Genomic DNA, 230,686 nt, shown 5'->3' with positions numbered 1-230,686 from the left:
ATTTTCTATTCCATAATCAGCAGCCATTTTTTAATCCTCCACTTTTCAGCATTATTTATACAAGTACCCCTGCCCTTGAACTCTGATGTTTGCAGTAGGGAAATAAGTTTTTTGTCCATCACTATATGCAATATTATTTCCCTGAGTATTAATACGAGCGCGAGCATTACCACGTATAAATACTTCTGACGTTGTATTAAGTATATCAATGCAAGCATAAAAACCAGTCATGCTCGTTGGTGCTACTTTTGACCAGGTGATGTCAGCACTTGCCGAGTTAGCACAATTTGCAGCAGGCGCACCAGTTGTGGTTTGATCAATATAGTCTACAAGTACTAAAGTATCAGCAGTATAAGTAGTTGAGACTTTTTTTGTCCACGCATTCATACTTTCGGTAATGGTTCCTTGTTGACTGAGATCAAAGGATTCAAAACCTGTACTAGGACAATATTTATTAGTGTTGCCAGTGGGTCCTTTAACATACCTAGAAGTATATCCAGTACAAAGTATGCTATCACTATCACTTGTACTAGTAGTGACTACACCATCCCTAATTTGCCATCTACCAATACGAGCGGCTTTAGACCAAGTTGTGTCATTATTTTTAATCAAGTAGTAGGCAACTAATGAATAAACAAAAGTATCATCTTTGTCAGTGCTTCCTGAATTAGCGATTACATCTTCGATTAATTCTCGTTTCCAAAAGACAAGAACAGGAGTTCTATCAGTTGCTACAGGTATTTGCGGTCCGCTATTTGCTGTGCTAGTAAGAGCATCAATACCATCTGCATCATAGATATAGATGGCTTGCTTTAAGTCACGACCAATGTAATCTAGTCCGGCTTGAATTTCTTGCTCAGAATTGGTTTTGGCTTGCTCCTGTTGATCTGTGTTCATAACACTGATCATAAATCCTATTAAGGGCGTGATGATCAGAAATGCCATTACCATACCGATCAACAATTCAATCAGGGTAAAACCACTAGCTTGCTGAATGACTTTTGAGGATTTTAGCTGGTTCCTGAGTAGAAATTTTAGTGTATTCATCATCATGTGGTCTTTCCTTTACTGAATAGATGCACGCCTTACACGCTTTATCTTGTTCTAATCTTTTATTGACAGGTTCTGCCAGGTGCAGCACCTAGACGCTGACATAAAGCCTGAAAGGAAGTAAAACGAGTGCTAACATCAGTAGTCATTTCTACTAATGGGGCTTGTTTGTTACCTAGTCCACCTGTCACTGTTGAGGCTTGATTTTTAGTATTGCCTTGGCTGACTAATACAGGGTTGCTAGAATTTCCAAACTCCACATCTCCCCTATACACCCGGATTGCCAACCGATAACCGTCATTTAGTCCAGTAGATTGAACAATTCGTCCAGCTTGGACAAAAAAGTTGATGTTGTTAATATCCAAACAATCTGTTGATATGTTACTGATCACATTGATCACATTATCTTTCCTCAAGCAATAGAGACCAGTTGCTGAGGTGGGAGCAGGCATTTTTGTCGTGTTAACTAAGTAGTCACCTGGCGTGGCAGTAATATTTCTGGGTGAGCCTGTTGTAGGAGTAGAGAGGGTAGAAACTACGACTGGAGTTGTAATTGAGCCGGTTCTGACACCATCAATAAATGTTTTGGCAGCGTGAGATGCTAATTCTATCCGTCGCGCTTGAACACGAGTAGCGGTTGATAGAACAATAACTGGTGCGATCGCAGCTAGTAGGATGCTAACTACAACTATCGCTACCAACGACTCAATAATGGTAAAACCAGAATTGCGATCAGGATGACTTGTTTGCTGTTGTTTACGTTTAATCATTGTTTATCACCAGCTTCTAAGTTTTAGGGGCAAGTACCACGTTGATCGTCATCTATAGCATTAGGTGTATTCGTTTCGGTTGTTTTAGCACACAACAAAGTTTGCACCCAGATGTCATCTCGACCAACTTCTCGGACATACTCATCTGGCTTATCAGGTGGTATAGTCACCAATTTTTGGGCAAATAAATCAGGTGATTGAGACAGCAGCCCTACATCATAACCCCACTGCCTCTCAGGAGGAAGATAGAAGGAACCTCTACCACCGTTAATCCCGATTTGATACAGAAGACTATTATCTGCACCTTCTAGAGAAGTAGTAAATGATGCAGTGGCATAAGCACTTTTTTTAAGCTGCATGAAAGAACCATTAATTCTTGCTTTAACGTTACTTGCCGCTGGGTTCCAGTGTTCTAAAAAGCGGGTAAAGTTATGCAGCCCACCATTATCTTCAGTAGGACGAGCAGGAGTATCTCCAGCAGCCATAATGACATTAAAAGTAGTTTCTGTAGCTACTTGCAACCAATTACTGTTACTGTTAGTACCCACATCAGCTGTACTTGCACTTGCAGGAGTATCAAAAGGGTCATTTACTTGTAAAACTGGCAGCAATCGGGGATGGCTGTCCTTAGTTGCAGTCAGAGTTTCGTTAGCCAGTAACAACTTAGTGTTAACTGGGTCGCTGTTGTTGTTATTATCTGCCTTTTGGGTAGTGCTTGTGGTTGTCTTAAACCATAAAGCATTAGGATTAGTCTGAGGATAAGTAGTACGGGTATAGGGAAACTCTTCTACATTATCTGAAATGATACCCAAGGGTGTAGGACGGTTACTGCCATCAAGAACTAAATCTCCATTGAATGAGTCTGTACTACTAACACGTTTGAAAGCGACTCGACGGGGATAGCGTTTAAGTGGATCAGTAGGAGCAAAAACAGTCGCAGTCGTACCAGCATTTAGTGAGGATTCAGGTACAGTACCATTAGTTAGAAGTACATTAGAAGTTGTATCTCCAGTTGGTTTCCATAAGCGAATATTATTAGCTGAGTTTGGTGCATCGTAGTTAACATACCAATCTTCAGGTCCACATTTTGAAACAGGCAATTTCGGACATATTTCCATCAAATACTCATTGAAGGTTGCCCGTCGTTGAATTGGTGTGACAAAGTTGTTGACGTAAGTACTACCTTGAAACGCGTTTGGAGTAGTAACCGTAGATTCCAAGTCTTTGGGATACCCCCTTAGAGTTGCGCCAGTGTTATACCAACTAGCATTTGTGGCGAAGGTGTTAGCAAAAAAGCCAACTTTTTTCAATGCTGTGATAGATTCGCTATCTCCCAAGTTATTGTTTAAGTCATAGTCTCCCTCATCGCGGAAACCCAACCTAAAGTTATTAGAAAGTGCAGTAATAGCATCTGCCAAAATAGAAGCAGGTCGCCACTTGTCACCAGTTGTACAATTCGGTAGCCTTAAATCATTGGGACGACAGGCAAAATTAGGATTACGGGTACTTTTAGCGCGAGTATAGAAATTGCCCCAATCATCAGTTAGGTCAGTGGTAAATTCTTGTTCGTCGTGTAGATTAAAATCACCCTTGAGATATACAGGCAAATCTGTAGTTAAAATTAACCCTTTCTCTTCATCTCGATAATCCTCTTCACGCCAAATTTCTGAACCATTTAAAAGCATAATCCCATTAGGACGGCGAGTAGGGTCAAGCTTATAGTCCACCGTACTTTCGGATTTTTTCGCCGTTGCATCTGGTAAATCTGAACTTGCATCTATGAGGGCATCATTGCGAGCAGCATATATAATACCGCTATTTGGCAATAAGTATTCCTGTGATGGAGTTGTACCACCGATTGCAGTTGTGCGAAGCTGACCTATATTTAAAACAGTGGCGCGAATTTCCAGGGGTTGTCTGTCTCTGATGGGCAGATCATAATCTGCTGCATCTGGTACTGCTGCTACAACATTAGCTGGTACTCCTAGAGGACAATCACCAGTCGCTAGAGGACAAAAACCATCCGCATTAGTGAAAGTTTCTACACCGAGAGTTACATCATTATGAACTGCCTTAACCTGTCTCGCATCTAGAAATGCTACTTCTTGAATTGCACCGTGAGGAATTGGTAAGGGCGTAGAACGGTGCTGGAATACTACCATCGAAAATCTGTAGGGCGCAAATTTCTGCATCTATAGCAGATTGCTCGGCAATGGTGCGATTTGCAGCTGTTTTTGCTAGAGCAGTTTGGAGTGGTTCATTCACCCAACGGCCATTTGGATATTTTAATTGGGCTTGGTAATCGAGTACGTCCTGATAGTCGCTTACGGCTTTATTAGGCGCACCATAAACTATGCCGTTGTGGGAATTACCGTTATTTGTATTAATGGTAGTATTGTAAGGCTGAGTGGTAAGGCGGTCAACAGGAGATACATCAGCTAAACCCGATTTATTTCTGGCTAAATTTTCGCTAGTTGGATCATAATAGCTACTGACACAAGCTATGGGGATTGGAGTATCCTCATTGTAACCAGTGGATTTGTAATGATAAACCGCTGTAGCCCGCATTCGCAGATATGGTGTCAGTGCGTTTGGTAGTATAATGTTTGGATCGACTGTACTACTTGGTGATGTCGCTGTGCTAGAAGCGACTGGCATCATATCAGACCAGATATTTATAGTCCCAGTTTTAGCTACTGCATAAGTGGTGTCAGTCCCGTCATTTTTGCCTGTTGTAGTGTAACCTTCAGGCAAATAAATTCCTGCACCTGTGATGACTCTCAAACCACCAATAGGATCTTGTGGGTTATCTGGTACTGTAGCGGCGGCTTGCTCCCAAATTCCATCTCTATCTGTAGATCCTACATCAGCGAGTGTTTCTACAAGAGAGCGACGAGTTCTAGGTACTGTAGGAGTAGTAGGATTATCCCAGTTAATACCAGAAATTGATTGAGTATCAGCGGCATTTGGTCCCACAAATACTCCTCCTTTAATCCAGAGTTGAGGCAAATTATTACCAACAGCAATTCTATCGCCTAAGAATTGTTCTTTTCCACCATAGGTTGTTTGTAACCGCGTTGGTTCAGTTGCACTAGGATAAAGCTTGGTAGAAGTATTCGGTCTGAGTGTCAGTCCCGTGTAGCCAGTACCTACTTTACCATTAACAGGATTGTTAGGAAAGCTCCAAGTATTTATTGGGCGTAGTGTATCACCACTACCTGTAAGTGGAGTTGTTGTGGCATATGTACCTAGAGCATTGCCACCAAAAGCCACTTCTCTGTAAGGAACACGGCGGGTACGTTTTTGAAAGTACAACTGTAATTGTTCTGTACGAAATCTTGCTTCTTCCTCTGTGGTGTAACTATCTAACCCAAGATCATCCTTTGTCTTTTGAATACCTTCTTTAACCTCTGTTGGATCAGTATTTTCATTGTTAGCTATCTGAGCCTCTACTAAGCGGTTGATACGCTGCACATAGGCTAGACTGTTGTAAGTTATGAGTGATGGGTTGTCTGTGACTGTTTTGTGGTCTTTGATTTGAGAGGTAGAGACATCACCAGTGCCGTTAAATAAATGAACTACGGCTCCATTATTTAAATCACTTGTACTTATAAATCTACCAATACCTATATTGCCCCCAACTATGACCTTGGCGTTGTCAGGCTCGTAGAAACAGGAATCTTTGCTACTAATTTGATACAATGTAATAGTTGCACCATCGGAACCCACCAGTAAGTTGCTATTAGTAAAAACCCGTCCATTCAACTTGAAGTCTGCACCTGGAGTCAGTTCTAAATCATCTTCATAAAGAACAGCATTATTAATTACAGGGAGCTGCACCCTGTCTTGTTGATACTCTACGGCAGAAAAGCCTTTATTACCTTTGAAAACCTCATAATTGGTTGAAGTAGCAGTTGGGATAGTAGTTGTAGTGGTAATAGGGACTGTGGCAGTGTATACAAAAAAAGCTTTTTTCAACCTGCTACCGAACTTAAACCAACCATTAATACCTACTAAAGTTGCACTTGTCCCAAAGGTATCTTCGCAGCCTGCACCCCCATTATTAGAAGCCATAGGTTGAGTTCTCGATTCCAATGGATTTCTGGAACGAGTGTATTGATTGCCGCTTAAAGGGGGATTTCTAAGGTAAATACCATATAGAGTGTAACTGTCGAATCTCCCGTTATTATCGGTATCAACGGGAAATCTCCATGCTGTAAGTGACTCATTTGCACCAGAAACTAGCCTCAGTTTGGTTTCATCGCCAAACGTGTATTCATTTATATTATTCGCCAATGTTTCGTATAATACAGAATCTGCTGGCGTAGCTCTTGGTAGTCGTTTATCTTCAAATAGCTTGTTGATTTTAGCTCTGGCTCGATCAATTGCCGGTGTAGCAGCATTAATTACAGCCTCATTCACGCGGACATTGCTAGCATTTTTAGCTCGGTCAAATGACCGAAACATAATAGCAACGGTCAGTAAAACAACTACTATAGACACCATTGCCACTGTGGGCAATATAAAACCAGCATTGGACGTTTCTCGGTTTCTGGTAGTTCTAAAAGTAGTCCGAAGTAAGTGAATTAATTGCTTTTTTGCCGCTCTTAAAAACTTCCGGCTATTTTTTTTTGATATTCTTAGCATTGCCTGGACTGAATGACGTTTCTGAGACATAGCTGCTTTCCCTGCTAAGTAATTTGGTACTTATCTTTAATGTTTTTTGGATATTGAGAAAATTGGGCTAAAACTCTATTTTGTAGTCAAGATTTAAACTTTATATTCATCTAATAAATACTGCATTTTGGCGGTGCTAATTGCAAATCAAGCAACTATGCAACTAAATACAATTTACGCAAGAAGGTATAACTTGGTTATAACACTGTTGTAATCTTTGCTTTCATCTGGAAAATACTGAAATTATTAACATTAATTTAGTTATGGTATGCTAGGTCATAGCATATTGTTAAGTGATTTCACTTAGAATCATGGAATTGTAGTCAAACTTTATGAAGTTTCTATTAACAGTGCAAGTTTATACTACCCAGCTTTTATAAAAAAAATATCACTTATGTGCAAAAATATGCAAAGTAATTAAAAACCTCCCCAGAGAGGAGGTGATTGAGCGAAAATTTTCCCACTCTGGTAAATACCCAGCAGGGATGCAGGTTTAGTAGTGGTTCAGGTTGATACCAGCTTCTTTAGCCATTACTTCTATACCTTTTTGGTCTAAAGTTTTGATGGCTTTGGTAGACATTTTTAGTTTTACCCAGCGATTACCACCAGCCCACCAAACGCGCTTGCTTTGTAGGTTAGCTTGTTGCAGACGCTTGGTGCGACGGTGAGAGTGGGAAACGGCCATCGCATTATTAGCCTTTTTTCCAGTTAGTTGACAACGACGGGACATGACAAATATCTCCAGATTACGTATTTGAGTACAGCCTTTCTATTTTAGGCGCTTTACAGCAAAAATTTGGGTTTGGGATTTGCTATTGCAAAAAGGCAGAAGGAAAGAAGGCTTATTCTCTAAGATTTTGAACTTTTTTTAAATTTTGGCAGAGCTTAGGTTATATTCTTGCTTAAACTTAAACAAAAGTATAGAAGCGGCATGATTAGCGAGGGAATATCTAGGGAAGTGCGATCGCTCAATTAATATCCCCGTCACAAGATACAATTATTGGTTAATCTACTAATTCTTTCATCAACTGTTTAGCAGTCTGCACAGATACTTGCCAGTTTAATCGAGATTGATATTGCTCAAAAGATGAATACGCTAGTTGTTGGTACTCACTATAATTTGTCATCAATCTAATTATATAGTCGGAGTATTCGGAAATATCGGCGTTAAGAGAAAATGTTTTACCATTGAAGTTATCTCTAACCACAGTTGGAATACCACCAATATTACTTGCTAAAGAGGGTAAACCAAAAGAACTTGCTTCACAAAATACATGACCAAATGCTTCTGCTCTAGAAGGCAAAATTAAAAAATGTGATTCAGCTAATAATCTATTAATTGTTTCTGTACCTTCTGTTTTATATTTATCGACAAACCCGATAACTTTCACAAATTCTGGTAGAGGTTCATTGATTTCTGGTTGACATCCCACTACAATTAATTCAGTCTTTAATCCTGCTTCATTTAACTCTTTCGCTACTTGAAAAGCTGTATTTCCGCCTTTCCTTAACCAGTCAATACCCATGAAAAGTAATTTGCATTTATTCTCTTCTCTAGATCCTACAATTACTCGGATATCTTCCCAGGTTCTATCACATTCTAAATTAGCTCCATAGGGAACTACTTTGATTTTAGATGCAGGAATATCATAAGTCTGCATAGCATCTTCAGCAGCCCATTTTGAAGTGTATATAATTAACTGACATCGGTTAAGAGCTTCTGCCTCCATAGTATAGATATTTTTAATATTCTCATCACATAAATTTTCCATATGTCGATAGAAATTTATGAGAGAACTCAGAGTTGCATCAGTCCACAAAACCAGTGGTTGATGACAATTAAGATAAGCAATTGGGACTATATTTTCTGGACATAAAACTATATTTGTATCTAACAATTTTAATTTTTTTTCAATTTGATGGGCATAATTTTTAACAACTATTGGTTCTGCCCAACGATAATATTTTTTGTGGAATATATAATTATATAAGCTCCATTTTGCTCTGGTTAATAGGGAAAATTTTTTACTAAGTGGGCTAATATAATCTATGTAAGTAGATTCATCTGTAAGATTTTTAGCTATGTAATATTCAGCCGCACAACGCCCTTGCAGATGTTTTGTCCAAGAGCTTTTATTTAAAAAATCATCTACCGCCACATACGCTATTTTCATATTCATAATTTACTTATTTTTATTAACTATCTCATGCAACAAAATTTAATGCCAGATTGTAATCCCTTAGTTGTGATTTCCATTTAACTTGAAGACTCTGTGGCTGGGACATTAGTTTTTATATAACCAAAAAATGTACTAATATTAGAGAGTTTAGGAAATTTATTCAGTAATAACATTGCTTGTTGAGGAGGTAGTAGAGTCATGATCATTAGTTTTAATAAAGCTTTATAGATAATTGGTTTCTGTAAGAGAGTAGTGTCATTTATAAGGGTTAGCCATAAAATTCGAGTTGCTTGAATGCTGTTTTGTTTTCCTGGTGAAACTGTCAGGGCTTTGTAGCTGAGGTATTTATATAGATTAGCAATTCTGTAAGGCTTTAGATATTGTAAAGATAGAGGAGCAGTTGCAAACTCTTTTTCAATAATTCGTAAGTTAGATATTTCTAGTCCTAAAATATTAGAAGATTTTGAGTTGCTAGATATACGATAAAAAATCTGTACTTGAGGAACAAAAATAAAATGATATTGTGCGGCTAACCGTAACCACATATCCGTATCTTCAGCATTAGTAAGTGTTTCATCAAAACCACCTACTTTGTCGAAAGCAAAAGAGCGAATCATTGCATTAGAACCACTACCAATAAAATCATCTAATAATAGCTTTGCATAAACATCACCTTGCCAAGTAGAATGACTGCATGGACGTAGTAATTTACCTAGTTCGTCAATCGCATCAGTCCAACTGTACACAACAGTTGCTTGGGAATTTTCTTGTAGCACCCTATATTGTGCTTCAAGTTTATCTGATGTCCAAATATCATCTGCATCTAAAAAAGTAATTAACTCACCACAAGCGTGTTTTAAACCACGATTTCGATTAACTGCTGCATTTGCTTTTGGATAGTTATATATTTTTATTCTTTGATCTTGGATACTGGAAACTATCTCCAATGTGCTATCAATGGAATCTGAATTAATAACAATAATTTCAAAGTTATAATGTGCTTGTTTTAAAACAGATTCTATAGTTGGTTTGATAGTTTTTCCCCCATTATAAACAGGGATGATTACAGAAATTAGTTCCATAGTAATTAATTACTGAATTTTTGAAAGAATCTTCTAACTTTTAAAGTCTCTAAATAAAAAGGACTAATCATAGTGCTTCTTAATCGCTCCATTTCGCAAGCAGTAAGAATATCACTATTGATCAGGTTATGGTAACGAATATAATATAATATAAATTTAAATAAATCATTAGTAAAATAAGCAAAAAACGCAAGAGGTCTTTGCCAACTTGGTAAGATTAACATTCGTAAATGATGACGAGCTAAACCAACTGCTTGCAAAAGAGAAATTAGATAATTTCGTTCTAACCGTGATGCTGGAATCAGATGCTCTATTTGCATTGCTGGATTATACCAAATTTCCCAACCAGCTTTTTGGATATAACATAATGCTTCAGCATCTTCACTACCTAACATTGATGAGCCAACTCTACCAATAAAAAAAGGTTTTTTGGGAACGTTATCTTGCCATGCTTGACGACGAACGACTAACCCCGCACTTGGGGGAAATCCCTGTTTTCGAGGTTGAAATATATGTGGTTTTTCACCTCTTTCTGTAATTGCTAAATAGAATATTATTGACTGAATATTTTCTGGTGGATTCACTTCAAAATTACCACTAATTCTGCTGGCTATAGCTCCAGCTTGCGGATTATTTACAGTAAATTTGTAAGCTTCTATAATCCAATTTGGTGCAGGTAAATTATCATCATCTAAGAAACAAATAATTTCACTTTGTGCTTCTTGAATAGCTTTAGCTCTAGCAAAGGCAGCACCTTGTTGAATTTCCGATAAATACTTTAACACATATGGATGATTCCAGTTGGCTTGGTATTCCTGAATCAGCTTTGCTGTACCATCTGTACTATTATTATCAACGATGATAACTTCCCATTTGAGGTTTTCTAATCCCTGTTGGCTTTGCAAATGATCTATAACTTTGGGTAAACGGCTTTCCCCGTTATAGGTTGGTATGGCAACAGTTAAATCAAGAGACATTATTAAAAACTGAGTTTTTTTGTAAAATTAAGAAATAATGATATGGATTGCTAGGGTCGATAAATTCGCGTTTTACAGTTAGACCAGCTTTGGCAACAGAATTTAAAAACCGCTGTTTGGGATATCCTTTTAGCCCAATTTCCCAATAGTGTTGGTTACATAAAGGTATTTTAGTCCAAAACTTAGGCACATTAATGAATAAATGTCTTGGCCTGTTTAAAAAAGAAGGTTTTACCTGTAGTGCTAGATATTCAGTATTATAAGGAATAGAGATCAGCAAGAATTTTTTGGTCGCCACTGCGAGTTTTTGCAATGCCAATTCTGATTGCTCATAGGGAAGATGTTCTAGAACCTGAAACAGGATAATTACATCAAATGTATCTTGCGGTAGTGTAAAGTCTTGCGTAAGATCCAAAATAATGTCTGGGTTGAGGCGAGGATCAACATCAGCGGTAGTGACGTTATAGTCATTCCTCTTCAGAATGTCTGTGAACAGAGAGTTAAAAATTCCAATCTCTAGGACATTTTTTACCTGCTTGCCGAGTGAGAATAATAAACGTAACTGGTTGTAGTAACTAATAAATCTATTTTTAGAAAAGTATTCTGAATTTTTAAGATTTAAAGAGGTGATTAATTCCATAGTGTCTACTTGCCTCAAATAATAAAATTTTTCTACTCCTAGTGAGCTATGTACAGCGGACTATTTGCTATGATTTACACTTCTAATGACACTTCCAACAATTTTATAGTAAGAGTACAGATACGGGTACTTAATACGGTTGAAAAATTCGGGGCGAAGTGACTTCTTAAACCTTCCATAACTCTATTACGCATCATATCATATTTGGAATCATCACCAGATACATCCATAAGATAGGAGTTACGTACTAGACAAATTTCATATATAGCAATTTCCAAGCTCATGAAATACACCCCACCCGCGCTGTCGCGCACCCTCCCCTTAGCAAGGGGAGGGTTGGGGAGGGGTAATTTTGTATCTTACTAGAGTGGGAAAGGCTATATTATGAAGGAAATCGCCTAGTTGTCGGCTTTTGGAATCGCATATTAGTACGGTATGCGCCAGATAGAGAAAATCTGTTAGATGCTCAATTATCGGGTCTGACGCACCCTACCAGAGATAAAATCATGAGCATATTTTACACTTAGATATGGATCAGCGACTCAAAAAACTGCTAATTGGTGATTTTACCTGGAAACGGATGCTCAAATCTTTAATTTTGATCTACGTTTTGTTTGCCGTCTATGTATATTTTCGGGCAGATAATATGATTTTTCTGCCTCAACCGTCTAGCTATGAAGATACAAAAGACATTATCAAGCTGAAGACGAGGGAAAAACAGCAAATTTCAGCAGTATATTTACCAAATAATCAAGCTAAATACACAATTCTTTACGCTCATGGGAATGCGGAAGATTTGGGAGATATCAAAGGAACATTAAAAAAATTACGCGATTTAGGTTTCAACATCTTTGCTTATGATTATCGCGGTTATGGTACGAGTGAAGGAACACCTACAGAAAATCATGCTTATCAAGATATTGAAACTGCTTACAATTATTTAATTGAGGATTTAAAGATTAAACCAGAGAAAATTATTGTTTTTGGGCGTTCAGTTGGGGGTGGTTCAGCAGTAGATTTAGCAGTACGAAAACCTGTAGCGGGTTTAATTCTTGAAAGTGCTTTTACTTCTGCTTTTCGGTTTGTTGTGCCTTTCCCAGTTTTACCTTTTGATAAGTTTACCAATTTGGATAAAATCAAAAAAGTAAAATCTCCTGTGTTGGTGATACATGGTAAATCAGATGAAATTATTCCTTTTACTCATGGTGAAAAATTATTTGCTGCTGTCAATTCACCTAAACTTTATTTGTGGGTAGAAACAGCAAATCATAATAATGTGATTTCGGTAGCAGGAGAGAATTATGGGAAGAGTTTGCGCGAGTTTACTGATTTGATTTTGAAAAATTAGACATTATTTTCAATTACATAGCTAAAGCCAGGAAATTCCCATTTTAAAAAATAATTACTCCCCCTAATTCTTGCATCATCTCTTCTAGCAATTTTTCCATCATATCCTCTCTTGATGAGCGTAAACTTGGGGGACCTGCAAGAAATTCTTTAATGGTAATTTTCTGCTCTCTAAAGTCTTTAATAAAATCACGAATATCCACAATAATATTAATTTGAGAGTCTAAAGTTTCTAACATTAAATCAACAGAATTAATTCCTTGTTTTGCAGCTTTGCGAGAATCAGAAACCATTGATCCTTCCGGTGTATTTTTAGCTAAACGTAGTTCTTGTTTTAATTTCTCATATTGAGTTTTAAGAATTTCATTCTGTTGTTCTAAATTTTTACATCTGCGAGTTAAGTCATCTTCACTATTGCTATCAATAGATTCTCCTAATTGATGCTGACGTTCAATTTCTAAAAGTCTGGCTAAGTCTCCTTCTTGGTAGGCTTTATTGATTTCTTTCATAATTTCTGTATGAGACTTATGGGTTTCACTGTCTTGTACTTTATCTGGATGAAAGATTTCTGCTAATTTCAAAAATGTCTGCCGAACTTTTCTTGATTCTTCTGTTCTGCTTGCAGAAGTAGACTCTGATTCATTTCGTGATTCCCAATATTGATGACGATTTTGATTATGTTCATCATCATTTTCTGAATTTTCAAACAATTCATCTAGTTCTGTATCATTATCTTCTTCTTGGGCAGATTTGGTGCTGATTATCCCGGACATCTGAAGATTTAAATAAAGTCCTTCTATATTTTTTTGGGTTTGTTTACCAAATTTTCTAGTAGTAAAAATTTCCTTGAAAAGGGCATGAATTTCCTGGTCGAGGTCTGCCATTTTTTTGAAGCATGGGGTGGCTTGATGAAATACCTCGGTGGCTAAAGAACGCATTTGTTCAACAAAGTTATTTAGTTCTGTTCGCTTTCTCTTAATCTGTTTGAGTAGTGATTGATGTTCTTTTTCTAATCCTTCTAAATGGATATGTAGTTCAGACAATGCAAGTAGGGGTACTTGGTTGGTAGGAGATGCAGACTTGGTTTTTCTAGCCATGAGAGATGTCAGTAAGTTGAAAGTTTACAAGATTACGGCGAGTGGACAGGATAAATTATGATTATTAGTGAATTGATATTTTTACTTTACTGTTTTTGGAATGGGCAATTGTGTTAATTGAATTTAATTTATACTAATGGTTTATTTTATCTCTTGGGATGCTATTTTAGCAAAGGAAGGCAGAGCCTTCTAGAATTCATTCCCATACAGAGTATGGGAACGATAAAGGATGAATTAGAGTAAGTATTCAGGATAGAGAATACAAATGTCAGGAGAATAAAGCTTTTTTAGTCAACTTTGATGATTTTGATAAAATCTCTCTTCTCCCTCTTCTTCATTTCATAAGCATTCTGACTCCTGACTCCTGACTCCTGACTCCTGACTCCTGACTCCTGACTCCTAACTCCTGAATTCTTACGAATTAGATAGAATTGCTCAACTGTGATTCTGATATCCAAGCACCGTGGAAACCATAGGGTACTCGTTGGGGAATAATGACTCTTGTAACAGGTTCGCTGGTGACATCTTGAGCATTTATTACTATTAATTCGGAAGTTTCTGAATTTTGATCATAAACAAAGGTTATAAGCCAGCCATCATCTTCTGTAGTGGCATGAAGACGGGGCGCAAATACTGCTTCACCGCCATAGCGTCCTTGTCCAAATTCATGGGTTTGAGATTTGCCATTACTGAAATTGTATTTAATTACCCCTTCAAATAAAGGTACAGGACTGTTGGCCATTTTTCCAGCGTAGCCATATTGGGTTTTTCTTCCTAAAGCATTTTCGTTAATGCGAGGAAATTCGGCTGGTACATCGTCTAGCATTTCTTCTTTGACCGTGCCTGTGCTGAGGTTAAAGCGCCAACTGTGTAGTAGGGGTATGTCTGCTGTGGGATCTGTTGGTTGACTTATTAAGACGTTTGTGGAACTCATACGACAAGCGATAAGTACTACTTCTTCACCATCTTCGTAGGCGTTGAGGGTGTGAAAGATGAAGCAGGAGGGAGTTTCAAACCAGCGGATGTTGCTGTTATTTCCGTGACGTGGGACAATGCCAAAACGACTGGGGCGATCGCTCTCAAACATCATCATCGGTTCTCCCTTTTGCATTCGTTCTGGGCTGAATGTCAAAGGTAAATCCATGAAGATAGTGTAATTTTCAGTTATGGCAAAATCATGCATCATGACTCCCATTGGTATGTCAATGGGGACGGTTCGCAATAACTCTCCTTCGGCTGAAACTACTCCATATTGTAAGTATGGTGGAGCAAATGAGTAACCAAAGAACATCATTTCCCCTGTCACTGGGTCTACTTTAGGGTGAGCAGTAAAAGGAGAAACGAGTTGATTATTGTAAGTGTATTCACTAATGGTTTCTAGTTTAGGAAGTTGGATATTATGCGGCGCACCTCCTTCCCACACTGCTAAAAATTGTCCGGCGTGCCATACTAACGCAGTATTAGCTGTATTTTTCCCTGGCCCGTGGGGGTTATCCATTTGAGGTGGTTCTAACATTCCACTCCAGACAGCTTTACCCGCTTCATGTTCAATATTCCAGCCTCTGGTGCGGACGTAGCGATTGCAATAAATGGCTTTACCATTGCTGATTTGCACGCCATGTAACATTCCATCACCGTCAAACCAGTGATACTGTCCTATGGGTGAATGTTGGGGGTTAGGGCCATTGCGGACAAACATCCCGGAGAGGTCGGAGGGTAATTCACCGATAACTTTTAGGCTGTCTGTGGTAATTTCTTGGCGAACTGGGGCAAAATTGCCATCAAGATAAGGATTTACTGCGGTTACTACCATTGTTAATATTGAGTTTTATAACGGTACTTTCTTTAATATACATTGAGCAAAGTAGGCAATGCTTACGGGGTGCTGGATGCTACCCCAAAGGCATCGCTCTTTTTACTGGACATTAATACAGTTATCCTCTGAATATTGAGACTGCTACATTTAACCTCAGTGAGAATATACCGTGAGCCTAACTCTTTATCTACTCCGTCATGGACAAACAGAATCTAGTCGCATGAATGCCTATTGCGGTGCAATAGACTCAGAACTAACTGCTGACGGCATAGAAATGGCAAATGCTTTTGCAGCTGCTTACAGTTCTACACACTGGAAGGCAGTTTTTTCTAGTCCCATGCGACGAACCATAGCGACAGCAAAACCTTTATGTACAGCTATAGGAGTGCAACCAGAACTGCGAGATGGTTTGAAGGAAATTAACTATGGTCAATGGGAAGGTAAAACCCCAGAAATCATCAGCCGTGAATATCATGATGATTATATCCGTTGGTCGGCCGACCCGGCTTGGTATGCTCCCACTGGTGGCGAGTTAGCGGTAACAATTGCTTCTCGCGCTATGCAAGTAATTGAAGAAATTAAGCATCTTTACAACGATGGTAATGTTTTAGTTGTTGCTCATAAGGCAACTATCAGAATCATTCTCTGTAGTTTATTAGGAATTGATGTGGGTCGCTTTCGTTATCGTTGGGGGTGTCCAGTCGGGTCTTTAAGTATTGTCCAGTTTACGGATCATGGGCCAATGTTACAGGCTTTGGCTGACCGGACTCATTTAGATGATAGATTGCGGAATTTACCAGGAAGTTAACAGTTATAGTCATTCTTGCTTGAATGCAATACAATCGGGGGTTGGGAAACCCATTGGTGTCAACTTAACCTCAAAGCCTTGTAAAAACTGGGTGTCATTCCTCTTATCTTCTCGTTCCCATACTCTGTATGGGAATGAATTTTAGAAGGCTCTGCCTTCATGAAAGTAGAGGCAGAGCCTCTCTTGATAGCATTCCCAGTCAAAGACTGGGAACGAGATAAATGAGATAAAACTTAAAAGTTCAGTAGTTGAACAAAATTTCTCGTTCCCATACTCTGTATGGGAATGAATTTTAGAAGGCTCTGCCTTCCATGAAAGCAGAGGCAGAGCCTCTCTTGATATCATTCCCAATTAAAAACTGGGAACGAGATAAATTATTTAAATTAATTTCTGTCTAGGGAAATATTATCTGTTTCTCTAGCTTTTTATCTACTCAGAAAGATTTAAAAATTAACTTTTGCAAAAATGCTTGTGGTTTGATGTGATAAGTAGGGGTTGAGAATTTATTTGTATCCATAAGACATAATTTAGATTATTTCATAATCTTGTAAAAGTTTTCATCTCAACCAAAAGGGGTATATTTAAGGTGAGTTAGTTTTGAAAATCTGGAAGTAGTGAAACAATAATTATTTGCTTTTTGGTTTTTGATGTTTGAAAAAGTATATTATTTATGTAGTAGTGTAAATTTAAGATCAGAAAATATCTGGAACTGCCAGGTGATTTTATGTTTATTTTCGATTACAGCAAGAAACCCATTTATCTAAACAGTAAAATATGAAGCTGGAGTCTAATGTGAGTAGTATTGATAATTATACATTCTCTTTTGCAGGAGAAGTGACAATTCCCCAAGCTCCTCCTGAATTTAAATCGGGTTTTATTGGCATTATTGGTCGTCCTAATGTCGGTAAATCTACTTTAATGAATCATTTGGTCGGTCAAAAAATTGCGATTACATCACCAATATCTCAAACTACACGGAATCGGTTACGCGGTATTTTAACTACAGAAGCAGCACAGTTAATTTTTGTAGATACTCCAGGAATTCATAAACCCCATCATCAATTAGGGGAAGTATTGGTAAAAAATGCCAAGCTGGCAATTGAATCTGTAGATGTGGTGCTGTTTGTAGTTGATGGAACGGTGGCTTGTGGCGGAGGAGATCGCTATATTGCTGAATTACTCAGTCGTAGTCAAACCCCTGTGATTTTGGGGATAAATAAAATCGACGAACAACCGTCAGATTTCCAAAAGCTAGATGATAGTTACACTCAGTTAGCTGCTGAACATCAATGGCAAATGGTCAAATTTTCCGCCAAGACTGGGGCAGGATTACCAGAACTGCAAGAATTATTAATTGGTAATTTAGAAACTGGCCCGTTCTACTATCCTCCTGATTTGGTTACAGACCAACCCGAACGGTTTATTATGGGAGAATTAATTAGGGAACAGATTTTGCTGTTGACCCGTGAGGAAGTACCTCATTCAGTAGCGATCGCCATTGATCTAGTCGAAGAAACCCCAGCTATTACCCGTGTACTCGCTACTATCAATGTTGAAAGAGATTCCCAAAAAGGAATCCTAATTGGTAAAGGTGGCACAATGCTGAAAGCGATCGGCAGTGAAGCTCGTCAACAAATCCAAAAGCTAATTACTGGTAAAGTTTATCTAGAATTATTTGTCAAAGTCCAACCAAAATGGCGGCAGTCAAGAATCAGGTTGGCAGAATTAGGTTATCGCGTGGAAGAGTAATAGATTAGGGATATGGGGAGGCAGGGAGCAGGGGGAGAATAATTACGAATTACGAATTACGAATTAATGCTGATGTACTCGCTCTAGCAAGAAGATAGAACCCACAGTTCCCACAAAATGAGCCGCAATAGCATTGACATTCGCCACTGCTACAAACACATCCATGGCGCGAATAATTCTGTAAGGGTCTGTAATTGCCACTCCTGGGGGCTGGGATACAGACTTGGCTACCAGCACACTCACGGTAGCTCCCGCGCCAAAGATGCTTAACAACATCCCTATTAAACCGACCATGACCCCCAGTCGGATAGCTCTAACTGTTTCTGCCTTACTAGGATGCAAGGTGGGATTAGGATTTGCTAGGCGTTTACCGAAGCGTGTATAACGAAAATTCCAAAAAATACTGAAAAATAGCACTACAATTCCCCAACCACACCAAAATATCCCAACTCCTAGACCAGTATTTTGTTGTTGAGCAAAATCACGACCAGTAACAGTAAATAACAAAGCCAAGCCACAAACCATAGACAAAGCCAATTGTATCCAGAAAGTTATCCAACCGGTGAGACGGATAGTTTTGGCAATATCTTGTACTTTCGGTTTGAGTTCCAGCGATGCTTGATCCTGGTTGTGCGATCGCACTTCTGGTTCTACTTCGTGCGATCGCTTTTCGGTTTCATCAGTGTGCATATTTATTACTGGTTGCACGGGATATCTTCTATTTGTAAAGCTTAGTTCCATTAGCTAACTCTCTACCCCCATCTCCAGACATATAGCCTTTCCCACTCTAGTTAGATACAAAATTACCCCTCCCTAACCCTCCCCTTGGTAAGCTACCGTGTACACACAAGTGGTTGCCTCATAGGTTTCAGGTTTTTTAGCCCCTGAAATGCCTGATATTTTGCGAAACTCAAACCTCCATCTCTCTAATAAAATTGGGATTTAGAGTGGCAAAACCAAGCGTTAGGTATGATTTCAAGACTTGTGTGTACACCGTAGCCTTGGTAAGAGGAGGGTGCGCGACAGCGCGGGTGGAGTGTATTTCATGAGTTTGGGAATTGCTATAAATTACCGCCAAATATTCAAGCAGAAGGTAGGAAGAAGATAAATATTCCTTCATCTTCCCCAATATGTACAATTAACCACATCATTGACTGATAATATTACTGTATCAATCCTCTTGAACATCAACGCCAAGGATCGGAAGCTATGATTAAATCTTGGATAGTAATCGGGGGTGTGGCTTTTTTAGTAGCTTTAGGGGCTAACCAGATTACACCTAGCGATCGCCAGTGGTTCAGGCACTTAAAAAGACCCAGATGGCTTACTTTTGAGGCCGCAATTCCATTGATTTGGACAGTAATATTTATTTGTGGCGCTTGGTCAGCTTATATTATCTGGGAACACAACCCAGATACTGGTGCAACTTGGTTAATGATGATTTTATACCTACTTTTGGAAATATTTACAATTGCTTACACACCTGTAATGTTTCGATTTCGCAGTTTAAAGGCGGGTACAATTCTTGGTGGTACAGGTTTTATTATCTGTCTTTTAGTCACCATAGCAGTATTACCTGTTTCGGTTTGGGCTGCATTATTACTAATTCCTTATTTACTGTGGAGTCCTATTGGCACATATACAACTTGGGAAATGATTCATCTCAATCAACAAGATGTGTAAGGATTCAGGATACAGAATGTTTGATATAGCAAGAAACAGCGAACAGAAGAGAAAAATATTATTCTTCCTCCTTCTTGCTTCTGACAATAATTCTAGAGATAAAAATGGTGTAATTGAAAGTTTACCGTCGTTATAGAAGCATGAACAATCTACTAACTATTCAGATATTAAACTGGGAGAAGTAAGTACGAACACATCCCTAGTTCCTGGTTCTGGATTGTGAGATTTAATAGGAGTTGTAAAGTGGAAAAAATCATGATCATTGACTACAACTAGTTCTCCTGGTTGCAAAATTTTGTTAAAAACTGGCTTCTCTTTTTTAGCAGTATATAAATGTGTTTCTCCACCTTGAATGTTTTCTCTAGCGACAGAAAATATGCCAATAAAATCACTTCCATCTTGATGAATGCCTTCAGGTGCAGGATTGCCTAAATGACCTGGTGAACAGGTGGTTCTGATTTGATGAATACCAATTTCGGCTTCTGGGTGCAGTTTACAAGCATCGCTAAAAGCTAAAACCAGGTTCTTAAAAATATCTAGTTCGACAAGTGCATCTTCTAATTCTGCAAAATCTCTTTTGATATCACCCAATAAAGAATTATAATCTCGGCTCTGAAATAGGTATCCATGTGGAAGTTTAATCAACTTATTTTCAGAAATTATGACCCGTGATAACCTTCTTGAGCGATATTTACCCTTAATATAAGGATCAACAGGTAAGTTCTGAAAAAATGTCTGAAAATCTTCAGTATTAATCGAATTTACTTTTCTCAGGGTAAACAGAAAAGTATATTCTAATTCCGTAGCATATGAGACTTTTTGCATAGGACTTTTTTCCTTGCATTTTAAAATCCTTCCCAATTTTTTAATGTGGAAGGTCTGTAATATCTATTATATGCAACTATTATTTAACCGTCGTAAATTTGACTACAAAAATTGTTAAATTACTGAAACATTGCTATCAAATACACCTACTTAGCTGTATCTGAGCAATTATCGTTTATGTATTGAGGGTTTTCAGATTGTGCTAATTTTGTTTGATGGATATTAAGATGAGCTAATGCAATCAGGTCATCTAGTGAAATAGTCTGACTGGAATCATAGGGATAGACACCAATAGTTATAGATAGCGGAAACGGTAACTGTTGAGTCTGATTAAATTGGTGGATATTAGCTTCCATTCGCTGCTCTATCACTTCGCACACAAGCTGGTATCCCTGTACGAGGACAACAAATTGATCTTCTTCTATCCGTCCTAATGTATCAGAATTGCGTAAACTTTGTTTGAGCAAATTTGCAGTGAGAACAATAGCGTCTTCAGCGAACTCATGACCAAAAGTTTCATGAATGTAAGTAAGTGTACTCAGTTCAATAAACATGATACTAGTGTACATTTGCGATCGCTTGGCTAATCGTAGATGCTGCTCGGCCATCAGGTAAAAGCCGCGCCGATTATGCAGTCCAGTCAATTCATCAGTGTGTGAGATGCGGCGAATTTCAGCTTCAATAGCTTTACGTTCTTGGGTTTCTTGTAGTAAAGTGATTTGAGCAATTTCCAGGGCTGTAGTGCGATCGCTCAACTTTTTCTGGAGTTCTACATACATGGCGACATTATCCATTGCGATCGCTGTACTATCTGCAAGTAATTGCAGCAACTTAACCTCTTCATGAGTCGGTTGATAGTGTTGTCCCCAATAAGTACCAATAGCACCAACAGCATCAATACCTCCTTTCGGACAAATGGCAACCATAGCCATACTTTTAATAAATGTGTTTTCATAAAAATAATGGGAACTCCTGTGGTCAACAGATACATCTTCAATAATCCCTAGTTGACAATTCCTCATTACCCAGCCACTAATGGTTGTATCCATTGGAAATCGCTGACCTTTCCACATCGGACTTATAGCATCTTCATCTACGTAGTAGGAAAATCCATTGTCTGATAGCACAAAAGTAGCACCATCAGAACCCGTCAGTTTTCTTACTGCTATTAGTACAATTTTTGTAATCTCTTCTAAAGTATGTACTGAACAAAGTTCTTGAACTACTTTCAGTAAATACTCTATTGAATGCACATAGTACTCAGTAGTAGCTAGTTCGGTAGCAGCAGGTGCGGAATTGTATTCGTTGTTCATAACATTTTTGTAATGCGTATTTTTTATAGTTACCTAATGTGAGTCACCATATCAAAATATTCTATAAAATTATGATGATATTTATTTTGAGTTTAATCGTATTATTACTAATACCTTAAATAAATAAGTTACATATTTCTATGATTGATTGGCTTTATAACTATCCAGTACTCTACCCTGGTGTATTGCTCAAACGCTACAAGCGGTTTTTTGCTGATGTTCAAATTACTTCTGGGGAAATAGTGACAGCCCACTGTCCCAATACAGGGCCAATGACTGGAGTATCTACTGTTGGTAGTCCAGTACAAATTTCTAAAAGCGATAATCCTAACCGTAAATTAGCTTACACCTTAGAGTTAATTCAAGTACAAGAGCCAGAACCGACTTGGGTAGGTGTGAATACAGCTTTACCTAATAGAGTAATAAAACTAGCTTTAGAAAAATATCTATTTCCAGAATTAAGTGAATATACACAAGTTAAGGGCGAAGTGGTTTATGGAAAAGATAAAAAAAGCCGTGTGGATTTTTACTTAACCGGAATTGATCAACAACGTCCGATTTATTTAGAAGTTAAAAATACTACTTGGACACAAGGGAATTTAGCATTATTTCCCGACACAGAAACCACAAGAGGACAAAAACATTTACGTGAATTAATGGAGGTGTTACCCCAAAATCGTGCAGTAATGTTGTATTTTATCAATCGGGGTGATTGTCCAGAATTTGCTCCCGGTGATAGCACAGATCCTATCTATAGTCAATTGTTACGACAAGCCATAACCCTCGGTTTAGAAGTTTTACCTTGTCGTTTTGATATTTCTCCAGAAGGTATCCGTTATTTAGGTTTAGCAAAATTGAAAATTTAATGTAAGAAGATGTTGGAAAAGTATGTTCCCTTCCCTCACTGATAAGTTCTCAACTCAAATAGAATTGCTATTAGGACTTACGCACTCAGCCAAATTGAGAACGCTAGAATAGGCGTTTCAACTTCTGGAGAGATTCTTCGCTGCGCTCAGAATGACAGTTTTCCGTTTCAGTGCGTGAGTCCTGGTTATATACAGCAGTTTGCGTAGTTATGAGGTACAAAATCTAAATTGAAACCTATACATAAAGCCAGTTTTACTCCTGACTCCTGACTCCTGACTCCTGACTCCTTCTTCCTGACTCCTGACTCCTGACTCCTGACTTCTGACTCCTTCTTCCTGACTTCTGACTTCTGACTTCTGACTCCTGACTCCTGACTCCTGACTCCTTCTTCCTGACTCCTGACTCCTGAATTCTGCTGTAGTTTGGGTAAAGGTTAACAGTTCTTTCTTTAATTTGATGATTATTATTTTAATGGGTGTTTCTGGATCTGGTAAAACTACTATTGGTAAACTTTTAGCAGAATCACTAAACTGGGAATTTTATGATGGTGACGCTTTCCACTCACCAGAAAACCTTGAAAACATGCTGCTTGGTATTCCCCTCAATGATGTCGATAGAATGCCTTGGTTACAAGATTTACAGACTAATATTAAAATTTGGTTGCAAGAAAATAAAAATGTAGTTTTAGCTTGTTCTGCTCTTAAAGCTAGTTATCGCCAAATTCTCTTATGTGATAGTCGCATCCAGTTAGTCTATTGCAAAGGATCTTTCGATATCATTCAAGAACGGCTGAGACAGCGGCAGAATCACTTTATGAATGAAAAACTCCTCAAAAGTCAGTTTGATGACCTTGAAGAGCCAGATAATGCTATTTATGTTGATATTTCCCAGCCGAATGAAGTGAGTGTAAATAAGATTAGAAAGGCTTTAGGGATTGAGGCGAGTTAATGGGATGATTACTATAGTATGTGTTTGCCGTCATGATAAATCATGTCAGATCTGTTTCCAATCATTGAAGTTCCGCTAGATGCCTCTCAGGAGATTGAGGATTTGGGAACACGAATAAAGTTCTGGTTCTATGACGATAACCTTAGTCGTTGTCTCTTTAAAAAAGCTAGACCAAATACTGGAGAAGATTGGGCGGAGAAAATTGCTACTGAATTGTGCAAATTATTGGGACTACCCCATGCTGAACAGGAATTAGCTATATACAGGGGAGAAAAAGGTACTGTTTCACCCTCATTTTTACGAGGAGAATGGAAAAACGGCACTCTGATTACTGGTAGGGAAATTCTCGCTCAAAAATTACCTGACTATCCACAACATCCAAAAGATCATTCCTAACACACAATTGATAATGTGTTCAGTACCATTGAAGCTACTTTGCTTAACTTACCAATAGAATGGATACCACCAGAAGGAATTAATACTGCAATTGATACTTTTGTCGGATACTTACTGTTAGATGCGTGGATAGGTAATACTGATCGACACCATGAAAACTGGGCATTTATCAGTGTTAAAGATAGAATTTACTTATCACCAACTTATGATCATGGTTCTAGTCTTGGTAGAAACGAACCTGACTCCAAACGGGAAGAAAGATTAACCACAAAAGATCAGGGTTTTTCGGTTAAAGCCTATGCCCAAAAATGCTATTCTGTTTTTTATTCTCCCATTGGTAATACACACCGCCTCAGAAATTTGGATGTTTTTTGTGAAGTAAAAAAACGTTATCCAAATGCTGCAAAAATTTGGCTTGATAGATTGGCAGAAATTAGCAGTAATGATACTTTAAAAAGTATTATGCGTATTCCCAAAAACCGTATATCCATACCAGCAATAGAATTTGCTCATAAAATACTAGAATTAAATCAAAAAGAACTGCTAAATTTACAGTGAATTTTTTATCTATGAAAACTCTTTTTTTGGCTTGGCAAGATCCGACAACTCGTGCTTGGTTTCCTGTAGGGAGATTAACATTTGATGGAACACAATATACTTTCGTATATACTCAAGGAGCTAAACAAGCACAAGATAAATGTGAGTTCAACCTAGTATATTCGTTCCCAGATTTGCACAGGATTTATACATCAACTGAATTATTCCCATTATTTTATAACCGAGTGATGCAAACTTCTCGACCAGACTATAAAGATTGTATTCAATGGCTGAATATACCTGAAAACGAAGATGATCCAATGGCTATTCTTTCTCGTTCTGGAGGACGTAAAGTAACAGATCATTATGAAGTTTTCCCTTGTCCAGAACCTGATGAAAATGGTTTATACAAAATTCATTTTTTTGCTCATGGTTTGCGGCATTTTCCCCCATCTACAATCGAAAGAATTAATCAATTACAAACCCAAGAAGTTTTGTATTTAGCTCACGAATTTCAAAATCCCTATGACTCGCGTGCATTGCTTTTATGTACGAAGGATCATCATATTGTTGGTTATTGTCCCCGCTATATAGTAGATGATGTTTTTAAACTAAACAACAAAAATTCAGAACTTCTAACAGTATACGTTGAGCGCATCAATCCAGTACCAGCACCACTTCAGCTACGTTTATTATGTAGTTTGACCGCAGAATGGCGTGATGATTTTCGTCCATTTTCCAGCCAGGAATATCAACCAATAGTAGCTGACATCCCGGCTGAATATGTAACGACCTAAAGTTGATGGGTAGCTAGAAAAGCATCAACTTCAGCAGGGGTAGGTTGGGATGCGATCGCACCTGGTTTAATAGTAGTTAGCGCCCCCACAGCACTGGCATAGGTGATAACTCGTTTTGCAGTTTCTCCATCCCTCAAACTTTGAATCCCAGATTGATATAATTGATGGATAAACCCAGCCAAAAAGCTATCTCCCGCACCAGTTGTATCAACGACAGGTACAGAAAATGCAGGTAATTTGCCCTCGTTTTCACCTAAACAATAAGCACAACCATTTTCACCATCTGTGACTAAAACACCTTCCAATGAATTTAGTCGATAAGTAATAGCTCCTGGATCTGTGGTATCAAATAACCATTGGGCTTCTTCCTTAGTCAATTTGAGAAAATCAAATCTCTTCAATAACGCCTGAATTTTGGACTTGGCTGTATTTTCATCTTGCCAAAATACTGGTCGCCAATTTACATCCAGAATAATCTTCAGGTCATATTGTTCTGCTAACTCTAAGGCTCGCAAAACAGCTTGCTCACTTTCAGGATAGGCCAATTCTAAAGTTCCTACTACCAAAAATTCTGCTTCATCAAACAGCGAAAGTGACAGTTGTTTAGCTTGAAGACGGGTATCGGCAAATTCTGAAGTATCATATTTACCAAATCCGGCAAAAGTGCGATCGCCCCCCGAATCCCTAATCACATAAACTTGTCGCGTTGGTGCTGTAGGATGACGTTGCACACCCGTCGTATCCACGCCTACATCTTGTAACAGCTTCACCAGAGTGCTACCAGGTTCATCTTCTCCCACCGCACCAATAAATCCTGCTGGCGTTCCCAACTTTACTAAAGCACAGGCCACATTAGCAGGCGCTCCACCTGGATAGGGAGTCCAAGACTGCACTTCTGGCAACTTTAGCCCCAATTGATCAGCTAAACAATCAAACAAAACTTCGCCAAGGCACAAAACACGGGGATTACTCATCTCATTTTTGATTCACGACTTGGGATTAAGAATATGTTTGACTTCTCTCTGGGCTAAAGCCGTAGAGATTTTCAAGCAGTTCAAAACTCTTAAAGGTGTAGTCAATTCACCTCTAGACATTCACAAGAATATTACCTGTTCACATCCCGAAGGGCTGGTCATAGAATACAATAGCAATTTTTATGCCTAAATAGAGTGTATATGCTTTTAAATTCCCAAATTTATTACCTCTGTAGACAAGAGAATTTTCATGCTAAAACGTACCCATTAATACAAAATATTTAATGGGTTAGATAAAACTCCAGATCAAATCCAAAGAAAATATGGACTTTGGTATTACTCGGAACATTTGTAATGTCTGCCTCTGAGAGAATCTTTTAGAATTAGAAAGAGCGATTGAGTACATATACCAAGGGAGAAATAAATAAGTCATGGCTGCTAATGAGTCTCAGACCCCTGTTAGTCTGTCAGACAGAGAACTGCAAATTATCGACTTAGTGGCCGCAGGCTTAACTAACCAAGAAATTGCAGGAAAACTGGAGATTAGCAAACGTACAGTAGATAACCATATCAGCAACATTCTCACCAAAACTAAAACAGACAACCGAGTCGCTTTGGTTCGCTGGGCTTTACAATGGGGTAAAGTTTGCTTAAATGATGTTAATTGCTGTACCCTCCCCATCCATAACGATGAAACCATTGGTTAGTCGATTGCTATTACTCCCATCTGGTATGCTGAAAAGTCAATTTTGAGGTTTACTGATTGTTCTCCTCCTCACTCCTATTTTTCAGTGTGAACCTCTACCACAAGTTCTGCAACTTTCACTTAAGCGAAAGTTGACGCTAAGGAATCAACTTTCTTTCCACTCTCGGAACTTGTATATCAGAATTCCTCCTAGAATTCAGCACAACAGATAACCGAGGAAAAGCTCAAAGAATCAATATAGCAATTCCCAAGCTCATGAAATACACCCCACCCGCGCTGTCGCGCACCCTCCCCTTGGTAAGGGGAGGGTTGGGGAGGGGTAATTTTGTATCTAACTAGATTGGAAAAGGCTATAGACTTTATTCAGAAGTCAGGGAAAGCATAAGGGGAAAAGGGTATAGTTTTTATTTACTCTTTTCCCCTTGCCTTCATCTTGTTCAAAAAATTATCCACAAAAATTAGCAATAAGACAGCGATGCAAGCGCTACATTGGAAAGAAATCTATGTTGATTTATCAGCTGGGGGAAAATGAATACTCCTACTTCTTTTCCAGATACCTCATCTCCCTTTAACTTTTTTAACCTTGACTTTACAGCACCACATTGCCAACAAGATGCTGAATTACTCAAACAGCTATCTTTTTTACCGGGGTTACAAGAAATTCTGATGCTGCGTCAGGTTCACGCCCTAGAACACGCTACTGTTTGGGTTCTCAGTGAAACTAAAAGCGCTTATTCTCATCCAGGAAAACCCACTAATGTGCAATTGGATAATGAATTATTGGGCGGTTTGTCCACAGAACATGGATTTTATCTCTATGGTGACGTGAATATAAGTCATTTGCGACGTGCGGTAACACTAGCCCAACATCGTCTCACCAGTGGAGAATGGGATTTAGCCGTTCATCCCCGTTGCGGTACAAATTTATCTGTAGCAATGCTTTTAACTGCTGGACTGGCTATAGGTGTGCATTTATTGTTACCATTCCGACCAGTTGAACAACTCATAGGCTTAGGTTTAGCCGCTACAACAGCATCTGAACTTGCACCCGATTTAGGTTTTATAGCCCAACGTTATCTAACAACAGCTATCCCATTTAACCTAGAAACTGAAAATATTACCCGCACCCGCGATTCCTGGGGACGTGAAGCGCATTTTATTAAAGTAAAATGGTGTGGATAAATACTATGGCAAAATTCAGGAGTAGTAGGGGCGAAGCATTCGGGCGATCAATTATTAGTTTTTGGCAAAGGCTATTTTCCGAATGCTTCGCCCGTACAGGAATAAAAATCTTTTTCTGTGTGGTTTTTACCGTAAATTTTGTATCTTCTTCAAGTGAATACTGCTTATATTAATTTTCTGATGAGAAAACTTTATTTTTTAGTTCCTGGTACAGATAAAAAATTTTCCTGTGGTGGTCTTTGGGCAGAGTTGAAAACAGTTAGTTTAGCTCAACAGGTCTGTCATGCTGATGTTGTTACTTATCGACAGAGAGAAAAAGATAAACTATTTCTTGATGATCTACTCAAAGAAAACAACTTGAATGATGTGATATTTATCATTAGTTGGGGATTTGATATCGCTAAACTAGCGCCCAAACTGCAAAAATATAATGTGGTTTATCATGCTCACACTGCTGGTTATAAATTCAAGCTACCGTCAGATATTCCCATCATGACAGTCAGCCGTAACACGATGGGATATTGGGGGCAAAAATCACCTAATTCTTTAATTTATTATTTACCTAATCAAATCGCTGATGAATTTATAAATTTGCATCTTGAGCGAGATATTGATATTTTAGTTCAAACTCGAAAATCTTCGGAATATTTAATCAAAGAATTAATTCCCGCATTGCAGAAAAAATGTAATGTTTTTGTCGTTGATTCTTATATCGAAGATTTACCAGGATTATTCAACCGAGCTAAAATTTATCTTTATGATTCTGCTGAATATTGGGCGCAACAAGGCGTTAGTGAAGGTTTTGGCTTACAACCAATGGAAGCCCTTGCCTGTGGGTGTCAGGTTTTTTCTAGTATTAATGGCGGACTTTCTGATTATTTAGATCCTGGCTTTAATTGTTATAAAATTGCTGGATACTCTCTAGAATATGATGTACAACGTATTCTTAAATCTCTAGCATCTCCAGTTTATTTAACTTTATCACCAGAAATTTTGTCAGAGTACCGTGGTGAAAATATCATTAATAGATTTACATTAATTTTAACGGAGATCAATGATTTTTTTGATTACAAAATTCATTCCTCTTTCAAGATTCCAGATTTAACAAAATTGCGTTTAACAAAACTATTTATAAAAAGAGTATATGGTAAAATAAAACAAAAATATTTTTCGTAATTCAAACAGGACTGACGCAACTGGCTTGCTTTGTAGGGTGCGTCAGATATTAAATATCTGTTTATTTGCAGCATTTATGAAGTCTGACACACCATAGTTGTCAGTAAAACCCTGACAGCACAAGAATTTTCCACTAAATTTTGTCTGAGTAACCAGATCCCCGATTTCTTAAATTAGTCGGGGATTTGAGCTTTTGGATATCAATGTCATGAAATCTTGATAAATGTTTCCCCAAAAACTATTTATGTCATTGTTTCCTGACATAATGATCCCCAAAGGGCTGATAAATACGTCAAACAGGCGAAAAACCGTCTTCAGACCCCTTGCTCACTAGGCATGATTACCGGTTAATATCTATTTAACGAAAGCACGCCGCTGATCCCGAAGAAATGCTAATGACGGCAAGACTAGGAATTAAGCAAGTCGTGTATCTCCATTTAAAAACAAACTAAAACACTTATAAACTGGGCAAAACCAGGAGTCAGGAATAAGAAATTCATCTGGGATAGATGACATTTTATAACCCAGGGATATCATTTACCTTTACCACTACTGGAGGCCAAATAAATGGCAAAAGAACGCCCCCCGCTAGAGGAGATGACATTACGGCAACTTCGTAAAGTTGCTAGTGAATACAGCATTTCTCGCTATAGCCGAATGCGTAAATCTCAACTGCTGGCATCAATTCAAGAAGTCCAGCGCAACAAAGTTTCGCTTAGTCCATCTCGTTCACTGGAGGCACAGGAGACCGTGGAAGCAGCAAAGTTTGAATTAGGTCAGGAAGATCGTACTGGTGGTTCTCTCGCTGATGTGGATGAGGCACTTGCCGATTTACCAGCGGGTTACGGTGATAGCCGTATAGTTCTATTACCTCGTGATCCTCAATGGGCTTATACATACTGGGATATTCCCAATGATCACAGAGAAGAACTACGCCGTCAAGGCGGACAGCAACTAGCATTGCGGATTTATGATGTTACTGACATTAATATCGAACATCAAAGCCCCCACAGTATCCAGGAATATCCTGCTGATGAACTAGCAAGAGAATGGTATTTACCCATTCCGGTAAGCGATCGCGATTACGTCATTGATATCGGTTATCGTACCGCAGATGGTAGTTGGTTGGTATTAGCTCGTTCTGCAAGAGTCCACATTCCTCCCGTCTATCCTTCCGACTGGATTGAAGATGTCTTCATCACCGTAGACTTTGAAGAAGAATTGCGCGGTACGACTAAGTACGAACTAGTTCCCCCAGCTAAGAAAATTGCTACCACAGCAGCAGCAGCTGGAACTGCAAATGGCAACCCCATTTATGACCAAATCTTTGGTTTAGCAGAATCTGCTGAAGCTCAACGAGTTGCAGGTTCTCTATTTGGTTCGATGCAACAAGTACCCGGTTCGGCACGTCCAGAACAAGCTATCAGTTCCTACGTTTTCCCATCTGGTGTGGGTATGTGGGCAGTTCCTACCGTATCTGGTTTAACTATGTCCGGTGTGGGTATGTCTGGTGTTGGCTTCTCTGCTTCCGCAGTACCTGTACGTCCTCGTCAGTTCTGGTTAATTGCTGACGCTGAATTGATTGTATATGGTGCAACTGAACCAGATGCAACTGTAACTATTGGTGGCCGTCCCATTCAACTCAATTCAGATGGTACATTCCGTTTCCAAATGTCTTTCCAAGATGGTGTAATTGATTACCCAATTTTGGCTGTTGCTGCTGATGGTGAACAAAGCCGTTCTATTCACATGAAGTTTGAGCGGGAAACACCATCTCGCAATACCAACACTAAAGAAGAAGCCGTTCTGGAATGGCTTGCGTAAATTTTGAATTTACCCATTGAATTTTACATTACGCCATAACTGCAATTTTTAATCATCCCCGCTATAGTCATTCTGTAGCGGATTTTTTTATGATATGTACTTAAAAACCTGCTTTGCGAGCCGCAACATCTGTTGATACCAATATTTATGAGGGGATTAGTAAGCGATCGCTGACAGATACTTGTCTGATTGGCTTATCTATCGTTATATTATCTATAGCTTCTGAAGTTATCTATAAATTCTACTAGCTTCTAAAATATTTGGTTTTTGACTGAGCGAGAATGTAACCTTAAGGTATCTATAGTTTCTGAAGTTATGGGTCAAACTAAAAAGGCAAAAATTACATTTACTTGCTCACATGAACTACGGGAAGAACTAGAAAGTATTGCAAATGTTGAAGACCGTACATTATCCAATCTTGTAGAACGGATAATTACACGAGCAGTTAAGAGCTACAAACCTCAAGACCAGAAAGCAAGTTAGCCGCACGTACAGCCAGCAACAATCGGCATGACCAACCCACAGCCAGTAGACACCAACACCCGTCTAACCAATATCGACTCACACCTACAGCAGTTAGATGATGAGTTTGAGACTGCCAAACAGCTTTTGATATCAGCCGCTTCCTATGCTGAATTAGCTAATAATCGCATTGACAGGCTATCAGAAAGACAAGATATCACCCAAAGACAGCTTAACGGGTTATCCGTAACAGTTCAAGTCATGGGCGAAAAAGTTGACAACTTTATTGTCAAAGTAGATGAGCAGTTTGACCGCTTAAGCTACAAAATTGACGATTTTGTGGATACAGGCAAAGCGCGTAATGCTGTAGTAAATAATGTAGTTCTCGAATTAAGAGATAGCCAACAATCAACAAATGCTGCTATAGAGAGACTGGAGAGAATTTTAGAGCAATTGCTGAGGCCAAAAGATTAAAGAAGACGGTGAATTCATTTACTGTCATTTTTTGGTATCGGACAGTTAGCAGGTAAGATATTACAGAGGATGATATAGCCTTTCCCACTCTAATTAGATACAAAATTACCTCTCCCCAACCCTCCCCTTGGTAAGGGGAGGGTGCGCGACAGCGCGGGTGGGGTGTATTTATGAGCTTGGGAATTGCTATAAGGCAAGAAATTCAATGATTGATTTGTTATGTCCAGTAATAATCCCCGCTATAGTAATTCTGTAGCGTTTTTTTATGTGATCATAACCGTAGATAAACACAGATGAACACAAATAAATTATTTTTGATATCTATTCCCATAATTAGCGCTGGTTTATTATTAGGTTGTCAGGATATGGTAGCTAATTCAGCACCAAAACCATCCACTAATTGTCCTGGTAATAATTCTCAGTTTAGTATTGAATTTTTTAAGACTAATAATAAAGGTGAAAGATATTCTAGAGGGATCAATCATGTGATTATTTTTAATCCTAAATCAGCAGAACTAGATTTTAAAGTTAATGTTGGTTTGGCTCATAAAATATACGCTAAAGATGGCAGAGGAAACTTTCGCAAAGAATATATACCCAAATATTTTAGTCAATTAATATCAGATGGAAATTCTAAATTAAATGGTAAATCACCAATTGCAGCCATTAATGCTGACTATATAGATACTGTTAATAAACCCCAAGGTTTAAATATATCTCGTGGGATAGAGTATTCTGGTGCATTTAAAAACAAACGTTCTTCCTTTGGGATATCAGGGGGAAACCCCAGGGAACGTAGAGCTACTATTGATACTGGCAGAAGAGGAGCGAATATTCTTAATTACAATTTAGTGGGAGGTAATGGTAGATTCTACCGTCAAGGTAAGTTTAAAGATATTTGTCAAGCCTTAGGAGAATTTGCTTGTAAAGGTGCAACTAATCGCTCTATGGTAGCAGTTACTAGTAAAGGTTATGTGATTTTGTTAGTTAATGATGTGAAAGCTAATTCTAGTATTCAAACTTCTGCAATTAATAAAGAGTTACTACCAAGTCAGTTTGATGATGTCTTAGAAGGAATTGCTAAAAACAATTGTTTAGGAAGAATTCAAGAGGGGATGTTATTTGATGGAGGTATGTCTCCGGGATTGTTTTATAACAATAAAATCTATTTGGAAAACTTTGGGCCAATTGGTTCGGTGTTTTTGATTTATAAGAAGTGAAAGAGATAATGGGGAAACTCAAAGTTTACTAATAATCTTTTTTTGCCTCTTTTCTTTACAATCTTTTTGTACTATAATGTAATTATTATATAAATAAGCATCTTAACGATGAGTAACATACTAAATATTAAGAAAAAATTGAAAGTTGTCGTTCCTAAGACATGGACTAATAATAAAAAAGGAAAGTTTTGGGAAAAGATAGTAGAACCTTTATTCAGTGAACTTCGTTGGCAAGTAATAGGTGATATTGAATTTGAAGGTATGCAAACTGATATATATGTTAAAGACTTAATAACGGAAAAAAGAGGATTGGTAGAATGTAAATTTGAGGAAAAGAATATTTCTCCTAGTATAATACACCAGTTAATGGGTCAGGCAGAAGATGAAGAAGTAGAATATGCTTACTTAATCTCAACTTCGGAGCTAACTCCAAAAGCAAAGGCAGTAATAGAAAAACATAAAAACAAAGATACAAAAAACAAAAAATATTATTTGGAATTTTTGGGGACAGATAAGTTAGTTGAGTTATTTATCAAAATCTATAACATTCAATCACCTGATTTTGGAAAATTTAATATAGATAAATCCAAAATTGAAAAACTGACCTTATTATTAACTCACTCTAGAGATTTTGTCTGGATAGCTGATGAAATTGGTCAAGACGGTGATGTCTATAGGATTATTATTTTCTCAACTACAAATAACAACTGGTCTATAGATGAATGGAAACAATATTTTTCCCAACACGAGCTTTATTGGGCTAGTCTTGATATTGCTGTTGTTAATGATGGTAAAAATATATTACAAAACAACGCACCTGTAGAAAATATTGACATAACAATTTCAGAAATTAATGAAGCAGATAGTTTTGATGATTACCATCGTCCTTGTCGTCCAGAGGATTTCTTTGGCATGATTAACTCTCAGGATAAGTTTTGGGATTTTATCAAAAAAGTCAGAGATAAAAAAACAAAACTGAGAGTTGTTTGTTTTCCAGGAATAACAGGTATTGGCAAATCGTCTTTATTGTTGAAATTAGCGTCAGATTGTTTCTCTATCCCAGAATATCAAAATAGTTTCTACATATATCATGTAGATGTTACAAGTGTTGATCCTTCTCAGTCAACGCTTTTTATTCCTAGAGTTATTACCAAAGCATTACAGACAGCTATTAATGATAAATTTATTGACCTACCAAATCATAAAATATCTACTATCCTTGAACCTCCCTTTTTTTCTACTGAATCAATTCAATTAGCTCTTGATAATCTCAAAAATAATAATCGAGTATTAATTATATTTTTTGATCAATTTGAGGAAATAATAATTAAAGAAAATTTATCATCTCTATTTAATATATTTAAGAGATTAGGCTATGAAATTGATAGCTTAAAAGAAAATATAATTTTAGGATTTTGCTGGAGAACTGATATTAATATTCCAATGGAAGATCCTAGATATCACATTTGGCAAGAATTAGGAAAAATCAGAAAAGATATTGAATTCGATAATTTCTCATATCAGGATTCATTGAAACTACTTGATAGATTTTCAGAATATTTAAGCCAAAATGGTAAACGCTTAGATCCAAAAATAAAAAAATGGTTATCTGAAAATTGTCATAATTTACCTTGGTTAATCAAGAAATTATGTGGTGATATTTACAATCAAAATATTGATCAAAGACAAATATCTTCAGGAAACAAAAAGTTAATTACTAAATTTGATATCGAAAAAATATTTGAGTCTGATATTCAAAGATACATAAACAACAATCCAGAACATTCTAATTGCTTAGAATATATTGCCAAACAATCTCCAGTTCCTAAGATTGAAGTGTGCCATAAATTTAATTCTCATGTAATTAATCGTCTTATAAAAGCAAAAATAATAATTGAAACTGGAAACAACTATAAAATATATTGGGATATTTTTAGGGATTTTATTATAGATGGAACTTTGCCTAAAATTACTATAACTTATAGACCTAGAACAAAAATTTCAACTTTACTGAGAATTTTTAGGCTAATCAACTCTACTACAACTTCATTAGAATTGGTGGAAATAACTAAATATAAGAAAAGTACAATTGATAATGCTATTCAGGATTTACAAAATTTTTTTCAGGTAGAAAAAGATACAAAAAGCAATAAAATAATTGCTCCGGAAAATTTAATTAATTTACAGGATTATGAACTTGCTGAACATTTAGCTGATCAAATAGAGGATCACATTGTTATCCGAGAAATTTATGAAAATCTTATACCAGATCAATATATTTGGGAGGATGATTTCAAAAAATTATTGCGAAAGATATATTATGAGCAAGGTAGTGTCAAGCCAGAATCCATAACAGACTATACTAGCAAAATGCTTTCATGGTTTTGGTTTACAGGGTTATTAGAAAAAAGGCAAACCTGGTTAATAGCAAGACCTATTAGACCTAGATACGGGAAACAGAAAGGTAAAGCTTCTGAATGTGACCTTGACAAACCGAAAATATCTAAATCTTATGTCACTCCAGGACACCCAAGCTTGTTAGATTTATTAGATCCATTAAGCCATAAATAGACAACCTGCAATTGAGGCTATAAAGATCATGACTCTTGCACAAGAAACACACTACTATTCACCTGAAGAATACCTAGAATTTGAGGTAAATTCAGAATTACGTCACGAATATATTGATGGATTAATTATCCCCATGACAGGCGGAACACCAAATCATAATAAAATAGCTGGTAACTTATATGTTGCCATACATTTTGCCCTCAAGCGTCAGCCTTACGAAGTCTATTATACTGACCAACGGCTTTGGATTCCTAAACGACGGATTCATACTTATCCTGATGTAATGGTTGTCCAAACTCCCCTAGTGTTGGAAGAGGGAAGAAATGACACTATTACTAATCCAGTGATGATTGCTGAAGTTTTATCAAAATCTACCAAAGGTTATGATAGAGATGAAAAGTTTGCAGCTTATCGGACAATTGCTAATTTTCAAGAATATATTTTAATTGATCAATACACAATTCACGTTGAGCAATACGTTAAAACTGATCATAAAAAATGGATGTTTTTAGAGTATGAAGATATTAACGATTCTTTAAACTTAGCTTCTATTCCTTGTCAAATTTCGCTGGCTGATATTTATGAAAAGGTAGATTTTAAATCTGAAGAATTATAAGTAGTAATACTGTAGGTTGGGTTGAGAGATGAAACCCAAAACTTCAAAAACTTGTAAATGTTGGGTTTCACTTTGTTCAACCCAACCTACGCATCTGCTGTGATAATTGAATGCCATTTGAATTTTTTCTGTGTCAGTTAAATAACGCATTTGCTTAAAGCAAAATTTTGAATGATTTAGACCAAAATATAAAGCAGCAATGGAGACTATCGTACTACAGGCAGTGGTTAGCCACAACCTAATATTCATACTTGTTTCTGATTGTTGTTTCATATAGCAATCCTAAATAAGTTATGATAAAAAACCATACTCATGAAGTTTGGAAAAGTCAAAAATTTGACAATGTTTAGATACTGTTGCCTCATTTGATATAGATGGTAGCTAATTTAGGTGGCACAAATTATGTATCTGTAATACTCTCAGTCCTACTACAATTAGAATTGTTGTGATGTACTCTATTAGCTAAAGTGTCAGATTCCCTACCTCTGCGCGAGCATTATCTCGCTTTAATTGATGAAATTGTCGAAACTACTCTCAAGGGTAAGATTAGCTCTGTAGAGCAAGTATATCAAATGTTACTCAAAGGTATTACTTCCGGCACAGGGGAAGTGTTTGAGTTAGCTTTGAGCGATCGCTTGACAACCCTGCAAACCCAAGTAGATAGTGAAAAAGACGAACTAAAAAAGTCTAAAGCCACACGTGGTTTAAGAGCAATTAAAACCATTCAAACACAATGGCAACGCTGGCAAGAGCAAAACAAAGCCACGGAAGCTATAATTCTCGCAGTCCGAGAAATTACCATTGCCAGTAATGACGAGCGTTTAGCCGTATTTTTGCGTTTAACCGACCCTAATTTAAAATATCAATTAAATTTATCTCAATTACAGCAATTAGCCAAATCCTTACAGCAGTTTGGTGAAGCTAATTCCGATTTAGCGCAAATATCAACAGGAATTACTCGTGGTGTCGCTTCTTGGCAACGTATCCAAGAAAACCTACTGAGTTGGATGTATGAACAAAAAGGTTCTCTAGGATTTGGTGGTGTACCCGGAGAAAGTGGTCCTTGGGCAAGTTGGGCAAAGTTAGTCAAAAGCGAATTCCCCGCAGCATTTTTCCGCACCTTAGCACTTGAACAATCTGCAATTGAATTTGTTCAAAAACAACAAAATATTACCCTCAGTGATTGGGTAGAATTAGCAATAGTTTTACAATTTTTACAACGGGGTTTAGTTAGTTGGTTTGACCAACAAGCTTATGATATCCAAGCTGGCCCAAAATTATCAATTTCTACATTTTTGACCTTTGCAGTAATTTGGAGTCAATTCGCAAATGCTTTTCAAACCCAAGGAATAGTTTACAGCAATGGAGCTTCACAAATTATGCTCCAGATTTTAAGAACCTTTGCCCAGCGTCCTTATTTCCCCCTCTACGGTGGGATTTTTGCTTCTTTTTCTGGTAGTTCTTTGCGAGATGCTTTAGATTATTTAGATGAACCTCTACGTTCGGTGGAGAGAACTCAGGAAAAAGCCAGAATTTTGACACTTTTAGGATATTCTCAACGTGCTTTAGGCAAATATCCGCGTTCAATTAATTTTCATCAGCAAGCTTTAGAAATAGCCAGAAATGCCAAGGATAGCTATTGTGAAATTGCTAATCTTAATCATCTCAGTCGTACCTATGTCCAAGAAAAAAATTATGCAGAAGCGATTAACTACAGTCAAAGGGCATTAATTTTAAGTAGACAAGCAGGTGATAAAACTGGAGAAACTAACGCGCTGGTAAATTTAGGTTATAGCGAAGTTATGCAAGCCCAGCAGTTGGAAAATATTGAACCAGAAGTTTATGAATCGGCAATTAATTATCTTGAACAAGGTTTAAAGTTAGCCGAAAAATCAGGTGATGTTCAAAGTCAAGCTTTATGTTTTAGCAGTTTAGGTATTGCCTATTTAGTAATTGGACAAAACGAAGCAGCAATTAAATATTTAGAGGTAGGTTTTAAAACTGCACAAGTCTCTGGTGATTTGTATCTCCAAGGTCGTAATTTAGCTTATTTAGCCGAAGCTTATTATCATCTCCTCAATTTTGAAAAGGCTGTTTATACTGGTAGTCTGGGAATGTATCTGCTAGAGCAAATTTCTTCCCATGAGTGGCGACAAGCCGCAGGTTTATTGACCATAATAAAAGGACAAGTTGGGGTAGATAAATTCCAATTTCTACTTCAACAAAATCGCCCTAAAATGATTTCTGTTATCGGTGTTGATGGGTATGATTATCTTCCCCAATTATTAACCAGATATCAAGATTCGTAATTTGTAATTAAACCCAGTCCTCGTTTGCCAAAAGTATGAGTGAGGGTGTTGACTTCAGCTTTAAAATCTGATAAGCTCGATTTTGATAAGGAAGAACTATTTCATAAATATTAAGTACTATAAATATACGTTTAGAATTTACGCACTCAGCCTAGTTGAGAAGGGTAGAATAGGCATTTTAAGTTGTGGAGAGATTCTTCGCTGCACTCAGAATGACAGCTTCCCGTTTCAGTGCGTGAGTCCTGACGATATTAAAGACCCTTAGTAGAGACGTTGCAGTAACTGTCTCTACGTTCTTTTACTAGATGTCTAATTTTGGTGGGCATTTACGAATTACGAATTACGAATTACGAATTACGAATTACGAATTACGAATTACGAATTACGAATTACGAATTACGAATTACGAATTACGAATTACAAATTACGAATTACGAATTACGAATTACGAATTACGAATTACGAATTACGAATTACGAATTACGAATTACGAATTACGAATTACGAATTACGAATTACGAATTACCCATCACCTTTTTTAATAGTTCAGGAATTTGAGAAGGACGTTCAGCTATAGGAATGTCTGCTGATTGGAAAGCTGCTAATTTGTTTTGTGTTGTACCAAAAGTAGAATCACGTCCAACAACGGTGGCTAAGGTTCCTGTTGGCCGCCAGTGTTTAGTTAATGGTGCGTGTCTACCCGCAATGTAGGCAATCACTGGTTTATCAATAGCTTCAGCTATGTATCTTGCGGCTGCTTCTTCACTTCCACCTCCTGGTTGACCGACTAAAACGATCGCTTCTGTAGTTTCATCCTCATCAAGAATTTGCAACCATTGCAGGAACGATGAACCCATGATCGCATCACTGCCAATGCTGACACTAATGGACTGACCTAAACCAGCTTTGGTTAATTCCCAAGCTACTTCATAGGTAAGAGTGCTGCTACGGCTCACAATCCCCACTGATCCAGGCGTGTAAAATTCGCTGGGTTGAGTTCCTAAGAGAATTTTGCCAGGAACGATAATTCCGGGGCTGTTGGGTCCAACTATCAAAATTTCACGAGTCTCTGTTTTGCGGAGTAATGTCACCATATCCAAAGGTGGTACACCAGCGGAGATAATAATGATCTGCCGAATATTAGATGCGATCGCTTCCAATGCAGCATCTAATACTTGATAAGGGTGTACACAAATAATCGACGTGTCAATCGACCCAAATTTTGTTGTCACCTCTTCTACTAAGTCAAACACTGGGAGGTCGTACATTTGCTGTCCACCACATCCCGGATTGACACTAGCCACTAAATTAGTACCATAAGCTTTCATTTGAGCAATATGAGTTGCTGATATAAATTCACAAAAACCCTGAATTAAAACTTTACTATCTGGTGTTAAGTTCATATTTAGTCATTGGAAATAGGGAATAGGGAATAGGGAACAGAGAACAGAGAACAGAGAACAGAGAACAGAGAACAGGGAGAGGAATATTGATCCTGCCCGTTCAATTTTGGATTTGCAATTTTAAATGGTTCAATCCAAAATCCAAAATCTAAAATCTAAAATCTAAAATTTTCCTGCCTCCTATTACTGCTTTTTATGTGCAGGTAACTTAGCCAGACGGACTGCCTGTAAAACAGCCTCATCTAAATTTTCTACGACTATCAGCATTTGGGTTTCGGGTCTGAGCGTAGCTAAATACTGTCTGGCATTCTCAAAATCAGAACCAGCAAGGCGTACAACTAATCGGGGTAAGCTTCTGGGCTTAATTTTGCTGCCATTAGACAGAGGAGATTGGAGTTCTTTTGGGTCTAATTGTATAAAGTTGGCAATGACTTCTGGCATTTGGGATACCTGGGGAATAGTTCCCAAAAAGTTAATGAGAATTACTTTCATGCTGTTGTCAGCAGCTAAGATTTTCAGACCTGTTTCTAAGCGATCGCAAAAATTAGTTAGTGAGGTATCAGTGAGGAAAGAATGTCTCAAATTTAAAGAAATACCAGGTTTACCACCTGCATTAGCAACTGCATCTAAGGTTGTCAACACTGAACCAGTACCATTGCCTAATATACCGATTTTCCCGTGTATTTCTAACCCATCCCAATCACCGACGATGCTGTTAATCTTGCTACCTCGATGATGGGAGACTAATTTTGCTGCCATTTGGACTATTTCTGGATGACGTTTAATCGCCCTTTCGTTAACTCTGATTTTGCCATTGAGAGCCATAATTTGCCCAGAAGCACTGACAGCTAGAGGATTTATCTCTATTAAATCCAAGTCTTTCTGCACAAATAACTGGTACATTTTTTCTACAATATCGCTTACCGATTGCATCAGCGCACCCTGTAAGCCCATTTTCAAGCCTAGTCGTCTGGCATAAAATGGTGAAAATTCTTGTTCTACAACCACATATTGCATTTTATCCCCTGGGGATTCCCAATCAATATCCGGTTCTTTGCAACCTAAAAGCACTGGACGACACAGGGCTGTATCTAAAACAACAGCAAGATACAATTCTTCTTTGGCATCATACTTGGATTCTGCCAGTAAGACTTCGGGCAGTTCTCCCCAAATTGGTAAATTAAAGATATTTTGAGCAGCTGCGATCGCATCAATGGTGGTTTCCACAATTCTCACTCCACCAGCTTTGGCTCTTTCATCTGCGTGTACTTGCGACTTTAGTACAATAGGATAGCGGATTTTTAAGCGTTTTAAATCTGTAGGATGGTCAATTCGCTGGGATGGTAATACGGGAATGCCCATCTTTCCAAACCATTCTTTAACTTGGTATTCCAATAAATCCATTGACACACACCTTGTATTAATAATTCCAAAGCAGGTTTGCAGCGCTGTCTTATAGTTTTTACGGCACCCTGATTGCATAAGCAAGCTTTGGCTGACTAAAAAAATTATTTGGCACGAATTAATTTTATCCAATTCAGCAAGAGTGGTACATTCATTTCTATAAGCCTAACCGCTGCTATTTGGTTGATGAGAACTAATGCACCCCCTTGATAAACCTGCCAATCTCTAAGAATTACTGAAATATTATTGTATATTTTTCCTTAGATAATTTATACTCGCATTTGGATTGGCTTATTGCTCACCTCGCTGTATAAATATGTAGCATCCCTATTATGCTGTTTCTGGTTACAGATTTAACTTAGGTTGCAAAATTTGTATTGGTGGGTAAAACTATGTATCTGTGTATAACCAACGCAAGTACTTTATTTCATACGCTCAAAGATAATAAAAACTATAAAACTATATAGAAAATTAGCAATAACACCCTATGAAAGTAGCATTCCAAAAAGAAGATTTACAGCTTCTATCCAGTATTCTGCAAGAACAATTACTACTGGAAATTACATCTGGCGAAGTCTTACAGGTTAAATGTGCTGTCCAAAATGACGAACTGATGATTTTAACTCAACATCCTTTCAATGTGGCAATTGATACGGATCAAGTATTGGCGGTACTTGAAGAAACACTCCACTGGCAATCTCAATATGATTCACAAAGGGTGCAATTTTATATCAGAGTTTCAGGAGAAAAACTCCCTTACGCCAAACATTCCATAATAGTAAAGGCAAAGGATAGAGAGGAATATCAGAAAAATTCTAGTCAAGAAGAAATGGATAGTAACAGCTATCTAATTTTTCCACCACATTTTCCTGACTCTGCATATAGTGTACAGGAAGACTATACAACAGAAACATTACTTAGCTCATCGAATATAGATGATGATATTTCAGAAGCGGACAACTACGTATTAGATACATCATTCAGTTCAGACACATCATTTAGTTCAGATACATCATTCAGTTCAGATACATCATTCAGTTCAGACACATCATTCAGTTCAAATACATCATTCAGTTCAGATACATCATTTGGCTCAGATACATCATTTCTGGATGATAGTGAGAATGAGTCATTAGAAGCAGAAAAGTTTGATCCCTTTGCAGATGGACAAAATTTATCTAAGAGTAGAAACCTATCTCTTCCACCTTTACCCATCCTTTTAGGTGCAGTATTGGGGGTGACAGTGATTTTTGGTGGTGGTGCTTTCTTTTTAACTCGTTCTTGCGTGATTGGGCAGTGTCAAGAATTACAAACTGCCGAGCAATTTAAAAGTGAGTCTGAGCAATTGATGCGTCGTGCTAAATCTGAGCAGGAATTATTAGCAGTACAACAGAAATTAGATACAGTGATTTCTGATCTAAAAATAATTCCTCAATGGTCGCCTCGTCACCAGCAAGCGCAGGAACTGAGTACAAGTTTTTCTGAGCAGTCCACAAAAATTAACCTAGTGGTAAAAGCTTTACAGGCCGGATCTGTGGCCGAGCAAAAAACTAAAACTCCAGCCAATAGCCTAGAAGAACTACGCACCAGACAAAGCTTATGGCGGCAAGCGATCGCACCACTAGAGCCTATCAAACCAGAAAATCAACTCTATGGGCTAGTAAAGGCAAAGTTGCCAAATTATCAACGCAATTTACAAACATTAAATCAGCAGTTACTCCAGGAGGAAACATGGCTGAAAAAACTAGACACAGCTAAAACCATAGCTGACTCAGCCATCCAGCGCGAAACAAAGGCTAAATCAGGTAATGATTGGCAAAGGGTAGAATCGGCTTGGCAAGGAGCTATTAATGCCTTGAGAAGTATCCCTGCAAAGAGTACAGGATATCAGGAAGCACAAAACCTGCTAACGGATTATCAACCCAAATTTATCTTGGCACGCGATCGCTCTAGAAAAGAAATGCGTGCAGCCACACTCTATCAACAAGCTATTAATATGGCTAATCAAGCCAAAGTCTTTGAGCAAAAAAATCAATGGCAGGCAGCAGTAGCATCTTGGCAGCAAGCAGGTCAGACGGCTCGACAAATTAACCAAGATAACTTTAACTACAATCAAGCACAATCTCTAATTCAAACTTCTTCAACTGCTCTAGTAGCGGCACAACAAAAACAGCAACTCTATGGTAATTTGGCCCAAACTCGTACTGATCTGGGCAATACCTGTGTTAACGGAATGCGGTTCTGTACTTTTATTATAGATAACCAAGGTATCAGCGTCCGCTTAACCCCAGAATATGACCAAACACTACAAAGTGATAATCCTGATTTACAAACTCACTTCCAAAGCCTGAGAGAAGCTTTAGGAGTAATTAGTGACAATGCTAACCTGCGTCTAGTTCTCTATAATTCCCAAGGACAGGAAAGATATATGAAGCAGCCACAATAGTAGAGACAACAAGGCTTCTAGCTGAGGCGAAGAAGCTATTGTTCTTCCAATATTGTCACATTTTGACACAAGACGTACAGCCTTAACTTGTCAGGGAGGCAAATTTTTAGTTTTTTTAAGTAACTGGACGTACCACACGAATTAGTTTTTTTCTTAATGATGCTTCTGATGTTACAGCGTCATCAATCCGTGCTGCAAATTGTTCCCAGTTACGATTATTGCTGCAAACAACAATTCCAAAGTGATCATCATCACGACGATGCAACCGGATAAAATCATATTTATTAATAGTTAATACCGCCCGTTTTTGACTGATGGCAAATGCTAATACTTCATCATCAGGTATTCTTTGTTCTGCTTTTTCAGCTTCTTGAACTGTCAAAACATCATGCCCCAAATTCCGTAATAATTCCACCACTGGAAAAGGAAACTGTTCATCTGCGTAAAAACGTGCCATTGACTACGCCGCCTCATTACGCTCAATTGCCAATTCGATTTCATCAGCATGAGCTTCTGCATATACCCAAGCATGAGCTAAATCTGTAGCTGAAATGGTGGGATAGCTGGTTAAAAGGTCAACATCAGTATATCCAAGTCGTCGAGCTTCCACTAATACCCAGACAGAAATACGAGTATTAGCAATGCAAGCCTCTCCACCACAGACTCTAGAGGTTTTCTCAATTCCTTGCCAATTGCTACCCAGACTTTGAGCAAGTAACTGTATAGCCTGGACTTTTTCACTAGGTTTGAGGGCAAGAAGTTGTTGTTCTAACTCTTTGAGTGTCATGGATGTAAGTCTTTTAATGTTTTCTCAAGCTACATTCACAATTTTAATATGCTATCACCACTATTTTACTTTGTTCCAACTGTACAAAAAGAATAAAGTTGGAAACTCAGATTTTATGAAAGCTGATGATGATGGAAAATTAGTTTCTATTGTTGAGGTGGCGTAAGTTCATGGAAAGAAATTTACAGCAATCAGCTTTTTACTGCCCTCTCTCTCACCCATTGCTTTAACAGAGGAACTTCAAAATCATACCTTCCATTAATTTCTTGTAAGATATGATAACCTGGAGTTTAGGCTAATTTAATTAATTATTCTCCAGTTCAGTTAATTATTCTCTTTTTACAAAAATTACAACTGAAACGAAGCAGTTAACGCCACCGCTAAAGCATCTGCGGCATCATCAGGTTTGGGAATTTCATCTAAATCTAACTCTCTCGCTACGGCATCTTGGACTTCTGCCTTATCTGCATTACCATAATTTGTTAAAGCTTGCTTAATTTGGGCAGGGGTAAATTCTACATAAGGAAGCTTGCACTGTCCCAAAACCAACATAAGTACGCCCCTAGCCTGTGCAACAACAATAGTACTTGACATACGATAGAAGAATAATTTTTCAATTGCCACCAAATCTGGCTGCAACTCCTTCATCAGGGTGTGTAAATCGTCATATAAAATACATAACCGCTGTGTCATTTCAGTATTAGAAAAAGTGCGAATCACACCAAAATCGATCATTTTTACTGTCGTGTCTTGTACTTTACCTTGACTTTGTTGCCAAGTAATTGCCCCAAATCCTAAAGTTGCTAGTCCTGGATCTAATCCTAAAATTCGCTTTTCCATAAAATTCATTTTCACAAATACAGAGTGTCTTTACATACAAAATAATTACCAGTGAAAATGTTTCCCATTTCATGAAACATCCCCACAGATGGTATTACCAAGCCCAAATAGAAAATCTTCAACTGACACAACAGGTAATATTAACAACTTTAAGAATCTGCTCCAAATATAAAGGAATTGAAAAATATCATGGTTCCACCCTTGGTCTTGAAACCAGGTAGTGTACATTTTCTGTTAAACATTGTTTGTACCACTGTTCCCTATTAGGTATGTCAATCGGTTTTCTCAGACAAGCCCTCAATGCCCTACAACTACAGTCACACAGCCGCACTTCCCATCGGGTTAACCAGTGGTTTAAGTGGCTATCCCCTGGAATATCGGTGAAACGCTGGTTTTTTATAAGTATTGGGGGTGTTTTTTTGGCGAGTTTGGGGTTGGCTATTTGGATTAAGCTAACCCCCATTTTTTGGGGAATAGAATTGCTGAGGGGTTTTCTGGGATTCCTCGCCAATATTTTACCCAATTACATCAGCGGTCCCTTAGTTTTACTATTCGGTGTGCTGTTGGTGTTGTGGGGACAATCCCGCACAGTGGGTTCAATTACTGAAGTTTTAAGACCACAAGGAGATGACGAAGAACTGATAGATGTGCTGTTAGCCCATCGTCGCTTGTACCGGGGTCCCAAAATTGTCGTAGTTGGTGGTGGTACTGGACTTTCTACTTTACTCAGAGGCTTAAAAACCTATAGTGCTAATATTACTGCCATTGTTACCGTAGCTGATGATGGTGGTTCTTCTGGCAGATTGCGCCAGGAATTTGGTGTTTTACCTCCTGGGGATATTCGTAACTGCTTGGCTGCACTAGCAGATGAGGAAAAGTTATTAACAGAATTATTTCAATATCGGTTTCGGGCTGGGGATGGTTTGACAGGTCACAGTTTTGGCAATTTGTTTTTAACTGCCATGACCGATATTACTGGAGATTTGGAACAGGCTGTTGCTGCTAGTTCTAAAGTACTGGCGGTGAGAGGACAAGTTTTACCTGCAACCCTCAGCGATGTGCGTCTCTGGGCAGAATTGACAGATGGTCGCCGGATTGAAGGGGAGTCTAGCATTCCTAAAGCTGGGGGCAAAATTGTCAGAATTGGCTGTATTCCTGAAAATCCACCAGCCTTACCCGCAGCAATTAAGGCGATTAAAGAAGCTGATTATATTATTATTGGGCCGGGTAGTCTTTATACTAGCTTAATACCGAATATGTTAGTTCCAGAAATTGCGGATGCGATCGCAGAAAAAAATATTCCCCGCATCTATATTTGCAATATCATGACCCAACCAGGAGAAACTGACAGTTACACAGTTGGCGAACACATTCAAGCTATAGATGCCGCTTGTGGTAACAGAAGGCTTTTTGATGCCGTATTAGTACATAAAAAAACACCCTCTGCCCAAGCACTTATCCGCTATGCCCAACAAAATTCTCATCCGGTTTTCTTAGATCGTGAAGTGATCAGCCAATTAGGTCGGCGTATTATCCCCGCTAATATCATCTATGAAGATGAAAATGGTGCAGTTCGCCACGACCCGCAAAAACTAGCTAAGGTTTTACTGAAATGGTACAGTGGGGCGCATCACGGGAAGTGATGGAGACTGGGGGCAGGAGTTCGGAGTCAGGAGTCAGGAGTCAGGAGTCAGGAGTCAGGAGTTCGGAGTTCAGGAAACAGAAGAAGAATTACCAATTACCAATCACCAATTACCAATGACTAAAATTTTCCTTTCTAATACAGAGGCAACACAGAAATTAGGTATTACCATTGGGGAAAACCTGACTGCTGGCAGTGTCATTTTACTAGAAGGTGATTTAGGTGCAGGTAAAACTACCTTAGTCCAGGGTATTGGTAAGGGTTTAGGAATAACTGAATCTATTGTCAGTCCTACTTTCACTCTGATTAACGAATACATTGAAGGACGCATTCCCCTTTACCATCTAGATTTGTATCGCCTAGAACCTCAAGAAGTGACAAGCTTGAATTTAGAAAGTTACTGGGAAGGCATGGACGTTGTACCGGGAATTGTCGCTATTGAATGGGCTGAACGAATGCCATATCTACCAGATAGTTATTTAAAAGTATCTTTAACCTATGGTGAAAATGGCACTCGTCAAGCAGAAATCACCCCTGTGAATTGTACGCTAAATCCATTGATAAAACAGTTTCAGACAGGGATTTAAATCCTTTCATTTACGAAAAAATTCTTCATTCCGTAAAAATCTTAAATCCGTTAAAAGAGTATTAACTCATTCATTCCGTGAAATCCTTAAATCCGTTAAATCAGTGATCATGTTTTGACAAGAATGTTAAAGCTTGGCCGCGAATTTCCGTATTTACCTGGCCTTTGTCATAGACAATCTCTCCGCCGACAATTGTTGTGACAGGCCAACCTGTCAGGTTCCATCCTTCAAAGGAATTCCAACCGCACTTGCTTAAAACTTCTTCACGTTTAACTTCACGGTAGTTGTTTAAATCTACCAGCACTAAATCAGCATCGTAACCAGGGGTAATTTCTCCCTTATTGGGAATACCATAAGCCACAGCCACAGCCTTAGACATCCAATTAGCAACTTGAGCAACAGTACATTTTCCTTCCATTGCCGCAGTTAACATTAAAGGTAGGGAAGTTTCTACACCAGGCATTCCTGAAGGAGTATTGGGGTAAGGTTGAGCTTTTTCTTCTAAGGTGTGTGGTGCGTGGTCTGTGGCGATGAAGTCAATGATGCCATCACGTAAAGCTTGCCACAGTATTTCATTATCGTGGGGCGATCGCAATGGTGGATTCATCTGCGCTAAACTCCCAATGGTTTCATAGGCACTCGTATTTAACAACAAATGTTGTGGTGTCACCTCCGCCGTTACCCAACTTGGTTTATCCTCACGCAGTAACTCTGCCTCCTCAGCCGTTGACATATGTAGAATATGTAACCGTCGTTGGTATTTTTTAGAAAGTTTTAATGCCAGTTGGGTTGCTAACAGTGCAGCTTGATTATCCTGAATTTGCGAATGAACAGCAGGATCATCAATCCCCGCAAACTCTAGACGGCGTTGCTTAATTCTCTCTTGATCTTCAGCATGAACAGCAATTAAGCGATCGCCCTGGGCAAAAATCGCCTCTAGCAGACCTTCTTGATCAACCAGCAACTGCCCATGCATCGACCCCATAAAAATCTTAATTCCTGGTGTCGGCTTTGCCGAAAGTAATTCGGCTAAATTATCAGCCGTCGCCCCAATAAAAAAGCCATAATTAACTAAGCACTTATCGGCAGCCCGTCGTAGCTTATCATCCAAAGCTGACTGGCTAATTGTCAAAGGCTTTGTATTAGGCATTTCTAAAAAGGAGGTCACTCCCCCCTTAGCACAAGCACAACTAGCAGTAAACAAGTCTTCCTTGTGTTCTAGTCCCGGTTCCCGGAAATGTACCTGTGGATCGATTACCCCAGGCAACAAAGTTAACCCTCGTGCGTCAATTTCTTGAGTTGATGTAGTACCAGTAATTTGAGTCCCTACCTCGACTATTTGCCGTCCAGCCGTTAGCACGTCGCCAATCATCAACTCACCATTGGGTAGAATTAGGCGTGCTTGGCGAATTAGTAAACTTTTTGGAGATGACATGGATTTAACAGCGTTAGGTATAGATATTCATTGATAATAGATAAATTTATCTCCAATATCTCCAAGGTAAATTTTTTTAGGCTTTATTCTCAATGCTTTATCTGGCGAAAATTTTACAGAAACATAGTCCTCAAATACTATTATTAATTAGGAAAATACACTTCCCTAGTTAAGATAATAAATAAAGTCTCCCCCAATGAGTTAAGTACTTGCTTCTTACCGTAAAATTTAAGTAATTTCATGCAAAATCAAGTGTCTGATAACAAATCTAGCCAACAACCTGATAACTCCTGGATCTTAGAGCTAGGTAAAACGGTTATCTTGAGTATCTTTCTTGCTCTAGGAATTCGTACCTTTGTCGCTGAAGCACGTTGGATTCCCTCTGGATCAATGGAACCGACACTGCATGGTGTACCAGACCAATGGAAGGCAGACAAGATTATTGTTGATAAGGTGAAGTACAAATTTGCTACTCCTGAACGGGGAGATATAGTAGTATTTTCACCAACTGAGGAACTACAAAAAGAACAGTACCAGGATGCCTTTATTAAGCGAATTATTGGTTTACCTGGAGAAAAAGTAGAACTTAGGGATGGCAAAGTCTATATTAATAACAACCCCCTCCAAGAAAATAAATATTTATCCCCTTCTGTGCGTACAGTTGTCGATGTTTGCACATCAGGACCGCAACCTCCTTTTTTAGCTACACCGGAAACCATACCACCCAATTCATACTTAGTGTTAGGTGACAACCGTGGTAGTAGCTATGATGGTCGTTGTTGGGGTCTAGTTCCTCAGAAAAATATCATTGGTCGTGCTGTAGTCAGATTCTGGCCGCTTAATAATATCGGAGCTTTAGACAAGTCACCTTTGTATCCCACTTCCAATCCTTAAACCTACATTCCGCTATAGCTATAAGCTATAGCGGTGAAAATAATTATAAAACTACTATTTGATTTTTGTTGGTGTAGCCGGCGCTTCGGGCTTACAGACACGTAAAGTGGATATAGCTAGGTACAAAGCAAACAGCGCACCAAACCCTTGATAAGGGATTTGGTCATTAGGGACTTGCAATTAAAAAATATGCCAATTTGTAGTATAGATGTAGGGGTTTAGCAGTGCTAAACCCTTAGTTGTGTGACACACCACCGAAAAAAATTGATAATTTATTTTTTGGTACTCCCTAACACACCCTACAATACTTATAATCAAGCTATTCTATTTGATAATTGCTCTTACCAATTTACCCTAACTTAGGGAAGTTTGAATCTGGGAGTCTTCCGTTGTACAAAATAAAATTTCATGATTAAAAAAATTCATCATCTTCCCAAAGTCATAACCAAACCTTTCCGCAAGTCATACTATCACCAACCTGGAACTTTACCAGGTACAATCATCATTAATGAAAATGCTGAACCACCAAATATTATTTTGATTGACTACAACCAAACTACTTTAATCCGTGAACAAATAACTAACCCAGAAGATTGCGCCAATTATTTGGATACAGAATCTGTTTCTTGGGTAGATGTACAAGGTTTAGGTAATCAAGATATTTTAGAAAGATTGGGTAAAGTCTTCGATTTACATCCTCTTGTTTTAGAAGATGTTGTCAATATGGTAGAGCGACCAAAAATAGAAGATTATGAAGACCAGTTAGTGATCATTGCTCGCATGGTAATACCAAAAGAACAAGGCTATGGTTTTTATAGTGAACAAGTTAGTTTAGTCTTGGGTCAATATTATTTACTCACTGTTCAAGAAGAGCCAAAATATGATTGTTTTGAAGGAGTAAGAACGCGAATTACTAAAGGTAAAGGCATAATTCGTAAACAAGGATCAGATTATTTAGCTTATTGTTTATTAGACGCAATTATTGATGGATTTTTTCCAATTCTAGAACTTTATGGAGAGCATATTGAAGAATTAGAAGAAGAAGTAATAGTCAAGCCTACTCCACAAACCTTACAAAAAATATATCAAATCCGACGAGAATTACTACAATTACGTCGAGCAATTTGGCCTCAACGGGATACAATTAATTTTTTGATTAGAGATAGCAGTGAACTGATTAGTGATGAGGTAAGAATTTATCTGCGAGATTGTTACGATCATACAGTGCAAGTAATGGATATGGTCGAAACTTACCGAGAACTAGCATCTGGATTAATGGATGTCTATCTTTCAGCGGTTAGTAATAAAATGAATGAAATCATGAAGTTCCTAACAGTGGTTTCATCAATTTTTATTCCCTTAACTTTTGTAGCTGGAATTTATGGCATGAATTTCAATACAGAAAAATCTCCATACAATATGCCTGAACTGAATTGGTATTGGGGCTATCCATTGTGCTTGGGGTTAATGGCCATAATTGCCTGTGGATTAATATTCTTTTTTTGGCAACGGGGTTGGCTTTCAAATTCAGTAAGGATGAAACGAAATTCAAAATAATTAATTGGTAATTAAATAAAAATATTCAAAAATATTCAGAAGGAGTTTGTATTTAGGTTTATGGCAGTACAAAATGGCGACCAAAATCTCATTGTTTTGACGGTTTATATTCTGGGTGTGTATTACACATTCAATCGGATGATTGAATCTATTGATGATATGGTGATGCTAAATTTTGAAAAAGGTATCGTTGATCAGCAATTGAAAGAGCAAAATCTCCAAGACCAAGTAGGAATTTCTTTTAAAACTGGAACGTATTCTTTAGAAAAGCTGAAAGATGATTTGAAGGAGATGTCTATTAGCATTGAGAATAAGTCAGAAAGTTTAGCGGTATATGTTGACTGGGATAATAGCTCTTGGGTGGTTGAACATACTAAACAATCCCGCCGTGTAATTCGCAAATCACCAGACTTAATCCGCGATTTAGCAATACCACAAGTTCCGACCATTATTGCCCCTAAGAAAACAATTTCTGAGACTATTACCGCAGAAGATGTTTTACAACGAGATAAAGAAACGGGAACATATAAAACAGGTTCTCCATTAATTAATATAGTTGGGCTAAAGGATCAAAAGCCTTTTAAGGGTTTGTACAAAGATTTTATGGATGGTAAAAAAAAGGTGGAATTTTCTCTGCAATTGGTGCTAAGGATATCTGAGTTGCGTGTTGGTTTAGCTCCTGGTGTGAATGTTCCACCGATATCAATTATCAATTGTCCCTTCACTATCGAAAAACTACATTGGAGTTATGCCTTACCTTGGAATAAAAAGAAGTCTTAATCATCCGCACAGAAGGGGCTATCAAGGCTTAAACTGGATGTAGGGGAGAGTAGGCGCAGGCAGTTGCAGATCAGTTGTCATGACTGGTTTGAGGAAAGTCCGGACTCCCGAAAGACCAAACTTGCTGGATAACGTCCAGTGCGAGCGATCGTGAGGATAGTGCCACAGAAAGATACCGCCAGGAATAGTAATGGGTGATGGGAAAAAACACCAATTACCATATTATCAATTAACAGTTCTTGGTAAGGGTGCAAAGGTGCGGTAAGAGCGCACCAGCAACGTCGAGAGGCGTTGGCTCGGTAAACCCCGGTTGGGAGCAAGGCCGGAGGAACTACGGTTGGTCTTTTACCAGTTCCGTAAGTAAAGAGCCGCTAGAGGCGTTTGGTAACAAGCGTCCCAGATAGATAACTGCCCTCGCAAGAGAACAGAACCCGGCTTATGTCCGACTCTCTCTTTAAACGAATTATGGATGTTTATTTTCCATAGTTCGTTTTTTATGGTGGTGGCTTTCAGTTTTTTGGGGAGGAATAAACCATGAACTGTCTGAATCAGGATTTACAGGATTAAAGGATTTACAGGATTTTAGGGTTAACCATTGCTTTGATAGCTTGGTCAAAAAAGTCAATTACAGAACGTCCTTGACGGCGACTTTTTTTGTATAACCGTCAATAAATTGGCAGTATTTTGAAACCGCTCCATAGAACGAGAACCGCTACTGACTTTTCATTTTGTCACGGCTAAACGTAACGTTCGTCCGGCTAAATTATTATCAGGACAATAGTTTGAGACACTGAGTACACTTTTTTTTTGGCTCAATTGTGTAATACTGCATCACTGGCTTGGTTATAATTTTTAACAAGACTGGCGTTAAGCGTAATTATCGCACAAGGATTTCAGATTTTCACGGATAGTGGCTCTTTACGAACAAACTCTTTATATAGGAAGAGAAATTATAAACTCTGTCCCTTCGCCTAGAACAGAATTAACTGTGATTGTACCACCGTGTTTTTCTTCAACAATTTGACGGGCGATCGCTAATCCTAATCCCGTACCTTTACCGACTTGCTTGGTAGTAAATAAATGGTCAAATATTTTTTCTTGGACTTCTGCTCTCATGCCTTTGCCATTATCCGCAATTGATATTTTTACGGATTGATGATCGATGATTGATGTTGTGATTGTGATGCAGTTAGGATAAGCTTGAATCTCTGCAAAACTCTTACCAATATTTGCTTCTTCTAACGCATCAACAGCATTAGCAAGAATATTCATAAACACCTGATTTAATTGCCCAGGGAAACATTCAATTTGAGGTAAATTACCGTAGTTTGTGACAACTTCAATAGTGGGACGTTGTTCGTTAGCTTTCAGACGATGTTTGAGAATAAGAATAGTGCTATCAATACCTTCGTGAATATTAAACGGTACTTTGTAATCGCGATCGGCACGAGAGAAAGTGCGAAGTGAGGTACTGATGTTTTCCAGCCTGTCGCAGGCGCTCGTCATCGAATCAAGCATTTTTGGCAAGTCTTCTAAGCTATATTCCAAGTCGATTTCTGACTCGTGGTCAAGAATTTTTTCACTCTTATCGGGTAAAGTTTCTTTATAAAGTTTTAAGTGTTCCACAAGATCAGAAATAGTGGGTTTAGCTTGTTTAATACTGACAGCAATAAAACCTAAAGGATTATTCATTTCGTGAGCGACACCAGCAACTAAGTTACCCAAAGCAGACATTTTTTCACTTTGGATCATTTGTAATTGTGCTTGCTGTAAGTTATGTAATGCCTGTTCTAGCTGTTGGGCATATTCCTGAGAACGCTCATAAAGTCGGGAATTTTCCAAAGAAATTGCCGCTTGAGCGCATAGCAAGTTAAGGAGTTCGATGCGATCGCTTGTAAATGCCCCCATTGTTAAATTATTTTCTAGATATAAAATGCCCATCAACTTACCTTGATGCAAAATCGGGCTGCACAAGATACTTTTCGGCTGCTGACGTATGATATATGGGTCGTTGGCTAAAGTCAGATCGGCACTCGCATCAACTATTACAGCAGTCTGCCTATTATGTTTGACTTTGTAAATCAGCTTGTGGGGAATTTCCTGGCTATCTTCAATGGGAATAGGCCGCAAGACAACTGGCTTTGAACCTGTGGTAATTGACCCTTTGATTAACAGGCGTTCAGTTTTGGTATCGCCTAGCGAATCGTCTAGCAACAGCATGAACACGCATTTATCAGCCCCAGCATTTTCAATAACGATCTCAAGCAACGATGAAAGCAATTTTTCAAATTCGATTTCACCTGAGATAGTATGAGAAGCTTTGAGAATGGCAGCTAAATCTAAAGCCACAGATACATTAGTACTGTGGGAAGTGCTGGAACTGATGGATGTAACATTTGGCAATGAGAAGATTGTGTCCCTAGTGGAGAAGGGAGTATGAGTTTGCTGGAGGATAGGGGCTAGCAATTGTGGATAGCGTCTTTCCAGATCGGCAATTTTGGCTTTTGCACCCCATTTTACGTAACAATAATAAGCTTCTTGTATATAGCCTGCGGCGAATTTTTCTTTGCCCCATTCGAGGCAGAATTTGCCTGCAAGTTCGTTTGCTAAGGCTTCTTCTTGGAGGTAACCATTGACTTTAGCTCCAGAAATAGCACCATCGAACAGTTCAATTGCTTCTGTTTTCTGTCCTGATAAAACGCTTAAAACTGCATTCACGAGATCATACTTATGAGCAAAGTTTTCAGGACAACTAGCTGCCCATAGACTCAGTTGCGCTTGGTTTGATTTAACTTTTTGGATATAACTATTGTCTAAACCTAGAGAATGACTCCGACAGTATTCAGCTATAGCAATAGATTGATAGAAATTGATAGCTGCAACCTGATATTTTCCAGTAATTGTACCAACGAGGTCTTCAGCCCCCTGAGCCGATTCCAATGCCTCTTCATAGCGCCCGTAAAAACATAGAATTTTAGTTTTTAGGAGCAAATAGTGGCAAATTGCATAATCACTGTTGTTTATTTTACATACTTCAAGATGCTGCTGCTCAGTCGGGATATCCTCAGCAGGACTAGCTGTAAGTTCAGCAAGCGCAATGTTTAATCCAGAGATCACATCCACAGGAAGCTGATAATTAAGTTTCTTGGCACAAAATTCTAAATATTCAGGAATATTCTGCTGAATTTCTAATAGGCTTTCTCCGGCATAAAATGAATTGAGCAGCTTGTACATCAAAAGATTACCTGAGAAAACCATCTCCCCAGACTGTAGCCCAGCCACTAATCCTCGATCGAAAATAGGCCCAGAGCAACGCAAGGGACGCACCCAAGAAAGCAGATTATTCCCCAGCATATAGCAAGCTTTGCATAGATTATCTGCTTGCTTAAATCGTTTGGCTAAACTTTCTGCCAGAACTCCAAATTCATAGCCAGATTGATACTCGCTCTGATAATATCCGAGATACATTCCATAGGCTGAAAATCCGTTTCCTGATTCAGCTATTACGCCAAAATTGAGAGATACTGAAACCATCGATAGCGCCACAACAAAGTATAGCTCTCCCTTTTCTAGAACATAAACTGGTACTATTAAATTATTTAATATTTTGATAATCAGGCGTTTTTCTGGATCTGTGGACTCTGGTTCATCGACTAGCTGCTCTACTGTGCGATCGCCTAATTTCAATTCAATCTCACGTTGGTAAGATTCAAGTTTCTCTGGTAAGTCTATTTCTGATAAATCAAAATTCAAGCAAGACAATGCCTTTTGTCCATACTGAAGTGCTTGGAGGTACTGACCTTGCAATGTGAACATCAGAATCGCTAGGTTAAACGCTTCAGCTCTTTCAATTTGTTGTCTTGCAAAGCTAGAGATCGCTTCTACAATGGCTAGAGAAGATTGAAAATCTCCAGACAAATACTTAACTTCTGCGAGATTGAAATAAACATCTAAAGTCTTCTCATAACATTGCTGCCAACTATCGGGAGGTAATAAGCGTTCAGCTACCGTAAAGTAGGTAACAGCAACCCCATAGGCAGTAGACTCTTTAGCCCTTTTCCCGGCAATCAAGTTTAGCTGTAAAAGTTCTGAGCGTTCTTCTTGGCTTTGATGCATTACAAAGCCCTCATTTAAGTGATTGACGATCGCAAAAATTTTGCTGCCTTGTTCTTCTGGCGAAACATTAGCAAGGAGAAGTTTGCCAATTTGGAATTGAGTTGCTTGTCTCAAAGTCTCAGGAATGAGAGAGTAAGCGGCTTGCTGCACTCGATCGTGTAGAAACAGATAACTAACAGTAATGTTATCAGCCGCTTCTACATCATGTCCCTTTCCCTGGAAAAACTTGTAGGTTGAGTTTTCTGGAATCACTAACCCCTCTTGAAGCGATGGCCACAAATCTGCGGCTACACTATCTTGAGTAGCTTCACAGACTACTGCTAATGTTTCTAAATCAAATCGATTACCAATGCACGCCGCTAGCTTTAATACTTGCTGTGTTGCTTCTGGTAGTCTCTGCAATCGTCGGATCGTAAATTCCACAACATCATCCGTTAGAGCCAACTGTGTCATCTGTGTTAAGTCACACTGCCAATAGCCGGAGGAACGATTGAAAATAATACATTCTTCCTCGTGCAGTCCGTACAAAAACTGAATGGTGAAAAATGGATTTCCCTGAGTTTTTTGGTAAATCGAGTGCGAAAGCGGTGCAGCAATATTATTTGAACACTGCAATGTATCGGCAACTAAATAGGTAATATCTAATTCATTCAAAGCAGCCAACATGAGAGTATTGAGATTGACACCACCTTTTCTAATCTCATTCAGGGTTAGCATCAGCGGGTGGGCTGGAAAAACTTCATTATCCCGATAAGCTCCGAGTACGAGTAGATAGCCTGCTTCTGACTCGCTCATCAACAATTTCAAAAGGTTCAAAGAAGCGGAATCGGCCCACTGTAAATCATCGAGGAAAATCACTAAGGGATGTTCTTTTTTCGTAAATACCTGAATAAATTTGCCAAAGAGCAGATTAAACCGATTCTGAGATGCACTACCAACCAACTCAATTATCGGGGGTTGGGAACCAATGATGTATTCTAGTTCGGGAATGACTTCAATCAGAACTTGTCCATTTTCACCAACAGTAGCCAGGATTTGCTCCTTCCAGTGAGCTAGTTCTATATCGGATGCACTCAGGATTTGTCCCATCAAGCTGCGAAAAGCTTGGACAAAGGCTGAAAACGGAATATTGCGATTGAACTGATCGTACTTTCCTTTGATGAAATAGCCGCACTGTCGGGTGATGGGTTTGTGGACTTCATTCACCACCGCAGTTTTGCCAATACCAGAGAAACCAGCCACCAGCATCAGTTCAGAACTGCCGTCAGCAACACGCTCGAAGGCTTTGAGTAAAGACTGAACTTCATTTTCCCGTCCGTACAGTTTGTCGGGGATAATGAAGCGATCGCACACATCCCTACTTGCAATTTCAAAATTTTCAATTTTACCCAAAACTTGTAACTGATGTAGACAATTTTCTAAATCAAATTTCAGTGCCAAAGCATTCTGATATCTATCTTCAGCATTCTTCGCCATCAATTTACTGACAATTTTTGATAGTACAGATGGAATTTCTGAATTAATTTCGTGTACTAATGGTGCGATTTTGGCAATATGAGAATGTACCAACTCCATTGGGTCGTTGGAAACAAAAGGTAACTCTCCTGTAAGTAATTCGTAGAAAGTTACGCCGAGTGAGTAGAAATCTGTGCGATAGTCAATCCCTCGATTCATTCTGCCTGTTTGTTCGGGGGAAATGTAACTTAATGTTCCTTCTAAGACATTAGGATTGATGAGGGTTTGGGTTTCCCTTGGTAATAAAGATGCAATACTAAAGTCGATTAATTTAACTTGTTTAGTTTCAGGGTTAATTAATATATTGTTAGGTTTGATATCTTTATGAATAATTCGCTCTTGATAGAGAATATCTAAGATGTTGCACAGGGTGATCGCTATCACTAAAAATTTTTCTAAAGATTGTTGGGTTGCTCTAGTTCCCCACTCCTTAAGAGAAATCCCCCCAAAGTCTTCCATAACTAGTGCATAACTATTTTGGTAAGGTTCTAGACTGTAGTTTTGGACTATCAGGGGGGAGTTGAGATTTCTGGCAATTGTGTACTGGTTGCGAAACAACAAAAGTTCGTTAAAGCTGGGATAAGGATTTTTCAGTAATTTAACGACTACTGGTTGTTGATCAACTTTTCGATAACCTCGATAAACTTGGGTTCGGGAGCCATTATAGAGTTCTTCGCTGATGCTATATCCGGGAATATTCTCAAGAAAAGTGCTAGTCATACCCTAAATCTTTAAAATGTTTGGATTTAGTATTCCCAAATGATTGAATGAATTCTCCATATAAGCGTAAAAACTTATACTATCCTGTTTCATAAATAATTAAAATGATTGGTCTATCACCAACTCCGAACACAAGTCCGGAAAACTGTAAACAAGAAAGAGAGAGCAACAGCAGGCATTATCGATAGTCAAACGGTGAAAACAGCAGAACAAGCCGGACAAGTGAATGGTTATGACGGATGTAAGCGAATAAAAGGCAGAAAGCGGTTTATTCTAGTCGATACATTAGGGTTGCTAATTTCGGTCATTTTCACTGAAGCCAACTTTCGCTAACGATTAGGGGGTGTAGCTGTAATGATGAAAGCAATAGAAGATAATGAAAACTTGGTGGTTATTTGGGTGGATGAAGGTTACAGTGGCAGGAATTTTGAGCGAGTGATTCAGCAACTATCTCATACGAGAGTTGATGTAGTGCGTCGTACAGAGCCAGGGTTTAAAGTATTACCTAAGGAAAAGTAGAGCGAACATTTGCGTGGTGGAATAAATATCGTCGTTTGAGCAAAGATTATGAATTGTTACCTGAAATAAGTGAGTCTATGATCTATACAGTTATGATTCGGCTAATGTTAAAAAGGCTGATAAAATCTCAATCGGTTGCTTCATGATTTTTTACAAACAGTCTCTTATATGATGACTTTTTTGATGAATAGATTTTAAATTACTAACGTGATATTTCTGCTAAATAACAAAGGTAAAACCCCACTAATAGATATAATCAAAAAAATAATAAACTAACAAATAATCCTCCTGTTTATACAAATGAATAACCCCCATCAACAACTACTCTAACAAATAGATTTAATGCTTCGCGCCCTCTATCCACTGTTGTATATAGTCGGAGTCGAAGAAGAAGCAATAGAACAAGTCCTCCAACAAGTCACCCAAATATCCCAGACACCACGACAGCTATTATTATGGGATATCATTACCGGTTGGGATGACAACGGAAGCGATAAAGTTTCTGTCATGAGTGCATTATCAAGAATTACCAAAACCCCATAAAATACAACCACAATATTTGTATTGTGAGGCATACATTTTAACCTCAAAAAACCTGACACAGAAAAAATGCTCACGTAATTCGTGCTATTAAAAACCTGACGCGACAACTCTAACGCACACGCTAAACCCTCATCCTCACTAGTCATAACATTAGCTATTCCTCCAGAACTGCAAGAAGAAGTCACAGTTATTGATTTTCCCGACTAGAATACGGCGCTTTTATGAGTGTTCTAACCCTATCGCAAATTCTAAAAATTGATAAAAATGCTGGTACAGTAACGTTGTTAACAAAAAACTGACTTGTATTTATACTTCATAATTAATGTTAAGTTAGGATTTATTAGCCCTTTTTTCTACACTTAACTGAATGTCCCGCGTTTATCCTCGCCGTCAACGGCAACTTGAAAGTTTAGTCCAAAAGTTAGGTTTGTCAAAAGATGAACCGATAAAGTGGCCATTGCTTGACTTGGCGCTAACTCACGCCACTGTTTCAGACTCGGCAAATTATGAACAGTTGGAGTTTGTGGGTGATGCGGTGGTACGGCTGGTGGCTGCTGTGGTGTTATGGGAACATTACCCTGATTGCTCGGTTGGTGATTTTGCGGCTATTCGTTCGGTGTTGGTGAGCGATCGCATTCTTGCCCAATTAGCAAGAGGATATGGTTTAGAATTATACTTACTTGTTGCTGGTAGTGCTACTGCTGATCATGTTGGTCAAGAATCACGTCTCGCAGATGCTTTTGAAGCAGTTCTGGGGGCGCTTTATCTCAGCACTCACAATCTCGACCTCATTCGCCCTTGGTTAGATCCCCACTTCCAAGAACTAACGACAGAAATTCGTCTTGACCCGGCTCGACTCAATTATAAAGCGGCATTGCAAGAATGGACTCAGGCACAATTTAAAGTTTTGCCAGAATATAGAGTTGTGGAAGTTAATCAACCCCACCGCACTCATGAACGTTTTGTCGCTGAGGTTTGGTTACATGAGAAAATGTTAGGACAAGGTAAGGGACGCTCAATTAAAGCCGCTGAACAAGCTGCTGCTAAAATAGCTTATTCGGCAGTTACCGAAGATGTGACTAATGACTAAAATTAAACTTGCAGTTATCGGTGTTGGACGTTGGGGAGTGCATTTGCTCAGAAATTTTCTGTCACATCCCCAAGTGAGTGTGGTGGCGGTTGTAGACCCGCATTTAGAACGATTGATGGTTATAAAAGAACAGTTTAATTTAGATGAAAATATATTATTAACAACCGACTGGCAGCACGCGAAGGAGATAGCTGGACTAACAGCAGTTGCGATCGCAACTCCAGCTAATACTCACTATGCCTTAATTAACGACTCTCTCCAACATGGATATCATGTTTTAGCAGAAAAACCCATCACTCTTGACCCAGAAGAATGCCGAAAACTTTGTCAATTAGCTGAACATCAGCAATTGATACTCATGGTTGACCACACTTATTTATTTCACCCAGCAGTACAAAAAGGTCAAACTGTAGTTCAAGCTGGTCAGTTAGGCGATTTACGTTATGGCTATGCTACCCGCACCCATTTGGGGCCAGTTCGGCAAGATGTTGATGCACTGTGGGATTTAGCTATTCATGATATAGCCATCTTTAACACTTGGTTAGGTAAGTTACCTGTGAAAGTGCAAGCAACGGGTACAGTTTGGTTACAGGAGACTGGGGAAATAGTAGGAAAAACTACATTACCTGAAACCCAAGGTTTAGCTGATTTGGTTTGGGTAACGCTGACTTATCCAGATAATTTTCAAGCATATATTCACCTCTGCTGGCTGAATCCTGATAAACAGAGACGGTTAGGGATTGTCGGTAGCAAAGGAAGTTTGATTTTTGATGAAATGTCTCCTTCATCACCTTTAACCCTGTTACATGGGGAGTTTGAGCAACAGGGGCATAAATTTATCCCAGTGAATCAATACCAGGAAGTACTGGAACTAGAAAAAGGTGAACCATTGGGACGAGTATGCGATCGCTTTATAACCTCTATTCTCCACAATACACCTTCACAGGTTTCCTCTGGTTGGGTAGGTAGAGAGTTAGTAGAAATTCTCACCGCTTTGACAAAATCTCTGAAGCAAGGCGGCAAAACTATCAACATAATTCCTAATTAGGGTTTGCTTAATAATAAACCTAAAACATAGATATATCAACAGTTTCAGGCTGAAAAAGTTGGAGAAGGTGCAAGAAATAAGCGATGAAAGCATTCATTTACCGTTCATTTACCCAGATTTGAGAATATTCTGATCTCCTTCTAATTCTTCTTCCTGACTCCTGACTCCTGACTCCTAGCCTTATTTAATAGCTATATGTTGTATATCTGGCGTTGTATTCATCTCTCCCTTTGAAGAAGAATAAATATTTACAGATTGATCTTCCTGCAAGTTAGAATAACTGTTTCCTTTCAGTTCATTATTACCTAAATCTCCCTTTTTATCGGAGTTCGGTAATAGAGATATATCAATTAAAGGTAAGATAATTTGCACAGTTGTACCTTGGAGAGAACCCAAACTTTCCAAAGTAATTTTTCCTCCCATCAATTCGATTAAATTCCGAGAAATCGCCAATCCTAATCCAGTACCTTCAAACTTCCGTGCGCTTGTGCCACCTACCATTACAAAGGGACGGAATAGTTTATGCTGCTGTTCAGGATCAATACCTATACCTGTATCTTTCACTGAAACTATCACATAAAAGCTGCCATTAATCTGCTGAATATCAGTACTAATTATGATGCTACCCTGGTCTGTGAATTTAGTAGCATTACCAATAATATTAATGAGAACTTGTTTGAGTTTTCCTTTATCTGCCTTCACTGGTAACAGTTCATTACCTAGCTCACATTTTAATTGTAATCCCTTTTGCTGCACATTAAGTGATTGTAAATTAATCACCTCTAGTAATAATTGCCGCAATTCCAGAGGTGCTGTCACAACTGAAAGTTTACCTGCTTCAATTTTAGAAATATCGAGTAAGTCATTAATAATACCTAACAAATGAATTGCCGTATCATCAGCTCGTTTGAGAAATTCTAATTCTTCTTCACGACTATCACACAAATCATCTCTAACTAAGCGAACACAGTTAATAATAATATGCAATGGGTTTCTTAATTCATGGGAAGTTGTCGCTAAAAATTGACTTTTAACTTGGTTGGCTGATTTGGCTTCTTTCCAGGCTATTTCTAATTCTTCTGCCCAAGCTTTGAGTCTTTCAACCATTTGATCTAACGCTTGAGCCAGTTGATTAAACTCCCGGATTTTAAAGTTACGGGGAATTGGTTGGGCAGCGTGGTGACTGTGAATATTTAAAGCATAGTCTCTAAGTTCTTCTACAGGCCCAGCTAAATAGGGAGCTAAATAAAAAGATGCCAATAAAGTAGTGCCAATTAAACCAACTGTTAAGACAATAAGGATAAGTTTAATTTCTTCTAATCCATACAATGCATCTTGGACACTAGCAACAGCTAAAATAATCCATTTTTGTTGCTGCTGTTGTGTTAGGGGATTAGGAATCGCTGTATAACCGGCAATTGATTCCTTATTTTTTTGTAAATTCAGCTTGATTGAATCATTATTTCCCTTAATAGCATTTTTCACTAAACTTTGTAGTTCTTCAGCATCTGAGTAATTTTTAATATTAGTTCCCACTCTTTCTAAAGATGGGTGTGCTAAAATAGTACCGTCTTCAGCAATGACTACTAAAGAACCTATCAAAGAGCCTGTTTTATTTTCAATTTGTTGGTGTAATGTAGTCTGAAGAATTAAGGCGTAAGCTAAATTTCCTCGTTTATTATAAACTGGAACTGATAAAACTAATTGCAGTTGATTTTGGTGATTTCGTTTACCAGTTGTGCCTGGTTTTGGTGGTAAAATAGCTGTGATTTTAACTTCATCGTTATTAAAAGATAATGGCAATTGCTCAATGGTTTTATCACCACAACTACTAGCAATAATTTCGGCTCTTTGGATATGCTTGAGTTGAATACAATCAATTTGGGTTGGTAATTGTTGCGCTAACTGTGTGAGAAATTTTTGGGCTGGAGTTGATGAACCAGACTGAATCACTCTTGTTTGACTAGCACTCAGTAAATTAGTTTTTAGTGCTGCGATCGCATCAGTAATTTTTTCCCCTTTATGGATAGCACTTTCTGTTAAGTTTTGCCGAGCAGTATTCAAGAGGCTAGAACGTGCTTTATTCAGTGCAGCCATCTCCCCGATTAATAAAACTGGGACAAATAGCAGCAATATTTTGGTTACTAAAATCCGCCGGAAGGATGATTGAAAATTAGGCATCTATTGTCTCACTTCGCATCTGCAAACCACAACAAAAAAGATATGTAATTAGATCGGCTAAATGAGACATTGTATTAGTTTATGAAAACTTTATTGTAACTTTTAGAAAATATCAAACTGTGATTTGCTAAAAAGAAACTTGATATACCAAAACTCTGATTAAGTAGATTTAATAATGATTTGTGTGGCATATCCATCCAGGTATGAAATTAACCAACATTTTCTTGTATGCAGGGATTTTTATAAAATCAACACACTGAGAAGAGAAAGATCAAAATTATTAAACCAACTAAATGGTTCAATATATTCCTCATACAGAGTAGTTTTGGCCACAAGTGCAGATGGCAAGATAGTTGATTTGAGGCGAAATCACCTGCTCGGTTTAACTCAGGGACTGACAAAACACACCTGGAAAAACAAATTGCTGTCTCTGATGCCGTTCTATTTGGTGTTGTTATGCTTTATGCCTACGGTACAACACTTGCAGTATTACGTCCAATACTGCTGCAACAGAGAAAAAAAATAAATCTCCTCAGCTAGTTCATATAGTGTTTTCGAGTTCTGAAAACCTCAATCCGGTTAAATCCTGTCCACAACCAGGTTGTTAAATGCTGGTTAGTTACAAACTCCGAGAAGTTTAGAGTTCTGCAACAATCAGTGTGATGGATTACGCTAAAAAAAGCTTTAGCTAACTCCTTAGATATTCAAAGTAGATATTTAAACCCACACGATGGTAAAACAACTCAAACCCAACTATTCTGTCGTTTGGACTAACAAAATTGCCGAAGTTCCCCAAGCAGCCTGGGATGATTTGGCTATGCCACTGCAAACCCCTTTTTTAGAGTGGGAGTGGCTGAATAATATGGAAACCTCCCACAGTGCTACGGCAAATGCAGGTTGGTTGCCAAATCACCTGACATTGTGGCGAGATAGAAGCTTGGTTGCTGCTGCTCCACTTTACCTGAAAGGGCATAGTCAGGGCGAATTTGTCTTTGATCATCAGTGGGCAGAGTTAGCTTCTCGCATTGGGGTAGAATATTATCCGAAACTTTTGGGAATGGCACCCTTTACTCCTGCGGAAGGCTATCGCTTTTTAATTGCACCTGGGGAGGATGAAGAGGAAATCACGGCAATGATGTTGCATGAAATTGACTCTTTTTGCCTGAGAAATGGCATTTCTGGCTGTCATTTTCTCTATGTTGATCCCCAATGGCGACCTGTGTTAGAACGTCAAGGTTTTACGCCCTGGTTGCACCATAGCTATATTTGGGAAAATTCTGAATTTAAAACTTTTGATGATTATTTGGGAGTGTTCAATGCTAATCAACGGCGGAATATTAAGCGGGAACGCAAAGCTGTAGATAAAGCAGGTTTACGTCTGCAACGCATTGACTGGTGAAGAAATTCCGAAGTCGCTGTTTCCGTTGATGTATGATTTTTATGCTGATACCTGCGATAAGTTTGGTTGGTGGGGTAGCAAGTATCTCACAAAGCGATTTTTTGAGCAGTTATATACTAATTATCGCCATCGGGTGGCGTTTTTTGCCGCCTATAGTGAACAAGATGATCGCCAACCAGTGGGGATGTCATTTTGTTTATTTAAGGATGATAAACTATATGGGCGATATTGGGGGAGTTTTCAAGACATAGATTGCTTACATTTTGATGCTTGCTATTATGCACCGATTGAATGGGCGATCGCTCATGGCATCCAATCTTTTGACCCTGGTGCAGGGGGTAGACACAAGAAACGGCGCGGTTTTCCAGCTAAACCAAATTATAGTCTCCACCGCTTTTACAACAATCGTTTGGGGCAAATACTGCGCCCCTATATCCTGGAGGTGAATCAAATGGAAGCAGAAGAAATGAAGGCCATGAATGCAGAGTTACCTTTTGCTGCCAAGAGTCCAGAATAAAAATATAGTTCCAGCTTGTAATTTTTAAGGAAAAGGTAGCTTAAGAATTACACTGGAAATGTAATGTAAAAAACTGTTGAAATAAGTTCTCTTTTTAGAATTGGTATGGATTTAATAGTTGATGATTTAGCCGCAATTGATAATAAACTTTCTCAGCGTCATATTGACCTTGATCCTGCTGGATATTTCATTATTTATGTGGATGAAAATGCGAGGTTAATTTATGCCAAGCATTTTACAAATGTGATTGATGAACGTGGTTTAGCAGTAGATCCTGAAACAGGTCAGGTAATTCCAGCACGGGGAAAAGTAGAGAGAATTCACACCACGGTATATTCTGCGCGAACAGCAAAAGAATTGTGTGTGAAGATTTTTGAAGAAACTGAACCCTGTCCGATAACTATGTTCGACCATGCGGCTTATCTGGGACGGGAATTTGTCCGCGCTGAATTTGCCTTGGTGAACGGAAAGGAATACGTACAGGATTAGGGACTGGAGATTGAGGTTTAGGGACAGTTATCAGCAATCTCTGGTTACTGTTCACAGCCTCCAATCATGCCAACATCTTAAAAATAGTCGCCATTGGTAGATAGAGTCTTAGGGGTTGGCTTGGAAACGGGGTAAACTGATGATATTCGTAAAATGCCTGAACCTGTTCATTTTTAGCATCTACCACAATCGCCATTGAAGCCACTTCATTATTTTTGCTGCGGTGTAAAGCATCAAATAACAGAAAAGTACCTAAACCCTGACCTTGATAATATTTATCAATTGCCAATCTTCCCAGTAATGTAGCTGGAAGTAAGGGATATTTGGGCAGTTTTCGGATAATATCATTAGGTAAATCAGTTAACTCAATGGCAGTTGCAGCCAAGGTATAATAACCAGCAATACGTTGTTGTTGCAAATCCTGCAAAATAAAAACTGCTGTCAAAAAGCGGAGCAAATCTTGTCTAGCTTGCTTTTTTAAATAAAGGTCAAGTGCTTCTATCCCACAACAAAAATCATCTCGGTTGTGTTCAGAACTGAGCGGTTCAATAATGTAGTTAAAGCTAGGAACTGTCATTCTAATTCCATTGCTTGTTTGTATTCAGCAGCAGCTTTCATCATCCGCTGATTAGGTTCAGGGGGATTAAGAAGTGATGCCACAAATGCTTGAGAATCTTCTAAACTTAACTTAATGCGAGTATGTTCTTCAATCACTCGACGGGCTTGAGCTTGGGCGCTTCTGACTACAAAGTCAGTCAAAGTTGTTCCTTCAATTTCCGCTGCTCGTTGTAAGAGTTCCTTTTGCTCAGAGGTTAAACGAGCTTCTAAGCGTTCTTTTTTGGCTGTTTGAGATTGTTCAGTATTCAACATGAATTTGATTGATCTCCACTTTCCCTTATTGTACGTCTATATTCCGTACTTAACATGAGGAATGGGTAATTGGTTAGAGTTGGAATCCAATCCCCAATCCCCAATTACCTATGCCTCATTTGATGGCTGATTGATTTGATAGATGTAGTAAGTAGCCATTGGGATCACAGTGGCAGCAATTAATAATCCCACAACCCAAGCTGTAGCATTACCTTGATCAGTATCTTCAGCTTTTGTAAATGTACCTTCTACCTGTATAGTTTCTACTACTTTTGGAGGGCCTGGATCTGGTTGACCAGAGATGACAGCAACCAAGCGATCGCTCACATCAATAAAAGCTTGGTTATATTTATTACCATTTCGTAATGGAACACCCAAGGTTTCCTCAGCGACACTATAAGCTATAGAGTCAGTCAGAGTAGACTTGACTTGATCCCCGCTAATCATAGCCGCGTTATTAGTAACAGTATCAATCACCAATAAAGATTGATTTGTTTGCGCTTCTGGGGTAGGAAACCATTTTTCAAATAGTCCTTTAGCAAAACTTTCTGGCGTTTCCCCATAGTCAAGACGGTGAACAGTGACGATTCTAACTTCATTACCAGTATCCTTTGCCAATTCCTTGAAAGCGCCACTAATTTGACCTTCATTGAAACGGCTAATAACGTCACCTTGATCTATAATCCAGGTATCCGGGGTCAGGTTAGGTATTTGATACACACCTGTAGCCAAAGCTGGTACAGCAAACAGAGAAGTTGCCATCATCATCACCATTAAGGGTAAAATGAGGCGAACAAAGTATTTTTGCATACTAAATAATTGCTTGAATAGCTGTTTCATTGGATGAATCCTAAGACAGTATTGCAATCAAAATACTACAGAACCTATACCAAAAGCATCTTATCTATAGATAATTAATTCTAAGCCGCTTGAGTCCACCAACGAAAACTAACAAAAAACCTCTGCGTAACTCTGCGCTAACCTCCGCGTTCCTCTGCGTTAACAAATACAATAATGACCATAATCTTAACTAACGACGACGGCATCGACGCACCTGGTATCCAAGCCTTACTCAAAGCTGTAAAAGGGAAAAACGTAATTATTGCTGCACCGCAAGAACATCAGTCAGGCTGCGGACATCAAGTTACAACTACTAGTCCCATTAATCTACAACGTCGTTCTGAAGTTGAATATGCTATTAACGGAACTCCCGCTGATTGTGTGAGAATTGCAATAACACAAATAGATAAAAATGTCAAATATGTCCTCTCAGGTATTAATGCTGGAGGAAATTTGGGAGTTGATGCTTATATATCTGGTACTGTCGCTGCTGTCAGAGAAGCTGCAATGCACGGTATTCCCGGAATCGCTATTTCCCAATATCGCAAAGCCAAGCTTAATTATGATTGGGAATTAGCTGCTAAATGGACATCAGCAATTTTGGCTGATTTACTCCCACGTCCTTTAGAACCTGGCAGTTTTTGGAATGTAAATTTGCCCCATCTTTTACCAGATAGTCCAGATCCTGAGGTGATATTTTGTCAACCTTGCACCAAACCTTTACCTGTTAATTACCGGATAGAAGGTGATAATTTTTATTATGTAGGGGAATATGGTAAACGCAGTAGAACTCTAGGTAGTGATGTGGATGTGTGTTTTTCTGGAAATATAGCAATTACTCAGTTAAAGGTTTGATTTAAAAGTTTACGTTTCTTCATCTACACTTTGTAGCAAAGACACAATTTTATTTACAGTTTGTGTCAATTGACTAATTTCTTGGAGTGAATCTTTTTGAGACTCAGCCAGACTTTGTACAGCATCACACAAAGCAAAAATTTGATAACCTTGCTGCTGTACTTGTTTCCCTTGAGCCTCCACTTGCAAACTCAGCGCATCTACTCTTTGAGCAAGACTATCAATTGTCTCAGTAGTAGAAAGTACCGCTTCACCGATTTGCTCAACAATTGATTCTAATCTACTTATTTTAGCTTCGACTGCTGTTGAAATCATTTCCTGTCCACCCCAATTTTGAGAAATCATCATAGTAATACGGTTAATATTCATCAAATAATTTCATAATCAGCACTAAATTGTGTTAATCGAGATTTAAAAATCAAATAGAAATACCATTTATAGCTATGCTATTTGATTTGTGAATCTACGAATGATTGAGGATTACTAAATCCTGTAATCTGTGGTTGTTTGGTAAAAATTTTAACTTTTTTTGCTGAAATAGTTGGGATGTTGAAAAATAATACTAAGTGGGTAATTGTTTAAACATTCTTTACAGACAATTACCAACCTATTTAAAAGTGCTGAGTGCTGAGTTATTTATAACTTTGCCATTCCCATTTTCCATAATAGTTTACTGTCAATGGTGGCATAGCTGCGCTTAAAGCCAGCAATAGCAGGACGTTGAATCCGTGCAATTAATTTCACTTTTTTACTCAGCACTCTCTACTCAGCACTTGGAAATATTTTGGTGATTATCGAAGTTGCAAAAACTACCCTAGAAGTATTTTCTTGATCTTAGATTACTGCGTTGCCCAAAAATACGATACCTACAGCAGAAAAAGTTAACCCAATCCAGCGAATTGTTTTCGGGAAAATCTGGTTAATTGTTGCCTTACTGATAATTACGCCTATTTTCCTGGCACTCATGACAATCACGGTTTGAGTTAAAGTAACACCAATCACATAAAGTACTAGAGTTACCATTTCTGCACCTAGGATTGCTTGACTATCAACGTAACCCTGAGATAAACCAGCTATTGCACTAATTGCACCAATTAAGATACAAGCTAACCTGCTGTTTGGAGTAGGCAGGACTAATATTACACCAAAGGTAATAGTGCAAATAGCCAATACTATTTCCGCACCGGGTAAATTTAGCTGACACAGATGAATTAATTGTCCACAGAAAGCAGCTAGTAAAAAAGATACACTTATCCAAATACCACGTGCAAACTTGGCAGAGAGTAAACCGATAGCCACTATAGCAGCTAGACGATCTAAGCCAATCACTGGATCTGCAATCCCCCAAATAAACCCTTCCCAACAGTTAGAAATGGTATGCTGCACTGGCGCTCCACCGGATGAACTCAGTAGACTAATTAAGATTAAAGCAGCGATACCACCCAAAAGACGATACTGTTTAGAGATGGGAGGGTTCCCAGAATCAGAGGAAGTTGATAATGCAATTTTGAACATAATTATAGCTCAAATTAATCTTTTCGGTAATTTATATCACTTTAATCCTCTCATCCTCAAAAAAATTAATGTAGTCACATAGATTTACCAGAAAGCTGATCAGATACGCGATTGATTTACTTGTGCGATCGCTCAGTAGTAGTCACCGATTGGCTAAAATAACAAAACAGAGTCGATTAAAATGCTATAACTCAGTACCATCCCGTATCCTTGACTACTTCCTCAAACATTTATCTTCCCTGAATTAAATTTTATGTCTTCTTCCAATCCCAAATCTGACAAACGCTTTGTCTACCAAGAATTTGGTAACGGTAGCTCACCCGCACTAGAACGCGCTGTAGAACGTGGAATCCAAGATTTACCCCCAAACCAGCAAAATGTAAGAATACAAGCTACTCGTGCTGGACGCAAAGGTAAAACTGTGACAGTAATTACTGGTTTCCAAACCAAACCAGAAACCTTAGCAGCTTTGCTGAAACAGTTAAAAGCCCAATGTGGTACAGGTGGTACTGTCAAAGAAACCGAAATTGAGATTCAGGGCGATCATAAGCAGAAGATTTTGGAGATTTTAATTAAGCTTGGTTACAAAGCTAAAATCAGTGGTGGTTAATGAGTGCGGTTTACCGTATCATCTCAGGAATCGTATTTACAGAGCATGATGTTAACTCTAGAGATGTCAAAGATTAATAGGAGGCTGAAATGGATTTAGTACGGATTTTATGCGCGGTTTTTCTGCCACCTTTAGGAGTATTTTTGCAAGTAGGTTTCGGTGCAGACTTTTGGATTAACGTTGTCTTGACTTTATTCGGCTATTTCCCTGGTATTATCCACGCAGTTTGGATCATTGCAAAGAAATAATTATTGTGGAGAGGTAGGTTGGATTTGCCTATCTCTCTATATTTTCACTAACTTAAAAATCTCACAAAAAGCCAAAATATGAAAATAAAGCATCCCATTAATTTTCATAAAGGTTTAACTTTCCCCATTGTGTTGGCATTAATGGTCTTATACCACAATTTTACTATTGGAGCTTGGGTTTATCTTACCCTTCATAGTACTTATGGTTTTCTTTGGTTAATAAAAGATAGTATCTTTCCAGATAAAAAATGGGAGCAAGAAATTCCCACTGTGCAAGGAATTATTACCTTTTTTCTACTTGGCTTGTACTGGATAGCACCATTTATTCTCATTAGTAGCGGTACTGTTCCACCTTTACCATTAGTAGCTGCTGCTATTTCTTTGAATATTGTGGGTGTGTTTTTACATTTTACTAGTGATGCCCAAAAATACTATACACTCAAGTATAAAACTGGACTAATTACAGAAGGTTTCTTTGCCAGATGTCGTAATACTAATTATTTAGGAGAAGTATTGATTTATCTGGCATTTGCTATGTTAGCTCAACATTGGCTACCTTTCCTAATTCTTGGGTTATTTATAGCTATGGTATTTGTTCCCAATATGAACAAAAAAGATAAATCTCTATCTCGATATCCTGAATTTGAAGAATACAAAGAACGTTCTGGGTTGCTGTTTCCTAAACTATTGATTTCTAGAAATATTCAGGAAGAAGAAACTACAGCATAACAGCAACGAGTTTGTCCACAACTAAACACACAACCATACAATTTACTGTCACCAGAGAGAGTTTTATGAACTACAAAGCTATTACATTAGCTGCAATTTTAGGAATTTCTACACCTGCAATTATTGATATGGCTATTCCTAATCAAGCTATAGCTGTGCAAAGATTTGATTACCCAGCCGGGGAATTTAGAGATAAAGATTGGATAGTAAATTTATCTTTTAGTAATAATGTTTATTACTATTACGGAGAGAACCGTAATAATAATTCTAATATCAATTTGTCTGGTGCTGTTGCTTCGGGAAATAAACAACGTCAAGTTTACACATGGAATAATAATGGCTTGAAATATCAAGTTACCTGGCGACCAAGTGATCCAAATTTTATTCGTGTTGAGGTCATTAGACCTAATGGTAGGGTGATTTTAAATCGGGTACTTAAAGCCGTTAGCAATTAAGTTTATTTATTGGTAAATAGGTAATAGATGAAAATTTATTACCTATTTTTTTATGGGGTTTTGTTGGTAAAGCTATCTAACGACTGTAAGAGGGTGTTTGAAAAGTTTCGGGTAGTGATTTTAGACACTCAATGATCCCCCCTAACCCTTATTAAGAGGGGAACTAGAGTCAAAGTCCTCCTTTTTAAGGAGGATTTAGGAGGATCTAAAGTTTTTAATACATCAGCAACCACTTTTCAAACATCCTCTAAGAGCATTTTCATATCTGATTGTAACAAATTATGACCCTGTACCTGTAATATTCCCCTAGCCTTAACCCTCAAGCTGTTAGGAATGGGTTAATATACATTTGTATCAATAACAGTAGTTAAACCGCGTAAATTTATGGATATCGCCCTAATTGTTAAATTTCTCGCGCCCTGTCTGCCTTTTTTGCTGACTATGGGTAATAAAGCCGCAGAAGGAGCATCTCAAAAAATAGGTGAGGATGGTTGGAATAGAGCTAAAATGATTTGGGCTAAGTTACAGCCGAAGGTAGAAGCAAAGGAAGCTGCGAAAGAAGCAGCAGAAGATGTAGCTAAAAATCCAGATGATGAAGATTTACAAGTGAGTTTGCGGGTACAGTTAAAAAAGATTTTGGAAGCTGATACAGCACTTGCTGAAGAAATAGCCAAGATTTTACAAGCAGGAACATCTGATAGTGGTTCTTCTAGCGTCAATGCTCAATCTTACGATGAAAGTACACAGATTAATGCAGGACGTGACGTTGTTAACCCAAATTTGAGTAGGACTTATAACAACAGCCCAAAGTAACCGCCAATATTGCTGTTTTTGGTGCTGCACAGCAAGAAATGTTGGCATTGCTAGAAAGCAGCACCAAACAAGAATCACCAGGGGTTTTTAAAGCAGGAAACCCTAGTAAGAGTTTGGCTAATTGGCAAGGCAGAAAAGCAGAAATTGCCGATTTAAAACAATGGCTAAATAATCCAAATATTCCTCTAATTGGCATCGAAGGCATTGGTGGTACTGGCAAATCAATGTTAGCTGCCTATATTTATGAAAATGTAGAAATAGGAAATTTCCGCAAACGTTTTTGGGCTGATGTTAGTTATGGGGCAGTTTTTAGTGATGTGGCTACTCAAGTTTTGCAAGATTTTGGTTTTCGTGTACCAAATCAAGAAACAGAGTTAGTACCAGCTTTAGTGAAATGTTTGCAGTCAGGTGAATATTTACTGATTATTGATAATTTAGAAAGTCTATTAAAAACAAATGGATTTTGGGGAAGTCAATTCTATGAGGAATTTTTTACAACTTGGGTAGAATGTGGTGGTAAAAGTAAAGTCATTGTCACTACTAGAGAAAGACCAGAATTACCGAAAAGATGGGAATGGCTACCCTTATCAGGTTTAAAGATAGAAGATGGAATTAAATTATTAACAGTATTAGGTATTCAGGGTAATTTAGAGGAATTTGTTAAATTAGTAGATGGCTATCCTTTGCTGCTGCAATTTGTGGCAGATTTATTAAAAGCAGAATATCCCCAAGATTCCAATTTAAACAGGTTAGAAAGTTTAGGTTTAGGAAATTTACAGCAATTATTAACAGATAAAAAGGTTGTAGGTGTACACCGTCGAGAAAATGTGGCGATGGTGTTGGTATTAGATGCCAGTTGGCAGCGGTTGAGTGATTTCCAAAAGTCGCTATTACAAAATATTAGTGTGTATCGTGGAATCGTAAATAGTCAAGCTGCGGTAGCTGTTTTACCAGACACTGCAAAAAAAAAGATGACGACTAAATTATTTGGTAATGATCACCCTACAAGAGATATTAAGGAAGAATTAAGAAATCTCGTTAAGCGTTCTTTTTTATCAGAAAAACTGATTGATGATTGCAGATGGTTTGAGTTTCAGCCTGTGGTTTTGGAATATGTGCGGTATAAAGCTGGAAATCAGACAGCAGCACATCAAAAAGCTATTAATTATTATCGGTCAATTGCTAAACAATCAGGTTGGCAGACTAAAGATGATATCAAGGAATATCTAGAAATATTTTATCATTTTTATCAGTTAGAAGATTATGACTCAGCCTTTGATGCGATTCACCATTGCAATGATTTTTTGACCTTACGGGGTTATTATGCCAACCAAGTAGAGTTATATGGGCAATTAGTAAGTAAATGGGCAGAAATTGGTGATAGACAAAATCGGAAATATTCAGATTCTCTAAATTCTTTAGGCGATGCTTACAGGTCTCTGGGACAGTACCAAACAGTGATTGAATATAGCCAGCGGTCTTTAAAGATATCTAGGGAAATTGGCTATGCCCTGGGAGAAAGTAATTCTTTAACTATTTTAGGTCTTGCTTACCAATTCCTGGGAGAGTACGAAAGGGCGATTGAATATCACCAGCAGCCTTTGGAGATATTTAGGCAAATTGGCCATGCCTGGGGAGAAAGTAATTCTTTAAACAATTTAGGTAATGCTTATTACTCCCTGGGACAGTACGAAAGGGCGATTGAATATCAACAGCAGTCTTTGGAGATATTTAGGCAAATTGGCCATGCCTGGGGAGAAAGTAATTCTTTAAACAATTTAGGTAATGCTTATTACTCCCTGGGACAGTACGAAAGGGCGATCGCTTTGTACCAGCAGTCTTTGGAGATATTTAGGGAAATTAGCGATGTTCAGGGGGAAAGTAGTTCTTTAGGTAATTTAGGCAATGTTTACAACTCCCTGGGAGAGTACCAAAGGGCAATTGAATATCAACAGCAGTCTTTGGATATAAAAAAGAAGATAGGGGACATTCAGGGGGAAAGTGCTTGCTTAAACAATTTAGGCAATGTTTACAACTCCCTGGGACAGTACGAAAGGGCGATTGAATATCAACAGCAGTCTTTGGATATAGCTAGGCAGATAGGGGATATTCAGGGGGAAAGTAATTCCTTAAGGGGTTTAGGTGATGCTTACAACTCCCTGGGACAGTACCAACAAGCAATTGAAAACTACCAGCAGTCTTTGGAGATAGCTAGGAAAATTGGCGATGTTCAGGGGGAAAGTAATTCTTTAAGGGGTTTAGGTAATGCTTATTACTCCCTGGGACAGTACCAACAAGCAATTGAAAACTACCAGCAGTCTTTGGAGATAGCTAGGAAAATTGGCGATGTTCGGTGGGAAAGTAATTCCTTAAACAATTTAGGCAATGCTTACAACTCCCTGGGACAGTACAAAAAGGCGATCGCATTCCACCAGCAGTCTTTGAAGATAAAAAGGGAAATTGGCGATCGCAATGGTGAAGCCTTATGTTTATTGAATTTGGGTTATGCTTATTTTAAGTGTGGCAAAATTAAGGAAGGCTTTGCAGCATCTTATCAAGTCCAAACAATTCGCCAAGAACTTGGATTGCCAATATTTTATCCCCAGTGGATGAAATCATTAATAAATTTCGCTCAACATGGTTATTTGCAATTAATTTTGTGTTTTATTTTTGGGCTGATAGCCTTTCCTTTTGCCTTAGTGTGGATTGTTATAATATATTTATGGCTCTGGCTACGCGGTTGGTTTCGGCGATGACATAAACTGTAAACATACCTGATAGAAATTTAATGTAAATTCAAAGCTGTAAAATCCAATGTATGACAACATCTGTAAATATCTCGCCCAACACTTCCAAGCAGACTTAGCCACATGGTTACTAGGTTCACCAGTTGAATTAACAGAACTGAGTCCAACAGAATTATCAAATGAACCAATTCGCGCCGATTCGTTAATTTTATTACAATCAGAGAACTTAATATTACATATTGAATTTCAGACCGATGGTAATAAAAATATACCCTTTCGGATGTTAGATTATCGAGTTAGAGGTTATCGGCGTTTTCCTCATAAAGAGATGCGCCAAGTAGTGATTTACTTGAGAAAAACAGATTCTGAATTAGTCCATGAGAATAGTTTCAGGTTAAACAAAACTTACCATGAGTTTGAAGTAATCCGTCTATGGGAACAACCAACAGAACAATTTATGACTGCGCCCGGTTTATTACCATTTGCCGTGCTAAGTCAGACAGAAGATCCTACAATGGTATTGAGCCAGGTAGCACAAGCAGTCGAAAAAATTAAAGATCAACAACAACAAAGGGACATAGCTGCTGCCAGCAGTCTTTTAGCCGGGTTGGTGTTAAATAAAAATGTAATCAAGAAAATTTTCAGGAGTGAGATTATGCGCGAATCAGTAATTTATCAAGACATCCTCGAAGAAGGTGAAGCCAAAGGTGAAGCCAGAGGCAAAGCTGAAGGTGAAGCGAAAGGTAAGGCTGAAACAACAAGAAAATTGGCTATAAATTTATTACGAATCGGTATGAATTTAGAGCAAATTGCTGAAGTTACTGAATTATCTGTTGAACAAGTTCAAGCTTTACAACAAGAAATCCAATCATTGTAAAACTGAGTATTTGTAGTGATTTTTCAGTAAAGAGTGCGATCGCTCTCCGTAGGCATCATGTATACCTCACAACTAACGAAGATGAGCGATCGCCTTTCACCAGCAGTCTTTGGATATAAAATAGGGAGATAGGGGATGTTCGGGGGGAAGCAATTTCTTGGTTTAATTTAGGTCTGGCATTAGTCGGTTGTGGCGTTGGGTAAGTGGCTGGTTTCGGTAATAAATAAAATCTGTTAAGTTATAATTAATCTCATGTGTTAATTCCCAAATCTTTAAAAATCATGGTTTCAAATTTATGAATAGCCAAACTATACCTACTAAAAATATTGCAGAATATTTCAACTTTCTATCTCCTGGAGATATTAGACTAAAAAACTCCAGAATAGGAATTGAAACAATCCTTTATGAATACATTGATTGTGGACGTTCTCCAGAGGAAATTGCTCAAATATATAAATCACTTTCCTTAGAACAAGTCTATGCGACTATTCTTTACTATTTGCAAAATAAAGAAGTTATCAGCGATTACATGAATAACTGGATAGAACATGGTCATAAAATGAGAGAACAACAGCGACTGAATCCCCCACCAGTATCAGAAAAACTCCGTCAACTTAGAATAGAAAGACAAGCGAAAATATAAGGAAATGACAATTAAATATTTAATTGATGAAAATATCAATCCTTTATATCCAAAACAAATTAAACTCAAAGAACCTGATATTATTGTTCAGGTAATAGGAGAAACAGGAATACCACCGAAAGGGACACTTGATCCTGAAATTCTCTGTTTGTGTGAGGAGAATAATTTTATATTAGTCACAAATAACCGTACTTCTATGCCAGTACATTTAGCTGATCATGTTGCTGTGAATCGTCACATACCAGGAATTTTTATTCTTAATCCTAATTTAAGTGTTGGTGACAATATAGAAGAATTAATCTTAGTTGCTTTAGCTTCAGAAGATGGTGAATATCAAGACCGCATAGTTTATTTACCCTTACCATAATAATGTTGGGTTTCCTTGCGTCAACCCAACCTAAACAGCGAAAACCCTTTACCTATTCGCTAAATATTGATACATTTCCCATCTAGCATTAACTTCAGCTTGCGCTTGTTCTAACAACAGCTTCGCAACCTCCGGTTTACTCTTCGTCAACATCTTAAATCGGTTCTCTTGATACATTGATTTTTCCACCGATTCAGAAGGTGCTTTCATATCCAATTGTAAGGGATTTTTACCCTGTGTTTGTAATGCCGGATTATAGCGATACAATAACCATCTTCCTGCCTCTACTAATGCCTTTTGCTGTTGTAAACCTTTGGTCATGTCGATACCGTGAGCAATACAATGACTGTAGGCAATTATCAAAGATGGTCCATCAAAAGCTTCCGCTTCTAAAAATGCTTTGAGTGTATGTTCATCTCTCGCACCTAATGCCACACTCGCTACATACACATTACCGTAAGTCATGGCCATTAAACCCAAGTCTTTCTTTGGTGCAGGTTTTCCACCAGTTGCATATTTAGCGATCGCACCTTTGGGAGTTGCTTTGGAAGATTGCCCGCCTGTGTTAGAATAAACTTCGGTATCCATGACAAGGATATTGACGTTTTTACCACTGGCTAAAACATGATCAATACCCCCAAAATCAATGTCATAAGCCCAACCGTCACCCCCAACTATCCAAACGCTTTTCTTGACAAGATAGTCTGCGAGGGATTTGAGATTTTCAACCGCAGATAAACGCTGATTAACGCGGATATTCTTTTCTTCTATCTGCGTGTATCTGTGTGCATCTGCGTTGGTAATTTCTTCTAGCTTTTGTTTGAGAACTGCGACTCGTTCCCGTTGTTCCCAAATGTCAGCTTCATCTTTTTGTTCAGCGTTGAGAATGCCGTTGACCAAATTATCCCCTAACTCACCGCTGAATTGTTGCAATAATTCCGCTGCAAATTGCGCTTGTTTGTCGAGGGAGAGACGATAACCAAAACCAAATTCCGCGTTATCTTCAAACAGGCTATTAGACCATGCAGGCCCTCTACCGTCTGCGTTTTGACTCCAAGGAGTTGTGGGTAAATTTCCCCCGTAAATGGAAGAACAGCCGGTAGCGTTGGCAACGAGAGAGCGATCGCCAAATAATTGTGTTAATAATTTAAGGTAGGGTGTTTCTCCGCAACCAGCACAAGCACCGGAAAATTCAAACAAGGGTTCCTGTAATTGCTGCTGACGAATTTGGTTTAACTTCAACTTTGTGCGATCGGGATTTGGTAAACTTAAAAAGAAATTCCAGTTTTCCCGTTCTTGTTCCCGCAATGGTAACTGCGGACTCATATTAATAGCCTTCCGTGTCGGTTCTGCTTTGTTTTTTGCAGGACAAACATTAACGCAGATAGTACAACCTGTACAGTCTTCTGGTGCTACTTGAATGGTAAATTTCTGGTTAGCGAAATCTTTATCTTTCGCGTTAGTTGATTTGAAAGTTATCGGTGCGTTAACTAACTCACTTGCTTGATAAGCTTTAGCACGAATTGCACTATGGGGACAAACCATCACGCATTTCCCGCATTGAACGCAGACATCTTCATCCCATATCGGAATTTCTTCTGCAACGTTGCGTTTTTCCCATTTTGCAGTTCCACTAGGGAAAGTTCCGTCAGCAGGTAAAGCACTGACAGGTAAATCATCACCTTCCCATACTATTATTTTTCCAAGAACATTCTCGACAAATTCGGGTTTAGTGATTGGTAATTGGTAATTGGTGATTGGTGATTGGTAATTCTCCTTTTTGGGAATTTCAATTTCATGGAGATTTTCTAAGGTGTTGTCCACAGCTTGTAGATTCATGCGGACGATTTCTGCACCTTTTTTACCATAGGTTTTTTCTATGGCTTGTTTGATTTTAGCGATTGCTTCTTTTTCTGGTAAAACTCCCGCTAAAGCAAAGAAACACACCTGCATGATAGTGTTAATTCTTCTACCCATGCCGCTATTTTTTGCTACTTGACTAGCGTTAATAGCATACACTTTCAGGTTTTTGTCAATAATTTGCTGTTGTACTTTTGGTGGTAAATTTACCCAAATCGTATCAGCCTCATAAGGACTATTTAACAGCAAAGTTGCCCCCGGTGCGGCAGCCTTTAAAATATCAATACTTTCAACAAATCCCCAATGATGACAACCGATAAAATTAGCTTGATTTATCAGGTAAGTTGAACGAATTTTCCCAGCACCAAATCGCAAATGAGAAACAGTCATTGAACCGGATTTTTTAGAATCATAGACAAAATAACCTTGGGCGTTATTATCTGTTCCTTCACCAATAATTTTGATAGAATTTTTATTTGCACCAACCGTACCATCAGAACCTAAACCGTAGAACATAGCGCGAACCACATTATCCGGTTCTGTCGAGAAATTGGCATCAAAATTCAAAGAGGTAAAAGTTACATCATCATTAATCCCAATAGTAAAATGATTCTTGGGTTTAATTTGGGTGAGGTTATCAAAAATACTCTTCACCATTGCAGGAGTAAATTCTTTAGAAGAAAGTCCATATCTGCCACCAACTATTTTCGGGAATGTGGTTTTTTTCCATCCTTCATAAATAGCTGTCACCACATCTAAATATAATGGTTCTCCAGCACTTCCAGCTTCTTTAGTCCTATCCAAAACAGCAATAGATTGGACACTATTAGGTAAAGCTTCTATAAATCTGGCTACATCAAAAGGACGATAAAGCCGCACTTTCAAGACTCCAACTTTTTCCCCTTGTTGATTTAGATAATCCACAGTTTCATGTACTGTTTCACAACCAGAACCCATAATCACAATTACTCTTTCTGCATCCGGTACGCCATGATATTCATAAAGTTTGTAATATCTGCCTGTGCGTTGTCCGAATTTATCCATGATATTTTGGACAATATCAGCACAAGCATTGTAATAAGGATTTGCACCTTCACGAGATTGAAAGTAAACATCAGGATTTTGGGCTGTTCCTCGTAATACTGGCTTATCTGGTGTTAAGCAACGCTGACGATGTGCAGATACTAAAGATTGGGGAATAAAACATTGTAAATCTTCATCTGATAATAGCTCAACTTTTTGTACTTCATGGGATGTTCTAAACCCATCAAAAAAGTGCATAAATGGTACTCGTGCTTCTAAAGTTGCAGCATGAGAAATCAATGCAAAATCATGACTTTCCTGCACAGAAGCCGAACACAAAAAAGCGAAACCAGTCGCCCTAGCAGCCATGACATCACTATGATCACCAAAAATAGATAAAGCATGAGTAGCTAAAGAACGTGCTGCAACATGAACTACTGCACTTGTTAATTCACCTGCAATTTTGTATAAATTAGGAATCATTAATAACAATCCCTGAGAAGCGGTGAAAGTTGTACTTAGTGAACCTGTTTGTAATGCACCATGTACCGCAGCAACTGCACCACCTTCACTTTGCATTTGGGTGACACTGGGAACAGTACCCCAAAGATTCGGTTTATTTTCTGACATCCAAGCATCAGCCCATTCACCCATTGCAGAAGATGGAGTAATAGGATAAATAGCAATTACTTCGTTTAATTTGTAAGCTACACGTGCAACGGCTTCATTACCATCAATTGTGGCAAAAGATTTGTTCATGATTCTCCTTCCTGTCTCTTCTCTGGTTGTTTAAACTGTATGCAGAGAAACCAAAAATATAAGCATTGAAAATAGCTAAAGTCAGGAAGTTATTTTGTGATATTTTCTACATTTTTATGAATTGATAATTATTAATTACGAATTATTTTGACTTTTAGCCAATCTTTTAAATTTTAGCAGGTGGTAAATATCCTATCTATATCAATATTAATGTTGTACTCAATATTTATCGTCTTTGATTTATCAAGGTTTGATGATTGTTATAGGGTAGAGGTGCGGGAGATTTTTGGGAGAGGGGAGTAGTTAGGAATTTTTCAAATCTTTGATGTATAATTAAATTCATTCCCTTATTTACAGCGAATTCAAGAATCAAGAGTAAGTTTTAAGTGTAAGTTCTGAAATTAACGAATATGAAAAGATTGATTTTGTTTAGGTGCAGTAGATGGACGCTGAGGTATTTGATTTCGCATTAAAAGTAAAGGAAGACTGAGTAAACCAAAAACCATAACTACTCCAGTCATAATCAAAACTGGTAAACGTTTAGGTCTATAGTCTCCTTGCTCAATTTGCTGAAAAATTTGATTGTATCTCCATGCGGCTAAAGCAATTGTAAGAATACCAAATACTACTAAAAAAATACCCAAGTTTTCAGAATTGATTAAGGGGTTTACAGTAGTTTCTTGTTCTGTAAAAGCAACATTAATTTGACGTAAAAATATACCAAATCTAGAAATTGCAAAACCGAAGCCAATTAAGGCAATAGAAGTACGTAGCCAAGCTAGAAAAGTCCGCTCGTTTGCTTGATGTTCTCGGATACGATCAATATTAGGCAATTTACTGCTCATAAAATCAAATTCCTTAATTATCTAATATAAAACGGTGATGTAGGTATGATATAACAATTTATGGCGTTGCAATTGTGCCATAAATTTTCAAAAAAAATCAACGATTTATCAATCACATTTAGATAACATATGTGGTCAAGGAGAGAAAGTATTCATTATTGAAATAATTTTGCCATGTTATCAATTTCATGCATAAATCCGCACGAAAAAAGTATAACTATACTGAGGATCTACTAATGTTAGTTTACTACTAAATCTTAAGTATGTGTGTAAAATTAATGTTGCATTTTTAATGCTGTATCCTTGATTGGATAAGGCACAGAGGTAAATGAGATGTGCAAAAAAACTTTGCCTTCCTATTTATTAGATGTTAAGCTATCTGCGAGACTTTAAAAGTAGATGATATTTTTTAACCTGATATTTTTTCCTATATTTGAAAAATAAATCTACTATCTCTGCATTAATTCACAAATTGTGTACAAGAGTTTAATTGAACAATATGACACAATCTAAAGCCATTCAAGAACCGCGTATTTTCCAGATTAGCCGTTTGTTTAGTAACCTGCGTGGTGATTTAACAGGAGGACTGACAGCAGCTGTGGTAGCTTTGCCTTTGGCATTAGCCTTTGCAGTAGCCAGCGGTGTGGAACCAAAGGCGGGAGTATATACCGCTATTGTTGCGGGTATTATAGCGGCAATTTTTGGGGGATCTCCAGTACAAATTACAGGACCTACGGGTGCAATGGCCGTCATCTTGGTGGGAATTGTCGCCAAGTACGGTATTGAGAAGGTTTGGATTGCTGGGGTAATGGCTGGAGTTATTCAGGTTGCTTTAGGGGTAGCCAAACTCGGACAGCTAGTGAAATTTATTCCCTATCCGGTGACAGCAGGTTTTACTAATGGTATCGCGGTCATTATTTTTTGTGGTCAGCTAAATAATTTCTTTGGTTTAAAACTACCCCGCAGCGACCATTTTTTGCCAGGAATTTGGCAAACTGTAAGTCATATAGAAGGGGTAAACTGGGCTGCGGTTGGGTTAGTAGTGGTAGCGATCGCAGGAAATGTACTCTGGCCTAAAATTAATAATACAATACCAGGCTCTTTGGTGGGGTTAGTGTTGGCAACTGGTATCGCTAGTTATTTTCATCTGGATGTGCCGAAAATTGGGGCTATTCCCCAGTCTTTGCCAATGTTACAAACGATTCCCCACTGGAATGATTTTAGTCTAATTCGTGAACTCATTAATCCCGCTTTAGCTTTAGCAGCCTTGGGGAGTATTGAGTCATTGTTGTCAGCGGTGGTGGCTGATGGTATGACCGTGAGTGAGAAACATAATAGCGATCGCGAATTAATTGGTCAAGGCTTGGCTAATATCATTGTCCCATTTTTTGGCGGCATTCCCGCTACAGGTGCGATCGCTCGAACTGCTGTCAATGTCCGTTCTGGAGGCAAAACCCGACTCTCTGGGGTAATTCATGGCGTAGCCTTAGCCATCATCATCTTAACCTTAGCACCCCTAGCTTCACAGATTCCCCTAGCTGCACTAGCGGGCATTCTCATGGTAGTTAGCTTGCGGATGATAGAGTGGGAAGCCATCAGCTTACTATTTCGTGCCACCTACTCTGACTTTGCCGTCATGATTCTCACCTGGTTGGTGACAATCTTATTTGACCTAGTTCTCGCAGTCGAAATCGGTTTAATTGCCGCTGGTGCTTTATTCATCAAACGCATGAGTGATTTAAGCCTAGCCAAAATTCCCGAAACCGAAGTTTTCCCCCCCGGTATTCCCCTCGAATTAGGTAAAGAAATCGCCGTTTATCGCGTAGATGGCCCTGTATTTTTTGGTGCTGCGGAAAGATTTGTCACTTTCCTTCGGGAACAACCAGAAGTAAAATATTTGATTCTACGGTTGCGGTTTGTCCCGAATATGGACACCACTGGATTAGTAGCCCTAGAGGATATTTACCAAGACTTAAAACGCCAGAATTGCCGCTTGATTCTTACAGGTTTACAACCCCAAGTCCAACAGCTATTACAACGGTCAGGATTATTAGCAAAAATAGGATTGTCAAATTGTTTTGAAACAACTACAGACGCTATTTATTCTCTTAGCCCTGAAATTAACAGCAATACAGAAATTCAGGAGTATGGTTAAAACCACTGGTACGACCTAACTTAGCAAAGCAACTGAATAAACTTGACTCAAGGTTTATTAGGTAGAAGAGGATTAGTAATTACACAAGGATTAGCATCACATTGTTGCTGATATAATTGATTGACATAACTTTTTTGCCAAGCCAGGGGAATTTCTAACAAAGATAAAGTTCCCGTCATTCCCAAACCTAAAAATAATAAGAGTGCAACACAATTAGCAATAATATGTACTTTCCGCCAAAGATTGGTTTTGTCTTTATAAATTTCCGGTAAAATTGCCAAAGATATAATCATTAATAAAACCGCAGCCATCCCATAATAGTAATGAGACATATACCATTTATTTGTTAGACGATAAACGCCATCTTGGCAACCAAGGACTACTAAACCCATACCTGTCAGAGTAGCAAACACACCACGCCAATTTTTATCTTTGGCTTTAGCTTTATAGAGGAGAATTGTAGAACCTATCGTTGCCGCAAAAAGCAAGACAATAAATACTACTTGAAAAGATGATTGCCGCCAAACTTGCTTTTCCAAAATATCACTAAAAATAGCAAAAGCTAGTACTATTAAGACAATACTAATAACAGAACCTGTTAACCAGCGACCTAATTGGACGTGTTCTTGTCCTGCAACTGGCGGAATTTTGCTTTTACCTGTAGCTATAGTTTCTAAGCGACGTTGACGTACTTGTAAAGCACGATTTAGAACTATACCAATTAACGGAAAAACTACCGTTACAGCAAGAACTGGATGCAAGAGTAAGATTATATCTTTGAGTGTCATATCAACTATTAAAAGTATTTATCGAGTTCTGAAAATTAAAAAAAACACATTAGGAATAATACCTAAAATGCATTGACATTTATCTGTGGTCAAAACCACAAATCTTGGTCTTAGAAAACTCCACAAAAAAGATGAACTGCTTGCAGCAGCGCTTCGCTATCCAATCTTGTGGGATGGGCATCCTGCCTGTCCTTGTATTATTTAGCAGACATCTTGCCTGCACCACAAAAAATTTTGGGATATTTTTTTATTTGCAAGTCTCTTAAGAAAATAGTAGGTTGGGTTAAGCCACAGCGCAACCCAACAAAACCCCTAAAATGTGGAGTTTCCCTACATTACACATCATTTACCACAAACAGGTAAGAGAACTCCACAACCTACACAGTGTCAGATTGTTGGATTTAACTGAAATATTTTGTAGTAAAAATGTAAATTAACCACAGTGAAAAAAAGGAACAAATTATTTGACTTCGCTAGGTTGAAATCTAGTTACTTTACCTTGCTTCATATTGACTACCACATCATAAGTAGCACAGTAGGCAATAGTCACATTGTTGGCTTTATTGTATAAATTAACTACCATGCCTGCACCACCTGGTTGTACAGAAATTGGTTCTAAGTCACCAAAAAAGAAACGACGTAGTTGATCACCGCTACCAAACTGGCCTTTATTTTTCATCAGCATATCAATCTTTTGTTTAGTAGTTAAGCCAGTAGTATCTTTCATTTCGGCTTTCTGCATTTGCTTAACTTCTTGGGCTGATGCTTGAACTAAACTAGGATTAATAGCTTTGAGTGGAGCATCCCAGACTGTCATCATACCAGCTAGAGCCACAGTTGCAAGTAGAGAAGAAGTAAATTTCATTAGCGTTTTCCTGAATTAATTTCAACTATGCAAAGCATCCCATTCAATACTGAAACAGAGATGAAGGCAAGCCATAAATTTTCTGAGTTTATCGGAAATAATAATTAAATCCCTACTCAGCATTTTCTCATAAAAACTTCACTCAGCCAATATAGTATAATTTATTGTGGCTAAATAGCATCAAATTTATAGTGAATAAACCAAAAAAATGGCATGATTTAGTTGACAAAATTCCCGGACAAGTATATCTTTGTTTGGCTACTTTGATTTTTGGTGTTTCTAGTGCCGTAACCCGCAAGTTAACAGAAATTGGAGCGCAAAATTTAATAGCTGATCGCAATCCCATTTCTTTGTGTAATGTCTTATTTGTAGGGAATCTCTGCGCCTTAATATTTCTAGTCATCATTTATTGGCGACAGTGGAACAAAGCTACTCTCCAGAAACTTTCTCAACGGGATTGGTTTTACCTCACCATAGTAGCTCTTCTTTCAGGAGCCTTAGCTCCTAGTTTATTTTTCCAGGCTTTGGCTCTCACCAATGTCAACAATGTTGTTTTAGTTGGACGCTTAGAACCACCTCTGACACTGGCTTTATCAGTCTGGTGCTTAAAAGAAAGGGTAACTCGTTGGCAAGTTATAGGAGCATTTTTAGCTTTTGTTGGTGTTACCTTGACCATTATCCTTCAGCCACCAGCACAAGCTATGATGAATATGGGAGGTTTTGCCATAGGACTAGGCGAAATTCTTACGGCTGTAGCCTCAGTAGCTGTAGCTGTTGCCGCCATTATTGCTAAACAACGTCTTTCCCAAATTCCTTTAGGTATCTATAGCATTTTTCGGACTGCTTTGGGAACGGTGATATTTTTTGTTGTGGCTTTAACACTCTATGGTAAAGAGCATTTTATGGATGTGTTCTCACCGTTCCTTTGGCAATGGATGTTATTGTATAGTGCTGTAATTGTAGTTTTAGGTCAATTACTGTGGCTCAGAGGCTTCAAAACTTCCTCTGTGTCTACAACTATTTTGGTAGGCTCAGTTACACCAGTTATCAGTATTTTGGGAGCTTATTTAATCTTGGGTGAAATTCCTACTCAAGCACAATATATTGGTGGTAGCTTGGTTTTAGTTAGTATATTGTTGAGCCAAATCCAAACAAAACGCCAAATTAGTCCATTTGTATCCCAGATGAATTTAACTCCAATCAAACAAAAAATAGAAGCAGAAATGGGATTTAAGGGTTTTTAACCACAGCTTGATTCTCGCCTGATTATCCAAAATACGCTAAAATTCAAGCAGAGCAAGCATTCCCACACACATATCCATGCTAGAAACTCTCGCTTCCCGAATTTACGAACTTGAACAATTTGCCAACACCCTTGTTGCTAACCAACTCACCCACCTCAGCGTTGTGAGTATTGGCATCATATTTGCGGCTGGCTTGCTCACCAGCCTTACGCCATGTATGCTGTCTATGTTGCCGATTACCATCGGCTACATTGGTGGTTATGAAGCCAAAAGCCGTTTACAAGCCGCAGCACAGTCTACTTGGTTTGCTTTGGGATTAGCAACCACATTAGCAGGGATGGGAATCGTAGCAGGTTTAGTTGGAAAAGTCTACGGTCAAGTGGGAATTGGTTTACCAATTATTGTCAGCATTATTGCTATTATTATGGGGCTTAATTTATTAGAAGCCTTACCTATACAATTTCCATCTTTGAACGAAACAAATTGGATTTCCCAAGATTTGCCTCCCGGAGTCCGTTCTTATTGCATTGGTTTAACATTTGGGTTAGTCGCTTCACCTTGTAGTACACCAGTTTTAGCTAGTTTATTAGGTTGGGTTGCTAATACCCAAGATTTAATTTTAGGTGCTGTTTTATTACTTTCTTACACAGCCGGATATGTAGCCCCATTAATTTTAGCGGGTACATTTACTGCATCAATAAAAAAACTATTAGAATTGCGTCGCTGGTCTGGTTGGATTAATCCTATCAGTGGTGCATTATTAGTAGGATTTGGCGTATTTTCCTTAATTTCTCGCATCCCCATTGGTAGTTTCTAGGCATGACTTTAGATAATACAACATCCACAGAATTAAGTTGGTGGTTAATACCTTAGGCGATTTATCCGGCGTGAGATTTTGCCTGTATTAACTGATTTACGTTTGGCAATTATCCTGTTATTAGTAATTGCCTTATTTAGCGTCAGTGGCACGGTAATTGAACAGGGACAGTTGCCAGCATTTTATCAATCTAATTACCCAGAACATCCGGCTTTATTTGGGTTCCTTTCTTGGAAAGTAATTCAAGTTGTGGGGTTAGATCATGTATATCGAACTTGGTGGTTTTTAGCTTTATTAGTTTTATTTGGAACCAGTTTAACTGCTTGTACTTTTACTCGTCAATTACCAGCTTTAAAAGCTGCACAACGTTGGAAATATTATGAAGAACCTAGACAATTTCAAAAGTTAGCTTTGAGTGCAGAATTAGATGCGAGTTCTTTGCAGTCACTCACTCCAATATTACAAGAAAAACGTTATCGGATATTTCAGGAAAAAGATGATCTTCTCTATGCCCGTAAAGGAATAGTCGGTCGCATTGGGCCAATTGTTGTCCATATTGGTATCGTCGCTATCCTCTTAGGGGGAATTTGGGGCGCGATGACGGGTTTTATGGCTCAAGAAATGATTTCTAGTGGTGAAACTTTTCAAGTCAAAAATTTGATTGATGCTGGCCCTTGGTCATCTCAGGATGTGTTAAAAGATTGGTCTGTACGTGTAAATCGGTTTTGGATTGATTACACTCCTACAGGGGGAATTGATCAATTTTATTCTGATCTATCTGTGTTGAATAATGAGGGGAAAGAAGTTAACCATGAGAAGATTTTTGTTAACCAACCTCTGCGTTATCATGGCGTAGTTTTTTATCAAACTGATTGGGGAATTTCTAGCGTCCGCGTGAGATTAAATAAAAGTCCAATTTTTCAATTACCTATGGCGCAGTTAGACACCAAAGGGAAAGGAAGGATTTGGGGAACTTGGATTCCCACTAAACCTGATTTAAGTGAAGGTGTATCTCTGCTGGCAAAAGATTTGCAAGGTATGGTATTAATTTATGATGCTCAAGGCAAATTAATTAATACTGTTCGTGCAGGAATGTCTGTTCCTGTAAATGGAATCAATTTGAAAATCCTTGATGTTGTTGGTAGTACAGGTTTACAAATTAAATTTGATCCTGGTATTCCCATTGTTTATGCAGGGTTTGCTTTACTAATGTTGGGTGTAGTGATGAGTTATTTTTCCCATTCCCAAGTTTGGGCTTTACAAAAGGGCGATATGCTGTATGTAGGTGGTAAGACTAACCGCGCTCAAGTTGCTTTTGAAAGAGAGGTTTTAGAGATTTTAGATCAACTGACTAACCCAGCACAAAAATAATCTTTTTCTGCATATTTGGGGCATAATAGCAATTAAGTGGTGTATTTTATTCCTATGAATAAATCCAATATTCAATCACTGATTGCAAGTATTCACCAAGAACTGATTCCACAGTTAATTGTGGAAAGTGTTCATCCTCACAACCCAGCACAAGTACGCCATATTCCCGCGCCTTGGCAACTACTAGGTACAGGAAACTACGCAGCAGTGGTTTATCATCCTGAATACCCAGACTTGGTGGTTAAAGTTTATGCCCCCGGTCGTCCTGGGTTTGAGGAGGAACTAGAAGTTTACAATCGTCTTGGTTCACACCCGGCTTTTTCTGAGTGTTTTTATGCCCACGAAGGCTTGTTAGTCTTGAAAAGATTATATGGTGTTACCCTTTATGACTGTCTGCACAAAGGTTTGCGTATTCCTCCCCAAGTAATCAGAGATATTGATAGTGCTTTAGACTATGCGCGAACTCGTGGACTTTACCCTCATGATGTTCATGGCAAGAATGTGATGATGTCTGAGGGGAGAGGTTTAGTTGTTGATATTTCTGATTTTCTGCAACAGGAATACTGCTCAAAATGGGATAGTTTGAAAAAGGCTTATTATTTGATATATTTGCCTATTTTCTATCCTTTGCGGTTGCGAGTACCTTATCCACTTTTAGATAGGGTTCGCAAAACCTACCGCTTTGTAAATTCTTTTGCAGGTAAGGTATTTAAATTTATTAACAGATTACGTCGTCGGAAATCTCTCAAAAATTAAATGATCCTAACTGGATTGAAAAACAATACTAAACTGAATGATTCAATTAAGTTATTGAGTAAGAAACTAAAATGATTTTTTACTAACAACTCAAAAAGGAATGAAAAATATGAAATTAATTGATGAATATCAAAAAACAGGATTCATTAAAGCTGGAGAATTGTTATTAACTCCTACTCATGCACTTGACTTTATTAAAGAGATTGAATCTAGAGATATTTTAATTTTAGGTGTAAATTTATGGTGTTATTTTAATGATCAAATTGCCGAAGATCCTGGTTCATTAGATTTAAGTGAAATTGATGATATAGCAATTCCCAATCTCATGAAATACACCCCACCCGCGCTGTCGCGCACCCTCCCCTTGGTAAGGGGAGGGTTGGGGAGGGGTAATTTTGTATCTAACTAGAGTGGGAAAGGCTATATTCCAGAAAGCTTGTCTATAGCTAAACAATTTATTACTCATAATTTACCAGAAGGAACTGCTTTTGTTTCTTTTGTTTTAGATGAATAAATTGCTATATTCTGAAAGTTGTAGTCAAAAACGTTCGTAGTGGTGACTTAAGCCCTCACTACAAAAAAATTCTGGGTTAAAAAATCTCTTCTTTTTCTTTTATATGTTTTACCTCAACCACGGTATGCACATTTCCACGGGGAGTAAAATCAGTCTTCACCGTAACTTCCAAAGGTTCGCAAGCAGCAACAAAATCATCTAAGATTTGATTTGCTGTTTCTTCGTGGGAAATATAGCGATCGCGATAACTATTAATATACAGCTTCAAAGCCTTCAATTCTACCACCCGTTCATCAGGGATATAGGTGATATAAATAGTCGCAAAGTCAGGATAACCGGAAAATGGACATTTACAGGTAAATTCCGGCAAGGTAATACTAATATCGTAGCGTCTACCCACACGCGGGTTAGGAAATGTAATTAATTTCCCTTCTGCAATCTCGCGTTCACCATATTTCATTTCTGGGTTTGCTGGGGTAACAGTCTCAGGTAAGGTATTACTCATAAAATTTAGTCAAAAAAATGCAGAGATTCATAAACTTTAATCTAACATTGATTGCTAAATCATTACTAGGTACTCATAACTCGGTACTAAGAACTTGTTTCCCAGTCTGGACAATTCGCGTCATCCCAACCGTGGGGATGCATAGCACAAACTAGCAAGTTACCGCTATAAACTTGCCCATGATAGTTGCTACAACCGATACAAGCGGCATTTTTTTCTATTGTAGGTTCAACTGCATAAGGAAAACCGGGATCGACATCTCCTACCACGTCTTCCAATTCCCAGTAAACTTCCAAAAGCGGTTCGGCTAATTCTTGTAAGTACTGGTCAATGTCAGCGGCAATGCTATTGTGTATCTGTTCGGTAATTTCTTCCGTCAGTTCAAAAAATGAATCTACCATATCATTCATTACTAGGAAGAAGCTCTCTACTTCATCAGCCAAAGTTTCGATGATTTCAACTAAGTCTTTTTGCCACGGTTCCATAAGCTTAACTGCCTTAATGGCTACAAACAGGATGCTTGATATACCTGCTTGTAAGTGCTAGTGTACACAATAGGAAATGCACATAAAACAAGCTGTGCATATATCATCATTGCCAACTGACAACTTTTGCTGAGTTCTCAAAGTAAAAAGTAATTTTTTACTGATCGTTTTTGAGTTGCTCTAACTTTTGCTGCAATTCTAGTACTTGTTGGCGTAAATGATCAACATTTCCAGTTGGTTCTTGTTTAACAGCTGGTTCTTCATCTACCTCCAAGATTTCGATGCGACGAGGTTCAGAAGGGGCTGTTTTTTCAGGTGTATCACCAGGTGCTTGGGGTTGTTGGGCTTGCTTCATCATATCTTCGACGAAACGACGAGCTTCTTCTGTATTCATTTCGCCCTTAGCCACCATCTCGTCAGCCAGTTTTTGGACTTGCGATCGCAGTTCGGCTAATTTTCCCCCTGCTTTCTCACCAGCGTAAGAAGCCAAGCCTACACCAAGGTAAAAAGCTTTTTGAACAATATCTCCAAAACCAGGCATTGCTGCAAAGCGCTCCTAAAAATGGGGCGACCCGGAGACTACGCCTACCACAAGCATCCCTTATTGCTGCTACCTTCCGGTCCTGACAAGATTTGGGCGTTGAAGTTGCATAGATCCAGGTCTAAAAGTAATCATAACATAAAAATTCAGTAATTGTGTGTCATTCCATAACAATTCGCCATTCGTAAAGCTGATAAGTGACACAACCGTTATGTACCAAGGGATCACCAGCAACTATGGCCTGTGCTTCATCCATTGACGCTGCCTCAAACAGCATCATTCCCCCTCCTTTTTGCGCCCAATAGCCTGTTTTAGCTTTGTGTCCTTTGTCTATCAAGTCTTGTACATAAGCTGTGTGGGCGGGTACATATTGATCAAAGGTGGGTTTATCCACTTTACCTGCTTCAATCTTTACAAACCAAGGCATATCAATTTTATATTGGGAATTGGGAATAACTTATCATATCCTTGATTTTTATCTATTTGCATGATCATGACAATGGACATTGACAAAATTTAAATATGCGTTTTCCAAAACTTTTCTAGAAACCCTACTACTTCACGACGGTAAACACTGGAATATTAAATCAGAGTTTCCTTGTTTGTCTTGTAGCTGTTGAGCAAAATTTAATTAAAAAATGGTTACGAATATTTATTTTTATTCAATTATTACAATATGCCAATCATAGATAATAAGAAAATGCCAGATTTCTTAAAATTAAATCCACCACAATAGCATCATGATCACCGAATTAATCCTCAATCCCAATCAAGTTCTCAGACTAGGCTCAAAAGGTGTAAAAGTTGAGCATTTACAACAAATATTAAAAGCGCTCAACCTAGATCCAGGTTTGATAGATGGTGATTTTGGTAACAAAACTCTAGCGGCTGTGCAACAGTTTCAACAACAACAGAGACTTGAAGCTGATGGAATTGTGGGAGTGATTACTCAGAATGCTTTAAATCAGTCTATTGCCAACTTAAATCAAAACTTTTATGGTGGCAAATCTGGAAAACTACCGCTTTCAGGAATTTCTCTGATTAAAGAATTTGAAGGGTTGTCTTTAGAGGCTTATCCTGATCCTGATCCTAAAAATGGTGGTAAACCCATCACTATTGGTTGGGGAACTACTCGCAAAAAAGATGGTAGTGAATGGAAGTTAGGTGAAAAAATTACTAAAGAAGAAGCAGAAGAACTTTTGATTTCTCAACTAGAAAATAATTATTTACCAAGTCTGCAAAAAATTCCTGTATGGAATGAGTTGAACCCTAACCAACAGGGAGCCTTATTAAGTTTTTGTTACAACTTAGGTGCTAATTTTTATGGTGGTGCTAATTTCCAGAGCATTACTAGAGTTTTAAAAAATCAACAGTGGGATGAAATTGAAGAAACTTTTGTTAAGTACAGAAGCCCTGGTAGCCTGGTTGAGGAGGGTTTAAAGCGCAGGAGATTGGCAGAAGCTAAACTATTTTTAACTAGTTTGCCGTCAGTCCCCTACTGAACCTGAAAGGTCAGTGGCAAGCAATATCTAAATGTTGATTGGGGAGTTAAGACCAAAGCTTAGAAACAAGTCTAAGCTGCGGCACTCCCCCATGATTACAGAAGCCGACACTGTTCTTGGTACTTCAATTCAGTGTAGGTGATTCACGCTGTATTACTCGCCTTCTACCAAAGCACGATATTCATCGGCTGTCATGGCTTCATCAAGCTCACCAGGGTCATTGATACGGACTTTGATCAACCAACCTTCACCATGTGGGTCGTCTGATACTTGTTCGGGAAATTGAATCAAAATCTCATTGCGTTCTATTACTGTACCGCTGATTGGTGCATTGAGTTCCTCAACGGCTTTTACTGATTCGATTGTGCCAAATTTGTCACCCAGGCTAATCGCATCTCCAATGTCTGCCAGTTCTAAATGTACAATATCACCCAATTCATCTACAGCAAATGCGCTAATCCCAATAGTAGCGATTTCTCCATCTAAGCGTGCATACTCATGAGAATCTAGATATCGCAAATCTTGCGGATATTCAAAAGACATAAAACTTCCTCTTCCACGTTCAAAAATTAGTGTTACAACAGTAACCCAAAACACATTATTCCTTAAAACCTTCAAAGGTTATCAATTAGTTACACGATTTTTTGAGCGATAAAAGGGACGTTTGATAACTACTGCGGGGTACGCTTTACCCCGAATTTCCACTTCTAGCTGCTGTTTGACGGTTGCTAATTGGGTAGGAACGTAAGCTAAGGCTATGGGATAACCTAGTGTTGGTGAGATAGTTCCACTAGTTACTTCTCCAACAACTTGACTTGAGGATAACACTGGGTAGCCATGACGAGCAATATTTCTGCCTTGGGTTTGTAAACCTACGAGTTTACGACGCACTCCTTCAGTTTTTTGTTGTTCTAAAACACTACGCCCAATAAAATCGCCTTTGGTATCTAAATGAACTAACCAACCTAAACCAGCTTCTAAGGGTGTGGTATGATCGTCGATGTCTTGACCATAAAGTGCCATTGCTGCTTCCAGACGCAGAGTGTCTCTGGCACCGAGTCCGCAAGGGATGACACCAAGATTATGGAGATGTTGCCATAATTTTACCCCTACTTCTGGATCTACCATGACTTCAAAGCCATCTTCTCCAGTGTAGCCTGTACGGGCGAGGAAAGCGGGGTGACTGAGAATGGTTGTTTCTATATGCCCAAAGGCTTTGACTGGTGTTAAATCTGCTGAAACTAAGGACTGGAGATGGCTGGTAGCTTTTGGCCCTTGTACGGCAATTAAAACTTTATGCCGTGACAGGTCTTGAAAGTGGACTATATTAGGGTCTAAGTGTGCCAAGATCCATGCTTTATCTTTATCGGTGGTTGAGGCATTGACTATAATGACTACGTTTTGTGTATCTGTGGTGTCTTTGCCTAAATAATAAATAATGATGTCGTCAATAATTCCGGCTTCAGCATTTAACAATACTGTATATTGGGCCTGACCGGGTTGTAGGCGACTCAAGTCTGAGGGAACTAAGTTCTGAAGTTGGTCAATGAGGGTTTTACCTTGAAGGGTAAATTTGCCCATGTGGGAAATGTCAAACATTCCGGCGTTGTTTCTGACCGCTTGGTGTTCGCTACTGATACCGCTATATTGTACGGGCATTTCCCAGCCACCAAAATTGGTGAAGCGGGCTTTGAGTTCTACACTCGTTTGATATAAAGGGGTTCGCGCTGGAGATTGGGAGGCAGCGAGGTCTTGGAAGTTGCCCCCATGAGCGACTGCCGACGAGGTAATATTTTCTTGATTAGTCACAGGTAGTTAGTTAGGCGTGCGATCGCAGGTACGCTTGCCGTAGGCATCGCACCTCAATATCTATCTATCCTACGAGATGACTTCTAATTTAGCAGATAATTACTCAACATCCCCTAGTGCGGTTTAATAATTAATAGTGGAAGTGTTGAGATTTATTAAGCAGAAATTATGAAGTATTGGCAAATATTGGCTAGTTTTGTTTTAGCTGTGGTGCTGTTTGTGTCTCCCTTACCAGCAGAAGCTGCAAGTTCTTCTAGTGTGAATAGTTCTATTGGTAACATTGATAATCAAGGAGCCAGTGGACAAGACTATTCTGGTCAAAACTTAGCCGGGACTGAGTTTACTAGCGTGAAATTAGAAAATACTAACTTTAGTAATGCTGATTTACGTGGTGGTGTATTTAACGGTGCTTTATTAGAGGGTGTAAATCTACATGGTGTAGATTTTAGGCAGGGTATTGCCTATCTTGCCAGGTTCAAAAATACTGACTTCAGTGATGCGGTGTTGACTGATGCCATGATGTTACGCACAACTTTTGATGATGTTGATGTCACAGGTGCAGATTTTACCAACGCAATTTTAGACATGACACAGGTGAAAAAACTCTGTGTAAATGCCAGGGGTGTCAATTCTCAAACTGGTGTAGACACTCGCGAATCTTTAGGTTGTAAGTAATAACTAGACTAATTTTATCCCCCTCCCTATTGTTTCTTGTGGAGGGGGATTTTCTCAATTTAACGCTCATGTTGGGTTTCCACTTGGCAATTAGTGGGGAAATATCCTGTTTTCACTGCTGTCTATACCAGGAAATCATTATACAATCCAGCATTTTATTACCCGCAACTTGGGTTAGGTATAAAAATTAATAATATTTAGCCAAATACGGAAAAATATTTGTTTTGCTTCGGAAATCCTCACTACTGCAACCAAATTATTTAGATTATTTAGGAAGTATAAATTATTCTCATCTCCCCAGGATGGTATATTTGTGTTAAAATATCTAAAACTAATACCTTGAGCTAACATCAATGGGGAAGGTTTTAGTCCTAAACGCCTCCTACGAACCGCTCAACATCACGAGTTGGCGACGTGCCATAGTTTTGTTGATTAAAGGCAAAGCAGAACACGTAGAACATAACGGTAAATTCATATACACGGATTTCCCATTGCCAACCGTAATCCGGTTGCGTCATTACGTTCGTGTCCCCTATAAGGAAATTCCTCTTACTCGCCGGAATATATTGCATCGTGACAGTCATACTTGTCAATACTGTGGCTACACAGGAGACGAATTGACCTTAGATCATGTCATGCCGCGATCGCGTGGAGGGGGGGATACCTGGGAAAACATTGTTACGGCTTGTGTACGCTGCAACGTCAAAAAAGGCTGTCGTACACCCCATGAAGCCCGTATGCCTTTGCGCTATCCTCCGCGTCAACCTTATAGTAGCCTCTACTTCGAGGTGACAAAACATCTGAAGAGTGGACTTCATCAAGAGTGGCAAAAATATGTAATAGGACTTTGACGTTACAAAAAATCAGCCAGGCATCAAGAGATAAGTCTTTACTTGTGCGGATTACTGTTTGACTTTAGCCAGTAAAGCATACCACGAGTAAAAGGTCTAGTCCGGTTTTGGTTGGTGTTGATCCGCAGTTTTTCAGGAACGTTCCCAAAAGCTGGAATAGGGTGCTGCCAAAATTTAGCTAACATAAAATATAGGCAGACTTATCATCATACATCATTATGTGAAGTATGGTCTATTGTTGCTGAAAATTATTAAAATTTACGAATCACAAACTCAAGACTGAAAAATACAAAGAAAAAATCTATAGCCCAACTTAGTTGAAGGAGGCAGAGGCAGGAGGAGCAAATCATGCACTGATGTGATCAATTATTGAATAATGTTGTTGAAAAAAAATACACCCACCTCACCAGTGCAAAGACTGTAAATTTCTGCCAAGATCATAATGTGTGGCTAAACCAGTGATGCGCTGATCGGAGTATCTCGGAAGGCATACACAAGCCACCACGCTGACAACCAAACGCCCTATGTACTTGAATTCTTCAGTTACTCAATTTGATAATTTATCGTTAGAACTAAAACCGGAGGAAGTTGAGATAGATAAAGAATCTTATGAACTTCCTCCGCTTGCCAGGCCTTCTTTACCAGGATCAAATGGTGATGGAGGAGGTATATATTTAGCTCAACGTGGCAATAATTCCCTTCCCGGTCAAAAGTCAGAAGAGTTACAAAAAATCCTGCTCTGTCATAGACATGAGCGTCATTTGGTAATTCTGCAAGATTTTCCTGACCCTGATGCGCTTTCGTGCGCTTGGGCTTACCAATTAATTACTCAACAATACGATATCAAATGTGAAATTGTTTATGCTGGAACCTTAAGCCACCAAGAGAATATTGCCTTAGTCAAGTTGACTAACTTACCCGCTCAACGCTGGACAATGCAATCCCTAAAAAGTAAAGATTTGTCATCTTATCAAGGGTTTGTGTTAATTGATAACCAGGGAACCACATCACAGCTTTTATCAGCAGTACAACAGGCAGGAATTCCCTTAGTAGTGCTAGTTGACCATCATAGCTTGCAAGGGGAACTCAAAGCTGAGTTTGTTGATGTGCGTCCATATGTGCGGGCAACGGCAACAATATTTACTCAATACTTACAAGCGGGGTTACTGTCATTAGATAGCAGTATTAGCCAACACGTTAAATGTGCTACTGCCTTAATGCATGGTTTGCGCTCAGATACCAATAGGTTAATGCAAGCGCAGGAAGAAGATTTTATGGCTGCTGCATATCTGAGCCGATTTTATGATGCTCAGTTGCTGAATGCCATTCTACAGGCAAATCGTTCTAAGCGGGTAATGGATGTGATCGAGCGATCGCTCAAAAATCGCATTGTCCAAAATAACTTTTCCATAGCTGGGGTTGGTTACTTACGCTACGACGATAGAGATGCTATTCCCCAAGCGGCTGATTTTCTTGTCACAGAAGAAAATGTTCACACCGCAGTAGTTTATGGCATCGTTCACGATGAAGATGACGAACTAGAAGTAGTTATAGGTTCCCTCAGAACCACAAAACTTACCCTAGACCCCGACGAATTTATTAAAGAAGCCTTTGGACAAGATAGCACAGGAAGGTTTTTTGGTGGTGGACGTACTGGTGCAGGAGGCTTTGAAATTCCGATGGGTTTTTTATCTGGTAGCAATGAAAATTCTGCTTATGCAAAAATCAAATGGGAAGTTTATGATGCTCAAATCAAGCAGAAATTGTTGAAGTTAGTAAATCCTAGAGATAACCCAATTCAGTCGTAGCAGCAAATTGGTAAGTGAGGAGAATTGCTAACTCCTCACTATTCAAATCAGGAATAGCAGGAAAATGGTTGATCGAGGATAATTTTCCTGTTTTTCGTCTTGTTGCTATTTTTGATAATTATTCTTACCCATTACCAATTACCAGCCCCAACAGAGAAAATCAATATTTAAATGAGCATGATTGATTTTTATTAAAAGTCATAAAATCCATTCAGAAGCGCGATCGCCTAAGTCGAGGGGAATACTCACTGCTTTACCCAGTCGGGGACGCTCTTTTGTCTGTGTAATAAAAGTTTGTACTTGTATTGTTCCCCCCAAGGCATTGAGATAATTGGCAATATCATTGATATGTTCTTGGTACTCGGCCTCGCTTAAGGGGAATGAAGCTTGCTCAACATATTTCCACATCACTTGCAGAAATACCTTCCCCTGTGTCCTGCGGAACTGGACATCATAAGAGTATCCCCATTTATCAATCAGCAGTTGTCGTAATTCCTGTCCTGTCATATCTATGATTTGCATTTGGGATTGAGAATAGTCAGGCTGAGGGTGTTTCCTCGATTTGAAATATCCCAGCCTATCCTTAATGGGATCAAAAGTTTTCTCCATTAGATTTTACATTTAGTTATGATGTTAAGTTCCGTAACTCCAGTATGATAAGGATATAAAGAAATGTAATGCTAACAGAAAAGATGCTAGATATGTCTTGCAACAAAGAAGTATGGTGTCGCTGAAGGCATTAGCATTTCGACTCAGACAGGAGTTGCTCAAGTGCTGGTACTCTTGTCAAAATGCTTAATAAATTACACAAAGAGCGCGTAGATTATGGCTCAATTTTCTGAATCAGCAGACGTGCCTGATATGGGTCGTCGTCAATTCATGAACCTGCTCACTTTTGGGACTGTGACCGGAGTGGCGCTAGGTGCATTGTATCCTGTTGTCAACTACTTTATCCCTCCCGCCAGCGGTGGTGGTGGCGGTGGTACAGTTGCCAAAAACGAACTAGGTAACGACGTTAGTGTTGGTCAATTTCTAGAAAGCCATAATGTGGGCGATCGCACTTTGGTTCAAGGACTCAAAGGTGATCCTACATATATTGTGGTCGAAAGCAAAGAAGCGATCGCTGACTATGGGATTAACGCCATCTGTACTCACTTAGGTTGTGTTGTCCCTTGGAACGTAGCTGAAAACAAATTTAAATGTCCTTGTCACGGTTCTCAGTACGATGCTACTGGTAAAGTCGTTCGGGGGCCTGCACCCAAGTCTTTAGCTCTGGCTCATGCCGCAGTTAATGACGACAAAATCGTTTTGACACCTTGGACAGAAACCGACTTCCGTACCGGTGAAGCAGCTTGGTGGGCTTAGAGAGTACTGAGTATTGAGTACCGAGTACTGAGGATTGAGCTATTAGTCTAAAGTCAAAAGTCCAGAGTTTTGAATCAATTCTTGACCAAAGACCAAAGACCAATAACCAATAACCAATGACCAATGACTAATGACCACTGACTAATGTAATGACTTTATAGAGATGAGAAACGCCTGTACACCTGCGAGGTTAACTCGTACTGCTAAAGTAATGTTAAACGCATTGCTGATAGCGATCGCCACCGTGACCTTTTTCTTCACCAGCGATATAGCCCAACCCCAAACCGCTGCGGCTTATCCATTCTGGGCGCAAGCAGCCTATCCTGAAACTCCCCGCGAACCAACAGGACGGATTGTTTGCGCTAACTGTCACCTAGCAGCTAAACCTACAGAAGTAGAAGTACCCCAATCGGTACTACCTGACACCGTATTTAAAGCGATCGTCAAAATTCCCTACGATACCAGCGCACAGCAAGTAGGCGCTGATGGTTCTAAAGTCGGCTTAAACGTCGGTGCTGTATTAATGTTGCCCGACGGCTTCAAAATTGCGCCAGAAGACCGCATTCCTGAAGAAATGAAGGAAGAAGTAGGCGATGTTTACTTCCAACCTTACGGTGAAGACAAAGACAATATTGTCATTGTTGGCCCCTTACCCGGCGAACAATATCAAGAAATTGTCTTTCCTATTCTGTCACCTAACCCCGCTACCGACAAAAATATCCACTTTGGCAAATATTCCGTTCATGTAGGCGGAAACCGGGGACGCGGACAAGTATATCCCACAGGTGAAAAGAGCAATAACAACATTTACAACGCTTCTGCTGCTGGCACAATTAGCAAGATTGCCAAAGAAGAAGACGAAGACGGTAATGTTAAGTATGTAATCAGCATCACAACTGAAGCTGGTGAAGTTGTTAATGATACTGTTCCCGCAGGCCCAGATCTAATTGTTTCTGAAGGACAAACAGTTGCATCTGGTGATGCTTTGACCAACAACCCCAACGTTGGCGGTTTCGGTCAACTAGATGCAGAAATTGTCTTACAAGATAGTTCCAGAGTTGCATGGATGGTTGCTTTCGTCTGTTTAGTGATGTTGGCACAAGTTATGCTGGTACTAAAGAAAAAGCAGATTGAAAAAGTTCAAGCTGCTGAGATGAATTTCTAAATTCTCTGCTAAATAATTCATTTTTAGACAGGCAAGATGCCTGTCTTTTTTTATATCTCAACATCCATCAAAAGCAGGTGGATAAATAACTTTACCCTTGTATTTTTTATCATAGCTTTGCAATGTTTTAACCATAAAGACATCATCCGGCACTGGAAACGGAGATTCTATTTGATAATCAACTGAGGGAACAAACCCAAAGCGTGTATAGAAAGAAGGATAACCCAGTACAATAACTATAGCTTCTTTTCTGGTATTTGCTATTTCTAAACTTGCATTTATTAATGCACTACCAATTCCTTGTTTGTGAAACTGTGGATGAACTGCTATGGGTGCTAAACCAAGAACCTGGAATGTATCTTCATCGACCAAATCAATATAGCTATAAAGAATATGACCAATCACTCTACCATCAATTTCTGCTACTAATGATAACTCTGGAATATAGCGGTCAGAAATCCGAATTTTCTCAATCAGTAGAGCTTCATTTTCACCTTTAAAAGCTAGAGTATTAACCTCAGCTATTGCAGGATAGTCTAGGAGAGTTTCACCACGAATTTTCATCTTAACAGTTCCTATTTTCAAAATATTTAGATTCAAACAATTATGAAAACTTACGACTGGATTATTATTGGTGCGGGCATCACAGGTACTGCACTTGCTTATGAATTAGCAAAAACTGGATTTTCTGTACTATTGCTAGAACAATATCCCATGCCACAAAATGCTACTCGCTATAGTTATGGGGGAATTTCCTATTGGGCAGGGACAACACCAATTACACAACAATTAAGTCAAGAAAGTATGGCTCGTTACCCTATTCTCTCCCAAGAATTAGATGCTGATATCCAATTTCGTGAATTAGATTTATTGTTAACTATTCCCTCTAATAGCGATCCAAAAACAACATCTGCATCCTACGCTCATCTTACCATTCCACCGACTCGATTAAATATTCAAGAAGCTTGTGAATTAGAACCACTGCTAAATAAAAATGCCATATCCGGTGCTTTGACTATTAAACATGGTCATATCCACCCAAATAAAACAGCGCAAGCATATATTCAAGCCATGCTGCGACTAGGGGGAGAATTGCAGTTTACCCAAGTATTAGAACTTAATCAAGGCTTAAAAAGCGTAAAAACAACCACAGCAACTTTCCACAGTGCCAATATAGCAATTTGCGCGGGTGGACTCAGCCGACAATTACTAAAATTAGCAGGTATTCCCATAAAAATGTATTTTTCTCATGCAGAAATAATTGAAACTCCACCTGTAGATTTGCGTTTACGTACCCTGGTTACACCAGCTAATCTGCAACGCTTACAATTAGAAATTGCAGCAACTCAAATTGATAAATTATGGGATGAATCTGGATATGAACCAGTAGCACCAATTTTAGATGCAGGTGCTGTGCAGTTTCTTGATGGTAGTTTGCGTTTAGGTCAAATTAGCCGTATTCTTACAAATCCCTATGCTTCAATTAACTCAGAAGCTAGTGAAAAATGGTTACGAACAAGTATCAACAACATATTACCAACTTTAGAAAAGTTACCAGGAACTCGGCATCATTGTTTAGTGGCATTCACTAAAGATAAATTCCCATTAATTGGGAAAATTCCCGAATTTGAAAACATTTATATTTTCTCTGGTTTTAGTAGTCCTTTTGTTTTCGTTCCACCGTTAGCAACACGCTTTGCTAAATTTGTGTCTGGTTATCAAGATAAAATTATTAGCCAGATGTCTCCAGATAGAACTAATTTGAGCTAATCTATAATATTATCTTCGGAAAAATTGATTTAGATAACATCCCATGCACACCTTTTTGAGGATTATTAACTACTTGGGTGATATGGAAATTAACAGCTAAACTACATAAAATATAAGCATCTTCTGGTGACAAGTTGGTGAAGCGTTCCAGAAAATATATCATATTTTTTAAAGCCAATTCTAAAGCATTATCTAAGGTTGGTGCAAAACCCATGGTGATAAAATCTGTAGGTGTTTCTGCTATTGGTATTTTCAGTTGTAAATCTTTACGCAATTTGAGTTTAATTCTGCCATTCATAGAAGTTTCGATAGCAGTCACATTCACTTCACCATCTCCCTGTGCAGAATGTCCATCACCAATAGAAAATAATGCACCGGGAAGATATATGGGTAAAAATAGCCGCGAACCTGCTTGTAATTCACGGTTATCAATGTTCCCTCCATAAGCACCTGGTGGTATAGAGTTACGGGAGTTTTCTGGGGTAGCAACTCCCAAAATTCCAAAAAATGGTGTAAGGGGAATTTTGATATTTGATCCTAAAGGAAATTCTGCAAAATTATTTTCTAAATCCAGGGGAATAAATTTTAATGTTGGGTGAGGAAATTGTTGTGGTAATGCTCCCCAACCTGTACGAATAGCATTAAAGCCAATGGGTAAACGGGGTGAAATAGCTTCTAATTGTATTTCTAAAACATCTCCTGGTTCAGCATCTCGGATGTAAATTGGCCCTGTGAGTAGATGCGGACCACTGGCTATTTTGCGTTCGGGAGGTAAATTTTTGCAGATATCAACAAATTCCGGTGTCAAAAATTCTGGTGGGGCTTTGTCATAAACATAATAACCAGTATAAGTTTCTACATCTATTGTGTCGTTAGAATTAACTATTAATGCTGGTTTTAATAAATGGGAAAAGCCACCTAGATGTACAGTTTCTTTGGTAGCTTTTAAAATATGGTGAGTCATGTTGTGGTAGGTGAATTGAGTAGATGCAGGGCTATTAATTGCAGCGTATTTTAATTCCCTGAACGGCTTAATATTTCTTTGAAGGTACTAATATAATTGCTAATAGCATGATCTTGAAATCGTGCAGCAATAAAGTTTAAACTAAATCTTGAACCTATCCGCAATTCTTGATCTATATGGCGATATCCCTGCCACCATCTTGGTAATTCTGGTACTATATCCATACCATTTACAAATTGATAGCTGCTGGGAACTCTTTGATTATATGATTCTTGAAAGCCTTTATTACCAACTTTTGGCGCTCCAAAAGTAAAGGATTCTATAGATGCTAATTGATTCACAAAGTTGTATTGAATATCAACAACACATAATGTTGCTAATGCTCCACCTAAACTATGTCCAGATACGGTGACACGAGAAATATTATTATTTTTGATATATTCATGAATCTGGTTTCTGACAGAAAAGTAAGCCTTGATAAAGCCACTGTGCATCAAAGATCCCGAACTATTTTCTGTTAGATAAGGATAAATTTTATCATTTTGATCAACGATTTCTGACTGAATTATTTGCTTGTCAAACTTTGTCTGTTCCTGACTAGTTTCCAGGTTTGTTCTCCAATCAAAAGATGAATTACTACCAGGAAACACAATAGTAATTCCTGATGTATCTGTAAGGATAGCGAGTTGGGTATCAGTATCTTTTTGGTCAATTAAAAAGGGTTGTTCGCTCCAACCACTAAATTTAATATTAGAGAAGTTTTGGTAACTTTCCTTGCAACAAATTGCTAATTTCAATGCTTTAGAATAATCAACCTTCATAGTTGTGTCCTCTAGTTATAGAACTGGATATTAGAAAATCAAAATTTAGCAAATTTGCGTGGTAACGAATTGGATTATATCTGCTAAACCGGCGTTGGTTTTTAAGTTGGAGAAAATGAAGGGTTTTTCGCCGCGCATTGTTTTTGCATCTCTTTGCATGACGTTTAAATCAGCGCCAACATAGGGTGCAAGGTCAGTTTTATTAATGACTAATAAGTCGGATTTAGTTATACCGGGTCCACCTTTGCGGGGAATTTTATCACCTGCTGCAACATCAATTACATATATGGTTAAGTCTACTAGTTCGGGGCTAAAGGTAGCAGCTAAGTTATCACCACCGCTTTCTAAAAAGACTAAATCTAAGTCTGTAAATTTTTCTTCTAGTTGTTCAATTGCAGCTAAATTCATGGAAGCATCTTCACGGATAGCGGTGTGGGGACAACCTCCTGTTTCTACTCCCAAAATGCGATCGCTCTCCAAAGCCTGAGAACGAACTAAAAACTGAGCATCTTCTTGAGTATATATATCATTTGTGACAACTGCCAAGTTATACTGCTGTCGTAGAGCTTTACACAAAGCATCGACTAAAGCCGTTTTTCCCGAACCCACAGGCCCTGCTACCCCAACTCGAAATGTACTCATAGTTAGTCATTCATCATTGATGATTGGTCATTAGTCGCTCAACTCCGAAACAATCTTGTATACTGGGTTTCATGCTGCATACTAGCCAGAGATAAACCCCAACTACAACAAACAAGGTCGTCATCCTCCAAAGCGAGAATTTCCCCCATTGTAGTACTTAATAAGTCTTGTAACCCTAATAACAATTGTTGTCCAGCCGTTTGACCGAGAGGAATAAGTTTGATTCCCGCAGTAATTAAATTATTTGCCCAACTATGCAGATATGTCAATAATGCAGTTTGGGGGCTAATTTGCCAGTGATGAGAAGCGATACCAAAAGCGATCGCATAATTGCAAGGATAACCCACAGCAGTAGCCAACGGTAAAACCTCTGGTTCCAGCTTACCTAATAACTGCAAGAGCGATCGCCCCATTTGCCAGCTAGAAGCACGTAATTCTTCCGCATCCCTCAATGCTGATAACCACAAATTCCAGCGGCATAAAGCTTCTAAATCACCCACTTTCGCAGCTTGTAAAGCTCTTACCATCACCGCTCCATCCAGGCGAATTGATCCATAAATTAACTCAGCTTCCAACCAATGTTTTAGATGTTCTACACTAGTAATAATAGAATTTTCTACCAACATTTCCAAACCTTCAGAATAACTATATGCACCCACTGGTAAAGCTGGACTCGCCAATTGCAAAATAGATAAAAAACTTCTATGAGTGAGAGTGTCCATAAGCTCCTAATTCTGGCTGAAAAGGTACAACTTCCTCCTTAATTTCTAACCCCAACTGTGCCAACATGGCGTATAAAATTGGGTCTGGAGACAAGCGCAAATAACTGGAATTAATTTCCAGAGATACATGACGATTTCCCAAATGATAAGCCGCTCTTAATAACAGCAAAGGCGTTTTTGCAAACACTGTCAAAACCGGCTCAGATTTAGCAATAATTCTGATTAAATTATCTTGGCTTTCATCAGCTAAAATATCCTCATTACGTAAAACCGTCCCCCTTGGTAAATGTAAAAATACCACCTTCCCATCCTCCAATGTAAACCGATGACGGCTGCGGGTGCGTTCCTCTGCGGTGAGTGCCAGAGTGAACGTAACTACAGCATTAGAGTCAGGTGGCTTACGTTGCGTCAACGTCAGCATAATTTTAGTAAATCATCAATACATATCTTGTTGGATTTTAAGGCTTTCTTGCCCAAAAAAACTATTTTTATAGCCTTTCCTCATCACATGAGGTACATCATAGCCCCCTCCCCGCAAGCGATGAGGGGGTTGGGGGTGGGGTTTTTGTAACTCACTCAACCGATAACCGCTATAAGATGATGTTTGAAAAGTATCAGAATTGATTGAGATCCCCTTTTTAAGGGGGGCTAAATTCTTCAAAGTCCCCCTTTTTAAGGGGGATTTAGGGGGATCTACAAATGTTAGATCCCACACGACAAAGTTTTCAAGCATCCTCTAAATAAGGGGCTTTCAAATAAAAAAATGTACAAAAATTTCCTGTAGTGCGGGCAAGATAACCGCTAATAATAAAGGACGGGTATCCTACCCATCCCACAATATTAAATAATTTATTTTCTGGTGTTCCCTAACCTATAAATAACCCCATTTCCTATAAGGAAATGGGGTTAAAAGTTTGGTATTGAAAAAGTTCAATTTTCATCTCTGGAGTGAACTTGAGCCGGCGGACTAGTAGCTTCCACTGCTGTAAACGGTTGCAGAATTTTATAAGAATGAATTGCTCCCTTAGGTACAACCCAAGAACTTCCTCTTTCTAGCAAAATGGTTTGTCCCGCAACGTCCAATTCCGCTTGACCATTAATTACATAACCAACCGTCTCATATTCTCGCTGAGTTGGTTGTTTTTCCTCACCTGGTTCCTCATTTTCCCACAGCCGCATAGAAATAGTTTTCCCAGAGGCAAGATACTTTTGACCAAGTTGACCTTTTGGGGAATAGTCAGAGTCTACTTTTTTGACACTGGTGTCACTCATAATAATTTAGGCTACAAAAAGCATTTGCATGAATATAAAACACAAAAAAGCTTTATTAGTTACATCTTGTCTCTCAATACTCTTTCCGGTGGTACATTCTCTTGATAATATCCATGTCGAGTTCCAGTAATTGGCTCTACAGATTTTTCAACATTTGTTTGTACATCGTCTAAAAATTCTCTTGTAGATTCAGGAATTGATTCATCAAGATTGAGTTTTTCTTTAATATTATCGCCAGTATCTTTGTATCTTTTTTGATCGTTTCTCAGTTCTGCTGCATTTGGAGTACCTTTGTAATAAATACCTTCTGGTGTTTTCACAGTATCCGCTTGTGCTACTAACATAGTATGACTATGTCCAAAAGATTGAAATCCAAAAAAGGTTAATATTACAAAAAATATTACCAAAATTGGACGTAGACTTACACGTTGTAGATTCTTAAAAAACTTGTTCATAAACATCCTTCCAGAAATTATAGGTTGAGAAATAACTTTGAAGCATTTCGTTAAAAAACCGAAAGTTCTACATTGTCACAGCAGCCCCAGTAGTTGGTTTGGGAGGCTTAATACCAGATGCTAACCTCGCCTGATAAAGCCCTATTAATCGCTGTTCATATTTTCCTAAATCATTTTGTATTTCTTTGAAAATTGCCGTTGCTACAGGGTCGGTATACATTGCAGACAAATTGCTCATATCACCAATACCTGTTTGGATATCACCTAATGCACAACGAAGTTGATATATATCATCACTCCCTGTCAAAGCTGTTTTTACTTTGGCATATTGGTTTGCAACATTTGCAGCCAAAGAGGGTTTTTCATGCAAGCGTTGAAGATAAATTTCCAGTTTTTCAGTGTGACGCTGTTTATTAGTTTTTATTTCTTGAAACAGTGCTTTAATTTCTTGATCCGATTCTTTTTTTACATAGTTTTCTAACGCTTCTAATGAATAACGTTCACCAGCTAAAGCAGTATTTAAACCTTTTATAATTTCATTCTTAGTTGAACCACCCCAAGCATCAGCTAATTTCCACCATTCAGCACTTGTGTCTTTTACATCAGGCAATTCTACATCTTTACCGCCGTAACCTAAACGATTTAAAATGGCTGTTGTGAAAATTGCTAAGTCTCCAGGTTCACGAGATGTAATTAAATTTCCATCCATGACTAGCGGCTCATCTAGATAAGTTGCTCCAGCATTGCTGATATCTTTGCGAATAGCAGTAAATCCCGTTGCTTGTTTACCTTTGAGTAAATCACCTTCAATTAAAACTTGTGACCCGTGACAAATTGCAGCCACTAATTTACCTTGATTCATCGCATCTCTGACAAAGCAAACTGTATTACAATTGCGCCGCATTTTATCAGGAGCCATACCACCAGGAATTACCACAGCAGCAAACTCTTCAGCTACAGCTTCTGCTGTCGTTGCTTCAGCCTGTACACTTAATTTACCTCGTTTACCCTTGTATTTTTCATTCATCCGTGAACCAATTACTACTACCTCCATTCCAGCTTGTTTTAACCCATTATAAGGAACTGTAAATTCTACATCTTCTACTTCTTGTTCAATGAGGATAGCTATTTTCTTTTTGCCAGAATGATGATTGTTTTGGTGAATTTGTGTCATATTTTCTCCTAAATTAACCCGACTAAATCAAACTATTGATAAATAAATTCAACTTGTTGTTGATGTGGCAAATAATTCCTCATAATCATGTGAAAAATAAGTGTGAAATTTTCTAAATTGATCTGGTGTAATGGCATTCTGCAAAACTGCAAAAACAGCCCTAACATGAATGGCGGCTGTAGTAGGTTCTATATTTTCCTTGTGACTGGTACGCTCAATAAACTCTTGTAGATGAAAAGATTGAGTAGGTTCAGCTTCTTTTCCAGACAAAGATTTACCTAATTCTTCTGGTAGTTGTGCTGCTATTTCTTGAGCTTCATGATTAGGAATAAGTTCCTTAATAGTTCCTAATGTGGCATGAGTAGCTCTTTCAGCTTCTTCACGAGAGTTTGATTGAGCTAGACTTTGAACATGGGTAATAAATTCTGTATATTCCATTAGATATACCCCCTGGTTAAAAAAATGCGGAATTAAAATGAATAGTGTTTTTGATTTAATTTTTTTTTTAGGTTTATGAGTTTATTAAAATGAAAGAAAAACTATATATTGTATATAGAACACTTCAAATTCACACTTATCAGCTTAAGCTTTAATAACTTGATTCACTTCATTCTCAGGGGATAGATTTTTTATGCCTAAAGTTATATATAGCAGAATTCAAAAATCAGGAGTCAGGAGTAAAACTGGCTTGGTGTCTGGCTTTGAATTTAGATTCTGTACCTCATTGATCTGCAATTCGCTGTATCTCGATATAGATATATTTATGGGACTCCTATTTGATTTTTGAATAATAACCCAACATTTTCAATAGATATAGGAGTGAAAATTAAATATGCATGGCTTGAAACCCTTGTAGAGACGTTCCATGAGCAGGGATTCTCGTCTCTACAATCTTTTTCACCAGAGTAGACAATATCTCTACATTCTTTGCGTTCAGGTGTCAATTAGTAGTTATTTGCACAAGTAAGCATTTCCTTATCAGCTAGATAAAGATTAGCTACAGCATATTTAACAACTACTGACTCTTGCGTAGCATGACAAGAACTTTTTACTGCTTGAGTTTTGATTGGATCTTTCACAAGTTTAGCCTGATATGTGTAGAGAGAACCAGACGGTTTTTCAAAAGTTAGCTCTGCTAAAATTGTATTATTATCTAAACTTTTCTCTAATATCTTACCTGCTACTTTATAGTTAAACCAATCCCATCCTTGATGAAAAATTATTTCTCGTTCCAAAATCTGTAATGCAGACGGCAAAATTCCCCAACCACGATAAACCTTATTCAAAAATTTAGTATCACCAGTACGAGTTAGAATGGATTTGAAAGAATCATGATCAAGAACACCATAATATCTTCCTTCCGTCAAATCTATAGCTGTAGGAGCAAAACGATGTCCCCCAAAGTGACTTGATTTCCAAATTCTTACATTATCAAAATGTAAATCAGAAATTGTATTTTTAGCATAATAGTAAAAAGGATTTCCATATCTAGCACAACACTGATCATGGCTACCATGTGTACATACTAAAATATCTCTATTTATATCATTTTCTACCTGATAATCTAGATTTTCATTTAACAACCATTTATTGATAACTCCTGCTACTTGTTCAATATTTGGTAACTTAAACTCTTGCTTACAGTATCCATTGATTAAGCCTTCTTGTCTTTGATAAATTAATAAAGTTGTTTCTTCTACTTTATGTGATTGATCATTAGCAATTAAAAGAAACTGAATTGATAGCTTGCTGCGTTTTACTTCTTCTACCAAAACCCGTAAATTATCTGGAACCCATTTGGATTTAAATGCTTCTGACATCCACGGTTGAGGACATTCCACTAAAATGTAAGTTTGGTAGTTAGTGGCACTACCAATAATATCTTCTCCTATTTGCCGCGAATAGTCAGAGCAAAACATCGTATTCATATAAATGTACTCAAGAATTGATTTTATAGACGAAGGTAATGAAAAAACAAAATTGTGTTTTTAGCTACCAGTCCTGATATTTTCTAAGATTGATCAACTAAAAACAGGTAGCCACTTTATAAATTTCTGATTTTTTGAAGTCTTTCCGGTTAATAAATCCTCCATTTCTAGAAATAAGCCTCTCCATACAAAATATTTCCGTAACAGTCAAGTTAATTGTGTATCTAAGTTCGTTTAGCAGTTCATGAAATTTCACCTATCAAAATATGGGCTGACAGAAAGTTAGATTTTACGCCTTTAGTGGATAAATTAAACCCTACTAGAGTGGGAGTGAAAAAAAATTAGTGTTAGGGTACATTTGAGAAATTTAATTTTACACTTTACCCAATGATTAAGATACTTTTATTAATTAGGGGTAAAACTTATGTACTCAAACTAGGCGATTTTAAACTAGTATCAAGTAGTAGCAGCAGGGGGAGATAAAGCACCTTTTGCAGCGCTAATTTACCGTAGGGTTATTTAAACATTTCGGTAGTTTGTCTAGTCTTATCTTCAGTATAACGATAAGAATAATATTTGATCTTTGAAAAATACGTAGTGTATGTATAGAAATGCGTTATGGCTACAATAAATTGCCAGAAAATAGATGATCTCATCTTGTGGGTTAGGTATCCTGCCTGCCCTTTGCCCTTAATAATTTGCGGGCATCTTGCCCGCACCACAAGAAATATTTGTATATTTTTTTATTGGAAAGTCCCTTACGTACGTTACACTTTTCCATCCTAACGTACCCTACAAGAGATAAAATCCTTAATTCATATTTAATAAATTTTGTCAATAGATATCTGTTGGAGACGTTACATGGAACTTCTGTACAAGGGTTCTAAGAAACGCACATTTAATTTTCACACTTTTGTCTAATGCGTAAGTCCTAAATTATAATCAAGGCCATTGTCTCACTTTTTTATGTACCTGTGCTAAATACCACATATAATCATCAATTTTATATGTAAGCTGTTGTGCATTTAATTTGTATAAGTCTGGCGGGCAAGATGCCCACCCCACAAGATTTAAACATTTTAGGATTATCAAATTTAGGTGCTTAACAGCTTATCAGCAGCTTTAACTATATATTTTTGTGCTAATTCAAAATTGTTTTCGGTTTCGTAATATTATCCTAGATAAAGATGACTATAAAAATTTCCTTTAATTCCTTGCAATTTACCTACATTTAAGACATCATCTGGTGTGCAGTTCCCCGCAAAGAAATCATACACACTCTGCATAATCTTTTTGGGGTCATTTTTTACAGTTAACAGAGAATTACGCGCTTCAGATAGGCCTAAATAACGCGCTATACAAAGATATCTCCAAACTGTTTCTTCCACATCTTGAGCATTGACAGTTAAATTTATTTCAAACTGTTTTGCACCATCAGCAAATCTTTCTACATAATAATAAGATAAACCACGTTGCCATAGATAGAGTGTGATTTTAGAATCTAATTTTTCTGCGGTGTCAAAGTCTTGAATAGATTCTTCGGTTTTCCCAAGTTTAAAGTAAAACATTCCTCGCTGAATGTAAGCATTAGGGTTGTTTGGCTGACTGTGAATTATTTCGTTCCAGCGTTGGAGTTGAGATTCTAAGGAATTATTAAAAAACATAAATTTGGTTATTTAAGGAAATGTTTATGTAAATCAGCTATAGCAATTCCCAAGCTCATGAAATACACCCCACCCGCGCTGTCACGCACCCTCCCCTTACCAAGGGGAGAGTTGGGGAGGGGTAATTTTGTATCTAACTAGAGTGGGAAAGGCTATATATTATTTTAGCTGTGGTTGTAATAACAAAAAAAGGATAATAAAAGCTGAAATTAAAGCAATAAAAATCATGATGAATATTAGTGACTTGTTTTTTTGAATTTCTGGTGGTGTTTCCAGAGAATTGAGGCTTTTTTTATACTCTTCCCATACCTCCAATCGTAAACTACTTGATAAACCCCGCCAAACTCCAGCCCGAATTAGTGTTTCTTGATTTTGAATCCCTGTGACAATTACTAAAGGTATATTGTTGAAACCAATTCCTTTGGGTAAAGATTTTTCTTCAAATTCAAAAGCTAGTTCATCTCTCAATTTTTTGCAATTTTTACCTATTTTATTATTGGTATTAGCAGAAAAATCACGGATGTTGATAACTTCCTCTACTGATAATTTACTAATATCTGCTGCAATTTTAAATCCATGATCATGATCAAAAATCACGGCTTGGTCTATTTCTGTTCTTAAGGTTTCTCTTAGTTCATCTCGTAAAGCAGCAGCAGCAATAGCTCTAATTTTTTGTTCATTGTCTTCAGAGTCTTCCCCTATCCAAGCTACAGAATTACGAATTTTGCGGTCACGAAAATCTACTCTTTCACTTGCATCAAGTCCAGTTATTAGTAATAATAACTGACTACCATACCGCCCGATAAAAAGAGAAAAAACTTCACTTTGAATCAATTCATAAACCTGATTTTGTCTGATAATTTCAGGTAGTTCAGGTATCCAAGCGTAGCCTTCTTCTTGAGAAAATCCTCGACTGCGAATGTAAATATCCATATCAAATTCCTAATCAATATTTAGCAAATTATCACCCTGTAAAACTACGAAACTGTTATTAGCTTTACATCCCTTGGCAAATTCACGCACAGCATCTTTGAGATGATTATCTAAACCAACCCACTCGCGGATAAAATTGAATAAGTTCCAATGTTTTTTATCAATATGGAGTTTGAGCAAAAACCGCAAAAGATATCTCAGAGGTTGTTCGCTATCTTTAGGATTATATTTAGCATCGTGAGAAGTTTTGCGAAATATAAATAATGGATTATTCCCATTCATTTCTATGCGAGAAAAATGCACGCTACCTACTGTTTGTACTGGCGTGACAATTACAGCCACTTTGGGAAGTAGTGCTTCGGTGTTAAAATCTTCAAGTAATTTTGTATATCCAATTTTTACCTGATTCATCAATTCAGAAATACTTTGCTCATTCTGTAAATATTTTTCACATCTCACAGGAGCTAGTATGACTAATCTCGGTGAGTCAAGTTCTCTATAGGCTCTTTGAAATATATTTGTGATCATCTGGGGTTTGTTAATTGAATCATGCCATTGACCATTTTTTTCCATTAAAGCTGGGGTATCAATAGCAATAATTACAGCCGCAGATTCGTTGACAAAATTTTCAATGCGTTCCTTTTCTTCACGAGGACTTTTTGAACCGTGGTATTCACCAGGATAGTCTTGAAAGTTAAGCATTAAGGAAGGTTTAGCACCTTTTTTACCTAGTTCAAAAAAGAAGGATTTGTAATCTTCAGTGTTCTGCATCCATCCTTTAGTTTCAAAACTGTCAGGAAGATTTTTAAGTTCTGCTAAACGTTCTTGCAAAAGTGCTGAACTATCTAAATCAGGTGTGAGTTGCAGATTAGTTTTACCGATATTGCTTTCAAATTGCTCATACATGGCTGTTAAAAGACTTGTTTTACCTACGCCACTGGGGCCAAGCATGGTGATTTTGAGTTCGTGCATTTAAAATTTTTACCTTTAGTTTGTTAATTCAAAAATTGCATGGAGTCTAATTGATTAGCTGTGGCTGCTTGCTCTACTGATTTTAACCATTCTCGACGCAGTTTTGTCTTTTCTCCTAATTGCTCAAATTCTTCTTGCCAAATTTCTGCACGCATTTCTTCTAAAAAGATGCGCCATTGTGTTTTTGCACCTTCAGCACGAAGTACGCGATCGACAAATTCCTCAACTATAGCAAAAGCGGCTTGGCTAGGTTCACAGAGTAAGTCTTCTAAAGCAGTTTCGCAACCATAAACGGCTTCTGCTTGTAGTGCTTTTAAGTTGGCTAAAAGTTCTTTGGCTGTGGGAAATGTGGATAGTTGGAGTGAGGTATCATCTGGTGTTAATCCATCTAAATGTTTGCGGATACGGTGCTGAATTAAGCCGCGATAGGAGATATCAAAATCTGAGAGGATATGAAATCCTAGTTTGAGTTTGCTGAGGTTTTCGGGGATGAGATTGGCTATTTCTGTGAAGAATTTCTCATTTTTTTCTGCGGTGAGTTTTCCTAAAAGTCCTTGTTCTATCAGTACTTGGGCGACATTAGCTTTAACTTGGGAAAGCGATCGCTTTAAAGCCTCATCCAGCAATAGGAAATTTTGCGATAAGTGCGCCCGAACCTCGTTCAGATACTCGTAGTAGGCGTTTGGATAGCCACCGATGCGATCGCGCCTTTTCTCGATTTGCTCTAGGCTAGGAATACCAGTATCATGGCGACAAGCTTGAATCGCATTCTCCACCTGCTGCTTAAAATCAATATCGTCAGCGTTTCTTTGTTTTCTAAGTTGTCTGAGTAATTTTTCCAACCCACTAGTTAAATCGTTCCAAAGTTGATCAAATAATTGCTCAAATAAAGGAAACCAATTATCTTGTTGAGTCGTTTCTCCCAAAACATGACGCGCTTTCTCTAACTCAGCATCAACTGAATTTTGCAGGCGCATTAATCGCTCTTGACAAGATGCTCCATATTGCTGATCTAAAGACTCAATATTAATAACTAAATAATTGAGAACAGTATCTAAAACTTTATTTGCTGCTTCATAATCTGCACAATTTGCAATTAAACAATCAACCACTTTGATATGTTTATCTGTAAAACTTTCTGCCAAATCTTGACAATTATTAGAGTTATCACCATTTTTAGAATTAGCACTAGTTTGATTAAGCACTATAAAAGACCACAAATCAATGGGCAAATCAATCAATGCCGCGCGAGAAGTATCATAAAGTCGCACATCTACATCTGCCCAATAATCACCAGATGATTTGGGCATTCTTACAAATAAAACCGCATCTACATCTTGTCCCAAAGTTTTCATTAATCTTTCTTCATCGCCAACACCTGTATCGCCCAAACCAGGCATATCTACTAAAGCAATTTGTCCCACATCAGCATTAGGAAAATTACAAATAATTTTTACTTCTCGCACTGATAAATAATTAAAAAATACCCTTTGTCCATCAGCCGTATCTTGAGCCACATATTCCCGAATTTCATTTCTAGAAATCCGCCGAGGTAAAGTTTCTCTCAATAGGTGACGATACTTTTCTAAATGTGTGTGATATCTAGTTAAATGTTCATACATTGCACCTGGTTCAGCATATCCCGGCAGGTTTTGCGGTAAAGCTGGCATGGGATTGGCAGCAAATTCTGCAATTGTGATTGGTGTATTACCCAAACGTAGTTTTTGATAATAAGGACTGATTACTTCATCTAAAAAAGATCGTTCCGAATGAAACCAAACCTCACCATAAGTATCAACATTTAAGTTATGCTGAATGGTACTTCTCACCCCAGTACAATGTTGTCTATCACCATCAGGAATTTCAGCAGTACTCAGCCCTGTTAAACTTTGTAATAAGCGGCTTTTTCCTTGCCGTGCGCGTCCAACTACCCCAATGTTAAGGGTGTCACGACAAAAGCGCATTTTCAGTTTACGTAATTTATTGAGTTCATCTGTAAGAGTGTTTTGAATTGTTGTCAAATCAATTTTCTGCAAACGTCCATAAACATTTTTGTCATCAACTGTTGTTAGTAAGTAATGACGGTAGCTTTCTAGATAATCTAATTTAGAATAAAGAGAATGTAGATTTGCTTCAACAACTTGAATTTTATCAATTAGTGGGCGGCGTTTTTCAATAATGCTGGTAATTTTTCCAATTCTATTAGTGGTTATGTACATAAAATAACTTCTTAAAACAGTGAGCCTCTATAAATTATCGCTTATAATTGCCTCAATTAACTCCATGCACCTCCTAAGAAGAGATATAGCGGTTCTCGATTGAGTGAGATACAAGAACCCCACCCCCAACCCCCTCCCCGCAAGCGATGAGGGGGCTATGATGTATTTCATTCAAATGCATACCCCTATAATGATTCCCTTCCCGGTGCAAGATTAGCTAATAAATGGTATCTTTCTCTTTCTCTGCGTTCTCTGCGCCTCTGCGGTTAATTACAATTAATATTTTTCTAACAGGAAGTATTTATAAATTGTCTATATCAACTCCTTTAGCTTGCAATTTGGCTAATAAATCCTGATATTGCTGAAGTGCTGCTTCTTTCTCTCGACATTCCTGTTCAGCCCGTTGATATTCTTGTTCTCGTAGTTGATCAAGTTCTACAGATGTGAGAAACTTTCGTCCATCAGAATAATAAATTTTTAAAGTATCTGGAGTAAGTTGAAAACGTATACCCAAGCGTGGACTTATCCAACCATTAATTTTTTCAATTTCGGCAAAAGAATCTTGAGAACGCAGAAAACCAGAAAATTCTAATGTATCTGGATCATAAACATAATATTCTTCTACTCCATAACGTTGATAAAAAAGTGATTTATTAATCATCTCTTGAGTTCGGTTTCCCGGTGATAGAATTTCAAAAACCACCTGGGGAGGAATATTATTTTCGTCCCATTGTTTATAGGAACCTCTATCGCCTTTTGGTCTGCCAAAAACAACCATGACATCAGGTGCTTGGCGAGTTTTAATACTTCCTTGAACAGGATACCATAAAAGATTTCCACCGACAAAGACATCATCCTGTGATGCAAATAAGATTTCTAAGTTTTCTTTAATAGTGACAATCCAGCGAAATTGTTTAGTATTATCTGCCATTGGTTTTCCGTCGCTGTCTGGGTAGATGATGTCTGGTGCGGTTTCTGGCGTGAGTTGCTGTACCATAGCTAGACCTCCAATTTTGGGGAGTTGTGCTGATAGTCTTAGTTTAAAGGTGGGAAAGTGCGATCGCTTAACGGACAGTAATTAAAATAATCACACCTACTAAAGCCTAATCCATCCAACAGGTAGAAGCAATTACTGGCAAAATTCGTTATTTTAGAGCTAGTTGCTCAAAAATCAGGAATAAATCCAGTGGTTCCCCTTAAAGACAACAACCCTGTACATATTACGCCTTATGTAACTTACGCGCTAATTGCTATCAATATCCTGGCTTTTCTCTATCAAGCCAGTCTCTCTCCTCAAGCATTAAATGTGTTTTTACATTGGGCTGCTGTAGTTCCCCAAGAACTCAGTTTAAGCTTTGCAGGTATTCCGGTAAATCAACCTGTACCAGAATGGGTAACTTTAATTACTGCTCAATTTCTCCACGGTGGTATTTTGCACCTAGCTGGTAATATGTTGTTTCTCTGGGTTTTTGGTAACAATGTCGAAGAAAAATTAGGTGGAATTAAATATTTACTCTTCTATTTATCTTGCGGTGTTTTGGCATCATTAACACAATGGTACTTTTCTCAAAATTCTAGCATTCCATCATTGGGTGCAAGTGGAGCTATAGCCGGTGTCATGGGTGCATACATTATCCGTTTTCCCCAAGCTGAAATTCTCACGGTACTTCCTTTGGGTATTTTCTTCCCAACGTTTCGGGTTCCTGCATATTTCTTTTTAGGATTTTGGTTTATCCAACAAGCCTTTTACGGAATTGCGAGTTTAGAAACACCCACTAACATCGGTATGGAAAGCGGAGGAATCGCTTATTGGGCCCATGCAGGTGGTTTTGTCTTTGGGGCAATTCTTGGCCCTTTGTTGGGTTTATTTAATGATAAATCTTACAAAGGATAGCAAAGTGCTGAGTGCTAACCTAACTTACCTGAGTTCGGAGTTTCTCCTATGCCTACGGCACGGCTTCGCCGAACGGAGTTATGATTTTTAAGGGCGAGAGAATAAGGGTTTGAGACTCCTAGCGGGGGCAAGTTTTCCACCAATTATCTTATGTCGAACTCAGGTTAACTTGTAGCTTCAGACATTCCCAGGAATTTTTGTGTTTGTTCAGTGATGCCAAACAAGCTATCTGCATGACAGAAAATTTCCCAAGCACGAACTCCCATAAAACCAATACCTGCAACTGCAAGGGGGATAGCTGCTGCGCCTAAAAGTGCGGCTATAGGTGGAAATATCATACAAATGGTTAAAAGAATCCCTGTGATCACACCACCTGCTATACCTGCTTTAGCTGTAGCTGCGGCTACTTTCTGTACTAATTGCTGTTGTGTAATTTTACCTTCGACGCATAATAACGAATTTTCTAGGATGGAAAATACCAACTCAATTGCTGCTGCGGCAACTGCTCCTTTTAAAACTGCTCCCACTACTTCTGCCACGGCGGCTTTAAATGCTGCGTCAGCTAAAACCTGCTGGGCTACGGCTAGTTCTTCTGCTGTCATGTCTACGCCACCACGAGCGCGGTTAATCCGAAAATGCTCAAAAATGCCGTTAGTGGCTTCGCTGCCACCTCCATTAACATGAGCTTGAATGTGACTCCAGTCTTTATCTTTACAAAATTCTCGAACTGCTTCAGAACCTTGAGCGCGAATTTGTGCGGGAATGGTTTCAAACACTTTTGCGGCTTCTTGAATATCACGCATTCCATTACGCACTCCAGCCCGTGCAAATTTGAATTGCAGATTTGCTGGTAAGTTCTCAAACCGGATATGATGAGCGATTTTAAAAGCTTCTTGGGTGGCAATTATACCAGCACTAACTACTGAACTGGGTGCGGCTTGTGCAATATTGCCTATTTGTGTTGTAGTTTCTTGTATTTTAGCAATGCCTTGGTTAGCTAAATTCTGAGTATCAGTAACAGCCGCTTTTACCTTGACACTAAGAAATTCGAGGGGATTAAAGTTACTTTGCATACCTGGTAGTCGCGCTATTACTGTAATGTCGTTGCCTAGATACTTTATTTATACCATAACATCAGAAATCTAGTTTAAGTGGATTCGCGGAACTGAAAATTTCCCGACTTTTTGTGAAAATTTCGCTATTGCTGATTTTTATAGTCGGGAGAATGTTAACTCGAAATACTTTCAATTAGATGCCAATGTCGGCTTTGTTCAATGGACTGCCTCACAAAATCAAATATTTGTCGGCAGTGATTATTTAATTGAAGTGGGAGTTCCTCATTTTTCATGATCATACTCATCCCAGTTTCGGTTTCCGTAGCATTGGATTTATCAATCAGTACCTCTATTGTCACTAACTGAGAAAAGGATACTTGACCAGGAATTTCCCGCGCCATAATGTAGTCTGCTGTATAGTAGTGAACATCCAAATGACATTCCTGTAGAAGTTGTATTAGTAATCTTTGCAACTGATCAATGGGAACAGAAACAATAAATGAACAGGTATAGCGAGCCATAATAGCCCCACGCGTTGTAACACTCTGTTTATCCTATAATACGGAAGCTCATAACGGGCAATTCATTGAGAGATTTATTGTCAAAAGCAAATTTTTTTGATGTTGCGCTTCTACGGAACGCCGCAGCCACAGATGCGATCGCTCTCCAGAATTTTTATCTTCAAGCGATCGCTATACAAAACTACTTACTATTACTCTGGAACATCAACCAAAATATTGCCATCTTCGACACGTACAGGAAAAACTGGCAGGGTTTTGGCTTCGGAAACCATTGACAGTAACTTACCCACTCCGGGGGGCCAAGGACACCAAGTTTTCACTTCACCAGTACTCAAGTCAAAAGCACTACGATGGAAAGAGCAAACAATCGCTCCATCTTTAATTTTCCCAGATTTCAAGGGTAATTTTAAGTGCGGGCAGTTATTTTCCACAGCATAGAGGTTATTTTCGTGGTTTAACACCAGAATATTTTTGTTACCTACTTTCACAACTTCTCTAGCACCAGGGGCTAAGGCATTAGCCGCCAAAATTTTAGTCCAGGCCATACAATTCTCCTTTCTTTACAGACCTGTTCCCAGTTTCCCGCAATTGTGTCAAGTGCGATCGCTTATAGTCAGTCTACCCACTGGTGACAATCCCTAGGCTATCTTAAAAAGAAACGCTATAAATATTCTCATTGTTCAGTCTAAAGTGTCTCATTATTTACTTGAGGAGAAAATTACCTTGTCAAATTTAATGTACCAAGCACAACCACCATTAGAATTTATCCCCCCAGCGTTTAACCCCTTATTATTAAAATGTGTACATCTTTTGTTACCCAACTGGATACGCTGGAAAACTCCCATTAACCAAATTGAAGCCGAAAACGTAGAAATTTTGGTAGATCTCTATCAGCAGTTTCAGGCAGGTAAAATCCGCTTCATGTTGGCGTTTCGTCATCCGCAAACAGAAGATCCACTTTGTTTAGCTTACTTATTTTCCCAACTTGTACCCAAGGCAGCACGAACTCTGGGTATACAGTTACAGCATCCAATTCATGCCCATTTTATCTATGATCGGGGTATTCCTCTCTGGGCTGGTCAACATATTGGTTGGCTTGCTTCTCATTTAGGAGGTACTTCCATTCAACGGGGTAAAGCTGACTGGACAGGGTTGCGTTCAGTGCGGGATTTGTATATAAATGGTCAGTTTCCAATGGCTGCTGCACCAGAAGGGGCAACTAATGGTTTATCAGAAATTGTCAGTCCTTTGGAACCGGGTATTGCTCAAATGGGCTTTTGGTGTGCCGAAGATTTACAGAAAGCTGATAGAAATGAAGAGGTGTTAATTTTACCAATTGGACTTCAGTATAGTTACATTAACGAACCTTGGGAAGCAATCGCAAACTTATTAACTGAGTTAGAAGTAGCTAGTGGTTTATCTGTCAACCCATCTACTAGTACTTCTTTTGAGATACTTTATCCCCGATTATTAAGTTTAGCAGAACATTTATTATCTATAATGGAGCAATTTTATACCCGATTTTATCATCAAAAACTGCCAGATGAAAAGATTATCAATGGAGAAATTAAAGATAGAAATGAAGCCTTAGCTTATCGGTTACAAGCTGTCATGAATGTAGCCTTATTTATTGCTGAACAATATTTTGATTTACCATCTAGAGGAAATTGGAATGATAGATGCAGAAGAGTAGAACAAGCGGGTTGGAATTATATATTTAGAGAAGATTTTAAAGATATTAAATTATTATCACCAATTGAGAGAAGTTTGGGCGATAAAATTGCCGAAGAAGCTTATTTTCGGATGTGGCACATGAGGTTAGTTGAGAGTTTTGTTGCAGTTTCTGGGATTTATATCCGCGAAAAACCAACGGTAGAAAGATTTGCAGAAACAACTTTACTTTTATGGAGTATGGTCAATAAAATTAAGGGTAATAATCCTTTACAGCGTCCGCAGTTGGGTAAGCAAAAGGTAAAAATTACTGTGGGTACTCCGATATCTGTTTCTGAACGTTATTCGGGGTACAAGGGAAGTCGTGTGGGAGCTAGACAAGCAGTGTCTGAATTAACAAGCGATTTACAGAAGGTCTTGGAGGGGTTAACAGGTGTGGGATGATGGCATGAGTTCGGAGTTCGGAGTTCATAGTTCGGAGTTCGGAGTTCGTAGTTCGGAGTTCATAGTTCGGAGTTCGGAGTTCGGAGTTCGTAGTTCGGAGTTCGTAGTTCGTAGTTCAGAGACGCTACGCGAACGAAGTTATGATTTTTAAGAGCGATCGCTAAAGCATTAGTATAAAAACTATTGCTATTTATCCATATAAAAAAATGAAAAAGCCAACTATTACAATCAAAAAAGCAACAATAAATGATCATCAAGGTGTGATAAAGTACGCAATCAAACTAGTACATCAACATCACAATTTTAATCCTTTAAGGTTCGTTGAGTTTGAAAATCACGAACAACAAATTTTTGATTTTTTTGCGGAACAGATTGTCAACCCAAAAGCTGTTGTGTTGGTCGTAGAAGTAGAAAATGAAATTGTTGGTTACTCATTTACACGGTTGGAAGAAAGCAGCTTAGTTGATATTGCACCAGCAGCAGCATGGCTTCATGATATTTACATTGATGAATTAGCGCGGGGACTGGGAGCAGGAAAATTGCTGTTAAATGCTTCAATAGATGCAGCAAAGCAGTTAGGTTCACAAATATTGATCCTCCAAGTTGCAGCACAAAATGAATTTGCCAAGAAGCTATTTGAAGCTAATGGATTTAATGTGGCAACTTACGAGATGATCATGAATCTAGACGAAAGCTCAAAAATATAGAGATTTTGTATAGCGGTTTTGACCAGGTTGTGGTAGATTTTTGACTCAGCAGAACCTGCGAGAAACCGCAGAAGCGTCTACTTTACTTGGTAAAATTAAGTACACTGTTAGCATAAGGCACAGCAAAAGCTAAAGTCCGTTGAAAAAATGAATTTCCACCCCTTTCAACAGTGGATTATCAAGACAGTAGGTACAGCACCATTAAGACGGATGTTGATAGTTCCGTTTGTCTTACAAATTGTGGGCGTTGTTGCCTTAGTTAGCTATTTTTCCTATGAAAATGGATCTCTGGCAGTTAACAGACTGGTTGTAAATTTACAGTCAGAAATTGATAATCGAATTCATCTTAATCTCAGTAATTATCTCAATACACCTATCAAAATTAATCAGTTAAATGTAGATGCATACGAATCTGGGCAACTGAATTTGTGGAATTTTCAGAACACAGGTAAGTATTTCGCCAAACAATTGCAAACCTTTGGTGCTAGTTATATTCAATTTGCCACAGCTAGAGGCGAATATATTGGTGCAGGTGATTATGGATTAGGTCACACCCAAATAGAAGAAATTCCTCTAGGGGCAGAACTGGGGAAATCCTATAAATATGATACAAATCAGACAGGCGATCGCACTCGATTAGTTTCTATGCCAACTTATGACCCCAGAGTAGAAGCTTGGTACTCCAAAGTAGTTAAAGCAGGTAAACCAGTATGGAGTGAGATATACAACTGGGACGCGAATCCAGAAATTATATCGATCGCAGCCAGCTATCCACTATATGATCGTCAAGGTAAATTTATAGGCGCTCTCAGTACAGATCTCAGTCTGACTTATATCAGCAATTTCTTGAAACAAATACAACTGGGTTCTTCTGGTAAAGCATTTATTTTAGAACGGTCAGGATTGCTGGTTGCCAGTTCTGCCAAAGAACCACCATTTCGGATGGTGAATGGTCAAGCACAACGGTTGCAAATCCTCAATAGTCAAGATTTAGTAATTAGGGAAGTTGCCACAAACATCCAAAAAAAATCGAGCAGTTTTACAAAAATTGTCAAAAATCAGCAAATCCAAGTCAGAATCAAAGATAAAAGATATTTTGTCCTCGTTTCTCCCTGGCAAGACAATTTTGGTTTGGACTGGTTGATTGTGATAGTCTTACCAGAATTAGACTTTATGGCAGAAATTCAGACCGCGACGGAGAAAACCATTTTCTTGTGCGGTGTAGCTTTTTTGCTCTCAATAGCGATGGGATTATTAACTACCCAGTTAATTGCGCGGCCATTGCTGAGATTAAACTTAGCGGCCAGACAGATTGCCCAAGGAGACTTTCAGGAACTAGCCCCAATTTTTACCCCCATAGTTGAAGTTCAGCAACTGTCTTCTTCCTTTAGCCAAATGGCACAGCAATTACAACAATCATTCACCAAACTGGCAGACAGCAAGGCAGAACTTGATCAATTTTTGGAAAGTTTGCCCATAGGGGTATCTATTCATCAAAGAAATGGTTCTGTAATTTACCTGAATCGGAGTGCTAAATCTCTGCTGGGTGTGGAAAAGATTCCTGAACAAGATCCAGATGATTGGGCTGCTGCTTATCAATTTTATGTAGTTGGAACTAACCAACTTTATCCCCAGGATAGATTACCAGTAGTACTAGCCTTACAAGGGGAGTATGTGCAGATTGAAGACATTGAAATTCAATACAACGGCAAAATAATACCAGTAGCAGTATGGGCAACGCCAATTTTTGACCACAATGGCAGGATTACCCATGTCATTACTGCATTTCAGGATATTACGGATCGCAAACAAGCCGAACGCATTCTGACTAACTATAATGCCGAACTAGAAGGACAAATCGCCTGCCAAACTGCCGAATTACGTCGTCAAGAAGCCCAATTTCGTGCCATTGTTGAGTTGCAAACAGAATTAATTGTCCGTAGTTGTGTCGATGGCAAGCTGACTTTTGTGAATGATGCCTTTTGTCGTTACTTTGGGGTGAATGCTGAGGATATTTTGGGACATAGTTACAGAGGTTTTATTTTTCCAGAGGATCGCGCTCAAGTATTTCAAACTCTGGCTACTATATCCCAGGAAAATCCCGTGATCAGCATAGAAAATCGCGTAGTTGCCAAGGGAGATGTGCGTTGGACGCAATGGAATCAACGGATGATTTTCGATGAAGAAAACCGCTTTGTGGAAATACAAGCAGTGGGTCGAGATATCACGGACAAAAAACGTGCGGAAACTGCTCTGGCAGCAAGGGAACGTTATCTTTCAACTTTGGTTAATGTCCAAAATTACCTTTTAGTTAATGAATCTGATACCAATTACTACACACAAATTCTGCAATGGTTGGGAGAAACAGCATCTGCATCCCGTATATATCTGTTTGAAAATCATGATGATGCTGCTGGTAATCGGGTAATAAGTCAGAGATCCGAATGGTGTTTGGCAGGGATTGCTTCGGAACTTAATAATTCTGCACTCCAAAATATTCCCTATACAGAGTTTTTACCACGATGGTTAGAAATCCTTTCTAGTGGCAAGATTATTAACGGTGTCGTTGCCGATTTTCCAGATCATGAAAGGGAAATATTAGAACCTCAGGGAATTCTGGCTATCTTAATTTTACCTTTCTTGGTGAATGGTCAGTTTTGGGGTTTTATTGGCTTTGATAATTGTGCATTGGCTCGGATTTGGGAACCAGCTGAGGTAAACTTGCTCAGTGCGGCTGCATCTGCGATTTCGGCACATTTAGAACGGCAGCAAGCTAGACGTGAAATTGTAGATGCCAAAGAGGCTGCTGAAACTGCCAACAGTGCCAAAAGCCAGTTTCTAACCAGTATGAGTCATGAGTTACGGACTCCGCTAAATGCCATTATTGGATTTAGCCAGTTGCTAGAAACCGATGCTACCCTGCAAGCAGAACAGAAAGATTTTATTAATACGATCAATCAAAGTGGTGAACATCTGTTGTCATTGATTGATGATGTGTTAGAAATGTCCAAAATTGAAGCGGGTAAAGTATTTTTGAATGAAAAATCTTTTCACCTGCCACAATTGCTGACGGGTCTAATGGATATGCTACGTCAGCAAACAGCTTCTAAGGGATTGTTTTTTGAGTTGGAACTTGCGAACAATTTGCCAGATTGGATCATTACTGATGATGCTAAATTGCGTCAGGTGCTGATTAATTTATTGGGAAATGCCATCAAGTTTACTGATTATGGTGGTATTGTTCTGCGGGTAGGGATGATGGAATCTCTATGTGCAGGCTATCACCTGTTATTTGAAGTGGCAGATACGGGACAGGGGATTACTGCAAATGAACTAGACCAAATTTTTGAGGTTTTTGGACAATCTGAAGCAGGTAAGCGATCGCAAACAGGAACTGGTTTAGGTTTGCCTATCAGTCGCAAGTTTGTAGAACTCATGGGTGGAGAACTGACAATGCAGAGTACCCCTGGTGTAGGTAGTAAATTTCGGTTTGATATTCAAGCACAGATGGTTGATCCACCAGCTAAAAAAGATGAAAATACTCAACCAACTGGCTTGAGTTCTACAAAAATCTTAGTGGTTGATGATAATGCTGTAAATCGCAAATTTGCTTTACTGATGTTGAAACGTTTGGGATACGAAGCTCAAACGGCAGATAGTGGAGAAGCCGCAATTCAAGTATTACAACACCACACTTTTGATGTGATATTGATGGATGTACAAATGCCTGGTATGGATGGACTGGAAACAACCCAAAGGATTCGCACCTTGTATAGCGATCGCCAACAACCAATATTTATTGCTTTAACAGCGGATGTCTCTAGCGAAACTCGCGATAAATGTTTTGCCTGCGGGATGAATAATTTTCTTTCCAAGCCAGTAAAAATAGAACTGTTGCAACAAGTCTTACTGTCAATTTGATTGCTTGCTTAACAACAAACAGTATTGGACTAAATGGGGTACAGCCGGGATACCTTCAATTTGGGGCATAATGTAAAGTTTTATAAATAACAGCACAAGTTAATAGTTGTTGCGCCTGGGTGGGATATGTAGCTGCAACTAATTCAACTTTACCCCGGCTGTTGCGATGCCAGGAAGTAGCTTGAAGGAGTTTTTCTGGAGATGGCGATGTTTGGGCTGCGATTTCGCCAGTTTTGCGGTATGCAGAGATATCGCGGATATCAGACCAGGTGCGTAGGCGTAGCCCGTCGTAGACATTGCTCCTCACTTCTTGATTTGGATTTTGTGGTATCCCACCCCGTCCTGTGGTAACAAAGCTACTACCAGTATTATTAGAACAACCACTAGCTATTTGTTGTGATGGATCAGTTGCATTTGCTGGTAGTTCTACTAAGCCAGCATTGGGGTCAACACCAACTGTATTAACTTGCACCGTACCACTGACTCCAAATTGGGAACTGGCAGTAATGTCGTTTTCTGGTGTCAGGCGATCGCGGTACTTTAGTCCAAATATACTTTGAGTGTTAATCTGAATATTACCGCCTTGACCTTGAAATGCGTTAGCAACGATATCACTGTCTTCTAATCCCAGAATAATCGGAGAGTTGATGCTGATGTTGCCACCATTGCCCATATTGCCTGCTGTGCCAGTAATATTACTACCGCGACGCAAAATTAAGGTATCTGCTTGGAGATTAATTCCGCCTCCTTGTCCTGAATTTGTATTAGCCAAAATTTTTCCAGAACGATTGAGGTTGATGTTTTCAGCATTGATGTAGAGGCTTCCAGCATTACCCACTCCTTGATGATTGACTCGCACCTCTCCACCATCTGTAATTTCTAAGTGTGGTGTATTAACAATCAGGTTTCCTGAATTCCCTGTAGGCAGGGCAGACAGTCCAAAAGCTTTCTGAAAAGACAAAGGTAGAACTGTGGCACTGGCACTGACACCAGCAACTTTACCTGATGCCTCACTGACTCCACTAACACTAATCTTTTGGGAAACATTGACTCGTAAAGTTCCGGCATTACCTTGACCCAAGGTGGAGGCTGAAACACCTGCACCTTTGCGTATGCTCAATTGCGATGTATTAACTGTCACCTCTCCCCCATTACCTCTGTTAAAGCTGACAGTTCCGATTAAGCTAGAACTGAAGCTAATGGGTGTTTCTCCTTGCAATTCAATGAAATCAGCAGCATTGACACTAACGTTTCCAGTTGAGCCAGTACCAAAACTCGCCCCTGTAATCGAACCGCCATCTTGCATTTTTATTTGCCGTGTTGTGACTTGAATATCACCGGCTCGTCCTCTGCCATAGGTTTCTGACATGATACCACTGCGAGTGGTACTGGGTTTTAAGGGGGAAAATCCAATGAGTTGGATTGTATCTGCCTGGACGAAGATATTTCCTGCTATTCCCTCTGCAAAAGTATGAGCATTAATTTTTGCGCCATCTTCAAGTAGTAATTGAGATGCAGTAATGATAACGTTACCACCAGTGCCAGCGATCGCATTTGTCGCCACTAGACTTTGGGCAAATCCATAGTTCCCAACTGCTTGCATTGTCAAAGAATCAGTGGCATCAACCTGAATTTTCCCTGCTAATTGATTTCCTTGGTTAATGGACAAAATTGCAGAACCTTGATTAATACTAATATTTCGACCTTGGAGGTGAATTGAACCTCCAGGCAAACCACTGGTGTTCACCAAGGCTTGACTCGAAAATCTCATATCGCCATACTTTTGTATATTTTCGTAATCAAAATTCCACTCAGGAGATGCGGTACTCAAGTTAATTGTTCCATCTACGGCACTACCAAGTTCTATACGACCAGTAGAAGCGTTTAAAATCCCACCATCTAAAATAATCTCTCCCCCCAATAGTGCTAGTGTTTTACCTACAGGAACTTGCAAGCCACTGGGAGTATTTCCGATTTCAAGCGGGACGTTATTTCCTTCAATCAAACGGTGTCCAATATTTTTGATTGTAATTGTCCCTGAATTTTGTCCCATTTGTAAGCCAATTGGCACACTCATCGTTAACAATGGCGACGTATCGAGGTTATTTGTCCTAAATTCCGTTCCATCAGCAAATTTAATGCTATTTGCAGTTGTGGCGATAAAAGAACCACCAATATTTAAGCTGGCATTTTTGCCAAAAATAATTCCGGTGGGGTTGATTAAAAATAAGTTGGCACTACCTTGGGCGCTGATTAAACCATCAATATTGGAAACATTACCGCCAGTCACACGACTAAAAATATTTTGGATATCTGCGGCATTATCGAATGATGCCGAGCCGTTGCTAGGAACAGAGAATTGGCTGAAGCTATGAAATAAATTATTACCGTCACGAGAGCCATTGGTGATGGTGTAATTACTACTACCACTAACAGAGGTGTTGAGAGTACCATCAGGAATCACTTGTGCCTGAACATCATTGTTGTAAATAGTACAGATGAGAATTGCACCTATGAAGCCAAACCCAACAAAAGTTAATTTCATCAGCTTATCTCTATTGTTCTACTTCGCATTTATTTTTCCCATATCAGTAAAAGTAGTAACATTTTATAAATTATATTTAACTTTTAGGAATAGCAGCACAGGTTAATGATGGTTGCGTAGATGTAGGAGAATGGCCTGTAACCAGTTCAATTTTGCCTTGGGCATTACGTCGCCAAGATGTAGCTTGGACAAAGATTTCTAGAGATTTAGGTATTTAAACTTGTACTGGTTGTGTCGTTTTAAATGCAGAGATGTCGCGGATATCAGACCAAGTGCGTAGGCGTAGCCCGTCGTAGTCATCGCTCTTTACCTCTTGATTTGGATTCTGTGGTATTCCACCCCTTCCTGTAGCGACAAAACTACTACCAGTATTATTAGAACAACCTGTAGCAATTTGTTGTGATGGATCAGTTGCATTTGTTGGTAGTTCTACTAAACCAGCATTGGGGTCAACACCAACTGTATTAACTTGAACCGTCCCACTTAGACCAAATTGGGAACTGGCAGTAATGTCGTTTTCTGGTGTCAGTTGCGAACGATATTCTAAACCGATAATTCCCTGAGTAGAGATTTGAATATTGCCACCCTTTCCTTGTACTGCATTGGCAATAATATCGCTGTCTTCTAAACCCGCGATGATGGGTGCATTGATATTGACGTTGCCTCCAGTAGAGCTACCAGTGGCATTAGCAATAATTTTGCTGCCATGTCGCAGGAAAAGAAGATCATCTACTTGCAGTTGAATATTCCCCTGACTGCCTCCATTCACTTCTGAACGTAAGGTGGCTCCATGATCTAAGAAAATCTGACGGGCATTGATATCCAGATTCCCGGCATCTCCTGTACCTGTATTGCTGACGGTGATTTGGGCATTGTCCTGCACACGCACTGTATCAGATTGAATATTCACAGAACCTGCCGCAAAGTTAGTTGTCGAAGATGCGGTGATACTACTGGGTAAAATCAGTCCATTACTCAAGGGTTGAGATAAACCCTCTAAATCCAGATTTTTGACTTGTAAGTTAATACTGCCAGCATTTCCCTGACCTTCTGTCGAGGAAGTGATTTGACCGCCGTTGAAGACTCTTAAGTTATCTGCTGTTAAGTTAATAGTACCACCCGAACCAACTACATTTTTACCAACAGAGGTATTAATGCCAGTCACCAACTGACTAAAAGGCTCGATAACTGGGTCGCTGACGGTGACATCTGTGGCTCGGATAGTGATATTTCCGGCAGTACCATTTTTTCCTGCTAGGGTACTACGAATCGAACCGCCATTACTCACCTTTAATATTCCCGTCTCAATAGCGATATTTCCTCCTTGACCTGCACCCGATAGTTGTATTGAAGTCGTAACCCCAGAGCTTAAGCTTCCTGTTCCACCTGCAATTTCAAAACTCTCGGTAGCTTGGATAGAAATATTTCCAGCCTTGCCTAATGTACCTCTCAAAATATCGGAACTGATTAAACCACCATTTACAGTAAGCAGTCGAGCAGTTTCAATGGTAATATTGCCACCTTCATTATTGTTTCCACCCTGAATTAATGTAGTAATATCAGTAGGTAGGTAAGTAGTACCAAAAGCAGAAAATGGGTTAGTGCCAAAAAGTTCTATATCTGTAGCTTGGATCTTTATATCTCCCGATTTAGAGTTGTTGCCAGAGGTTGTAGATTGAAGCCTAGCTCCATTAGTCATCCGTAAGTGCCTAGTTTCAATCTTTATATCTCCAGATCTGCCTGTTTCTGAACTGTTAACAGATGTTTCTAAACCACGACCAGTTTGTCCTGGGCTAGAAGCTCCCAATAGGTCAACAAATTCTGTGGTATTGACAATAATTCCCCTACCCTGACCTCCTGAAGTATTAGACCTAATGTTTGACCCATCCTGTAAGGTCAATCCCCTTCCTTGTACGTTAATTGCCCCACCATTAATTCCACTTGCATCGACTAACGAAACTTGCTGCAAAGTAATCGTACCCCAGTCAGCAGTAGCCGCAGAACTTGTCAACTGCCATCCAGTTTGATTGTCCATCTTGATTTGGGCATTTTGCACCGCCCATAACTCTACAGACCCATCAGGAGCAGTTAAGCTTGCTCCAGTCATATCAACTTGACTACCGACTAACGCCAAAGTTTGGTTAGTCGGAACTTGTAGTTTGCTTTGCACTTCAATGGATGCAGCATTGGCTCCCATTTGTAAACCCACAGGTACACTCATGGTTAACAAAGGAGATATATTTGTATCAGTGCTAAACTCTTTGCCATCAGCAAATGTGATGCTATTTGCAGTCGTCCCGATAAAAGAACCACCAATATTTAAGCTGGCATTTTTGCCAAAAATAATTCCGGCGGGGTTGATTAAAAATAAGTTGGCACTACCTTGGGCGCTGATTAAACCATCAATATTGGAAACATTACCGCTAGTCACACGACTAAAAATATTTTGGATATCTGCGGCATTATCGAATGATGCCGAGCCGTTGTTAGGAACAGAGAATTGGCTGAAGCTATGAAATAAATTATTACCGACACGAGAGCCATTGGTGATGGTGTAATTATTACTACCACTAACAGAGGTGTTGAGAGTACCATCAGGAATCACTTGTGCCTGAACATTATTGTTGCAAATAGTACAGATGAGAATGGCACCTATGAAGCCAAACCCAACAAAAGTTAATTTCATCAGCTTATCTCTATTGTTCTACTCCGCATTTATTTTTCCCATATCAGTAAAAGTAGTAACATTTTATAAAATATATAGCAATTCCCAAGCTCATTAAATACACCCCACCCGCGCTGTCGCGCACCCTCCCCTTGGTAAGAGGAGGGTTGGGGAGGGGTAATTTTGTATCTAGCTAGAGAGAGAAAGGCTATATTTAACTTTTAGGAATAGCAGCACAGGTTAATGATGGTTGCGTAGATGTAGGAGAATAGCCTGTAACCAGTTCAATTTTGCCTTGGGTATTACGTCGCCAAGATGTAGCTTGGACAAAGATTTCTGGAGATTTAGGTATTTGAACTTGTACTGCTTGTGTCGTTTTAAATGCAGAGATGTCGCGGATATCCGACCAAGTACCTAGGCGTAGCCAGTCGTAAATATCTGTCCTCACTTCCTGAGTGGGATTTTGGGGTATTCCTCCTCTTCCTGTAGCGACAAAACTACTACCACTGATGTCTGCACATCCTGTAGCTATTTGTTGGGAAGGGTCTGTCACATTTTCAGGTAATTCCACTAACCCAGAATTGGGGTCAATGCCAAAATTATTAATATCAACCGTACCGCTGACACCAAATTGAGAACTGGCAGTAATATCATTTTCAGCAGTAATTTGAGGACGATCTTGTAAGCCGATAATTCCCTGCGCGGCAATTTGAATATTACCCCCACGTCCTCGGACTGCATTGGCAATAATGTCGCTGTCTTGCAACCCTGCAAGGATCGGTGTGGCGATTTGAATATTACCCCCATCTCCCGCACCACCAGCGGTTACAGTAATATTGCTGCGATCGCGCATCAGCAAAAGATTCCCCACTTGCAAGCTAATATCACCACCATTACCAGATGCTGTCTGAGCCTGAATTAAGCCTTGATTTTTTAATTGGATGCGATCGGCTGTGATGTTGAGACTGCCACCATTTCCAGAGCCTTGATTGGTGACGCTCACTGTCCCCCCATCTGTCAGTATCAAATTGGGTGTAGTAATCCTGACATTACCAGCATTTGCACTCAGTATATCTGGCAAACCAAATAATTCCCTGAGTAGAGGTTCTAGCTTGAGGGTTGATGAGTTAATGCTACTCTGATTTACTTGACTACGACCACTAATTTGAATAGATTCTGTAGCATTTACCTGAATATCTCCCCCATTACCCATAAAAAACGAAGTCCCGGCAATCACTCCTCCATCTAACAGTTGTAGCCTCTTAGTATCTAGTATCAAGGTTTTGGCACTACCAGTACCATTGGTAATTGAGCTAATATTACTGTAAAGTCCGGCGGGGTTGTCTCCCCTCACTATAGTATCATCAGTATTAATTTTCACTTCGCCGCTAGAACCACTACCAAAAGTAACTGAAGATAGTGCTGCACCATCAGACACTAGTAAGCTATTAGAATTAATGGAAATATCACCAGCAGTTCCAGTACCGCGTGCGCTAGTAACCATACTGGTTACACCAGCTGGATTGAGGGGTGAGAAGCCAGATATCTCTATTGCTGATGCTTCTATCTCAATTTTGCCACTGTCAGCGACTCCAAACGCTGTGTTATTTAACCCTGAACCCTGCTGGAGTGAAAACCGAGGGGTGATGATTTGGATATTCGCACCAGTTCCGCTACTGAGAGCTTCATTACGAATCCCACTGCGAATTTTGGCATCTGATGTTGTGCCAATCATATCGATCGCTTCAGATGCTTGCAAGTGGATATTCCCGCTAGGGAGATTGCCAAGATTCGTTGTAAATACTAATGATCCATCAGTGAATTTAATCTTGCGTCCTTGAAGTTGAACTGAACCCGCATTTACTCCACTGACATTTAGTAGTGATTTCTGTGCCAGTTGAATATCACCAAAGATTTGTTCTTTCCCATACTCCAATTTATAACCCTGAGTATTTGCCACTAAACTAACTAATCCTGTACCTCCCAAACTACCTAATTCTATTTGTCCTGTTTCACTAGTGAGGGTAGCCCCATTGAGATTCAAATTACCACCCACCAATGCTAGGGTTTTTCCCGGCTGTACTTGCAATTTTGTGAGGCTAGGATTGCGAATAAAAGGAGATAGACTACTAGTAATATCTAAGGAATGTCCTGTACCTTGAACTTGTATCGGTGAGGGATTATTGCCCATTTGTAACCCAATCGGCGCACTCATTGTTAATAAGGGTGTTGTTGCATTAGTGGCACTAAAATCTACACCATCGGCAAATTTAATACTATTTGCCGTTGTCCCTACAAATGACCCGCTGATATCCAATTTGGCATTTTCACCAAACATAATTCCCGCTGGATTCATTAAAAATAAGCTGACTGGATTATTACTATTGATCGTTTGAATCAAGCCATCAATATGAGAAATATTTCCACCTGTCACCCGACTAAATATAGTTGTAATATTTGGTGTATTGTTTAAATCAAATTTTGCTGAACCACCTGTAAGTATAGAAAAATTACTAAAACTATGGAACAAGTTATGACCTTTTTCCATGCCATTAAGAATAGTAAAATCATTACCAACTGTGTTGATAGTGGTGTTAGTAGTACCATCATGTGTGACTTGAGCTATAGCACCTCGACTCCATAGAAATATTGCTGTTAGCATGATCCCTGGAGTTAATAACCCAGTTGTTAACATCAATAGAAAGGGTTTGACTCTCATGACTAACAATTTCCTGAATTTTGGTATCAACTTATTGTTCCCTAATTAGGCACTTTTATAACATGATTAACTTTTTGGAAGGTCAGCACAGGTTAATGATGGTTGCACTTGTGTAGGAGATTTATCTGCAATTAACTCAATTTTACCTTGGGTGTTACGATGCCAAGAAGTAGCTGAGATCAGAGATTTTAGCGATTCGGGTATTTGGGCTGTAACTGCGCTATTTCCACGATATGCAGAGATATCACGGATATCAGACCAAGTGCTTAGGTGTAGTCTATCGTAGACATCACGTCTGGTTTGTTGATTGGGATTTTGTGGTAATCCACCCCGTCCTGTGGCCACAAAACTGCTGCCACTATTATCAGAACAACCTGTCGCTATTTGTTGGGATGGGTCTGTCACATTCTCTGGCAATTCCACTAAACCAGAACTGGGGTCAACTCCAAAATTATTAATTTGCACAGTACCACTAATGCCAAATTGGGAACTAGCTGTAATATCACTTTCCGGGGTGAGTTGGTCGCGGAATTCTAGTCCAAATAAACCCTGAGTTTGAATATCAATATTCCCACCAGCCCCTTCAATAGCATTGGCAGTAATATCGCTGTTTTCTAAACCAATAATAATCGGTGCATTGATGCTGATATTGCCGCCTGTAGCTGTACCTGTGGCATTGGTACTCATTTTACCGCCATAACGCATCAGCAGAACATCAGTATTGAGAGTCAGATTACCGCGATCGCCTGCGGAAACTTCTGAAAGCAGACTGCCTCCTTGTTCTAGCTTGATTCGCTGGGCATTAATGAGCAAGTTCCCTGAATTACCGCCACCTGTATTACTAACGGAAATTTGCCCATGATCAAGAACATTGAGTTTATCTACCACTAGATTAACTGAACCAGCATCAGAGGTGGTAGTAGAAGCAGCAGTAATGGTACTTGGGAGAATGCGATCATCAGTTAAGGGTTGGGAATTACCCTCTACGGTTATATTGTTGACTTGCAAGTTGACATTACCTGCTGCACCATTGCCATCTGTCGATGAGGTAATTTGTCCACCATTGAAGACGCGCAGATTGTCTGCTGTCAAGCTAATATTGCCTCCCTTGCCTGTGGAATTCTGCCCTATCGCTACAGTGATACCACTGGGGGCGTTACCAAGAAAATCAACTACGAGATCGCTAACCTGTACATCAGTGGCTTTAATTGTGATATTCCCAGCTGTGCCTTTACCCGCAAGCGCTGCGATTGGACTTCCGGCGATCGCACTGGAGATTGTTCCACCACCAGAGAGGGCGAGTTGCCCGGCGTTAATTGTAATATTGCCCCCTTGACCATCAACAAAGTTTTGAATGGAACTAATGATCGCACTGGTAAAATTGTTGGTTGTTGTCCCACGAATCTCCAGACTCTCAGTCGCCGTAACGGAGATATCTCCAGCCTTACCCGTCGTAGGTGTGGGCGAGAAGGAAGAATTGCCCAACAAATCGGTGCTAATGCGTCCCCCATCCAGTAGCCGTATCCGTTCAGCCTCCACCGTAATTGCACCACTGTTATTCTGTTGCCCTCCTGTGACTAGCGTGGTAATAGCCCCTGAGACATAAACCCCTGTAAATGAATTGGTAAATGGAGTAAAACCATTGATTTCTATATCTGTAGCCCGAACCTTAATATCGCCAGTTCTGGCATTATTGATCGGTGCGAAGGTAAAAAAGTTGACACCATAGTTGAGGGAGTTGATCCATGAGCTATTGGTAAGGTGCAATCTTTGAGTATCAATTGTAATATCTCCAGCAGTTGCGCCACTGCCAGTCACACTGGTCAACAAGCCAGGAGGAATATAATTCGCGGGATCAGAGATACCTAATAAATCTACAAATTCTGTGGTCTTGACGGTAATACCTTGCCCTTGCCCATTTGCATCAGTGGATGATTCTATATGTGAGCCATCTTGAAGGGTTAACCCCGCCCCCGGATGTTGATCGCACCCCCAATCGCCCCACTCGTATTGATATAGGACGATTGTTGCAGGGTAATATTGCCCCATGTTGGCGATGAAGATGAACTCGCCAATTGCCAGTTGCCGGAGGTGGATATATTCACAGTACCATTTTGTATCGCCCACAACTCTACACGGCTATCCGGCGCAGAGATGTTGGCACTATTGATATCCACTTGTCCCCCAATCAAAGCCAACGTTTGATTCGGTGCGATCGATAATGTCGGTGTCCGTAGGAAATTGTTGGCAGGTGTACCTTGAACTTGTATCCCTCCCGCATTACTTCCTAGCTGCAAACCCACAGGTACACTCATCGTCAACAACGGTGATTGAGTTGGATTTATAGCACTAAATTCTGTGCCATCGGCAAATTTAATACTATTTGCTGTCGTCCCCACAAACGACCCACCAATATTCAATTTGGCATTTTGACCAAATACAATTCCGTTGGGATTCATCAAAAATAAACTAGCAGGATTATTACCGTTAAGAGTCTGAATCAAACCATCAATATGGGAAATATTTCCACCTGTAACCCGACTAAATATAGTTTTAATATTGGGCGTATTGGTTAAATCAAAAGTTGCTGAACTACCTGTAGGTATAGAGAAATTACTAAAACTATGAAATAAATTATTACCTTTATCAATCCCGTTAAGAATATTAAAATTATTGCCACTTTGATTGACAATGGTGTTGGTTGTTCCATCGGATGTCACCTGAGCAATACCTACGGTCGGCTTTGCCATCGCACCGCAACTCCATAGAAATATTGCTGTGAGCATGATCCTTGGAGTTAATAACCCAGTTTTTAACATCCATAGACATCTCCGGTAATTAAATGTGCGTGGCTTCAAACCCTTGAGATGTTCCGGTGAAAAGTCTCTACAATCATTTTCGGCGATGTCTAATAGAAAGGGTCTAACTCTCATAGCTAACAATTTTCTATACTTGATTTCAACTTATTGTTCCCTAAATAGGCATTTTTATAACATGATTAACTTTTAGGAACGGCAGCACAGGTTAATGATGGTTGCACCTGTGTAGAAGATTTATCTGCAATTAACTCAATTTTACCTTGGAGATTACGATGCCAAGAAGTAGCTGAGATTAGAGATTTTGGCGATTCGGGTATTTGGGCTGTAACTGCGCTATTTCCACGATATGCAGAGATGTCACGGATATCAGACCAAGTGCCTAGGCGTAACCCGTCGTAGACATCGCTCCTCACATCTTGATTGGGATTTTGAGGTATCCCACCCCGTCCTGTGGCGAAAAAACTGCTGCCAGCATCATTAGAACAACCTGTAGCTATTTGTTGAGATGAATCTGTCACATTTTCTGGTAATTCCACTAAACCAGAATTGGGGTCAATGCCAATATTATTAACTTGAACATTGCCACTAACTCCAAATTCGGAACTGGCTGTGATATCACTGTCAGAGGTAAGTTGATTACGGAACTTCAAGCCAAAAAGTCCCTGAGTTGTAATTTGAATATTGCCACCTCGTCCTTTGATGGCATTAGCAATGATATCGCTGTTTTCCCATCCTAGAATAATGGGTGCATTGATTGTAATATTGCCGCCACTGGCACTTCCACTGGCATTAGCAGTGATAGTACTGCCCTTACGTAGTAACAAAGTGTTCAGGCTCATGACAATGTTACCTTGGTTGCCTGCATTAGCTTCAGAACGAAGTTTACTAGATCCATCCAACTTCATATGATTAGTCTGAATGAGCATATTACCGGCATTTCCTGTACCTTTGCCGCTAACTACAATTTCACTGCGATCGCTCAGACTCAAATTTTCTGTGGTCAGATCTACCGAACCCGCAGCACCAGGGCCTGTAGACGAGGCATACAATCCACTCGGACCAGTAGCATCAAGTGAGTAAAGCAGTTCGCTATCTGGTACTTTACTGACACCTGCAATATTGATGGAATTGGCTTGAATGGAAATATTTCCGGCTTTACCGTAGGTTTCTGTTGAGGTAGAAATTCGTCCTCCGTCGAGTAAGTTGAGCTTACCAACATTAAAATTAATGTTGCCACCTTGCCCCGCACCCAGACTAATCAGTTCATTAGTAGCGAAATTGTAGTTACCGTTTGTTGATGCAAAAAATCGCGTTGCCACTCCAGTTGACGAACTGCCACCTAATGTTGCTTCTTCAGCATTAACAATAATGTTACCCGATGCACCTTCACCATATGTACCAGTGCGAATACCAGGGCCATTCAAGACTTCTAGTTTCCCTACGTTGAGAATGATATCTCCACCTCTGCCTGTGGCATTTTCACGGATGCTAGTACTCATCCCCGTTAAAAATGCAGGTTCACCTGTTGCAGTTTCACCTGTCACACTTAAATTCTGTGCTGTGACGATGATATTACCCCCATCACCAGTTCCTCTGGCAGTAGAACGCAATTCAGCCCCATCTCGAATGTTGACCTGTGTAGCATCAATTGTGACATTACCACCCCGACCTTGGGAACCATTCATCGTATTAGACGCTAGGGTACTCACACTAAATCGCTGCTTTGTAGGTGCATAGATCGCTTCCCCAATCACATTGACAGTTGTAGCCTTAACTGTAATATGTCCTGAATCTCCAGTTCCATAAGCACGGGTGTTAATTTGTGCGCCATTTAAAACATTGAGCATGGGTGTTTCGATTGTCACATCACCACCTCTTCCCTTAGCTGTTGGTTGGGAATAAGCGGCAATTGCAGTGTTAGAAAGGGCTGGCTGACCAATTAGTTTCAGAGATTCAGAGGCTTTGACAAGAATGCCTTGTCCTAAGCTTGTGCCTAAAGTGTGGGAGGTGATAGTTGAAGAACCCGATAGGGTAATATTTTGCCCATGGAGAGCGATCGCACCACCTTGGTTTCCACTTGTATCAATCTTGGCTGCGTTGCTAAAGTTCATATTTTGGAACTGATTCACAGTCTGGAAATCTAAGCCGAATCCAGCAGTGTTTGTAGACAGTCCCACGATATTATTTGCGGCGACACTCGCTAATTCAACTCTGCCATCGGCAGCAATAATGTTATTCTGCTCAAAAGTTAAGTTACTTCCAACCAGTGCAAATGTTTTTTGTGCTTGAACTTCTAATTTTGCCCCATAAATGTTAATTGCACTAGGATTGCTACCCATTTGCAAGCCGATTGGCACGCTCAAGGTGAGTAAAGGTGAATCCAGTAGATTTGTAGCACTAAACTTAAATCCGTCTGCAAATACTAAACTGTCGACAGTAGTAGCAACAAATGAACCACCAATATTCAAGCTGGTATTTTGTCCAAAAATAATTCCACTGGGATTGAGCAAAAATAAATTAGCGCTACCATTTGCCTGAATTAAACCATCAATATGGGAAACACTACCGCCAGTTACACGACTAAAAATATTTTGGATATCTGAAGCGTTGTTGAAGAATGCAGAACCGTTGCTAGGAATGGAAAACTGACTAAAGCTATGAAATAAATTATTGCCGACATGAGTACCATTGGTAATAGTGAAGTTATTGTCATTTTGGGAGACGGTAGTTTTGAGGGTACCATCGGGAATTACTTGAGCGTTAACCCAACTGCTGCAAATCCCAGGTGTTAATATTCCACTGATTAAAGCCAACCAAGTACAAATAACTTTCATCACCTCACCCCTATTTTTAACTACTTAGAGTTTGCTGTTCGCGGAGCGTGCCGTTAGGCACATAAACCAAAAACCTAGATATATCAACAGTTTCAGGCTGAAAAAAGTTGGAGAAGGTGCAAGTAATAAGCGATGAAATCATCAAAAACCGTTCATTTAGCCAGATTCGAGACTATTCTGATCTCCTCCTGACTCCTGACTCCTGACTCCTGACTTCTGACTTCTGACTCCTGACTCCTGACTTCTGACTCCTAGCCCTAACGAAAAGATTTTTATGCCTAACGGCACGCTACGCGAACAGCAAGCCATATATAGGTTTCCCAAATTTGTATTTGTACTAACAAAATTTGAGGTGTTCATGAACTTTTAGGAATAGCAACACAGGTTAATGGTTGTTGGACTTGAATAAGAGATTTATCGGCTAGTAATTCTATTTTGCCTTGGGCATTACGATGCCAAGAAGTAGCTGAAATCAAAGTTTTTGGAGATGGGGGTATTTGGGCTGCAACTGCGCTCTCTCCACGATATGCAGAGATGTCGCGGATATCAGACCAAGTGTTTAGGTGTAGCCCGTCGTAGATATTGCTCCTGATTTCTTGATTGGGATTTTGCGGTATTCCACCCCTTCCCGTTGCCACAAAACTACTACCAGTATTATGAGAACAACCTGTAGCTATTTGTTGGGATGGGTCTGTAACATTCTCTGGTAATTCCACTAAACCCGAACTGGGGTCAAGCCCGACAGTATTAACTTGAACAGTGCCACTGAGTCCAAATTGCGAACTGGCAGTAATATCACTTTTTGCTGTGATTTGGGGACGAAATTCTAAGCCAAAGATACCTTGAGTGGCAATCTGGATATTTCCACCACTTCCTAGTACCGCGTTGGCAACAATATCACTATTTTCATCAGCAAGGGCAATAATAAATCCGGCATTAATGTCAATATTTCCCCCTGTTGAGGTACCACTAGCATTGGTGGTAATATTGCTGCCATGTCGTAGCAGTAGAACATCATTTGCTTGCAACTCAATATCACCCAGACTACCTCCATTCACTTCAGAACGCAGACTTGCGCCATTATCGAGGAAAATCTTGTCAGCGCTAATATTGAGATCTCCCGCGTCTCCAGTTCCAGTATTACTAACAGTAATTTCTGCACCATTGCGAACGCTTATAGTGTCAGATTGTTTAATATTGATAGACCCCGCAGCAAAACTAGTAGCAGAAGATGCAGCGATCGCACTGGGCAGTTGACGACCATTAACTATGGTTTGGGAAATTCCTTCTACATCAATATTTTTAACTTGCAGGTTAATATTCCCCGCTGCTCCTTGACCCAAACTTGATGAAGTGATTTGTCCACCATTGAATACCCGCAAGCGATCGCTCTCCAGGGTAATATTTCCTCCTTGTCCGACGGCACTATCAGCCACAGCAACGGTAATGCCACTGACTCCATTATTAATACTATCGAATACTGGGTCACTGACCTCTACATCCTGGGCATAAATCTCTATATTTCCAGCCTTGCCAGCACCTGATAGCGCACTAGAGACCGTCCCGCCGTCTGCTAGTTGCAAATATCCAGTATCAATAGTGATGTTGCCACCTTGACCATCTGCAAAAAGTTGAATCGAGCTGATTACAGCACTAGTAAAGTTATTAGGTGTAGCTCCTTTAATTTCGAGACTTTCAGCAGATTTGATTGAGATGTCCCCAGACTTACCAGTGGTGATAGACTCAAAACCAGGAAAGTTGAAGCCGAGTAAATCAGTACTAATGTGACCTCCATTAAGCAAACGAACTCGATCTGCTTCAATGGTGATACTGCCGCTATTATTTCTGTTGCCACCACTTACCAAAGTAGTAATAGAGCTAGGTCTAAAAATAGAAATACCATTGAAAGGAATGCCAAATGGGTTGTATCCGTTCACTTCCACATCTTTGGCATGAACGGTAATATTTCCGGTACTAGCATCGTTGATTGGGGTAAAAGTGAAGGTAAAGCCATTGTTGGTGGACTGCAACCAAGCGCCATTTGCAATCCGTAAACGTTCAGTCTCAATTGTAATGTCTCCTGCCCTGGCCCCAGTTCCAAATACACTAGTGAATAATCCAGGGGTGTCATAATTCTCTGGGGCAGAGACTCCCAACAAATCTATAAATTCCGTGGTTTTGACGGTGATACCTTGTCCTTGTCCAAATGCTCCTGTAGCAGAAGAAATTCCTGAACCCTCCTGAAGTGTCAAACCGCGCCCCCGGATGTTAATTGCTCCACCATTTATCCCACTAGTATCAATCAGCGAGGATTGTCTGAGCGTAATTGTTCCCCAGTCAGCAGAAGTGGGGCTAGTTAGTTGCAATCCGGCTTGATTATTCAACCCAACTTCAGCATTCTGCAATGCCCATAATTCAACTCTTCCATCTGCATTGGCAAGGCCGGTCTGATTGATGTCGATTTCACTACCCACCAATGCCACTGTTTGAGCCTTGAATATTTGTGAAGCACGAAACAAGAAGTTAAGTGCTGGTGTTCCTTGGGTGCGAATTGTTCCGGCATTGGCTCCAAGTTGCAGCCCAATGGGTGCGCTCATAGTTAATAAAGGGGGTGTTGTGGCATCGGTGGCATTAAATGCGAACCCATCCGCAAATTTGATACTATTGGCCGTTGTACCCACAAATGACCCGCTGATATCCAACTTGGCACTTGGCCCAAATACAATTCCATTGGGATTGATCAAAAATAAACTGGCAGGATTATTACTGTTGAGAGTTTGAATCAAGCCATCAATATGAGAAATATTTCCACCTGTTACCCGACTAAATATAGTTGTAATATTGGGCGTATTGGTTAAATCAAATTTTGCTGAACCACCTGTAGGCACTGAAAAATTACTGAAGCTGTGGAATAAGTTATGACCTTTTTCCATACCATTAAGAATGGTAAAATCATTACCCACTATGTTAACAGTGGTTTTAGTAGTACCATCAGATGTGACCTGAGCGATACCTACCGTCGGCTTTGCGATACCTACGGTCGGCTTCGCCATCGCACCGAGACTCCAAAGAAATATTGCTGTGAGCATGATTCCTGGAGTTAATAACCCAGTTGTTAACATCAATAGAAAGGGTTTAACTCTCATCATTAATAATTCCTAGACTTGATTTAATGGAGGCAGGAGGCTTTCTTAGAGGCGGATTCAAATCCACCTCTCATTGAAGATGGTCGTGGCAAAAATGCTTTATTCTTAATTAAAACCCACATTCCGCAGATGTTAAAGCAAATTTAGGAATTAAAAATTTAGAGAAAGAAAAGCCTGAAAAGATTGTCTAGCAAGGATTTCAGGCTTTTATTTGTTAAAATAAAAAGCGTCAAATAGAGAAGGGAAAAACCGTGAAAGAGTCTCAAGTTGCCATACAAACCCTAGATATAGACCATTTAGGAATAGTAGCAGGAATAATAGACGAGATGGAATTGGTAGAAGAAGTGAATAAAATAGTGGGAATAAAAACAAAAGAAACCCTAACACCAGGACAAGTAGTAAAAGCGATGATATTGAATGGATTAGGGTTTTTAAGCGCCCCATTATATCTATTTGGGGAATTTTTTGTAGGAAAAGCAACAGAACATTTAATAGGAGAAGGAGTATTACCAGAGCATTTAAATGACGACAAACTAGGAAGAGAACTAGACAAATATCATCAAATAGGAACAACCAAGATATTTACAGCAGTAGCCATAAAAGCAGCCCATAAATTCCAAGTAGAAATGGATAGTATTCATTTAGATGGGACATCAATGAGTGTAGAAGGAGAGTACAAAAAAGAAATCAAAGAAACAGAAGAGAATAAATTAGAAATAGAACCGGAGATGAAAGCAATAGAAATAGTCCACGGATATTCAAGAGATAAAAGACCAGACTTGAAACAATTTATCATAGACATGATAGTAACAGGAGATGGAGACATCCCATTATATTTAAAAGTAGACTCAGGAAACGTAGATGATAAAAGTGTATTTGTAGAAAGATTAAAAGAATTTAAAAAACAATGGACATTTGAGGGCATAAGTGTAGCAGACAGTGCCTTATATACAGCAGAAAACTTAGCAGCAATGAGAGAACTGAAATGGATAACAAGAGTACCACTAAGTATCAAAGAAGCAAAAAATAAAATTGTAGATATAAAAGAAGCAGAATGGAAAGATAGTCAAATATCAGGCTATAAAATAGCAGCCAAAGAATCAGAATATGCAGGCATAAAACAAAGATGGATAATCGTAGAAAGTGAAATCAGAAAAAATCAAGTATCCAACAAGTAGAAAAACAAGTCAAAAAACAGGAAGCAAAAGCAAAAGCCGCACTCAGCAAACTATCCAGACAAGAGTTCGCCTGTCAGCCAGATGCAAAAATAGTAATAGAAAAGCTATCAAAATCCTGGAAATATCACCAAATAAAAGAAATTGAATACATAGAGAAACTAGAATATAAAACAGCAGGTAGACCAAGTAAATTGACCGAACCAAGTCAAATAAAATATCAAATAAAAGGTCAAATAGAAACAAGAGAAGAAGTAATAGAAACTGAAAAAATTAACGCAGGGAGATTTATATTAGCAACGAATGTATTAGATAGAAATGAATTGAGTGATGAGAAAGTATTAGAAGAATACAAAGCTCAACAATCTAACGAAAGAGGATTTAGATTTTTAAAAGACCCATTGTTTTTTACATCAAGCGTATTTGTCAAAACCCCGGAAAGAGTAGAAGCAATAGCAATGATAATGGGATTGTGTTTGTTAGTCTATAACCTTGCCCAAAGAAAATTAAGGCAAGAATTAGCTAAATTTGATGATGGGATTAGAAATCAAGTTAAGAAAATCACAAATAAACCGACAATGAGGTGGGTATTTCAGATGTTTCAGGCTGTACATTTGGTAATCATAAATGGACAGAAACAAATGAGCAATTTAACGGAGGAACGTGAAAAGATTGTCAGATATTTAGGAAAGAGTTGTAGTAAATATTATCTAATTACTTGATGTGGTTTATTTGACCTAAAAGATGTAGAAAGTTCAAGGGTAAAAGTAGTAAATAGAAGTTTTTAGCGAAGACGGAAATATTCTTGGCTTTAATTGTCATGTTTATTTTACCGAAAATGACTACTTTAATTGAGAGAGAGAATCTATTTTAAAAACTTGTGAAATTAACTTACTTACAGCAATTTGAGATCAAACCCGCCACAAGAATGGTAAAATTGTAAAGATGTAAAAAAAGAAGATAATTGAGAAATGGCCCCATATTCGATAGACCTAAGACAAAAGATATTAAGTGCCTGGGAAAATAAAGAAGGTACACAAAGAGAATTGGCGGAACGATTCAAAGTTAGTTTATCCTTCATCCGTGACTTTTTGCGTCGATATCGAGAGACATCGGAAATAACTGCTCTTCCTCAAGGAGGAGATAGGCGCTCGAAAATTAAAGGTGAAAATCAAGAATTGTTAAAGAAAATAGTCACGGAGAAAAGTGATATATATTTGCGGGAAATTCAGGAAATAATCAAAGAGAGTAAAGGAATAGAGGTAAGTGTATCAAGCTTGTCACGGACTCTGAACCGCTTAAATCTAAACCGTAAAAAAAAAGTTTAGTAGCCACTGAGCAAGGTTCAGAAAGAGTACAAAAATTGCGCTATGAATTTCGGCTTTGGCTAGATACTATAGATATCAAAAACCTCATATTCATTGATGAAACAGGTATAAATCTGGCTATGACACGACACTATGGTAGAGGTGAAGGTGGAATCAGAGTTTATGATGATCGCCCTGGAAATAAAGGACAAAATATCACGTTAATTGGAGCTATGAGCGATGAAGGCTTAATCGCTACTATGACTTTTCCTGGTAGTTTAAACAGTGATAGTTTTTTAGTTTTTATTGAACAAATATTACTACCTCAGTTGTGGATTGGAGCAATTGTAGTTATGGATAATTTACCTGTACATTATGCTTTAACTGCAAAATCTTTAATAGAATCTGTTGGCGCGTCTATTAAATTTTTACCTCCCTACTCACCTGATTTATCTCCAATTGAGTTATGTTGGTCAAAATTAAAAGGAATTCTTCGTTCTGCTAAAGCTCGCACATTAGATGCTCTGGATGAAGCTATTACCGTAGCTATTAATGCTATTACTGATGAAAATGCGCTCAACTGGTTTAATCATTGTGGCTTATTTTTTGAGCCTATTTAGATAGCTATTTTTGTGGTGGGTTTGATCGCAAACTGCTGTAATAAGCTCTATCTTTTGGCAAATAAAGTTAAATTCAGCCAGAAAAATTAGGTAGATAAAATTTTCCTGGCTGGAATTTTTCAAAAATATCAATAATCTGAGTCACATCTGCGGAATGTGGGTTAAAAATTTTCCCTTCTGCCTCCTGCTCTCTACCTCGCCCGAAGGCTCTTAAACTTATTGTTCCCTAAATAAACTTTTTTATAACATGACTAACTTTTAGGAACAGCAGCACAGGTTAATGATTGTTGCACCTGAATGGGAGATTTATCTGCAATTAACTCAATTTTGCCGATCGTGTTACGATGCCAAGAGGTAGCTGAGATCAGAGATTTGGCCGATTGGGGTATTTGTGCTGATGCACTATTTCCACGATATGCAGAGATGTCGCGGATATCAGACCAAGTGCTTAGGTGTAGACTATCGTAGACATTGCGTCTGGTTTGTTGATTGGGATTTTGTGGTAATCCACCCCGTCCTGTGGCCACAAAACTGCTGCCAGTATTATCAAAACAACCTGTCGCTATTTGTTTTGATGAGTCTGTCACATTCTCTGGTAATTCCACTAAACCAGAACTGGGGTCAACTCCAAAATTATTAATGTCTACTGTGCCACTAAGTCCAAATTGGGAACTAGCTGTAATGTCATTAGTCAAGTCTGCTCTGGGGGTGAGAGTATTACGGTATTCCAGAGCAATAATGCCTTGAGTGCTGATTTGAATGTTCCCCCCCCGACCTTGGGCGGCATTAGCGATGATATCGCTATTTTCTAATCCTAAAATTATTGGAGAACTGATAGTGATATTGCCACCATTTCCCAAGCCTCCTGCTGTGGTTGAAATTTGACTACTCTGACTTAATAACAAAGCTTTCTGAATATCGAGATTGATATCACCGCCATTACCTGATGTTGTTAAGGCACTAATTCTGGAGCTATTCTTCAAAGTCACAAAATCCGCAGTGATTTCTAGTTGTCCTCCTTCGCCTGTTTGGCGGTTTTCCACAGAAATGACAGCACCCTTGTCCATATTTAATGTCGAGGTGTTGATCGACACAGATCCAGCATTACCCGTTGCTTTTTCAGGAAGTCCTAAAATTAGTTGGAGTATCGCTGGTGCAGCAGTAACACTAGAAGTGATCTGAGTATTAACGAAATTGCTATTGGCAGTATTCAGGTCTAGCTGTTGAGAATTCGCCATCTCAATGGCATCTTCGGCATTAATGATGATTTTACCTGCATTACCACTAGAAAAAGCTGTAGTGATAATAGCACCACCATTATCGAGTCTGAGTTTAGGTGTATTGATGATGGTGGTACCGCCATCTCCTGCACCAAAGGAAGTTGAGACGATCGCACTATTCGATACTAGAGACGTTCCTGCCAAGTCAATTAGTTCGGTTGCATTCACACTCACTTGACCTGCATTACCAAATCCTAAAGTTGTAGAGGTAATTTGTGCGCCACCTCGAACAGTCAGGGTGCCTGTTGAGAGGGTAAGTGAGCCAGCGTTACCCTGACTAAAGGTTGTAGTTGTCAATGCGCTCAAGGCAGAGGGGTCGAATGGTGAAGTCCCTGTGAGTTGAACAGAGAGCGGAGCATTAATGCTGAGTGTACCACTAGAGGCAGCACTGAAAGTGTTGGCAGCGACAATCCCACCATTTTGCAGCATGATTTGAGGTGCAGAAAGATTAATATCACCACCTTTACCCAAGCCCAAGGCTTGAGTTGTAATTTGGCTGGGAATAGTAGACGTAGCACCAATAATTGAGAGAGATTCACTACCAATGATTTGAATGTTGCCACCGAGTTGCTGACCAAAGTTCTGCCCAGCAATTACTGAACCATCTTGCAAGGTTATATTTCCACCATTTAACTGCACAAAACCTGCATTGATACCACTCACATTCACTAGTGAACCAGCACGGAGTTGAATATCCCCAAATTCTGTAGTTGGAGTTGTGCTAACAGTCGCAAGTTGATTGTTTTCTCCTAGCAACCACTGTCCATTGCTTAACGCCCCTAATTCAACTTTCCCAGAGTTGGCTATCAGTAAACCACCATCTATAGTAACGTTACTCGCAACCAAAGACAGCGTATTACCAGATTTAACCTGTAACCCTGTAGTTGGTGTTGTGATGTTTAGTAGGGAAAGTCCGATACGTGTGATATTAGTGCTATTGCCTACACCTTCAACTTGAATATCTCCTGAACTTCTCCCCATTTGTAAACCGATGGGTACACTCATGGTTAATAATGTTGTTGCCATCGGGTTAACAGCACTAAATTCTGTCCCATCAGCAAATTTAATACTATTGGCAGTCGTTCCCACAAATGAACCACCTATATTCAGTGAGGCATCTTTGCCAAATATAATCCCGGCTGGATTGATTAAAAATAAGTTCGCGCTACCGTTGGCACTGATTTCACCATCAATGTTAGAAATATTACCACCTGTCACCCGGCTAAATATAGTTGTAATATTTGGCGTATTGGTTAAATCAAATTTTGCTGAACCACCTGTAGGCACTGAAAAATTGCTGAAACTGTGGAACAAGTTATTACTTTTTTCAATACCATTAAGGATATTGAAATTATTACCACTGGGGTTAACGATGGTGTTAGTAGTACCATCAGATGTGACTTGAGCGATACCTACGGTCGGCTTTGCCAATGCACCGCAACTCCATAGAAATATTGCTGTGAGCATGATTTCTGGAGTTAATAACCCAGTTGTTAAAATCAATAGAAAGGGTGCAACTTTCATGGCTAACAATTTCCTATACTTGATTTCAACTTTTTGTTCCCTAAATGACTTCTTTTATAACATGACTAACTTTTAGGAACAGCAGCACAGGTTAATAATTGTTGTACCTGGATGGGAGATTGATCGGCAATTAACTCAATTTTGCCTTGGGTGTTACGATGCCAAGAAGTAGCTGAAATCAAAGTTTTTGGAGATTGGGGTATTTGGGCTGATGCAATATTTCCATGATATGCAAAGATGTCACGGATATCTGACCAAGTAGGATTGTTCCTCACATCCTGAGTGGGATTTTGAGGTATCCCACCTCGTCCCGTGGCGACAAAACTGCTGCCAGTATCATGAGAACAACCTGTAACTATTTGTTGTGATGAGTCTGTCACATTCTCTGGTAATTCCACTAACCCAGAACTGGGGTCAACGCCAAAATTATTAATTTGCACAGTACCATTAACACCAAATTGAGAACTCGCTGTAATATCGTTTTCCGAAGTGAGTTCGTTGCGGTACTTTAACCCGAATACGCCTTGGGTTGTGATGTTAATATTACCGCCATTACCTTGGACTGCATTGGCGACGATATCACTATTTTCTAATCCGACAATGATGGGAGAATTAATAGTAATATTACCACCATTGCCTAAGCCTTTAGCTTCTGTGTCAATTAAACTGTTATTACGCATTAATAGGAAATTTTCCAACTTTAGGGAAATATTACCTCCTTCACCAGAATTTGTACTGGCAGTAATACCAGCATTGCGATCTAGTAATACGTATCCCGCATTAATATTTATTGTCCCAGAATCTCCAATCCCGTGATTTGTCACTGTAACTGATGCTTGATTATTAATCTTGAGAGATGGAGTATTAATATATATATTTCCACCGTCGCCTTGAGGAGTTGCAGGAATATTAAAAAAACTTTGTGCAAAAGCGCTAGGACTTTTAACTACTGACCTAATTTGACTGGGATTTTCTGCTTTTGGTAAATTTCCCGTGATCTCAATCGATTCCAAAGCATTAATCTTGATATCACCAGCATTACCCTGACCCACACTAGAACTAGTCACCGCGCCGCTGTTATCAACTATTAATTTGTTTGTATTGATAGTCAAATTACCCGCATTCCCCGCGACTAAACTAGCTGTAGACAAAGCCGTAACACCAGGAGTATTATTTCCGCTCACTTGAATATGATCAGCATTAATTACTAAGTTACCACCAGCGCCATTACCCGTAGTAATGCTACCAACAACAGCACCATTAACTACTAATAAATCTGGGGTTGAAACAGTCACATTTCCACCTACTCCTGTAGACGATGTTGTTGATGAGATAGTCGAGAAAGCATTAGCTGGGTCATAGTCTTTAACTTGAATTGACTCAGAGGCATTAATATTAATGCTGCCACTATTACCTTGACCATAAGTGTTGTTATCAATTCCAGCACCATCTTTAATAACTAAGCGTTTAGTAGAAACCCTAATATCTCCGCTAGTTCCGGTTCCTAATGCTTCACTCAGTAGACTGGTACGAATTCCCACTGTTGGCAGGTAGCCAGAAATTTCTAACAATTCGGTTGCATTGACATTAAGCATTCCCCCCGCGTGGCTTCCCTTGTTTTGGGTTAAAACTAATGAACCTTCTGCAATGCTTATTTTTTTTGCTTGTAGCTGAATATGACCAGATGGACTACCACTAGTATCCAGCAATGACTTTTTTGAGAGGTGAATATTTCCTAAATTTGACACTTGAGCATAGTTCAATGTCAAACCTTGTTCTAGTAGCTGAAGATTTACAAATTCCCTGCCATTCAAGCTTCCTAATTCAATTCTTCCCTGTTCAGCAGTTAAAACTGCCCCATCTAGAGTAATATCTCCACCAACTAATGCTAATGTTTTTCCCTGTTCTACGCTTAATTTCTCCGTACTAATAGTGCCGTTAATTGCTGCACCGAAAGAGGTGAATTTATGTCCTGTTCCTGATATTGTAATTGCACCAGGATTACTGCCCATTTGTAAACCCACAGGTACACTCATAGTCAGCAAGGGCATTATGAAAGCATTATCAGCACTAAATTCTACCCCATCGCTAAACTTAATACTATTCGCCGTCGTCCCCACAAACGATCCACCAATATTCAAGCTGGCATTTTGACCAAATACAATTCCGTTGGGATTCATCAAAAATAAACTGGCAGGATTATTACCGTTAAGAGTCTGAATCAAGCCATCAATATGGGAAATATTTCCACCAGTTACTCGACTAAATATAGTTGTAATATCGGGCGTATTAACTAAATCAAAAATAGCAGAACCACCGATTGGCACTGAGAAATTAGTGAAGCTATGAAATAAATTATTTCCTTTTTTAATGCCATTAAGAATATTGAAATTATTGCCATTTAGGTTGACTATGGTGTTGGTTGTGCCATCAGATATAACTTCAGCTATTACGGGTGAAACCATGCTGGAAAAAAATAATCCAGTTGTGAATATAGACAGTATTTTCTTTAAACTCCAGATGGAGTATCTACGTAAGTTTTTCATTGCTAAAAAATCTCCCTATCTATATTTTCAAAGTTGGAATTTACGAAATAAATAATAGTATTTCTATCGAGGTTTAGATTCTCTTTAATAGGTTTTTACAGTAAACATAAAAGATAGTTATTTTGCTGAATTTTAGTAGAAAATATTGTAGAGAAATATATGAATATTTCTTGTGCTAATTGAGTTATTAGTAATCCGATATCTAGTATATAATCAAGCTGAATACTGTTCGGTTAAGAATATCAACTATTTCTATCTTTAGCCTTAACCGAAAAGTATTGTCATTTTATGGGATATTATTCACATAAATTCCCTTCATCAGTCATGAATAAGGTTTTTCAATTTGTGTAAGTCCTAATTTTAGTTTGCTTATAGCCCTTCAAGCATAAGCCTAAAGCACCAAAAATTAATAAGCCAAAACCAGTATATGGCTCATTAACTGTCGTAATACTGACTCTATTAATTCCGAAACCACGTTGTGGTGAGGAAGTATTAAAAACTAAGCTTTTGATGTTAGCTGTATCGCTGGTTACACCTAAAAAGACAGCTGAATTATCACGTGTGCCAGAAGAAATTCCTGGGATAGAAAATGTTCCAAGTAAGTTGTTCTCATCATCAAATGCTGATATAAAAACTTCATAATCTATATTTTCGCTACCACTCGCAGCAATTTGAGTTCCAGCAGCTTTAACATTTTTATCAAAAAAAATCGTTATAGGGTTGGGATTTCCAGTGGGAATAACAGTAGGACTAAAACCTGTAAATAAAAGAAAATCACCAGGAGCAAAGTTAGTTTGAACTGGTGGGTTATTTTGAAAAATAAATGGTGGAGTAATATCTCCTCCTGCTGACGGAATATTTACGCTTATCCCTAAACCATGAGAAGATTGACCTGAAAATGAATATGGAAGAAAGTCATTAGGATTGGGAGCAAAAGGGTTTAATACTTTTCCTAAACTTGACCATTCGATTTGGTCATTACTTTGTAAAGTGTTCCGATCTTGGACTAGGGTAATCGCACGAACTGGCGATGAAAAAAGCGTTGCTAAAGTAATAAATGCAGCTAGTCGAAATTTGCTCACTAATTTGCTACTAGAAGCCCTTAAAGTTTGATTTGACATCAGAATCTGTATTGAGATATTTAATGATTTATACTAGGGCATTTATTAATGCCTTTCTAGTGTAGAACTACTTACTTATTTAATTCCGATCTTCCGCACCCTCAACTGTCACACTCGGTTTTTACTGCTTTTTATGATGATATAAAGCCGTATTATATACCAATGCTCAAAGAATTAACGGATGCATGATGCTGGGAAAGCATAATTTGTATCCGAAAAATAAGAGAAAATCAAGTGATAATACTATGTGACACCCCAGGGTGCGGAATGTGGGTTAATTTTTTATGGTTTTTTTATCAGTATTTTTGCTGTTTTACAAAAAACATTTCTGACAAAGATTGTAGAGACGAAAGAAGGGTTGGCCAAAGATGCATATTGTGGTTTCAAACCCGCGTAGGCGGGTTTTGTCTGTGTAGCCGTGACTTCCAGTCGCCAGGCACAAGATGTGAGTAGACAAATTGGACATGAATGGACTCTGTTGATAGCAATAAAATTAAGTGATTGGACAAAATATTTACAGTCATTGCGATCGCTCTTTCTGTCTGACTACTTAGGGCTTAAGAACAGCAGCACAGGTTAATGGTTGTTGCACCTGGATGGGAGATTGATCGGCAATTAACTCAATTTTGCCTTGGGTGTTACGATGCCAAGAGGTAGCTGAGATCAGAGATTTGGCCGATTGGGGTATTTGTGCTGATGCACTATTTCCACGATATGCAGAGATGTCGCGGATATCAGACCAAGTGCTTAGGTGTAGTCTATCGTAGACATCACGTCTGGTTTGTTGATTGGGATTTTGTGGTAATCCACCCCGTCCTGTGGCCACAAAACTGCTGCCACTATTATCAGAACAACCTGTCGCTATTTGTTGGGATGGGTCTGTCACATTCTCTGGCAATTCCACTAAACCAGAACTGGGGTCAACTCCAAAATTATTAATTTGCACAGTACCACTAATGCCAAATTGGGAACTAGCTGTAATATCACTGTCCGGGGTGAGTTGGTCGCGGAATTCTAGTCCAAATAAACCCTGAGTTTGAATATCAATATTCCCACCAGCCCCTTCAATAGCATTGGCAGTAATATCGCTGTTTTCTAAACCAATAATAATCGGTGCATTGATGCTGATATTGCCGCCTGTAGCTGTACCTGTGGCATTGGTACTAATTTCACCGCCATAACGCATTAGCAGAACATCAGTATTGAGAGTCAGATTACCGCGATCGCCTGCGGAAACTTCTGAAAGCAGACTGCCTCCTTGTTCTAGCTTGATGCGGTTGGCATTAATGAGCAAGTTGCCTGAATTACCGCCACCTATATTACTAACGGAAATTTGCCCATGATCAAGAACATTGAGTTTATCTACCACTAGATTAACTGAACCAGCATCAGAGGTGGTAGTAGAAGCAGCAGTAATGGTACTTGGGAGAATGCGATCATCAGTTAAGGGTTGGGAATTACCCTCTACGGTTATATTGTTGACTTGCAAGTTGACATTACCTGCTGCACCATTGCCATCTGTCGATGAGGTAATTTGTCCACCATTGAAGACGCGCAGATTGTCTGCTGTCAAGCTAATATTGCCTCCCTTGCCTGTGGAATTCTGCCCTATCGCTACAGTGATACCACTGGGGGCGTTACCAAGAAGATCAACCACGGGATCGCTAACCTGCACATCAGTGGCTTGGATCGTGATATTCCCTGCTGTGCCTCTGCCTGCGATCGCAGCATTTGGACTGCCTGTAATTTGACTGGAGATGGTTCCACCGTTGGTGAGAGCGAGTTGACCCGTGTTAATTATCACATTGCCCCCTTGACCAACCGCCCCGGTTAGAATTGAACTGATGATCGCACTGGTACCATTGTCAGGGTTTGTACCACGAATATCGAGGCTTTGAGTTGCCGTCACGGAAATATCCCCAGCTTTGCCAGTTACAGGGGAGAAAGCACCAAACAAATCGGTGCTGATACCTCCCCCATCTAGCAGCCGTACTCGTTCAGCCTCTACCGTAATTGAACCACTTTCATTCTGTTGTCCTCCTAGAATAAGCGTTCCAATTACACTTCCTGGAAAGGAGTTTCCTGTACTTGGACTGCGGAATGGCCCATAACCAATAATTTCTACATCGGTGGCATGAACTTTGATGTCCCCTGTTTTGGCATTGTTGATCGGCGTGAAAGTCGAAAAGTCAATACCAAGGTTAAAGGAGTTGATCGCTCCTCCATTGGCAAGGCGTAATCGTTGGGTGTCAATCGTGGTATTTCCAGCAGTTGCTTCACTCCCTTTTACACTGGTGCTTAAACCTGGAAAAGTAACATTATTGGGATGAGAAATACCCAGTAAATCGACAAATTCTGTAGCTTGGACATTGATACCCTGTCCTTGACCATTTTCACCAGTAGAAGATTCTATATTTGAGCCATCTTGAAGGGTTAACCCCCGCCCCCGGATGTTGATCGCACCCCCAATCGCCCCACTCGTATTGATATAGGACGATTGTTGCAGGGTAATATTGCCCCATGTTGGCGATGAAGATAAACTCGCCAATTGCCAGTTACCAGAGGTGGATATATTCACTGTACCATTTTGCATCGCCCACAATTCCACACGGCTATCCGGCGCAGAAATGTTGGCACTATTGATATCCACTTGTCCCCCAATCAAAGCCAACGTTTGATTCGGTGCGATCGATAATGTCGGTGTCCGTAGGAAATTGTTGGCAGGTGTACCTTGAACTTGTATCCCTCCCGCATTACTTCCCATCTGCAAACCCACAGGTACGCTCATGGTTAATAAGGGTGGTTGAGTTGGATTTACAGCACTAAATTCTGTACCATCTGCGAACTTAATACTATTGGCAGTCGTACCAACAAATGAGCCGCCAATATTCAAACTGGCATTTTGCCCAAACATAATCCCCGCCGGATTCATTAAAAATAAACTCACCGGGTTACTACTATTGAGCGTGCGAATTAACCCATCAATATTGGAAACATTTCCACCTGTCACCCGGCTAAATATAGTTGTAATATTTGGGGTGTTAGTTAAATCAAAGGTTGCTGAACCACCTGTAGGTACTGAGAAGTTACTGAAACTATGAAATAAATTATTACCTTTTTCAATACCATTAAGGATATTAGAATTATTGCCACTGGCGTTAACAATGGTGTTAGTAGTACCATCAGATGTGACTTGAGTTATACCTACAGTCGGCTTCGCCAATGCACCGCAACTCCATAGAAATATTGCTGTAAGCAATATTTCTGGAGTTAATAACCCAGTTGTTACCATCAATAGAAAGGGTCTAACTCTCATGGCTAATAATTTCCTGAATTTGGTATCAACTTAATTGTTCCCTAAATAGGCTTTTTTATAACATGATTAACTTTTAGGAACAGCATTACAGGTTAATGGTTGTTGCACCTGAATGGGAGATTGATCGGCAATTAACTCAATTTTGCCGATCGTGTTACGATGCCAAGAAGTAGCTGAAATCAAAGTTCTTGGAGGTTGGGTTATTTGGGCTGATGTACTATTTCCACTATATGCAGAGATGTCACGGATATCAGTCCAAGAGCCTAGGCGTAGCCAGTTGTAGACATCGTTCCTCGTGTCCTGAGTGGGATTTTGGGGTATTCCCCCTCTTCCTGTAGCGACAAAACTACTACCACTTGTGTCTGCACATCCTGTAGCTATTTGTTGGGATGAGTCTGTAACATTTTCAGGTAATTTCACTAAACCGGAATTGGGGTCAATGCCAAAGTTATTAATATCGACTGTACCGTTAACCCCAAATTGGGAACTGGCAGTAATATCACTTTCTTCTGTGATTTGGGAACGAAACTTAAGTCCAAAGATGCCCTCAGTTTTGATTTGAATATTACCGCCTTTACCTTTGAATGCACTCGCCACGATATCGCTATTTTTCCAGCCCAGAATGAGCGGAGCATCAATTGTGATGTTACCTCCATTCGCATCTTCCTTAGCGTTGGCTGTAATTTGGCTGCCTTGAAGCATCAAAAGCAGGTCGGAGTCTATGAAAATATTGCCTTGGCTGCCTGCAACTGCTTCTGCTTGCAAACTGCTCTGCTTGAGTTGTAACTGGTTGCTCTGAATACCTAAATTTCCCGCACTCCCTGTTCCACTACTACTTACGGACAATTGAGCGCCGCTGTTAATTGAAACGGAATCACTGGACTTAATGGTGATATTCCCGCCATTACCGTTTGCTGTCGCCAAGCTAAACGCACCACTAGGAAAATTTGGGTTTGGATCACTGTTGAGGAGAGGCGATCGCCCAACCCCCGCAAATGTCACAGCATCAGAGGTAATCTCAACATTGCCAGCATTACCTTGGCCAGTGGAACTAGAACTAATGTAAGCGCCATTGCTAACAATTAACACAGGCGTTTGAATTTTGATATTGCCACCATTGCCAGTGGCGTTAACTCCCTGAACTTCGCTCCGAATAAAACTGGGTATACGACCCTCTGAAATATTGCGTTTTCCAGAGATAAAGAAGGCGGGATCGGTCTGTTCTACCCCATCTAATAACACAAATTCCCTGGCTTGAATATTCACATCGCCGGCATTTCCAGAATTTAAAGTATTGGTGTCTAGACGCGCACCATTCAAGAGCGAAAATGTTCGACTCGTGAGGGTGATCTGACCGCCGGCATTGGCGCTGCGGGTTGAAGTGTTGATGGTTGTGGGAAATCCTTCGGCAGGGAGTACGCCGTCTAAGGTGATCGAGTCGGCTTGAATATTGATATTTCCCGCTTTACCAAAAGTGCTGGCGCGGGTGTTGATTAGGGTATTGTTGTTGGCATAGAGCGCACCCCCTACCCGAATATCAATATCGCCACCCACTCCTTTGCCGTTTCCATCTACAAGGGCGCGAATTCTAGCACCACCCAGAGAAATCGAGTCACGTACATTGAGGGTGATGTTGCCACCGTTACCTTCGCCCAATACAGATGAGAAAAGGTTGGGGACTTTAGTGAAGTCAATAAATTCTGCGGTCAAAGAGCCTGCTTTTAAACTAATTCCGGCACTATTGCCGATCGCACCACTTTCCACATTAGAGAAGATATTGACACGTCCATACAAGGAAATCAAATCGTCTATCTGAATGTCAATATGACCGGCATTACCCATCCCAAAGGTGTTAGTTGATAACAGGCTAACGTCTTTCATTGTCAACGACCTAGCCTTGATTTGAATGTTGTTAGCGTTACCCATCGCGCCCCGATCCACCACTGCTGAAAATCCTGAACGAGTTCCTCCTTCTTTGCCTTGAATCAAAATCAGATCGGCAGCTTGCACCGTAATTTTTCCCGCGTTACCTTGGCCTCTGGTATCTGTGAAAACTGTGCCGTATTGACTCAGCGATCGCGTCACGATGTTAACAGCACCACTATTGCCAACACCCTGATTCCGGCTATTTCGAGTCTCAATAGTTGCGCCGTCTTGGACGAGGAGATGATTGCCACTTTGCAAACTAATGTCCCCACCGTTGCCGTCGGTTTTGGTGCTACCAGACCTCTCTCCGACAGAAGCATTGATAGATTGAATGGTGAGGTCGCCACCAGAGGATAGGGAGACATTCCCAGCGTTGCCGATGGCGGCAGTAGAACCTGTATTAATGGTGTCATTTACGGTTATTGCTCGACCAGCTTGAATATTAACCAGTCCACCGCTATCGGTTGAGCTATTCGTGTTGATTGCGCCAACGGTAACATGGCCTTGGGCGGTGATATCCACACTGCGAGATGCGATCGCTTGTAACTGGGCATCGCCAGTGGTAGCTTGAATCTGCACTGCACCATTGGGAGCAGCGATCGCACCCCTACTCAGGATTGCATGAGCAGCTAAAGTCAAACCCTGATTCGTCGAAAGATTAGCACGGTTCGTAATGCTGGCTAAACTTTGTCCGAATTGTAAGCCAATGGGGACACTCATTGTCAGTAGCGGTGGAATTGTAGAATCGGTTGCCCCAAACTGAATACCATCACTAAAGCGAATACTATTAGCAGTCGTACCAACAAACGAACCGCCAATATTCAACTGAGCGTTTTCTCCAAATATAATTCCATTAGGATTAATCAAAAATAAACTGGCTGGATTATTACCGTTAAGAGTCTGAATTAACCCATCAATATAGGAAATATTTCCACCTGTAACTCGACTAAATATATTTTTAATATTTGGCGTATTGGTTAAATCAAAGGTTGCTGAACCACCTGTTGGCACTGAGAAGTTGCTGAAACTATGAAATAAGTTATTACCTTTTTCCATACCATTAAGAATATTAAAATTATTACCACTGGGGTTAACAATGGTGTTAGTAGTACCATCAGATGTGACTTGAGCGATACCTACGGTCGGCTTCGCCAACGCACCGCAACTCCATAGAAATATTGCTGTAAGCATGATTTCTGGAGTTAATAACCCAGTTGTTACCATCAATAGAAAGGGTCTAACTCTCATGGCTAATAATTTCCTGAATTTGGTATCAACTTAATTGTTCCCTAAATAGGCTTTTTTATAACATGATTAACTTTTAGGAACAGCATTACAGGTTAATGGTTGTTGCACCTGAATGGGAGATTGATCGGCAATTAACTCAATTTTGCCGATCGTGTTACGATGCCAAGAAGTAGCTGAAATCAGAGATTTGGTCGATGGGGGTATTTGGGCTGATGTACTATTTCCAATATATGCAGAGATGTCACGGATATCAGACCAGGTGCGTAGGAGTAGCCCGTCGTAGACATCGCTCCTCACTTGTTGATTAGGGTTTTGCGGAATCCCACCCCGTCCTGTAGCCACAAAACTACTACCACTGGTGTCTGCACATCCTGTAGCTATTTGTTGCGAGGAGTCGGTGATATTCTCTGGTAATTCCACTAAACCAGAACTGGGGTTAACTCCAAAATTATTAATTTGCACAGTACCATTAACACCAAATTGAGAACTCGCTGTAATATCGTTTTCTGAGGTGAGTTGAGGGCGAAATTTTAAGCCAAAGATGCTTTGAGTTGTAATGTTGATATTGCCACCATCACCATTCAAAGCGTTAGCAATAATATCGCTGTTTTCTAACCCAACAATCACCGGAGCATTGATGTTAATGTTGCCACCATCACCATTACTACCTGCTTCGACATTAATTTGACTGCCATTACGACTTAAAAATGTATTTGTTGATGCTAGATTGATGTTACCGCCTTTTCCAGATGCTGTAGTTGCATTAATTGACCCAGCATTTAAAAATAATCGGTCAGTTTGGATGTTTAACTCTCCTGCATTACCAATACCTTGATGAGTAACGCTGATAAAACCTCGATTACGGAGGGTTAATTGCTGAGTATTTATGTTGATCACACCTGTGTTACCTGTGGGAGAGTCTGGAAGCTTAAACAAGCTACGGTTAATGGCATCTAAAAGGGAGGCATTAGCAATGATCACTGCAAAATTATTTTCACCATCTATCAGAATGTCATTGGCTTGGATTGTCAAAGTCCCAGCATCACCAGTTCCCACAGTCGAGTTGCTGATGATCCCACCATTCAGAACGAGTAATTGATTGGTTGTGATTGTGACATCTCCAGGTTTGGCACTGCTATAGTTGACGCTATTTAAAGTACTACTGCCGCCACTTATAGGATTGATACCGCTAATGATTAAGCGATCGCTGACATTTAAAGTAACAGAGCCATTGCTTCCCAGATTACTGACCTGGTTGGGGTCTCCAAGTGCACCAATCACTGGTACAGTAATCACTCCCAAGGTAGCACCATCTTGGATAGATAGTATTGGTGTTGTTATTAACATATTGCCAGTATTACCAGAGCCAGTGCTGAGACTGCCAATAAAGCTGTTTTGAGAGGGAGAAATGGGTGATACTCCGACTAAATTGCTAGATTCCCCCACAACTAACGTAATATCTCCAGCGTTGCCAATTCCCGTACCAGGGATACCTGCCAAGCGAGAAGTAATTGTGCTAATTGTTCCCCCATCAATGAGATTTATTTTACCTGAAGAAACCCTGATATTTCCACTATTACCAATCCCAAATGTGAGAGCGTTAATACCACTGGGCTGAAACCCAATGGAATTCAATCCCAAGGCATAAATCTCATCTGCTCCATCAACCGAAATATTTCCACCCCGTCCAGTTGCTCCAGGAGATACGGTTGTTCTGACTGAAGCACCAGCTTCCAGTGTGAGTTTTCGAGCTACCAGGGCAATATCTCCCCCATTTCCCGCTCCATAAACTTGACTGGCGATACGACTATTAATATTAGTAGAAAAGAAGAAAGGAGATTGCAGAGCAACGACACCATTAGCAGCAATGGTATCTGCTACCACTTCCACATTACCTGCGGCTCCTGCACCTAAACTGAGGGTTTCAATGCCTGCACCATCTTGTAAAGTCAAATTACCAGCTTGAATTTTTACTGCTCCCCCGTTGCCAGTTGCACCTGGAGTCACCTGATTGACAATCCAGGCGCTGGGAGCTTGAGCAGAAGGATTGACACCACCCAAAAAGAGCGATCGCTCTGCATTCACTGTAATATTACCACCCTGCCCAGTTCCTACTGTGGCGGCGGCAAATTGGGATTGATCCAAGGTGATATCTCTCCCTACAACCTGAATACCCCCAAAAGGATTACCTACAGGATCGGGATTCCACAAAGAAGAACTCTGCGTAAATTTTATATCTCGAAAATTTTCAATTTGTGCATAACCTAATTGCCATCCTGCGGGTGTGGGAGTCAAATTTACAGTTCCACTACCCACTGCACCCACTTCAATTCGACCTGCCAGGGCAGTAATCACACCACCTGTAAACGTGACATCTCCTCCAACTAAGGCGATGGTTTTTCCTGGAGAAGCTACTATTCCTAAGTTAGTTGTAGGCACAATGCTATCATTGCCCTGACCCTGCACCTGAATCTGACTGGTAGAATTACCCAATTGCAAACCAATGGGTACGCTCATTGTTAACAATGGTGAATTATGTCCATTCACTGCACTAAATTCTGTTCCATCAGCAAATTTAATACTATTCGCTGTCGTCCCTACAAACGAACCGCCAATATTCAAACTGGCATTTTGACCAAATACGATTCCATTGGGATTCATCAAAAATAAACTGGCTGGGTTATTACCGTTAAGAGTCTGAATTAACCCATCAATATGAGAAATATTGCCACCTGTTACCCGACTAAATATGGTTGTAATATTTGGCGTATTGGTTAAATCAAAGGTTGCTGAACCACCTGTAGGTACTGAGAAGTTGCCGAAACTATGAAATAAATTATTACCTTTTTCAATGCCATTAAGGATATTAAAATTATTGCCATTGGCGTTAACAATGGTGTTAGTAGTACCATCAGATGTGACTTGAGCCAACGCACCGCGACTCCAAAGAAGTATCGCTGTGAGCATCATCCCTGGAGTGAATAACCCCGTTGTTAACATCAATAGAAAGGGTCTAACTCTCATGGCTAAATAATTTCCTGGACTTGATTTCAACTTATTGTTCCCTATAAAGGCTTCTTTGATAACATGACTAACTTTTAGAAACGGCAGCACAGGTGAATGATTGTTGCACCTGGATGGGAGATTTATCGGCAATTAACTCTATTTTACCTTCAGGATTACGATGCCAAGAAGTAGCTGAAATCAAAGTTTTTGGAGATGGTGGTATTTGGGCTGATGCAATATTTCCACGATATGCAGAGATGTCACGGATATCAGTCCAAGAGCCTAGGCGTAGCCAGTTGTAGACATCGTTCCTCGCCTGTTGAGTGGGATTTTGCGGTATTCCACCCCGTCCTGTGGCGACAAAACTGCTGCCAGCATCATGAGAACAACCTGTAGCTATTTGTTGCGAAGAGTCTGTCACATTCTCTGGTAATTCCACTAACCCAGAACTGGGGTCAACGCCAAAATTATTAATATCTACTGTACCATTAACACCAAATTGAGAACTCGCTGTAATATCGTTTTCCGAAGTGAGTTCGTTGCGGTATTTTAACCCGAATATGCCTTGGGTTGTGATGTTAATATTACCGCCATTACCTTGGACTGCATTGGCGACGATATCACTATTTTCTAATCCCAGAATGATGGGGGAGTTGATGGTGATGTTGCCTCCATTACCAATACCACCTGCATTAGTAACAAGTGAACTACCATGACGCATGATCAAGTCGTTTGCTTGGACAAAAACGTTACCACCTTCACCCTCAGCCGTAGCGGCGGTAAGACTACCACCATTGTCAAGTCGGATTGAACCCGCATTAATTTCAAGTTTTCCGGCATCACCAACACCTTGATGGTCAACCCCGACAATTGCCCCATCTGTAATCTGCAAGTGCGAGGTATTGAGGATGAGTTTACCTGTATTACCTGTGATCACATCTGGTAATCCAAATAGTTGCCGAATGGGTGGTGCCAGCAATTCTCCTCTAGCACCTATTCGGCTAGGAAGACCAGAAATACTACCGACTCCACTGACTTCAATACTGTCTGAAACATTGATGAACAAATCTCCGCCATTGCCACTATTTACGGTAGAGGCAACTATACCTCCTCCATCTCTCAATCTTAGTTTAGGGGTGTTAATAGTTAATTGACCCGCGTTTGCTTGGCTAAAGGTGCCTGCTACTATTACGCTTGCGGCCAGGTTTTGTGGATTTTCTCCGATCACTTCGATGAAGTCAGAAGCATTAATCGTGGTATTGCCTCCTGCGCCATTTCCCCAGGGAGAATTGCCAATTACAGCACCATCTAAAATCTGTAATTTGTTAGTAACTACTCGAATATCACCACTTTTTCCAGAACCTCTGGTAATTGTGTTCAGTGAACTGGCAAATCCGCTAATCGGTGATAGTCCCACAATGTGAAGCAAATCTCCAATTTCGACAGAGATATTACTTCCTGCACCTTGACCAAAATTGATGCCATGAAGTGCGCCCCCATCTTTGAGAAATATTTGTGAAGCAGAAACTAGGATATTACCCCCTTCACCATCGCCGAAGTTATCAGCACGCAACATACTTTGCGGAAATCCATTGGTACCAAATCCCCACAGTGCTAACGACTCACTCGCATTCATGCTGATATCGCCAGAATTGCTACTTCCTTGATTAACTAATAAGGCCGCAGAAGCATCATTCAAGCTAATATTTCGACCTTGGAAGTGAATAGAACCCGCAGGAGTACCACTGGCATCAGTAAGGGATTGATGGGAAAGCTGAATATTACCAAATTGTTGGAGATTACCATAATCAAAACTCCAAATAGGAACGGAGGTGTTGAGATTAACTGTGCCATTACTGGCGCTACCAAGTTCAATATGTCCAGAAGGTGCATTTAACACGCCACCATCTAAAGCGATTTCTCCCCCTACTAATGCCAGGGTATTGTCAGAGTTAACGCTTAACCCCAGCGGATTATTGCTGCGATCTGGAGAAGATATCAAAGGGTGAATCAGGAATGTCAAACGATGTCCAGTGTTATTGACGTTAATTGCAGCGGGATTACTTCCCATTTGCAAACCCACAGGTATACTCATAGTCAGTAAGGGGCTACCTGAAGCATTCTCAGCACTAAAATCTACACCATCGCTAAACTTAATACTATTTGCTGTTGTCCCCACAAATGACCCGCCAATATTCAACGAGGCATTTTGACCAAACACAATTCCGTTGGGATTCATCAAAAATAAACTGGCTGGGTTATTACCGTTAAGAGTCTGAATTAACCCATCAATATGAGAAATATTCCCACCTGTTACCCGACTAAATATAGTTGTAATGTTGGGCGTATTGGTTAAATCAAAGGTTGCTGAACCACCTGTAGGTACTGAGAAGTTGCTGAAGCTGTGAAATAAATTATTACCTTTTTCAATGCCATTAAGAATATTAAAATTATTACCACTGGGGTTAACAATGGTGTTAGTAGTACCATCAGATGTGACTTGAGCGATACCTACGGTCGGCTTCGCCAACGCACCGCAACTCCATAGAAATATTGCTGTAAGCATGATTTCTGGAGTTAATAACCCAGTTGTTAACATCAATGGAAAGGGTCTAACTCTCATGGCTAATAATTTCCTGGACTTGATTTCAACTTATTGTTCCCTAAATAGTCTTTTTTATAACATGATTAACTTTTAGGAACAGCAGCACAGGTTAATAATTGTTGCACCTGAATGGGAGATTGATCCGCAACTAACTCAATTTTACCTTCAGGATTACGATGCCAAGAAGTAGCTGAAATCAAAGTTTTTGGAGATGGTGGTATTTGGGCTGATGCACTATTTCCACGATATGCAGAGATGTCACGGATATCCGACCAAGAGCCTAGGCGTAGCCAGTTGTAAACATCGCTCCTCACCTCTTGAGAAGGATTTTGGGGTACTCCCCCCCGTCCTGTAGCGACAAAACTGCTGCCAGTATTATTAGAACAACCTGTAGCTATTTGCTGAGATGAATCTGTAACATTTTCAGGTAATTCCACTAAACCAGAACTGGGGTCAACGCCAAAATTATTAATATCAACTGTACCGTTAATCCCAAATTGGGAACTGGCAGTAATATCACTTTCAAAGGTAAGTTGGTCACGGAATTGCAAGCCGAAAATCCCTTGAGTGGAAATATCAATATTTCCACCTTTGCCATTGACGGCATTAGCAATAATATCACTGTTTTCTAAACCGACAATGTTCGGGGCATTAATTTTAATATTGCCACCATTGCCACTACCACCAGCTTCTGCATTAATGAAACTGCCATGACGCATTAGTAATATATCCTGCATATGGAGTTCTATGTTGCCGCCTTCACCGACTTTTGTGGATGCTAAAAGACTAGCATTTTTGTCAAGATGTAAGGTATTCGCATTAATTTTTAAAATACCTGCATCACCTAGAACTTCGTTTTGAACAAAAACTCTTCCCCCATCATGAATGGTTAATTTAGGAGTATTAATTGTGACGCTACCGGCTTTCGCAGTAGAGTCTCTATTATCACGATTTCCGATAGTGAATAAACGGGCAACCGCTCCAATGTAACTGGGATTTTGTGGGTCTTTCATTCCGCCTACGTCGATTGAGTTAGTGGCATTGATAGTAAGATTGCCTGCATTCCCAATATTTATAGTAGAAACTGAAACTAAGCCCCCATCTTGAATCGACAGTGTGCGGGTATCAATTTGAAGATTGCCTGCATCCCCCGAACTAAAAGTATTAGCTGATAGCAGACTAATCAATAGAGATCCTGGAAGGGTATTTAAACTTGATACCTGAACAGTATCGGCATTGATATTCACATTACCACCATTGCCAGTGGCAAAGCTTCTAGTACCAACATTGCCACCACCAAAAATTGTCAGGCGATCAGTAGAGAGCCATAAATCTCCACCGTGGCCACTTCCATAAGTTGCAGCCATTAACACGCCAAAGATCGGGAAAAGTGAAGGATTAGCCGGGTCAATTCCACCTACTGACACTTCATTTGCTTTGACTACGATATTACCACTACGTGCCGAATTATAGGTACGGTTAATAACGATCGCACCTTGATCAATGGTTAGTTTTGGGGTCGTAATGGCAATATTTCCTGCTGCCCCCGCTTGTAGAGTTTCATTGACTATACCGCTGGAACTTTGAAAGTCTGAAGACATACCAATCACTTGTAACGATTCTGTGGCATTGATGGTAATGTCACCCGCAGTCTGGCTACCTAAATTTTGTACTACTACCAAAGAACCATCCAGCAGATTGATCTGTTTTCCCTGAATTTGTATCGACCCCGGAGTCGTTCCTCGAACAGATGCTACAGCACGTTGGCTCATCTGAATATTACCAAAGCTATAGTTGTCGTGAGGATAGCTAAGTGTTAAAGCTTGAGAAGTTAGATTGATATTTACATTGCCTTGAGTGATGCTTCCTAGTTCTATTCGTCCTCCTGGTGCAGACAGAAAGCTACTGTTGAGGAAAAGATCACCCCCCACCAGAGCTAGTGTTTTTTCTGATGACAGGTTTAACCCATTGGAACTGGTTAATCCAGAAACAGGACTTGTGCCATTCAATTTGTGATTATGACCTGTTCCCTCAACGGATATTGTTCCCGGATGACCACCAAACTGTAGCCCAATTGGTACGCTCATAGTCAGCAAAGGAGTTGTATTTGCAGTCACAGCACTAAACTCTATTCCATCTGCAAATTTAATGCTATTCGCTGTTGTCCCTACAAAAGAACCGCCAATATTCAAACTGGCGTTTTGCCCAAACACAATTCCATTGGGATTCATCAAAAATAAACTGGCTGGGTTATTACCGTTAAGAGTCTGAATTAACCCATCAATATGAGAAATATTGCCACCTGTTACCCGACTAAATATAGTTGTAATGTTGGGCGTATTGGTTAAATCAAATGTTGCTGAACCACCTGTAGGTACTGAGAAGTTGCTGAAGCTGTGAAATAAATTATTACCTTTTTCAATGCCATTAAGGATATTAAAATTATTGCCATTGGGGTTAACAATGGTGTTAGTAGTACCATCAGATGTGACTTGAGCGATACCTACGGTCGGCTTCGCCAATGCACCGCAACTCCATAGAAATATTGATGTAAGCATGATTTCTGGAGTTAATAACCCAGTTGTTAACATCAATAGAAAGGGTCTAACTCTCATGGCTAATAATTTCCTGGACTTGATTTCAACTTATTGTTCCCTAAATAGGCATTTTTAATAACATGATTAATGCAGAAATATGGCTGTTATTAGTTTCTCATGCTATCAGGTTGATTTTTAAGCCAGTATACTGAAATTGCAGCCGTCAGACTATATAAAGTAATTAAAATCAAGATTGAAAATTCATCAAAGGGAAATTCTAACTCGATACCTTCGCCTAACCAAAAAGTCCCCATTGCACTGAGCATAATTCCTGCACCAAGTTTGATTAGAACTTCTGGCAGTTTTACCAAATATTGATGCAATGAAATTACCATCACTAAAGATAATAGCAAAGCCAAGGCTGTACCTGTGAGCGCCTCATACCAATCACTTGTTGCTAAACCCAAAGTAGTGACAATCACAACAATTTCTAAGGCTTCCAGAGCTACGCTTTTGGTCATAATCAGGAAATTGAGTTTGCTAAATCCTAATGATTCTTCGTCTAAAGTAATACCTTCTTTTTCTAATATATGATCATCAATCCAACCTGCTCTTTTTCCGGTTGCTAGTCTGCGTACAGATTTCTGCACCCATCTCCAACCAAACCACAACAACAGCGCCCCAATCAAGATTTGCAATGGTTGTAGTGGTAAAGATTGTAACCCAGTTCCTAGAGTAATCGCCCCAGCTAATACCACTATCAACCCGACGAGGGAACCCCATAGGGCTTCTTGAACATAGCCAGAACTACCAATAGCATAGGCGATCGCTACCACTTCCAAAAATTCAATACTTGTACTGCCAAGTGCAGCCAAGAAAATAGTCCAATTCATCGTACATCCTCGATGGTATAAGGTATGAAATTATTCCCATACAAAAAGATAGGTCAACTCATTATATTAGGAATCCGGTTTGATTCCTAAATTTACTTGTGTAGTCAGGGAACAGGAAAGACAGAATTGATACCTACCGAGTCTTGTATGGCTACGCCACGCAAGCTATCAAAAATCAAATAGGAGTCCTATAGATCCATTCAGCATTCTCTGAAAAACAAAGACCTTTTCCCCATCCGAAATGTTTATGGTTGGGGTGGTCTCAGTGCTTTTTGATTGTTTTTTTTAAAATGGTGAATAGCTCACTGAAAAGTACAAACCATTTTCCTGGAGACTGCTCTTTTCACCTTCTACAGAAACCAGGGGAATACCCCAATCTAGGCGGGCTGAGAAGTTATTACCCTGTTTCCACAGTAGTCCTAAGCCGGTACCCACTAATGTACTTGTTGATGGATTATCGCCCTTGGTGTTCCAACCTTGACCCACATCAATAAAAGGTGTTAGTTGTAGTACTCCGCCAATGTTAGCGGCACGCACTATCGGCAACCGCAATTCTGCTGAAAACAACAATCCATTATCTGTAAGTAATGTGTCTTGGCGATAGCCCCGCACACTGATTTGTCCACCAAGCCCAAATTGCTCTAATGGTACTAGAGAATCTGCTGCTAATTGCAAATCGCCCCTGACTAAAAACAGGGTGTCAGATGCCAACTTTCGCACCCACTGCGCCTGTCCTCGCCAAGCGAAAAAGCGACTATCTGGGGCATTGTCACTAACGTTAGCCCCGAACCAATCTACACCAAAGCTAAATTGCGATCGCGCTGCAAAGACTTGGCTGGTGCTGCGCTGGGTATAATCTTGAAAAAAGCGTAGGGCAGATATGTTAGTTTTACCGTCGGCATCTGCACCGGGTGATAAAGGAAATCCACCAATATTATCCAGACCTAATTCAGTTTGGCTTTCTTGGCGTGAGAATGATAGCCCCATTGCTAATTCTTGAGTGGGCTTTTGTATGAGTGGTTGGCGATAACTCAATTCGTAAGATGTGGTATTTGATTGAATATCCAGAACGCTGAATGGTTCTTCAATCACGCGGTTCCAACCTTGGTTAAAACCTAAAGATATGGTGCCATTGTGGGCATTAATCGGTAGTTTGTAATTCACGTTGATGGCATTACTACCATCGGTATTGGCGTATCCCACGCTGAGGGTGTCACCTAAACCGAGTAAATTGGCTTCTTGAAGATCCACTCCCCGCCGAAAGCTGCCCACACTAGGCGATCGCCCATTATCTATGGTTGTGGTGAGAGAGAAGGTGTCGGCTTCTTGTACCTCTACTTGCAAGATATTGGTTCCTGGAATTACACCCATTTGTAACTCTGCTGAGAGGTTTTGAATGCGCGGATCGAGGCGGAGTAGTTGTAATTTTTCCATTAAGCGCGGCACATTCAGGGGTTTTTTCGCTCCTAGTTGAATGCGATCGCGGATGTATCCAGTCTGTAATCGTCGATTACCAGTGATTTTGATTTCTTGCAGACTACCTTCGATTACCTGAATTTTGACTGTCCCAGCTTCTAGTGTCTGCGGTGTAATTAACGCCCCTGTGGTGACATAACCTTTGTCAGTGTAGAACTTGGTAATGACATCTTTAATTTGTAGCAATTCTACAAATGTTAATTCCTTGCCCACGAAAGGATTTGTAATTGCGGCAAACTGCTCTGGTGTGAAAACTGTACTCCCGACAACTTCAATGCGATCGACTTGAAATTTGGCATTAGCATCATCCTGTCCCGGTATTGATTGATCCGGTAGTTCCAAGGGAGGAAGTAGTTGTTCTTCTGGCATTGATGGCTGTGGTAGCACATCAGAAGGTAAGGGATTAATCTCTGATGGTAATGAAGTGGGATCGGGAGTTTGAGCGTAGACGTAGCCCGTCCTAGACATCGCTTGTTGATAGTTGCACAGCAAAGTTGCCACAACAAAACTGCAAGCAAAAAGTTTTTTCTCAGGGGTAATACTTAAATTATTATTAAATATTTTTGTAAAAAAAACGGATACTCTCTCAAATGCTTCTAGTCGTTCTTTGACTTCTTTTTCTCGACCATATAATTTTTCGGAAATGGTCAAGCGATGTCTAATATCTCGTTCTTCTAATACAAAAGATTCGCTAACTACAGGGTTTCGATCAGTTTTTTGATGCTTGCGACAAACCATTGTCCTGGAACCATTATAGAGTTTTTCAGTTATCTGATATCTGGAAATACTAAACATATTGGCAAATCGGTAGTGGTAAACACCAGAACTAACCCTTTCAAGGTGTATTAATCTTCTGTATTCTTTGGGCTAGAACTTTAGCAGTAGAGACATGAGATTTGTTCTTGAGGTAAGTTCTTTTTGGTTGAGCAATCATCACAATTAGGCTGCTCCAAGCTTACCTTGACTCGGCACATTTTTAATAGATGTCTATCATCTACACTTCACATGATGTTGTAATCAAACAGTATGCTCCTAACGCTTTGACGTAATCAAAAAAAAACACCATTCGCTTACTAAGTTATACTCTAATGCTGTCGGATAAAAAAAGTAGCCTTTTTGACTAGCATATCAAAGAATAATAACTTTCTACTATACTGCTCTTTCCCACTATCTTCAAACCCTGATTTCTCATAAAGAGATAAAAACAAGAAGTCAAAAACTGCGAAATTGTATATATAGAAGGAATTTCAGAACCTATAAAATATGACCACTATAATAACAGACTTTATATCAAAGTGGTCAATTAGTAGGGTTACTAAAGTATAATTTTTTTCTGCTACGGGGAAAACTGATTAAAGAAAGTGGAAACCACAGTAAGTATTTCTACAGAAATACGAGTTTTTACGCATAAGTATTTAGTCCCTAACCTTCATAGCTTTATTTTTTCTATAGAAACATACATGTACTAGTTTTAATCTAAAATAAGTCCCAGCTTTTTCTATTTCACTCTGTTCTTTTTCTGAAAAGAATTTTTGCATTGTTAAAATGGCATTTACAATATAGCAAGCTATATCTGCGTTCAATTATTATTGATCTTTTGGCGTTGCTGATTAAGAGTATGATTTTGTTTCACGCAGAGGCGCAGAGTCACAGAGAGTAAGAGTTTGAAATCATTGATTTTTCAATTGCATACCCTAATTCAGCAATGCCGCAAGTCTCTTATTTTCTACTATTATTTTTGGGGGGCATAAAAATTAAATTTTCTTCTGATAGTTTTCATAATTTGATATTTGGTTATTTGAAAACTTGATTGCTAATCTATTTATCAGATTGAGTAAATCTAATTCATTTTTTATTTTTTCCTGTTCTTCATTGTCCTCTATATTAATTTCAGTATATTTTGTATTAGCTAATAAAGTTATATAATCGCTGTCATTTGGTAATAAATAGTTGATATAAATTCCTTCTCTATCATTCCCGACTAAAAAATTGCTAGAATAGTAGTCATCAGGTATACGTTTTGGTAATGCTATTGTTGTTAAAATTTGTTCAATAAACAAAGCATTTGATTTAGTAATTTCTTGATGATTATATCTATCTGTTATCTTATTTGGTTTTGAAACATAAGGATATAATTCGGCTTTGTGATCATATTTAATAGGTAAAATAACAAAACCTTTTAAAGCCTCTTCTGCTATTTTTTTATCTGGGACTTGTGAATTATATGGTGTCAATAAAATTCCTTGATATTTAACTTTTAGTTTGCTAGGTAAATGAGTGGAAATTTCAGTTTGTAGAATTTCTTTCAATTTTAAAATTTGTTCAATTCCATTTTCTAAAGAATTGTGATTCTTACCTTTCATTTCAATAATGGTGCAAATGCAAGATTTAGAATCAATATAAAGAGACATATAATCTGGACGCTTTAATGCTTGATTTCTAATTAGAGGATCATTTCTTCTATCTATTTCAAGCAAAATACATATAGCTTGATTTTGAGAATCTAATGTTATCCGAAAATGTACTCCACTTTCTTTAGGAACAGTTCTTCCTGGTACTGTACAGAATACTAGCAGATTTTCTAGAAAGTTAAAATTTTGCCAATCAAGTTTATCTTTTTTATCCTTGAGAAGTTGAGCAAGACTATTCTTCTGTTTCATATGCTTTTTCTTGTCCTGCTTCATAAATTTCAAAAAACTTTTGTTGAATATCTACAGCAACATCACTTAAAGTATCCCATCTAATGCCATAATCTGGATCATTTAATGAAACTAATTTATTATCTTTCATTTCATACGCACTAACTTTATCAATAGGTAAAAATGCTCTTTCATCTTGAAGATATAAAGATGAAGATTGACGTTTTAATATTTCAGGATTTTCATGATTACCATTAACTAAATTATTCAAATGTGCCATAATATAAGGACTATGGGTTGTGAGTAAAATTCTCACACCAAAATTAACAAGAATAGATAATGCTTCCAGTAGCTTTGCTTGTGATTCTGGGTGTAAGTTCATCTCTGGTTCATCTACTACCACAAAATCACCTTTACTTGCGCGAAATCTTAAATATAAAAGTAATGGTGCAAGTTGCCTGATAGAAGATGAAGCATTATATAGATCAATTTCTAAACCTTTTTTAACTAAAACTTTTATTTCTTTTCCACCTAGCTTAGTAGGTTTTAGATTAGTTTTATTTTTGTTTTGTAGTTGTTCCTCAATTTCATCAGCTAACTTCTGAAATTCATTCTTATCGCTTGGATTAATTTTCGGTGTTTTTTGAAGTTCTATTTCAGACAAGAAATCTAAAAAATCTTCTACTGGTTTTGGATAACGAATATCACCTTGTTCTCTTAGTAGTTTGAGTCGTCTTTCTGAACTGTTACTAAATAATTGTCTTTGAGTTTCTTTAAGAAATTTATAACGGCTATTTTCCAGCATTTTATAGGTATTTATAAAAGCATTTCTTTCCACGGGAAAAGGAAAAATTTCAGTATAAAAAAGTATCTCTTTAATGAGAAAGAAAAATAAGTCATCTGGAGGAGTTTTACTATCATTTTCTAACATATTAACAATATTTATTATTCTTCTATTGTTATTTGTTTTCTCTATATTTACTTGAGCATATAAAATATTGCCTTGACGACTAAATTTGAGTAAAGATCCATCTATCAAAACAAAGGGATCTTGATGAGTTAAGTGATTGATTGCATCTTCCACCTCTTTACGAGAAACTATTATTTCAAACGATGTTTTAGAAAAAAGTTTACGACTTGAATCTTGAAAAAATGATTCTAAAGTATCACCTTGGAATTGTTCTGCTGCATTTTTAGCATCTGTAATAAAAAAATCTAACACATTATCATCTATTATTAGTGACCAATTACCTTCCTGTTCGTGCGTGAATTTTATTAGATTCAGGTCTTGTTTAAAACTGATACTTCTGCAAGCACGCTGCCACAACCCATAGGTAGAATAAGCAATATAAGTTTTACCTGAGTTATTAGGTCCAATAATTACTGTCAGAGGACGCAAATCCAACTCTGTTTCTTGAATACTACCTAAATTAGAGAATTTGATTTTCATTTAAGACTACGATCCTGGTGGTAAAGGATATATTTTAACAAAAGCATCAATAGCAATATTATCAAGTTTTTCCAGTGCTATTCCTGCTTTATACTGAACATCATCATTTGGATCTTTCAATGCCTTAACAAGAGATTCTATTACATCAGGGTTATTTGTTCCAATATCGCCTAATATGGTGGCAGCAGCAGAACGAACATTATGGCTAGTATGCTTTTCTAAAGCATTAATGAGTTCTGGAATAGCTTTTGAACCAATAGATTTTAAATAATTGGTCGCATCTTTACTAAATTTAGTGCTATTGATTAGACTCAGGAATACTGGGATTACTTTGTCAATTTCTATATTTATTTTAGCAAGTGTACTAGCCGCATAGTAGCGTACTGCTGATGTTTCATTGTCATCTAGTTTTTGGACAAGATTGTGAATGGTTTCTTCTGTTAAAGTCGTTGTTTCTAAATCTGGAGATGGTTGTACTTTTCCTCGTCTTTCCAGTAGTTGTTGAAATTTATAATCAAAATCAATACAATATTCTACTAACGCGTATGTAAAATCAAGAATGTCTTGCGTATCTTCCTTAGAAAATTTTTCAGAACTGTGTACAGCTTCATTACCAAAAGACTTTAAAACATTAGCCCATTCATAAAATTTATTATCAATAATTTCTTCATCTCGCATTTTCGCAAGCTTTCCATGCAAATTACCTGGCTGTTCAATTTTAAAATATAAACATAGCATTTCCATTGTTTTTCGACACATTACTACACTTGATGTGTATAGTTCACCTTGAAAACAAGTTCTCGCTTCTCGAAATGTATCTCTAATATCTTGGGCTTTAGGAGATATATCAGCAAATTCTTTTAACAGAGGATATAGATATATAATTTCTGTCACCCATTCAGGTTCGTAACACATCTCTATTTTATTGGAATCCCAATTTTCAACAAATTTAATAATATTAAAATCTTCACAATTAGGACATAATAAGCTTTGAATTTTATAAATTTCCCAACAGTCGTATTCAAAATCTGAATCATAATATATGTCTTTTCTATACTCACCTTCACTAATAACTTTCATCAGAGTTTTATTGCCACAATGCCCGCAACGAACAGTTTTTGTAGTATGTTTATACTTTTGCTCAGTCATTAAACGACACCATAAAAAATCAAATTAATGCCATTAAATAATTATACACAAGAAGGTAAATGCCAGCAGTTGACATCTCTTCATAAACCTTTTTTGCTTCATGTCCTCAGTTTGTCCCTAGCAGTAATAGAATAATGAAGATATCCTTATAAAGCCTACCAAGAGCAAAAGGTAGGGATTAAGTAGCAGATTTGACAGACTGAGAACACCAAAACTCTGTATCCAGAAGAGATTACTGAAAAGCGAAGTAAAAATTTTTATGGTTTCCCAAATTCGGTTTTTAATGTGCGCTCCTGACCATTATGATGTGGATTATGTGATTAATCCTTGGATGGAAGGGAATATTCACAAGTCCTCACGCGATCGCGCGGTGGAACAATGGAATAAATTATACAATGTTATCAAAAATCACGCCATTGTTGATTTAGTTGCCCCAGAAAAAGGCTGGCCTGATATGGTATTCAGTGCCAATGCAGGTTTAGTCCTCGGTGAAAATGTCGTTCTCAGCCGCTTTTTACATAAAGAACGCCAAGGTGAAGAACCGCATTTTCAACATTGGTTTGAACAAAACGGTTATAATGTTTACACTCTGCCTAAAGACCTGCCCTTTGAAGGTGCTGGTGACGCACTCCTAGACAGAGAAGGGCGTTGGTTATGGGCTGGATACGGTTTCCGGTCAGAATTAGATTCTCACCCCTACCTGGCTAAATGGCTGGACATTGAGGTGATTTCCCTGCGGTTGATGGATGAGCGTTTTTATCACCTTGATACCTGCTTCTGTCCCTTAGCAAATGGTTATTTGCTGTATTATCCTGGTGCGTTTGATTCCTACTCTAACCGCGTCATTGAAATGCGTGTCGCACCTGAAAAGCGGATCGCTATTACTGAAGCTGATGCTGTTAACTTCGCTTGTAATGCGGTGAATGTTGAAAGCATCGTCATTATGAACAAAGCCAGTGAAAGTTTAAAATCACGTTTGGCTGAAGTTGGTTTTCAAGTGATTGAAACACCTTTAACTGAATTTCTCAAAGCTGGTGGTGCGGCTAAATGCTTGACTTTGCGGGTGACAGAACCAATTGGTGATGAAATTCATGCTAACGCATCTGTAGAAAGTCGTGTCATTCGCATGGAAGGACACTTGCTTGATGCAGGTTTAATTAACCGCGCTTTAGATTTGATTGTGGAAATGGGGGGAAGTTTCCAAGTTCTCAAATTCAACTTGGGAGAACAACGTCAAAGTACATCTGCGGCTGAGGTGAGGGTATCTGCACCATCCCACGAGGTGATGGAAGAGATTATATCACAGTTGATTGATTTGGGTGCGGTTGATTTACCCCAAGATGAACGAGATTCTAAGTTAGAACCTGTGATTCAAGCGGGTGTAGCACCTGATGATTTTTATGTCAGCACGATTTATCCGACTGAAATCCGGGTAAATGGAGAATGGCTGAAGGTGCAGAATCAACGCATGGATGGTGCGATCGCAATTTCTACAACTGCTAATGGTATAGTAGCAAAATGTAAACTGCTGCGTGATTTGGAAATAGGCGACAAAGTAGTTGTTGATGTTTTAGGTATCCGCACTGTCCGCAAAGCCGAATCACGAGAACAACGCAATTCTCAAGAATTCAGCTTTATGTCTTCTGGTGTTTCCAGTGAAAGACGGGTGGAATTAGTTGTTGAACAAGTGGCTTGGGAATTACGGAAAATTAAGGATAGCGGTGGTAAAGTCGTTGTTACGGCTGGGCCTGTGGTAATTCACACAGGTGGTGGTGAACATCTGTGTAGGTTAGTTCGGGAAGGTTACGTTCAAGGTCTTTTGGGTGGAAATGCGATCGCAGTTCATGATATGGAACAAAATATCTTGGGTACATCCCTGGGTGTGGATATGAAGCGGGGTGTGGCTGTGCGGGGTGGCCACCGACATCACTTGAAGGTAATTAACACTGTCCGTCGTTTTGGTAGCATTGCTAAAGCGGTAGAAGCGGGAGTTGTGAAAAGTGGGGTGATGTATGAGTGCGTGAAAAATAATATCCCCTTTTCTCTCGCTGGTTCAATTCGGGATGATGGCCCTTTACCTGATACCCAAATGAACTTGATTTTAGCACAACAGGAATATTCTCAAATCATTGAAGGTGCAGATATGATTTTGATGTTATCTTCTATGCTGCATTCTATTGGGGTGGGAAATATGACTCCTGCGGGTGTGAAGATGGTCTGTGTGGACATTAACCCGGCTGTGGTGACAAAATTAAGCGATCGCGGTTCAATAGAATCTGTAGGTGTGGTGACTGATGTGGGTTTGTTCCTCAGTCTGTTAACTCAGCAGTTGGATAAGTTAACTAGTCCTTATATTGCTAATGTAGGTTAAGAAATATCTCACGCAAAGGCGCAAAGACGCAAAGGTTTTTTCTGTGCGTTTTTGTGTCTTGGTTTTTTTTCACGCAGAGGCGCAGAGAACGCAGAGAAATATAATATAAGCAGTACCATTTATTCCTGTACTCACTATCAAGAACAGCATAGTGAGTTGACAGTTATCTCTGGAGAGAGGTTAAAGCAATTACGGGATTTTTGCTGGGAGATGGCTAATAAATTCAAGCAACAATCCGATGTTAAGAACATCTTCTTCAATAATATGAAAGGAAAGCTGGGTGAGGAAGTTGTTAAAATCCGTTTAGGTGATTTTGTAACTGAAATTGATTATGAAAAACGCATTGGTGGAGATGAAAAAATTGATTTTACTTTAACTTCTGATCCATCAGTTGGTATTCAGGTTAAAACCCGTTATGGATATTTTGATAAAGTTCAATGGACAATTGATAGAGAAGAAATTGAAAAAAATGCTGTTTTAGTTTGTATTTTATGTCAAGAAGAATTTAGTGAAACGGAAAAAGAATATGGTCTTATTATAGCTGGTTTTTTACCAACGAATATGATTAAATCAATTGGTGATAAAACTTTAGTCGGAATAGATGAATTACTTTATCCTGGTGGTTTACATGGCTATTTAGAGAATTTAAAATTATTTACATATTATGATTATCATAAGTATATCTTAGTGGGTGATGAATTTGTTAATAATCAAAATTATCAAGGCGCGATTACTAATTATAGTAAAGCATTGCAGATAAATCCTAGAAATGCTCAAATATATTTTAAACGAGCAGAAATTCATCATCAACTGGGAAACTTCCAGGATGCTATAAATGATTATAGTCAAGCAATATACATTAATCCTAAAGATGCTTACTCTCATAATAACAGAGGAATTATTTACTATGAATTGGGTTATATAGACTATGCCATTAATGATTATGAGGAAGCAATAAGAATTAATCCTAAAGAAGCTGTAGTCTATTTTAATTTAGCAATTACCTACTATAACCTAAATGAAATAGATCGGATTTATATAGATGAAATAGGTTGGATGGATATAGATGAAATAACAATCAGCTATTTGAATCAAGCATTAAATATTAATCCTGAATTTCATAAAGCATATTATGTTAGAGGAAAATTTCGTTTTCAAAGAGGAGATATACTAGGTGCATTTGAGGATTTTAATACAATAATAAAAATTGAACCTGATTATGCCTTAAATATTTATACATATCTTGCAGAAGTATATTACTATAAGGGAAATTATTATAGCGAAATAGGAAATAAAAAAACCGGACTTGAAAATTTGAATTTGGCAGCTAATCTATATAAAAAAATAAATAATGAATTTAGCTACAAACGTACTATTAACTATATCCAATATGTTCAATCGAAATATTGTGAATATAATTTTGACGATGATGATGAATATTATCAAATTATTTTTAATTCAAACAATAAATCCTTAGAAGTCAATAATGTTGATCTAAAATCAGCAGTAGGTATGAATTATACCCGTCTTCGTGACTTACTCGCAGCAGAGAAATGGAAAGAAGCTGATGAAGAAACAACGCGAGTCATGTTAGCGGTTGCGAAAAGGGAAAAGGAAGGTTGGTTAGATGTTAATAGCATTGATAATTTTCCCTGTGAATATCTTTGGACTATTGACCAATTGTGGGTAAAATACAGTAATGGTAAATTCGGTTTCTCTGTTCAAAAAAGGATTTATCAAGGTTTTGGGGGAGCAAGAGAATATAACTCCCAAATCTGGGAGAAGTTCGGGGACGAGGTAGGATGGAGAAAAGGAGTTTCGTGGTTGTACTACAAAGATATTACTTTTGATATAAAAGCACCAGAAGCCCACCTCCCTTGCGGTGGGGAAGGAGTTGGGGAGTTTAGTAGGTGTTGGTATGGTTGGGGTGTGTGGCGTTTCTCTCGCGTCTAGACTTGTAACTTGTAATACGCCCTAACGTGAAGTCAAAAGTTTGTAGCGTGTGTTAGAAGCGCGAAAAGATGATCAAATATACAAATAAATTAAATACGCGACATAACGCACCAATATTAATTGTCTGAATCAGGATAACCAGGATTAAAGGATTTACAGGATGGTAATTTATAGATTGTTTGTTGATGATGAAAGTTGTATTCGTCTGAATCAGGATATCCACCGATTATAAGATTAACAGGATGGTAATTTATAGATAGTTTAAATTATTCAAAAACAATCATTCAAAAACATCCTGTACATCCTCAAATCCTGGATATCCTGATTCTGACAATCACAACCCCCAAGATCCCCAACTTCTTAGATAATCGTTGTTACTTGTTTCCTGATATAATATTAAATTAACAACTGCAATCCTTTAAATAGTATGAGTGAAACCCTGGCTGATATTGCTATACCACCGCAGTTTCCTGATCATACTCAACTACCAGAGTCTGATGGTACTTTTGTGAAGAATTTTCAAGAACATCCCCAAAGTATAATTATTACAGATTCAATTATTCAGACTTTACAAACGTTACATCCAGATGGACAATTTTGTATAGGTCAAGATTGTGGTATTTATTGGCGCGAAACAGAACCACCAGAAAAAGGTACAGTAGCACCAGATTGGTTTTATGTCCCTGATGTATCACCAAGATTAGAAGGTAAAATTCGCCGTTCTTATGTATTATGGCGGGAATATATACCCCCATTAATTGCGATAGAATTAGCCAGTGGTAATGGTGACGAAGAACGAGATACCACACCTCTAACAGGTTTACAGGCTGGTCAAAAACCTGGTAAATTTTGGGTATATGAACGCATTATCCGTATTCCCTATTATGTTATTTATGAAGTGAATAATGATAAATTAGAAGTTTATCATTTGGTAGATTTTTCTTACCAGAAAATGCAGCCTAACGAACGTGGACATTATCCCATTCCCCCGTTAGGTGTAGAATTAGGTTTATGGCAAGGAAGTTATTTGAATAATCCTGAACAACTTTGGTTGCGTTGGTGGGATAAGAAAGGTAATTTATTATTATTGGGTAAAGAAGAAGCCCAATTACAAAGATTAAGGACTGAACAAGCAGAACGCAAAGCCGCACAATTAGCAGTACGTCTGCGAGAAATGGGTATAGATCCAGATACAATAGATTAAGAAATCTTTCGCGCAAAGAAAGGAAGATGCAAAGAGTTGTTTTTTCCAAGTGCAAGATATAAGCTAAAGCAGCAGTAAAAATGCTGCTGATGTAATTTACTGGAGTTTAGACAAGTTCAACACCAATTTAACTTATTGTTACTCACAAATAATTGAGGATTGCATATTACTAATAAATTTGTAGAAGATTTTCACCATTGAAGTGAATCAAATGAGTTCCATCTTCTGCTACCCATACATCAGTTTCCCAAGAAATTTCTGGTAAATACTCTTTCATTGCTTTGCGATTCAGAAAAGCTGTCACCATTACCAGTGGTATTTGAGAACTTTTAAATAAACTTTCAAGTTCAGTCTTCCGTTTAGCATCAATTGGTCCGTGTGATGTTACAGCTTCAATTAATACTAACCAGTTTTTAGCTTGGAAATGAATGATTATATCTGGCATCTTTCCATGTGTATCAATTTTAATTCCTAGTTCCGACAAAGCTGATTTCTCAAAATAGGCAAATTTTTCATCTGTATCACCAACGTAAATGATGTTACTATTAGGTGTAAATCGTGGGCAGAAATCATTAATTATTTTCTCAATTAAAATATTTTGACCACCTGGTGAAAGTGAGATTGATGCACCAGGAATATTCACTTCTATTCTTGCTTTTAATCTTGCTTGGGCATATTTGTTCTTGAGAGTTTCAATAGATGCTAAATAAGTTTGCAGATTTTTATCCCATTCATCAGTTTTAAATGTCCGCAACATTTCTAAAGCACTATCTTCAATTTGGTATACTGTTTTAGGACTGTTAACAGGACGCTCGATATTATCAGGATTGACAACAATTAAACCTGCATCAATAAATTGGTGTACAGTTTGACGACGGACTGTTTCTCGTGTGTTAGGAGCATACTTTTTAGCATATTGTTGTTCCATAAATTCCATCATTGGCGTGATGCCTAGGAGAGGTGCTTTTGCAGATATCCAAGATTCATAAGGTTTTAAATCAAGTAATGCTAATAAAGTTAAACCTGAACGTTCATTGAGTTGTTTTTTTGGAAAACCTAAATCAGCGAGTATTTCTATTGCTTCCTCAATACGTGCTTTGATGATAATTGGATTATTTTCTGATGAATCTGTCATATTTAATAATAACCTATCTATAAGTTTATCTATCTCAGACTGGTTAGGAAATTCTACTCCTATATATTTACCTAATAAATAAAGTTGTTCTAAAGTTGGATACTTTAAATTACGTAAATCTGTAGCATTAACTTGAGTGTGTCCATTAAATAGGCGAAAAAATGAATCTACTAAACTAGAGTTTAGATAAGCGGTAAGACCTTTTGCTAGAGTTAAATCTAGTCCCTGCCCTTGTTGATGAAAATAATTTAAGTGGTTCTCAAAGCCAATACTAGATGTATCAATTTTTGTGGCATCGTAAACAACAGCAACAACTCGTTTTTTTTCCTCTTTAGAAGAAAAACGTTTAGTTAATACATAATTTTCATTGGGAATTAAAAGATTATTTGTCTCTTTTGCTAATACTATAGCTTGACATTTTTTAGTCTTCTTTGGATAACTGATATAACTATGATCAAAGTGAGTTGGGTAAATTAATGGAACTGTTCCCTTCTCTGGGTTTAGTCTCAAATAAGGCTTGATTCTAAAATCAACCACTTTACCAGTAGAAACATTCAAACCTAAATCTTGAAGTGTGCAAAAAAATTGCTTCATTTGCTCAACTATTTGCTGATTTAAAGTATCTGGTATTATATGAATAAATTTATCTTGATCTTGAGGATCAATTACATCAGAGTAACAAAGATGATGAGACAGTATTAAGTCATCTTCTGCATTGATACTAGAGCTAATTAATATAGTATCTGGTTTTTTTGATTGTTTATAAGCGTGAACAATAACAGTTTCTTGTAATATTTTATCATTACTAAATACTTCTTTACGTGAATTGAATAAATGAATTTTTTCTAAAGCCATATTTTCCAGAAAAAATTGCCGAAACTCTCTAAAGTATGACCCATTGCAAAAACTTCTGGGAGTAATTGCTACTAATTGTCCATTTAATTTTAGTAATTTAATAACAGCAAAAATAAAACCTGTATAAATATTAGTTGTTTCCAAACCTATTGAACGTAATAATAAGCGGTATTTTGATTGGGAATTTATTTTGTAATATGGTGGATTAAGGATAGCGTGTGTAAATTTTGTTGTTATCGAATCAGCAAGTAAAGGATATTGTAATAAGTTAACGACTGATTCGATGAAATCACTTTGATGTATTGTATATGTAAATTTTATACCCAATTGATAACAAGCATTCTCACAGCATTTAAGCGTTTTTTCTAAGAAATCAATCAAAAAAGGGTCAATTTCGTAGGCGGTAATATGTAAATATTTTGGTCTTTTCAGTCGTTGACACAATTTAAAAACAACAGCAGTTAACAATGAACCAGTACCAGCACCAGCATCAAGTAAGGATATTTCTGTTAATTCAAAATCAAACATATTAGCCATAAATCTGGCTATTGCGTCGGGGGTTAAAAATTGCCCCATTTCAATTTTATGAGATTGAGTAAGTTGATTATTTGCTGTTAAATGTATTGAATTAACTTGAGTTAATAAATTTTCACAAATACTTTCATCCTGATTTACAAGCGACAATGATCTACTATTATTTATAGCCATTTTATGTCTGGATATTTATATTTTAATATCAATAAAAAATTAATCTATCTTTAGCTGATAAAAAATTATACCAGAATAATGGATTTTATTTTATGTCAATATAATTAACCATAGCCAACCAACTACCCCCCAATTTAGATACAATCTATAAACTGAACTAAACCTGACTAACCCCAATGACAAGCACCCCTACCCTCAAACTCCCCGAACTCCTAGCACCTGCGGGTAATTGGGAATGTGCAAAAGCAGCAGTAGAAAATGGTGCTGATGCAATTTACTTTGGTTTAGACAGGTTTAACGCACGGATGAGGGCTGAGAATTTCACCGAAGCAGATTTACCTGAGTTAATGGAATTTCTGCACCTACGAGGAGTCAAAGGTTACGTCACCCTGAATACCCTGATTTTCCCCCAAGAACTCACTGAAGCACAGCAATACCTCAAAACTATCATTTCTGCGGGCGTTGATGCTGTCATCGTTCAAGATATCGGTATTTGTCGTCTGATTCGTCATCTTTCCCCCGACTTTCCCATTCACGCTTCAACGCAAATGACGATTACTAGTGCTGCGGGGGTAGAATTTGCAAAATCTCTTGGTTGTCAATTGGTAGTTTTAGCGCGGGAATGTTCCATTACAGAAATTAATAAAATTCAACAACAAATATTTCAAAAAAATACTTCCCTACCTTTAGAAGTTTTCGTTCACGGTGCTTTGTGCGTCGCATATTCTGGACAATGTTTAACTAGTGAAGCACTGGGGGGACGTTCTGCAAATCGGGGAGAATGCGCTCAAGCTTGCAGAATGCCTTATGATTTAATTGCAGATGGTGAAGTTGTTAATTTAGGTAATCGGAAATATTTATTAAGTCCTCAAGATTTAGCAGGTTTAGAAGTTTTACCGGAGTTGGTTAAATCTGGAGTTACTTGTTTAAAAATAGAAGGACGTTTGAAAGCACCAGAATATGTTGCTAATGTTACTCAAGTTTATCGAAAAGCGTTAGATAAAATTATAAAAACTAATATAGAACAAAAATCATCTGTTTTGCGTAAAGACCAATATAATCTAGAAATGGCGTTTTCTCGTGGACTATATACTGGTTGGTTTGAGGGAATTAATAATCAAGAATTGGTTCATGCAAATTTCGGGAAAAAACGCGGTGTTTATTTAGGAGAAGTTACCCGTATTAGCAATGAACAAATAACAGTGAAACTAGAAGCACCAGTTAAACCAGGTGACGGAATTGTTTTTGATTGTGGACATCCAGAAAGGCAGGAAGAAGGGGGAAGAATATATGCAGTTGTGGAAAAAGGAAAAGACGTAATATTAAGCTTTGGTAGAAATAATTTGAATTTCCGACGGATAAATATAGGTGATAAAGTTTGGAAAACTAATGATCCAGAACTTGATAAACAAATCCGTCAAAGTTATGCTGGAGAAAATCCCCAATTTCAACGACCGATTAATATAGAAGTGTATGGAGAAATTGGAGAAAAATTAATTGCGATCGCTCGTGATGAATTTGGTAATATTGTCCAAGTAGAATCAGAAATATTGCTAGTAGAAGCACACACTAAACCTCTCACCACAGAAAGGGTAAAAGAACAATTTGGACGTTTAGGAAATACTTCTTTCTATTTAGACAATTTTATAAATAATCTCAACGGGAATATTATGTTACCCGTGAGTGAATTAAACCGAATGCGTCGGGAAATAGTCACCCAATTAGAAGAATTAAGAAGAAAACCCAAACTTTGGCAATTAAATCATCATGGAAAATGGCAAGATTTAATTACTTCCAATTTTTCCCCTATTCCAGCTTTTCCTTCTCTGATTGTTTTAGTCAGAAACATCAACCAACTCAAAGCAGTATTAACAGCAGATATCAAAACAATATACTGTGAATTTGAAAATCCTCGCAATTATCAAGAAGCAGTCAAAATAGTGCGAGAATCTGAATCAGAAATCAGTATCTTTGTCGCACCACCCCGCATAACTAAATCTGGAGAAACCTGGATTTTAAAACAAGTTCGTGATTCCAAAGCCGATGGTTATTTAATTAGAAATTATGACCAATTAGAATATTTTGCAAATGAAAGATGTGTTGCTGACTTTTCTTTAAATATAGCTAACCCACTCACAGCAGACTATTTGCAACAACGCTTTAATTTAGAAAGATTAACAGCATCCTACGACTTAAATGTTAACCAACTCGAAGATTTAATTACAAATTATCCACCCCAAAACTTGGAAGTGACAATTCATCAACGAATACCAATGTTTCACATGGAACACTGCGTATTTTGTGCTTTCTTATCAGAAGGAACAGATTATACTAACTGTGGTAGACCTTGCGAAAAACTAGAAGTCAAAATTAAAGACAGAGTAGGTAGTGAACACATTCTCAAAGCTGATGCAGGATGCCGTAACACTGTATATAATAGTACTGCTCAAACTGGTGCAGAATATGTACAAAGGCTAATATCATTGGGTTTACAGCACTTCCGGATTGAATTTCTCAACGAAACACCGGAACAAGTAATAAAAACAATACACCGTTATAATCAACTTCTTCAAGGAGAAATCAACGGTTCTCAACTTTGGAGAGAATTGAAACTACAAAACCAATTAGGTGTAACTCGTGGTGCGTTAAGTAGAATGTAGCTAAATTGCAGTAAGTAGTATAGCAATTCCCAATCTCATGAAATACACCCCACCCGCGCTGTCGCGCACCCTCCCCTTACCAAGGGGAGGGTTGGGGAGGGTTAATTTTGTATCTAACTAGAGTGGGAAAGGCTATATTACAATACTTATAAACATTGTTTACTACTTATTATGTCAAGTTTAGCGCCTCAGTGCCAGCAATTACAAACTCAAGTTGAATCTATTTTACAACTGTTGCACCAAGAAACAGCTTTGCGTTCTCAAGATATAACATCTGTGCAAATATCTTTAGATAAAGCAATTTCTCCGAAATTTGAAATTGTGTTTGCAGGTGCTTTTAGTGCGGGTAAATCAATGTTGATTAATGCACTATTGGAGAGGGAATTATTATATAGTGCAGAAGGACACGCAACTGGTACAGAATGCAAAATCGAGTATGCACCAGCAGATTCAGAAAGAGTTGTTTTAACCTTTTTGAGTGAAGTAGAAGTTCGTGAACAAGCGGTTTCTTTGTGTCAACAATTGGGATTTAATACAGTAGAAAATATTAATCAATCTGATGTAATTGATTTATTGCGTCAAGGTTGTACAGTAATTATTCAACAGGAAGGTGGAGAGAGTAAATCAGAACGGGGAAAACAAGCAAAAGCATTAATTTTGTTATTAGAAGGATATATAACAAACCGCGATCGCATCAACACGGTTAATAATGCTACATACTCAATGGAACAATTCAACTTTACCAACCTCAAAGAAGCAGCAGGATATGCGCGAAGAGGTAGTAACAGCGCGGTTTTGAAGCGAATAGAATATTATTGTCATCATCCGCTTTTAGAAGATGGTAACGTCATTATTGACACACCTGGGATTGATGCACCCGTAGAAAAAGATGCACAATTAACCTATGCAAAAATACAACATCCAGATACATCAGCAGTCGTATGTGTTCTCAAACCTGCTGCTGCGGGTGATCTGACAAAGGAAGAAACCGAATTATTAGAAATAATGCGGGAAAATACAGGAATAAGAGACAGGGTTTTTTATATCTTTAACCGCATTGATGAAACTTGGTACAATAATCAACTCCGACAAAGATTAGAAGATTTAATTAATGGCCAATTTCGAGATAGTAGCAGAGTTTATAAAACCAGCGGGTTACTAGGTTTTTACGGAAGTCAAATTAAACAAACAACAATTTCAGATAGATTTGGTTTAGACTCGATTTTTGTTGAAAGTGTGAAAGGTTTAGATGGGAGAGAAGAAACACCGCAATTTATTAATGAGTTTAATCGCTATTGTGCTAACTCTGGTAAATTGTCCCCTAGTCAATTTCGCATTTCAGTTAATAGCTTTGAAACACCTAATCAAAACTATGTGAGAATTTTAACTGAACAGGGAACACCGTTAATCAAGCAACTCATTCAAGATAGTGGTGTTGAAGAATTCCGCACATCAATTACACGCTATCTCACAGAAGAAAAACGTCCGCAATTATTTAAAAACCTTGCTGATGACTTAGAAGACATTTGCATCAAACTCAAAAAACACTATCAAAGTTTGCAACGAGACTTAGATAGTCAACCGCGTGAAATCGAAAGTATGAAAGAATATGAGTTGCAAAAATTAAATCAGCAACTCCAGCAAGTTGGGAGAGATTTTAGCCAACATATTCACGAAGAAGTCAACGGATTGATTAATAGTAATTGCGAGCAATTTGAAGCAGACTTTCGACAATTACAATCTCGGATGATTCGTCGTTTGGATGAATTACTAGATACATTTTCTGTAGCTGATGCTTATCGTCGTGCAACATTAAGTCATCCCCGCAACGCAACTGCACCTTTACTTGCTATTTTAGTAGAGGCTTTTTATTATTTATCTAACCAGTTGGAAGACATTTTAATAGAGTCTTGTCAACAGGTAATTGCTAATCTATTTCAGCAGCTAATGGAAAAGATTAGAAAATCAGAATATTACCGTCAATTGTATCGTTTGTTAGGAAATGATGGGGGAATTGAATCAGAGATAAAATTGATAGAAAAACAAGTTTCTCAAGCTTTGGTAAATGCTGCTAGTGTGGAATGCGATCGCTTTGTGAGAGAAAGTCACAGATTTTACAACGAAGGAACATTTTCTATTTATCAATTTCGACAAGTATTAGAACAAACTTCACAAGGTTATGATGCAGAAAGTATAATTGACGCTGAACCAGCAATTAGACAATTATTGAAGTTAGATTTTGAACCGAAAGTTGAAAATACAATTCGTAAATCTTTCCGACAAACCATCAACCAAACTATCAAAACTCAGTTGTTACCAATGGGGGAAAAACAAGCAGATGATATTTTACAACAATATCCTCATGCGCGTGCTTATTTAGAGAAAACTTTGGAACAAGAAGCGGAGGAAAAGATCGCTAACAATCAACGTTTGTTAAGTCAGGTTGCGAGGAAAGTTGAGGAGTATAATACAGCAGTTACGGGAATTAATAGTTGTTTACAAGCAATGCAGTTATATGAGCATTTATTGCCGATAATTGGGGAAGAAGAGGTATAGTATAATATTTTGGGTGAATGCAGGGTTTTTCTGTGTTCACCTAATAAGAGTATTCTCACGCAAAGGCGCAAAGACGCAAAGGAAGAAAGATATGGAAGATAATTTTAAGTTGATAGAGTGTAATGATGATGATGTGATTGAATGTAATGATTTAACTTATAAAGTTAATAAATTGAAACAAGCATTTGAAGAACTCGGAAGTGATACAAATTTTTTGATTTCTCTATGGGAAGCATTGAGGAGACAAAAAATTTATTATTTACAAGATAGACATTATAATACTGAATGTTTCAAAGAAGGTATGGATGTCAAAATGCTAAATTTAGGTTCTAAATCTTGGAGAAAAGGGAAACTCAAATTTAAACTCAGCGTTGAATTTTACATTGAAGAAGACACAGAAATCAAAGAACCAGAATCACCCCTTGACGATTTACGACGTATGATAAACGATGCTACATCATAACTCTTACCTTTGCGTGAGATAAAAACATGAACAAAACCCCACGTATCACCATACCCCCAGAAGTCAGAACCTACGTTTTCCAAAGGGATAAATATCAGTGTCAAAGCTGCGGTAAAACTTCCCAAGAAACTAACCTCAGCATTGATCATATTATCCCTTTGTCTCGTGGTGGTAAAAACGATATTAGTAATTTACAAACTCTCTGCTTAATTTGTAATCAACAAAAAACTGATAAAATAGACAATCGCTTTCACCGACATTTCGATATTTAACCTAAAATGCAACCAGTACGGGGGGGAATGGTTAAATCAAGAATTTCACTATTCCATTCAACTTCCCCAGTACCAAATAAAATTTGCTCAGGTTGAGTTTGTAAACTACTACAATCTACATTACCCGTTGCGGTTGCTGTTCCCACATTCACAGCAATAATTAATTCCTCAGTTCCCAAGGTTCGCGCAAATATATACAGCGTTCCCTGTGCATAAAGAACTTGATAATCCCCAATACGCAAAGCTTGATATTTGTGACGTAGAGAAATTAATTTTTTGTGAGTATCAAGAATTTCTAAATTCCAATTAGATTCTAAAGGAAACCCCCGACGCGAATCAGGATCTAATGCACCTGGTAAACCGACTTCATCACCATAATAAATACTAGATGCACCGGGGAAAGTGAGTAAAAGTAAAGTTGCTAATTCTGCACTTGGGATATCACCACCAGCAATGGTAATTAATCTCGCTGTATCATGACTTGCAAGTAAGTTAAGTTGCGTTAGCTGAATTTCCCAAGGATAAAATGCTAGTAATTCTTTGATTTTAGCAGCGTATTCAGCCGCAAATAATGGTGGAGAGGGTTGATAATCACGGCCTTGTACCTGTTCTAAATCTACTCTGTCGCCTGCGGTAAAGGCAATAGTTGGCCCAGCAAATAAATAATTCATCACCCCATCAAATTGGTTTCCATCTAACCATTCACGGGAATCTCCCCATACTTCACCGACAATATAAGCATCTGGATTAATTGCTTTGACTCGTTGGCGAAATTCTTGCCAAAATCCAGGAGTTTTAATTTCAAAGGGTACATCTAAACGCCAACCATCAATGCCAAATTTAATCCAATATTCGGCAATTTCCATGATGTATTCCCGTACTTCTGGGTTATCATGATTAAATACTGGTAAAGAGCGAATTCCTGCCCAACCTTCATAGTTTGCAGGTAATTCACCAGTGTAGGGTGCAAGAGGCCAGCCGTGAATTTTAAACCAATTTACCCAAGGAGAATGGGGTCCATTCTCTAAAACATCATGAAAAAAGAAAAAGCCCCGACTAGAATGATTAAATACTCCATCTAACACAACTTTTATATTTCGCTGATGGGCTGCATCTAGTAATTCTTTAAAAGCTTCATTACCTCCCAAAAGTGGATCAACTTGATAATAATCATGGGTATGATAGCGATGATTACTTGCAGATTGAAAGATGGGTGTGAAGTAAATGGCGTTAATTCCTAAACTTTGGATATAGTCTAATTGTTCCAATATGCCCCACAAATCTCCACCTTTATAACCTTGGAGGGTTGGCATTGCTTCCCAATCTTCCCAACGCGCTTCATTTAATAAACGTTTGCGTGGTTGTTTGCTTCTAGCAAATCTATCGGGAAAAATTTGATAGAAAACGGCGTGTTTAACCCAGTCTGGTGTTTGAATTTGCATAAATTTTGTCCATTACTCTATTAGTACACATTTAGAGTATGACGAAATTTCAAACTTTGTGGCTTTGCCCCTTTGCGCGTTCGCGCAGCGTGCCGTAGGCATAACATAATTCATACCGCAATTATGGTAATGAACAACTGAGAGTTGTTCTAAATCTGCAACACACGAGCCAAGAATTGAGGTAGTGGCAGGATTATTATTAATAATAAAGCGATCGCACTTAATCCCAAAATATCACGTCCGTTATCCAGTTCTGTGACATCGTTCAGCGCTGGCTCATCAATTAAGGGAATAAATAATAATAGAATTGCCCACAACAAAAATTCTCTACGAATAAAAGACAGCATGAGTAACAACAAACGAGCGATTTGACCAATGATAACTGCTGTGCGTTGTCCAAACATGGCATGAACAATATGACCTCCATCAAGTTGTCCCACGGGCATCAAATTTAATGCTGTGACAATCAGTCCTAAAAATCCAGCTACTGCCACGGGGTGTAAATTCAAGGCAGATTGGGCGGTTAATTCACTTCCCAAGGCTAATTTTGAAAGCAATGCTAATAAAATTGAATATTTGGGATTCAGGGCATTGGGGTTTAATAGTCCCATTTTTTCGCTCAAAGGTACTACTTCCGAATGAGCTAAACCCCAGATCAGTAAAGGTAAAGTGGCGATAAAACCAGCAATCGGCCCAGCAATACTGACATCAAATAACGCTTTGCGGTGGGGAATGGGACTACGCATTTGAATAAATGCGCCAAAAGTTCCTAAGAAAAAAGGCACAGGGATAAAATATGGCAAGGTCGAGCGAATTTTATGGAATCGAGCCGTGAAATAGTGACCTAGTTCATGGATACCCAAGATGGTGATTAATCCTAAGGCGTAGGGTAAACCATTTGTGAGTAGAGTGAGGTCAGATTTGAGTTTCGTTAATTCCACCCCAGCAATTTGCGAGCCGATTAAGGTGGTGGTGAATAAAGTCAGTAACAACAATGAAAGGGCTACTGCGGCTTGAGTTAAATTTTCTGAAGCGCGGTTTGTATTTTGTTTAGCCGCTTGGGAATTGGGAACGAGTACAAAGAAGGGTTTATCATTCATACCTTCTTGGAATATCACCAAAAAGCGATCGCCAAATTGCTCTTCAATATTTGTTTTAATTTGGTGATAAGCTTGATTGGCCTTGGTTCGCAACTGACCACGACAAATCACCGCTTGGGGTCGATACTCAATGTTTTGTAGGTAGTATACAGACCAAGGGAAACAATTTCGCAAATTAGTTTCTTCTGCCGGCTCAATGGGACGCACTGGTGATGCTTCGGAGGTAGGATTATTAGCTGATGGTGATCCTGTCATTTGTCCTTGAGTCTGGGCATCTCCTGGTACTCTACGCCCTGATAGAAATAAAAACCAGTATAGCAGTAGAGAAACCACCAAAGGCCAGATAATCAGCCCTGGTGGAGGTGGTTGTTTGACACCATAAATCAATGTCCAACCGCTTAAGATCAATGCAGGTGTCATTAACACCAGCCACAATAACCACACTGGTGTGCGGGTGATATGAGCAACGCTGCGCTGCACTATGAGATAAGTAGCTAGACCCAGTAAGAGAAGAAACCAAAATGCCATGTTATGTTCACTAATTTGGACAAAAAAAGTAGTTCAGGACTGCCTCGCTATTTCCTGCCAAGACGCTGACGCAAACAGGAGTTCATGATCAAGGAAGTAGGAACACAGAAGTTATACTGCAAACGGTTGAAAATTGGACTGATGTCATACTGAGTTCGATATAAGATAATTTGTGGAAAACTCGCCCCCAGTAGAGTTTCAAACCCTTATTCTCTCGCTCTTAAAAATCATAACTCCGTTCGCGTAGCGTCTCCGAACTCAGAACTCAGAACTCCGAACTCAGGTGATATGGGTTATTCTGTACATTGGAAACGCCTTAACCGACAAAAATTCTTTTGGGGTAGTAGTACTCCTAATTAAAGAGACCTACCACAAAATCAGAATTCTTGATTTTGAAATTATTTGATTTATGTCTCCCGCACTTCAACAAACAAGTTATCCAATTAAGCCTCCTCAAACTGTACTTTCTGGTCAAATGCCAGTAGGAGAAATCCCTGCTAATTCAACAGAAACAGAATTTACTGACTTGGGCATCAACAAAATTTTTGCCTTGCCACCAAATCGAGATACATTAGGAGGAACTTCTTATCTTATTGTAAGAAATGAAGGTAATATTCTCATCGACTGCCCGTCTTTAGAGCAAATTAATCAGGATTTTTGGGAATGCCTGGGGCAAACTGCACAAACAGAAAAAGGCGTACGTTGGTTGTTCATAACTCATCGTGGTGCTATTGGTAAAACAGCAGAAATTCAACAAGCCCTTGATTGTGAGATTCTCATTCAAGAGCAAGAAGCTTATTTGTTACCTGGCTTAAATGTTACTACCTTTAATCAAGAATTTACTCTTGATGCCACCACACAAGCTATCTGGACACCTGGACATTCTCCAGGCTCCTCATGTCTATATTATCGCGAATTTGGGGGAGTTCTGTTTTCGGGACGGCATTTAGTCCCCAATCTGCAAGGTGAACCAGTAGCATTACGCACAGCAAAAACTTTTCACTGGCCTAGACAACTTAAAAGTGTTCAAGCTTTATGCGATCGCTTTACACCAGAAACTCTACAATACATTTGCCCCGGCGGTAACATCGGTTTCCTTCGAGGCAAACATTTTATAGATCAGGCTTATCAGCGATTGGAGGCAGGAGGCAGGGGGCAGGAGGCAGGGAGCAGGGAGCAGGAAGAAGAAAGATAAATACTCTCCCCATCACTCCATTACTCCATCACTGCGAACCAGCTACTACCAAATTTTTGGTCAACAATTCCACAGCGGCTTGATATTGGCTATCTGCTTCTGTGGCAATTTGGTCACGGGTAATTGGTGTTTGGGTAATTACCGTGTCTGGCTTAATACCTAGTTTGTTAATGTCTCGATGGTTGGGAGTTTCATATTTAGCAATTGTCACTGCCAATCCAGAACCATCGGATAATTCAAATAACGATTGAATTAGACCTTTACCAAAAGTAGTTTCACCTACTAACTGGGCGCGACCGTTATCTTGCAGCGCACCGGCCAGAATCTCACTAGCACTAGCAGTCCCTTGATTCACCAATATTACTAATGGGTCTGGTGTTAAAGCTTGTCCAGAGGCTTCAAAATTGCCCTGAATACCTTGACGATTGACCGTGTAGACAATTGTGCCGGAATCTAACCACTGACGAGCAACTTCAATGCCCGCTTGTAATAAACCCCCTGGATTATTTCGCAAATCGAGGATATAGGCAACCGCGCCTTTTTTTTCTAAACTAGAAATAGCGTGTGCTAACTCCATAGCTGCATTAGCATTAAATTGAGTGAGACGCAGGTAGCCAATGGGTTTTCCTTGGGGGGATAAACGCAAATCAGCTACAACAGGATTAAGTTCAATGCGATCGCGCATCAAGATAATTTCCTGGTCTGTTTCTCCCTCTCGGCCAATCAAAAGTGATACTACACTGCCGATAGGACCGCGCATTCGGGACGCAGCTTCATCAAGAGTCAGATTTTCTGTAGATAATCCTTCAATCTTCAAAATGCGATCGCGTGGTCTTAAACCTGCCTTCTCTGCCGGCGAACCCTCAATAGGTGTAATTACCTCCAAAATACCCGTTTGGGGATTGAGGGCAATTTGTAAACCCACACCCGTCAGTTCACCAGAAGTATTAACTTGCAAACTGCGGTACTGCTCCGGGTCTAGAAACCTAGTAAAAGGATCATCAAGGCTTTTCAGCATCTTCTGAATTGCCGTGTATGCTGCCTGGTCATTTAGCAGCGGCTTCTTTAGAGCCTGTTGCCGCACATCCGACCAGTTTTGATGATTAAACGTCTCATCCAGATAAGAGCGATTAACAATTCGCCAAACCTCAGAAACCAGCTTTTGCTCCTGAGTCAAAGCGATCGCAGGTGAGATGAATGCCCCAAAAATCAAGCAAAAACCCAATAGCAAGGAAAATCCCCACCTAAAAACCTTTTTATTCATGTTCACCTCAACCCAAATTAGCTCTAACTGTCCAGTTGCCACGTTTTTGATGAAATCTATCTCTCGACTATGTTACTTTTTTTATAGAAGAGGTGCATTGCTCTCATCAAGTTGTCATCAACAGCTGCTGTGCATATCCCTCCTCAAAAACGATAAAATCTACTTTGGAACCAACATTTTCAGCGTTGGCTTGCAAAGAGATCGCAATATATTCGATATTTACAGAGTGTTAAGTTTCTGAAAATCTTAACGATTCTGCAAGAAAGCTACTCTTTGTGAAAATCCCAAAATTGCTATTGGGAGATTTATCAACCGCAACCAATTTTTAGGAACTTAAGATTGTATGGCCAACGTTTATGACTGGTTTGAGGAACGCTTAGACCTTGAAGCGCTCGCTGAAGATGTAACCAGTAAGTACGTCCCTCCCCACGTCAACATTTTTTACTGTCTAGGTGGAATCACCCTCGTTTGCTTCCTCATCCAGTTTGCTACTGGATTTGCGATGACATTCTACTACAAGCCCACAGTAGCTGAAGCTTATTCCTCCGTTCAGTACATCATGAATGAAGTCAACTTCGGCTGGCTAATTCGCTCCATTCACCGCTGGTCAGCCAGCATGATGGTACTAATGATGATTCTGCACGTCTTCCGAGTTTATCTAACCGGTGGTTTCAAAAAACCCCGCGAACTAACTTGGGTAAGTGGTGTCATCCTCGCTGTCATCACAGTTTCCTTCGGTGTGACTGGTTACTCCCTACCTTGGGATCAAGTTGGTTACTGGGCTGTAAAAATCGTTAGTGGTGTACCCGAAGCAATTCCCGTAGTTGGGGTTCTAATTTCTGACCTACTACGTGGTGGTTCTAGCGTCGGTCAAGCGACCCTAACCCGCTACTATAGCGCCCACACCTTTGTTCTACCTTGGTTGATTGCAGTATTCATGCTGTTCCACTTCTTGATGATCCGCAAACAAGGTATTTCTGGGCCTTTGTAACTGAAAATTATCACTAAATAGGTAAAAACAGTTTCCAGATCAGAGTCGTTTGTTTTAAACTTAGGGCAAATAACATTTAAGTGAAAAACAAACACTATGCTCTGAAGCTGTAAGCATTGAAAGCTACAAAAACTTATTTCAACTAGCAAGACAGAACTTAGTGTCATACTAAATTTGTGGCTTTCAACCAGACGCACAAACGTGCGGCTTACCTAAATAGCTGATGGCTTTCACAAATGCTTTAACTTAATTTAAGCAGGAGAGCAAATTTCAAAATGTCAACGCAAAAAAAACCGGATCTCAGTGATCCTCAGTTAAGAGCCAAACTTGCCAAAGGCATGGGTCACAACTATTATGGTGAACCCGCTTGGCCTAATGATTTGCTTTACGTGTTCCCAATCGTGATTATGGGTTCATTCGCTTGTATTGTCGCTCTAGCAGTCCTAGATCCCGCCATGACTGGTGAACCAGCGAATCCCTTTGCTACCCCCTTGGAAATTTTGCCAGAGTGGTATCTATATCCCGTTTTCCAGATTTTACGCTCCCTTCCTAACAAACTGTTAGGAGTATTGGCAATGGCAGCCGTACCCTTGGGTCTGATTCTCGTTCCCTTCATTGAGAACGTGAATAAGTTCCAAAACCCCTTCCGTCGTCCAGTAGCAACAACAGTATTTTTGTTTGGTACTTTTGTAACTATCTGGTTAGGTATTGGTGCTGCATTGCCATTAGATAAATCTCTGACTTTGGGACTGTTCTAACTGATTTGTTCCACAAAGTACTATAATGCCTGTGATTTTAAAGAGCATATACCTAGTTATGAGCCTAACAACTTAGCCACAAAGCTTACATAGTCCATTAGTTACTCATATTCCCGGCTAATATGCTTTTTAAAAAGCACAGGCATTGATTTTCAAAGTCTAAGTTTTGGATATAAGATCAAAGCTATTGCTAAATCTCAAACCAACAAAACTAGCATTTTTTATTTACTTAATATTCAAGTCACGGTCAATGCTTACCATAGTGCAGCAAGACCATCTGACGGTAAAGAGCGATCTGAAGCTCCTAAACCAGGTGCAACAATGGTTTGAAAAATTCTGTCTGCAATATTTAACTCAATACGGCTGGTCAGAAAGCCAACTCTATCGCCTCAATTTAGCATTAGCAGAAGGCTTTACCAACGCAGTTCGCCACGCTCATCGTTCTTTACCACCAGATATAACGATAGATATCGAAGTGAGTCTATGGATTGACCGACTAGAAATGAGAATTTGGGATTATGGAAAACCATTTAATCCTGATGCGATTATTGAGCCAGAGCCGGGTACTCTACAAGTAGGTGGGTATGGATGGTTTCTCCTCCGACGCTTGGCAGATCACGTTGTTTATGAACGTGATGCTGATAACAGGAATTGTCTACTGATTGTCAAATATTGTCTGGAAGGGCAACATTAGCTTCAGAGACTTCCAGTCGATTTATTTCGATAGTGATTAAAGAAGATTAAGCAGAAAAAGCCCAATATTTGCCAAATATTAGGCTTTAAGCTTTAGGTTGAATTTTTGTTTAAGAGACTTCCAAATCAAAACATATCCCAAAATTTCTTGTGGTGCAGGCCGAAAAGCCTGCTAAAAATAGAAGGACGGGCAAGATGCCCATCCCACAAGATTGGATCATCTTTTTTGTGGAGTTCTCTAAGCTAAGTCAAAAAGCAAGATTTCCGCACTGAGATTTGTACTAATTTCTAGTTTTTGTTCTCCAGTAATTTGTACTCCGTCACCGGCTCTTAGTTCTTGACCATTGAAAGTTGCTTCACCTGCCGCTATTTGTAGCCAGGCATAACGATGAGGTTGGACATGATAATTGACAACATCACCCTTTTCTAAAATAGATGCGTATAAATCAATATCTTGGTGAATAGTCACAGCATCATCACGTCCATCTTTAGCTGCGATTAATCTCAGTTTTCCTCGCTTTTCTGCCGCAGAAAAAGCCTTTTGCTCATACCTTGGTGATAATCCTGATGTGTCTGGTAACATCCAGATTTGCAATAAATGTAACTCTTCAGTTTTGGAGTGATTAAATTCGCTGTGCATGATACCAGTACCCGCACTCATAATCTGTGCGTCACCGGGACGAATTACTGAACCTGTACCCAAACTATCTTTATGTTCAACTGCACCTGATACAACATAGGTGAGGATTTCCATATCTCGATGTCCGTGAGTAGGAAATCCAGCCCCAGCAGCAATGCGGTCATCATTAATCACTCTTAAAGAACGAAATCCCATGCGTTTGGGATCATGAAAGTGACTGAAGGAAAATGTATGATAGCTATCGAGCCAGTCAATTTGACTACGACCGCGTAGATTTCCGTCATGAATTATGTAGTTAATCGTATTTTGAGACATTATATTAAGTCCTACTAAGTTCATAAATTACAGCAGAATTCAGGAGTCAGGAGTAAAAATGGCTTGGTGTTTAGGGTTAAATTTTGATTTTGTACCTTATTGATCTGCAATCTGCTGTATTTAGGAGTACTATACAGTTTAATATGTTCCCCTATAAGATGAAAAGTACGCACTTAAAAGTTGCATACTTACCAAAAAGACACTATTAAACCGCGCTTTATTCCTGACTGTGGAGACGTTCCCTGGAACGTCTCTAAGGTATTTGCCGATTACTAATGATTTGAAACTTTCGTGAGTATCTGCTGGTAACGTTCTTGTAAATCCCGAATTGAAAACAGGACATCAAATTGCAACCCATTAGACTGATATAACTCCGCTCCCCCTTGTAATCGGTCTATCAAAGAAATTACTCTATTGACTGTATAACCTGCTGCTTGTAATCGTTCTACAGCTTTCAGTGCAGATTGCCCAGTAGTAACAACGTCTTCTAAAACCACTACTTTTGCACCTTGTGGCAAACTAGGTCCTTCTATATAAGCCATTGTTCCATGACCTTTAGCTTCTTTGCGAATAATCAAAGCTGGTATGGGTCGATTTTCATAGACGGAAACTACACTCACCGCTGAAACTATGGGGTCAGCCCCCAAGGTTAAACCTGCTACTGCTTGTGTATCTTTCGGTAAGAGTTGTAACAAAAGTCTGCCTACTGCCAAAGCACCTTGAGGGTGGAGTGTTACTTGTTTACCGTTAATATAGTAAGAACTCTGCTGTCCAGAAGAAAGAACAAAATCACCTTCTTGATAAGCAAGTTGGCAAAATAAATCTAGTAACTTCTGACGTAGGGTTGTTAAATCAGTAGTAGTTGCCCAAATATCCGATTGGTTAGATGTTTCAGTAGAATTAGACATTACAAACAGTTAAAAGTTGTGCTACACCAAAGGTTAAACTCATGAGAGTTCTGAGACTAAGCATAAATTAAGATTCGACCAAAAATTGAGGAGTAGTAAATATGGGTATAAAATGGCAAGGCTTTGGTGGATTATTAGTACTCCTGACTACTAGTACTGCTTTTCCTGTAGTTGCAGTTGCTCAGATGCAAGCAGATAGTTATGAAACAACGAGTGATAGTTTCGAGAGAGCTTATTTTCGCCATGATCCTAACTTTTACGATAATGGCAGTTTAAAGCGTCAGGTAGATTCCTTGCTGGGGCCGGGAGGTAAGTTTGGAACAACTTTCCCTGATAATGAAATAGCGAAAGATGCTGCGTTGGTTAATACTCTTTATCGTGATGTTCTCACCCAACAAAGTATGAATGATCCATATCTTCGTACCCCTGATTTACCGAATCCTTACGACACTTCTTTGTTGATGTCTCCTAAGTACAATGCTAATCAGCTAAAAGTTGGTACTGAATACAACTTTGATACTTTAACTGCTCGATAAAAATTCTGTTTGCGGCTTCGGTGCTGAGTGTTGAGTGGTGGCTAGTTACAATAATTCGTAATTGATAATAATGCCTCCGGCAGGCTATGCGAACGTAATTTGTAATTGCAATCAGTGGAGGCTTGAACCTATCACTGATTGTAGACCACTAAATCTTGGATTTAGTGGGGGCTTGTACCCTCTTTAATTACGAATTACGTAGCTTGCGTCCGCGTAGCGGTATTACGAATTAGTAATTATTTGGTCAATCTCAGGACTCAGGACTTAAAAATATTGTTATACGATTTCGTGTACGCAGTTGGTGATGGCTAGTTAAGGTATTCTTTATTCTGGTTCCCCAACTCGCAACCCCATAATAATTAAATCCCTTTCTACACCAGCTAAATCGGCTATTTTGGGCAAATGCCCCCAATGTTGAAAGCCAAATTTTTCAAATAGCTTCAAACTGGGGTAATTATGGGCAAAAATAAAGCTAACTAACGTTTTTAAACCTAAATTCGGACTTTCGTTGATTGCTTGTTCTACTAGTTGCTTTCCTAAACCACGTTTTTGAAAGTTTGGGGAAATGTAAATACTAATTTCGGCTGTGGAATGGTAAGCTGGTCTGCCATAAAATGATTGGAAACTTAGCCATCCAGCGATCGCATCATCTACCTCAATGATCCACAGAGGGCGTTGTGAGGGTACTCGTCCTTTAAACCAAGCCATGCGACTTTCCACAGATACAGGTTCTAAATCGGCTGTGGCCATGCGGCTAGGAACAGCAGCGTTATAAATATCTACAATTGTCGGTAAGTCTGTTTCTGTGGCATGGCGGATGGTCATTGCGGCTATTTGGGCAAAATTCTTAGTAAAATATTTACAAATAATACACTGTCACCGGAAAATTTATTCGGTTTTCTGTTGATTGTACTTTAATCTAAATGGAGAGAAAATTTTGTTTCGTATTTGGCGATCATCTCTGGTGCTGCGCTCCGCGCAATCGCTCAGTTTTGTGTTCACAGTCATAATTATTATTAGCTTAGGATCAATATATGTCCAGGCTCAACCCTCTTCTCACTCATCTGCACATTCAGCAAAAGTGAGTGTTAAAGTCCCAGATTTAGGACGGCATTTCCAAAAATTTGGGGTTGAAGGATCGATCATAATTTATGACTCAAAGAACAATCTCACCTACGAACACAATCCTCAGCGCAATGCCACAGCAATGACTCCGGCTTCAACTTTCAAGATTTTCAACGCCTTGACGGCTTTAGAAACGGGTGTGATTGCTGATGATGTGGCTGTCCTAACTTGGGATGGAATTCACCGGGATTTTGAGGGTTGGAATCAAGATACGAATTTACGTCAAGCCTTCAAAAATTCCACTGTCTGGTTTTACCAAGTTCTAGCACGTAGAATTGGATATGAAAGAATGCAGCAATGGATTGATAAAGTTGGCTATGGCAACCGTCAAATTGGCACTGCCGCAGATATTGATCGTTTCTGGCTGCAAAGTCCATTGAAAATTACACCCAAGGCCCAAATTAATTTTTTGCAACGATTGTATGCAGGTAATTTACCTTTTACAAAACGAACAATGGATGTTGTTAAAGATATTATGGTGCGGGAACAGACTCCAGACTACACGCTACGTGCTAAGACAGGGTGGTCAATTACTAATAAACCACAAATAGGTTGGTTTGTTGGCTATTTGGAACAAAACAAAAATGTCTACTTTTTTGCTACGAATATTGACATCAATAAACGAGATGATCTAGCTGCCAGAATCGAGATTACACGCAGCAGCTTGAAGGATATAGGGTTGCTATAATTAATTCCCTAAATTTTCTCTCAAAACCGAACTTTGTACAACTCGAATAATTCTCCTAATTGACGTTTGACTACTTTACCACCCGCTGTTTTAATGGTTTTTTCCCATTCAGTCCCAGATTCTAGAAATACTTCAGCACCTAAATAAGTTTCTAGAACTGCCCAATCTTCTGCTAAAGGCTGTTCTGAATTTAGGATGTCAAATACAAAATGTCCATCTGGTTTCAATACCCGTTTGACTTCTAGTAAAACGGCTTGCCAATATTCTAAGGGAAAATAACAACTAAATCCTGTAGCTATGACTAAATCAAATTGATCTGAAGCGTAGTTTAGATAATGTGATGCTCCTAATTCCACACCTTTAAAAAGTTTGGAGTTTAATTGTGAACCACGGGAATTGAGAGTATCTCTGGCTATATTACTAATTTCCTGCCCATAAAAAAATGCTTGCCAATCTCGCCAAGGATAGATTAAAAAGCTGACACCGCAACCAATATCTAAGCAGTGTTGGTTTTTTTGAATTTGAGCGATTTCCCAAAAAGGTGATACTATCCTATCGCCTAATAAGCCAGTTTTCCATTCCTGAAATATTGGCATTGCTTGTACTTCTTCTGGTACTTCAAAGGGTTGATTTTGATATTGTCGATTGAAGCGATATGCTATTTGTGCTATTCTTTCTTGCCATTTATCTGATGGATTTGTATTAGTTGTGTAAGGTTTTGAGGGTGAATTTTTAGACATTAATTACTTTGGTAATTGATAATTGGTAATTGGTAATTTTATTCTGACTCCGAACTCCGAACTCCGAACTCCGAACTCCTAATATTAAGCTTTCGCTAATAGGGGTGCAGCGGCTAGGAGAGTTTTGGTGTAGGGGTGTTGGGGATTAGAGAAAATTTCTTTGGTGATGCCTAGTTCAACTATTTTACCGCTATTCATGACGGCGATGCGATCGCACAAAAACCGCGCTAACCACAAATCATGGGTGATGAATAGGTAAGTTAGCTCAAATTCGGCTTTTAGTTGCAACATCAAATCTAGAACTTGTGTCTGCACACTAGCGTCTAACATACTTACGGGTTCATCGCAGATGACTAGTTTAGGACGAGTAATTAAGGCGCGTGCGATCGCTACCCGTTGTTGTTGTCCCCCAGATAAATCAGAAGGATAACGCTGATAATAAATTTCTGCTGGTGATAATCCCACTTTATCTAACATCCACAAAACCTGTTCTTTTGCTGCTCCAGTATTAGCTAAATTGTGAATTAATAAAGGATCAGCAATACTTTGTCCTACCGTCATGGCTGGATTTAAACAAGCATGAGGATCTTGAAACATCATTTGTATTTCTCGCCGGGAAGAGCGAATTTCTTGGCGTGATAAATTAGTTAATTCCCTGCCTAAAAATTCAACTTTCCCAGATGTAGGGCGAATTAATTGTAAAATAGTTCTAGAAAGTGTACTTTTACCACAACCAGACTCACCAACTAATCCTAATATTTCCCCTGGATATAGTTCTAAATTAATCCCATCTACAGCTTTAATTGTTTGACCTTCTCCTTTAAATAGGCGTTCAATAAAGTTAGGTTCAATGGTATAATGTTGTTTGAGTTCTGTAACTTTTAAAATCGGGGATAGTATAGGTTTTTCCTGGTTTTCTGATTCTGCTTCCTGTTCTGCCTGAATGTGTAAAGCTGCTTTGAGGAGAGATTGAGTATATTCGTGTTGGGGTTGTTTAAATACAGTTTCTGTTTTCCCCATTTCTACTATTTTACCTTGATACATCACACCGATGCGATCGCAATATTCACCCACCATTGCTAAATCATGGGAAATCAGCAATAAACCCATATTCTCTTCACCACATAATCGGGTTAATTCTTGTAAAATTTGGGCAGAAACGGTAACATCTAAGCTAGTTGTAGGTTCATCAGCCACAATTAGTTTAGGATTGAGAAGGAGCGCCAGTGCGATCGCCACCCGTTGACGCATTCCACCGCTAAACTCATGGGGATACTGACTCCAGCGACTAGCGGGAATTTTCACCTTTTCTAAGGTTGCCAGTGCTTTTTCCTTGGCTTGCTGTTTTGATAACTCTGGTGAATGAGCCTGAAGCGTTTCAATACAATGATTACCAATGCTCATTAGTGGATCAAGTCGCGTCATTGGATCTTGAAAAATCAGTGCTATCGACTCTCCGCGAAACTTTCGCATCTGGTTTACTGTTAAATCTAATACTGATTGTCCGTGAAAATTTACTTTTCCCTCAATACGACTAGAGGAAGGTAACAAACGCATCACAGCCTTGCCAATTGTGGATTTACCACAACCTGACTCTCCCACCAAACCCATTCTTTCACCGGGTTGGAGGATAAAAGATACATCATCAATTGCCCAACTTGCTTCTTCCCCACTACGTTGTGGATAAGCTACACGCAGATTTTCAATACTAAATAAGACTTCATTCATAAATTAATTATTAGCCTGGCGCTATCAGCTTTTATTAAATCGTAAATTTAAGATAGTTTATCAGATTTAGTAAAAGTACAAAATATATAGGAATCCGGGTTGTTCCCTGTTAAGAGTTCTCTTTTGAAAAACTCCAGCTTCTCAACCTGGATGAGGTTTATGTATGTTTGGTCGGCAAATGAATGATAAATTCTGTTCCCTTTCCATGTTGAGAAACACAATTTAGCTTACCATGATGTTTTTCCGTGATGATTTGGTAGCTGATAGACATTCCTAAACCTGTCCCTTTGCCAACATTTTTAGTTGTAAAGAATGGATTAAAAATCTTGTTTTGTACCTCTTCACAAATACCAGTTCCATTATCAGCAATGGTAATTTGCACTAATCGTGAATCCACCAAAGAAGTGCGGATAATAATTTGGCTAGGATTTGCTTGCATTTGCTCATAATTTCGCCCAGCATCGACCTCATCTAGAGCATCAATCGCGTTAGAAAGAATATTCATAAATACCTGATTAAGTTGTCCAGGATAGCACTCTATCCTAGGCAAATCACTATATTCTTTGATAACTTGAATGGCTGGGCGGTCATGTTTTTCTTTCAGAGAATGTTGTAAGATCAACAATGTGCTATCAATACCTTCATGAATGTCTACTGCTTTGAAATCTGCTTCATCTATCCGTGAGAAGTTGCGAAGAGATAAGACAATGTTGCGAATGCGTTCAGCACCCATATTCAGAGAAGCAAGTATTTTCGGTAAATCTTCCTGGATAAACTCTAGATCAATTTCTTTAGCCTTAGTTTCAATTTCAGAAATTGGGTCAGGATAGTACTGTTGGTAAAGTTGTACAAATTCCAGCATACTTTTAGCATATTCATCAACATGAGTGAGATTACCAAAGATAAAATTAACTGGATTATTGATTTCGTGTGCGATACCTGCAACCATTTGGCCCAAGGCGGACATTTTTGCACTTTGTACCATTTGGACTTGAGTGTGTTGTAGTTCCTCTAGAATCTGTTGTAGGTCAGTATTTTTTTCCCTAAGTTCCTGGGTTCTTTCTTGAACATTTTGTTCCAGAGTTTCTTTATCAGCTACAAGTGTAGCATTAGCGATCTGTTGCTGCTGTAATAGTTCCTTCACCGAATTAATGAGTTGATTAAAAGAGTTAGCTAAAACACCTATTTCATCATGACACTCAATAGTAGCTTGTAAATCGAAATTAGATTCTTCTGTGGATCTGCGGGCGATATTGGTCAGAGATTGAATAGGTTTAGCGATCGCACGACTGGTAACAATTGCCAATATAATCGATATAGCCATAGATAATCCGATGCTGCTAATCACGATTCCCTGAGCAATATTATTTGAATGCGCTAACATCCTTTCTGCTTGATGGGATATCTCGTATGAGTTCTGAATTATTTCTACCAGATTATCTGATATACCATCATATCTGATTGCTAAATCGCCATTTGTAAATTGTAGTAGTATTGTTTGAGCTTGAGCAAATTCTGTGGGTGACTCCAGATTCAACAAGCTAATTTGCCGCATTCGGCTATCTAGTTCTCTCAAGTAAAGTTCCGGAATACCGGCATAAGTTTTCAATAATTCTGGTACTTCTGGTGAATGTAATTTATAGTCTGACGGAGGCTCATTTTCTACAAAATTCTTGAGTTCATCCCAAGATTTCTGAATTTCCGTTTGATGATAAGTTATGTGAGCATATTCTTCCCGAAACTGTTTTGGGTTTGACAACCAAGGGATTAACTGTTGTTGATAGGTACGTGTTCGGAGAAGACTAGCTTGCAAACGATGGAGTAGTTCAACTTCGTTACGAGTGTGTTTCTCTTGTAGAAAAGCTTGTTCGTAATAATAACTACCGATACTAAAGCCAGTAACTGTTCCGAAAACAGCAATACTCAGAACCAAGGCATATCCTAAACTAATGCGCTGACCTATTCCTAAAGATAGCAATCGGTATCTGAAGCTGAATTTCGACATACAATTCTCTGGTTTTGGAACAAATGACTGTTAGTCTAGAGTTCCCATTCTGTCTATAAAATCTAACACCAGATCTCAGGTACCTGAGATCCCAATTTTGATCTCACAACTCTAGCACAAAACACTTTTAAACCTGAATTTTGGCATAACTTGCGCCATGATTTAATCTTCTGGTGCTTCTTGTTGCAGTATGGCATGGCAATATTGAATTAAAGTTGTAATGCGATCGCTGATAGTTTTCATTCTCGCCTGTGCTGTTGATGACTGCCTAGCGCCTTGGAAAAACATCATATCTATTTCCAAAAGACGCAGTTGCTTACTCATCTCCGTCTGATAAGACTGTTCTCGCCAGTCTACATCAGACAAAGGCACAATTTGCTCAACAAACCATTGCCGCAGAACAACCAGACGCTGCCTCAGTGTAGGGGCATCTAATCGAGTTTCTGTAACATCAGAGGATAATTGCTCTAAGAATGTTGCGAATTCCTGATATTTCTTAAAATTCAGAGACATCCAGTGCTAGTTAAGATAGTATTAGTGTCAAGAAAATTTTCTTCTACAATAAACTTTTTTAAGGACTTAATCAAATCAACAGCCTCAATTTATGCTTTGAGGCTTTGTTTGCCATTAATCAATGTTTACCTTTATGCGTTTAAACACCCGCAATGGATGATGATCATAGGCAATTAGAGCAATCATCCTCACATTGGTTTTCCTACCCGTCCGTATGGTAACAGCATCTTCATTATGGCGATGCTGTCATTTTCGTCTATATCTCACTTATCCACCAAAAACCCAATAATTTCTCTTGTATGAGCAGCTTACTTCTTGATTCCTCAGTAGATGTCAGTCTTCCGGAATGGCTTAAGAAATGTTTACGAGAAACATCCGTCAAAAGCAGCACAGCAGAAAATGACCGAACGCATAGCGATATTGATTTGATTTGTCGAGCCTTTAAATATGCCTATCAACTGCATCAAGGACAATACCGCAAATCTGGAGAAGCATATATTGCTCATCCGGTTGCTGTAGCTAGCTTGTTGCGAGATTTGGGAGGCAGTCCTGCTATGATAGCAGCTGGATTTCTTCATGATGTAGTTGAAGATACGGAAGTTACAATTGAACAGATAGAAGAACTTTTTGGAGCCGAAGTACGGCTATTGGTAGAAGGTGTCACCAAGCTTTCTAAAATCAATTTCACCAGCAAAACTGAAAGCCAAGCAGAAAACTTCCGACGAATGTTTTTGGCTATGGCGCAAGATATTCGGGTAATTGTGGTGAAGTTGGCAGACCGTTTGCATAATATGCGAACCTTGCAATATATGTCAGAAGCAAGTCGTCGCCGCAGCGCCCAAGAAACGCGAGATATATTTGCACCTTTAGCCAATCGCTTGGGAATTTGGCGAATTAAATGGGAATTGGAGGATTTGGCGTTTAAGTATCTCGAACCTGACGCTTTCCGCGAAATCCAGCAGCACGTTTCGGAAAAACGGACAGCGCGAGAAGAAAAATTGCTCAAAACTACAGATGTTTTGCGAGAACGTTTGCAGCAAGCTGGAATTCAGTGTTTGGATATTAGTGGCCGCCCCAAACATCTTTATAGCATTTATCAAAAAATGCACCGGCAACAAAAAGAATTTCATGAAATTTACGATTTGGCAGCACTGCGAATAATTGTGCAAACCAATGAAGAATGTTATCGCGCTTTGGCTGTTGTTCATGATGCTTTTCGCCCCATTCCTGGAAGATTTAAGGATTACATCGGCTTGCCAAAACCCAACCGTTACCAGTCGTTGCATACTGGGGTAATTGGTTTAACTGGCCGCCCCTTAGAGGTACAAATTCGGACTGTGGATATGCATCATATTGCTGAATATGGGATTGCAGCACATTGGAAGTATAAAGAAACAGGCAGTTCTACTAATAACCAAGTGACGAATTCAGATGAGAAGTTTACTTGGTTGCGACAATTGTTAGAATGGCAAAGTGATTTAAAAGATGCTCAAGAATACTTAGATAGTGTTAAAGACAATTTATTTGAAGATGATGTTTATGTCTTCACCCCTAAGGGGGATGTCGTACCTCTAAGTCCTGGTTCTACGAGTATAGATTTTGCTTATCGAATTCATACAGAGGTGGGAAACCATTGTGCAGGTACGCGGGTAAATGGACGCATGGTGCCATTATCAACGCGCCTACATAATGGGGATATTGTAGATGTGATTACGCAAAAAAATAGCCATCCCAGTTTAGATTGGTTAAATTTTGTCAGGACTTCGGCGGCGAAATATAGAATTAAACAATGGTACAAGCGATCGCGCCGGGAAGAAAATGTGGCGCGGGGAAAAGATTTATTAGAAAAGGAATTGGGTAAAACTGGTTTTGATAACTTGTTAAAATCTGACGCAATGCAAACTGTGTCTGAAAAGTGTAATTATCACAGTGTTGAGGATTTATTAGCCGGTTTAGGTTACGGTGAAATTACTTTGAATCTGGTGCTAAATCGCTGGCGAGAAGTGGTGAAAGCAGATCAACCTGTGGCTGATGTAATCCCATTTTTACCCAAGGAGTCATCATCAAAAACCGCACGAGAAACACAACCAACTACATCCCGTGCTAGTGATTCACCAATTCTTGGGGTTGAAGGGTTGGTTTATCATGTAGCTGGTTGTTGTACGCCGATTCCAGGTGAAGGGATTATTGGTGTGGTGACAAGAGGTCGTGGTATATCTATCCATCGCCAAGGCTGTCATAATGTGGATAGTGTGGAATGTGAACGCTTAGTACCTGTAAGATGGAACTCAGCGGTAGAAAATAGCGGTCGTCCTCACACTTACCCCATTGATATTCAAATTGAGACTCTTGACCGAGTGGGGATATTAAAGGATATTTTATCGCGGTTGAGTGACCAAGGCATAAATGTCCGTCATGCTAACGTGAAAACAGCTTTGGGACAACCGGCATTGATAGATTTGGGCATTGATATCCGCGATCGCAATCAATTAGAACACTTATTTGTGCAAATTAAAAAAATGAGTGATATTCTTAACATCCGTCGTGTTGGTCAAGTGGAAGAGTCACAGGGGTAATTGTTTGGGAGTGCGTTAAACAGTTTAACTATTTAACGCCCCAATTTGAACTGGTTCAATAAATATATGGATATGGAGTAGCAACAAAGCTGGAATTGTAGCGGAACAGCAGCACCAGTAAAAGTAGATTCCCCAGTCAGGAAGACATTAATCAAATTAATAACCAGCAATATGACACAAATATTTCCCGGTGAAGTATTCGCCGAAACCAAAGATTTTGATCTGGGTATCCGCCAACTATTACCTCGCTATGATGAAATGTTAGAGGTAATTATCCGTTGCTTACCTACGACAACTCATCGGATTTTAGAATTGGGTTGTGGAACTGGAGAACTTAGTTTAAAAATCCTCAAGCACTTTCCAAATGCTGAAATCATCTCCCTCGATTATTCACCACGCATGATCAAATTTGCTCATGCTAAAGTTGTTGCTGCCGGATTTGCAACCCGATGGACTGGTATTGAAGCAGACTTCGGCGAATGGGCAAATTATCCAGAAAAGTTAGAGATAGGTACAGATTTTAATGCTTGCGTTTCATCTTTGGCTATTCACCACCTTACAGATGAAATGAAACTCAGGTTAACGCAACAAATTGCTATTAATCTCATTCCTCAAGGCTGTTTTTGGAATGCTGATCCCACTCTCCCAGAAACACCAGCCTTAGCAGAAATATACCAAATAGCAAGAGCAGAGTGGGCAAATCAACAGGGCATAAATACAGTAGAAGTTCGTAGTAAAGTTGGCAAATCTGATACTCAAGGTTATTCTAGTCAAGACCAACTAGCTACCCTTGACACTAATCTACAAATGCTAAAAAAGGCTGGTTTTGCTACTGTAGCTGTACCTTGGAAATATTATGGTCTGGCTGTGTTTGGTGGTTGGATCGGTTGATTTTAGTTTTTTAAAAGTTCCCAACCAATACCTTTATAACCATATTCAAATATCTCTGGGTGCAATATCTCTGCTAAAATTTCCACAGAATCTACCAGGCGAGGGCCAGGACGGTTAAAGTAAGAATTACCGTCAGTAATGAAAACTCTACCAGCTTTAGCTGCGTGCAGTTTTTCCCACTCTGGACGTTGGGTTAACAATTTGGCTTCATGCTGAGTCCTTTGTAAATCGAAGCCGCAGGGCATAAAAATGATGACATCGGGATTACTAGCTACCAATGTTTCCCACTGTAAGCGAGTAGCAGGTTTACCCATACTGCTACACACAGTCTGACCTCCTGCTAAATTGATTAATTCGGGAATCCAATTAGCAGCAATCATCAAAGGATTAGTCCACTCAATACAAGCAACTGTAGGCATTTCTGTGACAAAAAGACCTTGGACTTTACGATTACAAATTTTGACTCGTGCTTCTAGGTTATCCAGGATATTTACTGTATCTACACCAAAGGTTTGACCAACTCGTTCAATATCACCCCACACATCCTCTAGAGTGTTAGGTTGCAAGGATATAATTTGGGGTGAACTATGGGTAAGTTCAGCAACGGCTTTTTCTACTTCTGATAAACTGACAGCACATACATCACACTGGTTTTGGGTAATAATGTGGGTCGGTTGCAGTTTCTCTAAAACATCCAGTTTGATTTTGTAGATACTCAGAGCAGATTGCAAAATATGGTTTATGCCATCGTGAATGGTATCGCTGGAATCATCGCCGTTTAAGCGTGATTCTGTACAAACAGGAAGATTGGCTATTTCCGGGGGGTAGTCACATTCATGCGATCGCCCTACAATAGCTTCAGATAAACCCAACATAGCAACTATTTCCGTCGCACTGGGAATTAAAGATACAATTCTTATATCATTACCGCTCATGATGTAACCTCCTATAAACATAGGAGTTTAGGATTTAAGAATGGAAATTATTTTTAAGTTTTCTTAACAGGCATTTCTATACTTAATTATTGCATAATCTGAGGATAAGGATATCTTTCTTTAGGGGAATATACAGGCTGATATCTTCAATATTTCTTATTCTTGCTTAGAAAATCTTAATAGTTGTGAGTAAGTAATTTTGCTATTAATTTGAATACAGGGAACAGAAGAAATCTAATATGTATGAGGTAATTCTATATCAATTCAAGTCAAAATTATTGCTTGCAAATGCCAGAAATACTCATTTATTTCCTCAACTTTTGATCATTATTTTATAATAACAACCAATTTTCTAAATTAATACCTTGAATTCTTAATAAATCAGAATCATTAGAAACGAGAATTAAATCCCGGACAATAGCTGTAGCTGCTATTAAAACATCAGCATCTTGGATAGGAGTACCTTTGGCTTTTAATTTGGCATGAATTTCACAAGATTTTTCAATAATTTCTAAATTATCTAAAAATAATACTGGATAATCACTACAAAATTCATGAAAATCTACTAATTGTTTAGTAGCATTGAGAGATATCAAACCTCTTTTAATTTCATAGTAAGTTATACAACTAATAAATATTTCTGAGCCGAGAAAGCTTAACTCTCTCAGTTTATTATTGATAGTTTTATTTTTCTTTAACGCATAACTAACGATATTTGAGTCTAGTAAATAATTCACAGTTTTATTTTCCTGCTACTGCTGCATCAAAAATTGCTATTTCTTCTGGTGTTAAATCATTTAATGTCCCAGCAACAGCTTCTAAGGTTAAGATTTTACCAATTCTTCTGGTTAAGTCATGTTCTTTAATTGCTCTCATTTCTTCTGATGAAAATCTGCTAAATAATTCTATCAACATTGTGGTCATTTCATATTGATCTAATTTCACCATATAAAAGCTACTACCCCGAAATAGTTTATCTACAACATTGGAAATGCGTTCTGTTAGCTCTTGTTGATAGTCGGTTAATTGTTCTTGCATGATATTTACTCTGTTTGTGTGTTGGAAAAATCTAATTCTTATTTATATTATATCGTTCAATAAATTAATTTTTTAATCCTCATTCCCAAACAGCAATCACTATTCTAAAACTTATGCCTGGAGTGAGATCGCTCATTCTCCTAACTAATAAAATCACCCAATGATCTTCACCATTAGGATGAAGGAATAATAAGCCGTAGATTGGGAATATCCAAGAAGTCTTTGATGTTGTGAGTAACTAGCGTAAAGCCGTTGCAGCAATCCAAGCATCTTGTGGAGATATTGGTCTTCCTGCGCTTTGTCGCTTGGCACGAATATAAGCCCATTCTCGACAAAGTGATTGATCAACTGGAATAATTAAGTAGTTAGATAGGTATTGTTCTAGTTGTGTGAAACGGCGATCTCCCCATTGACGCAAAATTGCCCACTGAAACAGTTCAGCTACGGTCATGAATGACATTGCTAATTGTTGATCAGTTAAATATGGTAAGTAAGGGTCGGCATAATCACTACCTTTGAAGATGAAAGAAGCGATATCAGTATCAATGAGGTAAAAACTCATGGTGTTTGGTTAGATCACTTCTTGGCGTTGTTGTCGTAGGAAAATGAGAAAATCTTCGATGGAGTCTTCTTCAGGCCAAAAGTCAACAGCGAGATGTTTGAGGTTATGTACGGTGATAGGGGTCTGTGTGGCTAGGAGTTCCTTGAGTGTGGTATCTTGCCAAAACTGATGACTGAGATTTTTAAGATCCGTTTGAGAGTTTAAGGATGAATTGCTTTGGGTAAAGATTTGCAACAGTTGTTGACGTTCTGTAGATGATAGCTGTTGGATAGCAGCGATCGCATTTTCGAGTCGTGAAGTCATAGTGCGGTTTTGTGGTTATCTGATTCTATTTTATTTAAACTCAGGGGCGATCGCACCCCAAGATCCCCAAACAGCGATCACTCTCCCAACTTATTCCCAAACAGCGATCGCTCATAACTACCCCAATTTTAAGCGATCGCTCTCCCAACCAACATCCTAAACTATTGTAAGGAGCTAACATGAAAACAATGGCTCAATCTTCATACTGATACTTCACCCCCTCTAGTATTCCTTTGAATTCAATTCCTTTAGTTGTATGCTTGTTCTGATTCGGCGAGAGTGTAAGACTAAATTGTTTGAATAAGCTGAAAAATTCACCAAATGTCATTACTGTTTCAATGCGCCTTACCTGTAGTGGTACTTGGCCACCATTAATCTTTTTTGTTAGCGTAGCTATATTTTCGCCTGTAATGAGCAAGAACACTACGTTGACTGGGTTGACAATCTCCTCTCCGCGATTCTCCCCGAAAGATAGTGTTATCCCAAATACTAGCTCATCTCGTGAGTTTCTCAGATTGCGTTTATCAAGCCAGTGATATATTGAAGATTGATCAGCATTATCAACTGATACAGAGCCAACCATGTCATTGTACGAGACAGACGCTTCAAATGTTGCTATGTTCATGGCAAGTTTAATTTGGCGATACTTCTAAAATTTACATTATGATTGTGCCACAAGTTACGGATTATTAAGGCTATAACACTATATGTAATTTTACGGTCTTAAATATAGATTTTGTAAAATATAATGGTTTTCACCATTTGTTATAAGTGAATGAATAAATTAGCAAGAATTAAAAGAAAAACTGCTAGGTATTTTTTATACTGCTTGCGACTTGATTATTTAATGACTTTTGAGCATGGGACTGAAGAAAGTATTAGATATAATGATGCTATTTACTGGGGAATGACATCAAACTTAGAAGAAAGAATGAAACAGCATTTTGAGGGAGATGTACATTCAACATCACCAGATGAGCGTAAAAACATTAATATCTTATATACAGTAGCTTTTAAAACTAGAGAAGAAGCAGAAGCTAGTGAAAAAATTGCTTGGCAAAAATCTGGCTATGGTTCTGGAACTTTGTTTTCTTATGCTGGTACAGTAACAAATATGATATCTGCTTACCGTTATCTTCTGGATTTAGGATGGGATGGACATCAAATAGCATTGAGGTATTTTCTCAAAAGAATACCAGTTTATTTACAATCTTGGGATAATAAAGATATTTATCTCACAGAAGAAACACCATCTAATTTGGAAAAACAACCAGCAACAAAATCAAGAGCGCATACAAGAGCGCGTAATAGAAAATTTATAAAAACAATAATTCTGGAATAATTAACACAAACTTTATTTGTCAGAGGATATTTATTTTATGAGACACACAGGTTTAATCAAATTCTTTGGAAAAAACAGAAATAATAAGAAAATGAACTTTGGTTTTATTACCAGAGATAACGGTAATGAAGTTTATATAAATAAAGATAATACTGGTTATACATTAGCAGAATTAGCTGAGAGATTAGGATTAGAAGAAAGTGTTATTGAAGCAGAGAAATTAAATCCTAATTTATCTATTTGGAGTAGTAGTAAAGATCCAAACTCTATCCAATGGGAATATTTATCTGAAACAAATAATTTTTACCCTATTGATTTACTGGAAGGAACACGTGTGACTTTTGAGGTAATAACTAATACAGAGAAGGGTAAGGATGAAGCTAAAAGTTTACGTATTTTATTAAAGCAAAATAGTATAGCAAAGTCTAATCAGATCGATAATATTAATACAAATATTAACGCCGTTCTTATAGATGAAATTGATTTAAATTTAATAACTGCTTATCATCCATTATCTAAACAGAAACAGTTACAAACTACTACTGATTCTGGTAAAGACTTGAGGAATTTACCACCCGTTAAAAGAGTAAGTACAGTTCACTTTATATACTGTTTATATTTAGAAAAGTTAGATGCTATTTACTGGGGAATGACATCAAATCTAACCCAAAGAATGAAACAACACTATGAAGGAGAAGTTAGATCAACTTGCGAAGAAGCAGAAGAAGGAAAGATATGGATTCTATATACTTTACCCTTTCGGAGTAGAGAAGATGCTGAAAATGCAGAACAGCAAGCATGGCTTAAATCAGGAGGAGGAGTAATCAAAAATTATGATTATTTACGTGATAGACAGACATTTCAAGAAGTGCAAGATGCTGGAACAGTAAAAAGAATGGATTTTGCCTATCTTCATCTCATTAATTTAGGTTGGGTTGGTACAAAAATTAAACTCCTAGATTTTTTTAATGACACATCTAAATATTTGCAGTTATGGGATGGGATGACAAATGATACTAATCATAATGTATTCTCTGAAATATTTGATACAGATCAAACAAAACAGAATAACAGAAATAAGTTTAGCCAGCAAAAATCTGAATCTCCTGATTTTAATGACAACAAGATAGTTAAGAAACTTAGAAAGAATGAAGCACAGCATTTAGTTCAATATTATGCTTATTTAAATGATCAGAACCAAGAAGTTATATCTGGGGTGATTACAACACCTTTAATAATCGCAAATTATCAAGATATTAGTCCAAATGAAATATCAATTTTACATCTAGACGCATACGAAACCAAGGAAGAAGCACAAAAAGCTTTAGAAAATGTAGATTATCAAATACCTAATATATATACACATTTATTAAATCATGGATGGAATGGAAGAAGATTCAATATAAAACTTCTTTTATCTGCTTTTTCTCAAATGAATAAAATACATAAATGCTATTCTAATTACCCCCATAATGAAAGGTTAAAAATCTTGAGAAAACACATTATAATGCCACATAAGGATGAAGAATCTTATGAGATTGCAAATTTAGGAAGAAGATTGTCTACATCTGCTAATATTGGCTGGCGTACTTTACTGTTTATACAAGAATGGATTGATATTTATGAAGAGTATGAGTTTAAACAGCAAAGTGCAAATCCATCTGACTCAAAATCTAGGAGTAGATTAATAAGAGAACAAATACGAAGAGATTCATTAAAAGCAGTTTTGCGAGAAAATTCAAATAACTCAAATACATCAGATCAGACTACTACCAAATCAGATGAAATAGATTGGACAGATTGGGGTAATACACCTGTATAAGTATAAGCCGCTATTTTCAGTTAAAACTTACACACAATCTCTCTAAAACTCTTCTTCCTTCGTGTCCTTCACTTCTTCGTGGTTCATTTTCATACAAACCCCTACCCTCCTGCACACCCATTAAACAACCATATTTACCTGGTTAAATAAATACCTATATAATTTTACCAAATCATCCCCAAATTCAAAACAAAACCCTTTAAAACATCTTCCCCTAAAACCGTAGCAGGAGAATCAAAAACCTCAACCTCCTTACCAGGTCTATAAATCTCCACTTGACGAGATTTCCGATTAATTAATATACCCAAACGCACACCATTATCTATATATTCCTTCATCTTTTCCTGTGTAGTCTTCAAACTATCACTAGGAGAAAGTAACTCAATCACAAAATCAGGACAAATAGGAGGAAACTTTTGTTTTTCTTCATCAGTTAAAGCATTCCATCTTTCTAACTTGATCCAAGAAGCATCAGGAGAACGATCTGCACCATTTGGTAACTTAAAACAAGTAGAAGAATCAAAAACTATACCCTCCTTATTTTGCTCATTCCAAATCCAAAGTTGAGCAGTAATACCCGCATTACGATTTCCCGTCTCTCCTCCCGTTGGTGGCATAATTATTAACTCTCCATTGGCATTTCTTTCAAATCTCAATTCTCGGTTGTTTTGACATAGCTCAAAAAACTGCTCATCAGTCATTTCTATTAATGATTTCAAATTGACAGTTAAAGCATTCATTGTCATATCCTCATTGAATGTTCAGGGAGAAATTTTAACTATCTCATATCCTATTTTATATGATTAATCCGATTTTTTATATGGAGTATTTAAGAGAACTCTACACAATGATTGATCCTATCTTGTCATGCACTTCGCAGCGCTTGGCGTAAGCTATGTGTAACGAAACAAAAAGAAGCATTTTAGAGAATTTTATAGCCTATGGCACGCTTCGGTTTCACAAAGTGTCCCGAAGGGATATAGCAATTCCCAAGCTCATGAAATACACCCCACCCGCGCTGTCGCGCACCCTCCCCTTGGTAAGGGGAGGGTTGGGGAGGGGTAATTTTGTATCTAACTAGAGTGGGAAAGGCTATATACTAAATTTCGTTCCGTAGGATTCATATGTCACACTGGGCTATCAGAATGACTTTGGGCATTTCTTTTTATCGAGTTCTCTAACAGAGAAAATAAAGACATACACAAAGCTCTACCACTTTTCTCTGTTTTCTCAGTGTCACTGTGGTTAGTTTAAGTACAAATTCATACTATTTTTATTTACATTAATCAACTATATAGTTAAATAACATAATATCAATGTAAACAGAATTTACAAAAACATGAGGAAATCTTAGTTATTTGTTAAGATTCATTAAAAATAATCACGTTTTCTATATCATTTTGTGTCAGATATAGGACAAAACCCCCACAGGATAAGAGTTTTCTGATAAAAAACTCTTATTGCCGAAAATAATTGAAATTACAAGCGGTGACATTAGCCGTGATGAATTTCGGAGAACACGCTTGAAAGGAGCTTATTTGAATGTTTACCCAGGTCAAGTCCACTATTAGACATATTGCACCTGACGATTTACGGGGACGTAATTTAATCAAAGTTGTCTATGTCGTACTTGAGTCCCAATACCAGAGTTCATTGTCGGAAGCGGTACGGGAAATTAACGCCAATCATCCTAGTCTAGCGATTGAAATCAGTGGTTACTTGATTGAAGAACTGCGTGGTTCTGAGAACTATGAGCTATTTAAGCGGGATATGGCAAGTGCAAATATATTCATTGCTTCTCTGATTTTTATTGAAGACTTAGCCCAAAAAGTAGTAGCGGCTGTTGAACCCCATCGTGATAATTTAGATGTAGCGGTTGTATTTCCTTCCATGCCCGAAGTTATGCGCCTGAATAAAATGGGCAGCTTTTCTTTGGCACAGTTAGGACAATCAAAAAGTGTCATCGCTCAGTTCATGCGGAAACGCAAAGAAAAATCCGGTGCAGGCTTCCAAGATGGAATGCTGAAACTGCTGCGGACACTACCCCAAGTGCTAAAATTCCTCCCAATGGAAAAAGCACAAGATGCAAGAAACTTCATGCTCAGTTTTCAGTATTGGCTAGGTGGTTCAGCGGAAAACCTAGAAAACTTTTTACTGATGCTGGCTGATAAATATGTATTAAAAGGCGAAGACAGACAAAACTTCGTCGCTGCTGACTATCAAGCACCCGTTGTTTATCCTGACATGGGGATTTGGCATCCCTTAGCGCCGAGTATGTTCGAGGATGTGCGAGAATATCTGAACTGGTATTCTGTCCGCAAAGACATCTCCAAAAACCTCAAAGATCCTCTTGCACCATGTGTAGGTTTGGTTTTACAACGGACTCACCTAGTTACTGGCGATGATGCCCATTATGTGGCAATTGTTCAGGAATTGGAATCACTAGGGGCAAGAGTTCTGCCTGTGTTTGCTGGTGGTTTGGATTTCTCTAAACCAATAGAAGCTTACTTTTATGAACCTACAACAAACTTACAATTAGTAGATGCAGTTGTATCTTTAACTGGTTTTGCTTTAGTGGGTGGCCCCGCTAGACAAGATCATCCGAAAGCTATTGAAGCATTAAAACGGTTAAATCGTCCTTACATGGTGGCGTTGCCTTTGGTCTTCCAAACTACGGAAGAATGGCTAGATAGCGATTTGGGGTTACATCCCATTCAAGTGGCTTTACAGATTGCTATACCTGAACTTGACGGGGCAATTGAACCGATTATCTTATCAGGTAAAGATGGGACAACCGGGAAAGCGATCGCTCTCCAAGATCGAGTAGAAATCGTCGCGCAACGGGCGTTAAAATGGGCAAACCTCCGCAGCAAACCCAAATTAACCAAAAAAGTCGCCATTACCGTTTTCAGTTTCCCTCCTGATAAAGGCAACGTGGGAACAGCTGCATACTTAGACGTATTCGGTTCTATTCATGAAGTCATGAAAGGACTGAGAAACAACGGTTACGACGTGCAGGATATTCCGGAAACAGCGCAAGAGTTGCTAGAACAAGTCATCCACGACGCACAAGCACAATACAACAGTCCTGAACTCAACATTGCTTACAAAATGTCCGTGCCAGAATATGAAGCACTGACACCATACTCCCAACGCTTAGAAGAAAACTGGGGACCACCACCAGGAAACTTAAACAGCGACGGACAAAATCTGTTAATCTACGGAAAGCAGTTTGGTAATGTCTTCATTGGAGTCCAACCAACATTTGGTTATGAAGGCGACCCCATGCGGTTGTTATTCTCCCGTTCTGCTAGTCCTCACCACGGTTTCGCAGCTTACTACACCTATTTAGAAAAAATTTGGGGTGCTGATGCTGTGTTACACTTTGGGACACACGGCTCATTGGAATTCATGCCTGGTAAGCAAATGGGGATGTCTGGTGATTGTTACCCAGATCAACTAATTGGCTCAATTCCTAACCTGTATTATTACGCGGCTAACAACCCTAGTGAAGCTACAATTGCTAAACGTCGCAGTTATGCAGAAACAATTTCTTACCTGACACCACCTGCGGAAAATGCTGGTTTATATAAAGGGTTGAAGGAACTCAGCGAGTTAATTGCTTCTTACCAAACTTTGAAAGACACAGGACGCGGTGTTTCTATTGTCAATTCCATCATGGATAAATGCCGCATTGTCAACTTAGACAAAGATATTCATTTACCAGAAACCGATTCTAAGGATATGTCCTCGGAAGAACGGGATAACATCGTTGGCAGTGTTTATCGTCGGTTGATGGAAATTGAATCGCGGTTGTTACCTTGTGGACTGCACGTAATTGGTAAACCTCCTACTGCCGAAGAAGCGATCGCAACTTTAGTCAACATTGCTAGTTTAGATCGGCAAGAGGAAGAAATTCAAGGTTTACCCGGAATTATCGCTAGAAGTCTGGGACGCAACATTGAAGATATCTACAAAAACAACGACGCAGGGATTTTAGAGGATGTCCAATTACTCCAAGATATCACCCTCGCTACCCGTGCGGCTGTCACAGCTTTAGTCCAAGAACAAATTGACGCAGAAGGTAGAGTTTCACTCGTTTCCAAGTTGAATTTCTTCAACATGGGTAAAAAAGAACCTTGGGTAGAATCTCTGCATCAATCAGGTTACACCAAAGTTGACACCTCTGCGTTAAAACCCCTGTTTGAATATTTGGAATTCTGCTTAAAACAAGTTTGTGCAGATAACGAACTCGGTGGACTTCTCCAAGGTTTAGCTGGTGAATATATCCTCCCTGGACCCGGTGGTGATCCTATCCGTAACCCGGATGTATTACCCACAGGTAAAAATATACACGCCTTAGATCCCCAATCTATCCCCACTTCCGCCGCAGTCCAATCTGCGAAAATCGTTGTTGATAGGTTGTTGGAACGGAACAAGTCCGAAAATGAAGGAAACTGGCCAGAAACCATCGCCTGTGTCCTCTGGGGTACAGATAACATCAAAACCTACGGTGAATCCCTAGCCCAAATTATGTGGATGGTGGGAGTTCGTCCAGTTCCCGATGCTTTGGGACGGGTTAACAAGTTAGAATTGATACCTCTAGAAGAATTAGGAAGACCCAGAATTGATGTTGTCATTAACTGTTCTGGTGTATTCCGCGACTTGTTCATTAACCAAATGAACTTGCTTGATCAAGGTGTGAAAATGGCAGCAGAAGCTGATGAACCTTTGGAAATGAACTTTGTCCGCAAGCACGCTTTGAAACAAGCTGAGGAAATGGGGATAAATCTGCGTCAAGCTGCAACTCGCGTTTTCTCTAATGCTTCCGGTTCTTATTCTTCTAATATTAACCTTGCGGTGGAGAATAGCACTTGGGATAGTGAAGCTGAGTTGCAAGAAATGTATTTGAAGCGCAAATCTTTCTCTTTCAATTCTGATAATCCTGGGGTTATGGATGAGTCACGGCAGATTTTTGAAACTACTTTGAAGACTGCTGATGCAACTTTCCAAAATCTGGATTCTTCGGAAATCAGTTTAACAGATGTTTCCCATTATTTCGACTCTGATCCTACTAAGTTAGTTGCAAGTCTGCGTGCAGATGGCAAGAAACCATCTTCTTACATTGCAGATACAACTACAGCGAATGCACAGGTAAGAACTTTATCAGAAACTGTGCGTTTAGATGCGCGGACGAAGTTGTTAAATCCCAAATGGTATGAGGGGATGTTGTCTCACGGTTACGAAGGTGTGAGGGAACTCTCTAAACGGTTGGTAAATACTACTGGTTGGAGTGCGACTGCTGGTGCTGTGGATAATTGGATTTATGAGGACACGAACGAAACTTTCATCAAAGATGAGGAAATGCAAAAGCGTTTGATGAATCTCAATCCTCATTCTTTCCGCAAGATTGTTTCTACTTTGTTGGAAATGAATGGACGCGGTTATTGGGAGACGAGTGAGGAGAATTTAGACCGATTAAGAGAGTTGTATCAGGAGGTGGAAAATCGGATTGAAGGTATAGAATAGGTTTAGATGGGCAGGTTTTATACCTGCCTATTTTTGATATTTTGATTTTTTTTGCACGCAGAGGCGCAGAGGCGCGGAGAAAGAGAGAGATTGGTTTATGATTTGAGTAATGTGAATGTGATAATTTTTGTAATTGTGGGATGTGGTTATGAATGCTTTAACTGTGAGTTTAAAATCAGTGATAGATATGACTGATGATCAGTTTTTTCAGCTATGTCAAAATAACCGCGAATTGAGATTTGAAAGAAATGCAAATGGGGAATTAATAATTATGTCACCTGCGGGGGGAGAAACGGGAAATCGTAATGGTAGGGTAAATCAGCAGTTATTTAATTGGACTGATGCTGATGGTACTGGGATAGCTTTTGATTCTTCTACTGGTTTTAAATTACCAAATGGTGCAGATCGTTCTCCTGATGCTTCTTGGGTAACATTAGAACGTTGGAATTCACTAAATCATGAACAACAAACCAAGTTTCCTCCCATTTGTCCTGATTTTGTAATTGAGTTACTTTCTCCTAGTGATAGTTTGAAGACTACACAGGAAAAGATGAAGGAATATATAGATAATGGTGTGCGTTTAGGTTTATTAATTAATCGCAAATCTCGTCAAGTGGAAATTTATAGCCCGGGAAAAGAGGTTGAGGTTTTGGATTCTCCTGCTACGGTTTCGGGGGAAGATGTTTTAAAGGGTTTTGTTTTGAATTTGGGGATGATTTGGTAATATGGAAAAAGAACAATATACTCCCATCAAACTTATTAACACTAATTTAGAAGATTCTGAATGCCATTTTCACGAATTTCACGACTATGAAAGGTAAATTTCATCTGATTGATCTCATTTCCCAAGCTGAGGCTGTTCAGTCGTTGCTTCGTGACAAGTCAACCGAAGAGAAGATTGAATGGCTTTCCGCGCACGGTTCTATTACACCGAAGCCGAAGACGCAACAAGACGAGCGGCAGTGCTTTTGGTTTGAGTCACCGATTAAGGCGAATTGTTGTTTCTTTCTGGACGATGACGAATTCGTTTTCATCGGCGATCACACGACATTCAAAGTCAGTGATAAGTGATTCCAGACTAGTAAGCTAATCGACATTTAAGCTGCATAGATTAGGTGGTTTGGTGAAGTAGTGCGATAGCGAAGCGCTCCGTAGGAATCGCTGTTTTGAGGTTTGAAGGGTGCGATCGCTTTTGGGGGATGTGGGAGTGCGATAGCGAAGCGCTCCGTAGGAATCGCTGTTTGGGGATGTTGGGAGTGCGATCGCTGTTTTAGAGATGTGGAGGTAGTGCGATTGCTAAAATAGACTTCATTTACAAACTACCAAACAATAGCAACCAAAGCCGAAGCAGTTATATTTTGATCGCACGTCAATAACCGTACAATTTCACCTTTACTTGCTAAAACTAACGCAGTTGCTGCAATTTGTCTATCGTGCATTTCATTAATAGCAGATAAGCTCATAGTCATTTCAATAACATCTTGATCAAGGGGATAAATTACCACACGAGGATCAGCTTCTACTGCTAAAATTACATCTTTAGGAGCAGGAATAGATGTTCTACCTCTTTCTACAATCCAAACAGCTTCTGCTAAAGTAGTCGCAGGAATAACTAACTGTGAATCAGGATCAGAAAGGATAATTTTAGCATTTGCACTTAACTTTAAATTACCTTCAAGAAACCAGATTAAAGCATGAGTATCTAAGACATATTTCATAATTACTTATGACCAGTCTAAGCTGTCTTCACTATCCCCATGAAATTCAGCAATTTCAAAATCCGCTTCTGTTGACTGCTGATTTCCAGAAAACATACCAAACTGCATTATTTGATCTTTTTTGTGATTTTTTTTTGACTCTAAAAAGGTAACAATAACTAGACTTTCTGCAATGTCTATCGGTAATTCTCTAAGTTCTACTTTACCTTGTTTGTAAAAACCTTTAATTGCTTGCAACATAGTTTTACCATTATCAAATTTTGCTTATGTTGTTACTTTAATTTAATTATAGACCATAGAGAAGCGATCGCTGTTTGAGGATGTGGGGAGTGAGATCGCTTTGAGGTATGTGGAATGGTGCGATAGCGCAAGCGCTGACTTGTCAGTTCGCTTTTTGGGGATGTGGGGATGCGATCGCTTTTTGGGAGATGTGGGGAATGCGATCGCTGTTTTGGGGATGTGGGAGTGCGATAGCGCAAGCGCTGACTTGTCAGTTCGCTGTTGTGGAGATGTTGGGAGTGTGATAGCGTAAGCGCTCCGTAGGAATCGCTGTTTGGAAGTTTGGAGGTGCGATCGCTGTTTGTGGATTTGGGGGAGTGCGATCGCTGTTTTAGGGATGTGGGGATGCGATCGCTCTTTTGGGGATGTTGGGAGTGCGATAGCGAAGCGCTCCGTAGGAATCGCTTGTTGGGGTGTTGGGAGTGCGATCGCTTTTACTGAATGCTTTCAATTAATTTAATATTATTTCTCAACCATTCATTGACTAAAATTTGCACATCAATGTTTTTTTCATGAGCAATTTTTTTGAAAAAATTATCAACATCTGGTTCAAGGTAAATCGGATAATGAAAAGTTGCATCAGAATGATAAAATTTACCTTGTTCAGCTTGTGAAAAATCATATTCTACTTTCATAGCTTTCTTCCTTGATAATACTGTTGTTCATTAAAAGTTGCTTTTCGTGCTGAAATAATACGAATCAAACATGAATCTTCATCTGTTTGTTCAAAAGTATGAATAACAACCCTTAAAATACCCGTTTCATCTAAACCTATAGTAATCCATCTGTCTTCATAATCACTATGTTCTTCATCATATAAACTTAATTGATATTGATCACGAAAAACAGTTGATGCTAAACGAAAATTGATTTGATGTTTACGAATATTCTGTTTTTCTTTTGCTGGATTCCAATCAAAATTATAACGCAAATTTATAAAATACAAGAGATTAAAGAAGTTGACATCATAATTATACCATAATTTTATATTTCTACAGTGTTAGCGTTAGTTTAACGAAGGTATCGCTTTTGAAGATGTTGGGAGTGCGATAGCGCAAGCGCTCCGTAGGAATCGCTTTTTGAAGGTGTGAAAGTGCGATCGCTGTTTTGTGATGTGGGAGTGCGATCGCGTAGTGGATAAATATAACTATTCTTCTTCTGCTAATATCTGTGAAATATCCCGTGCAGAATGAATTAACCGGACAATTTCAATATACTCATCCCTTTGCAAATAAAAAATTAGATGCTTTTCAAATCCCTTAACTGCCCACTTTCGCAAACCCATTAGACGCGGATTCCCAATATCATAAACTGCACCAATGCCCGGTAGTTGTGCTATTTGTGAAAAAGTCTGCCTAGTAGCATCAAAAAACTTAATGCTGCATCAAAATTACTCTCTGCGATATAAGCAAACTGTTTATCAAGATCAGCACTAGCCTTTGGTCTAATTACAATTCGTCTAGTCATTGCTATGATTTGCGAATTCTTTCAAGAAGTTGGGTACGTTTTTGTTCCCACCATTCATCCGTAATCTCAATTGATTCACCGCTATCTAATCCTTCTAATAGTAATTTTTCTATTTGTGATTGTCGTGCTTTTTCTAAGTCTTGACGAATCAAGTATCGAATGTATTCGCTGGTTGTACTGTAACCACCTTTTTCAACCTGTTCATTGATAAAGTCCCGCATAGAATCGGGAAGAGAAATATTTACTGTAGTCATAGCTAACAAGTATTGATTTTTCTGATTATTTAATTATGGCAAATATTGTCAATTTTTGTCAAATATTTAATGTGATAGTGTTCCGAAGGAATAAGGAATAGAGATAGCTGACCGTTCGCGTAGCGTTCCGCAGGAAAGATATCGCTGTTTGGAGGTGTGGGAAGTGCGATAGCGTTCACGTAGTGTTCCGCAGGAAAGCGCTGACTTGTCAGTTCGCTTTTTGTGGGTGTAGCGAAACGCTCCTTATGAATCGCTTTAGTGATAAAATAACGATTTATCTTTGACTCTTTAGGAGAAAACTTGATTCCAATTAGTATTGAGCAAATCTACAAACTTAAAGAAATTATTGCCAAATATAAGAATTTGGAATGTGTTGAATGCGCTCAAGCTATCCAAGATTACTTGGTATCACAGAGAATTTCGGGAAAGCGGCTAAAACTTTATACAGGTTCAGGAATAGGACGCGATAGTTATATCTATGATGAAAGTGTTTCTGGGGATGCAATCTCTATTAATGGTCGTCATCAAGGGATTATGATTATAATAGATGGAGTAGAAATGATATTTGATAATCATCATCCTGATGGAGTCACTAGAAATCAATGGTTAGCCAATTTACTGTTTTATAATAAACTGTATAACGGTCAGCAATTCCAAATCACAGAAGAAGCTTTTTAGGAGTTAAAGATTATGGAAAACAATCATCATAGTATTACTATAATTCCCGATGAATATTTCTATGAAATGCTCCAAAGAATTAAACAAAGACCAGGAATGTTTTTAGGTCAATGTTCAATTACTCGACTAAGAGCTTTTTTAGATGGATATATGGGATGTAGGTCAGATTTAGGTTTACCACCAACTCAACAAGAGCTAGAATTTAATCAATTTCAAGAATGGGTACAGACAAGATTTAAAATTAGTTCTTCGCATGGATGGGATAGTATTATTCTTTTTTATTCTGCGGATGAAAGAGATGCACTAAATAACTTTTTTGAATTATTTGATCAATTTTGTAATAGTGAAAGTGCTACAAGAGAGGAGATGAGCCAAGAAAAACTTACTGAATCAAATCTTTCACTAACACAAGAAAGAGTGACTGTATAATTACTTGAGATATCGCTGTTTGGAGTTTGGTGATGTACGATAGCGCAAGCGCTCCGTAGGAATCGCTTTTGGGGATGTGGAGGGTGCGATAGCGTAAGCGCTGACTTGTCAGTTCGCTGTTTGGGAGTGTGGGGAATGCGATAGCGCAAGCGCTCCGTAGGAATCGCGTTTGAGGGTGTGGAGGTGCTTTACTTGCTAAAACTAACGCAGTTGCCGCAATTTGTCTATCGTGCATCTCATTAATAGTAGATAAACTCATAGTCATTTCAATAACATCTTGATCAAGAGGATAAATGACCACACGAGGATCAGCTTCTACTGCTAAAATTACATCTTTAGGAGCAGGAATAGATGTTCTACCTCTTTCTACAATCCAAACTGCCTCAGCTAAAGTAGTTGCAGGAATAACTAACTCTGAATCAGGATCACAAAGGATAGCTTTAGCATTTGCACCTAACTTTAAATTACCTTCCAGAAACCAAATTAAAGCATGAGTATCTAGGACATATTTCATAATTTATGACGACAAATCTCAGATGTCCTCACTATCCCCATAAAATTCAGCAATTTCAAAATCTGCTTCTGTTGACTGCTGATTTCCAGCAAACATACCAAACTGCATTATTTGATCTTTTTTTTGATTTTTTTGCGATTGTAAAAAAGTGACAATAACAAGACTTTCTGAAATATTAGATGGTAATTCTTTAAGTTTTACCTTACCATCTTTGTAAATTCCTTCAATTGCTTGCAGCATACTTTTTACTATGAGCAAATTTGGCTTATGTTATTACTTTAACTTAACTATACATTATAGAGAAGCGATAGCGCTGACTTGTCAGTTCGCTTTTTGGAGGTTTGGAGGGTACAATGGCGTAGAGGATAAATATAACTATTCTTCTTCTGCTAATATCTGTGAAATATCCTGTGCAGAATGAATTAACCGGACAATTTCAATAGACTCATCCCTTTGCAAATAAAAAATACAAGTATCGAATGTATTCGCTAATTGTACTGTAACCACCTTTTTCAACCTGTTCATTGATAAAGTCCCGCATAGAGTTGGGAAGAGAAATATTTACTGTAGTCATAGCTAATAAGTATTGATTTTTCTGATTATTTAATAATGGCAAATTGTGTCAGGCTTTTAGCTTGCTCAAGTACATCTTGATAATGAGACATAAATTTTTTGCTGATGGTGATTATGACCATTAAAAGCCTTGCTATTTCATTATTTAGAATCGCCTGGAAGTCCTGTAAGTAGGAATGGTAATATCGCTTCAAAAACGGCTGCGGGGTATTCTTCATGCAGTCCCAAAGAACCGGGAATAACAATGCTGCTAACTCCTGGTAAAGCCGCTAATGCGTCCATTTCTTGGCGTGATTTGGGAGGGCTAGATTCGCCAATTACAGCCATTAGTGGCGCAGATAAGGACTGTACTAGGGACAAAAACTCTGTTTGACTATAAATCGTATCAATATTTCCAGTTACAAAGGCTGCAGAAGCAAATCTGGCGTTTGGTTGTTGGGTACTTTGCCACTTTTCGGTGATGAAGTCGGGTGTAAGTTTTGCTGTATCAGTGAAAACGTGACGGCTGTACATCCAACTTAAAAAAGATGGGGTGGTGTTGAGTTTATAAAGCGCTTGACCGATAATGGGCGATCGCACTAACCCCCTAACCATAGCAGCTATATTTGCATTTGCTCCCATTGTTGGCAGAGGCCCTCGCCAAGTTGGTGCTACCAACACAATCCGCGTAAAAGTATCTGGCTGTGTTACGGCTAGTTGTAGGACATAACCAGCACTATGACCGGCTGCAACTACACTAATTCCTTGAGCGAAAACATATTTAACAAAATTTGCCAAAAATTGCTGATATATTGCTGGGTTGTAATCTAAATTCAGTCGGTCAGATTCTCCAAAACCTGGCCAGTCGATAGCGGTAACTTTAAAATGGGAAGCAAGTAATTGAGCAAGTTCTCCCACTTCCCCTCGTGTGGAAACACTACTAAAAGCAGGAAGCAATAAAAGCGGTGAACCTTGTCCTATAGTTTCATAAATTACCCGCAATTGCTGGTTTTCCCAATTCCAGAGAAATTCTTTAACTTCACCACCAAATGCAGTAGTAACAGGTTTTGTTAATAAATTAGTAGACATCTTAATTTAATTTGTTAAGTTGTAATAGTGCCTAAGCTCCCCCTAGGGATACGTAATTATTAATTCCTTCGCAGTCCCTATGTATCTAACTTGCATTCCAAAGCTTTTTTCTGCATGGTTTTGAAAATATTGTAAAAACCATTAGCGCGGGAGGGTGTGAGACTAACGTTTAAACCTGTGGCTTGAATGAAATCTGGAGTCAGTTGTACAATTTCTGTAGGTGATAGTTCTTTCAATCCTTCTATCAACAGCGCCACTAAGCCTTTAGTTAGCTGAGAATCAGAATCTCCCTGAAAAAACACCTTTCCATCATTCAGTGATGCTGTCACGTATACCTGTGAGACGCAGCCTGGTACTTTGTTTTCAGGTATTTTGTCAGCTTCGGGAAATTCTGGTAATTTTTGAGCATACCAAATCAATTGCTCATAACGTCGCTTTGGTTCAGCAGCGCGTTGGAAGCGTTGAACGATTTTAGATAGTGCTGGTGGTAAAGAATCAAGACTTGAGGACATAGTAAATTCAATAAATTATTTCAGTATGCAAAAATGTAGGCTTCCTAATTTAATGGCGATTGCCTCTATTTTCATAGCTATTGAAGTATGGTATCGACATTACCGTATTTACACATTCATAATAACATCATCATTCAACTGAATGTAACCAGAAAAATATTTTGTATCTTACGGGAAGCAATTTGTGTCTCGTCGATGTAGTCTTCGTAGCATCTAAATCTAAGTTTGACGCAAAACCTAGTGCAAAAGCTGTGACGATTTTAGCAATTATCGCTTAAAATTTACGTTTCAATCAGTT

Annotated in this window: 191 protein-coding genes, 2 other RNA genes and 8 pseudogenes (1 of these 201 running past the window's edge); 88 read left to right on the top strand and 113 right to left on the bottom strand. The window is 38.8% G+C overall.

Going from position 1 to position 230,686, the window contains the following annotated elements; all coding sequences use genetic code 11:
• From ACOWPH_RS26475 to ACOWPH_RS26430, 10 genes are all read right to left on the bottom strand, one after another.
• On the bottom strand, window positions 1-27 hold the 5' portion of the coding sequence (locus tag ACOWPH_RS26475; protein WP_015213093.1) for a prepilin-type N-terminal cleavage/methylation domain-containing protein. Its footprint begins 651 nt before the window's first position; the window shows 27 of its 678 coding nt (coding positions 1-27); its start codon is at window positions 25-27; its stop codon lies off the left edge, out of view.
• A 24-nt stretch (window positions 28-51) separates the two neighbouring features.
• Window positions 52-1,047: a hormogonium polysaccharide secretion pseudopilin HpsC gene (gene hpsC, locus ACOWPH_RS26470; RefSeq protein WP_042464576.1), complete on the bottom strand. Its 996-nt coding sequence runs from the start codon at window positions 1,045-1,047 to the stop codon at window positions 52-54.
• A 65-nt stretch (window positions 1,048-1,112) separates the two neighbouring features.
• Window positions 1,113-1,820, bottom strand: a complete 708-nt coding sequence (gene hpsB, locus ACOWPH_RS26465) for a hormogonium polysaccharide secretion pseudopilin HpsB (RefSeq protein ID WP_015213091.1) — start codon at window positions 1,818-1,820, stop codon at window positions 1,113-1,115.
• A gap of 23 nt (window positions 1,821-1,843) precedes the next feature.
• Window positions 1,844-3,982, bottom strand: a complete 2,139-nt coding sequence (gene hpsA, locus ACOWPH_RS26460; protein ID WP_422665636.1) for a hormogonium polysaccharide biosynthesis protein HpsA — start codon at window positions 3,980-3,982, stop codon at window positions 1,844-1,846.
• Window positions 3,894-6,497: a hormogonium polysaccharide biosynthesis protein HpsA gene (gene hpsA, locus ACOWPH_RS26455; RefSeq protein WP_422665635.1), complete on the bottom strand. Its 2,604-nt coding sequence runs from the start codon at window positions 6,495-6,497 to the stop codon at window positions 3,894-3,896. Before hpsA (ACOWPH_RS26455) ends, hpsA (ACOWPH_RS26460) begins: the two co-directional genes overlap by 89 nt.
• Before the next feature lie 493 nt (window positions 6,498-6,990).
• Window positions 6,991-7,227, bottom strand: a complete 237-nt coding sequence (gene rpmB, locus ACOWPH_RS26450) for a 50S ribosomal protein L28 (RefSeq protein ID WP_015213089.1) — start codon at window positions 7,225-7,227, stop codon at window positions 6,991-6,993.
• Between the two features lie 274 nt (window positions 7,228-7,501).
• Window positions 7,502-8,671 carry a glycosyltransferase family 4 protein gene (locus ACOWPH_RS26445; protein WP_015213088.1) on the bottom strand — a complete coding sequence of 390 codons (1,170 nt, stop codon included), beginning with the start codon at window positions 8,669-8,671 and terminating at the stop codon, window positions 7,502-7,504.
• Between the two features lie 83 nt (window positions 8,672-8,754).
• On the bottom strand, window positions 8,755-9,759 hold the full coding sequence (locus tag ACOWPH_RS26440; RefSeq protein ID WP_015213087.1) for a glycosyltransferase: 1,005 nt from the start codon (window positions 9,757-9,759) through the stop codon (window positions 8,755-8,757).
• A 5-nt stretch (window positions 9,760-9,764) separates the two neighbouring features.
• On the bottom strand, window positions 9,765-10,736 hold the full coding sequence (gene hpsE / locus ACOWPH_RS26435) for a hormogonium polysaccharide biosynthesis glycosyltransferase HpsE (RefSeq protein WP_015213086.1): 972 nt from the start codon (window positions 10,734-10,736) through the stop codon (window positions 9,765-9,767).
• A complete protein-coding gene (locus ACOWPH_RS26430; RefSeq protein WP_015213085.1) occupies window positions 10,726-11,376 on the bottom strand; it encodes a class I SAM-dependent methyltransferase in 651 nt (216 codons plus the stop codon). Before ACOWPH_RS26430 ends, hpsE begins: the two co-directional genes overlap by 11 nt.
• 529 nt (window positions 11,377-11,905) lie before the next feature.
• Between ACOWPH_RS26430 and ACOWPH_RS26425 the strand changes: the two genes are divergently transcribed.
• Window positions 11,906-12,724, top strand: coding sequence for an alpha/beta hydrolase (locus ACOWPH_RS26425; RefSeq protein WP_015213084.1), 819 nt, complete (start codon window positions 11,906-11,908; stop codon window positions 12,722-12,724).
• A gap of 43 nt (window positions 12,725-12,767) precedes the next feature.
• On the opposite strand, the gene ACOWPH_RS26420 is transcribed toward ACOWPH_RS26425, so the two are convergent.
• Both ACOWPH_RS26420 and ACOWPH_RS26415 read right to left on the bottom strand, forming a co-directional pair.
• Window positions 12,768-13,820 carry a J domain-containing protein gene (locus ACOWPH_RS26420; protein ID WP_015213083.1) on the bottom strand — a complete coding sequence of 351 codons (1,053 nt, stop codon included), beginning with the start codon at window positions 13,818-13,820 and terminating at the stop codon, window positions 12,768-12,770.
• A gap of 421 nt (window positions 13,821-14,241) precedes the next feature.
• Entirely contained in the window at window positions 14,242-15,633 is a 1,392-nt protein-coding gene (locus ACOWPH_RS26415; protein WP_015213082.1) for a carotenoid oxygenase family protein, read from the bottom strand.
• Between the two features lie 172 nt (window positions 15,634-15,805).
• On the opposite strand from ACOWPH_RS26415, the gene ACOWPH_RS26410 reads away from it, so the two are divergent.
• Both ACOWPH_RS26410 and era read left to right on the top strand, forming a co-directional pair.
• The gene (locus ACOWPH_RS26410) at window positions 15,806-16,444 is read left to right on the top strand and encodes a histidine phosphatase family protein (protein ID WP_015213081.1); all 639 of its coding nucleotides are present in this window, start codon (window positions 15,806-15,808) and stop codon (window positions 16,442-16,444) included.
• Between the two features lie 774 nt (window positions 16,445-17,218).
• Complete coding sequence (era, locus tag ACOWPH_RS26405) at window positions 17,219-18,193, top strand: GTPase Era (protein ID WP_015213080.1); 975 nt, start codon at window positions 17,219-17,221, stop codon at window positions 18,191-18,193.
• A gap of 63 nt (window positions 18,194-18,256) precedes the next feature.
• Here the strand turns inward: era and ACOWPH_RS26400 are convergent, their stop codons facing one another.
• Window positions 18,257-18,883, bottom strand: coding sequence for a DUF3611 family protein (locus tag ACOWPH_RS26400; protein ID WP_015213079.1), 627 nt, complete (start codon window positions 18,881-18,883; stop codon window positions 18,257-18,259).
• A gap of 519 nt (window positions 18,884-19,402) precedes the next feature.
• On the opposite strand from ACOWPH_RS26400, the gene ACOWPH_RS26395 reads away from it, so the two are divergent.
• The gene (locus tag ACOWPH_RS26395) at window positions 19,403-19,876 is read left to right on the top strand and encodes a TspO/MBR family protein (protein ID WP_015213078.1); all 474 of its coding nucleotides are present in this window, start codon (window positions 19,403-19,405) and stop codon (window positions 19,874-19,876) included.
• Between the two features lie 156 nt (window positions 19,877-20,032).
• Here ACOWPH_RS26395 and ACOWPH_RS26390 read toward each other — a convergent pair whose 3' ends face one another.
• Both ACOWPH_RS26390 and ACOWPH_RS26385 read right to left on the bottom strand, forming a co-directional pair.
• Complete coding sequence (locus tag ACOWPH_RS26390; RefSeq protein WP_015213077.1) at window positions 20,033-20,701, bottom strand: 2OG-Fe dioxygenase family protein; 669 nt, start codon at window positions 20,699-20,701, stop codon at window positions 20,033-20,035.
• A 146-nt stretch (window positions 20,702-20,847) separates the two neighbouring features.
• Window positions 20,848-22,014: a sensor domain-containing diguanylate cyclase gene (locus ACOWPH_RS26385; RefSeq protein ID WP_015213076.1), complete on the bottom strand. Its 1,167-nt coding sequence runs from the start codon at window positions 22,012-22,014 to the stop codon at window positions 20,848-20,850.
• 140 nt (window positions 22,015-22,154) lie between these two features.
• Here ACOWPH_RS26385 and sfsA point away from each other — a divergent pair, with 140 nt between their 5' ends.
• From sfsA to ACOWPH_RS26360, 5 genes are all read left to right on the top strand, one after another.
• Window positions 22,155-22,880: a DNA/RNA nuclease SfsA gene (gene sfsA, locus ACOWPH_RS26380; RefSeq protein ID WP_015213075.1), complete on the top strand. Its 726-nt coding sequence runs from the start codon at window positions 22,155-22,157 to the stop codon at window positions 22,878-22,880.
• A gap of 457 nt (window positions 22,881-23,337) precedes the next feature.
• Window positions 23,338-23,829: a gluconokinase gene (locus tag ACOWPH_RS26375; protein ID WP_015213074.1), complete on the top strand. Its 492-nt coding sequence runs from the start codon at window positions 23,338-23,340 to the stop codon at window positions 23,827-23,829.
• A gap of 42 nt (window positions 23,830-23,871) precedes the next feature.
• Entirely contained in the window at window positions 23,872-24,225 is a 354-nt protein-coding gene (locus ACOWPH_RS26370) for a hypothetical protein (protein WP_042464571.1), read from the top strand.
• Window positions 24,226-24,240: 15 nt separating this feature from the next.
• The gene (locus ACOWPH_RS26365; protein ID WP_242043107.1) at window positions 24,241-24,783 is read left to right on the top strand and encodes a hypothetical protein; all 543 of its coding nucleotides are present in this window, start codon (window positions 24,241-24,243) and stop codon (window positions 24,781-24,783) included.
• Window positions 24,784-24,794: 11 nt separating this feature from the next.
• On the top strand, window positions 24,795-25,559 hold the full coding sequence (locus tag ACOWPH_RS26360; protein WP_015213073.1) for an HIRAN domain-containing protein: 765 nt from the start codon (window positions 24,795-24,797) through the stop codon (window positions 25,557-25,559).
• On the opposite strand, the gene ACOWPH_RS26355 is transcribed toward ACOWPH_RS26360, so the two are convergent.
• On the bottom strand, window positions 25,556-26,533 hold the full coding sequence (locus tag ACOWPH_RS26355; protein ID WP_015213072.1) for a carbohydrate kinase family protein: 978 nt from the start codon (window positions 26,531-26,533) through the stop codon (window positions 25,556-25,558). The genes ACOWPH_RS26360 and ACOWPH_RS26355 overlap by 4 nt on opposite strands.
• Before the next feature lie 431 nt (window positions 26,534-26,964).
• Here ACOWPH_RS26355 and ACOWPH_RS26350 point away from each other — a divergent pair, with 431 nt between their 5' ends.
• The 8 genes from ACOWPH_RS26350 to ACOWPH_RS26315 all read left to right on the top strand — a co-directional run bounded on the left by ACOWPH_RS26350 (window position 26,965) and on the right by ACOWPH_RS26315 (window position 36,764).
• Entirely contained in the window at window positions 26,965-27,240 is a 276-nt protein-coding gene (locus tag ACOWPH_RS26350; protein WP_015213071.1) for a helix-turn-helix domain-containing protein, read from the top strand.
• Window positions 27,241-27,767: 527 nt separating this feature from the next.
• A complete protein-coding gene (locus tag ACOWPH_RS26345) occupies window positions 27,768-28,421 on the top strand; it encodes a DUF6391 domain-containing protein (RefSeq protein WP_015213070.1) in 654 nt (217 codons plus the stop codon).
• A gap of 180 nt (window positions 28,422-28,601) precedes the next feature.
• Window positions 28,602-29,597, top strand: coding sequence for a glycosyltransferase (locus tag ACOWPH_RS26340; RefSeq protein ID WP_015213069.1), 996 nt, complete (start codon window positions 28,602-28,604; stop codon window positions 29,595-29,597).
• A gap of 567 nt (window positions 29,598-30,164) precedes the next feature.
• Entirely contained in the window at window positions 30,165-31,421 is a 1,257-nt protein-coding gene (locus tag ACOWPH_RS26335) for a DUF4912 domain-containing protein (RefSeq protein ID WP_015213068.1), read from the top strand.
• Between the two features lie 510 nt (window positions 31,422-31,931).
• Window positions 31,932-32,357: a hypothetical protein gene (locus ACOWPH_RS26330; protein WP_015213066.1), complete on the top strand. Its 426-nt coding sequence runs from the start codon at window positions 31,932-31,934 to the stop codon at window positions 32,355-32,357.
• Between the two features lie 293 nt (window positions 32,358-32,650).
• Entirely contained in the window at window positions 32,651-33,577 is a 927-nt protein-coding gene (locus tag ACOWPH_RS26325; protein ID WP_015213065.1) for a phosphodiester glycosidase family protein, read from the top strand.
• A gap of 108 nt (window positions 33,578-33,685) precedes the next feature.
• On the top strand, window positions 33,686-36,148 hold the full coding sequence (locus tag ACOWPH_RS26320; protein WP_015213064.1) for a restriction endonuclease: 2,463 nt from the start codon (window positions 33,686-33,688) through the stop codon (window positions 36,146-36,148).
• 28 nt (window positions 36,149-36,176) lie between these two features.
• Window positions 36,177-36,764, top strand: a complete 588-nt coding sequence (locus tag ACOWPH_RS26315) for a Uma2 family endonuclease (RefSeq protein WP_015213063.1) — start codon at window positions 36,177-36,179, stop codon at window positions 36,762-36,764.
• On the opposite strand, the gene ACOWPH_RS26310 is transcribed toward ACOWPH_RS26315, so the two are convergent.
• Window positions 36,759-37,037, bottom strand: a complete 279-nt coding sequence (locus ACOWPH_RS26310) for a hypothetical protein (protein WP_015213062.1) — start codon at window positions 37,035-37,037, stop codon at window positions 36,759-36,761. The two genes, ACOWPH_RS26315 and ACOWPH_RS26310, sit on opposite strands and share 6 nt — an antisense overlap.
• A gap of 194 nt (window positions 37,038-37,231) precedes the next feature.
• Here ACOWPH_RS26310 and ACOWPH_RS26305 point away from each other — a divergent pair, with 194 nt between their 5' ends.
• Window positions 37,232-39,073 (top strand): tetratricopeptide repeat protein, encoded by a 1,842-nt coding sequence (locus ACOWPH_RS26305; RefSeq protein ID WP_015213061.1) that lies wholly within the window; start codon window positions 37,232-37,234, stop codon window positions 39,071-39,073.
• A 305-nt stretch (window positions 39,074-39,378) separates the two neighbouring features.
• Complete coding sequence (locus ACOWPH_RS26300; RefSeq protein WP_015213060.1) at window positions 39,379-39,615, top strand: hypothetical protein; 237 nt, start codon at window positions 39,379-39,381, stop codon at window positions 39,613-39,615.
• Here the strand turns inward: ACOWPH_RS26300 and ACOWPH_RS26295 are convergent.
• Together ACOWPH_RS26295 and ACOWPH_RS26290 are read right to left on the bottom strand one after the other, a co-directional pair.
• A complete protein-coding gene (locus tag ACOWPH_RS26295; RefSeq protein WP_015213059.1) occupies window positions 39,589-40,476 on the bottom strand; it encodes a succinate--CoA ligase subunit alpha in 888 nt (295 codons plus the stop codon). The genes ACOWPH_RS26300 and ACOWPH_RS26295 overlap by 27 nt on opposite strands.
• Before the next feature lie 183 nt (window positions 40,477-40,659).
• Window positions 40,660-41,880: a succinate--CoA ligase subunit beta gene (locus tag ACOWPH_RS26290; RefSeq protein ID WP_015213058.1), complete on the bottom strand. Its 1,221-nt coding sequence runs from the start codon at window positions 41,878-41,880 to the stop codon at window positions 40,660-40,662.
• A 487-nt stretch (window positions 41,881-42,367) separates the two neighbouring features.
• Between ACOWPH_RS26290 and ACOWPH_RS26285 the strand changes: the two genes are divergently transcribed.
• Window positions 42,368-44,326 (top strand): hypothetical protein, encoded by a 1,959-nt coding sequence (locus tag ACOWPH_RS26285; protein WP_015213057.1) that lies wholly within the window; start codon window positions 42,368-42,370, stop codon window positions 44,324-44,326.
• 115 nt (window positions 44,327-44,441) lie between these two features.
• On the opposite strand, the gene ACOWPH_RS26280 is transcribed toward ACOWPH_RS26285, so the two are convergent.
• The 3 genes from ACOWPH_RS26280 to ruvC all read right to left on the bottom strand — a co-directional run bounded on the left by ACOWPH_RS26280 (window position 44,442) and on the right by ruvC (window position 45,953).
• A complete protein-coding gene (locus ACOWPH_RS26280) occupies window positions 44,442-44,783 on the bottom strand; it encodes a DUF5615 family PIN-like protein (RefSeq protein WP_096713096.1) in 342 nt (113 codons plus the stop codon).
• A gap of 3 nt (window positions 44,784-44,786) precedes the next feature.
• The gene (locus ACOWPH_RS26275) at window positions 44,787-45,113 is read right to left on the bottom strand and encodes a DUF433 domain-containing protein (RefSeq protein WP_015213055.1); all 327 of its coding nucleotides are present in this window, start codon (window positions 45,111-45,113) and stop codon (window positions 44,787-44,789) included.
• 348 nt (window positions 45,114-45,461) lie between these two features.
• Window positions 45,462-45,953: a crossover junction endodeoxyribonuclease RuvC gene (gene ruvC, locus ACOWPH_RS26270; protein WP_042464566.1), complete on the bottom strand. Its 492-nt coding sequence runs from the start codon at window positions 45,951-45,953 to the stop codon at window positions 45,462-45,464.
• Window positions 45,954-46,222: 269 nt separating this feature from the next.
• On the opposite strand from ruvC, the gene ACOWPH_RS26265 reads away from it, so the two are divergent.
• Window positions 46,223-47,596 (top strand): gluconeogenesis factor YvcK family protein, encoded by a 1,374-nt coding sequence (locus ACOWPH_RS26265; RefSeq protein WP_015213053.1) that lies wholly within the window; start codon window positions 46,223-46,225, stop codon window positions 47,594-47,596.
• Window positions 47,597-47,711: 115 nt separating this feature from the next.
• A complete protein-coding gene (gene tsaE / locus ACOWPH_RS26260; RefSeq protein ID WP_042465669.1) occupies window positions 47,712-48,182 on the top strand; it encodes a tRNA (adenosine(37)-N6)-threonylcarbamoyltransferase complex ATPase subunit type 1 TsaE in 471 nt (156 codons plus the stop codon).
• Window positions 48,183-48,282: 100 nt separating this feature from the next.
• On the opposite strand, the gene ACOWPH_RS26255 is transcribed toward tsaE, so the two are convergent.
• Entirely contained in the window at window positions 48,283-49,617 is a 1,335-nt protein-coding gene (locus ACOWPH_RS26255; RefSeq protein WP_015213051.1) for a dihydroorotase, read from the bottom strand.
• A 240-nt stretch (window positions 49,618-49,857) separates the two neighbouring features.
• On the opposite strand from ACOWPH_RS26255, the gene lepB reads away from it, so the two are divergent.
• From lepB to rnpB, 4 genes are all read left to right on the top strand, one after another.
• Window positions 49,858-50,511 (top strand): signal peptidase I, encoded by a 654-nt coding sequence (gene lepB / locus ACOWPH_RS26250; RefSeq protein ID WP_015213050.1) that lies wholly within the window; start codon window positions 49,858-49,860, stop codon window positions 50,509-50,511.
• A gap of 408 nt (window positions 50,512-50,919) precedes the next feature.
• On the top strand, window positions 50,920-52,068 hold the full coding sequence (corA, locus tag ACOWPH_RS26245) for a magnesium/cobalt transporter CorA (protein ID WP_015213049.1): 1,149 nt from the start codon (window positions 50,920-50,922) through the stop codon (window positions 52,066-52,068).
• Between the two features lie 60 nt (window positions 52,069-52,128).
• Complete coding sequence (locus tag ACOWPH_RS26240) at window positions 52,129-52,848, top strand: hypothetical protein (protein WP_015213048.1); 720 nt, start codon at window positions 52,129-52,131, stop codon at window positions 52,846-52,848.
• 46 nt (window positions 52,849-52,894) lie between these two features.
• An RNA gene (rnpB, locus tag ACOWPH_RS26235) (RNase P RNA component class A) lies at window positions 52,895-53,302 on the top strand.
• Between the two features lie 118 nt (window positions 53,303-53,420).
• Here the strand turns inward: rnpB and ACOWPH_RS26230 are convergent.
• Together ACOWPH_RS26230 and ACOWPH_RS26225 are read right to left on the bottom strand one after the other, a co-directional pair.
• Window positions 53,421-53,622, bottom strand: a pseudogene (locus ACOWPH_RS26230) (IS66 family transposase); the annotation flags it as partial.
• Window positions 53,623-53,781: 159 nt separating this feature from the next.
• Window positions 53,782-59,199, bottom strand: a complete 5,418-nt coding sequence (locus ACOWPH_RS26225) for a trifunctional serine/threonine-protein kinase/ATP-binding protein/sensor histidine kinase (RefSeq protein WP_015213047.1) — start codon at window positions 59,197-59,199, stop codon at window positions 53,782-53,784.
• Window positions 59,200-59,307: 108 nt separating this feature from the next.
• Here ACOWPH_RS26225 and ACOWPH_RS26220 point away from each other — a divergent pair, with 108 nt between their 5' ends.
• From ACOWPH_RS26220 to ACOWPH_RS26200, 5 genes and pseudogenes are all read left to right on the top strand, one after another.
• Complete coding sequence (locus tag ACOWPH_RS26220) at window positions 59,308-59,532, top strand: transposase (protein WP_081593660.1); 225 nt, start codon at window positions 59,308-59,310, stop codon at window positions 59,530-59,532.
• A 159-nt stretch (window positions 59,533-59,691) separates the two neighbouring features.
• Window positions 59,692-59,864: pseudogene (locus ACOWPH_RS26215) on the top strand (transposase); the annotation flags it as partial.
• A gap of 196 nt (window positions 59,865-60,060) precedes the next feature.
• Window positions 60,061-60,261 carry a hypothetical protein gene (locus ACOWPH_RS26210; protein WP_042464564.1) on the top strand — a complete coding sequence of 67 codons (201 nt, stop codon included), beginning with the start codon at window positions 60,061-60,063 and terminating at the stop codon, window positions 60,259-60,261.
• 367 nt (window positions 60,262-60,628) lie between these two features.
• Window positions 60,629-61,351: a ribonuclease III gene (gene rnc, locus ACOWPH_RS26205; protein ID WP_015213046.1), complete on the top strand. Its 723-nt coding sequence runs from the start codon at window positions 60,629-60,631 to the stop codon at window positions 61,349-61,351.
• Window positions 61,344-62,399 (top strand): Gfo/Idh/MocA family protein, encoded by a 1,056-nt coding sequence (locus tag ACOWPH_RS26200; RefSeq protein ID WP_015213045.1) that lies wholly within the window; start codon window positions 61,344-61,346, stop codon window positions 62,397-62,399. Before rnc ends, ACOWPH_RS26200 begins: the two co-directional genes overlap by 8 nt.
• A gap of 180 nt (window positions 62,400-62,579) precedes the next feature.
• Here the strand turns inward: ACOWPH_RS26200 and ACOWPH_RS26195 are convergent, their stop codons facing one another.
• Entirely contained in the window at window positions 62,580-64,580 is a 2,001-nt protein-coding gene (locus tag ACOWPH_RS26195; RefSeq protein ID WP_015213044.1) for a sensor histidine kinase, read from the bottom strand.
• A gap of 730 nt (window positions 64,581-65,310) precedes the next feature.
• On the opposite strand from ACOWPH_RS26195, the pseudogene ACOWPH_RS26190 reads away from it, so the two are divergent.
• Window positions 65,311-66,496 (top strand): annotated as a pseudogene (locus ACOWPH_RS26190) (GNAT family N-acetyltransferase).
• A 105-nt stretch (window positions 66,497-66,601) separates the two neighbouring features.
• A complete protein-coding gene (locus ACOWPH_RS26185) occupies window positions 66,602-66,985 on the top strand; it encodes a DUF4346 domain-containing protein (protein WP_015213042.1) in 384 nt (127 codons plus the stop codon).
• Between the two features lie 64 nt (window positions 66,986-67,049).
• Here ACOWPH_RS26185 and ACOWPH_RS26180 read toward each other — a convergent pair whose 3' ends face one another.
• The 3 genes from ACOWPH_RS26180 to psb32 form a co-directional block, all read right to left on the bottom strand.
• Window positions 67,050-67,562: a GNAT family N-acetyltransferase gene (locus ACOWPH_RS26180; protein ID WP_015213041.1), complete on the bottom strand. Its 513-nt coding sequence runs from the start codon at window positions 67,560-67,562 to the stop codon at window positions 67,050-67,052.
• A complete protein-coding gene (locus ACOWPH_RS26175; RefSeq protein ID WP_015213040.1) occupies window positions 67,559-67,855 on the bottom strand; it encodes a DUF1778 domain-containing protein in 297 nt (98 codons plus the stop codon). The genes ACOWPH_RS26180 and ACOWPH_RS26175 overlap by 4 nt, the downstream gene beginning before the upstream one ends.
• 108 nt (window positions 67,856-67,963) lie before the next feature.
• Window positions 67,964-68,695, bottom strand: a complete 732-nt coding sequence (gene psb32 / locus ACOWPH_RS26170) for a photosystem II repair protein Psb32 (RefSeq protein ID WP_015213039.1) — start codon at window positions 68,693-68,695, stop codon at window positions 67,964-67,966.
• Between the two features lie 174 nt (window positions 68,696-68,869).
• Here psb32 and surE point away from each other — a divergent pair, with 174 nt between their 5' ends.
• Window positions 68,870-69,550 (top strand): 5'/3'-nucleotidase SurE, encoded by a 681-nt coding sequence (surE, locus tag ACOWPH_RS26165; RefSeq protein ID WP_015213038.1) that lies wholly within the window; start codon window positions 68,870-68,872, stop codon window positions 69,548-69,550.
• Window positions 69,551-69,559: 9 nt separating this feature from the next.
• Here surE and ACOWPH_RS26160 read toward each other — a convergent pair whose 3' ends face one another.
• A complete protein-coding gene (locus ACOWPH_RS26160) occupies window positions 69,560-69,919 on the bottom strand; it encodes a hypothetical protein (protein WP_015213037.1) in 360 nt (119 codons plus the stop codon).
• A gap of 465 nt (window positions 69,920-70,384) precedes the next feature.
• Window positions 70,385-71,065, bottom strand: a complete 681-nt coding sequence (locus ACOWPH_RS26155) for a HupE/UreJ family protein (RefSeq protein ID WP_015213036.1) — start codon at window positions 71,063-71,065, stop codon at window positions 70,385-70,387.
• 253 nt (window positions 71,066-71,318) lie between these two features.
• Here ACOWPH_RS26155 and ACOWPH_RS26150 point away from each other — a divergent pair, with 253 nt between their 5' ends.
• The 9 genes from ACOWPH_RS26150 to ACOWPH_RS26110 all read left to right on the top strand — a co-directional run bounded on the left by ACOWPH_RS26150 (window position 71,319) and on the right by ACOWPH_RS26110 (window position 78,554).
• Window positions 71,319-71,675 carry a translation initiation factor gene (locus ACOWPH_RS26150; RefSeq protein WP_015213035.1) on the top strand — a complete coding sequence of 119 codons (357 nt, stop codon included), beginning with the start codon at window positions 71,319-71,321 and terminating at the stop codon, window positions 71,673-71,675.
• Window positions 71,676-71,764: 89 nt separating this feature from the next.
• Entirely contained in the window at window positions 71,765-71,923 is a 159-nt protein-coding gene (locus ACOWPH_RS26145; protein ID WP_015213034.1) for a YqaE/Pmp3 family membrane protein, read from the top strand.
• A gap of 78 nt (window positions 71,924-72,001) precedes the next feature.
• Window positions 72,002-72,652: a methyltransferase family protein gene (locus ACOWPH_RS26140; RefSeq protein WP_015213033.1), complete on the top strand. Its 651-nt coding sequence runs from the start codon at window positions 72,002-72,004 to the stop codon at window positions 72,650-72,652.
• Between the two features lie 65 nt (window positions 72,653-72,717).
• Complete coding sequence (locus tag ACOWPH_RS26135) at window positions 72,718-73,107, top strand: hypothetical protein (protein WP_015213032.1); 390 nt, start codon at window positions 72,718-72,720, stop codon at window positions 73,105-73,107.
• A gap of 384 nt (window positions 73,108-73,491) precedes the next feature.
• Complete coding sequence (locus ACOWPH_RS26130) at window positions 73,492-73,920, top strand: hypothetical protein (RefSeq protein WP_015213031.1); 429 nt, start codon at window positions 73,492-73,494, stop codon at window positions 73,918-73,920.
• Between the two features lie 38 nt (window positions 73,921-73,958).
• Complete coding sequence (locus ACOWPH_RS26125) at window positions 73,959-76,676, top strand: tetratricopeptide repeat protein (protein ID WP_096713097.1); 2,718 nt, start codon at window positions 73,959-73,961, stop codon at window positions 76,674-76,676.
• A gap of 58 nt (window positions 76,677-76,734) precedes the next feature.
• Entirely contained in the window at window positions 76,735-77,544 is an 810-nt protein-coding gene (locus ACOWPH_RS26120) for an Rpn family recombination-promoting nuclease/putative transposase (RefSeq protein WP_015213028.1), read from the top strand.
• A 295-nt stretch (window positions 77,545-77,839) separates the two neighbouring features.
• Complete coding sequence (locus ACOWPH_RS26115; RefSeq protein WP_015213027.1) at window positions 77,840-78,187, top strand: DUF433 domain-containing protein; 348 nt, start codon at window positions 77,840-77,842, stop codon at window positions 78,185-78,187.
• A gap of 4 nt (window positions 78,188-78,191) precedes the next feature.
• Window positions 78,192-78,554, top strand: a complete 363-nt coding sequence (locus ACOWPH_RS26110; RefSeq protein ID WP_015213026.1) for a DUF5615 family PIN-like protein — start codon at window positions 78,192-78,194, stop codon at window positions 78,552-78,554.
• A 48-nt stretch (window positions 78,555-78,602) separates the two neighbouring features.
• Here ACOWPH_RS26110 and nifJ read toward each other — a convergent pair whose 3' ends face one another.
• Both nifJ and ACOWPH_RS26100 read right to left on the bottom strand, forming a co-directional pair.
• Window positions 78,603-82,196: a pyruvate:ferredoxin (flavodoxin) oxidoreductase gene (gene nifJ / locus ACOWPH_RS26105; RefSeq protein WP_015213025.1), complete on the bottom strand. Its 3,594-nt coding sequence runs from the start codon at window positions 82,194-82,196 to the stop codon at window positions 78,603-78,605.
• Between the two features lie 401 nt (window positions 82,197-82,597).
• Window positions 82,598-83,041 carry a YidH family protein gene (locus tag ACOWPH_RS26100; protein WP_015213024.1) on the bottom strand — a complete coding sequence of 148 codons (444 nt, stop codon included), beginning with the start codon at window positions 83,039-83,041 and terminating at the stop codon, window positions 82,598-82,600.
• A gap of 499 nt (window positions 83,042-83,540) precedes the next feature.
• Here ACOWPH_RS26100 and ACOWPH_RS26095 point away from each other — a divergent pair, with 499 nt between their 5' ends.
• Window positions 83,541-85,196, top strand: a complete 1,656-nt coding sequence (locus tag ACOWPH_RS26095) for a SulP family inorganic anion transporter (RefSeq protein WP_015213023.1) — start codon at window positions 83,541-83,543, stop codon at window positions 85,194-85,196.
• A gap of 47 nt (window positions 85,197-85,243) precedes the next feature.
• Here ACOWPH_RS26095 and ACOWPH_RS26090 read toward each other — a convergent pair whose 3' ends face one another.
• Window positions 85,244-85,984, bottom strand: a complete 741-nt coding sequence (locus ACOWPH_RS26090) for a DUF4079 domain-containing protein (protein ID WP_015213022.1) — start codon at window positions 85,982-85,984, stop codon at window positions 85,244-85,246.
• 460 nt (window positions 85,985-86,444) lie between these two features.
• A complete protein-coding gene (locus ACOWPH_RS26085) occupies window positions 86,445-86,849 on the bottom strand; it encodes a hypothetical protein (protein WP_015213021.1) in 405 nt (134 codons plus the stop codon).
• A 191-nt stretch (window positions 86,850-87,040) separates the two neighbouring features.
• Between ACOWPH_RS26085 and ACOWPH_RS26080 the strand changes: the two genes are divergently transcribed.
• The 5 genes and pseudogenes from ACOWPH_RS26080 to ACOWPH_RS26060 all read left to right on the top strand — a co-directional run bounded on the left by ACOWPH_RS26080 (window position 87,041) and on the right by ACOWPH_RS26060 (window position 91,446).
• A complete protein-coding gene (locus ACOWPH_RS26080; protein WP_015213020.1) occupies window positions 87,041-88,093 on the top strand; it encodes a DMT family transporter in 1,053 nt (350 codons plus the stop codon).
• Between the two features lie 76 nt (window positions 88,094-88,169).
• Entirely contained in the window at window positions 88,170-88,910 is a 741-nt protein-coding gene (locus ACOWPH_RS26075) for a cytochrome c biogenesis protein CcdA (protein WP_015213019.1), read from the top strand.
• A gap of 2 nt (window positions 88,911-88,912) precedes the next feature.
• Window positions 88,913-90,281, top strand: a pseudogene (locus ACOWPH_RS26070) (cytochrome c biogenesis protein).
• A 54-nt stretch (window positions 90,282-90,335) separates the two neighbouring features.
• Window positions 90,336-91,037 (top strand): hypothetical protein, encoded by a 702-nt coding sequence (locus ACOWPH_RS26065; RefSeq protein WP_015213017.1) that lies wholly within the window; start codon window positions 90,336-90,338, stop codon window positions 91,035-91,037.
• 109 nt (window positions 91,038-91,146) lie between these two features.
• Window positions 91,147-91,446 carry a hypothetical protein gene (locus tag ACOWPH_RS26060; RefSeq protein ID WP_015213016.1) on the top strand — a complete coding sequence of 100 codons (300 nt, stop codon included), beginning with the start codon at window positions 91,147-91,149 and terminating at the stop codon, window positions 91,444-91,446.
• A 181-nt stretch (window positions 91,447-91,627) separates the two neighbouring features.
• Here the strand turns inward: ACOWPH_RS26060 and queF are convergent, their stop codons facing one another.
• From queF to ACOWPH_RS26035, 5 genes are all read right to left on the bottom strand, one after another.
• Window positions 91,628-92,056 carry a preQ(1) synthase gene (gene queF / locus ACOWPH_RS26055; protein ID WP_015213015.1) on the bottom strand — a complete coding sequence of 143 codons (429 nt, stop codon included), beginning with the start codon at window positions 92,054-92,056 and terminating at the stop codon, window positions 91,628-91,630.
• Between the two features lie 86 nt (window positions 92,057-92,142).
• The gene (locus ACOWPH_RS26050) at window positions 92,143-92,541 is read right to left on the bottom strand and encodes a hypothetical protein (protein WP_015213014.1); all 399 of its coding nucleotides are present in this window, start codon (window positions 92,539-92,541) and stop codon (window positions 92,143-92,145) included.
• Window positions 92,542-92,698: 157 nt separating this feature from the next.
• Complete coding sequence (locus tag ACOWPH_RS26045; RefSeq protein WP_015213013.1) at window positions 92,699-93,082, bottom strand: phasin family protein; 384 nt, start codon at window positions 93,080-93,082, stop codon at window positions 92,699-92,701.
• Window positions 93,083-93,107: 25 nt separating this feature from the next.
• An RNA gene (gene ffs / locus ACOWPH_RS26040) (signal recognition particle sRNA small type) lies at window positions 93,108-93,204 on the bottom strand.
• Between the two features lie 38 nt (window positions 93,205-93,242).
• Window positions 93,243-93,509 (bottom strand): YciI family protein, encoded by a 267-nt coding sequence (locus tag ACOWPH_RS26035; protein WP_015213012.1) that lies wholly within the window; start codon window positions 93,507-93,509, stop codon window positions 93,243-93,245.
• Between the two features lie 313 nt (window positions 93,510-93,822).
• On the opposite strand from ACOWPH_RS26035, the gene ACOWPH_RS26030 reads away from it, so the two are divergent.
• The gene (locus ACOWPH_RS26030; protein ID WP_015213011.1) at window positions 93,823-94,584 is read left to right on the top strand and encodes a glycoside hydrolase family protein; all 762 of its coding nucleotides are present in this window, start codon (window positions 93,823-93,825) and stop codon (window positions 94,582-94,584) included.
• A 153-nt stretch (window positions 94,585-94,737) separates the two neighbouring features.
• Here the strand turns inward: ACOWPH_RS26030 and gcvH are convergent, their stop codons facing one another.
• Together gcvH and gcvT are read right to left on the bottom strand one after the other, a co-directional pair.
• Window positions 94,738-95,127 (bottom strand): glycine cleavage system protein GcvH, encoded by a 390-nt coding sequence (gene gcvH, locus ACOWPH_RS26025; RefSeq protein ID WP_015213010.1) that lies wholly within the window; start codon window positions 95,125-95,127, stop codon window positions 94,738-94,740.
• Window positions 95,128-95,208: 81 nt separating this feature from the next.
• On the bottom strand, window positions 95,209-96,393 hold the full coding sequence (gene gcvT / locus ACOWPH_RS26020; protein ID WP_015213009.1) for a glycine cleavage system aminomethyltransferase GcvT: 1,185 nt from the start codon (window positions 96,391-96,393) through the stop codon (window positions 95,209-95,211).
• 168 nt (window positions 96,394-96,561) lie between these two features.
• Here gcvT and ACOWPH_RS26015 point away from each other — a divergent pair, with 168 nt between their 5' ends.
• The 3 genes from ACOWPH_RS26015 (at window position 96,562) to ACOWPH_RS26005 (ending at window position 99,727) form a co-directional block, all read left to right on the top strand.
• Entirely contained in the window at window positions 96,562-97,068 is a 507-nt protein-coding gene (locus ACOWPH_RS26015; protein WP_015213008.1) for a pentapeptide repeat-containing protein, read from the top strand.
• 353 nt (window positions 97,069-97,421) lie between these two features.
• On the top strand, window positions 97,422-97,919 hold the full coding sequence (locus ACOWPH_RS26010; protein ID WP_015213007.1) for an HNH endonuclease: 498 nt from the start codon (window positions 97,422-97,424) through the stop codon (window positions 97,917-97,919).
• A gap of 524 nt (window positions 97,920-98,443) precedes the next feature.
• Entirely contained in the window at window positions 98,444-99,727 is a 1,284-nt protein-coding gene (locus tag ACOWPH_RS26005; protein ID WP_015213006.1) for a DHH family phosphoesterase, read from the top strand.
• Between the two features lie 198 nt (window positions 99,728-99,925).
• Here the strand turns inward: ACOWPH_RS26005 and ACOWPH_RS26000 are convergent, their stop codons facing one another.
• Complete coding sequence (locus ACOWPH_RS26000) at window positions 99,926-100,234, bottom strand: DUF3067 family protein (protein WP_042465660.1); 309 nt, start codon at window positions 100,232-100,234, stop codon at window positions 99,926-99,928.
• Between the two features lie 318 nt (window positions 100,235-100,552).
• On the opposite strand from ACOWPH_RS26000, the gene petC reads away from it, so the two are divergent.
• Entirely contained in the window at window positions 100,553-101,092 is a 540-nt protein-coding gene (petC, locus tag ACOWPH_RS25995; RefSeq protein WP_015213004.1) for a cytochrome b6-f complex iron-sulfur subunit, read from the top strand.
• Window positions 101,093-101,255: 163 nt separating this feature from the next.
• Entirely contained in the window at window positions 101,256-102,257 is a 1,002-nt protein-coding gene (gene petA / locus ACOWPH_RS25990; RefSeq protein ID WP_015213003.1) for a cytochrome f, read from the top strand.
• Between the two features lie 57 nt (window positions 102,258-102,314).
• Here petA and ACOWPH_RS25985 read toward each other — a convergent pair whose 3' ends face one another.
• A complete protein-coding gene (locus ACOWPH_RS25985) occupies window positions 102,315-102,821 on the bottom strand; it encodes a GNAT family N-acetyltransferase (RefSeq protein ID WP_015213002.1) in 507 nt (168 codons plus the stop codon).
• A 42-nt stretch (window positions 102,822-102,863) separates the two neighbouring features.
• On the opposite strand from ACOWPH_RS25985, the gene ACOWPH_RS25980 reads away from it, so the two are divergent.
• Window positions 102,864-104,027: an NAD(P)/FAD-dependent oxidoreductase gene (locus ACOWPH_RS25980; RefSeq protein ID WP_015213001.1), complete on the top strand. Its 1,164-nt coding sequence runs from the start codon at window positions 102,864-102,866 to the stop codon at window positions 104,025-104,027.
• Between the two features lies 1 nt (window position 104,028).
• On the opposite strand, the gene ACOWPH_RS25975 is transcribed toward ACOWPH_RS25980, so the two are convergent.
• The 15 genes from ACOWPH_RS25975 to ACOWPH_RS25905 form a co-directional block, all read right to left on the bottom strand.
• Window positions 104,029-104,991 carry an acetamidase/formamidase family protein gene (locus ACOWPH_RS25975; RefSeq protein ID WP_015213000.1) on the bottom strand — a complete coding sequence of 321 codons (963 nt, stop codon included), beginning with the start codon at window positions 104,989-104,991 and terminating at the stop codon, window positions 104,029-104,031.
• Between the two features lie 50 nt (window positions 104,992-105,041).
• Window positions 105,042-105,812, bottom strand: a complete 771-nt coding sequence (locus ACOWPH_RS25970) for a lipase family protein (protein WP_015212999.1) — start codon at window positions 105,810-105,812, stop codon at window positions 105,042-105,044.
• Between the two features lie 45 nt (window positions 105,813-105,857).
• Window positions 105,858-106,454, bottom strand: coding sequence for an urease accessory protein UreG (gene ureG / locus ACOWPH_RS25965; protein WP_015212998.1), 597 nt, complete (start codon window positions 106,452-106,454; stop codon window positions 105,858-105,860).
• A 38-nt stretch (window positions 106,455-106,492) separates the two neighbouring features.
• Window positions 106,493-107,176: an urease accessory protein UreF gene (locus ACOWPH_RS25960; RefSeq protein WP_015212997.1), complete on the bottom strand. Its 684-nt coding sequence runs from the start codon at window positions 107,174-107,176 to the stop codon at window positions 106,493-106,495.
• Window positions 107,157-107,597: an urease accessory protein UreE gene (ureE, locus tag ACOWPH_RS25955; RefSeq protein ID WP_015212996.1), complete on the bottom strand. Its 441-nt coding sequence runs from the start codon at window positions 107,595-107,597 to the stop codon at window positions 107,157-107,159. Before ureE ends, ACOWPH_RS25960 begins: the two co-directional genes overlap by 20 nt.
• Before the next feature lie 509 nt (window positions 107,598-108,106).
• Window positions 108,107-108,448 carry a cupin domain-containing protein gene (locus ACOWPH_RS25950; protein ID WP_015212994.1) on the bottom strand — a complete coding sequence of 114 codons (342 nt, stop codon included), beginning with the start codon at window positions 108,446-108,448 and terminating at the stop codon, window positions 108,107-108,109.
• A 59-nt stretch (window positions 108,449-108,507) separates the two neighbouring features.
• Entirely contained in the window at window positions 108,508-108,792 is a 285-nt protein-coding gene (locus ACOWPH_RS25945) for a hypothetical protein (protein WP_311381504.1), read from the bottom strand.
• Between the two features lie 178 nt (window positions 108,793-108,970).
• Complete coding sequence (locus ACOWPH_RS25940) at window positions 108,971-110,077, bottom strand: DJ-1/PfpI/YhbO family deglycase/protease (protein WP_015212992.1); 1,107 nt, start codon at window positions 110,075-110,077, stop codon at window positions 108,971-108,973.
• Between the two features lie 48 nt (window positions 110,078-110,125).
• Window positions 110,126-110,515: a DUF2267 domain-containing protein gene (locus ACOWPH_RS25935; RefSeq protein ID WP_015212991.1), complete on the bottom strand. Its 390-nt coding sequence runs from the start codon at window positions 110,513-110,515 to the stop codon at window positions 110,126-110,128.
• 506 nt (window positions 110,516-111,021) lie between these two features.
• Window positions 111,022-112,005 carry a sucrase ferredoxin gene (locus ACOWPH_RS25930; RefSeq protein ID WP_015212990.1) on the bottom strand — a complete coding sequence of 328 codons (984 nt, stop codon included), beginning with the start codon at window positions 112,003-112,005 and terminating at the stop codon, window positions 111,022-111,024.
• 1,172 nt (window positions 112,006-113,177) lie between these two features.
• On the bottom strand, window positions 113,178-113,669 hold the full coding sequence (locus ACOWPH_RS25925) for a tetratricopeptide repeat protein (RefSeq protein WP_015212989.1): 492 nt from the start codon (window positions 113,667-113,669) through the stop codon (window positions 113,178-113,180).
• Between the two features lie 159 nt (window positions 113,670-113,828).
• The gene (locus ACOWPH_RS25920) at window positions 113,829-114,602 is read right to left on the bottom strand and encodes a hypothetical protein (RefSeq protein ID WP_015212988.1); all 774 of its coding nucleotides are present in this window, start codon (window positions 114,600-114,602) and stop codon (window positions 113,829-113,831) included.
• 9 nt (window positions 114,603-114,611) lie between these two features.
• Entirely contained in the window at window positions 114,612-115,574 is a 963-nt protein-coding gene (locus ACOWPH_RS25915; protein ID WP_015212987.1) for a TRAFAC clade GTPase domain-containing protein, read from the bottom strand.
• 23 nt (window positions 115,575-115,597) lie between these two features.
• Complete coding sequence (locus tag ACOWPH_RS25910) at window positions 115,598-117,793, bottom strand: hypothetical protein (RefSeq protein WP_015212986.1); 2,196 nt, start codon at window positions 117,791-117,793, stop codon at window positions 115,598-115,600.
• A 301-nt stretch (window positions 117,794-118,094) separates the two neighbouring features.
• Window positions 118,095-118,790, bottom strand: coding sequence for a Uma2 family endonuclease (locus tag ACOWPH_RS25905; RefSeq protein ID WP_015212985.1), 696 nt, complete (start codon window positions 118,788-118,790; stop codon window positions 118,095-118,097).
• Window positions 118,791-118,979: 189 nt separating this feature from the next.
• On the opposite strand from ACOWPH_RS25905, the gene ACOWPH_RS25900 reads away from it, so the two are divergent.
• A complete protein-coding gene (locus tag ACOWPH_RS25900) occupies window positions 118,980-119,687 on the top strand; it encodes a rhomboid family intramembrane serine protease (RefSeq protein ID WP_015212984.1) in 708 nt (235 codons plus the stop codon).
• 164 nt (window positions 119,688-119,851) lie between these two features.
• On the opposite strand, the gene ACOWPH_RS25895 is transcribed toward ACOWPH_RS25900, so the two are convergent.
• The 3 genes from ACOWPH_RS25895 to ACOWPH_RS25885 form a co-directional block, all read right to left on the bottom strand.
• A complete protein-coding gene (locus ACOWPH_RS25895; RefSeq protein ID WP_015212983.1) occupies window positions 119,852-120,760 on the bottom strand; it encodes a hypothetical protein in 909 nt (302 codons plus the stop codon).
• 155 nt (window positions 120,761-120,915) lie between these two features.
• On the bottom strand, window positions 120,916-121,263 hold the full coding sequence (locus ACOWPH_RS25890) for a hypothetical protein (protein WP_015212982.1): 348 nt from the start codon (window positions 121,261-121,263) through the stop codon (window positions 120,916-120,918).
• A 191-nt stretch (window positions 121,264-121,454) separates the two neighbouring features.
• On the bottom strand, window positions 121,455-121,808 hold the full coding sequence (locus tag ACOWPH_RS25885; protein ID WP_015212981.1) for a Rieske (2Fe-2S) protein: 354 nt from the start codon (window positions 121,806-121,808) through the stop codon (window positions 121,455-121,457).
• Between the two features lie 190 nt (window positions 121,809-121,998).
• Here ACOWPH_RS25885 and ACOWPH_RS25880 point away from each other — a divergent pair, with 190 nt between their 5' ends.
• The 3 genes from ACOWPH_RS25880 to ACOWPH_RS25870 all read left to right on the top strand — a co-directional run bounded on the left by ACOWPH_RS25880 (window position 121,999) and on the right by ACOWPH_RS25870 (window position 128,006).
• A complete protein-coding gene (locus ACOWPH_RS25880) occupies window positions 121,999-123,378 on the top strand; it encodes a hypothetical protein (protein ID WP_015212980.1) in 1,380 nt (459 codons plus the stop codon).
• A gap of 206 nt (window positions 123,379-123,584) precedes the next feature.
• The gene (locus ACOWPH_RS25875; protein ID WP_015212979.1) at window positions 123,585-124,085 is read left to right on the top strand and encodes a GNAT family N-acetyltransferase; all 501 of its coding nucleotides are present in this window, start codon (window positions 123,585-123,587) and stop codon (window positions 124,083-124,085) included.
• Window positions 124,086-124,232: 147 nt separating this feature from the next.
• Window positions 124,233-128,006: a PAS domain S-box protein gene (locus tag ACOWPH_RS25870; RefSeq protein ID WP_015212978.1), complete on the top strand. Its 3,774-nt coding sequence runs from the start codon at window positions 124,233-124,235 to the stop codon at window positions 128,004-128,006.
• Window positions 128,007-128,061: 55 nt separating this feature from the next.
• On the opposite strand, the gene ACOWPH_RS25865 is transcribed toward ACOWPH_RS25870, so the two are convergent.
• The 7 genes and pseudogenes from ACOWPH_RS25865 to ACOWPH_RS25835 form a co-directional block, all read right to left on the bottom strand.
• A complete protein-coding gene (locus ACOWPH_RS25865) occupies window positions 128,062-130,551 on the bottom strand; it encodes a beta strand repeat-containing protein (RefSeq protein ID WP_015212977.1) in 2,490 nt (829 codons plus the stop codon).
• A 76-nt stretch (window positions 130,552-130,627) separates the two neighbouring features.
• A pseudogene (locus ACOWPH_RS25860) lies at window positions 130,628-133,237 on the bottom strand (filamentous hemagglutinin N-terminal domain-containing protein).
• 193 nt (window positions 133,238-133,430) lie between these two features.
• Complete coding sequence (locus ACOWPH_RS25855) at window positions 133,431-135,935, bottom strand: beta strand repeat-containing protein (protein ID WP_015212976.1); 2,505 nt, start codon at window positions 135,933-135,935, stop codon at window positions 133,431-133,433.
• A 66-nt stretch (window positions 135,936-136,001) separates the two neighbouring features.
• Window positions 136,002-138,721: pseudogene (locus ACOWPH_RS25850) on the bottom strand (filamentous hemagglutinin N-terminal domain-containing protein).
• Between the two features lie 212 nt (window positions 138,722-138,933).
• Window positions 138,934-141,588, bottom strand: coding sequence for a filamentous hemagglutinin N-terminal domain-containing protein (locus ACOWPH_RS25845; protein ID WP_015212974.1), 2,655 nt, complete (start codon window positions 141,586-141,588; stop codon window positions 138,934-138,936).
• A gap of 156 nt (window positions 141,589-141,744) precedes the next feature.
• A complete protein-coding gene (locus tag ACOWPH_RS25840) occupies window positions 141,745-141,897 on the bottom strand; it encodes a hypothetical protein (protein ID WP_422665634.1) in 153 nt (50 codons plus the stop codon).
• Window positions 141,898-141,944: 47 nt separating this feature from the next.
• Window positions 141,945-144,734 carry a filamentous hemagglutinin N-terminal domain-containing protein gene (locus ACOWPH_RS25835; RefSeq protein WP_150111068.1) on the bottom strand — a complete coding sequence of 930 codons (2,790 nt, stop codon included), beginning with the start codon at window positions 144,732-144,734 and terminating at the stop codon, window positions 141,945-141,947.
• 251 nt (window positions 144,735-144,985) lie between these two features.
• On the opposite strand from ACOWPH_RS25835, the pseudogene ACOWPH_RS25830 reads away from it, so the two are divergent.
• The 3 genes and pseudogenes from ACOWPH_RS25830 to ACOWPH_RS25820 all read left to right on the top strand — a co-directional run.
• A pseudogene (locus tag ACOWPH_RS25830) lies at window positions 144,986-146,631 on the top strand (IS1634 family transposase).
• A gap of 249 nt (window positions 146,632-146,880) precedes the next feature.
• Window positions 146,881-147,237 (top strand): helix-turn-helix domain-containing protein, encoded by a 357-nt coding sequence (locus ACOWPH_RS25825; protein WP_096713099.1) that lies wholly within the window; start codon window positions 146,881-146,883, stop codon window positions 147,235-147,237.
• A 23-nt stretch (window positions 147,238-147,260) separates the two neighbouring features.
• Window positions 147,261-147,836: pseudogene (locus tag ACOWPH_RS25820) on the top strand (IS630 family transposase); the annotation flags it as partial.
• Between the two features lie 251 nt (window positions 147,837-148,087).
• Here the strand turns inward: ACOWPH_RS25820 and ACOWPH_RS25815 are convergent.
• The 3 genes from ACOWPH_RS25815 to ACOWPH_RS25805 all read right to left on the bottom strand — a co-directional run bounded on the left by ACOWPH_RS25815 (window position 148,088) and on the right by ACOWPH_RS25805 (window position 154,307).
• On the bottom strand, window positions 148,088-150,640 hold the full coding sequence (locus ACOWPH_RS25815) for a filamentous hemagglutinin N-terminal domain-containing protein (protein WP_015212970.1): 2,553 nt from the start codon (window positions 150,638-150,640) through the stop codon (window positions 148,088-148,090).
• A gap of 65 nt (window positions 150,641-150,705) precedes the next feature.
• Window positions 150,706-153,186 carry a beta strand repeat-containing protein gene (locus ACOWPH_RS25810; RefSeq protein WP_015212969.1) on the bottom strand — a complete coding sequence of 827 codons (2,481 nt, stop codon included), beginning with the start codon at window positions 153,184-153,186 and terminating at the stop codon, window positions 150,706-150,708.
• Window positions 153,187-153,524: 338 nt separating this feature from the next.
• The gene (locus ACOWPH_RS25805) at window positions 153,525-154,307 is read right to left on the bottom strand and encodes a hypothetical protein (RefSeq protein WP_015212968.1); all 783 of its coding nucleotides are present in this window, start codon (window positions 154,305-154,307) and stop codon (window positions 153,525-153,527) included.
• Window positions 154,308-154,725: 418 nt separating this feature from the next.
• On the opposite strand from ACOWPH_RS25805, the gene ACOWPH_RS25800 reads away from it, so the two are divergent.
• A complete protein-coding gene (locus ACOWPH_RS25800) occupies window positions 154,726-154,887 on the top strand; it encodes a hypothetical protein (RefSeq protein WP_250973237.1) in 162 nt (53 codons plus the stop codon).
• Here ACOWPH_RS25800 and ACOWPH_RS25795 read toward each other — a convergent pair.
• From ACOWPH_RS25795 to ACOWPH_RS25750, 10 genes are all read right to left on the bottom strand, one after another.
• The gene (locus tag ACOWPH_RS25795; RefSeq protein WP_015212967.1) at window positions 154,858-157,623 is read right to left on the bottom strand and encodes a filamentous hemagglutinin N-terminal domain-containing protein; all 2,766 of its coding nucleotides are present in this window, start codon (window positions 157,621-157,623) and stop codon (window positions 154,858-154,860) included. The genes ACOWPH_RS25800 and ACOWPH_RS25795 overlap by 30 nt on opposite strands.
• A 66-nt stretch (window positions 157,624-157,689) precedes the next feature.
• Window positions 157,690-160,797 carry a filamentous hemagglutinin N-terminal domain-containing protein gene (locus ACOWPH_RS25790; protein ID WP_015212966.1) on the bottom strand — a complete coding sequence of 1,036 codons (3,108 nt, stop codon included), beginning with the start codon at window positions 160,795-160,797 and terminating at the stop codon, window positions 157,690-157,692.
• A 66-nt stretch (window positions 160,798-160,863) separates the two neighbouring features.
• The gene (locus ACOWPH_RS25785; RefSeq protein WP_015212965.1) at window positions 160,864-163,821 is read right to left on the bottom strand and encodes a filamentous hemagglutinin N-terminal domain-containing protein; all 2,958 of its coding nucleotides are present in this window, start codon (window positions 163,819-163,821) and stop codon (window positions 160,864-160,866) included.
• Window positions 163,822-163,888: 67 nt separating this feature from the next.
• A complete protein-coding gene (locus tag ACOWPH_RS25780) occupies window positions 163,889-166,426 on the bottom strand; it encodes a filamentous hemagglutinin N-terminal domain-containing protein (RefSeq protein ID WP_015212964.1) in 2,538 nt (845 codons plus the stop codon).
• A gap of 65 nt (window positions 166,427-166,491) precedes the next feature.
• Window positions 166,492-169,023: a filamentous hemagglutinin N-terminal domain-containing protein gene (locus ACOWPH_RS25775; RefSeq protein ID WP_015212963.1), complete on the bottom strand. Its 2,532-nt coding sequence runs from the start codon at window positions 169,021-169,023 to the stop codon at window positions 166,492-166,494.
• 89 nt (window positions 169,024-169,112) lie between these two features.
• Entirely contained in the window at window positions 169,113-169,838 is a 726-nt protein-coding gene (locus ACOWPH_RS25770) for a COG4280 domain-containing protein (protein ID WP_015212962.1), read from the bottom strand.
• A 285-nt stretch (window positions 169,839-170,123) separates the two neighbouring features.
• A complete protein-coding gene (locus tag ACOWPH_RS25765; RefSeq protein ID WP_015212961.1) occupies window positions 170,124-171,782 on the bottom strand; it encodes a ShlB/FhaC/HecB family hemolysin secretion/activation protein in 1,659 nt (552 codons plus the stop codon).
• 1,286 nt (window positions 171,783-173,068) lie between these two features.
• Window positions 173,069-173,998 (bottom strand): hypothetical protein, encoded by a 930-nt coding sequence (locus tag ACOWPH_RS25760; protein WP_042464545.1) that lies wholly within the window; start codon window positions 173,996-173,998, stop codon window positions 173,069-173,071.
• Entirely contained in the window at window positions 173,958-175,403 is a 1,446-nt protein-coding gene (locus ACOWPH_RS25755; protein WP_015212959.1) for an AAA family ATPase, read from the bottom strand. The genes ACOWPH_RS25760 and ACOWPH_RS25755 overlap by 41 nt, the downstream gene beginning before the upstream one ends.
• A 6-nt stretch (window positions 175,404-175,409) precedes the next feature.
• The gene (locus ACOWPH_RS25750) at window positions 175,410-176,552 is read right to left on the bottom strand and encodes a DUF4145 domain-containing protein (protein WP_015212958.1); all 1,143 of its coding nucleotides are present in this window, start codon (window positions 176,550-176,552) and stop codon (window positions 175,410-175,412) included.
• Between the two features lie 259 nt (window positions 176,553-176,811).
• On the opposite strand from ACOWPH_RS25750, the gene ACOWPH_RS25745 reads away from it, so the two are divergent.
• From ACOWPH_RS25745 to ACOWPH_RS25735, 3 genes are all read left to right on the top strand, one after another.
• Window positions 176,812-178,923, top strand: coding sequence for a TIGR00300 family protein (locus tag ACOWPH_RS25745; protein ID WP_015212957.1), 2,112 nt, complete (start codon window positions 176,812-176,814; stop codon window positions 178,921-178,923).
• Between the two features lie 210 nt (window positions 178,924-179,133).
• Entirely contained in the window at window positions 179,134-180,876 is a 1,743-nt protein-coding gene (locus ACOWPH_RS25740; RefSeq protein WP_242043091.1) for a GUN4 domain-containing protein, read from the top strand.
• Between the two features lie 427 nt (window positions 180,877-181,303).
• The gene (locus ACOWPH_RS25735; RefSeq protein WP_015212955.1) at window positions 181,304-182,080 is read left to right on the top strand and encodes a Uma2 family endonuclease; all 777 of its coding nucleotides are present in this window, start codon (window positions 181,304-181,306) and stop codon (window positions 182,078-182,080) included.
• Window positions 182,081-182,249: 169 nt separating this feature from the next.
• Here ACOWPH_RS25735 and ACOWPH_RS25730 read toward each other — a convergent pair whose 3' ends face one another.
• On the bottom strand, window positions 182,250-184,778 hold the full coding sequence (locus ACOWPH_RS25730; protein ID WP_015212954.1) for a BsuBI/PstI family type II restriction endonuclease: 2,529 nt from the start codon (window positions 184,776-184,778) through the stop codon (window positions 182,250-182,252).
• Between the two features lie 176 nt (window positions 184,779-184,954).
• Here ACOWPH_RS25730 and ACOWPH_RS25725 point away from each other — a divergent pair, with 176 nt between their 5' ends.
• The 4 genes from ACOWPH_RS25725 (at window position 184,955) to ACOWPH_RS25710 (ending at window position 190,729) form a co-directional block, all read left to right on the top strand.
• Window positions 184,955-187,438: a U32 family peptidase gene (locus ACOWPH_RS25725; RefSeq protein WP_015212953.1), complete on the top strand. Its 2,484-nt coding sequence runs from the start codon at window positions 184,955-184,957 to the stop codon at window positions 187,436-187,438.
• 171 nt (window positions 187,439-187,609) lie between these two features.
• Window positions 187,610-189,994: a dynamin-like GTPase family protein gene (locus ACOWPH_RS25720; RefSeq protein WP_015212952.1), complete on the top strand. Its 2,385-nt coding sequence runs from the start codon at window positions 187,610-187,612 to the stop codon at window positions 189,992-189,994.
• A 91-nt stretch (window positions 189,995-190,085) separates the two neighbouring features.
• The gene (locus tag ACOWPH_RS25715; RefSeq protein ID WP_015212951.1) at window positions 190,086-190,457 is read left to right on the top strand and encodes a KGK domain-containing protein; all 372 of its coding nucleotides are present in this window, start codon (window positions 190,086-190,088) and stop codon (window positions 190,455-190,457) included.
• A 26-nt stretch (window positions 190,458-190,483) separates the two neighbouring features.
• Window positions 190,484-190,729: an HNH endonuclease gene (locus tag ACOWPH_RS25710; protein WP_015212950.1), complete on the top strand. Its 246-nt coding sequence runs from the start codon at window positions 190,484-190,486 to the stop codon at window positions 190,727-190,729.
• On the opposite strand, the gene ACOWPH_RS25705 is transcribed toward ACOWPH_RS25710, so the two are convergent.
• Window positions 190,726-192,171 carry a glycoside hydrolase family 13 protein gene (locus ACOWPH_RS25705; protein WP_015212949.1) on the bottom strand — a complete coding sequence of 482 codons (1,446 nt, stop codon included), beginning with the start codon at window positions 192,169-192,171 and terminating at the stop codon, window positions 190,726-190,728. The two genes, ACOWPH_RS25710 and ACOWPH_RS25705, sit on opposite strands and share 4 nt — an antisense overlap.
• Window positions 192,172-192,320: 149 nt before the next feature.
• Window positions 192,321-193,799 carry a site-2 protease family protein gene (locus tag ACOWPH_RS25700; RefSeq protein WP_015212948.1) on the bottom strand — a complete coding sequence of 493 codons (1,479 nt, stop codon included), beginning with the start codon at window positions 193,797-193,799 and terminating at the stop codon, window positions 192,321-192,323.
• Between the two features lie 409 nt (window positions 193,800-194,208).
• On the opposite strand from ACOWPH_RS25700, the gene ACOWPH_RS25695 reads away from it, so the two are divergent.
• Window positions 194,209-194,994, top strand: a complete 786-nt coding sequence (locus ACOWPH_RS25695; RefSeq protein ID WP_015212947.1) for an MBL fold metallo-hydrolase — start codon at window positions 194,209-194,211, stop codon at window positions 194,992-194,994.
• 28 nt (window positions 194,995-195,022) lie between these two features.
• Here ACOWPH_RS25695 and ctpA read toward each other — a convergent pair whose 3' ends face one another.
• The gene (gene ctpA / locus ACOWPH_RS25690) at window positions 195,023-196,258 is read right to left on the bottom strand and encodes a carboxyl-terminal processing protease CtpA (RefSeq protein ID WP_015212946.1); all 1,236 of its coding nucleotides are present in this window, start codon (window positions 196,256-196,258) and stop codon (window positions 195,023-195,025) included.
• A 343-nt stretch (window positions 196,259-196,601) separates the two neighbouring features.
• Between ctpA and petB the strand changes: the two genes are divergently transcribed.
• The 3 genes from petB (at window position 196,602) to ACOWPH_RS25675 (ending at window position 198,701) form a co-directional block, all read left to right on the top strand.
• On the top strand, window positions 196,602-197,249 hold the full coding sequence (gene petB, locus ACOWPH_RS25685; protein WP_015212945.1) for a cytochrome b6: 648 nt from the start codon (window positions 196,602-196,604) through the stop codon (window positions 197,247-197,249).
• A gap of 275 nt (window positions 197,250-197,524) precedes the next feature.
• On the top strand, window positions 197,525-198,007 hold the full coding sequence (petD, locus tag ACOWPH_RS25680) for a cytochrome b6-f complex subunit IV (protein ID WP_015212944.1): 483 nt from the start codon (window positions 197,525-197,527) through the stop codon (window positions 198,005-198,007).
• 250 nt (window positions 198,008-198,257) lie between these two features.
• On the top strand, window positions 198,258-198,701 hold the full coding sequence (locus tag ACOWPH_RS25675; protein WP_015212943.1) for an ATP-binding protein: 444 nt from the start codon (window positions 198,258-198,260) through the stop codon (window positions 198,699-198,701).
• A 237-nt stretch (window positions 198,702-198,938) separates the two neighbouring features.
• Here the strand turns inward: ACOWPH_RS25675 and ACOWPH_RS25670 are convergent, their stop codons facing one another.
• Together ACOWPH_RS25670 and pyrE are read right to left on the bottom strand one after the other, a co-directional pair.
• Window positions 198,939-199,655, bottom strand: a complete 717-nt coding sequence (locus ACOWPH_RS25670) for a pirin family protein (protein ID WP_015212942.1) — start codon at window positions 199,653-199,655, stop codon at window positions 198,939-198,941.
• A gap of 272 nt (window positions 199,656-199,927) precedes the next feature.
• On the bottom strand, window positions 199,928-200,563 hold the full coding sequence (gene pyrE / locus ACOWPH_RS25665) for an orotate phosphoribosyltransferase (protein WP_015212941.1): 636 nt from the start codon (window positions 200,561-200,563) through the stop codon (window positions 199,928-199,930).
• A 101-nt stretch (window positions 200,564-200,664) separates the two neighbouring features.
• On the opposite strand from pyrE, the gene ACOWPH_RS25660 reads away from it, so the two are divergent.
• Window positions 200,665-201,099, top strand: coding sequence for a hypothetical protein (locus ACOWPH_RS25660; RefSeq protein WP_015212940.1), 435 nt, complete (start codon window positions 200,665-200,667; stop codon window positions 201,097-201,099).
• Window positions 201,100-201,423: 324 nt separating this feature from the next.
• Here ACOWPH_RS25660 and ACOWPH_RS25655 read toward each other — a convergent pair whose 3' ends face one another.
• Window positions 201,424-201,924, bottom strand: coding sequence for a GNAT family N-acetyltransferase (locus ACOWPH_RS25655; protein WP_015212939.1), 501 nt, complete (start codon window positions 201,922-201,924; stop codon window positions 201,424-201,426).
• Window positions 201,925-202,036: 112 nt separating this feature from the next.
• Here ACOWPH_RS25655 and blaOXA point away from each other — a divergent pair, with 112 nt between their 5' ends.
• Window positions 202,037-202,912 carry a class D beta-lactamase gene (blaOXA, locus tag ACOWPH_RS25650; RefSeq protein WP_015212938.1) on the top strand — a complete coding sequence of 292 codons (876 nt, stop codon included), beginning with the start codon at window positions 202,037-202,039 and terminating at the stop codon, window positions 202,910-202,912.
• 20 nt (window positions 202,913-202,932) lie between these two features.
• Here blaOXA and ACOWPH_RS25645 read toward each other — a convergent pair whose 3' ends face one another.
• The 4 genes from ACOWPH_RS25645 to patD form a co-directional block, all read right to left on the bottom strand.
• Window positions 202,933-203,652, bottom strand: a complete 720-nt coding sequence (locus ACOWPH_RS25645; RefSeq protein WP_015212937.1) for a class I SAM-dependent methyltransferase — start codon at window positions 203,650-203,652, stop codon at window positions 202,933-202,935.
• 84 nt (window positions 203,653-203,736) lie between these two features.
• The gene (locus ACOWPH_RS25640; RefSeq protein ID WP_015212936.1) at window positions 203,737-205,380 is read right to left on the bottom strand and encodes a dipeptide ABC transporter ATP-binding protein; all 1,644 of its coding nucleotides are present in this window, start codon (window positions 205,378-205,380) and stop codon (window positions 203,737-203,739) included.
• 157 nt (window positions 205,381-205,537) lie between these two features.
• A complete protein-coding gene (locus ACOWPH_RS25635) occupies window positions 205,538-207,385 on the bottom strand; it encodes an ATP-binding protein (protein WP_015212935.1) in 1,848 nt (615 codons plus the stop codon).
• A 162-nt stretch (window positions 207,386-207,547) separates the two neighbouring features.
• Entirely contained in the window at window positions 207,548-207,898 is a 351-nt protein-coding gene (gene patD / locus ACOWPH_RS25630; protein ID WP_015212934.1) for a heterocyst frequency control protein PatD, read from the bottom strand.
• A 299-nt stretch (window positions 207,899-208,197) separates the two neighbouring features.
• On the opposite strand from patD, the gene ACOWPH_RS25625 reads away from it, so the two are divergent.
• Window positions 208,198-210,474: a RelA/SpoT family protein gene (locus ACOWPH_RS25625; RefSeq protein ID WP_015212933.1), complete on the top strand. Its 2,277-nt coding sequence runs from the start codon at window positions 208,198-208,200 to the stop codon at window positions 210,472-210,474.
• Between the two features lie 171 nt (window positions 210,475-210,645).
• A complete protein-coding gene (locus tag ACOWPH_RS25620) occupies window positions 210,646-211,365 on the top strand; it encodes a class I SAM-dependent methyltransferase (RefSeq protein WP_015212932.1) in 720 nt (239 codons plus the stop codon).
• Between the two features lie 2 nt (window positions 211,366-211,367).
• On the opposite strand, the gene ACOWPH_RS25615 is transcribed toward ACOWPH_RS25620, so the two are convergent.
• From ACOWPH_RS25615 to ACOWPH_RS25585, 7 genes are all read right to left on the bottom strand, one after another.
• Window positions 211,368-212,300, bottom strand: a complete 933-nt coding sequence (locus ACOWPH_RS25615; RefSeq protein ID WP_015212931.1) for a cobalamin-binding protein — start codon at window positions 212,298-212,300, stop codon at window positions 211,368-211,370.
• 332 nt (window positions 212,301-212,632) lie between these two features.
• Window positions 212,633-213,037 (bottom strand): type II toxin-antitoxin system VapC family toxin, encoded by a 405-nt coding sequence (locus tag ACOWPH_RS25610; protein WP_015212930.1) that lies wholly within the window; start codon window positions 213,035-213,037, stop codon window positions 212,633-212,635.
• 4 nt (window positions 213,038-213,041) lie between these two features.
• A complete protein-coding gene (locus ACOWPH_RS25605) occupies window positions 213,042-213,338 on the bottom strand; it encodes a hypothetical protein (RefSeq protein WP_015212929.1) in 297 nt (98 codons plus the stop codon).
• A 238-nt stretch (window positions 213,339-213,576) separates the two neighbouring features.
• The gene (locus ACOWPH_RS25600; RefSeq protein ID WP_015212928.1) at window positions 213,577-213,900 is read right to left on the bottom strand and encodes a PIN domain-containing protein; all 324 of its coding nucleotides are present in this window, start codon (window positions 213,898-213,900) and stop codon (window positions 213,577-213,579) included.
• A 9-nt stretch (window positions 213,901-213,909) separates the two neighbouring features.
• Window positions 213,910-214,203 (bottom strand): hypothetical protein, encoded by a 294-nt coding sequence (locus tag ACOWPH_RS25595; protein WP_015212927.1) that lies wholly within the window; start codon window positions 214,201-214,203, stop codon window positions 213,910-213,912.
• A gap of 40 nt (window positions 214,204-214,243) precedes the next feature.
• Window positions 214,244-214,384 carry a hypothetical protein gene (locus ACOWPH_RS25590; protein ID WP_171815774.1) on the bottom strand — a complete coding sequence of 47 codons (141 nt, stop codon included), beginning with the start codon at window positions 214,382-214,384 and terminating at the stop codon, window positions 214,244-214,246.
• A gap of 12 nt (window positions 214,385-214,396) precedes the next feature.
• Window positions 214,397-214,828 (bottom strand): hypothetical protein, encoded by a 432-nt coding sequence (locus ACOWPH_RS25585; RefSeq protein WP_015212926.1) that lies wholly within the window; start codon window positions 214,826-214,828, stop codon window positions 214,397-214,399.
• 150 nt (window positions 214,829-214,978) lie between these two features.
• Between ACOWPH_RS25585 and ACOWPH_RS25580 the strand changes: the two genes are divergently transcribed.
• Window positions 214,979-215,545 (top strand): GIY-YIG nuclease family protein, encoded by a 567-nt coding sequence (locus tag ACOWPH_RS25580; protein WP_015212925.1) that lies wholly within the window; start codon window positions 214,979-214,981, stop codon window positions 215,543-215,545.
• 37 nt (window positions 215,546-215,582) lie between these two features.
• On the top strand, window positions 215,583-217,367 hold the full coding sequence (locus tag ACOWPH_RS25575; protein ID WP_015212924.1) for a GIY-YIG nuclease family protein: 1,785 nt from the start codon (window positions 215,583-215,585) through the stop codon (window positions 217,365-217,367).
• 164 nt (window positions 217,368-217,531) lie between these two features.
• Here ACOWPH_RS25575 and ACOWPH_RS25570 read toward each other — a convergent pair whose 3' ends face one another.
• Window positions 217,532-218,107 (bottom strand): Uma2 family endonuclease, encoded by a 576-nt coding sequence (locus ACOWPH_RS25570; protein ID WP_015212923.1) that lies wholly within the window; start codon window positions 218,105-218,107, stop codon window positions 217,532-217,534.
• An 802-nt stretch (window positions 218,108-218,909) separates the two neighbouring features.
• Here ACOWPH_RS25570 and ACOWPH_RS25565 point away from each other — a divergent pair.
• The 3 genes from ACOWPH_RS25565 (at window position 218,910) to ACOWPH_RS25555 (ending at window position 223,967) form a co-directional block, all read left to right on the top strand.
• On the top strand, window positions 218,910-222,896 hold the full coding sequence (locus ACOWPH_RS25565; RefSeq protein ID WP_015212922.1) for a magnesium chelatase subunit H: 3,987 nt from the start codon (window positions 218,910-218,912) through the stop codon (window positions 222,894-222,896).
• 148 nt (window positions 222,897-223,044) lie between these two features.
• Window positions 223,045-223,620 carry a Uma2 family endonuclease gene (locus ACOWPH_RS25560; RefSeq protein ID WP_015212921.1) on the top strand — a complete coding sequence of 192 codons (576 nt, stop codon included), beginning with the start codon at window positions 223,045-223,047 and terminating at the stop codon, window positions 223,618-223,620.
• Window positions 223,621-223,706: 86 nt separating this feature from the next.
• Window positions 223,707-223,967 carry a hypothetical protein gene (locus tag ACOWPH_RS25555; protein ID WP_042464538.1) on the top strand — a complete coding sequence of 87 codons (261 nt, stop codon included), beginning with the start codon at window positions 223,707-223,709 and terminating at the stop codon, window positions 223,965-223,967.
• 248 nt (window positions 223,968-224,215) lie between these two features.
• On the opposite strand, the gene ACOWPH_RS25550 is transcribed toward ACOWPH_RS25555, so the two are convergent.
• Window positions 224,216-224,614, bottom strand: a complete 399-nt coding sequence (locus tag ACOWPH_RS25550) for a type II toxin-antitoxin system VapC family toxin (RefSeq protein ID WP_015212919.1) — start codon at window positions 224,612-224,614, stop codon at window positions 224,216-224,218.
• A gap of 6 nt (window positions 224,615-224,620) precedes the next feature.
• Complete coding sequence (locus ACOWPH_RS25545; protein WP_096713100.1) at window positions 224,621-224,854, bottom strand: hypothetical protein; 234 nt, start codon at window positions 224,852-224,854, stop codon at window positions 224,621-224,623.
• Window positions 224,855-224,961: 107 nt separating this feature from the next.
• Here ACOWPH_RS25545 and ACOWPH_RS25540 point away from each other — a divergent pair, with 107 nt between their 5' ends.
• Window positions 224,962-225,138 carry a hypothetical protein gene (locus tag ACOWPH_RS25540; RefSeq protein ID WP_171815773.1) on the top strand — a complete coding sequence of 59 codons (177 nt, stop codon included), beginning with the start codon at window positions 224,962-224,964 and terminating at the stop codon, window positions 225,136-225,138.
• 29 nt (window positions 225,139-225,167) lie between these two features.
• A complete protein-coding gene (locus ACOWPH_RS25535; protein WP_150110988.1) occupies window positions 225,168-225,353 on the top strand; it encodes a hypothetical protein in 186 nt (61 codons plus the stop codon).
• On the opposite strand, the gene ACOWPH_RS25530 is transcribed toward ACOWPH_RS25535, so the two are convergent.
• The 5 genes from ACOWPH_RS25530 to ACOWPH_RS25510 all read right to left on the bottom strand — a co-directional run bounded on the left by ACOWPH_RS25530 (window position 225,328) and on the right by ACOWPH_RS25510 (window position 226,614).
• Complete coding sequence (locus ACOWPH_RS25530) at window positions 225,328-225,528, bottom strand: hypothetical protein (protein ID WP_015212918.1); 201 nt, start codon at window positions 225,526-225,528, stop codon at window positions 225,328-225,330. The genes ACOWPH_RS25535 and ACOWPH_RS25530 overlap by 26 nt on opposite strands.
• Window positions 225,525-225,824, bottom strand: coding sequence for a BrnT family toxin (locus ACOWPH_RS25525; protein WP_015212917.1), 300 nt, complete (start codon window positions 225,822-225,824; stop codon window positions 225,525-225,527). Before ACOWPH_RS25525 ends, ACOWPH_RS25530 begins: the two co-directional genes overlap by 4 nt.
• A gap of 216 nt (window positions 225,825-226,040) precedes the next feature.
• Window positions 226,041-226,214, bottom strand: a complete 174-nt coding sequence (locus ACOWPH_RS25520) for a hypothetical protein (RefSeq protein WP_244887748.1) — start codon at window positions 226,212-226,214, stop codon at window positions 226,041-226,043.
• Between the two features lie 14 nt (window positions 226,215-226,228).
• Window positions 226,229-226,360, bottom strand: coding sequence for a hypothetical protein (locus ACOWPH_RS25515; protein ID WP_277882372.1), 132 nt, complete (start codon window positions 226,358-226,360; stop codon window positions 226,229-226,231).
• 2 nt (window positions 226,361-226,362) lie between these two features.
• A complete protein-coding gene (locus tag ACOWPH_RS25510) occupies window positions 226,363-226,614 on the bottom strand; it encodes a type II toxin-antitoxin system ParD family antitoxin (RefSeq protein WP_015212916.1) in 252 nt (83 codons plus the stop codon).
• A gap of 300 nt (window positions 226,615-226,914) precedes the next feature.
• Here ACOWPH_RS25510 and ACOWPH_RS25505 point away from each other — a divergent pair, with 300 nt between their 5' ends.
• Both ACOWPH_RS25505 and ACOWPH_RS25500 read left to right on the top strand, forming a co-directional pair.
• A complete protein-coding gene (locus tag ACOWPH_RS25505; protein ID WP_015212915.1) occupies window positions 226,915-227,292 on the top strand; it encodes a papain fold toxin domain-containing protein in 378 nt (125 codons plus the stop codon).
• A gap of 12 nt (window positions 227,293-227,304) precedes the next feature.
• Entirely contained in the window at window positions 227,305-227,721 is a 417-nt protein-coding gene (locus ACOWPH_RS25500) for a hypothetical protein (protein WP_015212914.1), read from the top strand.
• On the opposite strand, the gene ACOWPH_RS25495 is transcribed toward ACOWPH_RS25500, so the two are convergent.
• The 5 genes from ACOWPH_RS25495 to ACOWPH_RS25475 all read right to left on the bottom strand — a co-directional run bounded on the left by ACOWPH_RS25495 (window position 227,675) and on the right by ACOWPH_RS25475 (window position 230,388).
• On the bottom strand, window positions 227,675-228,235 hold the full coding sequence (locus ACOWPH_RS25495) for a type II toxin-antitoxin system VapC family toxin (protein WP_015212913.1): 561 nt from the start codon (window positions 228,233-228,235) through the stop codon (window positions 227,675-227,677). The genes ACOWPH_RS25500 and ACOWPH_RS25495 overlap by 47 nt on opposite strands.
• Window positions 228,236-228,253: 18 nt before the next feature.
• Window positions 228,254-228,475 (bottom strand): hypothetical protein, encoded by a 222-nt coding sequence (locus tag ACOWPH_RS25490; RefSeq protein WP_015212912.1) that lies wholly within the window; start codon window positions 228,473-228,475, stop codon window positions 228,254-228,256.
• A 135-nt stretch (window positions 228,476-228,610) separates the two neighbouring features.
• Window positions 228,611-228,742, bottom strand: coding sequence for a hypothetical protein (locus ACOWPH_RS25485; protein WP_284697393.1), 132 nt, complete (start codon window positions 228,740-228,742; stop codon window positions 228,611-228,613).
• A gap of 207 nt (window positions 228,743-228,949) precedes the next feature.
• The gene (locus tag ACOWPH_RS25480) at window positions 228,950-229,876 is read right to left on the bottom strand and encodes an alpha/beta fold hydrolase (protein WP_015212911.1); all 927 of its coding nucleotides are present in this window, start codon (window positions 229,874-229,876) and stop codon (window positions 228,950-228,952) included.
• Between the two features lie 77 nt (window positions 229,877-229,953).
• Complete coding sequence (locus ACOWPH_RS25475; RefSeq protein ID WP_015212910.1) at window positions 229,954-230,388, bottom strand: SufE family protein; 435 nt, start codon at window positions 230,386-230,388, stop codon at window positions 229,954-229,956.
• Between the last annotated feature and the right edge of the window lie 298 nt (window positions 230,389-230,686).

The sequence above is a fragment of the Anabaena sp. PCC 7938 genome (genome assembly GCF_049315035.1).
GTDB lineage: Bacteria > Cyanobacteriota > Cyanobacteriia > Cyanobacteriales > Nostocaceae > Anabaena > Anabaena cylindrica.
The sequence above is the reverse complement of the archived record's forward strand: the minus strand, read 5'-3'. Positions and strand labels throughout refer to the sequence as shown.

Bases quoted from the DNA above. Each gene is read 5' to 3' on its own strand.
- hpsC (WP_042464576.1), bottom strand. From the start codon at position 1,047: ATGAATACACTAAAATTTCTACTCAGGAACCAGCTAAAATCCTCAAAA.
- hpsB (WP_015213091.1), bottom strand. From the start codon at position 1,820: ATGATTAAACGTAAACAACAGCAAACAAGTCATCCTGATCGCAATTCT.
- hpsA (WP_422665636.1), bottom strand. From the start codon at position 3,982: ATGGTAGTATTCCAGCACCGTTCTACGCCCTTACCAATTCCTCACGGT.
- hpsA (WP_422665635.1), bottom strand. From the start codon at position 6,497: ATGTCTCAGAAACGTCATTCAGTCCAGGCAATGCTAAGAATATCAAAA.
- rpmB (WP_015213089.1), bottom strand. From the start codon at position 7,227: ATGTCCCGTCGTTGTCAACTAACTGGAAAAAAGGCTAATAATGCGATG.
- ACOWPH_RS26445 (WP_015213088.1), bottom strand. From the start codon at position 8,671: ATGAAAATAGCGTATGTGGCGGTAGATGATTTTTTAAATAAAAGCTCT.
- ACOWPH_RS26440 (WP_015213087.1), bottom strand. From the start codon at position 9,759: ATGGAACTAATTTCTGTAATCATCCCTGTTTATAATGGGGGAAAAACT.
- hpsE (WP_015213086.1), bottom strand. From the start codon at position 10,736: ATGTCTCTTGATTTAACTGTTGCCATACCAACCTATAACGGGGAAAGC.
- ACOWPH_RS26430 (WP_015213085.1), bottom strand. From the start codon at position 11,376: ATGGAATTAATCACCTCTTTAAATCTTAAAAATTCAGAATACTTTTCT.
- ACOWPH_RS26425 (WP_015213084.1), top strand. From the start codon at position 11,906: ATGGATCAGCGACTCAAAAAACTGCTAATTGGTGATTTTACCTGGAAA.
- ACOWPH_RS26420 (WP_015213083.1), bottom strand. From the start codon at position 13,820: ATGGCTAGAAAAACCAAGTCTGCATCTCCTACCAACCAAGTACCCCTA.
- ACOWPH_RS26415 (WP_015213082.1), bottom strand. From the start codon at position 15,633: ATGGTAGTAACCGCAGTAAATCCTTATCTTGATGGCAATTTTGCCCCA.
- era (WP_015213080.1), top strand. From the start codon at position 17,219: ATGAAGCTGGAGTCTAATGTGAGTAGTATTGATAATTATACATTCTCT.
- ACOWPH_RS26400 (WP_015213079.1), bottom strand. From the start codon at position 18,883: ATGCACACTGATGAAACCGAAAAGCGATCGCACGAAGTAGAACCAGAA.
- ACOWPH_RS26395 (WP_015213078.1), top strand. From the start codon at position 19,403: ATGATTAAATCTTGGATAGTAATCGGGGGTGTGGCTTTTTTAGTAGCT.
- ACOWPH_RS26390 (WP_015213077.1), bottom strand. From the start codon at position 20,701: ATGCAAAAAGTCTCATATGCTACGGAATTAGAATATACTTTTCTGTTT.
- ACOWPH_RS26385 (WP_015213076.1), bottom strand. From the start codon at position 22,014: ATGAACAACGAATACAATTCCGCACCTGCTGCTACCGAACTAGCTACT.
- sfsA (WP_015213075.1), top strand. From the start codon at position 22,155: ATGATTGATTGGCTTTATAACTATCCAGTACTCTACCCTGGTGTATTG.
- ACOWPH_RS26375 (WP_015213074.1), top strand. From the start codon at position 23,338: ATGATTATTATTTTAATGGGTGTTTCTGGATCTGGTAAAACTACTATT.
- ACOWPH_RS26370 (WP_042464571.1), top strand. From the start codon at position 23,872: ATGTCAGATCTGTTTCCAATCATTGAAGTTCCGCTAGATGCCTCTCAG.
- ACOWPH_RS26360 (WP_015213073.1), top strand. From the start codon at position 24,795: ATGAAAACTCTTTTTTTGGCTTGGCAAGATCCGACAACTCGTGCTTGG.
- ACOWPH_RS26355 (WP_015213072.1), bottom strand. From the start codon at position 26,533: ATGAGTAATCCCCGTGTTTTGTGCCTTGGCGAAGTTTTGTTTGATTGT.
- ACOWPH_RS26350 (WP_015213071.1), top strand. From the start codon at position 26,965: ATGGCTGCTAATGAGTCTCAGACCCCTGTTAGTCTGTCAGACAGAGAA.
- ACOWPH_RS26345 (WP_015213070.1), top strand. From the start codon at position 27,768: ATGAATACTCCTACTTCTTTTCCAGATACCTCATCTCCCTTTAACTTT.
- ACOWPH_RS26340 (WP_015213069.1), top strand. From the start codon at position 28,602: ATGAGAAAACTTTATTTTTTAGTTCCTGGTACAGATAAAAAATTTTCC.
- ACOWPH_RS26335 (WP_015213068.1), top strand. From the start codon at position 30,165: ATGGCAAAAGAACGCCCCCCGCTAGAGGAGATGACATTACGGCAACTT.
- ACOWPH_RS26330 (WP_015213066.1), top strand. From the start codon at position 31,932: ATGACCAACCCACAGCCAGTAGACACCAACACCCGTCTAACCAATATC.
- ACOWPH_RS26325 (WP_015213065.1), top strand. From the start codon at position 32,651: ATGAACACAAATAAATTATTTTTGATATCTATTCCCATAATTAGCGCT.
- ACOWPH_RS26320 (WP_015213064.1), top strand. From the start codon at position 33,686: ATGAGTAACATACTAAATATTAAGAAAAAATTGAAAGTTGTCGTTCCT.
- ACOWPH_RS26315 (WP_015213063.1), top strand. From the start codon at position 36,177: ATGACTCTTGCACAAGAAACACACTACTATTCACCTGAAGAATACCTA.
- ACOWPH_RS26310 (WP_015213062.1), bottom strand. From the start codon at position 37,037: ATGAAACAACAATCAGAAACAAGTATGAATATTAGGTTGTGGCTAACC.
- ACOWPH_RS26300 (WP_015213060.1), top strand. From the start codon at position 39,379: ATGTCTAATTTTGGTGGGCATTTACGAATTACGAATTACGAATTACGA.
- ACOWPH_RS26295 (WP_015213059.1), bottom strand. From the start codon at position 40,476: ATGAACTTAACACCAGATAGTAAAGTTTTAATTCAGGGTTTTTGTGAA.
- ACOWPH_RS26290 (WP_015213058.1), bottom strand. From the start codon at position 41,880: ATGGATTTATTGGAATACCAAGTTAAAGAATGGTTTGGAAAGATGGGC.
- ACOWPH_RS26285 (WP_015213057.1), top strand. From the start codon at position 42,368: ATGAAAGTAGCATTCCAAAAAGAAGATTTACAGCTTCTATCCAGTATT.
- ACOWPH_RS26280 (WP_096713096.1), bottom strand. From the start codon at position 44,783: ATGGCACGTTTTTACGCAGATGAACAGTTTCCTTTTCCAGTGGTGGAA.
- ACOWPH_RS26275 (WP_015213055.1), bottom strand. From the start codon at position 45,113: ATGACACTCAAAGAGTTAGAACAACAACTTCTTGCCCTCAAACCTAGT.
- ruvC (WP_042464566.1), bottom strand. From the start codon at position 45,953: ATGGAAAAGCGAATTTTAGGATTAGATCCAGGACTAGCAACTTTAGGA.
- ACOWPH_RS26265 (WP_015213053.1), top strand. From the start codon at position 46,223: ATGTCAATCGGTTTTCTCAGACAAGCCCTCAATGCCCTACAACTACAG.
- tsaE (WP_042465669.1), top strand. From the start codon at position 47,712: ATGACTAAAATTTTCCTTTCTAATACAGAGGCAACACAGAAATTAGGT.
- ACOWPH_RS26255 (WP_015213051.1), bottom strand. From the start codon at position 49,617: ATGTCATCTCCAAAAAGTTTACTAATTCGCCAAGCACGCCTAATTCTA.
- lepB (WP_015213050.1), top strand. From the start codon at position 49,858: ATGCAAAATCAAGTGTCTGATAACAAATCTAGCCAACAACCTGATAAC.
- corA (WP_015213049.1), top strand. From the start codon at position 50,920: ATGATTAAAAAAATTCATCATCTTCCCAAAGTCATAACCAAACCTTTC.
- ACOWPH_RS26240 (WP_015213048.1), top strand. From the start codon at position 52,129: ATGGCAGTACAAAATGGCGACCAAAATCTCATTGTTTTGACGGTTTAT.
- ACOWPH_RS26225 (WP_015213047.1), bottom strand. From the start codon at position 59,199: ATGACTAGCACTTTTCTTGAGAATATTCCCGGATATAGCATCAGCGAA.
- ACOWPH_RS26210 (WP_042464564.1), top strand. From the start codon at position 60,061: ATGCTTCGCGCCCTCTATCCACTGTTGTATATAGTCGGAGTCGAAGAA.
- rnc (WP_015213046.1), top strand. From the start codon at position 60,629: ATGTCCCGCGTTTATCCTCGCCGTCAACGGCAACTTGAAAGTTTAGTC.
- ACOWPH_RS26200 (WP_015213045.1), top strand. From the start codon at position 61,344: ATGACTAAAATTAAACTTGCAGTTATCGGTGTTGGACGTTGGGGAGTG.
- ACOWPH_RS26195 (WP_015213044.1), bottom strand. From the start codon at position 64,580: ATGCCTAATTTTCAATCATCCTTCCGGCGGATTTTAGTAACCAAAATA.
- ACOWPH_RS26185 (WP_015213042.1), top strand. From the start codon at position 66,602: ATGGATTTAATAGTTGATGATTTAGCCGCAATTGATAATAAACTTTCT.
- ACOWPH_RS26180 (WP_015213041.1), bottom strand. From the start codon at position 67,562: ATGACAGTTCCTAGCTTTAACTACATTATTGAACCGCTCAGTTCTGAA.
- ACOWPH_RS26175 (WP_015213040.1), bottom strand. From the start codon at position 67,855: ATGTTGAATACTGAACAATCTCAAACAGCCAAAAAAGAACGCTTAGAA.
- psb32 (WP_015213039.1), bottom strand. From the start codon at position 68,695: ATGAAACAGCTATTCAAGCAATTATTTAGTATGCAAAAATACTTTGTT.
- surE (WP_015213038.1), top strand. From the start codon at position 68,870: ATGACCATAATCTTAACTAACGACGACGGCATCGACGCACCTGGTATC.
- ACOWPH_RS26160 (WP_015213037.1), bottom strand. From the start codon at position 69,919: ATGAATATTAACCGTATTACTATGATGATTTCTCAAAATTGGGGTGGA.
- ACOWPH_RS26155 (WP_015213036.1), bottom strand. From the start codon at position 71,065: ATGTTCAAAATTGCATTATCAACTTCCTCTGATTCTGGGAACCCTCCC.
- ACOWPH_RS26150 (WP_015213035.1), top strand. From the start codon at position 71,319: ATGTCTTCTTCCAATCCCAAATCTGACAAACGCTTTGTCTACCAAGAA.
- ACOWPH_RS26145 (WP_015213034.1), top strand. From the start codon at position 71,765: ATGGATTTAGTACGGATTTTATGCGCGGTTTTTCTGCCACCTTTAGGA.
- ACOWPH_RS26140 (WP_015213033.1), top strand. From the start codon at position 72,002: ATGAAAATAAAGCATCCCATTAATTTTCATAAAGGTTTAACTTTCCCC.
- ACOWPH_RS26135 (WP_015213032.1), top strand. From the start codon at position 72,718: ATGAACTACAAAGCTATTACATTAGCTGCAATTTTAGGAATTTCTACA.
- ACOWPH_RS26130 (WP_015213031.1), top strand. From the start codon at position 73,492: ATGGATATCGCCCTAATTGTTAAATTTCTCGCGCCCTGTCTGCCTTTT.
- ACOWPH_RS26125 (WP_096713097.1), top strand. From the start codon at position 73,959: ATGTTGGCATTGCTAGAAAGCAGCACCAAACAAGAATCACCAGGGGTT.
- ACOWPH_RS26120 (WP_015213028.1), top strand. From the start codon at position 76,735: ATGTATGACAACATCTGTAAATATCTCGCCCAACACTTCCAAGCAGAC.
- ACOWPH_RS26115 (WP_015213027.1), top strand. From the start codon at position 77,840: ATGAATAGCCAAACTATACCTACTAAAAATATTGCAGAATATTTCAAC.
- ACOWPH_RS26110 (WP_015213026.1), top strand. From the start codon at position 78,192: ATGACAATTAAATATTTAATTGATGAAAATATCAATCCTTTATATCCA.
- nifJ (WP_015213025.1), bottom strand. From the start codon at position 82,196: ATGAACAAATCTTTTGCCACAATTGATGGTAATGAAGCCGTTGCACGT.
- ACOWPH_RS26100 (WP_015213024.1), bottom strand. From the start codon at position 83,041: ATGAGCAGTAAATTGCCTAATATTGATCGTATCCGAGAACATCAAGCA.
- ACOWPH_RS26095 (WP_015213023.1), top strand. From the start codon at position 83,541: ATGACACAATCTAAAGCCATTCAAGAACCGCGTATTTTCCAGATTAGC.
- ACOWPH_RS26090 (WP_015213022.1), bottom strand. From the start codon at position 85,984: ATGACACTCAAAGATATAATCTTACTCTTGCATCCAGTTCTTGCTGTA.
- ACOWPH_RS26085 (WP_015213021.1), bottom strand. From the start codon at position 86,849: ATGAAATTTACTTCTTCTCTACTTGCAACTGTGGCTCTAGCTGGTATG.
- ACOWPH_RS26075 (WP_015213019.1), top strand. From the start codon at position 88,170: ATGCTAGAAACTCTCGCTTCCCGAATTTACGAACTTGAACAATTTGCC.
- ACOWPH_RS26065 (WP_015213017.1), top strand. From the start codon at position 90,336: ATGAATAAATCCAATATTCAATCACTGATTGCAAGTATTCACCAAGAA.
- ACOWPH_RS26060 (WP_015213016.1), top strand. From the start codon at position 91,147: ATGAAATTAATTGATGAATATCAAAAAACAGGATTCATTAAAGCTGGA.
- queF (WP_015213015.1), bottom strand. From the start codon at position 92,056: ATGAGTAATACCTTACCTGAGACTGTTACCCCAGCAAACCCAGAAATG.
- ACOWPH_RS26050 (WP_015213014.1), bottom strand. From the start codon at position 92,541: ATGGAACCGTGGCAAAAAGACTTAGTTGAAATCATCGAAACTTTGGCT.
- ACOWPH_RS26045 (WP_015213013.1), bottom strand. From the start codon at position 93,082: ATGCCTGGTTTTGGAGATATTGTTCAAAAAGCTTTTTACCTTGGTGTA.
- ACOWPH_RS26035 (WP_015213012.1), bottom strand. From the start codon at position 93,509: ATGCCTTGGTTTGTAAAGATTGAAGCAGGTAAAGTGGATAAACCCACC.
- ACOWPH_RS26030 (WP_015213011.1), top strand. From the start codon at position 93,823: ATGATCACCGAATTAATCCTCAATCCCAATCAAGTTCTCAGACTAGGC.
- gcvH (WP_015213010.1), bottom strand. From the start codon at position 95,127: ATGTCTTTTGAATATCCGCAAGATTTGCGATATCTAGATTCTCATGAG.
- ACOWPH_RS26015 (WP_015213008.1), top strand. From the start codon at position 96,562: ATGAAGTATTGGCAAATATTGGCTAGTTTTGTTTTAGCTGTGGTGCTG.
- ACOWPH_RS26010 (WP_015213007.1), top strand. From the start codon at position 97,422: ATGGGGAAGGTTTTAGTCCTAAACGCCTCCTACGAACCGCTCAACATC.
- ACOWPH_RS26005 (WP_015213006.1), top strand. From the start codon at position 98,444: ATGTACTTGAATTCTTCAGTTACTCAATTTGATAATTTATCGTTAGAA.
- ACOWPH_RS26000 (WP_042465660.1), bottom strand. From the start codon at position 100,234: ATGACAGGACAGGAATTACGACAACTGCTGATTGATAAATGGGGATAC.
- petC (WP_015213004.1), top strand. From the start codon at position 100,553: ATGGCTCAATTTTCTGAATCAGCAGACGTGCCTGATATGGGTCGTCGT.
- petA (WP_015213003.1), top strand. From the start codon at position 101,256: ATGAGAAACGCCTGTACACCTGCGAGGTTAACTCGTACTGCTAAAGTA.
- ACOWPH_RS25985 (WP_015213002.1), bottom strand. From the start codon at position 102,821: ATGAAAATTCGTGGTGAAACTCTCCTAGACTATCCTGCAATAGCTGAG.
- ACOWPH_RS25980 (WP_015213001.1), top strand. From the start codon at position 102,864: ATGAAAACTTACGACTGGATTATTATTGGTGCGGGCATCACAGGTACT.
- ACOWPH_RS25975 (WP_015213000.1), bottom strand. From the start codon at position 104,991: ATGACTCACCATATTTTAAAAGCTACCAAAGAAACTGTACATCTAGGT.
- ACOWPH_RS25970 (WP_015212999.1), bottom strand. From the start codon at position 105,812: ATGAAGGTTGATTATTCTAAAGCATTGAAATTAGCAATTTGTTGCAAG.
- ureG (WP_015212998.1), bottom strand. From the start codon at position 106,454: ATGAGTACATTTCGAGTTGGGGTAGCAGGGCCTGTGGGTTCGGGAAAA.
- ACOWPH_RS25960 (WP_015212997.1), bottom strand. From the start codon at position 107,176: ATGGACACTCTCACTCATAGAAGTTTTTTATCTATTTTGCAATTGGCG.
- ureE (WP_015212996.1), bottom strand. From the start codon at position 107,597: ATGCTGACGTTGACGCAACGTAAGCCACCTGACTCTAATGCTGTAGTT.
- ACOWPH_RS25950 (WP_015212994.1), bottom strand. From the start codon at position 108,448: ATGAGTGACACCAGTGTCAAAAAAGTAGACTCTGACTATTCCCCAAAA.
- ACOWPH_RS25945 (WP_311381504.1), bottom strand. From the start codon at position 108,792: ATGTTAGTAGCACAAGCGGATACTGTGAAAACACCAGAAGGTATTTAT.
- ACOWPH_RS25940 (WP_015212992.1), bottom strand. From the start codon at position 110,077: ATGACACAAATTCACCAAAACAATCATCATTCTGGCAAAAAGAAAATA.
- ACOWPH_RS25935 (WP_015212991.1), bottom strand. From the start codon at position 110,515: ATGGAATATACAGAATTTATTACCCATGTTCAAAGTCTAGCTCAATCA.
- ACOWPH_RS25930 (WP_015212990.1), bottom strand. From the start codon at position 112,005: ATGAATACGATGTTTTGCTCTGACTATTCGCGGCAAATAGGAGAAGAT.
- ACOWPH_RS25925 (WP_015212989.1), bottom strand. From the start codon at position 113,669: ATGTTTTTTAATAATTCCTTAGAATCTCAACTCCAACGCTGGAACGAA.
- ACOWPH_RS25920 (WP_015212988.1), bottom strand. From the start codon at position 114,602: ATGGATATTTACATTCGCAGTCGAGGATTTTCTCAAGAAGAAGGCTAC.
- ACOWPH_RS25915 (WP_015212987.1), bottom strand. From the start codon at position 115,574: ATGCACGAACTCAAAATCACCATGCTTGGCCCCAGTGGCGTAGGTAAA.
- ACOWPH_RS25910 (WP_015212986.1), bottom strand. From the start codon at position 117,793: ATGTACATAACCACTAATAGAATTGGAAAAATTACCAGCATTATTGAA.
- ACOWPH_RS25905 (WP_015212985.1), bottom strand. From the start codon at position 118,790: ATGGTACAGCAACTCACGCCAGAAACCGCACCAGACATCATCTACCCA.
- ACOWPH_RS25895 (WP_015212983.1), bottom strand. From the start codon at position 120,760: ATGCAAAGTAACTTTAATCCCCTCGAATTTCTTAGTGTCAAGGTAAAA.
- ACOWPH_RS25890 (WP_015212982.1), bottom strand. From the start codon at position 121,263: ATGGCTCGCTATACCTGTTCATTTATTGTTTCTGTTCCCATTGATCAG.
- ACOWPH_RS25885 (WP_015212981.1), bottom strand. From the start codon at position 121,808: ATGGCCTGGACTAAAATTTTGGCGGCTAATGCCTTAGCCCCTGGTGCT.
- ACOWPH_RS25880 (WP_015212980.1), top strand. From the start codon at position 121,999: ATGTACCAAGCACAACCACCATTAGAATTTATCCCCCCAGCGTTTAAC.
- ACOWPH_RS25875 (WP_015212979.1), top strand. From the start codon at position 123,585: ATGAAAAAGCCAACTATTACAATCAAAAAAGCAACAATAAATGATCAT.
- ACOWPH_RS25870 (WP_015212978.1), top strand. From the start codon at position 124,233: ATGAATTTCCACCCCTTTCAACAGTGGATTATCAAGACAGTAGGTACA.
- ACOWPH_RS25865 (WP_015212977.1), bottom strand. From the start codon at position 130,551: ATGAAATTAACTTTTGTTGGGTTTGGCTTCATAGGTGCAATTCTCATC.
- ACOWPH_RS25855 (WP_015212976.1), bottom strand. From the start codon at position 135,935: ATGAGAGTCAAACCCTTTCTATTGATGTTAACAACTGGGTTATTAACT.
- ACOWPH_RS25845 (WP_015212974.1), bottom strand. From the start codon at position 141,588: ATGAAAGTTATTTGTACTTGGTTGGCTTTAATCAGTGGAATATTAACA.
- ACOWPH_RS25840 (WP_422665634.1), bottom strand. From the start codon at position 141,897: ATGGCTTGCTGTTCGCGTAGCGTGCCGTTAGGCATAAAAATCTTTTCG.
- ACOWPH_RS25835 (WP_150111068.1), bottom strand. From the start codon at position 144,734: ATGAGAGTTAAACCCTTTCTATTGATGTTAACAACTGGGTTATTAACT.
- ACOWPH_RS25825 (WP_096713099.1), top strand. From the start codon at position 146,881: ATGGCCCCATATTCGATAGACCTAAGACAAAAGATATTAAGTGCCTGG.
- ACOWPH_RS25815 (WP_015212970.1), bottom strand. From the start codon at position 150,640: ATGAAAGTTGCACCCTTTCTATTGATTTTAACAACTGGGTTATTAACT.
- ACOWPH_RS25810 (WP_015212969.1), bottom strand. From the start codon at position 153,186: ATGAAAAACTTACGTAGATACTCCATCTGGAGTTTAAAGAAAATACTG.
- ACOWPH_RS25805 (WP_015212968.1), bottom strand. From the start codon at position 154,307: ATGTCAAATCAAACTTTAAGGGCTTCTAGTAGCAAATTAGTGAGCAAA.
- ACOWPH_RS25795 (WP_015212967.1), bottom strand. From the start codon at position 157,623: ATGAGAGTTAGACCCTTTCTATTGATGGTAACAACTGGGTTATTAACT.
- ACOWPH_RS25790 (WP_015212966.1), bottom strand. From the start codon at position 160,797: ATGAGAGTTAGACCCTTTCTATTGATGGTAACAACTGGGTTATTAACT.
- ACOWPH_RS25785 (WP_015212965.1), bottom strand. From the start codon at position 163,821: ATGAGAGTTAGACCCTTTCTATTGATGTTAACAACGGGGTTATTCACT.
- ACOWPH_RS25780 (WP_015212964.1), bottom strand. From the start codon at position 166,426: ATGAGAGTTAGACCCTTTCCATTGATGTTAACAACTGGGTTATTAACT.
- ACOWPH_RS25775 (WP_015212963.1), bottom strand. From the start codon at position 169,023: ATGAGAGTTAGACCCTTTCTATTGATGTTAACAACTGGGTTATTAACT.
- ACOWPH_RS25770 (WP_015212962.1), bottom strand. From the start codon at position 169,838: ATGAATTGGACTATTTTCTTGGCTGCACTTGGCAGTACAAGTATTGAA.
- ACOWPH_RS25765 (WP_015212961.1), bottom strand. From the start codon at position 171,782: ATGTCTAGGACGGGCTACGTCTACGCTCAAACTCCCGATCCCACTTCA.
- ACOWPH_RS25760 (WP_042464545.1), bottom strand. From the start codon at position 173,998: ATGAAGCAGGACAAGAAAAAGCATATGAAACAGAAGAATAGTCTTGCT.
- ACOWPH_RS25755 (WP_015212959.1), bottom strand. From the start codon at position 175,403: ATGAAAATCAAATTCTCTAATTTAGGTAGTATTCAAGAAACAGAGTTG.
- ACOWPH_RS25750 (WP_015212958.1), bottom strand. From the start codon at position 176,552: ATGACTGAGCAAAAGTATAAACATACTACAAAAACTGTTCGTTGCGGG.
- ACOWPH_RS25745 (WP_015212957.1), top strand. From the start codon at position 176,812: ATGGTTTCCCAAATTCGGTTTTTAATGTGCGCTCCTGACCATTATGAT.
- ACOWPH_RS25740 (WP_242043091.1), top strand. From the start codon at position 179,134: ATGGCTAATAAATTCAAGCAACAATCCGATGTTAAGAACATCTTCTTC.
- ACOWPH_RS25735 (WP_015212955.1), top strand. From the start codon at position 181,304: ATGAGTGAAACCCTGGCTGATATTGCTATACCACCGCAGTTTCCTGAT.
- ACOWPH_RS25730 (WP_015212954.1), bottom strand. From the start codon at position 184,778: ATGGCTATAAATAATAGTAGATCATTGTCGCTTGTAAATCAGGATGAA.
- ACOWPH_RS25725 (WP_015212953.1), top strand. From the start codon at position 184,955: ATGACAAGCACCCCTACCCTCAAACTCCCCGAACTCCTAGCACCTGCG.
- ACOWPH_RS25720 (WP_015212952.1), top strand. From the start codon at position 187,610: ATGTCAAGTTTAGCGCCTCAGTGCCAGCAATTACAAACTCAAGTTGAA.
- ACOWPH_RS25715 (WP_015212951.1), top strand. From the start codon at position 190,086: ATGGAAGATAATTTTAAGTTGATAGAGTGTAATGATGATGATGTGATT.
- ACOWPH_RS25710 (WP_015212950.1), top strand. From the start codon at position 190,484: ATGAACAAAACCCCACGTATCACCATACCCCCAGAAGTCAGAACCTAC.
- ACOWPH_RS25705 (WP_015212949.1), bottom strand. From the start codon at position 192,171: ATGCAAATTCAAACACCAGACTGGGTTAAACACGCCGTTTTCTATCAA.
- ACOWPH_RS25700 (WP_015212948.1), bottom strand. From the start codon at position 193,799: ATGGCATTTTGGTTTCTTCTCTTACTGGGTCTAGCTACTTATCTCATA.
- ACOWPH_RS25695 (WP_015212947.1), top strand. From the start codon at position 194,209: ATGTCTCCCGCACTTCAACAAACAAGTTATCCAATTAAGCCTCCTCAA.
- ctpA (WP_015212946.1), bottom strand. From the start codon at position 196,258: ATGAATAAAAAGGTTTTTAGGTGGGGATTTTCCTTGCTATTGGGTTTT.
- petB (WP_015212945.1), top strand. From the start codon at position 196,602: ATGGCCAACGTTTATGACTGGTTTGAGGAACGCTTAGACCTTGAAGCG.
- petD (WP_015212944.1), top strand. From the start codon at position 197,525: ATGTCAACGCAAAAAAAACCGGATCTCAGTGATCCTCAGTTAAGAGCC.
- ACOWPH_RS25675 (WP_015212943.1), top strand. From the start codon at position 198,258: ATGCTTACCATAGTGCAGCAAGACCATCTGACGGTAAAGAGCGATCTG.
- ACOWPH_RS25670 (WP_015212942.1), bottom strand. From the start codon at position 199,655: ATGTCTCAAAATACGATTAACTACATAATTCATGACGGAAATCTACGC.
- pyrE (WP_015212941.1), bottom strand. From the start codon at position 200,563: ATGTCTAATTCTACTGAAACATCTAACCAATCGGATATTTGGGCAACT.
- ACOWPH_RS25660 (WP_015212940.1), top strand. From the start codon at position 200,665: ATGGGTATAAAATGGCAAGGCTTTGGTGGATTATTAGTACTCCTGACT.
- ACOWPH_RS25655 (WP_015212939.1), bottom strand. From the start codon at position 201,924: ATGACCATCCGCCATGCCACAGAAACAGACTTACCGACAATTGTAGAT.
- ACOWPH_RS25645 (WP_015212937.1), bottom strand. From the start codon at position 203,652: ATGTCTAAAAATTCACCCTCAAAACCTTACACAACTAATACAAATCCA.
- ACOWPH_RS25640 (WP_015212936.1), bottom strand. From the start codon at position 205,380: ATGAATGAAGTCTTATTTAGTATTGAAAATCTGCGTGTAGCTTATCCA.
- ACOWPH_RS25635 (WP_015212935.1), bottom strand. From the start codon at position 207,385: ATGTCGAAATTCAGCTTCAGATACCGATTGCTATCTTTAGGAATAGGT.
- patD (WP_015212934.1), bottom strand. From the start codon at position 207,898: ATGTCTCTGAATTTTAAGAAATATCAGGAATTCGCAACATTCTTAGAG.
- ACOWPH_RS25625 (WP_015212933.1), top strand. From the start codon at position 208,198: ATGAGCAGCTTACTTCTTGATTCCTCAGTAGATGTCAGTCTTCCGGAA.
- ACOWPH_RS25620 (WP_015212932.1), top strand. From the start codon at position 210,646: ATGACACAAATATTTCCCGGTGAAGTATTCGCCGAAACCAAAGATTTT.
- ACOWPH_RS25615 (WP_015212931.1), bottom strand. From the start codon at position 212,300: ATGAGCGGTAATGATATAAGAATTGTATCTTTAATTCCCAGTGCGACG.
- ACOWPH_RS25605 (WP_015212929.1), bottom strand. From the start codon at position 213,338: ATGCAAGAACAATTAACCGACTATCAACAAGAGCTAACAGAACGCATT.
- ACOWPH_RS25600 (WP_015212928.1), bottom strand. From the start codon at position 213,900: ATGAGTTTTTACCTCATTGATACTGATATCGCTTCTTTCATCTTCAAA.
- ACOWPH_RS25595 (WP_015212927.1), bottom strand. From the start codon at position 214,203: ATGACTTCACGACTCGAAAATGCGATCGCTGCTATCCAACAGCTATCA.
- ACOWPH_RS25590 (WP_171815774.1), bottom strand. From the start codon at position 214,384: ATGTTAGCTCCTTACAATAGTTTAGGATGTTGGTTGGGAGAGCGATCG.
- ACOWPH_RS25585 (WP_015212926.1), bottom strand. From the start codon at position 214,828: ATGAACATAGCAACATTTGAAGCGTCTGTCTCGTACAATGACATGGTT.
- ACOWPH_RS25580 (WP_015212925.1), top strand. From the start codon at position 214,979: ATGAATAAATTAGCAAGAATTAAAAGAAAAACTGCTAGGTATTTTTTA.
- ACOWPH_RS25575 (WP_015212924.1), top strand. From the start codon at position 215,583: ATGAGACACACAGGTTTAATCAAATTCTTTGGAAAAAACAGAAATAAT.
- ACOWPH_RS25570 (WP_015212923.1), bottom strand. From the start codon at position 218,107: ATGAATGCTTTAACTGTCAATTTGAAATCATTAATAGAAATGACTGAT.
- ACOWPH_RS25565 (WP_015212922.1), top strand. From the start codon at position 218,910: ATGTTTACCCAGGTCAAGTCCACTATTAGACATATTGCACCTGACGAT.
- ACOWPH_RS25560 (WP_015212921.1), top strand. From the start codon at position 223,045: ATGAATGCTTTAACTGTGAGTTTAAAATCAGTGATAGATATGACTGAT.
- ACOWPH_RS25555 (WP_042464538.1), top strand. From the start codon at position 223,707: ATGAAAGGTAAATTTCATCTGATTGATCTCATTTCCCAAGCTGAGGCT.
- ACOWPH_RS25550 (WP_015212919.1), bottom strand. From the start codon at position 224,614: ATGAAATATGTCTTAGATACTCATGCTTTAATCTGGTTTCTTGAAGGT.
- ACOWPH_RS25545 (WP_096713100.1), bottom strand. From the start codon at position 224,854: ATGTTGCAAGCAATTAAAGGTTTTTACAAACAAGGTAAAGTAGAACTT.
- ACOWPH_RS25540 (WP_171815773.1), top strand. From the start codon at position 224,962: ATGTGGAATGGTGCGATAGCGCAAGCGCTGACTTGTCAGTTCGCTTTT.
- ACOWPH_RS25530 (WP_015212918.1), bottom strand. From the start codon at position 225,528: ATGAAAGTAGAATATGATTTTTCACAAGCTGAACAAGGTAAATTTTAT.
- ACOWPH_RS25515 (WP_277882372.1), bottom strand. From the start codon at position 226,360: ATGACTAGACGAATTGTAATTAGACCAAAGGCTAGTGCTGATCTTGAT.
- ACOWPH_RS25510 (WP_015212916.1), bottom strand. From the start codon at position 226,614: ATGACTACAGTAAATATTTCTCTTCCCGATTCTATGCGGGACTTTATC.
- ACOWPH_RS25500 (WP_015212914.1), top strand. From the start codon at position 227,305: ATGGAAAACAATCATCATAGTATTACTATAATTCCCGATGAATATTTC.
- ACOWPH_RS25495 (WP_015212913.1), bottom strand. From the start codon at position 228,235: ATGAAATATGTCCTAGATACTCATGCTTTAATTTGGTTTCTGGAAGGT.
- ACOWPH_RS25490 (WP_015212912.1), bottom strand. From the start codon at position 228,475: ATGCTGCAAGCAATTGAAGGAATTTACAAAGATGGTAAGGTAAAACTT.
- ACOWPH_RS25480 (WP_015212911.1), bottom strand. From the start codon at position 229,876: ATGTCTACTAATTTATTAACAAAACCTGTTACTACTGCATTTGGTGGT.
- ACOWPH_RS25475 (WP_015212910.1), bottom strand. From the start codon at position 230,388: ATGTCCTCAAGTCTTGATTCTTTACCACCAGCACTATCTAAAATCGTT.